230 protein-coding genes, 1 tRNA gene and 1 pseudogene (1 of these 232 running past the window's edge) are annotated in these 224294 nt (G+C 63.6%); 131 read left to right on the top strand and 101 right to left on the bottom strand.

All coding sequences use genetic code 11. The annotated features are described in order from the left end of the window. Together FJ546_RS09630 and FJ546_RS09625 are read left to right on the top strand one after the other, a co-directional pair. Nucleotides 1-205: the final stretch of a protein-L-isoaspartate O-methyltransferase gene (locus tag FJ546_RS09630; protein WP_140889107.1), read on the top strand. Its footprint begins 638 nt before the window's first position; only the last 205 of its 843 coding nucleotides appear in the window; the start codon falls outside the window, past its left edge; it ends in the stop codon at nucleotides 203-205. 117 nt (nucleotides 206-322) lie between these two features. Further along, on the top strand, nucleotides 323-973 hold the full coding sequence (locus FJ546_RS09625) for a dihydrofolate reductase family protein (RefSeq protein WP_140889106.1): 651 nt from the start codon (nucleotides 323-325) through the stop codon (nucleotides 971-973). A 35-nt stretch (nucleotides 974-1008) separates the two neighbouring features. Here FJ546_RS09625 and FJ546_RS09620 read toward each other — a convergent pair whose 3' ends face one another. Beyond that, nucleotides 1009-1878: a LysR substrate-binding domain-containing protein gene (locus tag FJ546_RS09620; protein WP_140889105.1), complete on the bottom strand. Its 870-nt coding sequence runs from the start codon at nucleotides 1876-1878 to the stop codon at nucleotides 1009-1011. A gap of 95 nt (nucleotides 1879-1973) precedes the next feature. On the opposite strand from FJ546_RS09620, the gene FJ546_RS09615 reads away from it, so the two are divergent. After that, nucleotides 1974-2573: a LysE family translocator gene (locus tag FJ546_RS09615; RefSeq protein ID WP_140889104.1), complete on the top strand. Its 600-nt coding sequence runs from the start codon at nucleotides 1974-1976 to the stop codon at nucleotides 2571-2573. A gap of 199 nt (nucleotides 2574-2772) precedes the next feature. On the opposite strand, the gene FJ546_RS09610 is transcribed toward FJ546_RS09615, so the two are convergent. After that, entirely contained in the window at nucleotides 2773-3567 is a 795-nt protein-coding gene (locus tag FJ546_RS09610; RefSeq protein WP_140889103.1) for an SDR family oxidoreductase, read from the bottom strand. 210 nt (nucleotides 3568-3777) lie between these two features. Here FJ546_RS09610 and FJ546_RS09605 point away from each other — a divergent pair, with 210 nt between their 5' ends. Beyond that, nucleotides 3778-4233, top strand: a complete 456-nt coding sequence (locus FJ546_RS09605; RefSeq protein ID WP_140889102.1) for a MarR family winged helix-turn-helix transcriptional regulator — start codon at nucleotides 3778-3780, stop codon at nucleotides 4231-4233. 24 nt (nucleotides 4234-4257) lie between these two features. On the opposite strand, the gene FJ546_RS09600 is transcribed toward FJ546_RS09605, so the two are convergent. Next, nucleotides 4258-5436 (bottom strand): MFS transporter, encoded by a 1179-nt coding sequence (locus tag FJ546_RS09600; protein WP_140889101.1) that lies wholly within the window; start codon nucleotides 5434-5436, stop codon nucleotides 4258-4260. A 229-nt stretch (nucleotides 5437-5665) separates the two neighbouring features. Between FJ546_RS09600 and FJ546_RS09595 the strand changes: the two genes are divergently transcribed. Next, nucleotides 5666-6022: a helix-turn-helix transcriptional regulator gene (locus FJ546_RS09595; RefSeq protein ID WP_010910977.1), complete on the top strand. Its 357-nt coding sequence runs from the start codon at nucleotides 5666-5668 to the stop codon at nucleotides 6020-6022. Between the two features lie 32 nt (nucleotides 6023-6054). Here the strand turns inward: FJ546_RS09595 and FJ546_RS09590 are convergent, their stop codons facing one another. Further along, nucleotides 6055-6525 (bottom strand): nucleoside deaminase, encoded by a 471-nt coding sequence (locus FJ546_RS09590; RefSeq protein ID WP_140889100.1) that lies wholly within the window; start codon nucleotides 6523-6525, stop codon nucleotides 6055-6057. Nucleotides 6526-6739: 214 nt separating this feature from the next. Between FJ546_RS09590 and FJ546_RS09585 the strand changes: the two genes are divergently transcribed. From FJ546_RS09585 to carB, 3 genes are all read left to right on the top strand, one after another. Further along, the gene (locus FJ546_RS09585; RefSeq protein WP_140889099.1) at nucleotides 6740-7498 is read left to right on the top strand and encodes a metallophosphoesterase family protein; all 759 of its coding nucleotides are present in this window, start codon (nucleotides 6740-6742) and stop codon (nucleotides 7496-7498) included. 255 nt (nucleotides 7499-7753) lie between these two features. After that, nucleotides 7754-8713 (top strand): SH3 domain-containing protein, encoded by a 960-nt coding sequence (locus FJ546_RS09580; RefSeq protein ID WP_181167878.1) that lies wholly within the window; start codon nucleotides 7754-7756, stop codon nucleotides 8711-8713. A gap of 250 nt (nucleotides 8714-8963) precedes the next feature. Next, nucleotides 8964-12467, top strand: coding sequence for a carbamoyl-phosphate synthase large subunit (carB, locus tag FJ546_RS09575; protein ID WP_140889097.1), 3504 nt, complete (start codon nucleotides 8964-8966; stop codon nucleotides 12465-12467). 117 nt (nucleotides 12468-12584) lie between these two features. Here the strand turns inward: carB and FJ546_RS09570 are convergent, their stop codons facing one another. From FJ546_RS09570 to FJ546_RS09505, 13 genes are all read right to left on the bottom strand, one after another. After that, nucleotides 12585-13553, bottom strand: a complete 969-nt coding sequence (locus FJ546_RS09570; protein ID WP_140889096.1) for a hypothetical protein — start codon at nucleotides 13551-13553, stop codon at nucleotides 12585-12587. A gap of 578 nt (nucleotides 13554-14131) precedes the next feature. Continuing rightward, complete coding sequence (locus tag FJ546_RS09560; RefSeq protein ID WP_140889095.1) at nucleotides 14132-14524, bottom strand: RidA family protein; 393 nt, start codon at nucleotides 14522-14524, stop codon at nucleotides 14132-14134. Between the two features lie 176 nt (nucleotides 14525-14700). Then, on the bottom strand, nucleotides 14701-15093 hold the full coding sequence (locus FJ546_RS09555) for a RidA family protein (protein WP_140889094.1): 393 nt from the start codon (nucleotides 15091-15093) through the stop codon (nucleotides 14701-14703). Nucleotides 15094-15177: 84 nt separating this feature from the next. After that, nucleotides 15178-15642 carry a cupin domain-containing protein gene (locus tag FJ546_RS09550; protein ID WP_140889093.1) on the bottom strand — a complete coding sequence of 155 codons (465 nt, stop codon included), beginning with the start codon at nucleotides 15640-15642 and terminating at the stop codon, nucleotides 15178-15180. 201 nt (nucleotides 15643-15843) lie between these two features. Next, nucleotides 15844-16389: a DUF4142 domain-containing protein gene (locus tag FJ546_RS09545; RefSeq protein WP_140889092.1), complete on the bottom strand. Its 546-nt coding sequence runs from the start codon at nucleotides 16387-16389 to the stop codon at nucleotides 15844-15846. Nucleotides 16390-16515: 126 nt separating this feature from the next. Further along, nucleotides 16516-17508, bottom strand: a complete 993-nt coding sequence (locus tag FJ546_RS09540; protein ID WP_140889091.1) for a YihY/virulence factor BrkB family protein — start codon at nucleotides 17506-17508, stop codon at nucleotides 16516-16518. 174 nt (nucleotides 17509-17682) lie between these two features. After that, nucleotides 17683-18426, bottom strand: coding sequence for a DUF899 family protein (locus FJ546_RS09535; RefSeq protein ID WP_140889090.1), 744 nt, complete (start codon nucleotides 18424-18426; stop codon nucleotides 17683-17685). A 140-nt stretch (nucleotides 18427-18566) separates the two neighbouring features. Next, complete coding sequence (locus tag FJ546_RS09530; RefSeq protein WP_140889089.1) at nucleotides 18567-18989, bottom strand: lysozyme inhibitor LprI family protein; 423 nt, start codon at nucleotides 18987-18989, stop codon at nucleotides 18567-18569. Between the two features lie 126 nt (nucleotides 18990-19115). After that, a complete protein-coding gene (locus FJ546_RS09525) occupies nucleotides 19116-19940 on the bottom strand; it encodes a carbohydrate ABC transporter permease (RefSeq protein WP_140889088.1) in 825 nt (274 codons plus the stop codon). A gap of 1 nt (nucleotide 19941) precedes the next feature. Beyond that, nucleotides 19942-20856: a sugar ABC transporter permease gene (locus tag FJ546_RS09520; RefSeq protein ID WP_140889275.1), complete on the bottom strand. Its 915-nt coding sequence runs from the start codon at nucleotides 20854-20856 to the stop codon at nucleotides 19942-19944. Nucleotides 20857-20885: 29 nt separating this feature from the next. Continuing rightward, nucleotides 20886-22154 carry an ABC transporter substrate-binding protein gene (locus tag FJ546_RS09515; RefSeq protein WP_140889087.1) on the bottom strand — a complete coding sequence of 423 codons (1269 nt, stop codon included), beginning with the start codon at nucleotides 22152-22154 and terminating at the stop codon, nucleotides 20886-20888. A 189-nt stretch (nucleotides 22155-22343) separates the two neighbouring features. Continuing rightward, a complete protein-coding gene (locus FJ546_RS09510) occupies nucleotides 22344-22832 on the bottom strand; it encodes a GNAT family N-acetyltransferase (RefSeq protein WP_140889086.1) in 489 nt (162 codons plus the stop codon). 5 nt (nucleotides 22833-22837) lie between these two features. Beyond that, nucleotides 22838-23782 carry a lytic transglycosylase domain-containing protein gene (locus FJ546_RS09505; RefSeq protein ID WP_140889085.1) on the bottom strand — a complete coding sequence of 315 codons (945 nt, stop codon included), beginning with the start codon at nucleotides 23780-23782 and terminating at the stop codon, nucleotides 22838-22840. Nucleotides 23783-23963: 181 nt separating this feature from the next. Between FJ546_RS09505 and FJ546_RS09500 the strand changes: the two genes are divergently transcribed. Further along, a complete protein-coding gene (locus tag FJ546_RS09500) occupies nucleotides 23964-24533 on the top strand; it encodes a methylated-DNA--[protein]-cysteine S-methyltransferase (protein WP_140889084.1) in 570 nt (189 codons plus the stop codon). A 37-nt stretch (nucleotides 24534-24570) separates the two neighbouring features. On the opposite strand, the gene FJ546_RS09495 is transcribed toward FJ546_RS09500, so the two are convergent. Beyond that, nucleotides 24571-24900, bottom strand: a complete 330-nt coding sequence (locus FJ546_RS09495; protein ID WP_140889083.1) for a hypothetical protein — start codon at nucleotides 24898-24900, stop codon at nucleotides 24571-24573. A gap of 273 nt (nucleotides 24901-25173) precedes the next feature. Here FJ546_RS09495 and FJ546_RS09490 point away from each other — a divergent pair, with 273 nt between their 5' ends. Next, nucleotides 25174-25386, top strand: coding sequence for a cold-shock protein (locus FJ546_RS09490; RefSeq protein ID WP_010910991.1), 213 nt, complete (start codon nucleotides 25174-25176; stop codon nucleotides 25384-25386). A gap of 345 nt (nucleotides 25387-25731) precedes the next feature. Here the strand turns inward: FJ546_RS09490 and FJ546_RS09485 are convergent, their stop codons facing one another. The 3 genes from FJ546_RS09485 to FJ546_RS09475 all read right to left on the bottom strand — a co-directional run bounded on the left by FJ546_RS09485 (nucleotide 25732) and on the right by FJ546_RS09475 (nucleotide 28250). Further along, complete coding sequence (locus FJ546_RS09485) at nucleotides 25732-26340, bottom strand: glutathione S-transferase family protein (protein WP_140889082.1); 609 nt, start codon at nucleotides 26338-26340, stop codon at nucleotides 25732-25734. 171 nt (nucleotides 26341-26511) lie between these two features. After that, entirely contained in the window at nucleotides 26512-27360 is an 849-nt protein-coding gene (locus tag FJ546_RS09480) for an EAL domain-containing protein (RefSeq protein ID WP_140889081.1), read from the bottom strand. Beyond that, entirely contained in the window at nucleotides 27357-28250 is an 894-nt protein-coding gene (locus tag FJ546_RS09475; RefSeq protein WP_140889080.1) for an EAL domain-containing protein, read from the bottom strand. Before FJ546_RS09475 ends, FJ546_RS09480 begins: the two co-directional genes overlap by 4 nt. Before the next feature lie 220 nt (nucleotides 28251-28470). Between FJ546_RS09475 and FJ546_RS09470 the strand changes: the two genes are divergently transcribed. Beyond that, nucleotides 28471-29673: a pyridoxal phosphate-dependent aminotransferase gene (locus FJ546_RS09470; RefSeq protein ID WP_095773722.1), complete on the top strand. Its 1203-nt coding sequence runs from the start codon at nucleotides 28471-28473 to the stop codon at nucleotides 29671-29673. A 69-nt stretch (nucleotides 29674-29742) separates the two neighbouring features. On the opposite strand, the gene FJ546_RS09465 is transcribed toward FJ546_RS09470, so the two are convergent. Beyond that, complete coding sequence (locus tag FJ546_RS09465; protein WP_140889079.1) at nucleotides 29743-31260, bottom strand: MFS transporter; 1518 nt, start codon at nucleotides 31258-31260, stop codon at nucleotides 29743-29745. Nucleotides 31261-31378: 118 nt separating this feature from the next. Here FJ546_RS09465 and FJ546_RS09460 point away from each other — a divergent pair, with 118 nt between their 5' ends. Next, nucleotides 31379-32038: a TetR/AcrR family transcriptional regulator gene (locus FJ546_RS09460; protein WP_140889078.1), complete on the top strand. Its 660-nt coding sequence runs from the start codon at nucleotides 31379-31381 to the stop codon at nucleotides 32036-32038. A 25-nt stretch (nucleotides 32039-32063) separates the two neighbouring features. Here the strand turns inward: FJ546_RS09460 and FJ546_RS09455 are convergent, their stop codons facing one another. Next, the gene (locus FJ546_RS09455) at nucleotides 32064-32459 is read right to left on the bottom strand and encodes a cupin domain-containing protein (RefSeq protein ID WP_140889077.1); all 396 of its coding nucleotides are present in this window, start codon (nucleotides 32457-32459) and stop codon (nucleotides 32064-32066) included. 247 nt (nucleotides 32460-32706) lie between these two features. On the opposite strand from FJ546_RS09455, the gene FJ546_RS09450 reads away from it, so the two are divergent. The 3 genes from FJ546_RS09450 to FJ546_RS09440 all read left to right on the top strand — a co-directional run bounded on the left by FJ546_RS09450 (nucleotide 32707) and on the right by FJ546_RS09440 (nucleotide 37712). Further along, nucleotides 32707-34236, top strand: a complete 1530-nt coding sequence (locus FJ546_RS09450; RefSeq protein ID WP_140889076.1) for an EAL domain-containing protein — start codon at nucleotides 32707-32709, stop codon at nucleotides 34234-34236. A 200-nt stretch (nucleotides 34237-34436) separates the two neighbouring features. Continuing rightward, nucleotides 34437-36488, top strand: coding sequence for an elongation factor G (locus FJ546_RS09445; RefSeq protein WP_140889075.1), 2052 nt, complete (start codon nucleotides 34437-34439; stop codon nucleotides 36486-36488). Between the two features lie 726 nt (nucleotides 36489-37214). Then, nucleotides 37215-37712 (top strand): isoprenylcysteine carboxylmethyltransferase family protein, encoded by a 498-nt coding sequence (locus FJ546_RS09440; protein WP_140889074.1) that lies wholly within the window; start codon nucleotides 37215-37217, stop codon nucleotides 37710-37712. Nucleotides 37713-37878: 166 nt separating this feature from the next. Here FJ546_RS09440 and FJ546_RS09435 read toward each other — a convergent pair whose 3' ends face one another. Then, the gene (locus FJ546_RS09435) at nucleotides 37879-38775 is read right to left on the bottom strand and encodes a LysR family transcriptional regulator (protein ID WP_027044146.1); all 897 of its coding nucleotides are present in this window, start codon (nucleotides 38773-38775) and stop codon (nucleotides 37879-37881) included. Nucleotides 38776-38865: 90 nt separating this feature from the next. Then, complete coding sequence (gene trxB, locus FJ546_RS09430) at nucleotides 38866-39840, bottom strand: thioredoxin-disulfide reductase (RefSeq protein WP_140889073.1); 975 nt, start codon at nucleotides 39838-39840, stop codon at nucleotides 38866-38868. A gap of 246 nt (nucleotides 39841-40086) precedes the next feature. Here trxB and FJ546_RS09425 point away from each other — a divergent pair, with 246 nt between their 5' ends. Both FJ546_RS09425 and FJ546_RS09420 read left to right on the top strand, forming a co-directional pair. Then, on the top strand, nucleotides 40087-40566 hold the full coding sequence (locus tag FJ546_RS09425; RefSeq protein ID WP_032931360.1) for an Lrp/AsnC family transcriptional regulator: 480 nt from the start codon (nucleotides 40087-40089) through the stop codon (nucleotides 40564-40566). Nucleotides 40567-40806: 240 nt separating this feature from the next. Further along, a complete protein-coding gene (locus FJ546_RS09420) occupies nucleotides 40807-41601 on the top strand; it encodes a glycosyltransferase family 2 protein (protein WP_140889072.1) in 795 nt (264 codons plus the stop codon). 15 nt (nucleotides 41602-41616) lie between these two features. On the opposite strand, the gene gmhB is transcribed toward FJ546_RS09420, so the two are convergent. The 5 genes from gmhB to FJ546_RS09390 all read right to left on the bottom strand — a co-directional run bounded on the left by gmhB (nucleotide 41617) and on the right by FJ546_RS09390 (nucleotide 45587). Then, nucleotides 41617-42270, bottom strand: coding sequence for a D-glycero-beta-D-manno-heptose 1,7-bisphosphate 7-phosphatase (gene gmhB / locus FJ546_RS09415; protein ID WP_140889071.1), 654 nt, complete (start codon nucleotides 42268-42270; stop codon nucleotides 41617-41619). After that, entirely contained in the window at nucleotides 42263-42835 is a 573-nt protein-coding gene (locus tag FJ546_RS09410; RefSeq protein ID WP_140889070.1) for an SIS domain-containing protein, read from the bottom strand. Before FJ546_RS09410 ends, gmhB begins: the two co-directional genes overlap by 8 nt. Before the next feature lie 7 nt (nucleotides 42836-42842). Continuing rightward, nucleotides 42843-44333 carry a D-glycero-beta-D-manno-heptose-7-phosphate kinase gene (gene rfaE1, locus FJ546_RS09405; protein ID WP_140889069.1) on the bottom strand — a complete coding sequence of 497 codons (1491 nt, stop codon included), beginning with the start codon at nucleotides 44331-44333 and terminating at the stop codon, nucleotides 42843-42845. 114 nt (nucleotides 44334-44447) lie between these two features. Next, nucleotides 44448-45080: a LysE family translocator gene (locus FJ546_RS09400; protein WP_140889068.1), complete on the bottom strand. Its 633-nt coding sequence runs from the start codon at nucleotides 45078-45080 to the stop codon at nucleotides 44448-44450. Between the two features lie 273 nt (nucleotides 45081-45353). Next, on the bottom strand, nucleotides 45354-45587 hold the full coding sequence (locus FJ546_RS09390; protein WP_140889067.1) for a type II toxin-antitoxin system Phd/YefM family antitoxin: 234 nt from the start codon (nucleotides 45585-45587) through the stop codon (nucleotides 45354-45356). 165 nt (nucleotides 45588-45752) lie between these two features. Between FJ546_RS09390 and FJ546_RS09385 the strand changes: the two genes are divergently transcribed. The 4 genes from FJ546_RS09385 (at nucleotide 45753) to waaC (ending at nucleotide 49180) form a co-directional block, all read left to right on the top strand. Beyond that, nucleotides 45753-46085, top strand: a complete 333-nt coding sequence (locus tag FJ546_RS09385; protein WP_140646725.1) for a GYD domain-containing protein — start codon at nucleotides 45753-45755, stop codon at nucleotides 46083-46085. Between the two features lie 193 nt (nucleotides 46086-46278). Beyond that, on the top strand, nucleotides 46279-47229 hold the full coding sequence (gene rfaD / locus FJ546_RS09380; protein WP_140889066.1) for an ADP-glyceromanno-heptose 6-epimerase: 951 nt from the start codon (nucleotides 46279-46281) through the stop codon (nucleotides 47227-47229). Beyond that, nucleotides 47202-48209, top strand: coding sequence for a lipopolysaccharide heptosyltransferase II (gene waaF / locus FJ546_RS09375; RefSeq protein ID WP_140889065.1), 1008 nt, complete (start codon nucleotides 47202-47204; stop codon nucleotides 48207-48209). The genes rfaD and waaF overlap by 28 nt, the downstream gene beginning before the upstream one ends. Beyond that, the gene (gene waaC, locus FJ546_RS09370) at nucleotides 48206-49180 is read left to right on the top strand and encodes a lipopolysaccharide heptosyltransferase I (RefSeq protein ID WP_140889064.1); all 975 of its coding nucleotides are present in this window, start codon (nucleotides 48206-48208) and stop codon (nucleotides 49178-49180) included. Before waaF ends, waaC begins: the two co-directional genes overlap by 4 nt. Nucleotides 49181-49211: 31 nt before the next feature. On the opposite strand, the gene greA is transcribed toward waaC, so the two are convergent. After that, complete coding sequence (gene greA / locus FJ546_RS09365; protein ID WP_008877613.1) at nucleotides 49212-49685, bottom strand: transcription elongation factor GreA; 474 nt, start codon at nucleotides 49683-49685, stop codon at nucleotides 49212-49214. 270 nt (nucleotides 49686-49955) lie between these two features. Beyond that, the gene (locus FJ546_RS09360) at nucleotides 49956-50492 is read right to left on the bottom strand and encodes a tetratricopeptide repeat protein (RefSeq protein WP_140889063.1); all 537 of its coding nucleotides are present in this window, start codon (nucleotides 50490-50492) and stop codon (nucleotides 49956-49958) included. A gap of 142 nt (nucleotides 50493-50634) precedes the next feature. On the opposite strand from FJ546_RS09360, the gene FJ546_RS09355 reads away from it, so the two are divergent. From FJ546_RS09355 to FJ546_RS09330, 5 genes are all read left to right on the top strand, one after another. Further along, nucleotides 50635-51060, top strand: a complete 426-nt coding sequence (locus FJ546_RS09355; protein ID WP_140889062.1) for a DUF3775 domain-containing protein — start codon at nucleotides 50635-50637, stop codon at nucleotides 51058-51060. A gap of 200 nt (nucleotides 51061-51260) precedes the next feature. Next, complete coding sequence (locus FJ546_RS09350) at nucleotides 51261-52304, top strand: extensin family protein (protein ID WP_140889274.1); 1044 nt, start codon at nucleotides 51261-51263, stop codon at nucleotides 52302-52304. A 193-nt stretch (nucleotides 52305-52497) separates the two neighbouring features. Further along, a complete protein-coding gene (locus tag FJ546_RS09345; RefSeq protein WP_140889061.1) occupies nucleotides 52498-53304 on the top strand; it encodes an extensin family protein in 807 nt (268 codons plus the stop codon). A gap of 77 nt (nucleotides 53305-53381) precedes the next feature. Next, complete coding sequence (locus FJ546_RS09340) at nucleotides 53382-54089, top strand: LssY C-terminal domain-containing protein (protein ID WP_140889060.1); 708 nt, start codon at nucleotides 53382-53384, stop codon at nucleotides 54087-54089. 200 nt (nucleotides 54090-54289) lie between these two features. After that, the gene (locus tag FJ546_RS09330; protein ID WP_140889059.1) at nucleotides 54290-55600 is read left to right on the top strand and encodes a hemolysin family protein; all 1311 of its coding nucleotides are present in this window, start codon (nucleotides 54290-54292) and stop codon (nucleotides 55598-55600) included. A gap of 68 nt (nucleotides 55601-55668) precedes the next feature. Here FJ546_RS09330 and FJ546_RS09325 read toward each other — a convergent pair whose 3' ends face one another. The 4 genes from FJ546_RS09325 to FJ546_RS09310 form a co-directional block, all read right to left on the bottom strand. Further along, nucleotides 55669-56991 carry an HlyD family type I secretion periplasmic adaptor subunit gene (locus tag FJ546_RS09325; RefSeq protein ID WP_140889058.1) on the bottom strand — a complete coding sequence of 441 codons (1323 nt, stop codon included), beginning with the start codon at nucleotides 56989-56991 and terminating at the stop codon, nucleotides 55669-55671. A 3-nt stretch (nucleotides 56992-56994) separates the two neighbouring features. Then, nucleotides 56995-58734, bottom strand: coding sequence for a type I secretion system permease/ATPase (locus FJ546_RS09320; protein WP_140889057.1), 1740 nt, complete (start codon nucleotides 58732-58734; stop codon nucleotides 56995-56997). A 35-nt stretch (nucleotides 58735-58769) separates the two neighbouring features. Beyond that, nucleotides 58770-60263, bottom strand: coding sequence for a family 16 glycosylhydrolase (locus FJ546_RS09315; protein ID WP_140889056.1), 1494 nt, complete (start codon nucleotides 60261-60263; stop codon nucleotides 58770-58772). Between the two features lie 253 nt (nucleotides 60264-60516). Then, nucleotides 60517-61395, bottom strand: a complete 879-nt coding sequence (locus FJ546_RS09310) for a DMT family transporter (RefSeq protein WP_140889272.1) — start codon at nucleotides 61393-61395, stop codon at nucleotides 60517-60519. A 235-nt stretch (nucleotides 61396-61630) separates the two neighbouring features. On the opposite strand from FJ546_RS09310, the gene FJ546_RS09305 reads away from it, so the two are divergent. The 3 genes from FJ546_RS09305 to FJ546_RS31990 are packed head-to-tail and all read left to right on the top strand — an operon-like array spanning nucleotide 61631 to nucleotide 63752. Next, nucleotides 61631-62035, top strand: a complete 405-nt coding sequence (locus tag FJ546_RS09305) for a YciI family protein (protein ID WP_038649000.1) — start codon at nucleotides 61631-61633, stop codon at nucleotides 62033-62035. Then, nucleotides 62032-63273: an RNA polymerase sigma factor gene (locus FJ546_RS09300; protein WP_140889055.1), complete on the top strand. Its 1242-nt coding sequence runs from the start codon at nucleotides 62032-62034 to the stop codon at nucleotides 63271-63273. The genes FJ546_RS09305 and FJ546_RS09300 overlap by 4 nt, the downstream gene beginning before the upstream one ends. Before the next feature lie 8 nt (nucleotides 63274-63281). Beyond that, on the top strand, nucleotides 63282-63752 hold the full coding sequence (locus FJ546_RS31990; RefSeq protein WP_348641963.1) for an MBL fold metallo-hydrolase: 471 nt from the start codon (nucleotides 63282-63284) through the stop codon (nucleotides 63750-63752). 58 nt (nucleotides 63753-63810) lie between these two features. On the opposite strand, the gene FJ546_RS09290 is transcribed toward FJ546_RS31990, so the two are convergent. Further along, a complete protein-coding gene (locus FJ546_RS09290; protein WP_140889054.1) occupies nucleotides 63811-64416 on the bottom strand; it encodes an NADPH-dependent FMN reductase in 606 nt (201 codons plus the stop codon). A gap of 91 nt (nucleotides 64417-64507) precedes the next feature. Between FJ546_RS09290 and FJ546_RS09285 the strand changes: the two genes are divergently transcribed. Beyond that, nucleotides 64508-64876 carry a helix-turn-helix domain-containing protein gene (locus FJ546_RS09285; protein WP_010911041.1) on the top strand — a complete coding sequence of 123 codons (369 nt, stop codon included), beginning with the start codon at nucleotides 64508-64510 and terminating at the stop codon, nucleotides 64874-64876. A 208-nt stretch (nucleotides 64877-65084) separates the two neighbouring features. Here the strand turns inward: FJ546_RS09285 and FJ546_RS31155 are convergent, their stop codons facing one another. From FJ546_RS31155 to FJ546_RS09275, 3 genes are all read right to left on the bottom strand, one after another. Continuing rightward, nucleotides 65085-65249 carry a hypothetical protein gene (locus FJ546_RS31155; protein ID WP_181167877.1) on the bottom strand — a complete coding sequence of 55 codons (165 nt, stop codon included), beginning with the start codon at nucleotides 65247-65249 and terminating at the stop codon, nucleotides 65085-65087. Between the two features lie 122 nt (nucleotides 65250-65371). Beyond that, complete coding sequence (locus tag FJ546_RS09280) at nucleotides 65372-65767, bottom strand: acyl-CoA thioesterase (protein WP_010911043.1); 396 nt, start codon at nucleotides 65765-65767, stop codon at nucleotides 65372-65374. 103 nt (nucleotides 65768-65870) lie between these two features. After that, nucleotides 65871-66812: a phosphoribosylaminoimidazolesuccinocarboxamide synthase gene (locus FJ546_RS09275; protein ID WP_140889053.1), complete on the bottom strand. Its 942-nt coding sequence runs from the start codon at nucleotides 66810-66812 to the stop codon at nucleotides 65871-65873. A gap of 204 nt (nucleotides 66813-67016) precedes the next feature. Here FJ546_RS09275 and FJ546_RS09270 point away from each other — a divergent pair, with 204 nt between their 5' ends. From FJ546_RS09270 to FJ546_RS09260, 3 genes are read left to right on the top strand one after another with little or no spacing between them, the layout of a single operon-like run. Further along, complete coding sequence (locus tag FJ546_RS09270) at nucleotides 67017-68633, top strand: GMC family oxidoreductase N-terminal domain-containing protein (protein ID WP_140889052.1); 1617 nt, start codon at nucleotides 67017-67019, stop codon at nucleotides 68631-68633. Then, nucleotides 68630-69844, top strand: coding sequence for a mandelate racemase/muconate lactonizing enzyme family protein (locus FJ546_RS09265; RefSeq protein ID WP_140889051.1), 1215 nt, complete (start codon nucleotides 68630-68632; stop codon nucleotides 69842-69844). Before FJ546_RS09270 ends, FJ546_RS09265 begins: the two co-directional genes overlap by 4 nt. Then, nucleotides 69841-70758: an NAD(P)-dependent oxidoreductase gene (locus tag FJ546_RS09260; RefSeq protein ID WP_140889050.1), complete on the top strand. Its 918-nt coding sequence runs from the start codon at nucleotides 69841-69843 to the stop codon at nucleotides 70756-70758. The genes FJ546_RS09265 and FJ546_RS09260 overlap by 4 nt, the downstream gene beginning before the upstream one ends. Nucleotides 70759-70851: 93 nt before the next feature. Here the strand turns inward: FJ546_RS09260 and FJ546_RS09255 are convergent, their stop codons facing one another. Beyond that, nucleotides 70852-71790: a diacylglycerol kinase family protein gene (locus tag FJ546_RS09255; protein ID WP_140889049.1), complete on the bottom strand. Its 939-nt coding sequence runs from the start codon at nucleotides 71788-71790 to the stop codon at nucleotides 70852-70854. A gap of 713 nt (nucleotides 71791-72503) precedes the next feature. On the opposite strand from FJ546_RS09255, the gene FJ546_RS09250 reads away from it, so the two are divergent. The 3 genes from FJ546_RS09250 to FJ546_RS09240 all read left to right on the top strand — a co-directional run bounded on the left by FJ546_RS09250 (nucleotide 72504) and on the right by FJ546_RS09240 (nucleotide 74758). Then, nucleotides 72504-72938 (top strand): hypothetical protein, encoded by a 435-nt coding sequence (locus tag FJ546_RS09250; protein ID WP_095792823.1) that lies wholly within the window; start codon nucleotides 72504-72506, stop codon nucleotides 72936-72938. Nucleotides 72939-72944: 6 nt separating this feature from the next. Then, nucleotides 72945-74075 carry a hypothetical protein gene (locus tag FJ546_RS09245; protein ID WP_140889048.1) on the top strand — a complete coding sequence of 377 codons (1131 nt, stop codon included), beginning with the start codon at nucleotides 72945-72947 and terminating at the stop codon, nucleotides 74073-74075. 161 nt (nucleotides 74076-74236) lie between these two features. Beyond that, complete coding sequence (locus FJ546_RS09240; RefSeq protein WP_140889047.1) at nucleotides 74237-74758, top strand: hypothetical protein; 522 nt, start codon at nucleotides 74237-74239, stop codon at nucleotides 74756-74758. Nucleotides 74759-74821: 63 nt separating this feature from the next. Here the strand turns inward: FJ546_RS09240 and FJ546_RS09235 are convergent, their stop codons facing one another. The 3 genes from FJ546_RS09235 to FJ546_RS09225 all read right to left on the bottom strand — a co-directional run bounded on the left by FJ546_RS09235 (nucleotide 74822) and on the right by FJ546_RS09225 (nucleotide 77521). Then, entirely contained in the window at nucleotides 74822-75445 is a 624-nt protein-coding gene (locus tag FJ546_RS09235; RefSeq protein ID WP_140889046.1) for a hypothetical protein, read from the bottom strand. Nucleotides 75446-75460: 15 nt separating this feature from the next. After that, nucleotides 75461-77083 carry an FAD-binding oxidoreductase gene (locus FJ546_RS09230; protein WP_140889045.1) on the bottom strand — a complete coding sequence of 541 codons (1623 nt, stop codon included), beginning with the start codon at nucleotides 77081-77083 and terminating at the stop codon, nucleotides 75461-75463. A 195-nt stretch (nucleotides 77084-77278) separates the two neighbouring features. Continuing rightward, a complete protein-coding gene (locus FJ546_RS09225) occupies nucleotides 77279-77521 on the bottom strand; it encodes a DUF1344 domain-containing protein (RefSeq protein WP_027047290.1) in 243 nt (80 codons plus the stop codon). A gap of 441 nt (nucleotides 77522-77962) precedes the next feature. On the opposite strand from FJ546_RS09225, the gene FJ546_RS09220 reads away from it, so the two are divergent. Beyond that, nucleotides 77963-78457: a DUF2314 domain-containing protein gene (locus FJ546_RS09220; protein ID WP_140889044.1), complete on the top strand. Its 495-nt coding sequence runs from the start codon at nucleotides 77963-77965 to the stop codon at nucleotides 78455-78457. 13 nt (nucleotides 78458-78470) lie between these two features. Here the strand turns inward: FJ546_RS09220 and FJ546_RS09215 are convergent, their stop codons facing one another. Next, complete coding sequence (locus FJ546_RS09215) at nucleotides 78471-79424, bottom strand: DUF3137 domain-containing protein (RefSeq protein WP_181167876.1); 954 nt, start codon at nucleotides 79422-79424, stop codon at nucleotides 78471-78473. A 143-nt stretch (nucleotides 79425-79567) separates the two neighbouring features. After that, nucleotides 79568-80593 (bottom strand): CapA family protein, encoded by a 1026-nt coding sequence (locus FJ546_RS09210; RefSeq protein WP_140889043.1) that lies wholly within the window; start codon nucleotides 80591-80593, stop codon nucleotides 79568-79570. Nucleotides 80594-80753: 160 nt separating this feature from the next. Between FJ546_RS09210 and FJ546_RS09205 the strand changes: the two genes are divergently transcribed. Next, nucleotides 80754-82010 carry a hypothetical protein gene (locus FJ546_RS09205; protein WP_140889042.1) on the top strand — a complete coding sequence of 419 codons (1257 nt, stop codon included), beginning with the start codon at nucleotides 80754-80756 and terminating at the stop codon, nucleotides 82008-82010. Nucleotides 82011-82129: 119 nt separating this feature from the next. Here the strand turns inward: FJ546_RS09205 and FJ546_RS09200 are convergent, their stop codons facing one another. From FJ546_RS09200 to FJ546_RS09185, 4 genes are read right to left on the bottom strand one after another with little or no spacing between them, the layout of a single operon-like run. After that, the gene (locus FJ546_RS09200) at nucleotides 82130-82447 is read right to left on the bottom strand and encodes a hypothetical protein (protein ID WP_246686787.1); all 318 of its coding nucleotides are present in this window, start codon (nucleotides 82445-82447) and stop codon (nucleotides 82130-82132) included. Nucleotides 82448-82453: 6 nt separating this feature from the next. Continuing rightward, a complete protein-coding gene (locus FJ546_RS09195; RefSeq protein ID WP_140889040.1) occupies nucleotides 82454-83389 on the bottom strand; it encodes a hypothetical protein in 936 nt (311 codons plus the stop codon). Then, entirely contained in the window at nucleotides 83389-86097 is a 2709-nt protein-coding gene (locus tag FJ546_RS09190) for a hypothetical protein (RefSeq protein ID WP_140889039.1), read from the bottom strand. The genes FJ546_RS09195 and FJ546_RS09190 overlap by 1 nt, the downstream gene beginning before the upstream one ends. A gap of 24 nt (nucleotides 86098-86121) precedes the next feature. Beyond that, nucleotides 86122-86991 (bottom strand): protein-L-isoaspartate O-methyltransferase, encoded by an 870-nt coding sequence (locus FJ546_RS09185; RefSeq protein ID WP_140889038.1) that lies wholly within the window; start codon nucleotides 86989-86991, stop codon nucleotides 86122-86124. A gap of 518 nt (nucleotides 86992-87509) precedes the next feature. Here FJ546_RS09185 and FJ546_RS09180 point away from each other — a divergent pair. From FJ546_RS09180 to FJ546_RS09140, 9 genes are all read left to right on the top strand, one after another. Next, the gene (locus FJ546_RS09180; RefSeq protein WP_140889037.1) at nucleotides 87510-89120 is read left to right on the top strand and encodes a DUF2778 domain-containing protein; all 1611 of its coding nucleotides are present in this window, start codon (nucleotides 87510-87512) and stop codon (nucleotides 89118-89120) included. 124 nt (nucleotides 89121-89244) lie between these two features. Next, entirely contained in the window at nucleotides 89245-92409 is a 3165-nt protein-coding gene (gene uvrB / locus FJ546_RS09175) for an excinuclease ABC subunit UvrB (protein WP_140889036.1), read from the top strand. 176 nt (nucleotides 92410-92585) lie between these two features. Then, the gene (locus FJ546_RS09170) at nucleotides 92586-93491 is read left to right on the top strand and encodes a DMT family transporter (protein WP_140889035.1); all 906 of its coding nucleotides are present in this window, start codon (nucleotides 92586-92588) and stop codon (nucleotides 93489-93491) included. 248 nt (nucleotides 93492-93739) lie between these two features. Beyond that, a complete protein-coding gene (locus FJ546_RS09165; protein ID WP_140889034.1) occupies nucleotides 93740-95266 on the top strand; it encodes an ABC-F family ATP-binding cassette domain-containing protein in 1527 nt (508 codons plus the stop codon). 95 nt (nucleotides 95267-95361) lie between these two features. Beyond that, entirely contained in the window at nucleotides 95362-95640 is a 279-nt protein-coding gene (locus FJ546_RS09160; RefSeq protein ID WP_140889033.1) for a type II toxin-antitoxin system RelE/ParE family toxin, read from the top strand. A 27-nt stretch (nucleotides 95641-95667) separates the two neighbouring features. After that, on the top strand, nucleotides 95668-95976 hold the full coding sequence (locus FJ546_RS09155) for a HigA family addiction module antitoxin (protein WP_140889032.1): 309 nt from the start codon (nucleotides 95668-95670) through the stop codon (nucleotides 95974-95976). A gap of 143 nt (nucleotides 95977-96119) precedes the next feature. Next, nucleotides 96120-96302, top strand: coding sequence for a hypothetical protein (locus FJ546_RS09150; RefSeq protein ID WP_032920719.1), 183 nt, complete (start codon nucleotides 96120-96122; stop codon nucleotides 96300-96302). A 160-nt stretch (nucleotides 96303-96462) separates the two neighbouring features. Beyond that, a complete protein-coding gene (locus FJ546_RS09145; RefSeq protein WP_140889031.1) occupies nucleotides 96463-96885 on the top strand; it encodes a glyoxalase/bleomycin resistance/extradiol dioxygenase family protein in 423 nt (140 codons plus the stop codon). Nucleotides 96886-96976: 91 nt separating this feature from the next. Further along, the gene (locus tag FJ546_RS09140) at nucleotides 96977-97330 is read left to right on the top strand and encodes a DUF1428 domain-containing protein (RefSeq protein WP_140889030.1); all 354 of its coding nucleotides are present in this window, start codon (nucleotides 96977-96979) and stop codon (nucleotides 97328-97330) included. 119 nt (nucleotides 97331-97449) lie between these two features. Here the strand turns inward: FJ546_RS09140 and FJ546_RS09135 are convergent, their stop codons facing one another. Further along, on the bottom strand, nucleotides 97450-99084 hold the full coding sequence (locus tag FJ546_RS09135) for a tetratricopeptide repeat-containing sulfotransferase family protein (protein WP_140889029.1): 1635 nt from the start codon (nucleotides 99082-99084) through the stop codon (nucleotides 97450-97452). 186 nt (nucleotides 99085-99270) lie between these two features. Next, entirely contained in the window at nucleotides 99271-99495 is a 225-nt protein-coding gene (locus FJ546_RS09130) for a hypothetical protein (protein ID WP_140889028.1), read from the bottom strand. Between the two features lie 325 nt (nucleotides 99496-99820). On the opposite strand from FJ546_RS09130, the gene FJ546_RS09125 reads away from it, so the two are divergent. The 6 genes from FJ546_RS09125 to FJ546_RS09105 all read left to right on the top strand — a co-directional run bounded on the left by FJ546_RS09125 (nucleotide 99821) and on the right by FJ546_RS09105 (nucleotide 102046). Then, on the top strand, nucleotides 99821-100027 hold the full coding sequence (locus tag FJ546_RS09125; RefSeq protein ID WP_140889027.1) for a cold-shock protein: 207 nt from the start codon (nucleotides 99821-99823) through the stop codon (nucleotides 100025-100027). A gap of 328 nt (nucleotides 100028-100355) precedes the next feature. Then, a complete protein-coding gene (locus FJ546_RS09120; protein WP_140889026.1) occupies nucleotides 100356-100625 on the top strand; it encodes a hypothetical protein in 270 nt (89 codons plus the stop codon). Further along, on the top strand, nucleotides 100622-100873 hold the full coding sequence (locus FJ546_RS09115; RefSeq protein WP_140889025.1) for a hypothetical protein: 252 nt from the start codon (nucleotides 100622-100624) through the stop codon (nucleotides 100871-100873). Before FJ546_RS09120 ends, FJ546_RS09115 begins: the two co-directional genes overlap by 4 nt. Nucleotides 100874-100913: 40 nt before the next feature. Beyond that, nucleotides 100914-101051, top strand: a complete 138-nt coding sequence (locus FJ546_RS31150; protein ID WP_164987223.1) for a hypothetical protein — start codon at nucleotides 100914-100916, stop codon at nucleotides 101049-101051. 81 nt (nucleotides 101052-101132) lie between these two features. Next, nucleotides 101133-101351 (top strand): hypothetical protein, encoded by a 219-nt coding sequence (locus tag FJ546_RS09110; RefSeq protein WP_140889024.1) that lies wholly within the window; start codon nucleotides 101133-101135, stop codon nucleotides 101349-101351. Between the two features lie 77 nt (nucleotides 101352-101428). Next, nucleotides 101429-102046, top strand: a complete 618-nt coding sequence (locus FJ546_RS09105; RefSeq protein ID WP_140889023.1) for an NAD(P)H-dependent oxidoreductase — start codon at nucleotides 101429-101431, stop codon at nucleotides 102044-102046. 7 nt (nucleotides 102047-102053) lie between these two features. Here FJ546_RS09105 and FJ546_RS09100 read toward each other — a convergent pair whose 3' ends face one another. Beyond that, nucleotides 102054-102467: a Kazal-type serine protease inhibitor gene (locus FJ546_RS09100; protein WP_140889022.1), complete on the bottom strand. Its 414-nt coding sequence runs from the start codon at nucleotides 102465-102467 to the stop codon at nucleotides 102054-102056. 506 nt (nucleotides 102468-102973) lie between these two features. On the opposite strand from FJ546_RS09100, the gene FJ546_RS09095 reads away from it, so the two are divergent. From FJ546_RS09095 to FJ546_RS09085, 3 genes are all read left to right on the top strand, one after another. After that, complete coding sequence (locus FJ546_RS09095) at nucleotides 102974-103186, top strand: cold-shock protein (RefSeq protein ID WP_006202520.1); 213 nt, start codon at nucleotides 102974-102976, stop codon at nucleotides 103184-103186. Between the two features lie 318 nt (nucleotides 103187-103504). Further along, nucleotides 103505-103717, top strand: a complete 213-nt coding sequence (locus FJ546_RS09090) for a cold-shock protein (RefSeq protein ID WP_008877668.1) — start codon at nucleotides 103505-103507, stop codon at nucleotides 103715-103717. 175 nt (nucleotides 103718-103892) lie between these two features. Then, nucleotides 103893-104321, top strand: a complete 429-nt coding sequence (locus tag FJ546_RS09085) for a BA14K family protein (RefSeq protein WP_140889021.1) — start codon at nucleotides 103893-103895, stop codon at nucleotides 104319-104321. A gap of 166 nt (nucleotides 104322-104487) precedes the next feature. Here the strand turns inward: FJ546_RS09085 and FJ546_RS09080 are convergent, their stop codons facing one another. The 3 genes from FJ546_RS09080 to FJ546_RS09070 form a co-directional block, all read right to left on the bottom strand. Further along, on the bottom strand, nucleotides 104488-105126 hold the full coding sequence (locus FJ546_RS09080) for an MBL fold metallo-hydrolase (RefSeq protein ID WP_140889020.1): 639 nt from the start codon (nucleotides 105124-105126) through the stop codon (nucleotides 104488-104490). 266 nt (nucleotides 105127-105392) lie between these two features. Then, nucleotides 105393-105710 (bottom strand): hypothetical protein, encoded by a 318-nt coding sequence (locus FJ546_RS09075; RefSeq protein ID WP_140889270.1) that lies wholly within the window; start codon nucleotides 105708-105710, stop codon nucleotides 105393-105395. Between the two features lie 145 nt (nucleotides 105711-105855). After that, a complete protein-coding gene (locus FJ546_RS09070) occupies nucleotides 105856-106749 on the bottom strand; it encodes a branched-chain amino acid aminotransferase (protein WP_140889019.1) in 894 nt (297 codons plus the stop codon). A 260-nt stretch (nucleotides 106750-107009) separates the two neighbouring features. On the opposite strand from FJ546_RS09070, the gene FJ546_RS09065 reads away from it, so the two are divergent. The 4 genes from FJ546_RS09065 (at nucleotide 107010) to FJ546_RS09050 (ending at nucleotide 111041) form a co-directional block, all read left to right on the top strand. Further along, entirely contained in the window at nucleotides 107010-107543 is a 534-nt protein-coding gene (locus FJ546_RS09065) for a MarR family transcriptional regulator (protein ID WP_032933687.1), read from the top strand. Then, the gene (locus tag FJ546_RS09060; RefSeq protein ID WP_140889018.1) at nucleotides 107530-108249 is read left to right on the top strand and encodes a response regulator transcription factor; all 720 of its coding nucleotides are present in this window, start codon (nucleotides 107530-107532) and stop codon (nucleotides 108247-108249) included. Before FJ546_RS09065 ends, FJ546_RS09060 begins: the two co-directional genes overlap by 14 nt. Nucleotides 108250-108394: 145 nt before the next feature. Continuing rightward, complete coding sequence (locus tag FJ546_RS09055) at nucleotides 108395-109810, top strand: ATP-binding protein (protein WP_140889017.1); 1416 nt, start codon at nucleotides 108395-108397, stop codon at nucleotides 109808-109810. 208 nt (nucleotides 109811-110018) lie between these two features. After that, nucleotides 110019-111041, top strand: a complete 1023-nt coding sequence (locus FJ546_RS09050; protein ID WP_140889016.1) for a glycosyltransferase family 1 protein — start codon at nucleotides 110019-110021, stop codon at nucleotides 111039-111041. Nucleotides 111042-111148: 107 nt separating this feature from the next. On the opposite strand, the gene FJ546_RS09045 is transcribed toward FJ546_RS09050, so the two are convergent. From FJ546_RS09045 to FJ546_RS09035, 3 genes are all read right to left on the bottom strand, one after another. Then, the gene (locus FJ546_RS09045; RefSeq protein ID WP_140889015.1) at nucleotides 111149-111508 is read right to left on the bottom strand and encodes a tRNA-binding protein; all 360 of its coding nucleotides are present in this window, start codon (nucleotides 111506-111508) and stop codon (nucleotides 111149-111151) included. Between the two features lie 10 nt (nucleotides 111509-111518). Further along, nucleotides 111519-112019 carry a YbjN domain-containing protein gene (locus FJ546_RS09040; protein ID WP_013893499.1) on the bottom strand — a complete coding sequence of 167 codons (501 nt, stop codon included), beginning with the start codon at nucleotides 112017-112019 and terminating at the stop codon, nucleotides 111519-111521. A 323-nt stretch (nucleotides 112020-112342) separates the two neighbouring features. Then, entirely contained in the window at nucleotides 112343-112642 is a 300-nt protein-coding gene (locus FJ546_RS09035; RefSeq protein WP_140889014.1) for an accessory factor UbiK family protein, read from the bottom strand. A gap of 214 nt (nucleotides 112643-112856) precedes the next feature. Here FJ546_RS09035 and FJ546_RS09030 point away from each other — a divergent pair, with 214 nt between their 5' ends. The 8 genes and pseudogenes from FJ546_RS09030 to FJ546_RS08995 all read left to right on the top strand — a co-directional run. Then, nucleotides 112857-113090, top strand: a complete 234-nt coding sequence (locus tag FJ546_RS09030; RefSeq protein WP_095773542.1) for a BrnA antitoxin family protein — start codon at nucleotides 112857-112859, stop codon at nucleotides 113088-113090. A 134-nt stretch (nucleotides 113091-113224) separates the two neighbouring features. Continuing rightward, nucleotides 113225-114085 carry a prolipoprotein diacylglyceryl transferase gene (lgt, locus tag FJ546_RS09025; protein WP_140889013.1) on the top strand — a complete coding sequence of 287 codons (861 nt, stop codon included), beginning with the start codon at nucleotides 113225-113227 and terminating at the stop codon, nucleotides 114083-114085. Further along, on the top strand, nucleotides 114082-115170 hold the full coding sequence (locus FJ546_RS09020) for a class I SAM-dependent methyltransferase (protein WP_140889012.1): 1089 nt from the start codon (nucleotides 114082-114084) through the stop codon (nucleotides 115168-115170). Before lgt ends, FJ546_RS09020 begins: the two co-directional genes overlap by 4 nt. 116 nt (nucleotides 115171-115286) lie before the next feature. After that, nucleotides 115287-116081, top strand: coding sequence for a peptidoglycan editing factor PgeF (gene pgeF, locus FJ546_RS09015; RefSeq protein ID WP_140889011.1), 795 nt, complete (start codon nucleotides 115287-115289; stop codon nucleotides 116079-116081). Then, nucleotides 116081-117232, top strand: a complete 1152-nt coding sequence (locus FJ546_RS09010; RefSeq protein ID WP_140889010.1) for a Xaa-Pro peptidase family protein — start codon at nucleotides 116081-116083, stop codon at nucleotides 117230-117232. The genes pgeF and FJ546_RS09010 overlap by 1 nt, the downstream gene beginning before the upstream one ends. A gap of 43 nt (nucleotides 117233-117275) precedes the next feature. After that, nucleotides 117276-117905, top strand: a complete 630-nt coding sequence (locus tag FJ546_RS09005; RefSeq protein ID WP_140889009.1) for a hypothetical protein — start codon at nucleotides 117276-117278, stop codon at nucleotides 117903-117905. Between the two features lie 168 nt (nucleotides 117906-118073). Then, a complete protein-coding gene (locus FJ546_RS09000; RefSeq protein ID WP_010911102.1) occupies nucleotides 118074-119009 on the top strand; it encodes a ribose-phosphate pyrophosphokinase in 936 nt (311 codons plus the stop codon). A 74-nt stretch (nucleotides 119010-119083) separates the two neighbouring features. Next, a pseudogene (locus FJ546_RS08995) lies at nucleotides 119084-119625 on the top strand (tripartite tricarboxylate transporter substrate-binding protein); the annotation flags it as partial. Nucleotides 119626-119651: 26 nt separating this feature from the next. Here the strand turns inward: FJ546_RS08995 and FJ546_RS08990 are convergent. After that, complete coding sequence (locus FJ546_RS08990) at nucleotides 119652-120530, bottom strand: helix-turn-helix transcriptional regulator (protein WP_140889008.1); 879 nt, start codon at nucleotides 120528-120530, stop codon at nucleotides 119652-119654. 151 nt (nucleotides 120531-120681) lie between these two features. On the opposite strand from FJ546_RS08990, the gene FJ546_RS08985 reads away from it, so the two are divergent. After that, on the top strand, nucleotides 120682-121923 hold the full coding sequence (locus FJ546_RS08985; protein WP_181167875.1) for an MFS transporter: 1242 nt from the start codon (nucleotides 120682-120684) through the stop codon (nucleotides 121921-121923). Nucleotides 121924-121994: 71 nt separating this feature from the next. Here FJ546_RS08985 and FJ546_RS08980 read toward each other — a convergent pair whose 3' ends face one another. Then, nucleotides 121995-122852: an alpha/beta hydrolase gene (locus tag FJ546_RS08980; protein ID WP_140889006.1), complete on the bottom strand. Its 858-nt coding sequence runs from the start codon at nucleotides 122850-122852 to the stop codon at nucleotides 121995-121997. Nucleotides 122853-123001: 149 nt separating this feature from the next. Here FJ546_RS08980 and FJ546_RS08975 point away from each other — a divergent pair, with 149 nt between their 5' ends. The 7 genes from FJ546_RS08975 (at nucleotide 123002) to FJ546_RS08940 (ending at nucleotide 128782) form a co-directional block, all read left to right on the top strand. Further along, the gene (locus FJ546_RS08975) at nucleotides 123002-123430 is read left to right on the top strand and encodes a MarR family transcriptional regulator (RefSeq protein ID WP_140889005.1); all 429 of its coding nucleotides are present in this window, start codon (nucleotides 123002-123004) and stop codon (nucleotides 123428-123430) included. Between the two features lie 440 nt (nucleotides 123431-123870). Continuing rightward, a complete protein-coding gene (locus FJ546_RS08970; RefSeq protein WP_140889004.1) occupies nucleotides 123871-124512 on the top strand; it encodes a 50S ribosomal protein L25/general stress protein Ctc in 642 nt (213 codons plus the stop codon). 23 nt (nucleotides 124513-124535) lie between these two features. Continuing rightward, nucleotides 124536-125258 (top strand): aminoacyl-tRNA hydrolase, encoded by a 723-nt coding sequence (gene pth / locus FJ546_RS08965; protein ID WP_140889003.1) that lies wholly within the window; start codon nucleotides 124536-124538, stop codon nucleotides 125256-125258. Nucleotides 125259-125355: 97 nt separating this feature from the next. Next, entirely contained in the window at nucleotides 125356-126459 is a 1104-nt protein-coding gene (gene ychF / locus FJ546_RS08960) for a redox-regulated ATPase YchF (RefSeq protein ID WP_019860664.1), read from the top strand. 296 nt (nucleotides 126460-126755) lie between these two features. Continuing rightward, nucleotides 126756-127730, top strand: coding sequence for a magnesium/cobalt transporter CorA (gene corA / locus FJ546_RS08950; protein ID WP_140889002.1), 975 nt, complete (start codon nucleotides 126756-126758; stop codon nucleotides 127728-127730). A 114-nt stretch (nucleotides 127731-127844) separates the two neighbouring features. After that, nucleotides 127845-128315 (top strand): MaoC family dehydratase, encoded by a 471-nt coding sequence (locus FJ546_RS08945; RefSeq protein WP_140889001.1) that lies wholly within the window; start codon nucleotides 127845-127847, stop codon nucleotides 128313-128315. Beyond that, a complete protein-coding gene (locus FJ546_RS08940) occupies nucleotides 128312-128782 on the top strand; it encodes a MaoC family dehydratase (protein WP_140889000.1) in 471 nt (156 codons plus the stop codon). Before FJ546_RS08945 ends, FJ546_RS08940 begins: the two co-directional genes overlap by 4 nt. A gap of 46 nt (nucleotides 128783-128828) precedes the next feature. Here FJ546_RS08940 and FJ546_RS08935 read toward each other — a convergent pair whose 3' ends face one another. The 6 genes from FJ546_RS08935 to petA all read right to left on the bottom strand — a co-directional run bounded on the left by FJ546_RS08935 (nucleotide 128829) and on the right by petA (nucleotide 134446). Next, a complete protein-coding gene (locus tag FJ546_RS08935; RefSeq protein ID WP_027047299.1) occupies nucleotides 128829-129374 on the bottom strand; it encodes an adenine phosphoribosyltransferase in 546 nt (181 codons plus the stop codon). Nucleotides 129375-129541: 167 nt separating this feature from the next. After that, on the bottom strand, nucleotides 129542-130687 hold the full coding sequence (locus FJ546_RS08930) for an alpha-hydroxy acid oxidase (protein ID WP_181167874.1): 1146 nt from the start codon (nucleotides 130685-130687) through the stop codon (nucleotides 129542-129544). Nucleotides 130688-130857: 170 nt separating this feature from the next. Next, the gene (locus FJ546_RS08925) at nucleotides 130858-131553 is read right to left on the bottom strand and encodes a phosphatase PAP2 family protein (protein WP_140888999.1); all 696 of its coding nucleotides are present in this window, start codon (nucleotides 131551-131553) and stop codon (nucleotides 130858-130860) included. A gap of 129 nt (nucleotides 131554-131682) precedes the next feature. Further along, entirely contained in the window at nucleotides 131683-132540 is an 858-nt protein-coding gene (locus FJ546_RS08920; protein ID WP_140888998.1) for a cytochrome c1, read from the bottom strand. 27 nt (nucleotides 132541-132567) lie between these two features. Continuing rightward, a complete protein-coding gene (locus FJ546_RS08915; RefSeq protein WP_140888997.1) occupies nucleotides 132568-133869 on the bottom strand; it encodes a cytochrome b N-terminal domain-containing protein in 1302 nt (433 codons plus the stop codon). 16 nt (nucleotides 133870-133885) lie between these two features. After that, nucleotides 133886-134446: a ubiquinol-cytochrome c reductase iron-sulfur subunit gene (petA, locus tag FJ546_RS08910; protein WP_010911121.1), complete on the bottom strand. Its 561-nt coding sequence runs from the start codon at nucleotides 134444-134446 to the stop codon at nucleotides 133886-133888. Nucleotides 134447-134761: 315 nt separating this feature from the next. On the opposite strand from petA, the gene FJ546_RS08905 reads away from it, so the two are divergent. Further along, nucleotides 134762-135106 carry a cupin domain-containing protein gene (locus FJ546_RS08905; protein WP_140888996.1) on the top strand — a complete coding sequence of 115 codons (345 nt, stop codon included), beginning with the start codon at nucleotides 134762-134764 and terminating at the stop codon, nucleotides 135104-135106. A gap of 69 nt (nucleotides 135107-135175) precedes the next feature. On the opposite strand, the gene FJ546_RS08900 is transcribed toward FJ546_RS08905, so the two are convergent. From FJ546_RS08900 to FJ546_RS08880, 5 genes are read right to left on the bottom strand one after another with little or no spacing between them, the layout of a single operon-like run. Next, on the bottom strand, nucleotides 135176-135487 hold the full coding sequence (locus FJ546_RS08900; protein WP_140888995.1) for a DUF6665 family protein: 312 nt from the start codon (nucleotides 135485-135487) through the stop codon (nucleotides 135176-135178). A gap of 1 nt (nucleotide 135488) precedes the next feature. Next, nucleotides 135489-135956: a GNAT family N-acetyltransferase gene (locus FJ546_RS08895; RefSeq protein ID WP_140888994.1), complete on the bottom strand. Its 468-nt coding sequence runs from the start codon at nucleotides 135954-135956 to the stop codon at nucleotides 135489-135491. A gap of 4 nt (nucleotides 135957-135960) precedes the next feature. Beyond that, nucleotides 135961-137844 carry an ABC transporter ATP-binding protein gene (locus FJ546_RS08890; RefSeq protein ID WP_140888993.1) on the bottom strand — a complete coding sequence of 628 codons (1884 nt, stop codon included), beginning with the start codon at nucleotides 137842-137844 and terminating at the stop codon, nucleotides 135961-135963. Between the two features lie 10 nt (nucleotides 137845-137854). Next, nucleotides 137855-139741: an ABC transporter ATP-binding protein gene (locus FJ546_RS08885; RefSeq protein ID WP_140888992.1), complete on the bottom strand. Its 1887-nt coding sequence runs from the start codon at nucleotides 139739-139741 to the stop codon at nucleotides 137855-137857. A 30-nt stretch (nucleotides 139742-139771) separates the two neighbouring features. Then, the gene (locus FJ546_RS08880) at nucleotides 139772-140167 is read right to left on the bottom strand and encodes a hypothetical protein (protein ID WP_140888991.1); all 396 of its coding nucleotides are present in this window, start codon (nucleotides 140165-140167) and stop codon (nucleotides 139772-139774) included. A gap of 467 nt (nucleotides 140168-140634) precedes the next feature. Between FJ546_RS08880 and FJ546_RS08875 the strand changes: the two genes are divergently transcribed. Both FJ546_RS08875 and soxR read left to right on the top strand, forming a co-directional pair. Beyond that, entirely contained in the window at nucleotides 140635-141093 is a 459-nt protein-coding gene (locus FJ546_RS08875; RefSeq protein WP_140888990.1) for a tRNA (cytidine(34)-2'-O)-methyltransferase, read from the top strand. A 155-nt stretch (nucleotides 141094-141248) separates the two neighbouring features. Next, nucleotides 141249-141695, top strand: a complete 447-nt coding sequence (gene soxR / locus FJ546_RS08870; RefSeq protein WP_140888989.1) for a redox-sensitive transcriptional activator SoxR — start codon at nucleotides 141249-141251, stop codon at nucleotides 141693-141695. Here the strand turns inward: soxR and FJ546_RS08865 are convergent. Then, nucleotides 141692-141949 carry a hypothetical protein gene (locus tag FJ546_RS08865; protein ID WP_140888988.1) on the bottom strand — a complete coding sequence of 86 codons (258 nt, stop codon included), beginning with the start codon at nucleotides 141947-141949 and terminating at the stop codon, nucleotides 141692-141694. The two genes, soxR and FJ546_RS08865, sit on opposite strands and share 4 nt — an antisense overlap. A gap of 173 nt (nucleotides 141950-142122) precedes the next feature. Here FJ546_RS08865 and hemF point away from each other — a divergent pair, with 173 nt between their 5' ends. From hemF to FJ546_RS08845, 4 genes are all read left to right on the top strand, one after another. Then, nucleotides 142123-143037, top strand: a complete 915-nt coding sequence (gene hemF / locus FJ546_RS08860; RefSeq protein WP_095773515.1) for an oxygen-dependent coproporphyrinogen oxidase — start codon at nucleotides 142123-142125, stop codon at nucleotides 143035-143037. Nucleotides 143038-143230: 193 nt separating this feature from the next. Beyond that, nucleotides 143231-143416 (top strand): DUF1059 domain-containing protein, encoded by a 186-nt coding sequence (locus tag FJ546_RS08855; protein WP_140888987.1) that lies wholly within the window; start codon nucleotides 143231-143233, stop codon nucleotides 143414-143416. Between the two features lie 291 nt (nucleotides 143417-143707). After that, nucleotides 143708-144247, top strand: coding sequence for a hypothetical protein (locus FJ546_RS08850; RefSeq protein ID WP_246686786.1), 540 nt, complete (start codon nucleotides 143708-143710; stop codon nucleotides 144245-144247). 99 nt (nucleotides 144248-144346) lie between these two features. Next, complete coding sequence (locus FJ546_RS08845) at nucleotides 144347-145312, top strand: S8 family serine peptidase (protein ID WP_246686785.1); 966 nt, start codon at nucleotides 144347-144349, stop codon at nucleotides 145310-145312. A 68-nt stretch (nucleotides 145313-145380) separates the two neighbouring features. On the opposite strand, the gene FJ546_RS08840 is transcribed toward FJ546_RS08845, so the two are convergent. From FJ546_RS08840 to FJ546_RS08830, 3 genes are read right to left on the bottom strand one after another with little or no spacing between them, the layout of a single operon-like run. Continuing rightward, complete coding sequence (locus FJ546_RS08840; protein WP_140888985.1) at nucleotides 145381-146643, bottom strand: CCA tRNA nucleotidyltransferase; 1263 nt, start codon at nucleotides 146641-146643, stop codon at nucleotides 145381-145383. Then, nucleotides 146640-147272, bottom strand: a complete 633-nt coding sequence (locus FJ546_RS08835) for a CoA pyrophosphatase (RefSeq protein ID WP_140888984.1) — start codon at nucleotides 147270-147272, stop codon at nucleotides 146640-146642. Before FJ546_RS08835 ends, FJ546_RS08840 begins: the two co-directional genes overlap by 4 nt. Then, nucleotides 147272-147901, bottom strand: coding sequence for a DUF1285 domain-containing protein (locus FJ546_RS08830; protein ID WP_140889268.1), 630 nt, complete (start codon nucleotides 147899-147901; stop codon nucleotides 147272-147274). Before FJ546_RS08830 ends, FJ546_RS08835 begins: the two co-directional genes overlap by 1 nt. 141 nt (nucleotides 147902-148042) lie before the next feature. On the opposite strand from FJ546_RS08830, the gene FJ546_RS08825 reads away from it, so the two are divergent. The 4 genes from FJ546_RS08825 to FJ546_RS08810 are packed head-to-tail and all read left to right on the top strand — an operon-like array spanning nucleotide 148043 to nucleotide 154883. Beyond that, nucleotides 148043-149047 carry a MoxR family ATPase gene (locus tag FJ546_RS08825; RefSeq protein WP_140888983.1) on the top strand — a complete coding sequence of 335 codons (1005 nt, stop codon included), beginning with the start codon at nucleotides 148043-148045 and terminating at the stop codon, nucleotides 149045-149047. Beyond that, nucleotides 149047-149985 carry a DUF58 domain-containing protein gene (locus FJ546_RS08820; RefSeq protein WP_140888982.1) on the top strand — a complete coding sequence of 313 codons (939 nt, stop codon included), beginning with the start codon at nucleotides 149047-149049 and terminating at the stop codon, nucleotides 149983-149985. Before FJ546_RS08825 ends, FJ546_RS08820 begins: the two co-directional genes overlap by 1 nt. Next, on the top strand, nucleotides 149982-152801 hold the full coding sequence (locus tag FJ546_RS08815; RefSeq protein WP_140888981.1) for a DUF4159 domain-containing protein: 2820 nt from the start codon (nucleotides 149982-149984) through the stop codon (nucleotides 152799-152801). Before FJ546_RS08820 ends, FJ546_RS08815 begins: the two co-directional genes overlap by 4 nt. Nucleotides 152802-152804: 3 nt before the next feature. Next, the gene (locus FJ546_RS08810; protein ID WP_140888980.1) at nucleotides 152805-154883 is read left to right on the top strand and encodes a hypothetical protein; all 2079 of its coding nucleotides are present in this window, start codon (nucleotides 152805-152807) and stop codon (nucleotides 154881-154883) included. A gap of 44 nt (nucleotides 154884-154927) precedes the next feature. Here FJ546_RS08810 and clpS read toward each other — a convergent pair whose 3' ends face one another. From clpS to FJ546_RS08790, 4 genes are all read right to left on the bottom strand, one after another. Further along, nucleotides 154928-155233 carry an ATP-dependent Clp protease adapter ClpS gene (gene clpS / locus FJ546_RS08805; protein ID WP_140888979.1) on the bottom strand — a complete coding sequence of 102 codons (306 nt, stop codon included), beginning with the start codon at nucleotides 155231-155233 and terminating at the stop codon, nucleotides 154928-154930. A gap of 139 nt (nucleotides 155234-155372) precedes the next feature. Beyond that, the gene (locus FJ546_RS08800; protein WP_140888978.1) at nucleotides 155373-155687 is read right to left on the bottom strand and encodes a hypothetical protein; all 315 of its coding nucleotides are present in this window, start codon (nucleotides 155685-155687) and stop codon (nucleotides 155373-155375) included. Between the two features lie 160 nt (nucleotides 155688-155847). Then, nucleotides 155848-156153, bottom strand: coding sequence for a hypothetical protein (locus FJ546_RS08795; RefSeq protein ID WP_140888977.1), 306 nt, complete (start codon nucleotides 156151-156153; stop codon nucleotides 155848-155850). Between the two features lie 37 nt (nucleotides 156154-156190). Further along, a complete protein-coding gene (locus FJ546_RS08790) occupies nucleotides 156191-156490 on the bottom strand; it encodes a hypothetical protein (RefSeq protein ID WP_095773502.1) in 300 nt (99 codons plus the stop codon). Between the two features lie 343 nt (nucleotides 156491-156833). Between FJ546_RS08790 and FJ546_RS08785 the strand changes: the two genes are divergently transcribed. Both FJ546_RS08785 and FJ546_RS08780 read left to right on the top strand, forming a co-directional pair. Then, nucleotides 156834-157550: a response regulator transcription factor gene (locus FJ546_RS08785; protein WP_095773711.1), complete on the top strand. Its 717-nt coding sequence runs from the start codon at nucleotides 156834-156836 to the stop codon at nucleotides 157548-157550. Further along, the gene (locus FJ546_RS08780; RefSeq protein WP_140888976.1) at nucleotides 157547-158956 is read left to right on the top strand and encodes an ATP-binding protein; all 1410 of its coding nucleotides are present in this window, start codon (nucleotides 157547-157549) and stop codon (nucleotides 158954-158956) included. The genes FJ546_RS08785 and FJ546_RS08780 overlap by 4 nt, the downstream gene beginning before the upstream one ends. Before the next feature lie 6 nt (nucleotides 158957-158962). Here the strand turns inward: FJ546_RS08780 and choV are convergent, their stop codons facing one another. The 3 genes from choV to FJ546_RS08765 all read right to left on the bottom strand — a co-directional run bounded on the left by choV (nucleotide 158963) and on the right by FJ546_RS08765 (nucleotide 162068). Beyond that, nucleotides 158963-160144, bottom strand: coding sequence for a choline ABC transporter ATP-binding protein (gene choV / locus FJ546_RS08775; RefSeq protein ID WP_019860704.1), 1182 nt, complete (start codon nucleotides 160142-160144; stop codon nucleotides 158963-158965). Next, nucleotides 160141-160995 (bottom strand): choline ABC transporter permease subunit, encoded by an 855-nt coding sequence (gene choW / locus FJ546_RS08770; protein WP_069092996.1) that lies wholly within the window; start codon nucleotides 160993-160995, stop codon nucleotides 160141-160143. The genes choV and choW overlap by 4 nt, the downstream gene beginning before the upstream one ends. A gap of 137 nt (nucleotides 160996-161132) precedes the next feature. Beyond that, nucleotides 161133-162068 carry a choline ABC transporter substrate-binding protein gene (locus FJ546_RS08765; RefSeq protein ID WP_140888975.1) on the bottom strand — a complete coding sequence of 312 codons (936 nt, stop codon included), beginning with the start codon at nucleotides 162066-162068 and terminating at the stop codon, nucleotides 161133-161135. Between the two features lie 425 nt (nucleotides 162069-162493). Between FJ546_RS08765 and FJ546_RS08760 the strand changes: the two genes are divergently transcribed. Next, nucleotides 162494-163105 carry a thymidine kinase gene (locus FJ546_RS08760; protein WP_038649140.1) on the top strand — a complete coding sequence of 204 codons (612 nt, stop codon included), beginning with the start codon at nucleotides 162494-162496 and terminating at the stop codon, nucleotides 163103-163105. A 22-nt stretch (nucleotides 163106-163127) separates the two neighbouring features. On the opposite strand, the gene FJ546_RS08755 is transcribed toward FJ546_RS08760, so the two are convergent. Then, on the bottom strand, nucleotides 163128-163436 hold the full coding sequence (locus FJ546_RS08755; RefSeq protein ID WP_348641971.1) for an EamA family transporter: 309 nt from the start codon (nucleotides 163434-163436) through the stop codon (nucleotides 163128-163130). Between the two features lie 90 nt (nucleotides 163437-163526). Between FJ546_RS08755 and FJ546_RS08750 the strand changes: the two genes are divergently transcribed. The 8 genes from FJ546_RS08750 to FJ546_RS08715 all read left to right on the top strand — a co-directional run bounded on the left by FJ546_RS08750 (nucleotide 163527) and on the right by FJ546_RS08715 (nucleotide 173607). Beyond that, nucleotides 163527-163916 (top strand): cytochrome c family protein, encoded by a 390-nt coding sequence (locus FJ546_RS08750; RefSeq protein ID WP_140888974.1) that lies wholly within the window; start codon nucleotides 163527-163529, stop codon nucleotides 163914-163916. Nucleotides 163917-164224: 308 nt separating this feature from the next. Next, on the top strand, nucleotides 164225-165313 hold the full coding sequence (locus tag FJ546_RS08745; protein WP_095773710.1) for a hypothetical protein: 1089 nt from the start codon (nucleotides 164225-164227) through the stop codon (nucleotides 165311-165313). Nucleotides 165314-165354: 41 nt separating this feature from the next. Further along, the gene (locus FJ546_RS08740; RefSeq protein ID WP_140888973.1) at nucleotides 165355-166500 is read left to right on the top strand and encodes a hypothetical protein; all 1146 of its coding nucleotides are present in this window, start codon (nucleotides 165355-165357) and stop codon (nucleotides 166498-166500) included. A 24-nt stretch (nucleotides 166501-166524) separates the two neighbouring features. Beyond that, the gene (locus FJ546_RS08735; RefSeq protein WP_140888972.1) at nucleotides 166525-168435 is read left to right on the top strand and encodes an ATP-binding protein; all 1911 of its coding nucleotides are present in this window, start codon (nucleotides 166525-166527) and stop codon (nucleotides 168433-168435) included. 116 nt (nucleotides 168436-168551) lie between these two features. After that, nucleotides 168552-168968: an endonuclease domain-containing protein gene (locus FJ546_RS08730; protein WP_140888971.1), complete on the top strand. Its 417-nt coding sequence runs from the start codon at nucleotides 168552-168554 to the stop codon at nucleotides 168966-168968. A gap of 109 nt (nucleotides 168969-169077) precedes the next feature. After that, complete coding sequence (locus FJ546_RS08725) at nucleotides 169078-170379, top strand: DUF6638 family protein (RefSeq protein ID WP_140888970.1); 1302 nt, start codon at nucleotides 169078-169080, stop codon at nucleotides 170377-170379. Between the two features lie 106 nt (nucleotides 170380-170485). Beyond that, the gene (locus tag FJ546_RS08720; RefSeq protein ID WP_140888969.1) at nucleotides 170486-171610 is read left to right on the top strand and encodes a DUF2333 family protein; all 1125 of its coding nucleotides are present in this window, start codon (nucleotides 170486-170488) and stop codon (nucleotides 171608-171610) included. 317 nt (nucleotides 171611-171927) lie between these two features. Continuing rightward, entirely contained in the window at nucleotides 171928-173607 is a 1680-nt protein-coding gene (locus FJ546_RS08715; protein WP_140888968.1) for a formate--tetrahydrofolate ligase, read from the top strand. Nucleotides 173608-173675: 68 nt separating this feature from the next. On the opposite strand, the gene FJ546_RS08710 is transcribed toward FJ546_RS08715, so the two are convergent. After that, on the bottom strand, nucleotides 173676-174320 hold the full coding sequence (locus FJ546_RS08710) for a cysteine hydrolase family protein (protein ID WP_140888967.1): 645 nt from the start codon (nucleotides 174318-174320) through the stop codon (nucleotides 173676-173678). Nucleotides 174321-174446: 126 nt separating this feature from the next. On the opposite strand from FJ546_RS08710, the gene FJ546_RS08705 reads away from it, so the two are divergent. Continuing rightward, a complete protein-coding gene (locus FJ546_RS08705) occupies nucleotides 174447-175451 on the top strand; it encodes a helix-turn-helix domain-containing protein (RefSeq protein WP_140888966.1) in 1005 nt (334 codons plus the stop codon). Nucleotides 175452-175496: 45 nt separating this feature from the next. On the opposite strand, the gene FJ546_RS08700 is transcribed toward FJ546_RS08705, so the two are convergent. Together FJ546_RS08700 and FJ546_RS08695 are read right to left on the bottom strand one after the other, a co-directional pair. Next, nucleotides 175497-177635, bottom strand: a complete 2139-nt coding sequence (locus tag FJ546_RS08700) for a pentapeptide repeat-containing protein (RefSeq protein ID WP_140888965.1) — start codon at nucleotides 177633-177635, stop codon at nucleotides 175497-175499. A 183-nt stretch (nucleotides 177636-177818) separates the two neighbouring features. Continuing rightward, nucleotides 177819-178370, bottom strand: a complete 552-nt coding sequence (locus tag FJ546_RS08695; protein ID WP_140888964.1) for a sugar O-acetyltransferase — start codon at nucleotides 178368-178370, stop codon at nucleotides 177819-177821. A 139-nt stretch (nucleotides 178371-178509) separates the two neighbouring features. Here FJ546_RS08695 and FJ546_RS08690 point away from each other — a divergent pair, with 139 nt between their 5' ends. Together FJ546_RS08690 and FJ546_RS08685 are read left to right on the top strand one after the other, a co-directional pair. Then, complete coding sequence (locus tag FJ546_RS08690; RefSeq protein WP_140888963.1) at nucleotides 178510-178971, top strand: DUF4126 domain-containing protein; 462 nt, start codon at nucleotides 178510-178512, stop codon at nucleotides 178969-178971. Next, nucleotides 178968-180344: an FAD-containing oxidoreductase gene (locus FJ546_RS08685; RefSeq protein ID WP_140888962.1), complete on the top strand. Its 1377-nt coding sequence runs from the start codon at nucleotides 178968-178970 to the stop codon at nucleotides 180342-180344. The genes FJ546_RS08690 and FJ546_RS08685 overlap by 4 nt, the downstream gene beginning before the upstream one ends. Before the next feature lie 3 nt (nucleotides 180345-180347). Here FJ546_RS08685 and FJ546_RS08680 read toward each other — a convergent pair whose 3' ends face one another. Further along, nucleotides 180348-180800, bottom strand: a complete 453-nt coding sequence (locus FJ546_RS08680) for a MarR family transcriptional regulator (RefSeq protein ID WP_140888961.1) — start codon at nucleotides 180798-180800, stop codon at nucleotides 180348-180350. A 172-nt stretch (nucleotides 180801-180972) separates the two neighbouring features. On the opposite strand from FJ546_RS08680, the gene FJ546_RS08675 reads away from it, so the two are divergent. The 3 genes from FJ546_RS08675 to FJ546_RS08665 all read left to right on the top strand — a co-directional run bounded on the left by FJ546_RS08675 (nucleotide 180973) and on the right by FJ546_RS08665 (nucleotide 185844). Further along, complete coding sequence (locus FJ546_RS08675) at nucleotides 180973-183339, top strand: membrane-bound PQQ-dependent dehydrogenase, glucose/quinate/shikimate family (RefSeq protein WP_140888960.1); 2367 nt, start codon at nucleotides 180973-180975, stop codon at nucleotides 183337-183339. A gap of 163 nt (nucleotides 183340-183502) precedes the next feature. Continuing rightward, nucleotides 183503-184678 carry an MFS transporter gene (locus FJ546_RS08670; protein ID WP_140888959.1) on the top strand — a complete coding sequence of 392 codons (1176 nt, stop codon included), beginning with the start codon at nucleotides 183503-183505 and terminating at the stop codon, nucleotides 184676-184678. A gap of 110 nt (nucleotides 184679-184788) precedes the next feature. Next, entirely contained in the window at nucleotides 184789-185844 is a 1056-nt protein-coding gene (locus FJ546_RS08665; RefSeq protein ID WP_140888958.1) for a succinylglutamate desuccinylase/aspartoacylase family protein, read from the top strand. Nucleotide 185845: 1 nt separating this feature from the next. Here the strand turns inward: FJ546_RS08665 and FJ546_RS08660 are convergent, their stop codons facing one another. Further along, a complete protein-coding gene (locus FJ546_RS08660) occupies nucleotides 185846-186616 on the bottom strand; it encodes an isocitrate lyase/phosphoenolpyruvate mutase family protein (RefSeq protein WP_140888957.1) in 771 nt (256 codons plus the stop codon). Nucleotides 186617-186936: 320 nt separating this feature from the next. Here FJ546_RS08660 and FJ546_RS08655 point away from each other — a divergent pair, with 320 nt between their 5' ends. Then, a complete protein-coding gene (locus FJ546_RS08655) occupies nucleotides 186937-189126 on the top strand; it encodes an anthranilate synthase (protein WP_140888956.1) in 2190 nt (729 codons plus the stop codon). 5 nt (nucleotides 189127-189131) lie between these two features. After that, on the top strand, nucleotides 189132-190079 hold the full coding sequence (locus FJ546_RS08650; protein ID WP_140888955.1) for a cation diffusion facilitator family transporter: 948 nt from the start codon (nucleotides 189132-189134) through the stop codon (nucleotides 190077-190079). A gap of 373 nt (nucleotides 190080-190452) precedes the next feature. Here FJ546_RS08650 and FJ546_RS08640 read toward each other — a convergent pair whose 3' ends face one another. After that, on the bottom strand, nucleotides 190453-191556 hold the full coding sequence (locus FJ546_RS08640; RefSeq protein WP_140888954.1) for a hypothetical protein: 1104 nt from the start codon (nucleotides 191554-191556) through the stop codon (nucleotides 190453-190455). A gap of 94 nt (nucleotides 191557-191650) precedes the next feature. On the opposite strand from FJ546_RS08640, the gene FJ546_RS08635 reads away from it, so the two are divergent. The 4 genes from FJ546_RS08635 to FJ546_RS08620 all read left to right on the top strand — a co-directional run bounded on the left by FJ546_RS08635 (nucleotide 191651) and on the right by FJ546_RS08620 (nucleotide 194470). After that, entirely contained in the window at nucleotides 191651-192088 is a 438-nt protein-coding gene (locus tag FJ546_RS08635) for a DsrE family protein (protein ID WP_140888953.1), read from the top strand. A 61-nt stretch (nucleotides 192089-192149) separates the two neighbouring features. Beyond that, on the top strand, nucleotides 192150-192932 hold the full coding sequence (locus FJ546_RS08630; protein ID WP_140888952.1) for an SDR family oxidoreductase: 783 nt from the start codon (nucleotides 192150-192152) through the stop codon (nucleotides 192930-192932). A gap of 64 nt (nucleotides 192933-192996) precedes the next feature. After that, a complete protein-coding gene (locus FJ546_RS08625; protein WP_140888951.1) occupies nucleotides 192997-193305 on the top strand; it encodes a putative quinol monooxygenase in 309 nt (102 codons plus the stop codon). A gap of 67 nt (nucleotides 193306-193372) precedes the next feature. Then, entirely contained in the window at nucleotides 193373-194470 is a 1098-nt protein-coding gene (locus FJ546_RS08620; protein ID WP_140888950.1) for an AbrB family transcriptional regulator, read from the top strand. A gap of 25 nt (nucleotides 194471-194495) precedes the next feature. Here the strand turns inward: FJ546_RS08620 and FJ546_RS08615 are convergent, their stop codons facing one another. After that, nucleotides 194496-195383, bottom strand: a complete 888-nt coding sequence (locus FJ546_RS08615) for a LysR family transcriptional regulator (protein ID WP_140888949.1) — start codon at nucleotides 195381-195383, stop codon at nucleotides 194496-194498. A 147-nt stretch (nucleotides 195384-195530) separates the two neighbouring features. Between FJ546_RS08615 and FJ546_RS08610 the strand changes: the two genes are divergently transcribed. Beyond that, a complete protein-coding gene (locus tag FJ546_RS08610; protein ID WP_140888948.1) occupies nucleotides 195531-197063 on the top strand; it encodes an MFS transporter in 1533 nt (510 codons plus the stop codon). Between the two features lie 34 nt (nucleotides 197064-197097). Here FJ546_RS08610 and FJ546_RS08605 read toward each other — a convergent pair whose 3' ends face one another. After that, the gene (locus FJ546_RS08605; RefSeq protein ID WP_140888947.1) at nucleotides 197098-197874 is read right to left on the bottom strand and encodes an alpha/beta hydrolase-fold protein; all 777 of its coding nucleotides are present in this window, start codon (nucleotides 197872-197874) and stop codon (nucleotides 197098-197100) included. Between the two features lie 4 nt (nucleotides 197875-197878). Beyond that, complete coding sequence (locus FJ546_RS08600; RefSeq protein WP_140888946.1) at nucleotides 197879-199045, bottom strand: ATP-grasp domain-containing protein; 1167 nt, start codon at nucleotides 199043-199045, stop codon at nucleotides 197879-197881. A gap of 427 nt (nucleotides 199046-199472) precedes the next feature. Here FJ546_RS08600 and leuA point away from each other — a divergent pair, with 427 nt between their 5' ends. From leuA to FJ546_RS08575, 4 genes are all read left to right on the top strand, one after another. Then, nucleotides 199473-201218, top strand: a complete 1746-nt coding sequence (gene leuA, locus FJ546_RS08590) for a 2-isopropylmalate synthase (protein ID WP_140888945.1) — start codon at nucleotides 199473-199475, stop codon at nucleotides 201216-201218. A gap of 243 nt (nucleotides 201219-201461) precedes the next feature. Then, nucleotides 201462-203234: a hypothetical protein gene (locus tag FJ546_RS08585; protein ID WP_140888944.1), complete on the top strand. Its 1773-nt coding sequence runs from the start codon at nucleotides 201462-201464 to the stop codon at nucleotides 203232-203234. 179 nt (nucleotides 203235-203413) lie between these two features. Beyond that, nucleotides 203414-204217 (top strand): alpha/beta fold hydrolase, encoded by an 804-nt coding sequence (locus tag FJ546_RS08580; RefSeq protein WP_140888943.1) that lies wholly within the window; start codon nucleotides 203414-203416, stop codon nucleotides 204215-204217. Between the two features lie 192 nt (nucleotides 204218-204409). Then, nucleotides 204410-205024 carry a hypothetical protein gene (locus FJ546_RS08575; RefSeq protein ID WP_069093013.1) on the top strand — a complete coding sequence of 205 codons (615 nt, stop codon included), beginning with the start codon at nucleotides 204410-204412 and terminating at the stop codon, nucleotides 205022-205024. On the opposite strand, the gene FJ546_RS08570 is transcribed toward FJ546_RS08575, so the two are convergent. Beyond that, on the bottom strand, nucleotides 205008-205937 hold the full coding sequence (locus FJ546_RS08570) for a metallophosphoesterase (protein ID WP_140889267.1): 930 nt from the start codon (nucleotides 205935-205937) through the stop codon (nucleotides 205008-205010). The genes FJ546_RS08575 and FJ546_RS08570 overlap by 17 nt on opposite strands. A gap of 65 nt (nucleotides 205938-206002) precedes the next feature. On the opposite strand from FJ546_RS08570, the gene FJ546_RS08565 reads away from it, so the two are divergent. Further along, a complete protein-coding gene (locus FJ546_RS08565; protein ID WP_140888942.1) occupies nucleotides 206003-206497 on the top strand; it encodes an NUDIX domain-containing protein in 495 nt (164 codons plus the stop codon). 195 nt (nucleotides 206498-206692) lie between these two features. Here the strand turns inward: FJ546_RS08565 and FJ546_RS08560 are convergent, their stop codons facing one another. Beyond that, complete coding sequence (locus FJ546_RS08560; protein WP_140888941.1) at nucleotides 206693-207676, bottom strand: glutathione S-transferase family protein; 984 nt, start codon at nucleotides 207674-207676, stop codon at nucleotides 206693-206695. A 273-nt stretch (nucleotides 207677-207949) separates the two neighbouring features. Between FJ546_RS08560 and FJ546_RS08555 the strand changes: the two genes are divergently transcribed. From FJ546_RS08555 to FJ546_RS08535, 5 genes are all read left to right on the top strand, one after another. Further along, a complete protein-coding gene (locus tag FJ546_RS08555; protein WP_140888940.1) occupies nucleotides 207950-208474 on the top strand; it encodes an N-acetyltransferase in 525 nt (174 codons plus the stop codon). A gap of 129 nt (nucleotides 208475-208603) precedes the next feature. Next, nucleotides 208604-209365 (top strand): 3-hydroxyacyl-CoA dehydrogenase, encoded by a 762-nt coding sequence (locus FJ546_RS08550; protein WP_140888939.1) that lies wholly within the window; start codon nucleotides 208604-208606, stop codon nucleotides 209363-209365. Between the two features lie 113 nt (nucleotides 209366-209478). Next, the gene (locus tag FJ546_RS08545; RefSeq protein WP_140888938.1) at nucleotides 209479-210258 is read left to right on the top strand and encodes a HugZ family protein; all 780 of its coding nucleotides are present in this window, start codon (nucleotides 209479-209481) and stop codon (nucleotides 210256-210258) included. Nucleotides 210259-210412: 154 nt separating this feature from the next. Further along, on the top strand, nucleotides 210413-210757 hold the full coding sequence (locus tag FJ546_RS08540) for a metalloregulator ArsR/SmtB family transcription factor (protein WP_140889266.1): 345 nt from the start codon (nucleotides 210413-210415) through the stop codon (nucleotides 210755-210757). 102 nt (nucleotides 210758-210859) lie between these two features. Continuing rightward, on the top strand, nucleotides 210860-211657 hold the full coding sequence (locus tag FJ546_RS08535) for an RNA methyltransferase (protein ID WP_140888937.1): 798 nt from the start codon (nucleotides 210860-210862) through the stop codon (nucleotides 211655-211657). A 30-nt stretch (nucleotides 211658-211687) separates the two neighbouring features. Here the strand turns inward: FJ546_RS08535 and FJ546_RS08530 are convergent, their stop codons facing one another. Both FJ546_RS08530 and FJ546_RS08525 read right to left on the bottom strand, forming a co-directional pair. Continuing rightward, the gene (locus FJ546_RS08530) at nucleotides 211688-212839 is read right to left on the bottom strand and encodes a hypothetical protein (RefSeq protein ID WP_140888936.1); all 1152 of its coding nucleotides are present in this window, start codon (nucleotides 212837-212839) and stop codon (nucleotides 211688-211690) included. Nucleotides 212840-212999: 160 nt separating this feature from the next. After that, nucleotides 213000-213536 carry an EipA family protein gene (locus tag FJ546_RS08525; protein WP_246135674.1) on the bottom strand — a complete coding sequence of 179 codons (537 nt, stop codon included), beginning with the start codon at nucleotides 213534-213536 and terminating at the stop codon, nucleotides 213000-213002. A 415-nt stretch (nucleotides 213537-213951) separates the two neighbouring features. On the opposite strand from FJ546_RS08525, the gene FJ546_RS08520 reads away from it, so the two are divergent. After that, the gene (locus FJ546_RS08520) at nucleotides 213952-214581 is read left to right on the top strand and encodes a histidine phosphotransferase family protein (RefSeq protein ID WP_019860754.1); all 630 of its coding nucleotides are present in this window, start codon (nucleotides 213952-213954) and stop codon (nucleotides 214579-214581) included. A gap of 224 nt (nucleotides 214582-214805) precedes the next feature. Then, the gene (locus tag FJ546_RS08515; RefSeq protein WP_140888934.1) at nucleotides 214806-215174 is read left to right on the top strand and encodes a response regulator; all 369 of its coding nucleotides are present in this window, start codon (nucleotides 214806-214808) and stop codon (nucleotides 215172-215174) included. A 96-nt stretch (nucleotides 215175-215270) separates the two neighbouring features. Here the strand turns inward: FJ546_RS08515 and ctrA are convergent, their stop codons facing one another. After that, a complete protein-coding gene (ctrA, locus tag FJ546_RS08510; RefSeq protein ID WP_006203583.1) occupies nucleotides 215271-215966 on the bottom strand; it encodes a cell cycle two-component system response regulator CtrA in 696 nt (231 codons plus the stop codon). A gap of 451 nt (nucleotides 215967-216417) precedes the next feature. Between ctrA and FJ546_RS08505 the strand changes: the two genes are divergently transcribed. Further along, nucleotides 216418-216795: a flagellar export protein FliJ gene (locus FJ546_RS08505; RefSeq protein ID WP_140888933.1), complete on the top strand. Its 378-nt coding sequence runs from the start codon at nucleotides 216418-216420 to the stop codon at nucleotides 216793-216795. Nucleotides 216796-216877: 82 nt separating this feature from the next. On the opposite strand, the gene FJ546_RS08500 is transcribed toward FJ546_RS08505, so the two are convergent. After that, complete coding sequence (locus FJ546_RS08500; RefSeq protein ID WP_140888932.1) at nucleotides 216878-217276, bottom strand: helix-turn-helix domain-containing protein; 399 nt, start codon at nucleotides 217274-217276, stop codon at nucleotides 216878-216880. An 89-nt stretch (nucleotides 217277-217365) separates the two neighbouring features. Here FJ546_RS08500 and FJ546_RS08495 point away from each other — a divergent pair, with 89 nt between their 5' ends. Then, nucleotides 217366-218292: an NADP-dependent oxidoreductase gene (locus FJ546_RS08495; protein ID WP_140888931.1), complete on the top strand. Its 927-nt coding sequence runs from the start codon at nucleotides 217366-217368 to the stop codon at nucleotides 218290-218292. A gap of 69 nt (nucleotides 218293-218361) precedes the next feature. Here the strand turns inward: FJ546_RS08495 and FJ546_RS08490 are convergent, their stop codons facing one another. Continuing rightward, nucleotides 218362-218637 carry a DUF1153 domain-containing protein gene (locus tag FJ546_RS08490; protein WP_006203587.1) on the bottom strand — a complete coding sequence of 92 codons (276 nt, stop codon included), beginning with the start codon at nucleotides 218635-218637 and terminating at the stop codon, nucleotides 218362-218364. Nucleotides 218638-218924: 287 nt separating this feature from the next. Here FJ546_RS08490 and mnmA point away from each other — a divergent pair, with 287 nt between their 5' ends. Then, nucleotides 218925-220115: a tRNA 2-thiouridine(34) synthase MnmA gene (gene mnmA, locus FJ546_RS08485; protein ID WP_140888930.1), complete on the top strand. Its 1191-nt coding sequence runs from the start codon at nucleotides 218925-218927 to the stop codon at nucleotides 220113-220115. Between the two features lie 16 nt (nucleotides 220116-220131). Here the strand turns inward: mnmA and FJ546_RS08480 are convergent, their stop codons facing one another. Beyond that, nucleotides 220132-221097: a Gfo/Idh/MocA family oxidoreductase gene (locus FJ546_RS08480; protein ID WP_140888929.1), complete on the bottom strand. Its 966-nt coding sequence runs from the start codon at nucleotides 221095-221097 to the stop codon at nucleotides 220132-220134. Nucleotides 221098-221338: 241 nt separating this feature from the next. Between FJ546_RS08480 and FJ546_RS08475 the strand changes: the two genes are divergently transcribed. The 5 genes from FJ546_RS08475 to FJ546_RS08455 all read left to right on the top strand — a co-directional run. Further along, nucleotides 221339-221415: transfer RNA gene (locus tag FJ546_RS08475), tRNA-Met, on the top strand. Between the two features lie 200 nt (nucleotides 221416-221615). Then, on the top strand, nucleotides 221616-221957 hold the full coding sequence (locus FJ546_RS08470; protein ID WP_140888928.1) for an Arm DNA-binding domain-containing protein: 342 nt from the start codon (nucleotides 221616-221618) through the stop codon (nucleotides 221955-221957). A 787-nt stretch (nucleotides 221958-222744) separates the two neighbouring features. Then, the gene (locus FJ546_RS08465; RefSeq protein ID WP_140888927.1) at nucleotides 222745-223392 is read left to right on the top strand and encodes a response regulator transcription factor; all 648 of its coding nucleotides are present in this window, start codon (nucleotides 222745-222747) and stop codon (nucleotides 223390-223392) included. 313 nt (nucleotides 223393-223705) lie between these two features. After that, nucleotides 223706-223885, top strand: coding sequence for a hypothetical protein (locus tag FJ546_RS08460; RefSeq protein ID WP_140888926.1), 180 nt, complete (start codon nucleotides 223706-223708; stop codon nucleotides 223883-223885). Nucleotides 223886-223949: 64 nt separating this feature from the next. Beyond that, on the top strand, nucleotides 223950-224294 hold a 345-nt coding region (locus FJ546_RS08455; protein WP_140888925.1), incomplete at its 3' end, for a hypothetical protein.

Raw genomic sequence — 224294 nt, 5'->3', positions numbered from 1 at the left:
CGATCCCTTCATGCGCTCCTGGTTCATCCCGTGCTTCGGTGCCTCGGTTGCCGATCTTGCGGCAAAAATCCCGACACGCGAGCAAGCCACACGCAGCCGCTCGATCTGGCTGACGCAGGACAAGGCGCCGGACCGCACCGCCACGGCCATCTTCGGCGACGTCTGGTTCTCGTCGAAAGACGTTCGCGCCAAAGCCGGCAACTGACGCATCGATGCGCGGATTTGGCCGGAATTTCGCATGCCCTGTCGGGATAGGTGCGGGCCGACCGTCCTTGGGCCACAATCCGGCCGCGACGGCGTGGATGGAACAAGGGAGAGACCCATGAGAAAGATCATCGCCGCCACCTTCGTCAGCCTCGACGGCGTCATGCAGGCACCCGGCGGGCCGGAAGAGGATCCGGTCGGCGGCTTCAAATTCGGCGGCTGGACCTTCCATTATTTTGACGAGGTGGGCGGCGCGGCAATGGACGAATTGTTCTCCAAGCCCTTCGCCCTGCTGCTCGGCCGCAGAACCTACGACATCTTCGCAGCGTACTGGCCGTATCAGAAGGATCCGATCGCCGATGCCTTCAACCCCGCGACCAAATATGTGGCAACACATCGGCCTGACACCCTCACCTGGCAGAACACGCAATGGCTTGGGGAAGACATCGTCGCGGCGTTGCGCCGCCTGAAGCAGGAGGATGGACCCGACCTGCTCATCCAGGGATCGGCCGACCTGATCCAGACCTTGCTCGCCAACGGGCTGATCGACGAGATCCGGCTGATGATCTTCCCGCTGTTGCTGGGCAAGGGCAAGCGGCTGTTCGGCGACGACGCGATGCCGGCCGCCTTCAAGCTTATGAAGTCGCAGACGTCCAGCAACGGCGTCATCATCGCGACCTACGAACGCGCGGGCGAAATCGAGGTCGGCTCCTTTGTCACGGGCGAACCGTCCGACGCTGAACTCGAGCGGCGCAGGAACTGGAAGTAGACCTGGCGAAACTTGGCTTCGGCCGAGCGAGGCCTTCAAGCCGCCGCCGGCCGTCGCGTCAGCCCATCCCTGATATGCCGCGCGAATTCCTGCGCGGCCGGGCCGACGCCGTGCCGCGGCAGATGCAGATTGATGGCAAAATTCGGCAGTGGCGGCAGCCCGGCATCGAACGGCAAGATGTCGAGATCGGCTGGCACGGTGGAGGCCAGCCAGGTGGTGACGGCAAGATCGGAGCGCACCGTCGCCGTCGTGGCGTCGATGTTGCCGTTTTCGAACACGGTGCGCCATTCCAGCCCATGCTCGTTGAGGGCTGACAGCACCGCCGGGCGGAAGGCGCAGGTGTCGGCGACGATCGACACCGGCAGCGGCCGCTTGGCGCGGGCGACGCCGCCTCTGGCGCCGACCCAGACCAGCCGGTCGATGGCCAGACACTCGCCCAATGTCGAGCCGACCCGTTCCTCGATCACCGCGAGATCGATGGTTCCGGCCGCAAGCGCTGACGCCAGTTCCGGCGACGAGGCGCAGACCAGCGAAATCTCGACCTGCGGATAGGTCTCGGCATAGGCCTTCAACACCGGCGCCAGCAATGTGCCGACGAGGTCGTAGGGCACGCCAAGCCGCACCTGGCCAGCGACGGCCGAGCCCGCCATCTCGGCCCAGATCTCGTCGTTGAGGCCGAGCAGGCGCTTGGCCTTGTCGAACAGCCGCTCACCGGACCGCGTCAGGCGCAGGCCGCGCCGGTCGCGCTCGAACAGGCTGCAGCCAAGCGTCTCCTCCAACCTTTTGACCTGCTGGCTGACGGCGCCTTGGGTCAGGTGCAGCGCATTGGCGGCCGCCGTCATGCTGGCCTTGTCGGCGACGGTGACGAAGGTGCGTATCAGCGCCGTATCGAGATTGCGGATCATAGTTGCATCATAGATGCTAATGCAGACTATCGCAAACATTGCATTTACTGATGCAATGCCAAGCCTAGCATGGAGCCTCCGACAAAGGACGCCCCATGCTCCAGCCGATTCTGCCGCTCATCCTGTTTGCCTTCGTGGCCACCGCAACGCCTGGGATTGCCACGACCTTGTCCACCGCCTCGGGCGCGCAATTCGGTTTTCGCCGTTCGGTTCCGCTGATGATCGGCAGCGCCGCCGGCCTCGCTACCGTGACGGGTGCGGCCGCCGCTGGGCTCGCGGGCCTGCTGCTTGCGCTGCCGTCGCTGCAACTGGCGATGAAGGTGATCGGCTCGCTCTATCTCCTGTGGCTGGCGCTCAAGATCGGCCGCGCCGGCCCCCCCAATCTCGACGTGACCATGGCCAAGCCCAACAGCTTCCTTGGCGGCGCCGGCATCCAGTGGATGAACCCAAAAGGTTGGGCGATGGGGCTGGGCGCGGCGGCCTCGTTCACCGCACTGGCCGATGGGCCGGGACAACTCGCCTTGCTGCTCGGCTCTACCTTCGGCCTCACCGCCGCCATCTCGCTCTCCGTCTGGTGCATGGCCGGCATGGTGCTGGCCCGGCTGCTCAAGACCGCATGGCAATGGCGAGCGCTCAACATCATGCTGGCGCTGGTGCTGGCCGCGTCGATCATTCCGATGTGGCGGCCGGCTTAGAACACCCAAGCTAAATCTGCGCCAATACCCCCCACCCGGACCTTTGGTCCGACCTCCCCACAAGGGGTAGGTGCGGAGCGCGCCTTTCCACGTCTCAAAGGAGCCGGCGCCACTCACCCTCCCCTTGTGGGGAGGTCGCGAACGAAGTGAGCGGGGTGGGGTGCTGGTTCGCCTTGCGAACCAGCACCCGGCTCAACTCTCAACCCGCGTAACGCGCCGCCGGCTTGTCGGCGTGCAGGCTGCCGTAGAAGACTTGGCGGGCGCCGAGGAATGTGTCCAGCCTGGCGGCATCGGCAAGTGCCGGCACGGTGACGGCTTCGCCCCTGGCCAGGCCGACAAGTGCGGCATCGACCATATCGTCGGCGGACATGATGATCTCCTTCGGAAGCTGGTCGATGTCGCTGCCGGCGAGTTCCCAGAAATCGGTCCGGGTCGCGCCCGGCAGCACCACCTGCACCTTTACATTGGTGCCCGCGACCTCGCGGTGCAGAGCCTCGCTGAAGTTGACGACATAGGCCTTGGTGCCGCTGTAGATGCCGCCGAACGAGGTTTCATAGGCAAGCACCGAGGCGATGTTGACGATGGCGCCGCGGTTGCGTGCCAGAAGACCCGGCAGCACCGCACGGGTCAGGCGGGTCAAGGCGATGACATTGACCTTGATCATGCGCTCGGCCGCATCGGCGTCGGCCGTTGCCACCACCTGCTGGCCGCCAAGGCCGGCATTGTTGACCAGCAGCGTCACGCTCTCGTCGGCCGATATCGCCTGCTCGACGCGGCGCACATCATCGTCGTCGGAGAGATCGGCGCTGATCACGCTGACCTTGCGATCGTAAGCGTAGCGCAGCTTTTCGGCCAGTTCCTCGAGCCGGTCGGCGCGCCGCGCCACCAGCACGAGATCATAACCTTGCCCGGCCAGCCTGTCCGCATAGACCGCGCCGATGCCGGAGGAGGCGCCGGTGACGACCGCCGTTCCCTTGTTTGCCTGTCCATTCATTGTCCTGTTCCTTCTATCTCTGTTGCTTCGACGTGGCCGCCGGCGCCGCAGGCATTCGCCTCGGCTCGCCGGCAAGCCGCCTGATTGACTTAGTGGCATATACCACTTGCGACGAAGTGGGCATATGCCACTATCTTGTCAATGCGTGCATACGGGATTATTTGTCTGGCAGCGGCCGGACAGAATTTTCACCGGCGCCGAGGTACCACCATGCCGAAAGACACCCTGCCCGGGCTGACAGCCTGCAACTACGCCATGCTGCGGCGCGCGACGCGCAAGCTCGGCCAGTTCTATGACGATGTGCAGGCGCCGTCCGGCCTCAAGGCCACGCAGCAGGGCCTGCTCTACCAGATCCACATCGGCGGCGAACCGGCGATGGGCGCCATTGCCGCTGCCCTGGTCATGGACCTGTCGGCGCTCGGCCACACGCTGAAGCCGCTGATCCGCCACGGCTATGTCGAGACCTTCGCCGATCCGGGCGACCGCCGCATCAAGCGGGTGCGGCTGACCCGGCAAGGGCGCACCAAGCTCGATGAGGCGATGAAGCTGTGGCAGGTCGCCCAGCAGCGTTTCGAGGATGTGGTGGGCAAGGAGAAGGCGGAACGCCTGCGCGCGGTGCTGGATGACATCAGCGCGCTGGATTTCGATCCGCCGCCGGCTACCTGAGGCAGCCGGCGGCTTTCGAAGCGACTATTCGGCCGCCATCGCGACCGGCCGCGCCGCCCAGCCGCCGGCCAGCACGATGCCCAGCCCGATCAGCGGGAAGGCAGCCGCGACCAGGCCGAGATCGGCCGGGGCGCCGAAGCGCAGCACGCCACCGCCGACCACCGCGCCCAGCGCCACGCCGAGATAGAGCGCCGAGCCGTTGAGCGACAGCACGATCGGGGCGGCATCGGGCGCCAGCTTGATGATGCGGCTGGCCTGCGCCGGCGGGAACGCCCAGCCGACAATGCCCCACGGCACCATCATCGCCATCAGCGCCGGACCGGCAATGTGCTGCGGCAGGAAGGCCGGCACCACCGACAGCATCACCAGCATGGCGGCACTCAGCGTCAGCGACCAGCCGACGGTCCGGGTGGCGCCGAACCGGTCGGCCGCCTGGCCGCCGGCAATGTTGCCGATGACGGCGCCGACACCGAAGGCAAGCAGCATGCCGGGCAGCGCGATCTGGCTGAACCCTGCGCCCTGGATGGCGAGCGGCGCGACATAGGCAAAGACGGTGAAGGCGCCGGTCAGCGCCAGCAATGTCGTCACCAGGATCGGCATCACGCCCGGCCGCATGGCCGCCGCCAGCCGGCGCTTCAGCGGCAGCCTGGTGCCGACGATGCCGCGCGGCAGCCTGTACCAGAGGATGGCGCCGGCAAGCGCGCCGAGCCCGGCAATGGCATAGAAGGTGCCGCGCCAGCCGGCGATCGTCGCGACCAGCGCGCCGAGCGGCGCACCGACGGCGACGGCCACCGTGGTGCCGCCGACGACCACGGCGATGGCGCGTGCCCGGTGATGGTCATCGACCAGCGCCACCGCCGTGCCTTGCGCCGTCGCGGCGAACAGGCCCGACGACAGCGCCATGATGATGCGCGCGATCAACAGCACTTCGAATGAGGAACTCAAGGCGGCGGCGATGTTGCCGATGACGAAGAACACCAGCGTCCACAGGATGACGCGACGCCGGTCCCATTCGCCGGTCAGCGTCGCTAGGATAGGCGTGCCGATCGCATAGGCGAGCGCGAAGGCGGTGATCAGCGTGCCCGCGAGTGGAATGGAAATGCCGGCATCCCTGGCGATGTCTGGCAGAAGGCTGGAGATGACGAAGCCCTCGGTCGAGATCGTGAACGATCCGAGCGCAAGCCAGAAGAGCCGCTTGTCCATGGCGCGTGTCCTTAGTTCAAAAGTTATTGAACAATTGGACATAACAGGGCATGATGTCAATGAAGCCAGGGCAAGATAGCTGAACCATCCTGACAGCCCTGTGTCAGCACACTCGTTCGATACGGATAAAACACGGGCGTTCGGTGCGGATAAAATGGAGAAACGGCGTGAACGGGCCCGCGAGGACGGATGCGTTGAAATCGGCCCGAACTGCGCTTAGGTTCCAGCCATGACGTTACCTCATCCCAATACGGACCAGATCAGCCTGCCGATCGTGCTCGGCGTGCTCGGTGATCCGACGCGGCTCGCCATCGTGCGCTACCTTGCCAGCAAGGAAGGCGTGGCGCTGAACTGCAGCCAGTTCCTCGATCTCGGCTCCAAGACCAATCTCAGCTACCACCTTGCCAAGCTGCGCGAGGCTGGCGTCACCCGCGCCGAAGTGGTCGGCACCAACCGCATGATCACGCTGCGCCGCGCCGACCTCGACGCCCGCTTCCCCGGCCTGCTCGACAGCGTCATCGCCGCCGCCGTCGACGACCCCGCTCTGCCGGCGGTCGGCGGTCACGATATTGAGATGCCGGCCTAGATTTGCAGGTTCAAAGGTAAGGTGCTGTCGCCCTAGCGCTGCCAAAAACCGATATGCGGGGCGAGCAGCTCCTCCTCCATCTCGGGGATGGGGCCGTGGACCTCGACCGGCTTCTGCCCGGAGCCGAGGACCGTGCGCGAGGAAAGGTTCATCGTCGGATTCTCGGCATGGTCGCCCGTCAGCGCGAGAAGCTTGGTCTCCTCGAAGCCGTAGACCAGCCGGCCGATATTTGCCCAATAGAGCGTTCCTGTGCACATCGCACAGGGCTCGCCGGTCGAGACCAGCGTGCAGGACCACAGGAATTCCGGCGGATAGGCGTCCGCGGCACGCCGGCTGAGTTCGGTTTCGGCGTGGCGCACGGTGTTGATGTTGCCTTGCCGCATCAGGATGCGGTCATCGGGGCCGACGAGCACACAGCCGAAAGGATGGTGCCCATGCGCGGCGACGTCGCGCGCGACGTCATTGGCGGCGCGCAGGTGGGCGAACATCTGGTCGCGGGTCATCGCTTGGTGCCTTCCGAACCTGTCTCAGCGGATATCCCACATGAACTCTGGGACGACGTGGATGGTAGCAGATGGAATGCGGCCTCGCGATAGCCATGGGCGGGCTGCGCGGTGGTTCCGGCTGCCCCAAAGGTGGGACTTGATTAGGAAGGCAGTGGCTTGATAACGAAGATGGGCCGGCGTCCCGATGGGCCGCACCAAGGGAGCCCGCCGCATGCGCATAGCCGTCCTCGCCGATATCCATGGCAACGTCCTGGCGCTTGACGCGGTGCTTGAGGATTTGCGCCGGCGCGGCGGCGCTGAGCTCATCGTCAATCTCGGCGACAGCGTTTCCGGACCGCTTTGGCCGCGCGAGACGTTTGAGCGCCTGGAAGCGCTGAACCTGCCGACCGTGCGCGGCAACCATGACCGCCGCGTCGCGGTCGATCCGGCCGATGAGACCATGTGGGCGTCGGATGTCTATGCGCAGGAACGGCTGAACGAGGCGCAGCGCCAGGTGCTGTTCGCGCAGCCGCTGACGCTGGAGATCGCGCCGGGCATCGTCGCCTTCCATGCCCGCCCCGACCATGACGAGAAATACCTGCTCGACGCGATCGTCGATGGCCAATTGGTGCGCGCGCCGCTGGCGGCGATCAGGCGACGGCTGAAGGCGCTCGACCCGGCCTGCCGCATTGCGCTGTGCGGCCACAGCCACCGACCGGAGCTGGTCCGCATCCCCGACGGTCCCGTCATCTTCAATCCAGGCAGCATCGGCTGCCCCGCCTATGATGATTCCACCCCGCCGGCGCATGTTTCCGAACAGGGTTCGCCGCATGCGCGCTACGGCATCGTCACCTTGGGTGGCGAAGGCCGGCCCGATCGTTTCGAGACGATCGCCGTCGACTACGACCACGAGGCGGCGGCACGACAGGCCGAACAGGCGGGACGGCCGGAATGGGCCCACGCGCTGAGGACCGGTTTCATGCCGGGCTGAAGCTTGCTTCATGCCAGGCTGAAGCTTGCTTCATGCCAGGCTGAGCGAAGCTCATGCCCCCGGCGAATGCCTTGCGTTCATGCCGTCTGAAAGTAGCCTCATCCGACCTGCTCAAGCGCCTTCGCGGCCACACTCAAGGCGCAAGACATCTCGCTTGTAGACACGGCGGCGCAGCGTCGCTTATAAAACCGGCTTCGCGTGCGGCAGCGTTTTCGGGCGGTGCCTTTGGTAATGCAATTGATCGCCGACAGCCAAATGATGAGGCGCACAGTTACGCTCCGAGCAACCCTGTACGCGCTGATGGCCGCTCCGTCGCTGATGGCGGCGTGGTCCGCCATTGTCCCGGCCCATGCCGAAGAGACGCCCTTCATCTCCGTCGTCACCGGTCTCGCGCCTGACGACCTGCTCAATGTCCGCGCCAAGCCGTCGGCGACCGGCAAGACCGAGGCGCGTCTGGCCGCAGGCGCCAGCGTCAGGAACCTCGGCTGCAACGACATTGACGGACACCCTTGGTGCAAGGTCGAGACAGACAACCCCAAAGCCAGCGGCTGGGCCCCGGCGCGCTACCTCGTTCCCGTCAATCCAGCGACGGTGCCCCTCGACCAGGCGGCCGATGCAGGCGCGGCGCCCGATGCGGCGACGCCGCCGGCACAGCCCGACCTGACGGCGCGACTCGGCGGCGCGGCCCATCCCGTCACGCCGGAAGCCCCGGTCAAGTCAGCCGCCGAGATCGCCATGCAGGATGCTTACGGCCTGGCGCTGGCGGCGAATGAAACCCCGCCGACCGGAGAAATCCCCGCCATCGCCCAGGATGCGGCCGCGGATAGCGGCTCGGCGGCGGGGTCGCTTCCCGTTCCCACGCCGCGTCCTGACGGCGCCGCGCCCGCCGTCGACACGCAGACCGTTGCCGAACTGCCGCCTCAGCCGGCCTCGCTTGCCCAGGGCGGCGGCGTCGAAATCCCCTGCGCCCGCTATGTCGGCCAGCCGATGCAGCGCTGCGCTGCCGCCGTCGTGCACAAGGGCGCCGACAAGGCCGATATCACCGTGACCTGGCCCGATGGCGGCACGCGCCTCATCTCCTTCTATGCCGGCCTGCCGGCCGGCTCGGACACCAAGGGCGATTTCCGCTTCACCCGCGAGGGCAGCCTGAGCATGATCCGCATCGGCGTCTCCGAACGCTTCGAGATCACCGACACGGTGGCGTTTGGACACTAGGGATTAGGCAGTAGGCAGTAGGGAATGGGCAGTAGGGGCGTGCGTCCAAGGCGCTTGAAAAGCCCTACTGCCTACTGCCCAATCCCTACTGCCTATTTCCTACTGCCCAATCCCGCATTTTCGGGGTTACATCCGCCAAAACTCTTCCCTATAAGGCCCACCTAGCCTGATACCAGAATCGCGAGCACAACCGGCCGGGTCTTCCCGTCCCGGTTTTTTGTGCAAGCCGCCCGCCGAACGGACCTATGACATGCCAAGACGCACCGACATCAAGTCGATCCTGATCATCGGGGCCGGCCCCATCGTCATAGGTCAGGCCTGCGAGTTCGACTATTCCGGTACCCAGGCCTGCAAGGCGCTGAAGGAGGAAGGTTTCCGCGTCATCCTGGTCAATTCCAACCCGGCCACGATCATGACCGACCCGGAACTGGCCGATGCCACCTATATCGAGCCGATCACCCCCGAGGTGGTCGCCAAGATTATCGCCAAGGAGCGGCCGGACGCGCTGCTGCCGACCATGGGCGGCCAGACCGCGCTCAACACCGCTTTGTCGCTGCGCCGCATGGGCGTGCTCGACCGCTACAATGTCGAGATGATCGGCGCCGACGCCACGGCCATCGACAAGGCCGAGGACCGCGCGCTGTTTCGCGAGGCGATGAGCAAGATCGGCCTGGAAACGCCGAAGTCGATGCTGGCCAACGCCACGGACGTCAAGAACGCCGACCGCAAGACGCACGAGGCGGAGCGCGCCGCGCTCAAGGCCGAGAAGCCTGACAATCTCGACGCCGAGCTCGACGCGCTTGAAACCCGCTGGAACCTCGGCGAAGGCGACCGCAAGCAGCGCTACATCAGCCATGCCATGGCGATCGCCGCCCAGGCGCTCGACCATGTCGGCCTGCCCGCCATCATCCGCCCGTCCTTCACCATGGGCGGCACCGGCGGCGGCATCGCCTACAACAGGGCCGAATTCTACGACATCGTCCAGTCCGGCCTCGACGCCTCGCCGACCACCGAAGTGCTGATCGAGGAAAGCGTGCTCGGCTGGAAGGAGTACGAGATGGAGGTCGTCCGCGACAAGGCGGACAATTGCATCATCGTCTGCTCGATCGAGAACATCGACCCGATGGGCGTGCATACGGGCGACTCGATCACCGTCGCCCCGGCGCTGACCCTCACGGACAAAGAATACCAGATGATGCGCAACGCCTCGATCGCGGTGTTGCGCGAGATCGGCGTCGAGACCGGCGGCTCCAACGTGCAGTTCGCCGTCAATCCGGCCGATGGCCGCCTCGTCGTCATCGAGATGAACCCGCGCGTCTCGCGCTCGTCGGCCCTGGCGTCGAAGGCGACCGGCTTCCCGATCGCCAAGATCGCGGCCAAGCTCGCCGTCGGCTACACGCTGGACGAGCTGGAGAACGACATCACCGGCGGCGCCACGCCCGCCTCCTTCGAGCCGTCGATCGACTACGTCGTGACGAAGATCCCGCGCTTTGCCTTCGAGAAATTCCCCGGCGCCGAGCCGGTGCTGACGACAGCCATGAAGTCGGTCGGCGAGGTCATGGCCATCGGCCGCACCTTCCAGGAATCGCTTCAGAAGGCGCTGCGTGGCCTGGAAACCGGCCTCACCGGCCTCGACGAGATCGAGATCCCCGGCCTCGGCCATGGGGCGACGGCTGCCAACCATGCCGACGACCGCAATGCCATCCGCGCCGCGCTCGGCACGCCGACGCCCGACCGGCTGCGCATGGTGGCGCAGGCGATCCGCATGGGCACCTCGCTGGAAGACGTGCACGCAATGTGCAAGATCGACCCGTGGTTCCTCGAACAGATCGCCGGCATCCTCGCCATGGAAGCCCGCATCCGCGAGCACGGCTTGCCCGCCGACGCCGTCAACCTGCGCATGCTGAAGGCCATGGGGTTCTCCGACGCCCGCCTGGCCTCGCTGACCAGGACCGACGCCGAAGTGGTGGCAAAAATCCGCGACAAGCTCGACGTTCATCCGGTCTACAAGCGCATCGACACCTGCGCGGCCGAATTCGCCTCGCCCACCGCCTATATGTACTCGACCTATGAAGTGCCGTTCGCCGGCGCGCTCGCCAACGAGGCGCAGGTCTCGTCGCGCAAGAAGGTGGTCATCCTCGGCGGCGGCCCGAACCGCATCGGCCAGGGCATCGAGTTCGACTATTGCTGCTGCCACGCCGCCTTCGCGCTGCGCGACGCCGGCTATGAAGCGATCATGATCAACTGCAACCCGGAGACGGTGTCGACCGACTACGACACGTCGGACAGGCTCTATTTCGATCCGCTGACGGCGGAGGACGTGCTGGAGATCCTGCGCGCCGAGCAGGCCTCGGGCGAACTGGTCGGCGTCATCGTCCAGTTCGGCGGCCAGACGCCGCTGAAGCTGGCGGATGCGCTGGAAAAGGCCGGCATCCCGATCCTCGGCACCTCGCCCGACATGATCGACCTCGCCGAGGACCGCGACCGCTTCCAGAAGCTGCTGCACAAGCTCGGCCTCAGCCAGCCGAAGAACGGCATTGCCTATTCGGTCGAGCAGGCCCGCCTCGTCGCCGGCGAGCTCGGTTTCCCCTTGGTGGTGCGCCCGTCCTATGTGCTCGGCGGCCGCGCCATGCAGATCATCCATGACGAAAGCATGCTGCAGAGCTACCTGCTCGACACCGTGCCCGGCCTGGTGCCGGAGGACATCAAGCAGAAATACCCCAACGACAAGACCGGCCAGATCAACACGCTGCTGGGCAAGAACCCGCTTTTGTTCGACACCTATCTCTCGGGCGCCATCGAGGTCGATGTCGACTGCCTCTGCGATCGCCACGCGACCTTCGTCTCCGGCATTCTCGAACACATCGAGGAGGCCGGCATCCATTCCGGCGACAGTGCCTGCTCGCTCCCCGTCCACTCGCTGCCTTCCGAACTGGTCGACGAGCTGGAGCGCCAGACAGCCGCACTCGCCCGCGCGCTCAATGTCGGCGGGCTGATGAACGTGCAGTACGCGATCAAGGACGGCACGGTCTATGTGCTGGAGGTCAACCCGCGCGCCTCGCGCACCGTACCCTTCGTCGCCAAGACCGTCGGCCGCCCGATCGCGAAAATCGCCGCCCGCATCATGGCCGGCGAGACGCTGGAAGACGCCTTCGCCCATTACGGCGCCATGCCCGACCCGCGCAATCCCGGCCACATCGCGGTCAAGGAAGCCGTCTTCCCCTTCGCCCGCTTCCCCGGCGTCGACATATTGCTCGGGCCGGAAATGCGCTCGACCGGCGAGGTCATGGGCCTCGACCGCGACTTCGCGCTGGCCTTCGCCAAGAGCCAGCTCGGCGCCGGCGTCGACCTGCCACGCTCCGGCACGCTGTTCGTTTCGGTGCGCGACGAGGACAAGAAAGGCATACTGCCGGCGGTCAAGCGCCTCGCCGGCCTCGGCTTCAAGGTGCTGGCAACCTCAGGCACGCAGCGCTTCCTCGCCGAAAACGGCGTGGTGGCCGAAAAGATCAACAAGGTGCTGGAAGGCCGCCCCCACATCGAGGACGCCATCCGCAACCGCCAGGTCCAGATCGTCTTCAACACCACGGACGGCCAGAAAGCGGTGTCGGATTCGAAATCGCTGCGGCGGGCAACGCTGATGCAGAAGGTGCCGTATTACACGACGCTATCGGGTGCGGCCGCGGTGGCGGAAGCGATTGCGGCGCTGAAGGCGGGGAGCCTGGAGGTCAGGCCGCTGCAGGAGTATTTTGCGTGAGGTGATTGGCTCCCTTCTCCCCGTTCAACGGGGAGAAGGTGCCGGCAGGCGGATGAGGGGCGGCGCCGGCTCAACAGAGGGGACTACCTCGTTATGGGACCGATAAATAAGTGTGACCTAGTGGGCGATTTCGCGGAATAGAAGTAGGGGCGTCACGCCGAAGGACCCGGTAGGGCGTCCAAGCAACGTTCTGACTGCGGGGACCAGTCCTCCCGCCATACTTTGAGTGAGAAAACTGAGTTTTGCGCCCGCAAGCATTTGTTCGATTGCAGCCATGCCCGGAATGGTTTCTTGATCCGGCATCGCATCCAATACTCCTACGATATTCCATACACCTGCAATGGTAAGGCCGTGCTTCAAAAACAGGTTGGTGGCCGATATCGTCATATTTTTCTCGGCGAGATTAAACCACACGGACAAATTGCCATCACTTGAACTGACTGCGGCCTGTGTAGTGTGAGGCAAAACAGTCAGCATTTCGATTGCAAGCTCCGCCTCGGACGGCGCGCTCTGTTGTTGCGCTATCTTTGCGGCTTCGGCGGCCCGCTTTCCGTGGCGATTCAGCGATGCGTTGTTCGACAATGCAGCCGGAGGATTGGCACCTTTCAGAATTGCCTTCTTGACCGTAGGCAAATCCCACATGCCGCGTAAAACGCCTAGGTCAAAGACGGCAAGGTTGCCGGACGAAAGGACGATTTGTCCAATCCGAGCAGTTTTGATGTCTCGATGGAGCAAGTTGCGCTCATTAAGATAATCGAGAAAATCACGCGCATTGGCCCAAAGAGGATCATAAACTAGGTCGCTGCTCTCAGAACCAATTTCACTAGGTCCTCGCTCAAAGCTAACCTCGCCTGTGCCGCCGGTTCCAGCATAGGAAGCCCCGCCACCAAGCTTGACGGAAAACCCCCGCTTGGTGCCCTTTGCGACGCTCTCGTGCTGGGTGACTTCCTGTAGATGACCAGAGGGATCGAACTGCGCTAGAAATGAGCCCACGCGCGAGGTGTCGAAATAGAGGAAATCATAGACTGAATCGTCCTTTTGACCGCCTCGCCCCTCGTCGGATGCTTTCTTGTCGTTCTTCGACATAGCGTTTTGTCTCCCCCTCTTCACGCTTTGTCTTCTCAATCTCGGATTCTATTTCTTTCGGGTCAACTCCGAATAATCGTTGGAGCGCTTTCCCGAAGGGCATGCCTTCTAGGCCAGTTGATCGTTTCAGCTTCTTGCTCATGCAATTAGCTCCCTATACGTGAGACGGCCTTCGCTTTGCGCGGGCAGCGCGTTCATGGGCGTTCCGTTCTCGATGTCGAGACGATTGTAGCGCCACGTCGTCTCGGAAAGATAGTTGCCCATATGCTTGTGTGAAATTCTGTGATGGATGCCGTAAATCTGACGCTTGATTTGTGACTAAGCGCCCTCGATTGAGTTGGTGTGGAAGTCGAAGCCGCGAACAAACTTGCCTTCCGAATGGTTCACGGAGTGCGGTAGTAGGACCTGGTTAGGCCCTTGTAGCCACAAACTCATCGGTCATGACAATCGAGCCCTCTCTGACGTGCCCTCTGAGAGCCGTCTTCGCCATTGCGCTCCAATGCGCCGAACACCACTCCTTTCCCGACCGCGCCGCTACCGGCATTCGGACGCTTGCTTTTGTGCGGCGGTGCTAATCCTCACCCCACCGCCACACACTCGATCTCGATGTCAAACTCCATCGGCCAGGACGCCACCGGCACAAAACTCCGCGCCGGTGGATTGGTCGAAAAATACTTGGCATAAACCCGGTTAATCGCGCCGTAGAAGCCGGAGTTGACGGCGTAGATGCGCACCATCACCACATTATCCAGCGAGGTGCCGGCCGCTTCCAAGCAATGTTTCAGCGCCTTCAGCGACGCCTCGGTCTGCACCTCGATGTCGCCCTTGACCAGCTTGCCAGTCAAAAGATCGAGCGGCGGCGTGCCGGAGACGAAGACCAGCCCGGCCGCCTTGGTCACCAGCGACAACGGCACGCCGAGCGCGCGCACCGCCGCCGACAGCACCGGCACTTCGACGATTTCCTTGGTCATGACGATCTCCCTGTGGTTGCGGTAAGCTTATCTCGCTCCAGTCTGAATGCCAGCGCTCGGCATCGTCGTCTGGAAGTCGCCGCTCAATGGAAATCACGCGTCACCATGAAGCGGCGTTTTTGCAGACCCAAAATTTCAGGAAACAACCAGCCTGAATCCGGTTCGCGACGGAAAATTCACGCCACAGCGACACATTCGATCTCGATATCAAACTCCATCGGCCAAGACGCCACCGGCACGAAGCTGCGCGCCGGCGGGTTCACGCTGAAATACCGCGCATACACCCGGTTGATGGCGGTGTAGAAGCCGGAGTTGACGGCGTAGACGCGCACCATCACCACATTGTCGAGCGAGGTGCCGGCCGCTTCCAGGCAGTGTTTCAGCGCCTTCAGCGACGCATCCGTCTGCGTTTCGATGTCGCCGCGCACCATCTCGCCGGTCACCATGTCCACCGGCGGCGTCGCCGAGATGAACACGAAGCCATTGGCCTTCACCGCCGTCGAGCAGGGCAGGCCGAGTGCGCGCACCTTGTCCGACATCACAGGCACTTCGATGACTTGTTTCTTCATGGTGATGCTCCCTGGGTTGGCAAGGAGCTTATCCCGGCACTGGCGGAACGCCAGTGGCAAACCCTCGGTTCAGAGCCGGAGCACTCACCCCTGCCCCGGATACGGCGTGCCATCCTTGTGCAAAAACCGCCCATCCGAGCTCGGGCTCATCATGTCGATGTCGGAGCAGGTGATGACATCGTCGGGATTGCGCGAGCCGACCTCGATGTAGCGCGCCGGGACCGACGAGCGGTTGATCAGGTGATGGCCGTTGCCGCTGTTCTTGGCGAAGGCAGCACCATCGCCGGCCTTGAGCAGCGTCTCGCCGCCATCCTCGACCAGCACGAGCTCGCCCTCCAGCACATAGACGAACTCGTCCTCATGGCTGTGCCAATGGCGCTGGCTCGACCAGCCGCCGGGCGGCAGCGTCATCAGGTTGACGCCGAAATCCGTGAGCCCGCCGGCATCGCCCAGGCGGCGCCGCGTGCGCTCGGCGCAAGGGGCGTCGAAGGGCGCGGGATAGCCCGAGCCTTTGCGGACGGGTACGGCGGGGAGGTCGATCCTGGGCATGGGTGGCTCCATGGGTTGGCGGCGGCAGCGTATGGCAAGGCCGGCGCAGCAAAAGAGCCACATGGCGGCAGTGGGTTTGCCGGACAACCGTCGGAAGTCGTCGAAGCACCGCGTCGCTACGTTCCTTCTCCGCACCTGAATGAAGAAGCGAAAGACGGCTCCAAAGATCCAGGAGGATGGCCTGACTGGTCAAGCCGCGCCCTAATGCACCGCCGCCAAATCCTTCAAATGCATCTCGTGCATCTTCAGCGTTTCCAGCGTCTTCTTGGCGAATTCCTTCAGCGCCGGGTCGTCGCCGGACTGCGCATAGGTGGAAACCATCGCCACGGCCTGCTTGTGCGCCTGCGTCTGCAAGGTGATGTATTTGGCCTGGAAGGCGTCGCCGTCGAGCGCCTTGAGCTGGTCGAGCATCGCCTGGTCGTTCGGCAGCAGCGGCGGCCCTTCGGGGGTGACGGACGCCGTGGTCTGGCTCTTTTCAAGCGCCGCCTTGAAATCTTCGCCGACCTTGGTGTGGTCCTTTACCATCAGCCCGGCGAAATCCTTCACATCCGCCGCGACGCCTTTTTTCTCGGCCAGCTTGCTGCTTTCGATCTCGAAGCGGTTGGCGCTGACCAGGGTCCTGGTGAAGGTTTCGGCGTCGACCTTGTTCTCAGAGACAGGCGGCACGTCGCTGGACGGCTGTTGGGAAAAGGCTGAAGGCGTTCCGGCCAGAAGGGCCAGCATGGCGGTGGCGAGATGCGGTTTCATCGAAACGCTCCGTGAGAGGTGTCCTCGAAGGCCCAACGCGGCAGGGGCGGTGAGGTTGCCGACGCGCCCCTTTTCCCGCCCGGGAAGGGATGAACGCGGCCTCACGATTGCAGCGTGACCGCTCCTCTACGGGCGGCGAGGCCCCAGCAGGAAGGTCGTCATCGTTGCGCTCACGCACGCCACCGCCAACAACGCGACGACGCCCGAAGCGCCGGTCCCGCGGCGAATTGAAACAAGGTTTTCTGGAGCATTGTGAACCAGCCCGTACAGGTCGGACCTGCTGCCATGCCGAACGGAATAGGCGCGGGTCAACTCCGCACCGAGTAGAAAGATTTGTGATGAATAGTAGACCCAGAGCAGTATGATGAGCAGCCCTCCGGCCGCGCCATATGAGGAAGCGATTGCACTTGTGCCGATATACCAACCGATAAGCGACTTCCCCAATGTGAACAGAGCGGCGGTCACGACAGCACCGAACCAGACATCGCGCCATTCCAAGGCACGATCCGGCAGGACTTTGTAGATCGCGGCAAACATCACGGTGATCAGGACAAAGGATATCAGGGTGTTGATCGCGCTCAGAACAAATTCGCCGAACGGCAATTGAGCGCTGATCACGCTGCCCAAAGCCGAGATCGCCGCGCTCGCCACCAAAGAGACCAGCAACATAAAGCCGAGGGCGGCGACCAGGCCAAGACTTGCCGCACGGGCGCGCAAGAGCCGCGACAGCGAACTCCCTTTCGCTTCAACCTTCCATATTGCATTCAGGGCCTGCTGCATCTCGCCAAACACCGCGGAGGCGGTGACGAGCAAAGTGGCCATGCCGATGATGGCCGCCAAGGTCCCCGATGATTTGCTGGATGCCCCTTCGAGCGCGGTTTGAAGGAGCGCCGCACTTTCTGAACCCATCAGTCCCGAGATCTGAGCAGACAAAGCCAGCTGCGCTGCGTCATGCCCAAACGCAATGCCTGCTATCGCGATGACAATTATCAGAACCGGGGCCAGCGACGTAGCGGCATAAAAGGCCATCGCCGCGCCATGGCTAAGGGCATTGTCGTTGACAAAGCCAACCACGCTTTCTCGCACCAGGTCCCACAGGCTGCCAACTGTCGGTCGCATTTCGAATCCGTGAAGGGGGTCGAAACCGTTTCCTATCAATGCAGTGGGCCTGCCGATGTTCCGGCCGAAGCAGGCACGAGCCCCGCCTGACTCATCGAGCAGGCGGGATAGCGACCACTTGCCGAAAAGCATTCCAAGCCGAAGCGCGGCGACTGAAGCCGAAACGTCCTGATGTCAGTGACAACACCCCGCCCCATACTGCAGCTGCTCATGCCAATCCGGCCGGCCTTGCGGGGTAAAATCCATCAGGTTCCACAGGATCTCGCAGGTGCCGATGGCGCGCGGGTCCTGGCCGGGCTCCGGCGGCGCGAAGCCGAGCTCGGACGACCAGAAATGCCTGATGCCGTCGCCATCTCGGTGAAACACCGACAGCAGCGGGATCTGCGCGCCGTCGGCGTCCTCGGCATTGTAGTCGCGCTTGAAGCTGTTGGCGGCCGACGACACCAGCCGCATGTTCTTCCAGCCGCGATCGCGGCCAAGCGTGACCAGGTTTTCCAATGCCGTCTTGGCCACCACGACAAAGTTGAAGCCGGCGGCTTCGAGATGGCCGACGGCGCCGTCCCACTGGTCGAGCAGCGCCGTGCATGACGGGCATGGCTGGTCCGGTCGGGCGAGCTTGGCCGTGCCGCCCGATGTCGCCACGTCGCGCGTTTCCTGGGGATGGCGCGGAAACATCATCTGGTAGAGGATGAGCGTATCCTTGCCCGGCGCGAACAGCTCCGACAGTTTTGTCTTCGCCGGCCTGCCGTCGGCATCGAGCGCATCGAAGACATAGTCCTGGCGGATCAGCCCGCCCGGCGGCAGCGCCCGCCGCGCCTCGGCCACGGCTTCCATGGCGCGGCGCAGCTCGATTTCCTTCTTCAGCAGCTTTTCGCGGGCGGTGCGGTATCTGGCGGATTCGTTGGGAAAGGTGATCATGATCGGCTCCCTTAAGTCGGCGCCGGCGTCCCGGCGCTGTTGCTCTGCGACCCAAGGACGTTTGGCGACAATCGGTCCCGACATTTTTGCACGCCGCCGGCGACGGGAGGGGCATATCTTCCCGATGGGATGGACGAACGCTACTGCGCCGTCGGCACCGGGCAGTTCAACTCGCCTTCAGGGCAGTTGAGATAGGTCTGGAAATCCTTCAGCCGATCGTTGGTGAGCGCCGTCTGGCAATTGGCGACGACCATCGGATAGACGGTACCCGCCTGGTCGATCGGACCACCCTGGAACTTGCATTCGGCGTCGCGGAAGGCGACCCACGCGCGCTGTGCGTCGACCAGCAATTTCTTCGACGCCGCATTGTCCTTCAGCCGGCTCTCGATCTGCTTGTAGGCGTCGTTGAGCTTCTTGTCGGCCGCGTCGAAATCCTTGCCGGCGCATTGGTTCATGGTCGTCTGGTCCTGCGCGTTGGCGCAGTCGGCGGCCCGCGCGGCGCCGGCCGGGAGCGGAATCGCAAGGATGAGGGTGGCAAGGCTGGCGAGCGGAAGCCGCATCATGTCTCCTCCGGTTTCAACAAAGCTCCCCAGGGGGAAACCTAGCAACCGGGTGAATGCGGGCAAGGTGCGGCCTGCCGCTTTGGTGGACAGTTCCTTTCCAGATCTGCCCAGGGAACCCATCCCGTGTCACCCCTTGACTCCGCCGGCGGTGAGGCCGGAGACGATCTTGCGCTGGAAGATCAGCACCAGCACCACCAGCGGCACGGTGACGATCACCGATGCGGCCATGATGTTGCCCCACGGGATCTCGAACTGCGAGTTGCCGGAAAGCAGCGCGATCGCCACCGGCACGGTCCGCTGCGCATTGTTGGAGGTGAAGGTCAGGGCAAACAGGAACTCGTTCCACGCACCGATGAAGGCCAGGAGCCCGGTGGTGGCCAGCGCCGGCCACATCAGCGGCAGGAAGATCCGCGTGATGATGATCCATGGCGTGGCGCCGTCCAGGATCGCCGCCTCCTCGACCTCGACCGGCAGGTCGCGTACGAAGGCGGTGAGAACCCAGACGGTGAACGGCAAGGTGAAGATCATGTAGGAGAAGATCAGCGCCAACAGCGAATTGTAGAGGCCGAACATGCGCACCAGTTCGAACAGCCCGGCCAGCACCGCCACCTGTGGGAACATCGAGACCGACAGGATGGCGAGCAGCAGCGCCGAGCGGCCGCGGAAGCGGATGCGCGCCAGCGCGTAAGCGGCGGTGACGCCGAGCAGCAGCGAGATCAGGACGACCGCGCTCGAGACGACCAGCGAATTCACCAGGTTGCGCACGAAGCTGCCTTCGGTCAGCACGTTGCGGTAGTTGGCGAGGCTTGGCGTCTTCGGCCAGAGGTCGGCCTGGAACAGCTCGGTTCCCGATTTCAGGCTGGTGACGACGGCGTAGTAGAACGGGAACACCGCGACGAAGACGATCACCGCGACCAGCAGGTAGAAGGCCGTGCGCTTCAGGATCCGCATGTCAGCGGCCTCCGTCCAGGCTGATCCGGCCGATCCGGATATAGGCGATGGAAAGCAGGGCCAGGATCAGGAAAAACAAGGTCGAGGCGGCGGAGCCATAGGCGAACTTGTCGAACTCGAACAGGTTCTCGCGGGCGAACACCGACATCGACTTGGTGTGCACATTGTTGGGCGTCAGCACGTAGATCAGGTCGAAGATGCGCAGCGCGTCGAGCGCGCGGAAGATCACGGCCACCATCACCGCCGGGCGGATCAGCGGCAAGGTCACCCGCCAGAAGATCTGCCACGGATTGGCGCCATCGAGCTTGGCGACCTCGATTATCTCGCCCGGCAGCATCTGCAGTGCTGCAAGGATCAGCAGCGCCATGAACGGTGTCGTCTTCCAGATGTCGACGATGAGGACGGCCACCATCGCCGTGTCGGCGCTGGCCGTCCAGGCGATCTTGCCGCCGATCAGGCCAAGGTTGACCAGCACGACATTGATGATGCCGAACTGGTCGTTGAGCATCCATTGCCACATCTTGGCCGAAACGATCGTCGGGATCGCCCACGGGATGAGGACCGCCGCCCTGACGATGCCGCGGCCGGCGAACTGGGCGTTGAGCACCAGGGCGACGATCGTGCCGAGGATCGTCTCGCAGGTCACCGAAATCACCGTGAAGCGCACCGTGTTCCAGACGGCGCGCCACCACACCGGGTCGACGAGCAGCCCGTCATGGATCACCCGGCCGCTCGGCAGGCGCAGCACCGAGAAATAATTGTCGAAGCCGACAAATCGGCGGGCATCGAGATCCGCCAGCGAGGCGTCGGTGAAGCTGAAATAGACGGTGCGGGCAAGCGGCCAGCCGGCGACGGCGGCCAGCACCAGGAGCATCGGCGCCAGGAACAGCCATGCCGAGCGCACGCGCTGCGCCATCAGTCGCGATCGCTTCACAGGCGTGACGCTCACCAGCCCTTGCCTTTCAGCTTCGTCAGTCTCGCTTCGAGGTCGGCCAGATTGTCGGCGGCGCTGCCTTCGCCGGACAAGGTGTTGTGCACCGCCGTCCAGAACTGACTCGATGCTTCGTTGTATTTGATCTTGACGGTGGCGGAGGGACGCGGCACCGCGTTGAGGAATATCTGTTTCCAGCGCGGCACGATCGGCTGTTGCCTGGCAATGTCGGCATCGTCATAGAGCGCCTGGATGGTCGGCAGGTTGGATGTCTTGAGCGTCCGGTATTTCTGCATTTCTGGCGAGGCGATGAACTTGACCAGCTCGATCGCCGCGTCGGTGTGCTTGGAATATTTGGAGACCGCGAGGTTCCAGCCACCCAGCGTCGCGACCGGCCGGGCGCCCTCACCTGTGCCGGCCGGCAAAGGCGCCACGTCGAATTTGCCCTTGATCGGCGAGGCTTCGCTGTTGCCAAGCGCATAGGCATACGGCCAGTTGCGCATGAAGACCGCGTTGCCGGTCTGCCAGACGCCGCGCGATTCCTCTTCCTGATAGGCAAGCACGCCAGGCGGCGATATCGTTCCAACCCACCCCTTGGCCATGTCGAACGCGGCCGCCGCTTGCGGGTTGTTGATGGAGACGGTGCCGTCCGGCTCGATGATCTGGCCGCCGCCGTTCGACATCGCCCATTCGAGCGCGTTGCAGGTCAGTCCCTCATAAGCATTTCCCTGGAAGACGAAGCCCCAGATGTCCTTGTTGCCGGCCGCGCGTTCCTTGTCCATGACCAGCTTGGCGGTGTCGGCCAGCGCCTTCCAGGTGGCCGGCACCTTGGCGCCGTATTTGTCGAGGAGATCCTTGCGATAGTAGAGCGCCGGCGCATCGGTGAAGATCGGCAAGGCGACGAGCTTGCCATTGACGGTCTGCGACTGGATGATCGACGGGAAATGGGCGCCGACGACATCCTTGGCCGCCGCGGTCAGGTCGACGAGCTGGCTGGCGAGCTGCGGCGCCCAGATGACGTCGGTCTGGTAGACGTCGATATCGCTGTTGCCGGCTGCAAGCCACAGTCTGTACAGGCCGAACTGGTCGGTCGTCGACGGCGGCAGGACGACGATGGAAACTTTGTTGCCGCTCTCTTTCTCGTAGCGGTCGAGTATCTCGCGAAGCACCTTGATGCCGTTGCCGGTGTCTCCCGACACGATCGAGAGGTCGACGGCGTGCACCGGAGCGGCCGAAAGCACAACACCAGCCGCAAGCGCCAGAAATGCGTGGAAAAGCTTCACGGCGGCGGGTCTCCCTTTGGAGCCGGCAACGGAAACCTCCGCGCGTCAACAGCTCGTCAGATTCCCACCCAATCCCTGAATGCGGAACGACGCTTTGGGTTCCCAAAACCGGAGCGGAGCGTCCTTGACGAGGTGAGCACCGGAAGTGAAGGGGTTCGACGCTTGCAGGTCGGCATCACCTGAACGCACTTACCCTTTCCAGGCAACAGGCCGCATCCCCAGCCGCTCGTAAAGCCGCACCGCAGCGGCGTTCTCGACCGTGTTGGTCTTGAGGTCGACATGGGCCGCGCCGCGGTCGCGAAAGGTGGCGAAGGCTTGCCACATCAGTGCCTCGCCGATGCCCTTGCCGCGCGCCTCGGGATGAACGGCGAGATCCTTGACGAAAGCAGACGTCCAGCACAGCGCTGCCGCCGCCAGCCGGCCCTTGGCGTCGATGACGAGGAAGCACAGCGCCGGGTCGAATTCGGGATCGTCCGATATGCGCGGCCACCATTCGTCGAACGGGCCGTCGGCGCCGTCATCGAACACCTCGCTCAGCAGCGCATGAAGGGGTCGTGCGTCGCCTGGCTCGAAGCAGCGCATGGCAAAACCATCCGGCCAGTGCGGTGCAACGAGCGTCTCGTCGAGAAGCTTGCGCAGCCGGATGTCGTTGAGGGCCGGCGGGCGCGGTTCAGGCATCGCGCTCAGGCGTCGGGCTGCGGATGCCGCCTGCGGTCGACACCGAGGCCGGTCGCCTCGAGCAGGCCCTTGCGCTTGGCGTCGAAATAATAGCCGGTCTGGTAGAGCCAGTCCGCCTTCTTGGCGTTGCCGCCCGCCACCAGCCAGGCGCCACGCAGATATTTGACCGCGTATTTCAGATTGGTCTCGGCGTCGAACAGGCCCTTGGCCGGGCCGTCATAGCCCATGCCGCGCGCCGTCGCGTGCTTGATCTGCATCAGCCCCCAATGGCCATTGTTGTAGGCCTTGGGATTGAAGGTGCTCTCGCGGTTGACGACATGGCGCACCAGATCGACCGGCACCTGGTAGAGCGCGGCGTATTTGACGATCAGCCGGTCGACGTCGCCGCGTACGCCGGTGTGCTCTTCCTGCGCCGGACCAACGGGCGCGGAGGGAAACTGCACAAGGGAAGCCGGGTTCTGCGGCACGACATAGGCAGCCTGCTGCACCCCTGGCAGTTTCTGGCCGCTGCCGGCGACCGCCGGCACAATGAGCCCGGCGATGGTGTAGGTCTGAGCCCCCTGCGCCGCCTTGACGGGCTGGCCCGCCTTGGCCGGTGGCGGCGCCTGCCAGGCGTTGGCGGTCATGACAGCGGGCACGGCGGGTGCGGCCGGCGTCGAGCCGGCAAAGGCGGCGGTCGCCGCGGCCGGCTGGGCGACGGGATCAAGCGCCGGCGCGGTCGCTGCGCCAGGCGTCAATTCGGCGGTCTGGACGGGGGCGATGCCGGAGGATTGCGGCAGCACGGAAACCGTCTCCGGCAGCGGTATGGTGAAACCGGCATCGCTGCCGGCAACGGTCGCGGTTTCGGTCAGGGACGGCGCGGCTTTCATCTGTGAGGTCGAGGTGCAGCCGCTGATGCCGGCTGCCGCCACGATCACGCCGATCGCGATAAGGGTTTGTTTTGCTGGCAAGCCGCGCTCGGGTCCGGTTCGTCGGGGTGTTAAGAAATCCCTTACACCAGCGATTCCAGGGTAGCAATCGGGGCCATCTGGTGGTTTTCGGGTGGCGAGACGCGGGCGGTGATGCCATATTGTTCCTGATATGTACCGGCAGGAATCCCGGATTTCGCCGCTTTGCGGAAAGGAGCGCATCATGGAAACGACACCGTCGATCACAGCCGGCCACGCAGTGTTAGAAACAGTGATCGGTTTCATGGGCATCGCCTGGAGCGAAAAGGGCCTGATCCGGCTCTGCCTGCCCGAACGCAGTCGTGAATCAGTGGAGCGGCGGCTGATGCGCCATGCCGGTGTTTCCGCCTCGACGGCCCAGCCGCCATGGGTGGTCGAGCTCATCGCCTCGATCGAGGCATACGCCGCCGGCGAGGACGTCGATTTCTCCGACGTTCCGGTCGATCTCGACGGCGTCGACGATTTCCGCCTGGCCATCTACGACGCGGCACGCAAACTCAGCTATGGCGAGACAACCACCTATGGCGAACTCGCCAAGCGCGCGGGCCATTCCGGTCTGCCGCGCGAAACCGGTGCCGCCCTTGGCGCCAACCCCGTGCCGCTGGTCATCCCCTGCCACCGCATCCTGGCGGCCGGCGGCAAGATCGGTGGCTTCTCGGCGCCAGGCGGCTCCGTCACCAAGGAAAAGATGCTGGCCATGGAAGGCGTGCGCGTCGGCCCGCCCCCACCGGCGCAGGTATCCTTCGGGTTCTGAACCGCCGGCGCGGACGCTGCCCTAATTGGCGCTGCCCCTAATTGTTGTGGAAAAATCGCCGGCGGAAATGCCGGTCATTGTCCGGCCGCTTGCAGTTGTAGACCGGGCAGGACTTGGTGTCGGCGCTCGGCACATAGGCGCGCGTCCTCACCTCGCCCATGGTGCAGAATTGCTGGCTCTGCACATAGCGGTCATAGAGCGGCAGCCCCGGCACCCGCTTCGACTGGTAGCGCAGGATGACCGCGCCTTGCCTGGCGATCGTCGACTGCACCTTGCCGCAGCTCATATGCGTCGGGTCATAGCGCGAGATCGCCTGCGCCTCGGCGGCCACCAGCGTCAGACAGACGGCGAGCACAATGGTTTTCATGGTCTCCTCCCCCGATCCGCCGCCCACGGACAGCGCGATCTGCCGCGACGGTTTCACCAGATTGGGGCGGCGGTTGGGCAGTTCTCAATCACGGCTTTCTCACGCAGTCTTGTTTTTGGAACGAAAGCAGCCTATATGAGCCCCATTGATATTTCGGCCGATCGATCCGGGCCTCGCGATCTTCGCGTTTGCTGACGTCTATCTCCAAAATCTCGATGCACACCGGCTGGACTTCGGTTCGGTCAAACCAAAGCAAATGCAAGGACTATTTTTATGGCAACTGGAACGGTCAAGTGGTTCAACGCCACCAAGGGCTTCGGCTTCATCCAGCCTGACGCGGGCGGCGCGGACGTTTTCGTTCACATCTCCGCTGTCGAGCGCGCTGGACTGTCGACCCTGGTCGAAGGCCAGAAGATCAACTTCGAGATCGAGCAGGACCGCCGCACTGGCAAGTCGTCCGCTGGATCTCTGAGCAAGGCAGCCTGATTTTGCGAATGGCGCGCGCCGGGCGAGAGCCCGGGGCGCGCGGCAAGTCACGGATGTACTGACGGTCGCGCGAGAAGCGCGCCCGGAGCGGAAAGACCCGACAAGCTGGAACAGCAGATAGCTGCCAGCCCGGACCGGACGCTCCCGATCAGGCTACCAAGCATGGGAAGGCGGGATTTATCCCGCCTTTTTGTTTGTCTGGGGTTAGGGTGCCGCAACTAACGCAATAGTCCCACCTGTGGCTTCTCGGCCGGAGGCCGCCAGCCCGACCGGGCGTGGCGCCTGTTGGCGCGCCCCGTCCGGAGCGAGCCGAGAAGCAGCGACGAGCGTGAGGACAAAGGTTTCCTATCCAACCCACTCGATCGGCACGTGCCCCGGATCCGCCTCGACACGGCCAAGCCAGGCCATGACAGCCGGATAGGCGTCGAGCTGGAAGCCGCCCTGCTCGGCCGTGTGCGTGTAGGCGTAGAGCGCCATGTCGGCGACGCTGAAGGCGTTTCCGGCGAAGAAGGCGTTGTTCTCAAGATATCTATTCATCACGCCGAGCGCCTTGTGGCCGCGCTCCAGCGTCATCGCCAGCCGCTCGGGCGTCGCATCCCCGGCGCGTTCGGGGAAGGTCAGCAGCGCCTTGCGCACGGCGATATAGGGCTCGTGGCTGTATTGCTCGAAGAACAGCCATTGGTAGGCGAGCCCACGCTCATATTTGTCCGCCGGCAGGAAGCGCGTGCCTTCGGCGAGATAGAGCAGTATGGCGTTGGACTCGGCCAGCCGGCGGCCGTCGTCGAGTTCGAGCAGCGGCACCATGGCGTTCGGGTTCTTGGCGACGAAATCGGCTTTGCGCGTGTCGCCTGTATGCGAACTCACCTCGATCGTGGTGAAGGCAAGGCCAAGCTTGGCCATCAGCAGGCGCGGCTTGTAGCAATTGCCGCTGTCGATCATGCTGTAGAGTATCATGGACGGTCCCCGGAGCTGCCTTGACCAGGCGATTATCGCAGCCGCCGTGCCTTCAACCAATGATTTGTTTTGGCGCGACCATCAGCGGCGCTGATATGTGAAAGCGCTCGCTCAACGGCATGTCGAGATTCAGGTCAGGCCGAGCCGAGAACGCCTGAATATCGGCATGCCCTAGCCGAACAGCGGCACGACATTGTTTTCCCTGCCCAGCAGAGCATCGACTGACAGCGGCTCTTCGTTGAAGATGGTGCCGGCCAGCGCCGGACGGGCGAGGAGATAACCCTGCAGCAGGTCGACGCCGCCGTCGAGCGCGACGCGCAGATGGACGGGCTGCTCGATGCCTTCGACTAGCACCCTGGCGCCACGGTCGTGCAGGCTGGAGACCAGCGGGCGGAAGAAGCGTTCGGCGGCGGCATGGCGGCAGAACTGCGCGAACCAGCCGCCATCGATCTTGACGATGTCGGGCTGAAGCAGGCTCACCCGCTCCTCGGTCGAATGGCCGGTGCCGAAATCGTCGATGGCGATACGGATGCCGTCATGCCGCATCTCACGCACCAGCCGGGCCAGAAGCGCGTCGTCCGCCGCCTGTTCGGTGATCTCGCAGACCAGCATGCCTGGGGCGAGGCCGAGCTCGCCGAGATGCCGGCTCATCAGCCGGATCTCGGCCAGCACCCGCCCGGAATGGTCGTTGACCATCGGATTGTAGTTGAAGAACAGATCGAGCCCGTCGACGCCGATATTGTGGAAATTCCTGAGATGCAGCACCCGGCACATGGTCTCGACAAACAGCTGGTCCGCCGGGGCAACGCTTTCGAAGAACGCCCGCGCCGACCCTGCCCTGCCGGCGCGGTGCGGCTCGATCAGGCCCTCGACCGCCACCGCGTGCAGCGATCGCCCAAGCGGCGCGAAGATCGGCTGGTAGGCGCTGCGCAGGCGGAACTCGCCGTGGACGCCGTATTCGATGCCGATCTCGTCGACGAAGATCGCCTCGCCGACATTGCGCCGCCGCTCGGGCCTCATGGCGCGATCCTTCGCCCGAAGGCTTTTGCCGGCCGCGCTGTACGCGGAGCGACGGTGGAGGCAGTGGACGAATCGCCTGCGGCCGCGACCGGGTCCGGAGTTTTCCCGAAAACACGGAAACTCGTCGGCGCCAGTTCCGGCCGCGCCAGCACGAAACCCTGGACCATGGAAGCGCCGGATTTCTCGGCGAGTTCCAGCTGCCACCTTTCCTCGATGCCCTCGAACACCGTGCGGATGCCTTGTTCCTCAAAGCTTTTGACCATCGTCGTCAACAGCGCGAAGCCGGCGCCGGATTCCATCAGTTGCGTGATCCAGGTGGCGTCGAACTTGACGATGTCGGGCCGCAATTCCTTGACGCGGTTGATGTCGGAATCGTCGGCGCCATAGTCATCGACGGCGATGCGAAAACCGTTGCCTCTGAGCGCGGCGACAAAACCGTGCAGGGTCTCCTGCGATGCCGATCTCTGCTCGGTCACCTCGCACACGACGCGGCCCGGATCGATGCCGGCCTCGTGCAGCACCAGCCGCATTTCGCGCAAGGCATTGTCGGCGATCGACCGTTCGGTGAACACCGACGGGTCGAAATTGACGAAAATAGACGCCTCCTGCGGCAGGCAGGCGCCGGCATTGAGCAGATGCAACGTCCTGGTCAGCGCCTCGATATGCAGGCGCTCGGCGGCTGGACAGGTCGAGAAAAAGACCATCGGCGATTGCGGCTCGCCGTCGCGAAACGGCCGGATCAGCCCTTCGAAGGCGGCCATCGACAGCTTGCCCTCGTTGAAGGCGAAGATCGGCTGGAAGGCGCTCTGCAGCGCGTAGATGCCCCAGACACCTGACGAGGTGCCGTCATCATGACGGATGATATGGGCAAGCCCGACGCTGCGTGACAAGGGTCCCTCGCTCCGCGAAATGGCGGAATGGATTGCGATCCTGCCACTCAAGCCCTTACCGCCCGTTAATGAATTTTTTGTTGCCGCTCGCAGGTGGCAATCACGGCTCCTTGAGGTCTGGATCAGCCGACAAAGCTTGCACTGAGCGAAATCATGCGACATGAGAAGCGCCGCGGCCGTTCCTGGCCGCGCCGATCTTCTCAAGGAGAGATATCTGGTCATGGCCTTTCTTGCCGACACCCTTTCCCGCGTAAAGCCTTCCGCCACCATCGCGGTGACGCAGAAAGCGCGCGAGCTGAAAAATGCCGGCCGTGACATTATCGGCCTCGGCGCCGGCGAACCGGATTTCGACACGCCCGACAACATCAAGAATGCGGCGATCGAAGCCATCCGCCGTGGCGAGACCAAGTACCCGCCGGTTTCGGGCATCGTGCCGCTGCGCGAGGCGATCGCAAAAAAATTCAAGCGCGAGAACAATCTCGACTACAAGCCAGAGCAGACCATTGTCGGCACCGGCGGCAAGCAGATCCTGTTCAACGCCTTCATGGCGACGTTGAACCCCGGCGACGAGGTCATCATCCCCCGCCCCTACTGGGTCAGCTACCCCGAAATGGTGGCGATCTGCGGCGGCACGTCGGTGTTCGCCGACACCTCGATCGAGAATGGTTTCAAGCTGACGCCCGAAGTGCTGGAAAAGGCGATCACGCCGAAGACCAAATGGCTGCTGATGAACTCGCCGTCCAACCCGTCGGGCGCGGCCTACACGCAAGCCGAACTGCGCGCGCTGGCAGACGTGCTGTTGAAGCATCCGCATGTCTGGACGCTGACCGACGACATGTACGAACACCTGACCTATGGCGACTTCGTCTTCAAGACCATCGCCGAGGTCGAGCCAAAGCTCTATGAGCGCACGCTGACCATGAACGGTGTGTCGAAAGCCTATGCCATGACCGGCTGGCGCATCGGCTATGCCGCCGGTCCGGTCCAGCTGATCAAGGCAATGGACATGATCCAGGGCCAGCAGACCTCGGGCGCCTGCACCATCGCGCAATGGGCCTCCGTCGAGGCGCTCAACGGCCCGCAGGACTTCATCGCCAGGAACAAGGCGATCTTCCAAGGGCGGCGCGACCTCGTCGTCTCGATGCTCAACCAGGCGCGCGGCATCACATGCCCGTCGCCGGAAGGCGCCTTCTATGTCTATCCCTCCTGCGCCCAGCTGATCGGCAAGAAGACCAAGGCCGGCAAGGTGATCGACACCGACGAGGCCTTCTGCTCGGAACTGCTCGAGGCGGAAGGCGTGGCGGTGGTGTTCGGCTCGGCCTTCGGCCTCGGCCCCAACTTCCGCATCTCCTACGCCACCTCGGACGCTTTGCTGGAGGAAGCCTGCACGCGCATCCAGCGCTTCACGGCATCGCTGACCTGATCGGATCGATCTGACGACAAAAGAAACCCGGCGCCATCATCGCCGGGTTTTTGTTGGAGGTCGGGCACCTTACGCCTGCTGCTTTGCTTGCCTGGCCGAGCGCGCCTCGGCCGGCGCCAGGATCATGATCAGCAGAGCGGCGGTGAGGAACGCGGCAATCGCCGCCGTCAGCATGGCTGCGTGGAAGCCGCCGGCATAGGCGGTGGCGAACAGCCGATGCACGCCACCCTCGCCGATTGCCGCGTCGGTCGCGAAATCATGCCGTGATATTGCGGCACGCGCCACCGCTTCGGCATTGCCGACACCGGCATCGCGGAGATATCCGGTCAAGAGGCTCGTCGCCCGCATGCTCATCAGCGCGCCAAGCAGCGCGATGCCGATGGCCAGCCCGCCCTGGCGGGTGGCGTTGATGACGGCCGACACCATGCCGGAGCGCTCGCGCGGCGCGTAGGACATGGCGGCGGCACTGCCGGTCGGGATCGCCAGCGAATTGCCGAGACCGTTGATGATGAACAGGGCGCAGAGCACCGCGTATGGCGTCGACGGCCCGGCCCAGCACATGCCGAGCATCGAAAGCCCGATCAGCACATAGCCCGCCGTCATCAAGAGCGAATGCCCATAGCGGGCGCTCAGCCGGCCAATCCAGGGCGACACGACGATCTGGATAAGGAAGGCCGGCGCCATGCGCAGGCCGGTCTGCGTGGGCGACCAGCCCTGCACCCGCTGCAGGAACATCGAGAAGAAGAAAACGCAGCTATAGGAGGTGAAGCCGAGCGCGAACGAGGCGACGTTGGCGACGGCAAAGCGCACGTCGCGGAACAGGGCTAGCGGCAGCATGGGCCGTGGCGTGCGCGCCTCGAAGCCAAGGAAGACCGCCAGGCCAACGACGCCGGCAATGATGGCCGTGATGGTCCAGGCATCGCCCCAGCCGCTCTCGCCGGCCGAGATCAGGCCGAAGGTGAGCGCGCCGAGCCACAGGATCGAGAGCGCCAGGCCGACAAGGTCGAGATGGGCATGTTCGGGATGCGCCGTTTCCTCGATCGACACAGCCCCCAGCGCGATGGTGAAGAGGCCGAGCGGCAAATTGATCAGAAAGATGCTCTGCCAGCCGACCGTCTGCACCAGAATGCCGCCCAGGACCGGTCCGACGACCAGAGAAACGGCGGCGAACGAGGCCCAGCCGTCGATGACGCCGGCCCGCTGGCGCGGATCGGGGAAGGCCTGCGTCAGGATCGACAGCGCGCCTGGAATGAGCAGCGAACCGGCGATGCCTTGCACCACCCGGCCGGCGAGCAGCGCCGGCAAATTGGGCGCGACGGCACAGATCAGCGAACCGGCAACGAAGATGCCGACGCCGGCCAGCCATGAGCGCTTGCGGCCATAGCGGTCGCCGATCAGCCCCGACGACAGCATGAAGGCCGACAGGCACAGCGTGTAGGCATCGACCACCCATTGCATGCCGCCGAAATCGGTGTGCAGCGCCTGCTGGATGGTCGGCAGCGCGACATTGACGATGCTGACGTCGAGCAAAGCGACAAACGTGCCGAGATAGATGGCGGCGACGAGCGGCAGGCGGTTCTTCGGCATGGTTCATCCCAACATGAAAAGTGCAGCCATCTATGCCACTGACCGACGGTCAGTCAATATAGATAAGTCACTTTGGAATCATTATAAAAAGCTTGTCTCAAGTGTTAGAAGCAGGGTAATGGAAATCGATAAGCCAGTGCTGCGGAAAGACCCGAACGGCGAGCCGAACCCGATGCCTGTCAACGCCAGGAAAGCACTGAAGCCACGCACCAAGCCGGCCGAGGTGCGCCGCGACGATATCTTGCGGGCCGCCACGTCGCTGTTCGTTGTCAAGGGCGTCGGCACCACGACGATCGACGAGATCGCCACGCGGGCCGAAGTCGCCAAAGGCACCTTCTATCTCTACTTCATGTCCAAGGAGGACGTCGTTGCCGCCCTGCGCGAGCGGTTCGTGGCGGGATTTCGCGCCCGCATCCTGAGTGCCATCGAGGCCTGCCCGACCGATGACTTGACCGGGCGCCTGAAGAGTTTCGTCAGCGCCGGCATCGAGGCCTATCTCGACGACCATCAGCTGCACGACGTCGTCTTCCACGACCATCGCCCCGACCAGCGCCAGACGAAAGGCGACAATCCGTTGCTAGGCGATCTCTCCGCCCTGCTGGCGGCGGGGACGAAAGCCGGCACCTGGTCGGTCGAGCAGCCGGATCTCGCCGCGATCGTCCTGTTCAACGGGCTGCACGGCGCGGTCGATCATGCCATCGAACGCGGCGTGCGCGACGGCAGCGAGCTCGCGGCAAACCTTTCCGCGCTGTTCCTCAGGATGGTGCGGCCCGAATAGGCTGCTGTCCGCGGATGGTCAGGCCTCAGCTGCCATATTGCTCGCCGGAAACCGCTTCCAGCCAATCGGCATGGACGCCGTCGCGCGCTTCCTGCATGGCGATATGCGTCATCGCCGCCTTCGGCCCGGCGCCATGCCAGTGCTTTTCGTCCGGCGCGAACCAGATCACGTCGCCTGCCCTGATCTCCTGGACCGGCCCACCCCAGGTCTGGGCAAGCCCGGCGCCCGAGGTGACGTAGAGCGTCTGGCCGAGCGGATGTGTGTGCCAGTGGGTGCGCGCTCCCGGTTCGAAGCTGACCAGTGTCGCTCTCAGTCGCGCCGGCGCCTCCGCCTCGATGATCGGCGTCTGCAGGACCCGGCCGGTGAAGTATTTTTCCGGCGCTATGATGGTCGACACGCTGCCGCAAGCAATGATCTTCATCGTCTGATCCCGAAACTGGTGGTGAAGCGACCGGCGGCAAACGCCGCTGCTGGTCGAGGCAAACGCATTGTCGGCCGATATCGCCCGAGGCGCAACCGGCTGTTTCGGCTGGCTGGCGGAAGAAGCGGTTTTCTCTCCTTAACCATGAACCTTTCGCGCATGACGGCACCGGACGAAACAATGGCGAATTCAATGTCTTTTTAACGGCTTGCCACTAGCCGTGAGCCTGCATTGCGGGGGCCGGCGGATGAGCATACTGGCGACGATCAAGGACCATAGCGGCCGGATCTATCGCGGCATCCAGGCCCTGCTTGTGCTCAGCATCGGCGCGGCCGCACTCGGCGCTTTCGACATTTCGCGCAACCTGCCCTCGGTCAGCGCCTTCGCCGTCTCGAGCCTGGCCACCGGCCTTGCCTTGCTGGCGTTGATGTACATGCGCCGCAGCGTCGTCCATAGCTTGCGCTCGGCGGCGGCGGCGGAAGCAGAAAAACATCATTTCCTGACCAGGGACGCCATGACCGGGGCGATGACGAGGCGCTACTTCCTCGAAGCGCTGCGCGACAGCCTGGGCACCATGCGCGACCGGCGCGAGGCGACTTTGCTGTTGATCGATGTCGATCACTTCAAGCAGCTCAACGACACGTTCGGGCACCAGTTCGGCGACCTGGCTCTGGTGCACCTGGTCAAGACGTCGGAACGCGTCTTTGCCGGCGGCATGGTCGGACGGTTGGGCGGCGACGAATTCGGCGTCATCATTCCGCATGGCGACCTCGCCGCCATCAACAAGGACATCAGACAATTGCTCGCTACGATGCGGGCCGGCAAATCGCATGAAGGCAAGACCATCCCGCTCTCCATCTCGGTCGGCGTGGCGCTGGCGCCGGCCCATGCCTCCAACACGGCGGAACTGATGCTGGTTGCCGACCTGGCGCTCTACGAAAGCAAGGCGACCGGCCGTGGCCGCGTCACGGTGTTCGACGAGGAGATGCTGTCCGACAAGCGCTACCGGCGCCTGGTCGAGCGCGAGTTGCGCGCGGCGGTCTATCTGGGCGAACTCGAACTGCACTACCAGCCGATCGTCAATCCGGATGGGTCCGCCTACGCTCTCGAAGGCCTGATCCGCTGGCGCCACCCAGTTCGCGGGCTGATCTCGCCGGCCGAGTTCATCCCCATCGCCGAACGCTCGACCCTGATCGACATGCTCGGCGAATGGGTATTCAAGCGGGCTTGCGCCGATGTCGGCCATTTCCCCGGGCGCCGCATCTCCATCAATGTTTCGGGCGAGCAGCTGAAGCGCGACGAGATCGTCACCATGTGCGACCGCGTGCTGAAGGAAACCGGTCGCTCGGCGACGCAGTTCATCATCGAGATCACCGAGACCGTGGCGACCGCCGCCACGCCCGAAATCCTGCGGCGCCTCGAAGCGTTGCGCGGCCTCGGCTTTCACATTGCGCTCGACGATTTCGGCACCGGCCATTGCGGCTTCAACTATCTGAAAACCCTGCCCATCGACAGCATCAAGATCGACCGCTCCTACATCCGCAGCCTCGCCCATGATCAGGTGGCGCAAATCTTCGTTTCGGCGCTGGCGCAGATCGCGCGCATCCAGGACGTCACCATCGTGGCGGAAGGCGTGGAGACCCAGGAAGAGTTCGCGCTGGCCAAGGCCGCCGGCTGCAGCCGTTTCCAGGGCTACTTCTTCGGCAGGCCGGCGCCGCGCGACAAGGTGGCGCCCTTGCGCGCCATCGATGCCGAACCCCTGGCGCTGAGCGCCTGAGACCACCACACGGCAGCGGATTTCTATTTTCCTTGCCCTGCCGGCAAACAAGTGGGACGATGCTTCAGGGCAGGTGGCAACAGGAAAAGAACCCCGCCCGCGACGGTCGAACAGGCCGGCCGCCGCTCAGGACCGACTGACCACGCCCGAACCATGCATGCCAGTCGGTCCCTAGGGAAACGCCTGAGTGGAGGTCAGCCATGGGTACTCGCGCCGGAGGACGACGCACGGGACCGAAATGCATTGCCATAGTCGGTCCCTTTGCAAGCGGTAAGACGACACTTCTCGAAGCCATATTGGCCCGCACGGGCGCCATCCCCCGACAAAATCCCGTTTCATCAGGCAGCACCGTCTCGGATCATTCGCCGGAGGCGCGCGCCCACGCCATGAGCGTCGAGGCGACGATCGCCACCACCGAATTCATGGGCGAGCAGATCACCTTCGTCGATTGTCCCGGCTCGATCGAATTCTCCTTCGAGGCCGAGCCGGTGCTGGCCGCCTGCGACCTCGCGGTGGTCGTTGCCGAGGCCGACGAAAAGAAGATCCCTGCCCTGCAGCTCATCATCCGCAAGCTCGACGATCTCGGCGTGCCGCGCATCCTGTTCCTCAACAAGGTCGACAAGGCGATTTCAGGCGTGCGCGACACGCTGAAGATGCTGCAGCCGGCAAGCTCGGTGCCGCTGCTGCTGCGCCAGATTCCGCTGCGCAAGGACGGCGTCGTCATCGGCTCGATCGATCTGGCGCTGGAGCGCGCCTACATCTACCGCGAATATGCCGAAAGCGAGGTGGCTCAGATACCGGGCGACGACAAGGCGCGCGAATTGGAGGCGCGCTTCTCCATGCTGGAAACCCTGGCCGACCACGACGACCAGTTGATGGAACAGTTGCTCGAGGAGATCGAGCCGCCGAAGGACGCGATCTTCGACGACCTCGCCGCCGATCTGCGCGAAGGCGTGGTGACGCCGGTGCTGATCGGCACCGCCGAAAAGGGCAACGGCGTGCTGCGCCTCTTGAAGGCGATCCGCCACGATGCACCCGACATCGAGGCTACCCGCAAGCGGCTTGGGGCCTCGGACGGCGGTGCCACCGTGGTCCAGGTGATGAAGACCATCCACACGCCGCATGGCGGCAAGCTGTCGGTGTCGCGCATCCTGTCCGGCCAGGTCGCCGACGGCTCCGAGCTGTGGCTGCCCGGCGGCGACACCGCCAAGGTTTCCGGCATCTACAAGATGCTCGGCAAGGATCAGTTCAAGCTCACCGCCGCCAAGGCCGGCGACACGGTGGCGCTGGGCAAGCTGGACGACGTCAAGACCGGCCAGACGCTGACCTCGGCCAAGGGCGGCACCAAACAGCTGTTCACGTTCGAGCCGCCACAGCCGGTCTTCGCCTTCGCGCTGCGGCCGAAGGAACGCAAGGACGAGGTCAAGATGTCGGCCGCCATCCAGCGGCTGGCCGAGGAAGATCCCTCGCTCAGCCTGCGCCACAACCAGGACTCGGCCGAGACGGTGCTGTCAGGCCATGGCGAAATGCATCTGCGCGTCGTGCGCGAGCGGCTGGAGGGCAAGAACCAGATCCCCGTCGAAGGCCACGCGCCGGCGGTGCCCTACCGCGAGACGATCCGCAAATCGGCGCAGCAGCGCGGCCGCCACAAGAAGCAGTCGGGCGGCCATGGCCAGTTCGGCGATGTGGTGATCGAGATCAAGCCGCTGCCGCGCGGCTCAGGCTTCCAGTTCACCGACACCATCACCGGCGGCGTCGTGCCGAAGACCTACATCCAGTCGGTCGAGACAGGCATACGCGACTACCTGAAGAACGGTCCGCTGGGCTTCCCCGTCGTCGACGTCGCCGTCAACCTGTCGGACGGCTCCTACCATGCGGTGGATTCCTCCGACATGGCCTTCCAGATGGCAGCGAAGCTCGCGATGAAGGAAGGCATGGCCGCCTGCTCGCCGGTGCTGCTGGAGCCGGTGATGAAGGTCGAGATCGTCACCCCGTCCGACGCGACGTCGAAGATCATCGCGCTGATCCCGCAGCGGCGCGGCCAGATCCTCGGCTATGACGCGCGGCCGGGATGGCCGGGATGGGATGTCGTCGAGGCGACCATGCCGCAGGCCGAGATCGGCGACCTGATCATCGAACTGCGCTCGGCGACCGCGGGCGTCGCCAGCTATCGCGCCGTCTTCGACCATATGGCCGAACTCACCGGCCGTCTCGCCGACGACGCGATGAATACCAACGGCAAGGCTGCCTGATCCTGATTTAGACGCCATCCCCTCGAACCCTTGTTCGAGGGGATAAATACCAAAAACGACGCCCGGGGAGCCGGACGTCGTTTTGTTTGCGGACCGTTTTCTCGGGAGGGGAAACGGCAGGTCCGCCGCATGTACAGTCGCCGCTTTCGGCGGAAAAGGGTTCGGACGCGGTAGCCGCCTGAGCCCGGGCCGTACGAGTGATGCCCCCATCTCCCGTCCGAACCACACCGCGTCCTAGCCTCTTCATAGCAGCGGAAGGCATCATTGTCATGTTACCAGAGGTTACATGACACTGTTACGCGGCAATTCCCGTGAAATTCCCAGCCATCCCGGTAGGGTCCGGGCAACAAAAAAGCCGGATCAGTGAAGATCCGGCTGAGTTTGATTGGAAGTGCCTGTTAAGGCTAACCTCCAGAGGGGAACACTCGAGGGCGCTAATGGGAGGAGAACGCGCCCAGGAGATGATCTATATATGTGCTCAACATGCCCAAGAAACAAGCATCTATTTTGCAACACACGCATGCAAAAAGACATAGGCTGTGGTCCAACCCATTCCAGGAGCCAATAGGACCAGCAGAATCGTCAAAAATGGGCGCTCAACCACGCAATCGTCACTACAGAAGGGTGAATCGCGACCGGTTTCGCCCCAAACCACCAAAACTACGCAATGATGTCGAAGCAGGCAGCAGACGTTCATTTCTGAGGCAATCGGAGAGAAAGCAGCCAATGCGTACGTTTTCGGCGATCGCCGGCAGCACGGCCTTCTTCATCGCGGCACCCGGCGTGGTCGCCGGGCTGGTTCCCTGGCTGCTCAGCGATCATTATCGCCTGCCGTGGTCCACCGTGCCGGGCTTTGTTCCTGCCGGCGGCGTCCTCATCGTCGCCGCGGCCGCTGTTCTGCTGCATGCTTTCGCCCGCTTCGCGCTCGAGGGGCTGGGCACGCCGGCTCCGGTCGCGCCGACGGAGAAGCTCGTGATCGGCGGCATCTACCGCCATGTCCGCAACCCCATGTATGTCGCCGTGCTGTCGATCATCCTCGGCCAGGCGCTGCTGTTCTCGAGCTGGACGCTTGTCGCCTATGCCGTCATCGGCGCTGTTGTCATGGGCTCCTTCGTCAAATTCTACGAGGAGCCGACGCTCGCCCGCCGCTACGGCGCCGACTATGAAACCTACCGCCGCAACGTCCCCGGCTGGCTGCCGCGCCTGACGCCCTGGCGCGGGTGAGCCAGCAGTGAGCAGCGCCGCCAGGGCATGTTGAGATTCAGGTCAGGCCGGGTCGAGAATGGTGGCGTCCGAGAACCGGAGCGGGAGCGTACTTTTTGGGTATGAGCGCCGGAAGCACAGGAAGCTGCCATTCGCAGGCCGGCCTCACCTGAATGCCGACATGCCCTCAAAATGACCAGCTTCTGGCCTTGGCGATAATGAAATCGCGGAACACGTGCAGCTTGGCCTGGTTCTTCATCGCGTCGGGATAGGCGAAATAGGTGTCGAAGGACGGCACCTCGGTTTCCGGCAAAAGCTGCACCAGGCCGGAGTCCTTGCTGATCACATAGTCGGGCAGCATGGCGATGCCTGCGCCGCCCTGCACGGCGCGCTTGATCGACAAGATGTCGTTGATCTGCAACGACGGCACACGTTGGCCGCCCTCGAAATCGCCGACCGTCTCCAGCCAGTTCAACTCCGACAGATGCGACGGCACCGGCAGGCCGAAGGTGACGATGCGATGGTTCCTGAGCTCCGCGACCGAGGCCGGCTTGCCATGCTTGGCGACATAGGAGGGTGCCGCATAGAGGTGGAAATGCACGGTGAACAGGCGGCGCTGGATCAGGTCCGGCTGCTGCGGCTGGCGCAGCCGGATGGCGCAATCGGCCTGGCGCATGGTGAGGTCGAGCTCCTCATTGGCGAGGATCAGCTGCAGGCTGATTTCCGGATAAAGCTCGATGAACTCCTGCACCCGCTCGGTCAGCCAGCCGGCGCCGAGGCCAACGGTTGTCGTCACGCGAAGCACGCCGGAGGGCCGGTCCTTGGTCTCGGTCAGGCGCGACTTGATGGTCTCGAGCTTCATCAGCACGTCATGCGCCGTGCGGAACAGCATCTCGCCCTGTTCGGTCAACACCAGGCCGCGCGCATGTCGGTTGAACAGCGGCACGCCGACATCGTGCTCGAGCGCACTGACCTGCCGCGAGATCGCCGATTGCGACAGGTGCAATGTCTCGGCCGCGTGCGTAAACGACCCCGCTTCCGCCGCAGCGTGAAACACGCGTAGCTTGTCCCAGTCCAACGCCATGATTCCCCTCGTTCTGTTTGGCGTCTGAATGAAAAATCAGGCTTTTACACGGCGTTTCTAAGCCGTTTTTTTAACAGTTTAAAGCGGCCGCTATTCGGCCGCTTCGCGATGCACCTCGATGCCGGCGAGATACTTTTCCGCTTCGAGTGCCGCCATGCAGCCGAGCCCAGCCGCCGTCACCGCCTGGCGGTAGACATCGTCGGTCACGTCGCCGGCCGCGAACACGCCGGGCACGTCGGTGCGGGTCGAATTCGGCGCCGTCCACAAGTAACCGTTCGGCTTCTGCTTCAGCTTGCCGGCGAACAGCTCTACCGCCGGCGCATGGCCGATCGCCACGAACACACCGTCGACCTTGAGGTGGCTTTCGACACCGGTCACCGCATGCTTGAGCTTCAGCCCTTCGACTGACGGTGGCAGCGGCGCCTTGCCGGGGCGGCCGGTGATCTCGTCGACCACCGTGTCCCAGATGACGCGGACATTGCCCTTCTGCAGCAGCCGCTCGCGCAGGATGCGCTCGGCGCGGAAGTCGCTGCGCCGATGGATGACCGTGACGCTCTTGGCGAGGTTCGACAGATAGAGCGCCTCCTCCACCGCCGAATTGCCGCCGCCGACCACCGCGACATCCTTGCCGCGATAGAAGAAGCCGTCACAGGTGGCGCAGGCCGAGACACCAAAGCCCATGAAATCCTGCTCGGTCGGAATGCCCAGCCACTTGGCCTGCGCACCAGTTGCGATGATCAGCGCGTCGGCGGTGTAGGTGGTGCCGGAATCGCCCTTGGCGCGAAACGGCCGCACGTTGAGGTCGACCTCGGTGATGATGTCGTTGATGATGTCGGTGCCGACATGCTCTGCCTGCTTCAGCATCTGTTCCATCAGCCACGGTCCCTGGATGGGATCGGCGAAGCCGGGATAGTTTTCGACATCGGTGGTGATCATCAGCTGGCCGCCTTGCTGCAGGCCGGCGACCAGCATCGGCTTCAGCATGGCGCGCGCGGCATAGACCGCCGCCGTATAGCCGGCGGGGCCGGAACCGATGATGAGAACGGGCGCGTGCTTGGTGGTCATCTAAAACCTCTGCGGGCGGACAGTGCCTTGGAAAAAGACGTGGAATTCGTGCTTAATGTAAGGGTTGCCAATCACGCCAGCAAGACGAACGGGCCGTCGTCCCCGGAAAGCTTCGGCCCAAGCGGTTATTCGCGCCGTCGCCGCTTTCGTTACCGTTCAAAAATCGCGTTGATGAGGGCTGGCGCCAACACAAAAGTCGTTTAATTACAAAATCGCGAAAGATTCTTGCGCCGAGCAGAGACCGCCATGCCCCTGAAAGCCGACCTCGACGCCATCGACTGGAAGATCCTGCGCGAGCTGCAGGCGGATGGGCGCATGACCAATGTCGAGCTGTCGAACCGCGTCGGCATTTCGGCCCCGCCCTGCCTGCGCCGGGTCAAGCGGCTGGAGGAGGCCGGCATCATCCGCGGCTACCGCGCGCTGCTCAATGCCCCGGCGCTCGGCCTCGATGTCGTCGCCTTCTGCCTGGTCGGCCTGCATCACCAGGCCGATGCCGAACTGCGCACCTTTGCCGAGCGCACGCGCGGCTGGCCGATCGTGCGCGATGCCTGGATGGTCTCGGGCGAATCCGATTTCCTGCTGCACTGCGTGGCAAGCGACCTCGGCGCCTTCCAGACCTTCGTCATCGAGGAGCTGACCTCGACGCCGAATGTCGACACGGTGCGCACCGCTCTCACCATACGCCGGGTCAAGGATGAGGGCCTGGTTTCCTTCGAACGCTCCTGAGGCGAGCGCCTGTGCGCTGGCGAATTCCTGGCCTTCGCCACACCGGCGCCGCGTTGGTATTCGACAGACGCTGATGTACAAGGCTGGACGGCTCTGCCGGACTTCGTCGCTTGGCTGACCGCTGATTGGTTTCTCAAGCGATTCCAGGAAAAGTGTGTAACGGTTTTCCGCGCGGATTTGCTTGGGTACAGATGGCGAAAGCAGCGTTGCTCTGGGGGCGGCCCGCCATGGGAGGGGACCATGACTCGATTTGCAAGCCCGGTCTCGGCGCTTATCATCTGCGTGAACGAGGCCGATATGATCGGCCCGTGCCTGGAAAGCATCGACTTCTGCTCCGAGATCATCATCGTCGATTCCGGTTCGACGGATGGCACCATCGAATGCGTGAAAAGCTATATCGCCAAGGGCTACCCGATAAAGCTGCTGCACAATGACTGGCCGGGTTTCCCCCGTCAGCGGCAATTCTCGCTCGACCACGCGACCCAGCCCTGGTGCCTTTCGATCGACCCGGACGAGCGCGTCGACGACCAGTTGCGGCAGTCGATCGTGGCCATCACGCAGGCCGCCGACGACAAGATCCGCGGCTGGTATATCCGTCGCCGCGATTGGCTGAAGGGCTATGGCTATGCCCATCGTTGGGTGCTGCACAACAGGCTGATGCGGCTTTTCCGCCGCGAAGGCGCCACCATCGATCTCACCGCGCGGGTGCACGAAGCCTTCCAGGTGCCGGCCGTGACCGGCACGATCGAAGAGGGTGTCCTGCTGCATCGCCGTGAAATATCGGTCGAGGAAGATCTCGCCCGGGCCAACGCCTATTCCAGCCTCAAGGCCATCACGCTGGTCGAAAAGGGCAAGAAGCCCGGCCTGGTGCGACTGGTGCTGTCGCCGTTCGGCAACTTCCTGAAATTCTACCTGGCCAAGCGCTATTTCCTGTGCGGCCGGCACGGCTTCGTCTACTCGATGTCGGTGATGATCTATTCCTTCGCCACCGAGGCGAAACTCTACGAAGCCTCGGGACCCAACACTCCTGCGTGAGCCGTCAGGCCGGGATCAGGAACGGTTGTCCCGGCCGAGCGCTTCAATGGCGGCGAGCAGTTCACCAAGGTCGCTGCTGCCCCGCAGGGGCCGGATGGCGAAGCCGGGCTGGACCGCGGCCTCGCCGTCGACCAGCCAGCCCTGTGCCAGACCGGCGCGCTTTCCCGCCTGCATGTCGGCAAGCTTGTCGCCGACGATCAGCGATCGCTGGAGATCGAGAGCAAGGCGTCTGCCCGCCTCGACCAGCATGCCCGGATTGGGCTTGCGCATCGGATGATCGGGGATGGCGAGTGGTCCGACGCCGGCCTCGTGGTAGGCGCAGGCAAGCACCATGTCGACGAACACGCCCTCCTCGCCCAACAACTCGAGCACGCGGCCATTCACCGCCGCAAAGGCGCTCCAGCCGAAATAGCCGCGAGCGATGCCGGACTGGTTGGTGACCACGACAACCGGGATTCCCGCCCGGTTGGCGGCCGCGATCGCCGGCAGCATCCGCGGCCTGAGCTCGATCTCGGCCGGGTCGCTGGGATAATCGGTATCGACGTTGATGGTGCCGTCGCGGTCGAGGAACAGCGCCGGCAGGTGCGGCGGGAAAATCCGGTTTCCGATCCGCTCGATCCACACGCCCGGCTCGGTCAGCGGATGTGGCGTCGCCGTCCTGTCAGCCATTGCCGAGACGCGCTTCGACCACTTCGCAGAGATGATGGTAGAGGCACAGATGCCCCTGCTGGATGATCGGCGTCGAGGTCGAAGGCACGTTGAGCAGGATGTCGCACAGCCGCTTGAGTTTGCCGCCGGTGTCGCCGGTCAGGCCGATCACCGTCATGTCCATCATCCGCGCCTGTTCGGCGGCGGCCAGGATGCTCGGCGAATTGCCGCTGGTCGAGATCGCCAGAAGCACGCCTCCGGCCGTGCCATGCGCCTCGACCTGGCGCGAGAACACCGTGTCGAAGCCGTAATCATTGCCCCAGGCCGTCAGCACCGCTGCATTGGCCGGCAGCGCGATGACATTGTAGGCCTTGCGCTCCTTGAGGAAGCGGCCGACCAATTCGCCGGCTATGTGGATGGCGTCGCTCGCCGAACCGCCATTGCCGGCGATCAGCAAGGCCTTGCCCGATGAAAGCGCCGTCACCACGGCGCTCGCCGCCCGCTCCATCTCGCCGGTCAGGTCACGCTCGACCATCGCCGTGATCGCGGCCGCCGAGCGGACCAGATAGTTGTTCAGTTCAGACATCAAAACCTCAGCTTGTAGGGCCGGCGCGTAATTTGCCGATGGTGCCGGTGGTGCTCTTGCCGGCGACGAGATCGACCAGCACGACGCGCCCGCCGGCCTTCTGCACCACGTCGGCGCCGACCACGGTGTCGATCGTATAGTCCGCGCCCTTGACCAGGATGTCGGGCAGCAGCGCCTCGATCAACGCCAGCGGCGTATCTTCCTCGAACACAACGACGGCATCGACCGAGGCAAGGGCCGCGAGCACGCAGGCGCGGTCGTGCTGGTCGTTGACCGGACGGCCCGGCCCTTTCAGTCGCCGCACCGAAGCATCGCTGTTGAGGCCGAGCACCAGCCGGTCGCACTGGCTGCGCGCCGCGTGCAGCAGGCTGACATGGCCGGCATGCAGAATATCGAAGCAGCCATTGGTGAAGCCGACGCTCAGGCCCTCTTCCTTCCAGGCCGCCACCATGCGCGCGGCCGATGCGGCATCGAGGATGGCATCCTTGTGGGCGGTCGGTCCGTGCGAGCGAAACAGCGCCCCGGTCAGCTCCTCGACCGTCAGCCGCGCGGTGCCGCGTTTTCCGACCACGACGCCGCCGGCGGCATTGGCGATCGAGGCCGCCGCGACGGGATCGGCTCCCGATGCAAGCGCCAGCGCGAACGTCGCGATCACCGTGTCGCCGGCGCCCGAGACATCGAACACTTCGCGCGCCTGGGTGGCGATATGGCGCGCCTCGACCGGGCCGACGACGCTCATGCCCTTTTCACTGCGCGTGGCGACGACGAAGTCGAAACCATGCGCCGAAATCAGTTCGCGCGCCGCAGCCACGATCTCGTCATCGGCGAACACCGCGTGGCCGACCGCCTCGCCAAGCTCCTTGCGGTTGGGGGTGATGGCGGTCGCGCCGGCATAGCGCGCATAGTCGCGGCCCTTCGGATCGACCAGCACCGGCTTGCCCGCCTCGCGGCAGATGGCGATGAGTTCGGCGGCGACGCCGTCGAGCAGGATGCCCTTGCCGTAATCGGACAGGATGACGATATCGGCCCCCGCCAGTGCCGCGCGGAAATGCCGGATCAGCCCTGCCCGCTCCGCGTCGTCCAGTGGCTTGATCTCTTCCTCGTCGAAGCGCAGCACCTGCTGGTTGAGCGCGCTGAAGCGGCTCTTCGACGACGTCATGCGGCCGCGCTGCTGTGAAAGCCCCGCCGTCTCGGCGCCAAGCTCGCCGAGCATCCGCACCAGGTTGTCGCCGGCGGTGTCCGTGCCGATCACCGAAACCGGGATGGCCCGCGCGCCAAGCGAGACGATGTTGGCCACGACATTGCCGGCGCCGCCCATGGCTGAGGTCTCGCCGCGCCCATGCAGCACAGGGATCGGCGCCTCGGGCGAAATCCGCTCGATGACGCCGTTGACGAAGCGGTCGAGTATAAGGTCGCCGACCACCAGCACGGTGACGCCGCCAAAGCGGGCAATGGCGCGGTGCAAGGGTTCGGGAGAAGGCGGATTGTGCTTGATCATGTCATTGGCAACGCGCGGGGAAAAACAGTCGCTGAAACATATGGGGTGTCGGCTGGCGGTCGTTCATGCCTGCCGATATACCGCAATTCGAACCGGCGCAACGGCGGCGCCGCGTCAGCTCTTCTGCAGGGCAACGTGGACGCCGAGCCCGACCAGCACGGCCCCGCCGGCCCGCTGCATCAGCCGCTGCGCCCGGCTCGAACGCCGCAGCCGGCCGATGACGAGGCCGGCCAGGAACACGCAGACGATGTCGGCCGAGGAGAACATCAGGTTGACGATGGTGCCCAGCACCACGAATTGCAGCCACACCGGGAGGGCCGCGGAGGCATCGATGAACTGCGGCAGGAACGCCATGAAGAAGATCGCGGTTTTCGGATTGAGCACCTCGACGGTGATGCTTTCGAAAAAGGCGCGGCGGGCCGATTTCCGCTCGATGGCGGGCAGCGCCACATCGCCTTCCACGCGCTTGCGAAACAGCGAGATGCCGAGCCAGATCAGGTAGAGCGCGCCGATCAGCTTGACCGCCATATAGAGCGGCGGCACGGCATGGAACAGCACCGACAGGCCGGCGGCGGCCGCAAAGACATGGACATAGCCGCCGAGATGGATGCCCAGTGCCGCCGTCAGTCCCGACCAGCGCCCGCGCGCCATCGTCTGCGCCGCCGCATAAAGCATGGCCGGACCGGGGATATAGGCGAAGATCGCCGTGGTGGCGAAGAACGCAATGAGCAGTTCGGTCGACGGCATTTTCTGTCCCTTATGATCCTGCCCTGCCCATTGCAGGCCGTTCAGTCTGCCCGTGGGGTGGCTTTGGATTGGCCTGCGCGAACAGCCGCAATGAAAGCCGACATGACTTTTTTGTGGAATGACGGACTGAAGGCGCCGATGCGCGCACCCGGTTCGAAATAGGCCGACGATTCCAGAATATCGTGGTTGTACTCGTCGACTATGACCCAAAGGGGGATAGGGTCAAGGCCGGCGCGGCGGCGTTCAATTTCCGGAACGCCACCGGCTACGCGATCACGGCCCGGCTGCGTAGGCGTACTCCTCGAGCATCTCGACATGTTCCGATGGTGCATCCTCCGCCGCGTAAGTGCGGCGGCTGTCGTTGGCGAAGCGAGCCTCGTAAGCCTCGATGCTCATCAGGACATATCTCGGCTTGTTGTGGCGAGTGATAGACACGGGTTCCTGGCTGGCCGCCGCGAGCACATCGCCGAGATTCTGTTTCAGATCGGTGGATGGATAGTGTTTCATCAGACACTCCGTTCCGCCCGTAATAGACAAAATAGACAAGTTTGAAAGCACAAGACGGTGCGACTGCCGGTAGTGTCTCAGCTTGAAATCCGGCGGCCTTGACGCCGCTGTCGCGCCAGCCGGCGAACTCCTATATGCTTACCGGGAAGCAGGGAGGATAAGGCTATGCCACTATACCTAACCCGGTTCAGCTACACGCCGGCCACATGGGCTAAGCTCATCAAGAACCCAGAGGACCGCCGAGAGGCGGCGAAGCAGTACATAGAATCGGTTGGCGGAAAGTTGCATGGCTTCTGGTATGCCTTTGGTGAGCACGACGGCTATAATTTGTGGGAGGCTCCGGACAACGTGTCGATGGCGGCCACGGCGCTCGCGATCGGCTCGGGCGGAGCGCTGAGTTCCATACAGACGACTGTCCTCCTGACCGTGGAGGACACGCTTGCAGCGCTGCAAAAGGCATCATCGATTAAATATCGACCGCCTGGAGAACAAGCCTAATTGTCAACCGGACCTAGAGGCCAGTAGCGCCCGCCGATGTGATCGGCAACGCCGTCGGCGTCATGAAGCGCGGCCTCTACAAAATGTCAGCCGCCGAAATTTCAAACTGAGACGCTGCCCGACCGCCTGCTTTGTCGACAGCCCGGCTGGCCTCCCTTATAAGGACCGGAATCGCAAGCAACCAGAGGCCTTCATGATCATCGTCACGGGCGGCGCCGGCATGATCGGCTCCAACATCGTCGCCGCGCTCAATGCCGAGGGCCATGACGACATTCTCGTCGTCGACGATCTCACCGACGGCCACAAGATCGCCAATCTCGCCGATTTGAAAATAGCCGACTATCTCGACAAGGATGAATTCCTGCCGCGCATCGAGCACGGGTCGCTCGGTCGTGTCGAGGCCGTGTTCCACCAGGGTGCCTGCTCGACCACCACCGAGTGGGACGGCAAGTTCATGATGGAGGTGAATTTTGCTTATTCGAAGCGGCTGCTGCATGCCTGCCAGGCACTGCGCGTGCCCTTCCTCTACGCCTCCTCGGCTTCCGTCTACGGTGGCGGTTCCGAGTTTCGCGAGGAGCCGGCGCTCGAGCGGCCGCTCAACGTCTACGCCTATTCGAAGAAGCTGTTCGACGACTATGTCAGGCGCACCGTCTTCGACACCGACCATTCGCAGGTCGCCGGCCTGCGCTATTTCAACGTCTATGGCCCGCGCGAGGCGCACAAGGGCGCCATGGCCTCGGTCGCCTTCCATCTGTTCAACCAGGTCGAGCGCGGCGAGAATCCGAAACTGTTCGGCGCCTATGACGGCTTCGGCCCCGGCGAACAGAGCCGCGACTTCATCCATGTCGGCGATGTCGCCGACGTCAATCTGTGGCTGTGGAAGCGCGGTTCCAGCGGCATCTTCAACTGCGGCACCGGCCGCGCCCAACCGTTCCGCGCCATCGCCGAAACCGTCATCGATACGCTGGGCAAGGGCGAGATCGAGTTCATCCCCTTCCCCGACCACCTCAAGGGCAGCTACCAGAGCTTCACGCAAGCTGATATGTCCCGTTTGCGCGCAGCCGGTTACAACGGCCAGTTCCGGACAGTGGAAACCGGTGTCAGAGACTATGTCGAATGGCTGAAAGCCCAACGATCCTCGTGATCGGTCCACGCTGGGTGGGCGACATGGTGATGGCGCAGTGCCTGTTCTCGGCGCTGAAGGAGCTCCATCCCAACGCCGCGATCGATGTGCTGGCGCCGGCCTGGGCGGCACCGCTGGTCAAGCGCATGCCCGAGATCCGCCAGCAGATCGATTTCCCGCTGAAGCCCGGCGCGCTCGAATTCACCCATCGCCGCCGCTTCGGCCGCCTGCTGCGCGGCCGTTACGACATGGCCTATGTCCTGCCAGGCAGCTGGAAATCGGCGCTGATCCCGTTCTTTGCCCGCATTCCGCGCCGTGTCGGCCATCTGCGCGAGATGCGCTATGGATTGCTGACCGACATCGTGCCGCTGCCGGACGCCGTGAAACGGCGCACCGCGCAAGCCTATTTCAGTCTCGCCAGGGGCGGCAGTTTTCGCGCGCCCCATCTGACCGTGGATGCCGGCAACCAAGCTGTCTTGCTCGACCGTTTCGGGCTGGCGCGGCAGGAATTCGTCGCCCTGATGCCTGGCGCCGAATTCGGCCCGGCCAAGCGCTGGCCGAGCGAAAGCTATGCCGGCCTTGCCCGCGAGTTCATGGACAAGGGCCTGAAGGTCGCCCTGTTCGGTTCGAAGAACGACCGTGACGTCACCGCCGAGATCGCTGCCCTTGCCCCCGGCGTCGTCGACCTCGCCGGCCAGACACGTCTGGAGGACGCCATCGACCTGATCGCCGCGGCAAGGCTGGCTGTGTCCAACGACAGCGGGCTGATGCATGTCGCTGCGGGCGTCGGCACGCCGATCGTCGCCGTCTACGGCTCGACCTCGCCCGAAAACACGCCGCCGCTGGCGGAACGGCGCGAGCTGGTCTGGCTGCACCTCTCCTGCTCGCCCTGCCACCAGAAAATCTGCCCGCTCGGCCATCTCAACTGCCTGAAGACATTGGAAGTCGGCCAAGTCGCGGCGGCAGCAGAGCGGCTGCTGGAATTCCCGGCCGCGGCATGAAGGTCCTCATCGTCAAGACATCGTCCATGGGTGATGTCATCCACACCTTTCCGGCCGTCGAGGATGCCAGCCTGCAGCGGCCCGACGTTTCCTTCGACTGGTGCGTCGAGGAGGCGTTTGCCGGCATCGTCGCCCTGCACCCAGCGGTCGGCAGGATCCATACCGTGGCCATCCGGCGCTGGCGCAAGGCGCTTTTCAGCGACAGCACCTGGCGCGAGGCGGCCGCGCTGCGCCGAACCTTGCGTGAATGCCGCTACGATCTGGTCATCGACGCACAGGGCCTGCTGAAATCGGCCCTGGTGGCGCGGCAGGCGCGCGCACCGATCGCCGGCTTCGACCGGTCGAGCGCACGCGAACCCTCGGCGACCCTGTTCTACGACGTCACCTACGGCGTGCCGCGCAACCTGCACGCCATCGAGCGGACGCGACGGCTGTTCGGGCTGGCGCTTGGCTATCAGCCCGATCTGTCGACGCTCGCTTCAGGCATCGTGCCGCCACCCGGCGCTCTCGCCGGCATCACCGGAAAAACCGCCTTCCTGTTGCACGGCACCAGCCGCGAGGACAAGAAATGGCCTGTCGAGGACTGGATCGGGACCGCCCGCCTGCTGGTCGAGCGCGGCATGATGCCGGTCACCACCTGGTCGAACGAACGTGAGAAGTCCGTTGCCGAAGCCATCGCCAGGACGGTGCCGTCCACGGTCGTGGTGCCAAAATCGCCGCTGGCCGACATCGCCGCCATCCTCGGCCGCTCGACGCTGGTCATCGGCGCCGACACCGGCCTGACCCACCTCGCCAGCGCCTTCGGCCTGCCGACGGTTGCTGTGTTTTTGGCGACGGAGCCGGGTTTGACGGGTCCGCGTGGGCAATTTGCGTCGACACTGCTGGCCGCGCCTGGTGGACGTCTGACGCCCGTGGAGGTGGTGGCGGAAGCCGGGAGGCTGCTAAATCTTAAATTGCAGGCGCCGGCTTAGGGCCTTTTCAGAGTAGAATTATCAAAAGGCCCTAAATAAACTGCACCTGGACGATCTCATACCCCCGTGCGCCGCCGGGCGCATTGACCTCGATGGCGTCGCCGACTTCCTTGCCGATCAATGCCCGCGCGATCGGCGAGGAGATCGAGATGCGGCCGGACTTCACGTCGGCTTCCTGGTCGCCGACGATCTGGTAGGTCTTCTTTTCCTCGGTGTCCTCGTCGACCAGCACGACGGTGGCGCCGAACTTGACCTTGTCGCCGCTGAGCTTGGTGACGTCGATCACCTCGGCGCGCGCGATCAGGTCCTCGAGCTCGTTGACGCGGCCCTCATTCAGGCTCTGCGCCTCCTTGGCGGCGTGGTATTCGGCATTTTCGGACAGGTCGCCATGCGAGCGCGCCTCGGAGATCGCCTCGATGATGCGCGGCCGCTCTTCCTGCTGGCGCCAACGCAGTTCTTCCTTCAATGACGCGAACCCCTCGCCTGTCATCGGGACCTTGTTCATGATGCCTGACCTTTCCTGCCGCCACCCCCGCGTTTCGGGGGAAGCCTTGTCGTTGGGTACAAAAAGAAAACGGTCCGGCAGCCTCGGGCTAACGGAACCGTTTCACCGCAATTTCCCCCAATATAGCAATCTTCGCGGGTTTTTCACGCCCAAAAATCGGTTTTGCAAAAATCATCCCCGCTTTCACCAGAGGAGGTGGCTGGTGAGGCGGGCGGCAACAAAAACGGCCGTGATCGCTCGCGGCCGCTTTGATAAGCCTGGGAGCCTTGATCAGCTCCGCATGAAATGCTCGATCTGCTCGGACAGCATGCCGTATTCGCGCGAGCCCTTGCCGGTGCGCTTCTCGATTTCCATCAGCTGCTGCTGGGCGCCGGCGAGATCGCCTATCTGCAGATGCGCCTCGCCGAGATATTCGCGCACCAGCGTGTAGTTCGGGTCGATGCGCAGCGCTTCCTCGTAATAGCCGAGACCGACAGTCACACGGCCGGAATGGCGGTGCGAATAGCCGAGATAGTTGAGGATGCGCGGATCCTGCTTGTTGGCGGCAAGGGTGAGCACCGAGATCGCCTCGTCATAGCGCCCGGCCATCGCCAGCGCATGGCCTGCATCATAGATGCTGTCGTCGTCCAGCATGCCTTCCTGAGGGGCGACACACTTTTTCTTCTTCTTGTCCCAGACCTCTCCCTTCTTGCACTGGGTGACAGTCTGGTCGCTGCCACCACTACTGCCCGCCGCGAATACCGGGACAGCGAAGAACTGCAGCGCGACAAGGGCAGTCGCGGTCTGGATCAGCATTCTTTTGTGCATCAAAGCCTCCTTGAGGGGTGAGAATGCAACACTAACGCCAAGCGTCCCGCGTTTCATCCCGGAAAAAATCACGTGGAGAACATCAGGTGACGGAGGCCGGAAATCCGCTATCATCCAGGCAAACGACTGACGGAGACGGCCCGTGCAGCGGCGGCTTGAAAAGGACTGGGATCTTACGATCGGGCCCGATACCGTGCGCCTCTTCATCCTCAAGGCCAAGGCGTTGAGCGCCGCCGTCAACGAGGACTATGCCGACGGTGCCGAACACGAGATCGAGTTCGACGGCGACACGCACGACAATCATCACCATGACGGCCTGGCCGAGGAAAGTTCGGAAAACCTGACCGAAGAGGAACTGCGCGAGCTGATCAACGACCTCAATGTCGATGAAGCCGCCGAACTGGTCGCGCTCGCCTGGGTCGGCCGTGGCGACTATGACGCCTCGGAATGGGTGGACGCCGTGACGGCGGCGCGCGAACGCGCCAACAAGCGCACGGCCAAGTACCTGCTTGGCATGCCGCTGCTCGCCGACTGGCTGGAGGAAGGCCTCGAAGCGATCGGCGCGTAACGCCGCGGTAACCGATTGTGATCGGCGCAAAGCGTTCGTCGAGGCAACTTTCAGCACGCCGGCTCCGTTTCGGAGCGATGGCAACGCTAAGCTTTTCCCGACTTTGCACCTTGGCGCTGCTTCTGGCGGCTGCGGTCCTGCTGGCGACACCGGCCGACGCCAGACATCGTCACAGGCATTTCCAGCCGCTATCCCCTCGGATGGATCAGTCGTCGACGCAGCGTCTGGACCAGCCGCGAAGGCCGAGGGTCAAGCAGCGCGTGAGAGCGCGGGGCAAGCAGCAGCCAAAGCAGACGCCACAAGAAACGCCGGAGCAGCAGACCTCGCCCGCAGAGGTTCCAGTGCCGGAGCCGCGTCCCACGGATGCGCCAAAGGGCGACGCCGCACCGGCGGAAGAGCAAAAGACGGAAGGTCCAGGGGGCCCGGACGCCTCCAACCAGCTCAATGAGGAAAAGTCTCGTCAGGCAAAGCAGGCACATCCCGAGCCCCCCGAACCTTCGTCCCGAGAGCCGTCAACCGAAACGGAAAGCGAGCCGGAGCCGCCAGCCGAGGTGCCGATCCCGACACAAAGGCCCGACACTACGGAACCAGAGGTTCAGCCCCCGGCGGTTGCGCCACAGCCGCCTGAAAAACCGGCGGATGCCGGCGACCAGCAGATGATTCCCGACCCACGCTCGGCCGACCGGCCCGGAGAAAAGATGCCCGCCGAGGAAGTCGCCTGCCGCGATCGGCTGAAGGCGCTCGGCGTCGAATTCGAGGAGCACAGTGCGGAAAGCAATCCCGAAATCGGCTGCTCGATCCCCTACCCCGTGGTGCTGAAGAGCCTTGGCAAGTCGATCGCCATCGCCCCCGGCACCGAGCTCAACTGCCCGATGGCCGAAGCGGCGGCGCGGTTTGCCGCCGAAATCGTCCAGCCGGCGGCGAAAGCCGAATTCGGCGCCGACCTCAAATCCATCGGCCAGGCATCCGCCTTCGTCTGCCGTCCGCGCCACGGCACCGGGAAACTGTCCGAGCACGCCTTCGGCAATGCACTCGACATCGCCAGCTTCACCTTGTCCGACGGCAGGAAGATCGAGGTCGGCCCGACGCCACCCGAGAAGGATGCCAAATTCCTCAACGCGGTGCGCAAGGCCGCCTGCGGTCCATTCAAGACCGTGCTCGGACCGGGCGCCGACGCCGACCACGGGCTGCACTTCCACCTCGATCTCGAGCCGCGCAGGCATGGCGGCACGTTCTGCCAGTAGGCCCTCAAGGATCCCCGCCGCATTTTCGCCGCAGGCGTGAACGCGGGCGCTGAGTTTTCCTTTACCCTTGATCGTTAAAATGCCGGATATCCGGCCATGATCCCGAAAAGTGGCAACCGGTTTTCGGAAGGGATCATGACCAGGCAAAAGGTAGAACCTGATCGGGATCAGGTTCGGGGACAGGATTCCGCCAATGGCCGGCAAAATTCGCGCCGTGTTTTTCGCCACCGCGCGCCGATCGAAACCCGCGACGCTGCTGGCTGCCGGCCTTACCCTCGCGGCGGTTTCGGCCTGCAACACCGGCAGCGTGCTGTCGCTGCAGCCGGCGGTCGATGTCGGCGCGCAAACCGCGGCCGTGCCGCAATATACCGGCATGCAGCGGCTTGTTCCCTCCAATCCCTACATGACGCAGGCCGCCTATCCGCGCATGGATGAGCCGATGTCGCCGGTCGAGCAGATACCGGCCAGCGAAGTCGATTGCCGCCAGCAGCTGAAGCGCCTCGACGTCGCCTATACCGACCTGGCGCCGATCCATGAAGGCCAGTGCGGCATCGACTATCCGGTAAAGGTCACGGCCGTCGGCGGTGTCGAGATGAAGCCCGCAGCGACGCTGACCTGCGACATGGCCGCCACCTTTGCCGCCTGGACGAAGAACGAACTCGTTCCCTCCGCCCGCTGGCGCTACTTCTCCGGCGTCAAGACCATCCACCAGGGCTCGAGCTATTCCTGCCGCAACATCGCCGGCGAAGGTGTTTTGTCCGAGCACGGCAAGGGCAATGCGCTCGACGTGATGAGCATCGAACTCAACAACGGCGACGACATCGACGTGCGCAAGCCCGGCCTGTTCGCCTTCCGCACGCGCGGCTTCCTCAACAATGTGCGCGCCGATGGCTGCCAGTATTTCACCACCGTGCTGGGACCCGGCTACAATTACGACCACCGCAACCATTTCCATTTCGACATCAAGAACCGCAGGAACGGCTATCGCGCCTGCCGGTAGCATCAGCGCACATGGACCTTCTGCCAGCGGCCCGCGACTCCGCGTAGAGTGACGCTGGAGTGGTCGGGCGACGGCGGATGAGCCAGCGAAGTATTGGGCGACGTGTTGCGATTGGGATGGCGGCCTTCTTGGCCGCCTGGGTCGTGCTCGCCTATGTCGCGGCGCCGGAATTCTGGACGTTCCGCGAGCGCGGCTTCCGCGACCAGCGCTTCGAAATGGTGACGCACACGCCGCAAGGCATTCCAGGCGACCCGATCAATGTCGGCCTTGTCGGCACCGAGAGGGAAGTGGTCCATGCCTTCGCCATTGCCGGTTGGGATACAGCCGACTCGGTCACTTTGAGAACCGCAATCGACATCGGCGAAAGTGTGTTGTTTTCCCGCCCCTATCCCGATGCGCCGATGAGCCGCCTGCTGTTCGAGGGCCGCGCCCAGGATCTCGCTTTCGAAAAGCCGGTGGGCGACAGCGCCGACCGGCGCCATCACGTGCGTTTCTGGCAGACCGATACGGTCGGCGACGACGGCCGTCCGCTCTGGCTGGGTGCCGCCAGCTTCGATCGCGGCGTCGGCCTCAGCCACGACACTGGTGCCATCACCCATCACATCGCTCCCGACATCGACGCCGAACGCGACTTCCTGATCGGCGACCTCAACGCGGCCGGCCTGCTGGCATCGACCAGCGACATGGCGGGCATCGGCGCCACCAGGACCCGCCGCAATGGCGGCGGCGACCCCTATTTCACCGACGGCAAGGCAATCATCGGCGTGCTGAAGCAGCAGCAGTGATCGGACGGCGAGGTCAGCTCGTGCGGATCACGATCTTGCCGAACGGCCCGGGTGCGATAGTTGTCGCCCAAAAGTGGCTCCGGTTTTGGGATAACGACATGCATCAGCACAAAGACTGAAAGCGGCCCGCGTGTAATCCATTTGCGCGTGACGCGCTTTCACTATTTTCGAGCGGCCCGCCGCAATGCTATTGAGCCCTCATGCTATACGTCGAAATCGCAATCGTGGTCGTCCTCATCTGCGTGAACGGCCTTCTGGCAATGTCCGAACTCGCCATCGTTTCTTCGCGCCCGGCACGGCTCAAGGCGATGATCGACCGTGGCGTCAACGGCGCCGGCCGGGCGCTGGATCTTGGCTCCAATCCGGGCAAGTTCCTGTCCTCGGTGCAGATCGGCATCACGCTGGTCGGCGTGCTCTCCGGCGCCTTCTCCGGCGCCACGCTGGGCGACCGGCTGTCCGTGTTCCTGGCTTCGGCGGGCATGCGCGAAAGCGTCGCCGATCCGCTCGGCGTCGGCATCGTCGTTGCCATCATCACCTATTTTTCGCTGATCGTCGGCGAACTGGTGCCCAAGCAGATCGCGCTGCGCGACCCCGAGCGCGTCGCCGCCCGGGTGGCGCCGGCCATGACCATCCTCGCCACCATCTCGGCGCCGCTGGTGTTCCTGCTCGACATTTCCGGCCGCGCCATATTGTGGCTGCTTGGCCAGCGCGGCGAAAGCGAGGAGAAGGTCACCGACGAGGAGATCAAGATGCTGGTCGCCGAGGCCGAGCATCACGGCACCATCGAATCCGACGAGCGGCGCATGATCGCCGGCGTCATGCGGCTCGGCGACCGCGCCGTGCGCGCGGTGATGACGCCGCGCACCGAGGTCGACTGGATCAACCTGCAGTCCGACGACACGACGATCCGCAAGCTCCTCATGGAAACGCAGCATTCGCGCCTGCCGGCGGGTGACGGCGGCGTCGATGTCATGGTCGGCGTCGTCCAGACCCGCGACGTGCTGGCGGCGATTCTTGCCGGCCGCACGCTCGACCCGCGCAAGCATGTGCGCGCCGCCCCCATCGTCTACGACCAGGCCGACGCGCTCGACGTGCTGCACAAACTCAAGGAATCCGACGTGCCGATGGCGCTGGTGCATGACGAATACGGCCATTTCGAAGGCATCGTCACGCCGGCCGATATTCTCGAAGCCATCACCGGCGTGTTCCGCGCGGATCTCGATGCCGGCGACGAGGAAAACGCCGTCAAGCGCGAGGACGGCTCATGGCTGCTCGCCGGCTATATGCAGGCCGACGAGATGGCCGAGATTCTGGGCTTCGACCTGCCCGAAAACCGCGACTACGAGACCGTCGCCGGCTATGTGCTTTCGCACATGCACCATCTGCCGGCGACCGGCGAATGCGTCGACGCGCAAGGCTGGCGCTTCGAGGTGGTCGACCTCGACGGTCGCCGCATCGACAAGCTGATCGCCACCCGCCTGTCCGGCACCCACCGCGAGGCGGTGCGGTGATTGTCTGAATGTCGGCTTTGCGCCCTGGTCATTGACGGTTGGCCTGCGGATTGCGCGACCGGCGACAGCTACCGCTCCGTGAACGCGCGAGCGAAGGAATCGAGCATCGGCCGTGCCAGATACTCGAAGAAAGTCCGGTCGCCAGTGTTGATGAACGCCTCGACCGGCGTTCCGGGATAAAGCTGCTCGGGCTTCACGCCGGGCGGCAGGTCAGCGGCAATCCTAAGTTTGACGCGAAAATAGGGCTCATGCGTGGCCTCGTCGACGAGCCGGTCCGCGGAAATCTGTGCCACGATGGCTGAAACCTCGGGGGTGAGCCGCATGTTCAAGGCGGACAGTCGCAGTTTCGCCGATTGGCCGACACGGACCTGATCGACGTCCTTCGGCCGCAGCCTTGCATCGACAATCAGCCCCGGTGCCGTAGGCAGGATCTCCATGATCTTCTCACCGCGGGCAATCACGCTGCCCTTGGCATTATAAGTCGAGGACACCACGATGCCCGCGGCCGGTGCCTTGATCGTCGTCCGCCGCAGCACCGCCTCGGCCGCCCTGATCTGTTCCTCGATGTCGGCCAGGTTGGAGCGAACCTCGTCCAGCTTCGTCAGCGCCTCTTCCACGCGTTGCGTGGTCAGGCGCTCGGTCTGCTCCTGGGCTTCGACGATCTGGGTGTTGGCCGCCGCCAGATTGGCTTCCAGCGCCCCGGCCTGCCCGACGAGATCGGCCTCGCTGCGCAAAAGCTGCGAGTATTCGGTACGATTGGTGAGGCCCTTGTCCAGCAGGCCGGCTTTGATGCCGAGTTCCTTCTTCACGATCTCGGCTTGTTGCTGAACGGCCTCTTTCTGGGACTGCAACCCCACCATGGACTGCCGATGCATGGCTACGCGTTGGGCGAGGATCGATTGTTCCGATCGGAACCGGGCGAGTCTGGCATCGAATTCTTTTTGCTGCTCTCGAATCAGGGCTTCGAAATCGGCCTGGAGCTGTGCCGGCGCCGGTTTGGTGATTGGCGCCAGCCTGTCCAACCCGTCGCGTTCCGCCTCCAGCCGCGCCGCACCCGCCCTGAGCGCGATCGACTGTCTCGTCAGCCGGTTGAGCTCGGTCTGCGCGGCTGTCGGATCCAGCACGATCAGATCCTGGGCCTGTTGCACGCGATCGCCGTCATGGACCAGCAACGCCTCGATGATGCCGCCGTCGGGATGCTGGATCAGGATGTTTCCGCCGGTCGCCGAGATCGTGCCCTGCGTGATCACCGCTCCGGACAAGGGCGCGCTGGCAGCCCAATAGCCACAGCAACCCACCAACAGCGCCGTTGCCGCGTATCCGGCGAATGCCACGCGCCTTATGTTGGTACGCGGGTTGCCCTCCTCCCAGGCGAGGCTCTGCACGGCCATCATCTAGGATCCAAAACGGATGTTATGCGTACGGATCGTCGTGGCGAATGACCCTGTCACCACCGTATTCGGCTGCGCGGGAAGGCCCTTGCCCGAATGCCGCAGCACCTCGCTGCTTGGGCCGAAGGCTTCGATCGCGCCGCCGCGCAGAAGCATCACACGGTCGCAGGACGCAGCAATCGAAGGGCGATGCGTGATCACGATCATCGTGACGCGGGCCGCCTTCGCGGCGGCGAGTACCGCCTCGAGCGCCGCTTCGCCGGTGCCGTCGAGATGTGTGCTGGGCTCGTCCAGGACGAGAATTCTGGGATTGCCGTAGAAGGCGCGTGCCAGCCCGATCCTCTGGCGTTCGCCGCCCGACAGCGTTCTGTCCGACGGACCTATCAATGTCTGGTAGCCGTCCCGCTGCGCCAGGATAAGCTCATGCGCCTCGGCCCGCCTTGCCGCCGCGATGATCGCGGCGTCATCTGCATCGGGGTCGAAGCGGGCGACGTTTTGCGCGATCGATCCTGGAAAGAGCTCGACCTCCTGCGCGAGGTAGCCGACATGCTTTCCGAGCTGGTTTTCGTCCCAGGTCCCGAGGTCGGCGCCGTCGATCCTGACCGCGCCGCCGGTCGGCCGGGCAGCACCGACAAGCAACCGCGCCAGTGTCGATTTGCCGGCGCCGCTCGGGCCGACGATGGCCAACGCTTCGCCGACGCCGATTTGGAAGTTCAGCCGCTTGAGGATGGGTTCGGTGCCGGGCTGCGCATTCGGCGCCATGAAGAAAACGTCCTGCACGGAAATCGCGCCTGCCGGATCGGGCAGGATCAGTTTGCGCGCTTCAGCCGGACGCGCCGCAAGCGCCGTCTCCAGCCGCTTCCACGCCCGCCGGGCGTCGGCGATCTGCCGCCAGGCGCCGATCAACTGGTCGAGCGGCTGCAGCGCGCGCGACGACACCAGCGAGGAGGCGAAGATCATGCCCGCCGTCATCTGTCCCTTGAGCACCAGCCATGCGCCGGCGCCCAGGATCGCCAGTTGCAGCATCATGCGCAGCGCCCGCGAGGCACCGCTGAAGACCGCATTGGCACTCGAGGAACGGTCATGCAGGGTGAGCGCTGCCGCCACGTGCCGTCCCCAGACCCGCGCGGCGTTCTCCACCATGCCCATGGCGCGCAGCGTCTCGGCATTGCGGGCAAAGGCCTGTTCCGCTTGGCCGGCCAAGGCCGAACGCTCCGCGGACAAGGCGTCGTTCCTGCCGATGGCAAGCTGGTTGGCCACGACCAGCAAAAGCAGAAGCGCCGCGCCGGCGACCGTCACCCAGAACAGCACCGGATGGATGAGATAGAGCAAGGCGAGGAAGACAGGGGCGAAAGGCAGGTCGAACAACACCGCCACGCCGCGCGACCTGATGAAGGCGCAGACCGAGGCGAGGTCGCGCAGCGGCGACAGGCCGCCGGCATGTTTTGCGCCAAGCGAAACAGCGAATGTGCTGGCGCCCAGTTTCTGGTCGAGGGTCGCCGCAACGCGCTGCGTGTACACGGCGCGGATCGCGTCAAGAAGCCCGAGGAAAGCGAGCGTGAGAACCGCGATGGCCGAAAGATAGACAAGCGTCTCGACGCTGGAGGACGGCAGCACGCGGTCATAGACCTGCAGCAGGTAGAGCGGAATTACCAGCAGCAGGACGTTGATCAACAGCGAGAAGACGCCGACATCGGCGATGGCGCGCATGAAGACCGGACGCAGGCCAGACGGTCCAGTCATTTCCACATTCCCCGACGCTGCATGTTCCCGAGACCTTACGCGTGGCCCCCGAACTCGGAACCGCCGTGCAGCGTGCTGTTGCCGTGCGTTGCGACACTGTGCGTGCCGATGCTGCTGCTGGTAATGTTCAGGGCGTTTGCCGGCGCACTGTCCAGCGTATAGGCGCGGACGTAGTCGATCTTCATCTCGGCCGGCGTGGCCAGATGATCCGGAGGGGTGCCGGCCAAGCCGCCGACCGCGAGATCGACCAGCATGTACATGGGCTTGTTCATGTCGGACGGCGTCGCCGTTTCCGCGACCTGCACGCCGTCATAGGTCCAGACGAGCTTGTCCGGCGTCCAGAGCAGGCCATAGGTGTGGAAGCCGTCGGGGTTCGAGGCACTCACTATCGACGTGACCTTGGTGTGCGTCCCCGTTTCATTCGAGTGCGCCGTCATGATCAATGAGTTCGGGGCCTGGCCGATCGTCTCCACGACATCGAGTTCCGGCGGCCACGAACCGTCTTCCGGAAGCAGCCAGAAGGCCGGCCAGGCGCCGGCGTGCTCCGGCAGGTCGGCCCGTATTTCGAAATAGCCATAGGTCTGCGAGAAGGAATCGTGGGTCGTCAGGATGCCTGAGGTGTATTCGTAATTGTTGATCAGCGGCTTGATGTCCGCCGGCGCCTGCGCCGCGGTGATGGTGAGCACGCCGTTGTTCACGCTGAACGGATGGACGGAACTCGTCGGTGCGTAATTGGCGTCGATATACCATTGCAGCTCGTTGTTGCTACTCAAGGTGCTGCCGTTCGGCGCTCCCCACCAGAAGTTGGAATCCCACGTGCCCCCCTGGCTGTTGTGAAGGTTCAGCGTGTTGAAATCGTCGCTGAAGGAAAGCTGCATCCCGGATTTGTCGATCGGCAATTCGAACTGGCTGGGCTGCAGCTTGTCGATGGTCGTGTCCTTGAACTCGAGGATCTCGCCGGACCCGAGGTTCAACAGCACGTTTGATCCCGCCTGGATCATGTTTGAGTGGATGGCGTCGAACGACATGAACCCATAGCCATTAAGGCGGACCGTGTCGGTGGCGGCAAAATTCGCTATCAGGTCGCTTCCGTTGCCTTTCGAGACGATGAAAGTGTCGTAACCGCCGCCGCCATCGATCAGCACATCGTTTCCCGGGCCGCCGTCCAGAGTCTGGTGCCCGGCCTTGGCGGTGATGATGTTGTCCAACCCATTTCCGAAAGCATAGTTGTTGGCGTTTGTGACGACGAGATTCTCGACGTTGTCGGGGAGCTTGTAGCTCATCCATGTGCTGATCGTGTCGATGCCTGCCCCAGCGGCCTCCGCCACCCTGTTGCCCGCCGCATAGAGGTAATAGATGTCATCGCCCGTGCCTCCGTGCATGGTGACGTTGACACCGGATGCTCCGTAGAATGAGTCGTTTCCGGAGCTGCCGTACAAGTCCGGCCCGGACCCTGCCGCCGAGTACCAATGGCTGGAAGCGCCGCTGTAGGGAAGAGGAACGCCTAAGGCGTTGACGAAGAAGCTCATCGGACAAATCCTCCTCGTGATGCCTGGCCTGCTCGGATCGTTCGATTCCAGGCGGCCGCATCCGGACCAACGTTGCCATGCACGATAACGTTCCAGGAACTTGCCACATAGTTCACCATTACATCGACCGTTGAGTGACGTTTTCCGGAACTGGAAGCACAACAACCCGACGAATGGTCTATAGACCGTAATTCGGCCGACGAAATATTTAATAAAATTCTACAATAGGCGCAGATCTACTTGCGCGCTTCCCTCAAACCGCGACTTCGATCGGCTCGGCAAGTCTGGGGTTGGAGCGCGCGGCGATCAGGCAGCTGGCCACGATGAGGCCGGCTCCCGCCAGCGTCGTCCAGGTCACCGCCTCGTCGAAGAAGAACCAGCCGAGCGCGATCGCCCAGATGAAGGCCGAATATTCGGTCGGGATCAGATATTGCGCTTCGGCCCGCGCATAGGCCCAGCTCATCAGGAACTGGCCGGCGAGCGACAGGGCCGTCACCCCGGCAAGCGGAAGCCAAAGATTGCCGGGCAAGGCAATAGCGAGCCACGGCGCGGCAAGACCAAGCATGACCGCGACACAAAGGTTCTGGAAAAGCATGATCTCGATTGGCTTGGCCAGCATCGCCTGTCGCCGCGCGAGGATCAGATTGTAGGCATAGAACACCGTCGAGACCAGCACCGCAGCCGTGCCGAACAGCGCATCGCCGGCATAGGTCTTCTGCCCGAACTGGCCCGCCACGATGACTGCGACGCCCGCAATGCCGGCGAGCGAGGCCCAGATCGCCTTGCGCTGTATCCTTTCGCCCAAAAGCAGCGCGGCCAGCAGGAGCGCGAACAGCGGCGCCACGAAACTGAGCCCGATCGCCTCCGCCAGCGGCAGCCTTGCAAGCCCCCAGAAGAATGACAGCAGGACAATGCCGACAACCACCGCGCGCAGCGCATGCAGCCTCAGCACCGAGGCAACTGGAAGCGAGCGCGGCCCCGCCAGCCAGCCCGCGCCCGCGACCAATGTCGCCAGCATGCTGCGCCACAGCACCGTGTTGTAGACCCCGACCGCGATGACTAGCACCTTCATCGCCGCATCCATGCCGGACAGAAGGAAGATACCGAATGCGCAGACGAGCACCGGGATCATGGGGGAAACGGGGCCGGCCAGGCTGGATGATTTCACGCGGGCTCACTCGAGGCGATGGATGCAAGGCTGACATATCAGGGCAAAAGGACAGGGCCAGATGGCAGCCTCGCCCATGTGGCGGTCCAACGCTGTCGGTCCGGGGGTAATCGCGATTCGAACTTTTTTTGCGGCACCTGTCGATTCCGCCACCCGTTGTTCGTCGTATCATCGAACCAACCCAACCAAGGAGAAGACCATGCGGTTCATGATGCTGATGATCCCCGGCGGCTACGCTGAGGCGGCGCCCGACGTCAGGCCCGACGCCAAGGGGGTGGAGGGAATGATGAAATACAATGAGGAGCTCAAGAAGGCCGGCGTGTTGCTGGCGCTCGATGGGCTGCATCCGCCGTCATCGGGCGCGCGGGTCAGCTTCAAGGGCGGCAAGCCCGTCGTCACCGACGGGCCGTTCGCGGAGGTCAAGGAAGTGCTGGGCGGCTATTGGGTCATCGACGTACGCTCGCGTGAAGAAGCCATCGAATGGGCCCGCCGCTGCCCCGCCGGGGAGAATGAGGTGATCGAGGTTCGACGCGTCTTTGAGATGAGCGATTTCCCCGAGGACGTCCAGAAGGTGGTGGAAGGCTTCAGCGAGCTGAAGGGTTGACGGCCACAGCCACCATCGAAGCGGTCTGGCGCATCGAGCAGCCGAAGCTCACCGCCAGGCTCGTCCGCTATCTCAGGGATGTCGGGCTGGCCGAAGAGGTCGCCGGCGATGCCTTCCTGCTGGCGCTGGAGCGCTGGCCGCGGGAGGGCATCCCGCGCAACCCGGCCGCCTGGCTGACCGAGGTCGCCAGGAACCGGGCGCTCGACCGGCTGCGCCGCACCACCATGATCGACGGCAAGCACCGCGAACTCGCCATCGACCTCGCCGAGCTGGAGCGCGAGATGCCCGACATCGAGGCCGCGCTCGACGAGGATATCGACGATGACCTTTTGCGGCTGATCTTCACCGCTTGCCATCCCGTCTTGCCTGCCGAACAGCGCGCGGCACTGGCGCTACGGCTGCTGGGCGGGCTGTCGACGCTTGAGATCGCCCGCGCCTTCCTGGTGTCCGAGGCCACCGCCGCCCAGCGCATCGTGCGCGCCAAGCGGGCGCTTCGCGATGCCGCCATCGCGTTCGAGACGCCGCGCGGGCAAGAGCGGCGCGAACGCCTCGCCGCCGTGCTGGAGGTGGTCTATCTCATCTTCAACGAAGGCTATGTGGCGACCGCTGGATCGGACTGGCTGCGCGCCGATCTCTGTGGCGAGGCGCTGCGCCTTGGCCGTTCCCTGGCGGCGCTGATGCCTGATGAGCCCGAGGTGCAGGGGCTGGTGTCGCTGATGGAACTCAACGCCTCGCGCTTCCCTGCCCGCACCAGCCGGGCGGGCGAGCCGATCCTGCTGCTCGACCAGGACCGCACGCGCTGGAACTGGTCGCTCATACGGCGCGGCCTCGACGGCCTGAACCGGGCGATGACCCTAACATCGACACCAGGCCCCTATCTCTTGCAGGCGATGATCGCCGCCTGCCATAGCCGCGCGGCAACCGCCGCCGACACCGACTGGATCGCGATCTCGGCCTATTATCAGGTCCTTGCCCTGGCGGCCCCCTCGCCCATCGTCGAAATCAACCGGGCAGTGGCCGTCGGCATGGCGTTCGGACCGGCGCAGGGCCTCGCCATCGTCGAGACCTTGAAGGACGAGCCGCGCCTGAAGGGCTCGCATCTCCTGCCCACGGTGCGCGGCGATCTCCTGGAGAAACTGGGACATCAGGCAGAAGCCCGCGCCGCGTTCCGCCAGGCCGCAGAATTGACCGGCAATGACAGAGAGCGCGCGCTGCTGCTTGCCCGCGCGGGTGACTAGGCCACCGCATGCCTGGGCACCCACCGCCAGCCGGACTTGCCGATGGCCGGGACGCTTTTCCGCGCCTGGCGCGCTTGCTCGTTCCCAGGCAGGAACTCGACCTCTTCCGCTCGGAAACGCGGCTTGAGCGATTTCACGACATGGCGGAACCATTCGAGGCCGGAGACCGTCTCGGAACACATGTCGACATTGTCGGTGCTCATGGCCATGAAGTGGGTCACAGCTGCTTTCGCGGCTCGAGCGGCGGCGAAGGCATTTTGATCTGGGGCGATACCGTTCACGTCCCATCGCTGCAGTTCGATCGGCCCGAGGTGACGTGGGAGTACGACACGGATCAGGACCAGGCGCGCGCGAGCCGGTTGCGGCTGCTGGCGCTTGCGGCCGACGATCATTACCTCGTTGCCGGCGCGCATCTGGACTCGCCCGGCATTGGCCGCGTCGTCCGCTCTGGCGGCAGCTTTCGATTGGAGCCGCTCTGATTGAAAGGGCGGCGCAAGCGCCGCCCCATATCCCTTGGGAGGATAATTCGACCGGCGGTCAGGCCGCCTTGATTTCCTCGTCGACCACGTCGGCATCGCGCGCCTTCTTCAGCGCCTTTGCCCACCAGGCGACGTCGTTGACCAGCGCGGTGGCCGCCTGGTTCAGATGCTCGAGGTCTTCGAGTTTCTTCTCGCCCTGGCGCACGGCGAGGAAGTCGCCCCAGGCGATATGAACGGCCGACTTGACTGGCGCCATCTGCAGTTCGACGGCATGGAGACGGAGCTGCTCGACGGCGCGGGCGCCGCCGACGCTGCCGTAGCCGACGAAGCCGGCCGGCTTCTTGTTCCATTCGTTGGCGGCGTAGTCGATGGCGTTCTTGAGCACGGCCGTCGGGCCGTGATTGTATTCGGCGGCGGTGAAGATGAAGCCGTCAAAGTCGGCGACCTTCTTCTGCCAGCGCTGCGCCACTTCGTTGGTCGACGGCACCCAGGCGGAAGAGGCGACTTCGTCGAAGAAAGGCAGCGGGAAGTCTCTGAGGTCGACGACCTCGACATCGATATCGGCATGCGACTTGGCGATCTTGGCGATCCATTGGGTGGGCACATCGGCGAAGCGCGCGGCGCGCGTCGAACCGACGATGATGGCGATTTTCGGCTTTGACATGGGGGCTCTCCATTCCAGTAATAAGCTGGTATCATTTAGATACCGGCGCTATATGAGATACTGTCAACTGCCGACGCAAGGAGGCACCGTTTTGTTACTGAGGCACCCACATAACACCGAAGACTGCCGCGCGATTTCGGAAATCCTGCAGCGCGTCGGCGACAAATGGACCGTGCTCGTGGTCGGCAAGCTTGGCCACGGACCGCTGCGTTTCAACGAGCTGCGTGCCGCTGTTGGCGGCATCTCGCAGAAGATGCTGACCACCACCTTGCGCGGGCTGGAGCGCGACGGCTTCGTCACCCGCACCGTGTTTCCGACCATTCCGCCACGCGTCGACTACGAACTGACCGAACTCGGCCACGAGCTGTTGATCCCGGTCAGCGCGCTTGGCGAATGGGCGCGCAGGAACACGCAGCGTGTGCGGGAGGCACGCGAAAAATTCGACGGCATGCATGGCTGAAACCCTTGCACGGCAAGGGATCCGGAGCCTTCGCGTTAAGTGAAATTGCCTAGACGGCAGGGAAGTCGTGGTTCTCTAGACGCGGGCTCGCAACTTTGTCCTATGGCGCCGGTGGCAGACCGGCACACACGCTACTTCGACGACGACGATCGCGGACCAAAGGCAACCATTCAGCATCTTGACGCCAGGCCATCGCAGGGCGCCGTGCTCAGGGCACGCATGTCGCGGCAGGCTTGCGGTCACCCTTGTCGCCATGCGTGCAGGCGATGGGCCGAAGGTCGTTTTTGACTTCGGCATAGGCGGTTACGCCGAGCAGGCAGACCAAGGCGACAAGCGCTGCCACGAGCCAGCTGTTCAGTATGTGTTGACGCATTGTCTCTCCCCCAACGCCGGCACAGTCGGGCGTCAAGGCAACCATTGGATGTCGGCAAACGCATCGCCGGAACGGGCGATGTTACAACCTGCGCTGGGAAAACGGGCGCGAGAATGGGCTGGTCAACCCTCGGCCGGAACGGCCTTCGGCTTGCCCTCGCCGTCCAGCGCCACCATGACGAAATCGGCGTGGGTGACCTTTTCCATCAAATCGGAGAGATAGCGCTGCGCCCACGCTTCGACCTTGAGCGTCATCGAGGTGCGGCCGACGCGTTCGACATGGGTGTAGATGCACAGCGTGTCGCCGATCTTCATCGGCTTGGCGAAGGACATCTCCTTGACCGCCGCCGTCACCACGCGGCCCCTGGCGCGCTCGGCGGCGCGGATGCCGCAGGCAAGGTCCATCTGCGCCATCACCCAGCCGCCAAAGATGTCGCCGGCCGCATTGGCGTCCGAAGGCATGGCCAGCGTGCGCAAAGTGAGGTCTCCAATCGGCCGGCCGTCCGCGTAATGCACCATGCGAGAAATCCCCGAGGTCGATGGCTTGAGATCGACTGCCCTCGATCCCGTAGCGTCATGGCGCGGACGCGTCAACGCGCCCAGGGCAAGCTTCGCCAGACTGCTAGAAGAAGCGCGCCAGGTTCGAACGGATGCGATCGAGAACGGTATCCCCGGAAAGGTCGGGAACGAATGCCTTGCCCGTGATCGCCTCATAGGCCTGGGCATAGATGCGCGAGGCCTGTTCGACGATCTCGTCGGGAATCCGGGGGATCGGGTCCTTGTAGGGATCGCAGCGCGTCGCCACCCACGAGCGGATGAAATCCTTGTCGAAGCTGTCCGGCCGTGTGCCGCTTGCCAGGGCCTGTTCGTAGCTACTGGCGATCCAGTACCGGCTGCTGTCGGGCGTATGGATTTCGTCGGCCAGGATGATCGTGCCGTTCTTGTCGGTGCCGAATTCGTATTTGGTGTCGGCAAGGATCAGGCCGCGCTCGGCGGCGCGCGCCTGGCCGCGGGCGAACAGCTTCAAGGCGTAATCCGAGACGGTGTCCCATTGTGCCCGCGTGAGCAGGCCCTGTCCGAGGATCTCCGCCCTCGACAGCGGCTCGTCATGGCCGCCATCCGCCGCCTTGCTCGTCGGCGTAATCACAGGCTCGGCCAACTTCTCATTGTCGCGCAGGCCGTCCGGCAGGCGCATCCCGTACATCTCCCGTTCGCCGCGACGATAACGGGTCAGGATCGAGGTGCTGGTGGTGCCGGCGAGATAGCCGCGCACGACGATCTCGACCGGCAGGATGTCGAGCCTTGTGCCGACAACGACATTGGGGTCGGGATATTCGAGAACATGGTTCGGGCAGATATCGGCGGTTTCCTCGAACCAGTAGCGCGCCGTCTGGGTGAGGACTTCGCCCTTGAACGGGATCGAGGTCAGGATGATGTCGAAGGCGCTGAGACGGTCGGTGGCGATGATGATGCGTCGTCCGTCCGCCAGATCGTAGTTTTCGCGAACCTTGCCCTTGTAGTAACCCGGCAGCTCGGGAATGAACGCATCCGACAGGGTCCGCATATGATGTCCTGCCTTCCGCAGATTTGGCTGATGCCCTCGCATAAGCTGTCGACCCCATGCTTATCAAGCGCGATTGTCGGTATTCCCCGCAACTCGACCTGACATCGCGGTCGCATTTTTCACAACGCATGCCGGAAGGCCCGGCGACGCGGCGAACCCCTCGCGTCTAGGCTGCGGCCAGATTTCCGGAGCCGCCCACCAATCATGCAGACTTTTGACTTCATCATCGTCGGCTCCGGCTCGGCCGGATCGGTGCTCGCCGACAGACTGTCCGCCTCGGGCCGCTTCTCGGTTCTGGTTCTGGAGGCCGGCGGCACGGACCGGCGCTTCTACGTGCAGATGCCGCTCGGCTACGGCAAGACCTTCTTCGATCCCGCGGTCAACTGGAACTACAAGACCGAAGCCGACCCCGGCCTCGGCGGCAATGTCGACCACTGGCCGCGCGGCAAGCTGCTCGGCGGCTCGAGCTCGATCAACGCCATGGTGTGGATCCGGGGCGCGCACGAGGATTTCGACGACTGGCGCGCCGCCGGCAATCCCGGCTGGGCTTATGACGAGCTGTTGCCGATCTTCAAGGCGCTCGAGGACAATGAGGCCGGCGCCGACAGATGGCGCGGCACCGGTGGTCCCCTGCACATCAGCGACACGGCCAACGCCGTCCACCCGCTGACAAAACGCTATCTCGCCGCCGGCCAGCAGGCCGGCCTGCCGCTCAATCCCGATTTCAACGGTGCTGCCCAGGAAGGCGTCGGCACCTATCAGATCTCGACCAGGAACGGCCGCCGCATGTCCGCGGCGCGCGCCTTCCTGCGCCCGGCGATGAAGCGCTCCAATGTCCGCGTCGAGACCAACGCTCTGGCCAGCCGCATCCTGTTCGAAGGCAAGCGCGCCATCGGCATCGAATATCTGCAGAACGGTCAGACGAAGACGGCCCGCGCCGGCCGCGAAGTGATCTTGTCCGCCGGTTCGATCAACTCGCCGCAGCTGCTGCAATTGTCCGGCGTCGGCCCCTCGGCACTTCTGAGAGGGCTGGGCATCCCGGTCCTCCACGCCAACGAGAATGTCGGCGCCAATCTGCAGGATCATGTCGGCATCAACTACACGTTCAAGGGCAAGGTGCCGACGCTCAACCAGATCCTGCGTCCCTGGTGGGGCAAGCTGCTGGTCGGCATGCAGTACATACTGACGCGCTCAGGACCGCTGTCGCTGTCGATGAACCATGGCGGCGGCTTCTTCCGCACCGACCCGGCGTTTTCGCGCCCCAACATGCAGCTCTATTTCCAGGCCTTCTCGACCGTCATCCCGAAGAGCGGCGAGCGGCCGATCCTGACGCCGGATCCCTGGCCGGGTTTCTCCATCGGCCTGTCCAACTGCCGCCCGTCGAGCCGGGGCGAGATCATGATCCGCTCCAGCAATCCGCTGGACCATCCAAAGATCACCGCCAATGCCTATTCGACCAACGCCGATGTCGAGGAGATGCTGGCGGCGGTGAAGTTCGTGCGCAAGATCGCCTCGATGCCGGCCATGGCCGAAATCATCCAGGAGGAAGTCCTGCCCGGCCCGTCGATCCAGTCCGACGCCGACCTGATCACCGATTTCAGGAAACGCTCCGGCACCGTCTATCACCCGGTCTCGACCTGCCGCATGGGCCCCGATCCCTCGCGCGCCGTCGTCGATCCGCGCCTCAAGGTGCACGGCCTTGAAGGCTTGCGCGTCATCGACGCCTCGATCTTCCCCGACAACATCACCGGCAACACCAACGCCGCCTCGGTCATGACCGGGTGGAAGGGCGCCGAACTGGTTCTGGAGGACCAAAAATGAAGATCACCGACGTCAAGACCTGGGTTGTCGGCAACCCGCCGCCCGGCATCGGCGGCAAGTATTTCATCTTCGTCAAGCTCACCACCGATGGCGGCGTGGTCGGTTATGGCGAAGCCTACAACGCCACCTTCTCGGCCCATGTCACGGCGAAAATGGTCGAGGACATGGCCGAGCGCTATCTCGTCGGCCGCGATCCGCACGACATCGAGAACTTCTTCCGCCGCGCCTATTCCTCCGGCTTCACCCAGCGCCCCGATGTGTCGGGCATGGGCTGCTTCTCGGCGCTCGAAATGGCCTGCTGGGACATTGTCGGCAAGGAGGCGAACAAGCCGGTCTACAAACTGCTCGGCGGCCAGGTGCACGAGACGCTGCGCTCCTACACCTACCTCTATCCGCACACCGGCAGCGTCCATTCGGAGGACGCGCCGGACGGCAGGAACGTCTACAACGACCCCGAAATGGCGGCGGCCTGCGCGCTCGAATATGTCGAGCAGGGTTTCAATGCCGTCAAGCTCGACCCGGCCGGCCCCTATACCGCCTTCGACGGCCATCAGCCGCGCCTCATCGACATCGACGTCTCCACCCGCATGATCAAGGCAATCCGCGAGGCGGTGGGCAACCGCGCCGACATCCTCTTCGGCACGCACGGCCAGTTCACCGCGTCAGGGGCGCTGCGCATGGCGCGCGCCATCGAGCCCTACGATCCCCTGTGGTTCGAGGAGCCGGTGCCGCCCGACATGCCCGAAGTGATGGCGCAGGTCGCCCGGGGCACCTCGATCCCGATCGCCACCGGCGAGCGGCTGACGACCAAGTTCGAATTCGCCCGCGTCATCGAAAACCGCGCCGCGACCATATTGCAGCCGGATCTCGGCCGCTCCGGCGGCATCCTCGAAACCAAGAAGATCGCTGCAATGGCCGAGGCTTACCACATCCAGATCGCGCCACACTGCTATTGCGGACCGATCGTCGGCGCCGCCAACATCCAGGTGGCGGTCACGTTGCCCAACTTCCTCATCCTGGAATCGCTGAAGCAGTGGGACGGCTTCCACGCCACGCTGCTGAAGAAGAAGATCGAGTGGCAGGACGGCAACGTCATCCCCTCGAAGGAACCGGGGCTGGGCGTCGAGCTCAACGAAGCGGTGTGCGATGCGCATCCCTACACCGGCAAGGATCTGCATCTGCAGATGATGCAGACCCCGTTGATGCCGTGAGCGAGAGTTACGCTTTCATCGGCCTCGGTCATCTCGGCGGCAACCTTGCCGCCAGCCTGATCCGCAACGGCTTTGCCGTCACCGTCTTCGACCGCGACCCGGCTGCCGTCGAGCGTCTGGTGGCGCTCGGCGCCACCACTGCCGACAGCCCTGCAGAGGCGGCGGCGCGGGCCGGCAATGCCATAACCTGCCTGCCCTCGCCGAAGATCAGCGAAGCGGTGCTTGCCGGTCCCCGCGGCTTGCTCGAAGGCATGGCCCCTGGCGGCACCTGGATCGAGATGTCGACCAATGGCCGCGACGAGATCGTGCGCCTTGCCGCCCTCGCCTCGGCCAAGGGTGTCGAGACGCTGGAGTGCCCGGTCACCGGCGGCGTGCATCTGGCGGCGGCCGGCAAAATCACGGCGCTGGTCGGCGGCTATGCCGCGCTCTACGAACGCCATCGCGCGGCCATCGAAGCGATGTGCGCGCGTTCCTTCCTGATGGGACCGATCGGTTCGGCGGCGGTGATCAAGGTGATCACCAACATGCTGGCCTTCATCCACCTCGTCGCCGCCGGCGAGGCGTTGATGCTGGCCAAGCAGGGTGGCCTCGACCTCGCCCAATCCTACCACGCCATCGTTGCCTCCTCCGGCAACAGCTTCGTCCACGAGACCGAAAGTCAGTTGGTGCTCAACGGCTCCTACGACATCGGCTTCACCATGGACCTGGCGCTGAAGGACCTCGGCTTTGCGTTGGGCATGGGCAAGGATTTCGGCGTGCCGCTGGAGCTGGCATCCCGTGTCAATGCGATTTTCGAACAGGGCAAGGCGGCCTATGGCGGCGGCGCCTGGTCGACCCGGATCGTCAAATTGCTCGAGGATGCCGTCGGTACAGACCTGCGCGCGCCTGGTTTTCCAGCCAGACTGGGAATCTGACCGGAGACCGGAAAACCCAGCAATTTCATCTGCTTGAATCGATAGCCGGATTCAGTTTCGAAAAGACCTGAATCAATCTGGCAACGCCTTGATTCAATATCTGAGCGTCAGCGCGCCAGGCAGGATCTCGAAGGTCGCCGGTATGCGTCCGGGCGACTCGCCGTCTATGTCGACCAGCGCGCCGTTCTTTTCCACGTCGTCGAGCGGTTCGACAACCACTTTCTTGCCGCGCAGGATGGTGATCGCCGGATGATTGCGGTGCCGGCCGCCATAGAGCAGGCGGATGTCCCAGATCAGCTTCAGCTTGCCAGACGCGCGCAGGATGACGATGTCGAATTGCCCGTCGGTCAGCTCGGCGTCCGGCGCGATCATCATGCCGCCGCCGAAGAATTTGCCGTTGGCCACCGCCACCAGCGCCATGCGCGCCTCGACCGGCGCGCCGTCGTCGACGATGATCCGCACACGCTGGAAGCGGTAGCGGATGAACTCGACCACGGTGCGCCACAGGAACAGCGCCTTGGCCGACATCTTGCCCTTGCGCTTGTCGGCATTGACGGCGCGGTCGGTGGCGCCTGACAGGCCGAGGCTGGCGATGTTGATGAAATGGCGGCTGGCCAGCGCGCCATGGTCGTCGATGTAGCAGATGCGGCCGGCATCGATCTTGCGGCCCTCTGCCCCGGCGATCCGCTTCAAGGCCGCGTCCACCGCCTTCGGCAGGCCAAGCCCGCGCGCGAAATCGATGCCGGTGCCGCATGGCAGCAGGCCAAGCTCGGTCGTCTTGCCACTCTCCTCGAATGCCTGCAGCAGCCCATCGGCCACTTCGCTGGCGGTGCCGTCGCCGCCGGCGGCGATAACCAGGTCGAAGCCGGTGGCGGCGAGGTCGATGGCCAACCGTTCGGCGTCGCCCTCGGCCTGCGTCTCGCGCAGCTCGAAATCGCCGAAGTGCTTTTTCAGCGAGGCGGAGACTTCAGGCCAATGCCGTTTCAGGCGGCCGCCACCGGCTATCGGATTGAGGACCACCCCGACTTTCAATACGCACCCTCCCCGGCGCCGGACATCCATGCCCGATCGTTTGCCGGCATTGAAGCCCGCGCCCGCCGGCGGAGCAAGGGGCGCTGTCGATTGCGACGTCGAAAAGAGGGGCAGGCTGTCTAAGGCAGTGGGCACCGAAGTTCCCGAGCTGTCGCCAAACGGTCCCCGATAATCCCGCTATCCACAGGCCCAGGGCCATTCCCCGGGACACTTACCCGGCGTACGTTAAACCCATCTCAGGCGGCTACCGATCGCCAAGCCGAAAGGCGGAAGTGAAAGGCGGATTTCCTGAGGCCCGTACGGCCCGGAGCGAGAGCAGGCTTGCCTGTTTCGAGGGACGGTAGCCGAGATCTACGGGGCCGCGGAAAGCGTGCCAACGCCGACGGCGGACCGATGCTGCCATGAAGGACGGCAAAAACCTTCGATGGCACGCAGGGCAAAGCCCGCAAGGGCCAAGACCAGCGTGGTCTGGAACGGACGCTGCCTTCGGGTGGTGGCTGGCAGGACCGTCAAAATCAAGGCCGGCATGGCGCGACGACTTTACGGAAGTTGCTGCCGCGACCGTGTCCTGATCTGACAGGGAGGCGCTGGGAGAAATCCCAGCGCCGACTGTCGTTTTTCCATTCCGCACAATTTTTACGGTGTTTCCGCCCGGGGCTGCAACCGGCTGCAAAATCAGCTAACGTTCGACGTCAATTGAAGGGGGATACTTCATGACGCTGATCCAGAAGCTGGCCGTTGCCTATGCTTTCCTGTTCTTCGCCGTCGTCGCCATCGGCTACATACCGGCGTTCAACGATGCCAACGGCAATCTGTTCGGCCTGTTCTCATTGCAATGGTACGACGACCTGCTGCACGCCTTCTCCGGCGTCTGGGCGCTGGCCGCCGCCTTCATCTCGCACCGCCAGGCGGTGTTTTATTTCAAGCTGTTCGGCTCGGTCTATCTGTTCGACGGCGTGCTCGGGCTGATCACCGGCTCCGGCTGCCTCGATGCCGGCATCTTCATCAACGGTTTCCGCTCCCTCAACGACATCGAGTTCCCCGCCCGCTTCTTCGCCAACCTGCCGCACATCGTCATTGGCGGCTTCGCCGTCTATGTCGGCTTCTGGCTGTCGAAGCGCATACACGACCACTTCGCCACGGCCTGACCGGCCATGTTGCTGTTCCGCTGGCTGAAGCGCATCATCAAGACGATCCTCTGGCTGATCGTCATCATCATCCTCATCCCCGTCGTCGGGCTGAGCTATGGCTTCCTCACCACCCCGACGCTCGACAAGACGCCGTTGCCAGGCATTGCCGATGGCGCGCCACCCAAGGCGCTGGCCGACAAGGTCCGCGCCGAAATTCCCGGCTACCAGCGGCCGGAGGAATCGACTTTCCTCACCTACCCCGAATGGGCGATCGTCTACGCCGCGCGCGAATATGCCGGCTTCGTCGCCAAGGACCAGCCGAGCGGCTTTCCCTACTGGTCCTATGTCGGCCGCTTCTGGCAGGATTACGCGACGATGATCCGCGCCAGTTCCCCATACAAGTTCAACTACGCCAACCACCAGATGCTGGTCATCATCGGTACCAGCCACTCGATCGAGCACATACTGCAATGGGCCTATGAGAACACGGTCGGCCGCGTCACCGAGGCGACATCGGCCAAGCGCACCGCCGCCGACATCTACCAGGCCAAGGTGGCGGCGGACTACGCCGCCTTCCTCGACCAGGTGCCGTGGTACCAGTTCGCCTATGCCGAAAAGCGCGCCGGCCTGTTTGCCGTGCAGCCGGCGCCAGGCGACGGCTCCGTCCGCACCAGCGAACGCAAGCTCGCCTTCGGCCTCGCCGACACCATCAAGCAGGGCTATGCCGACCTGATCAAAAAGGCACTTGCCGCGACCTCCGACCCGGCCTTCCTCGATGTCCATGTCTGGGCCAAGGGCCCGGTCGGCGAAGCCACCCGCAACGAGCCGGACACATTGCTGGAGCGCGATTACGGCGCCGACGGCACCGTCTTCGTCACCAGGCGCTATCAGGTCTTCACCGACATGATCCCGCGGCTGATCGACAAGGGCGTCTCCTTCGTCGAGATCGGCGGCAATGACGAGATCATGGTCACCATGCTGTCGACCGACTCGATCGCTATTCCCGAAGGCATGCGCATCCTGTTCAGCTATCCGCTGCCGGCCGATCCTTCGACGCGCCGCACCGGCATGGTCGTGGCCGTGCGCAAGCTGCATCTGGTGCTGCCGTCGCTGATGAAAGCAGGCGCCAAGCTCGAACACGTCTACGATTATTGAGGCCTTTCGGCCACGCCCGGCAAGGATCAGACCGCCGCCATGCTCATTTCACAATCGTGGCCAAATCCCGCCTTGTTCGCGCGCGATGGAATGGTGCATGTTGCCTGACGGGCGACATGCACTTGAATGGGCTGCCGGGGGCATCTCGAAGGGACAAGACCGTGATCAAGACCGCCCTTGTCGCCATGACCATTGTCGGCTGCGACTGCGACGCCAGATTGTGCGAATATATCGGCGAGACGCCGGCCAAGTGGTCGACCATCGCCGAATGCGAGGCAGCGATGAAGAGCCAGATCCTGCACCAGCGCAATTTCGACTATCCGCTGGTGTCCGGCATCTGCCGCACCAAGGGTTCGTCGTCCTCTTCGCAGCTGGCCGCCATCGCATCCCGCCCCGAACTCAAGCCCGCCAGCAGGGTCGTGCGGACGGAAAGCCCGCTGCCGCCGGAACTGAGCCATCGGCCGAGCGTGCCGGTCGGCTCGCCGACGACGACCGTCGACGCGAACGCTGCCCGGCCCGTCGCCTATGAACAGGTGGTCGATGGCGGAACCGGCGTGCTCTATCGCACGAAGAACGGCTATGCCGTGGTCGAGACCGATCTTGGCCGCGCGGCTTCCGCTACGGCTGATGCCGCAAGACGCTCCGTGAACTGGCTGGCCGGCCTGGTGCCGACGGGGCTGTAGCCAATGCATGTCGCCCAAAAGTGCGCAGCGGTTTTGGGACAACGACATGCATAGGCGAAAGATTTACATCTTGACCTTCAGGCTCTCCCAGAATTTGTCGATCAGCGGCTGTTCGGTGGCCAGGTCCTCGCTGCCGACGCGCGTGACGAACAACAGCCCCTGATCGGCGAGGCCGTAGCCGACGATCTCGAAATACGCGGTGTCGGTGCGCGTCTTCACCTCGGCGCGGATGCCGGTCAGCTCCTTGCCGTCGACGAGCTTGCGCGTCGTCGGCTGCTGCGTCAGCGCCGCGCCGGCCTGCACCGATTCCCTGGTCATCTCCTGCAGCATCAGTTGGTTGAGCGACACCGGGTTCATCTTGCCGTATTCCTGCACGACGACGATCGTGCCAAGCGCCGAAGCCATCAGATATTGCGTGACGCTCTCGCCGAGATCGGTCTTGGTGACCGAAATGCCGCTCGGATGGACGAAGGAGAAACTGTCGCCGGAAAAGGTGGCGAAGTCGTTGCGCTCGAGCGTCACCTTGCTCTGCTTGCCGCCGGGCAACGTGACGGTCGTGCTCTCGCCGGGGTCGATATCGACCGCCACGCCGTCGATGGTCAGCTTGAACGCCTTGAGGTCCTTGGCTCCGGCCGGTCCAGCGCACAGCGCGATGAGAGTGAGGGCTGCCGCTGATACCATGCGCATCGACTGTTCTCCTGCTTATGCAACCCCGCTCAGCGCCTTGATGCCACGGTAGAAGGTCGAGGAAAACAGTTCCGTAGGGTCATAGTGCCGTTTCGCCGCCAGGAAGGCCGGCAATTCGGGATAGGAGGCCTGCAATTCCTTGGCCGTGTAATGCAGCTGGTAGGGCAAGAAGAACCGTCCGCCATGCTTGATCGTCACGTCGATCAGCGCCCGCGTCAGCGCCCGCATCTTCGCATTGCCGTCGGCATCGGTCGGCTGGTTGATGTAGAGCACCAGCGAATAGGCCGGCTCCGGCGCATAGGTCAGCGCCACATCCTCCTTGTGGACGATGCGCACCGAAGCGTTGAGCACCGGCAGGGACTGGTTGCGCAGGATCTCGCGCGCTTCGGTGATGAACGGATTGTAGGCGGCGCGCGGAATAAAATATTCGTGCAGTATGTCGGTCTCGTCGGTCAGATCGTTGAACAGATACGGCACCGAATCATGCATCGGGTTGTTACGGGTGACGAGGCACGCCTCGCCCTGCGCCATCGCCGCGGTGCGGGCCACGGTGCAACTTTCGAATCTCGGCTCCAGCGTCTTTTCGGTGAACCACTTCAGCTCCTGGAACAGGCTGCCCCATTTCGCCAGATTGATGATGACCCGCTTCAGCCCGACCGAGCCCGGCTCGCCGATATCAGGCTGGTCGGCCGGCGGCTCTTCGGCCACCTTGTCGTAGCGATAGACGATCATGTCCTCGAGGAAATTGCCCGGCGCCGTCGACAGATGGCCGTAGAACAAGCCGATATCCTTGTTCGGCTCCAGCACCTCGGCGAAGAATTTCGGGAAATCGTCAGATTTGATGATTTCGCGCGAGGTGCGGTAGACGGCGTTGTCGACGATATCGAGCGTTGCCTCAACCACCACGCCGAACAGGCCGTAGCCGCCGACGACATGGCGGAACAGCTCGCTGTTCTCCGTGGCCGAGCAGGTCGTCACCGACCCATCGGCCAGCATCACCCGCATCGAGCGGATCGAGCCGGCAACCGAACCCGCCTGATGGTCCATGCCATGCGCGTTGACCGACAGCGAGCCGCCGACGGAGAAGATGTCGGTCGACTGCATCGCCTTCACCGCGAAGCGCGGATGCAGCATGTTCTGGATGTCGTGCCAGCGCGCGCCCGGCTGCAGCGTCATGGTCCTGGCTGCCGCGTCGACGCTGACCTTGTTGAATTTCTTGAGGTCGAGCACCAGCGCATTGTCGTCGAAGGCATGGCCGCCCATCGAATGGCGGATGGCGGCCAGCGACACTTTCAACCCGTTGGCGCGGGCGAACGCCAACGCCCTGGCGATATGGTCCTCCTCGCTGACCTCGACCACGCCATAGACCGGGGTCCGCGACAGGCCGCTGGCATCATTGATGTCGCCGCCTTTGGCCGACCAGGGCAGCGAAGGCTCAAAGGCCGGCGGACTGGCAATCGGTTTCAGCGGCAGGGCAATGCCATCGATGTCGGCGATGCGTCCGGCATTTTTCGGCCCTGAAGGCCGGCGCGCCAGCCGCGCCATTGTGGTTCCGCCCCACAGCACCGCGCCGCCGAGGACAGCCGCACCGAGCACCAGCCGGCGCGACAGGCGAAACCCCTTCTGTTCGTCAGCCATGCAGATCCCCCGTTGGCCAAGGGATAGCGCGGCTTTTCGGCGAAAACCATAGGGCGGGAAGCGTTCCGCCACCTCAGTGGCCTGGCATGAGTGAGCAGGAGCATGAAAATGGCCGATCCCCGAAGGAACCGGCCAGGATTGGAGCAGGGTTTGAAAAATCCAGTCGGCAGGTCTGCCGACGCATGATACTCGTGTCTACGAAGCCTTCTTGATCGACGTCACCATGCCGGTCTTGTCATCGACGGTTACCGCCACCTTGGCGCCGACCTTCAGTTTGCCGATCTTCGCTTCCGGCGACAGCTGGTAGATCTTGCCGTCGTCGAGCGTAATCGACTTGGTCGTCGGATCGACCGCCTGGATGGTGCCCTGAACGGACGCGGCATAGGCCGTACCGAGGAAGGCGAGCAGAGCGGCGGTGGTTGCGAGGGTCTTCTTCATCGATAGCACTCCGTGCTGTTTCACTTTTCCGGGCTGCCGCCTTGCGCAACGACAGCACCGAACGAGCCGACACTGGGCCTGAAAGCCTGCTGGCCGCAAATCACGTTGAGTGACTTTTTGCAAAGGAAATCATAGGCTTAATTCTGACACATTGCTTGCGGCTGACGCAGTTTCCAGCCGTATCGTTTGCTTCGACGCGCGCGGTTCGTCCATGAAAAGAATCGTTTAGGCCATTGCGGCGGGCGCCTCGCGGCCATCACGCAGCCGCCATAATCCGCCCCGGATTGCATCACGCAACAGCCTCCTGATCTTCGATTGATACAATTTTTGTTGCATGGATCAGCTCAACCGCGATCTCAAAAAGGCGGATGAAACTCGCGCTATGGTTGCAAATCCGAAATGAATGCGCGATGATTTCAACCGTCGCGACGGGGGACAACGATGAAACTTGCAGTCCGGACCATGATATCCCTGATGCTGGCGTTTGCGCCGGGATTGGCCGGCGCACAAGGCGTGGATCCGGGCGACGACAAAACGGTCATCTTTACTCCCGACGATCCCGATATGGCTCTGGCTACCGCGAAGGCGCGCAGCAGACTGGATGAATTCCTCGCCTTGTCCGAGGCTCCTCCCCCTGGGACAGACACGTTCAAACTGAAGGTTAAGGTGCGGGATGGACACGTCACCGAACATTTCTGGGTCATCCCGTTCAGCCGCACCGGGGCCGGATTTGTCGGCATCCTGGCAAACCAGCCGGAGGGGGTACACAATGTCGTCCTCGGCCAGGCCATAGAATTCACCAGGGACGACATTTCCGACTGGGGTTACAGAAGCGGTGGACGGCAGGTTGGCAGCTTCACCGTTTGCGTGATGTTCAAGAAAATGTCCAAAGAAGAAGCAGACGCCACGCGCGAACAATATGGCTTCGACTGCTGACGGCGGGGTCCGATCAACCCATCTCGTCCTTCGCGCCGATCTTTCGCACCAGCGCCGCCGTCGCCAGCATGGCGCCCATGTCGGAGATCATCGGCGCGACATGCCTGGTGTAGTCGAGCGGCGCCGAAATCTCCGGCAACTCGAAGAAATTCTTGGCCTGCGGCAACAGCAGGAACCCATCGCTGCCGTTGAGCGCGACGCGGGCCGGATCGTCGGGCCAGGTTTCGCCCAGCCATTTCAGCGCCTGTGCCAGCCGGCCGGTCACCAACGGCCGCGCCGCTTCGACATTGTCGGTGCGGAATTCGTAGGCCGCGTCGAGTTCCGGCACGCCGGATGACAGGTCCTGCATCTTGCTGGCGAACAGGCCGCGGAAGAAGCCCATGACCGCATTGGTCCGCCGCGTCGCCACCAATGTTCCGGGGAACGGCTCGATCGCCTCGAAGGCGACGATGACGCCTTTGAAGGCCGTCGCCTTGGTCTTGGTCGAAGCGCCGTCCCAAAGGTCGGCCTCGTAGAGTTCGAACGCAAACCCGTCATAGCGTCCCGATATGATATCGTCGAAGCGGCTCATGCCGGCGCCGCCGACCGTCTCGCGTGGCAACCGGTCGAAGGAATTCGGCTTCACATCATGCTGGTAGCGCATATCCCCGATGAAGCCGAAGATGATCGGCATCAATGTCTCACGAAACGATTGCTGCAGCCGCGTCGCCGGCCGGATCGCCCGGAAATAGAGCAGGATCGCCGTCACGAAGCCGAGGATGTACAGAAACACATGCGGCGTCGAGAACCATTGTTCGTTGGGGTCGGCGACCTTGTTGAACAGCCAGGCGATCACCGCCACGGCCACCAGCACCAGCCCGACGAACAGCGGCACCCGCCAGCGCACCTGCCGCACCGCCGAGGCCCGCGCCGCCTCATAGGCCTCGATGTTCTTTCGGATGCCGGCGATGACAGTCTCATCAGGCATGAAATCCGCTGCTTCCACCGCCGCCCCCGCAAGCCTGACCACGATCATGATAGCTGGTTTTGTCCGATGTATCGACTGAAGCGCCTCGAGACGGTGCCAGCCTGAAGGATGCATACCTTGGCGGTGAGCGAATGGTTGCCACATTACGGAAAGATCGCCCTTAGCCGCCCCTGAACCCTGTCGCGCATTCGGCGCTCCAATCGCTCCACCGGCACCAGCCGTTCATGATCCCCGCCCCGCAGCCTTACAAATGGGTGCATCTGGTAAGCCGCAATCGCACCACGCGACCCCTCATCCGTACTGACATCCGCGACAAAAATCCCGCCAATGCGCCCCGGCCATGGCTGTCGCGCCAGGGCGGTGCCGAGGAAATCGCCGAGCCCATAGGCGACGACAGTCTCGCCGATCAGCTCCACCGGCTGCACCACATGCGCGTGATGGCCGGCGATCAGCCCGACGCCCTGCCCGGCCAGGCGCCTGGCCAATGTCCGCGTCCCGGCGCGCGGAAAGTGCCGGAACTCCCAGTCCCAATGCGGCACGGCGCAAAGAAGATCGAACCCGCGCGGCCAGCTGGCCAGATCACTGCCCATCGACACACGCCCTGCAAACAGGCTCTCATCCGCATTGCGCCACAGCGTGAAGGCCGCGAAGCCGACATTCAGCGGCCCGACTTTGACCGGCCGCACCGGGCCATCGGCGGCAAGGCCTATGCTGCCGATACCGAGCCGCTTCAGCGCCGCCACCGTGTCGTCGAAACCGGCGACGCCCTGGTCGAGCACGTGATTGTTGGCCAGCGACAGCACCAGCTTTTCGCGCGCAAGGCCGGCCGCGGCGAGCGCCTCGGCCAGAAACCGCTCGCTCATCGCATGATGCGTGCCGAGCCTTGTGCCCAGCACCGCGCTCGGCCTGTCCACGACAGGGCTCTCGCAATTGCCGATCACCAGATCGGCAGTGCCAAGCAGCGCCTTGATCGCCGGATCGCAGTGCGGCGCCCTGCGGTTGGCCACCGCAGAGATGTCGCCGACGAAGGCAAGCCGCACCGTCCGCCCTGGCGGCGGCTCCATCAACATCCCCGCCATCGGCGCAAACCCATTGCCGTCGCCGCCAAGCGACGGCTTAAGGAAACGCGGCAGCCAGGACAGTTTGTAGGAAAGCGGATAGTTCGACACGCAATGCCCAATCGTTTGCCTTGTTTAGACCGTCCCGTGGGCGGGTTGAAGCCGTCGGCAATCAACGATGTGGACAGCGCATCGGCACTGACCGGCGCGACACCGCAAATAGCCGCAAATCTGTGTATGGTCGCCGGCGGCAAATGCTTGGGAGGAAAAGATGACACGAATAGCAAGCCTGATGGCATCCGCATTCATTCTGCTTGTGCCGCTGTCTTCGGCGCACGCCGCCATGCCCGAAGTGGCAACCGCGCTTTTCGAGGCCAAGACCGTGGCCGCGCGCGACAGCGCCCTGTCGACGCTGGAGGCGGCCGCACCGAAAGATCCGGCATCGGCCTATGCCGCCGGCGCCGGTGAGTTCTTCACGGCACTTGAACTGCTCGCCAGCGGCCTGCACCGCCACGGCTTCGAAAGCCCGCAATCCTTCATGCTGCCGCTGATGCAGCTGCCGGTGCCCTCCAATCCCAATCCCGAGCCGCTGACCTACGAAGAGTTCCGCGCCATATTGGTGGCCTTCCGCGACAGGTTGGCAAAATCCGCCGCGACCCTGAGCTCGGTGCCGGCCGATGCCGATATCGGCATGGTCATCGACCTTACCCATGTCGGCATCGACCTCAACGAGGACGGCACGATCGCGCCGGACGAAAGCATGGCGGCCATCATGGCCGCGCTGTCGCACGGTGGCCTTTCGCAGGGCGATACCGCACCGGCGCTGACCTTCCGCTTCGACCGCGCCGACGGCTATTGGCTGCAGGGCTATGCCGAGTTCCTGATGGCGCAGGCCGATTTCTGGCTGGCGCATGATTTCAGAGGTACTTTCGACGGCTCCTTCCACATGCTGTTCCCACGCGCCAAGCTGCCATTGCAGGATATTCTCGTGCCGCCGCCCAGCGAGATGGGCTCGAGCATCTTCTCCTCGGAATGGCGCATCGCCGATTTCATCTCGATGGTGCACTTGATCAACTGGCCGGTGGTCGAGCCGGAGCGCCGCAAGGCGGCACGCCAGGAATTGCTCGAAATGATCCGGCTGTCGCGCGAGGACTGGAAGGCGATCCGCGCCGAGACCGACAATGACCGCGAATGGCTGCCCGGGCCACAGCAGAAGGGCGAGAACCCGCTGACCGGCCTCGAAGTCGGCGAGGAGCAGGTCCAGGCCTGGCTCGCCACCTTGACCATGGCCGAGGACCTGCTCGAGGGCCGCGCGCTGCTGCCGCATTTCCGCATCGCCGGCAAGGGCATCAACATGAAGCGCTTCTTCGACGAGCCGAAGGCCTTCGACCTGGTGCTGTCGATTACCGGCCCTGGGATCGCGCCTTATCTCGAAAGCGGCAGGATCCTGACCAGCGAGGATTTCGACCAGATCCAGCGCGAATTCGGCGGCGGCGGGTTTTTGACGTTCGCGCTATGGTTCAACTGAGCGGCCTATCAGGCCCGGGTCCCTGCCCTCGCTGGGTGCAGGAGAAGTATCCAGTATTCACCGGAACCGCGCCAGCAATTCCGGGAAAATCGTGAAACGGTTTTCCCGCGGGAATTGTGTCAAACAAAGAGTTGGAAAAGCCATCGCTGGAGCCGCAGCAGCCCGGCCATGGCGGCGGCTATCAGCGCGTTCGATATCACGCCGATCGCGGCGGTCGTCCAGGCGATGTCGCCGGATTGGCCAAGGACAACGAACGGAAATCCGGCGGCGATGACGACAATCGCCGCGCACAATCCAAGCCATCCCATGCCCGGCCGCTTGATCAGCCGGCCGAGGAAATAGGCGATCCCGACCAGCAGGATCCTGAGCGGGTCCAACAGCTGGGTGATGACGATGGCGGCCAGAAGCATGTGCAAGAACTGGAACTGGAGTGCCAAAAGGTCCTAGCGCGGAAACCCGTGCAGTCGGCCAAGCAGCCACTGCAGCGGATTGCCGACGAAGGCGCGGGTGACGAATGTGTCATGGGCGGCATCGGAGGCGAGCAAGGCGATGGTGCCGGCTTCGAGCCAACGCGGCGGATCTGTGCTGGCGTCAATGCCCTGGGTCGCCAGTAACTGTCTGATTTCGGCATTGCCGGAGGCAGAGGACTTGCCATAGGCGCTGACGAAGAAACTCTTCCGGTGCCGCGCGATCCAGCTGGCGAAGATGTCGGCATCGGCGAAGACCGCGTCGAGCAGGATGACGCCGAGCAGGCGGCCGCCGACATCGCCGTTCCTGAGAATGAAGGCGGCCGGGTTGTAGCCGCCGCTATAGGCCGCCAGCACCACCGGCATGGCGTCGAATTTTGCCGCCTTGGCACCGGTCAGTTTGGCCAGGCCTTGCGCCGCCTCGGCCATGAACCCGGCAAAATAGCCCGGCGTCCAGAAATTGCCGGCGCTGGAATCCTGCGCGTTGCTGGCGAATTGCGGCGCCACCAGCACGGCGTTGAGGCCGGACGCCTCGACCTGCGCGACGACGCGCTGGCGGCCGACCACATCGCGCTGCAAGGTGGCGCCATTGCCGTGGAAGAACACCACGATGACAGCCGGCTTGGCCGGATCGAACCCTTTCGGCACCGCCAGCAGCGTCGAGCGGTCGGAATAGGTCTCGTCTTCCCAATAGATGCCGCCGCGTGGCGAGGTGTGGCCGCGCCTTCCATCCGCCGCCGTGACGTCGAGAAAAGGCGCGGAGCCGTCGGGCAGCTTGCCACGGTAGGGAAAGGGCGATGCCTTGAACGGCACGATGGTGGATATGGCCTTGCGCAAGCGCGCCCCCTGGCTCGCCACCGGAAACACCGCCGTGGCCAGCAATCCGGCAACGATGGCGCGCCGGTCCGGCATCAGGCCGCCACCAGCCGCATGGACGGCGCCTTCGACGGCAACAGCACGGCAAAGAAGGCCGGGATGGCGATGAGATAGGCGATCGCCGCCCATTGCAGCACGGCGCTCAGTCCAAAGCCGGTGGCGACGATCGGCACGGCGGCCGAGCCGATGACCGAAAAACAGCCATTGATGCCCCAGGCCCAGACGAACAGATGCTCCTTGCCGAGCCGCGCCAGCCAGGTCATGGCGGTGGCCATCGGCATGCCCATCAGGAAGGCCGGCGGCGACACCAAAAGGAAGCAGAGCAGCAGGCGCACCGCATAGGGATAGGCGCCGATCCGGTCGAGCACCGGCGACAGGTAGAAGCCATAGGCGAGCAGCAGCCCGCAGACCGCCAGCAGCACGATCGGCAGCAGCGTCCTGGCGCGGTTGAAGATGCGCTCGGCAAACAGGCTGCCGAGCCCGGAAAACACCAGCATCGAGGAGATCAGCACCGAGGCCGACACGGTCGGGTTGGCGAGCGCCACGGTGAAGCGGCTGATAAGCCCGACCTCGACCATGATGTAGCCGAGGCCGAGACAGGCGAAATAGAGGATGGTGCCGAGCTTGCCGCGCGAGCGCGAGAACACGATGCGCCAGCCGAAGATGACCGGCAGCAGCACCAGTGACGCGGCCGTGATACAGGCGATGCCGAGCGTCGCCCAGATCAACAGATAGCCCCAGTCGTCCTGGAACAGGTCGAGCCGGTCGAGCGTGCGCGGCAGGTCGGCGACCTTCACATAGGCGGCGAAATAGGGCTGGTCGTTGCTCAGCGCCCGCGCGTCGAAGACGTAGTCGCCGGCAAGTTTTTCCCACCCACCGGTCAAAAGCGCGTGCCAGGTCATGCGCTGCAGTTCCGTCGCCGGCAGCACTTGCGGGCCGGGGGCGACGCCGGCCCCTGCGCAGGCATCGAGCGTCGGATCGGCCGGCGCCGTCGGGTCGCAATCGGGATTTGCCGGCGCGGTTGGGCCGGCAGGCGCGGTCGCGTCGGCGGCCGGCTGCTGCGTCAATGTCGCGTCCTGTCCGCTGGCGAAGATCGAGGCGCGATAATCGTCGAGCACCTTTTGTGCGCCCGAACCGTCATAAGTCATTCCTGGATAGTAGACCTCCTCCCAGGACATCGACTTGGTGTAGTCGCGCAGCGTTCTGATTTCGGCCTCGGTGAAGCCGCCGCGCTTGAACAGCACGGTCGTGGTCGAGAGGTAACTCGAGACCGCGAAGATGTCGTTGGCGGCGCCCTGGCTGTCGAAAATCCTCGCTGCCTCGGCGACGGTCGAATAGAGCTTCAGCACCGATTTCGGCGGCTCTTCCTTGTTCCACAAGGTGATCGACAGCACGCCGCCATCGGCCAGCGCGTGCATGTAGCTCAGCATCGCTTCGCGCGTGTAGGCGTATTTCTCCGAGATGGCGAAGCCGCCGGGGTTGGACAGGCCGACACTGTCGGCGAGGCTGAGGTCGATGACGTCGTAGCGCTCCGCCGTTTTGGCGAGGAACAGGCGCCCGTCATAGTCGATGACCTTGAGCCGCGGCTCGGCCAGGATGTCGCCGGTGACATCCTTCAGCGCAGGGTCGCGGAATGCCCGCAATGTCATCGGATTGCTCTCGGCGACGGTCACCGAGGTCGAACCCGCATTGAGCGCGGCCTGCGTGGAGATGCCGCCGCCGAACTGCACGACGAAGGTTTTGGGCTTGTCCTTGATGACATAGGGATAGTGCATCGGCAGATAGCGGAAATAGACCTGCTCCGCCGGCGCCAGGTTGCGCATGATGCCTTCCGGCCCGTCGCCGTCGCGATACATGCCGACATAGGTGTTGGCCGCCACTTCGGGCATGCCGAAGGCGGCATTGTCGCTCAGGCCCGGTGCGAAATGCATGTAGGAGCTGGCATAGACCTGCAGATCGCCGAACGGCGAGACGCTTCGGTAGATGCGTTTGCCGTCCGGAAAATTGCGGGCATAGGCGACGCCCTTGTATTGCGATACGGCAATGTCGGGTATGCCGAGCAGGCCGGGCAGCATCAGATAGCCTGATATCGACAGCGCCGCGACCACGACCCCGGCGACGACGCTCTTCCAGGCGCCAAAAGCAACAAACCACAGCAGCGAACCGGCGGCCCACAAAAGCAGCGGCACGACGATGATGGTTTCCGGCGCGAAGAGATAGAGCGACACCAGCACGGCGAGGCCGGCGAGCCCCGAACCGGTGAGGTCGGCGAAATAGACGCGGCCGAAGGCCGTGCGGCTTTTCAGGAAGACGATGCCGAGGAAGAACGCGCCGGCCAGGAACGGCACGAGATAGAGCAGGAAATTGGCGAGCAGCCGCCATTTCTGCGCCGGGTCGGACACCAGGAAGATGGCGTTGAACGGTACCGTCTGGGCAACCAGGTTGGAGCCGACGGCGAGCGGGCCGATCAGCAGCAGGGCCGCGGTGGCGGCACCTTGCCAATGGCGGTCGAACCAACCCTTGCCGGCGAAGATGATGACGCTGGACAGCGAGAAGCCGAGCATGGCGAGGCTGACCACCAGCGAGCCGAAATGCGACCAGCTGCCCACCGCGAACACCCGCATGACAGCGATCTGCAGGGCGATGATGGCGCCGGCGATCAGCCCAACCGCCAGGTAGTGCGTCAGCCGCGGCGCCTCCAGGGACGGGATGGTCAGGCGGGAATTCGATGCAACGGCTGCCATTCAGGTCCCTTGATGCCGCAATGCTCAGCCGTTGTGTGTGCCGACGATCTGGTCGGCCTCGAGCTTGGTGAACGGCACGAACGGCACCACCTTGCCATTGTAGATGTCCGAGCGGACGATGTTGAACGTACCGTCGGCGAGCTGCTGCTTGATCACCTTGAGCACGTGCTGCGCGCCCGGCGGGCCGACCGGAATGACCATCACGCCGTTGGGCTTCAGCTGCTGCAGCAGCGACGGCGGGATGTGGTCGATGCCGCAAGTGACGATGATCTTGTCGAACGGGCCCACGCTTTCCCAGCCATAATAGCCGTCGGCATTGCGGCTGGTGACCGAACCGAACTCACTGTAGCCGCGCTCGACCAGCCCGTCATAGGTGCGCCGCGTGCGCTGCGCCAGCGGATTGATGATCTCGATCGTGTGCACCTTGTCGGTGAGGTTGGCGAGATAGGCCGACTGGTAGCCCGAGCCGGTGCCGATCTCGAGCACGGCCTCGCCGAACTGCACGTCGATGGACGTCGTCATCCGCCCGACGAGGTGCGGACCCGAAATCGTCACGCCATAGCCGATGTCGAGGAAGGCATGGTCATAGGCGCGCCCCAGATTCTGCGGCAGCACGAATTCCTCACGCGGTGTCAAAAGGAAGGCGCGCTTGTTGCGGTCGTCCAGCACGTCCTTGTTGTAGACCATGATCTGGAAGCGATCGAATCGCTGCGCCAAAAACTTCGGATCCTCGCCGCGATTGGCCACCATCCAGTCGATGAACGATTTTTTGTCGTTGAACGGCACTTCGGCGTTGCGGTCGTAGGGCACCGGCACGTTGGCCCTGACGGTGGCCGGAAGAATGGAGAACGCCGCCGCACCCGCCGACAGCGCCAAGAAATCTCGACGCTTCATGGAAAAAGCCTCCAAAAGTGGCCTTTGCCACCCCAAAATCAAGCACTTCAACCCGATTGCACCGCCTCCCAAAACGAGTCAATGGGCGTCGAGGGGCGACCGTGCGGGCCGAAAAAATGTGGCAAGCGGGCCACAGTTTTGCCGATGCCATCGGCTTTTTCAGGACCGTGGAGCAGCGCGCCGCATTGCCGCGAGGCTTGCCGGAGCCACCTTGTCTTATATTAGCAATGGCTGTTTTGCTTGACTCGGCCGGCAAAAACAGGCAGCAAACCTGCTTCGGAAGGGCTGAAATACCGCGTGCATGATCGTGGACGAGCCTTTTTTGGCACAAAGTCCACGTCTCTCGGTTGGTTTTGAGAGGGATTGGTTAACCAACTTTGTCCATATTTTGAAGCAATCGGCAATCAACGACAGGCGCGGCAAACGCGTCGGGGACCACCCTGGGATCACTCGCAGAATGGTCGTCGCGGCTGACAAGGCCACGTACGGGGAAAACCGATTGGAGCGAGATTGGTTGCATGGCGTTGTCGAGTAAACACAAAATAATCCGGGACCAGCGCGAGGGCGGCGAGTTCGTCGATGCGCAGCGCACCCCTTCCTTCAATCCGAAACGGATCGTCCGCTGGGTCGCGGTGCCCGGTGCCAGCGCCGCGGTCGGTCTCTGGCTGATCGGCACCATGGCCGGCCTCAGCTCCGTCGGCGTCTCGCTGTCGGCGACATCGACCGGCCTGCCGCAGACCTTGGCCATGCCGGGCTCGCTGGCGATGGCCGATCCGCTGAAACAGCATTTCCTGAGGTCTTCGGCGCCGTTCATGCTGGCCAATGCCCATGGCGGCGCCCAGGCCCTGCATGACAATGCCGTACAATGCGGCGCCACCTGCTTCAAGCTGGCCCGTGTGAGCCCGCTGGGTGAGAAATCCGCACGCCTGGCGGCTCGAGCAAGGCCGGAACAGCCAATCTTGAAGTCGAAGGCACAGGAGCGCTTCGACCGCATGGAGGCGTCGCTGTCGCCGACCAAGCTCGTCGCCGCCTTTGCCGCCGCCGACAAGCCCGTCGCCACGGCCGACACCCGCCCGGTGATTTCCCAGGCCGCGCCGCGGATCACCGAGGCCTCGCTGGTTCCGTCAGTCCAGTTGATGGCCAGCCTGTCGAGCGACATGCCGGCTCCCGTGGCGGAACGCTTTGCCCGTGCCGATACCGGCGCCGTCGTCCAGACCGCGCCGGCGCCGATGGGCCTCGCCCAGTCGCAGACGCCTGACAACACCCAGCTGGCGCTGGCCCTCGTCCAGTCGCTGCCCGTCGAGGACGAAGCATTTGCCTCTCCGCTGCCGATGACCGAATCCTCTGCCGATGTCGCGATAGCACCTGCCGAGACCCAGCCGCAACAGCCCGGCGACGCTGCCTCGCTGCCGGATGCGCTGACCGACGACGTGCCGCTGCCGACCCGCCGCCCGCAATATGACGCGCCGCGGCAGCCGAAGGCCGTGGTGGAACAGGATGAGCCGGCGCCGCAGCCCAGGATCGCGCAGCAGAAGCCGGCGCCGCAGGCAAAGCCGGTCCAGCAGGCCCAGCCCGCAAGGCCGGCCCGGGCCGGCCGCGACGGCGGCGATGTGCTGGCCTATGCCAAGCCGGACACGCCTTCGGGCGGCCTCGGCCAGGCGTTCAGGAACCTCTTCAACGGACCGAGCGGCGGAAGCGGAGCCGGCCACGGCGTCGCCGTCTATGACATCAGCGCCAAGACCGTCTACATGCCGGACGGCCAGCGGCTCGAGGCCCATTCCGGCCTCGGCGCCATGGTCGACCAGCCGCGCTATGTCCACGTGAAGGATCGTGGCCCGACGCCGCCCAACACCTACAATCTGTCGCTGCGTGAATCCCGCTTCCATGGCGTCGAGGCATTGCGCCTGACCCCGGTCGGCGGTGGCAACAAATACAACCGCAACGGCCTGCTCGCCCACACCTACATGCTGCGCGGCGGCCGCGCCGAGTCCAACGGCTGCGTCGTCTTCAGGGACTATTCCCGCTTCCTCGCTGCCTTCAAGAAAGGCAAGGTCACACGTCTCGTGGTGGTGCCGCGCCTCAGCGGATCGCCGACCCAGGTGGCGACGGACAACGCCCGCGGCGCCTGACCGCGGGCGGATGCCCCCGGCAACTGCCTCCTCCTGACAGCCTTCTGTCAGGAGCCGCATCGGGGCATGCGCCTCGCCGCATCGCGCTCTTTCCATCTTCGCCAAGACCTCCCATATTCGGGGCATGGCCAAATCCCCCGATAAAAGAACGCCGCCGACGGCGAATGACGACCGCGCCGCGCCGAAGCGGCGCAGCCCGCTGACCGATTTCCTCGACGCCTCCGAGCCGCTGCACAAAGGCGGCTTCGCCGAGATGCCACAGCCCGAATTGTCGGGCACGCCGCTGACCGGTTCGATCGCCGACTGGGCCGAACAGATCGAGCAGGAGGCGGAGCGCGAAGGGCGCCAGACCGGCAAGGGCGACGACGGCAAAGCGCCAAAACCATCCAAGAAGATCCCCGAGCGTTCGTCCGCGCCCGGGCGCACGGCGCGCGGCACCTCGATGGGCGGCGCGGCCACCGCCCGCGAACGCGCCGCGGTCGGCCTCAATCCGGTCGCCGGCCTCGACATCTCGCTGGAAGAAGCCGAGACGATGACGTCGAGCGGCGTCACCGCGACGGTCGCCGCGCTCTCGGCGCTGATCGAATCCGGCAATCCGCTGCACAAGGATGGCGTGCTGTGGACGCCGCACCGCCCTGCCCGGCCGGAAAAGTCGGAAGGCGGCATCGCCATCAAGATGGTGTCGGACTTCGAGCCGGCCGGTGACCAGCCGACCGCCATCAAGGACCTAGTCGAAGGCGTCGACAACAACGACCGCACCCAGGTTCTGCTCGGCGTCACCGGCTCGGGAAAAACCTTCACCATGGCCAAGGTGATCGAGGAGACGCAGCGCCCCGCCCTGATCCTGGCGCCCAACAAGACGCTGGCCGCGCAGCTCTATTCCGAGTTCAAGAAATTCTTCCCCGACAATGCGGTGGAGTATTTCGTCTCCTATTACGACTACTACCAGCCGGAAGCCTACGTTCCGCGCACCGACACCTTCATCGAGAAGGAATCCTCGATCAACGAACAGATCGACCGCATGCGCCACTCGGCGACGCGCTCGCTGCTGGAGCGCGACGACGTCATCATCGTCGCCTCGGTGTCCTGCATCTACGGTATCGGTTCGGTCGAGACCTATACGGCGATGACCTTCCAGATGCAGATCGGCGACCGGCTCGACCAGCGCGCTTTGCTCGCCGACCTCGTCGCCCAGCAATACAAACGCCAGGACATCAATTTCGTGCGCGGCTCGTTCCGCGTGCGCGGCGACACGATCGAGATCTTTCCGGCCCACCTGGAGGACCGCGCCTGGCGCATCTCGATGTTCGGCGACGAGATCGAGCAGATCACCGAGTTCGATCCGCTGACCGGCCAGAAGACCGGTGAGCTGAAAAGCGTCAAGATTTACGCCAATTCCCACTATGTGACGCCGCGCCCGACGCTCAACCAGGCGATCAAGTCGATCAAGGAAGAGCTCAAGCAGCGGCTGGTGGAACTGGAGCGCGCCGGCCGCCTGCTGGAAGCGCAGCGGCTGGAACAACGCACCCGCTTCGACCTCGAAATGCTGGAAGCCACCGGCTCCTGCGCCGGCATCGAGAACTATTCGCGCTATCTCACCGGCCGCCAGCCGGGCGACCCGCCGCCGACCTTGTTCGAGTATATCCCGGACAATGCGCTGGTGTTCATCGACGAAAGCCACGTCACCGTGCCGCAGATCGGCGGCATGTATCGCGGCGACTTCCGGCGCAAGGCGACGCTGGCCGAGTATGGTTTCCGCTTGCCCTCCTGCATGGACAACCGGCCGCTGCGCTTCGAGGAATGGGATGCCATGCGCCCGCTCTCCGTCGCCGTTTCGGCGACGCCGGGTGGCTGGGAAATGGAACAGTCTGGCGGCGTCTTCGCCGAGCAGGTCATCCGCCCGACCGGCCTGATCGACCCGCCGGTCGAGGTGCGCCCGGCGAAAAGCCAGGTCGACGATGTCGTCGGCGAGATCCGCGAGACCACGGCCGCCGGCTACCGCACGCTGGTCACCGTGCTGACCAAGCGCATGGCCGAGGATTTGACCGAATATCTGCACGAACAGGGCGTGCGTGTGCGCTACATGCACTCCGACATCGACACGCTGGAGCGCATTGAGATTCTGCGCGATTTGCGTCTCGGCGCTTTCGACGTGCTGGTCGGCATCAACCTTTTGCGCGAAGGCCTCGACATTCCCGAATGCGGCTTCGTCGCCATTCTCGACGCCGACAAGGAAGGTTTCCTACGCTCGGAAACCTCGCTCATCCAGACCATCGGCCGCGCCGCCCGTAACGTCGACGGCAAGGTCATCCTCTATGCCGACCAGGTTACCGGCTCGATGGAGCGGGCGATGGCCGAAACCAACCGCCGCCGCGAAAAGCAGATGGAGTGGAACGCCGCCAACGGCATCACGCCGGAATCGGTCAAGTCGCGCATCTCCGACATTCTAGACTCGGTCTACGAGAAGGACCATGTCCGCGCCGACATCTCGCAGTTCACCGACAGCGCCGGCGCCATGATGGGCAACAACCTCAAGGCGCATCTCGACGCGATGGAAAAACAGATGCGCGACGCTGCCGCCAATCTCGACTTCGAGAAGGCCGCCCGCATCCGCGACGAGATCAAGCGGCTGCGCGAGATGGAACTGTCGATCTCCGACGACCCGCTGGCCAAATACGCCGACATGGAAAGCCCGGTGTCGGGCCGCGAAAAGGGCAAGCACAACAAGGGCGTGGCCAAGCACCGTACGGCAGAGGAACAGGAGCGTTTCCGCAAGCTCGACGAAGCACGCGCCGCCGAAGAGGCCGCCAGGGCTGCCCGGCCCAACCTCTTCCGCAAGCCTCATCTCGACGAGATGGGCGCCGACGGCGCCGTGCCGGTGAAGAAGCCGCTGTTCGCCAAACCGTCGATCGACGACATGGGGCCCGGCACCGATATGCCGACGCCTGCGGGAGCGATGTCACGCTCGCTGTTCAAGAAACAGTCGGCGTCCGAAGCGCACGGTTCCGACTTCGGTATCCCGGGCGAGCCGGTCAAGCCGCTGTTCAAGAAGAACTCGCTGGACGAGATGACCGTTCGCCGCACGGAAAAGCCGGTCGAAGGAAAAATGCCGGCGAAGCCCCAGCCGACCTCCCCCCTCGTGGGGACCGGCAGGACAGGCGCGAAGGATCGCGACGATTCCGCCAAGCCAATCGTCCGCCAGCGCGCCGGCATCGGCTCGTACGAGGACCCAGGCGACGCCCGCCGCGAAAAGCGCCGGCCTGGGAAAACGGGCAGGCCGGGGAAGTAGCCGCCTCTTCCTTCTCCCTTGGAGAAGGGAAGGCCCCATCGTCGCGCCTTAACATCCTGCTTATCAAAGGTGGAACAGCCTCTGGACTATACGCTCGCGCTTGCCGCTAGGCGGTGGAAGCGATAGCACGGCTGCAATCCTGCCTCTGCGAGCAAAGCTCCCATCCGCCCCACCTCATGAAACCCAGGGACATCGCAGCTTATGCCTTCCTTGCCGTCACCTGGGGCCTGTCGTTCCTCGTGCTGCTCAAGGTGGTACACGCATTCGGCTGGGTCGGCGCGGTGACGTTGCGTGCGCTGATCGCCGGCATCACGCTCTTCCTGCTGGCGGCGGCGACGCGGCGGCGGCTCGATTTCAGCGCCGGCTGGCCGCACTTCGCCATGGTCGGCGCGACCACCGTCGCGGCGCAGCTGATCGGCCTGTCCTACGCCACGCCGCGCATCGGCACGGCGATGGCGGCCATCCTCGTTGCCGCGATCCCGCTGTTCTCGATGATCCTTGGCCAGTTATGGGGGCTCGAGCGCATCACCGTCCGCGGGCTGGCCGGCTTGCTGCTCGGTGCCGCGGGTATCGTGATCCTGGTCGGCTTCCCTTCGGTGCCGATCACCCCGTCCTTCGCATTCGGCTGCGCCGCCTCGCTGTTCAGTTCCTTCTCCGCCGCCTTCGGCAGCAATTACGCCAATCGCCATCTGCGCTCGGCCGGCTCGTTCGAACTCACCGGCGCCGCCTTCCTGTTCGGCGGGCTGATGACACTGCCGCTGCTGGTGGCCGTTCCGGTGCCGGCCATGCCGCGTCCTGTCGATTTCCTCTATCTCGCCCTTCTCGCTTGCGTGATGAGCGCGCTGACCTATGTCGTCTACTTCCGGCTGGTGGCCAGCATCGGCGCGACCAGGACGATCAGCGTCGAATTTGCCGTGACCACGATCGCCGTGCTGGTTGGCACTGTCATGCTCGGCGAGTCGCTGACCATCATCCAGGCCTTCGGCGCGGTTGCGATCATCGGTGGCTGCATATTGGTGCTGGATCCGTTCCCGCGCCGGGCGAAAGCGGCGGCCTTGCCATCCGCACCGCCCTTGGTGTAATCGCTTCGCACACTCGAACGTATTGAAAGGAGGGCTCACGTGTTCACGTTTCATCGTCACCATCGTCAGCGTGGCCCGATTTCTGCCCTGCAAGCCAGCTTGCAGGGCTGACCAGGGACGGTCCGGGTTTTTCCCGCTTCGATTTTTTGGTCTGCCCTTCGTGGTGCCGCAACGCCGAGCCTGATGGCCAGCACGCGCACCGTCAAAGTGCATCCGGAGTTGTTTCCGGCAAGACCAGAGAAATCCAAATGGCCCTGATCAGCCTCAAATCCCTCGGCGTCACCATGAGTGCGCCGCTCTTCTCCAAGCTCGACCTCACCATCGGCGCCGGCGACCGGCTCGGCATCGTTGCCGCCAATGGCCGCGGCAAGTCGACCTTGCTCAAATGCCTGACCGGCGAGATGGAGCCGACCTCCGGCGACATCACCCGCACGCGCGGCTTGCGCGTCGGCCATGTCGAGCAGTCCGTTCCTCCTGCCCTTCTCGGCCGCAGCTTTCATGAGGTGGTGGCCGACGCCTTGCCGCCGGAGCAGGCCGAAAGCGAGATGTGGCGCGTCGACGTGGTGCTGGATTCTCTCGACGTGCCGGAGGCGATGCGCGAGCGGGAAATGCAGGCGCTGAGCGGCGGCTGGCAGAGGCTGGCGCTGATCGCCCGCGTCTGGGTCACCGATCCCGATGTGCTGCTGCTCGACGAGCCGACCAACCATCTCGACCTTGCCCGCATCAGCCAACTGGAAAACTGGCTGAACGCGCTGCCGCGCGAAGTGCCCGTCGTCATCGCCAGCCATGACCGCGCCTTCCTCGACGCCACCACCAACCGGACGCTGTTCCTGCGCCCGGAACAGTCGCCGGTGTTTGCGCTGCCCTACTCCCGCGCCAGGCAGGCGCTCGACGAGGTCGACGCCTCGACAGCGCGGAAATTCGAGCGCGACATGAAGGTCGCCCAGCAGCTGCGAAAGCAGGCCGCCAAGCTCAACAACATCGGCATCAATTCCGGCAGCGACCTTTTGACGGTGAAAACCAAGCAGCTCAGGGAACGGGCGGAGAAACTCGAAGAGGCGGCGCTATCGGCGCACCGCGAAAAGTCAGCCGGAGCGATCCGGCTAGCCAATCGCGGCACCCACGCCAAGGTGCTGATCACGCTCGACGACGCCGCGGTCGGAATGCCCGACGGCACGCTGCTGTTCAGGACCGGCAAGCGCCACATCTGTCAGGGCGACCGCATCGTGCTGCTCGGCCGCAATGGCGTCGGCAAGTCGCGCTTCGTCAGCATGATCCGCAACGCGATCGTCGAGCCCGACACGGTGCAGAACGTGAAGGTGACGCCGTCGACGGTGCTCGGCTACAGCGACCAGGCGCTGTCCGGCATCAGCGGCGACGACACGCCGCTGGCGATGGTCTCGCGCCGCTACGATGTCGGCGAACAACGCGCCCGCGCGCTGCTTGCCGGCGCCGGCGTGGTCATCGAGATGCAGGAGAAGAGGATCGGCGTGCTGTCCGGCGGCCAGAAGGCACGGCTGATGATGCTGGCGCTGAGGCTCGCCAATCCCAATTTCTATCTGCTCGACGAGCCGACCAACCATCTCGACATCGATGGCCAGGAAGCGCTGGAGGAGGAATTGCTCAAGCACCAGGCAAGCTGCGTGCTCGCCTCGCACGACCGCTCCTTCATCCGCGCCATCGGCAATCGCTTCTGGCTGATCGACAAGCGGCGGCTGACCGAAGTCGAGGACCCCGAGGATTTTCTCAATTCGGTGGCGGAAACCGCTGGCTGAGCGGCGCCGGGTTGATGGCTCGATTTTTCCATTTGCCTGTAAATTATTCGCTTACAGACTCTTGATTTTTGTAAGCAATTTGTTTACATGCGTCGATGATCGAGTCCTTCAAGAACAAGGCGCTGTCGGACCTCTTTCAAACCGGAAAAACCGGTAAGATCGACGCCAAAATGCACAAGCGCATTCTGGTCCGGCTTGACCGCCTGGAAGCTTCGGAGAAGCCGGAGGAGATGAACCTCCCCGGCTTCGACTTCCACCCACTGAAAGGCTTCGATCCGATCCGCCACACGGTCCATGTCAATGGCCCGTGGTGCATCACATTTGAATTCGACGGTAATGATGCCGCCCGCGTCGATTTCGAGCAATACCACTGAGGTGGCCAGATTGGAGAAGTTCGACTTATGACCGTGCACGAGCCGATGCGTCCGACCGAGCGTTGTCCCTCCCACCCGGGAGCGCTGCTGGAGGACATTATCCCGGCAACCGGAAAGACCAAGGTGGAAATTGCAAATCTGCTCGGGATCTCCCGGCAACAGCTTTATGACATCATCCGCGAAAAGAAGCCGGTTTCGCCGGCTGTGGCCGCTCGCCTTGGGAAGATGTTTGGCGACGGTGCCGCGATCTGGCTTCGGATGCAGGCGGCTTTCGATGCCTGGCACGCCGAGCGCGAGGTTGATGTTTCAGCGATCCCAACGCTGAAGGTCGCATAGCCGCCGCTCTGAGCGGCGAAGGCTTCTTCGATCGAATCCGGAGTCGTAACAAAAAATTCGGTGCGCTGTCGGATCGCCTGAACCTGCCACGTCCTTGGGATGCCGACACGATGATGCCGGCATCAACCCAGGGAGAGAACATCATGTCGGTCCTTTCATCCATCGGTCGCATCGCAACCCAATATGCGGCGGCACGTGCCCGCCATCGCAGCGAACGCATCCTGCTCTCGCTGCCAGCCGAATTGCGTAAGGACATCGGCTTTCCGGAACTCTTCGACGCGCAGAACAGCCGCCGTGCAACGACGTTCTCGGCCAAGGTCATATGACCGCGACCAGCCTGTTCATGCGATTGCCGCTTAAATCCGCCGGTTGCCCGGCCTGTCCGGGTCCGGCTCGCAAAAAAATTCGCGCCGCCATGTAGGATTGCCGTCACCTCGCGCGTCCTGTGGTTCGCAAGGCCAAGCCGAACGCAAAGAGGAGCAAGACATGACTGACCAGACCCCCGTTCAGCCCAGGGCAGAAGTGCTCGGCGGGTTGACCCCTTATCTACAAGTGGACGGCGCCTTCAAGGCCGCCGATTTCTACAAGAAGGCCTTTGACGCCAAGCAGGTCTTTGCCTATCCGGCGGATGAAAAAGGCCGCACCATGCACATCCATCTCCACATCAACGGCTCGACGCTGATGCTGGGCGACGCCTATCCGGAGCACGGCCATCCACATAAGGCCGCGCAGGGCTACACGCTGCAGCTCCATCTCGAAGATGGCGACATCGAGACCTGGTGGCAGCGCGCCGTCGATGCCGGCTGCGAAGTGGTCACGCCGCTGCAGGTGATGTTCTGGGGCGACCGCTGGGGCCAGCTGAACGATCCGTTCGGCGTCGCCTGGGCGATGAACGCACCGGTGAAGTAGCGAGCAGGCGTCGCCGTCAAGGCTGACGCGCTCACCGCGCCGGGTCGTATCCCCGCCGACCCGGCGCCCGGTTTTCAGCAAGGAGTTCACCATGTCCTATGTCGATGGTTTCGTGCTTGCCGTGCCAAAGGCCAAGCTCGATGACTACAAGAAGCTGGCCAACCTCGCAGGCCCCATATGGATGGAACACGGCGCGCTGGCCTATGTCGAATGCATCGGCGACGACGTGCCCTATGGCGAACTTACCTCGTTTCCACGTGCCGTCCAGGCAAAGGACGACGAGATCGTCGTCTTCGCCTGGGCGGTCTATGAATCCAGGCTAAGCCGCGACACGGTGATGGCCAAGGTGATGGCCGACCCGCGCTTGACACCCGATTTGGGTCCCCTGCCCTTCGATATGAAGCGCATGATCTTCGGCGGCTTCCAGCCCTTCATCGAGCTTTGAGCAGCTGGCGCAAAGCGAGAGTTGGCAGATCGCAGACGTTGGAGATTGGCCGAAGCCTATCCAACTTCGTCATCCACGGGCGAAGCAGGGACGGCGCCGGCTAATCTGTAACCCGATCGCTAATCCAGCCTATCCAATAGCGGCTTCAGCCGATCCCCATAGCGCTTCCACAGGTCGACCGAGCCTTGATACATCGGCTGGCGCACCTGCGCGGCGGAGGCCGTGCGCACCGGCCGGTCGGTCTCGTGGAACGACAGCACGGCATCGTCCCATGGCAGGCCGAGATACTCGATCAGCGCCCGGCTCTGGCCTTCTTGGTCGGCGACGAAATCCTCGTAGCGCACATCATGCACGACGCCGGGCAGCACCTTGTGCCAATGCACCATGATGTCGGTGTAGAGATTGTGGAAGTCGGCGAGCTCGCCGAGATCGTAGCCGTAGCGGTGGCTGTCGCCGCGGAAATGCACCTTGTAGATCGACAGGCAGGTTGCCGCCGCATCGCGGGCGCAATGGATGATCCTGGCTTTCGGCATCATCATGTGGATGAAGCCGACAAGCAGGAAGTTGCCCGGCATCTTGTCGGTGACGTGGCTGACATGCGGATAGCGGGCATGCAGCATGTCGAGATAGGCCTGGCCCGCCTCGGCGAAATCCGCATCGTCCGTATCCGATACGCCCCACGGAAAGCCCCCCGGCATGGTCGCCGGGAACTGCTTGCCGACCGCGTTCTTCAGGATGCTGAGCTCGCCCGCGCCATAGACCTGCGGATGGCTGGCGATGATCTGCTCGACCAGCGTCGTGCCCGAACGCGGCATGCCGACGACGAAGATCGGCGCGTCATCGGTGATCGGGCTCGGTTTGTGCCTTTCGAAGAAGCCGGCATCGAACACCGTCTTCATCGCCGCGAATTCCTCGCGCGTCCTGACGGGATCATAGTTGATCCCCTTGCGGCGAATGGCATTGCCTTCGGCAAAATAGTCGAAGGCCTTCTCATAGTCCTTCAGATCGTCATTGGCCTTGCCGAGGCCGAACGACAGCTGCATGCGCGCCAGGCTGTCCTGCGGTGCCTTGGCATGCTGCGCTTCCATGCCGGACAATTCGGCATCGCGCTCCTTCTGGCGCTTGACCTGCGACAACATCAGCCAGGCCTTTGCCATGCCCGGGTTGACCGCCAGCGCCTGACGGAACAGATCGGCCGCCTCGTCGAGCTTGCCCTTTTCCATCAGCCCGACTCCGAGCCCGTGCAGAAGGTCGGCATCCTTGGGACGGATGGTCAGCGACTCGCGAAACACAGCCAGCGCCTCGTCCAAGCGTGCGGCTTCCTGCAGGGTTTCGGCAAGCCCGATGCGGGCGCGCACATGGAAGGGATTGCGCGCGACTGTGCCGCGATAGATTTCTTCGGCCTCCTCGAACCGGCCGAGCTGCTTCAGCGACGAGCCGAGATTGTCACGCGCGGCGAGCTGCTCCGGCCGCAGATCCACCGCGCCACGGAAGAAGTCGATTGCCGCGGCGACGCGGCCGAGATCGCGCATCACCGTGCCGAAATTGTTGAGGAAATCGGCATTCGTCGGCTGCAGGCTCACCGACCGCTCGATGAGGTCCAACCCTTCTTCGCTGCGTCCGGTCTGGTGCAGCAGCAGCCCCAGGAAGTGCGCCGCCGCCGCGTGCTTGGGCTGGCGCGCCAAGACTTGCCGGTAGATGGTCTCTGCCTCTTGCCGGCGGCCGGCCTGGTGCAATTGCAGGGCCTGCTGCACATACTGGTCGAGACCCAGCGGCGGCTGTCCGCCTGCGCCAGACCTGGTTCCCGCACTCGCCGCTCGTCTTTGATCTCTGTTAATGGGAAACCTGCCGTGTTTGTCCGCCTGCTGCGATCTAGGCCATTGGCGCGGCAGGTTCAAGTCTTCGCGGGGCTGCGAGCTCTTTCGGGATGCGTTGAGCGATCAGATCAGGCGGTTGGTCTCGGCAACCTGCCTCGCCGGCCTCACCGTGCCATCGGTATCGGAGATCGTTCGCCTTGCCGCCTCATCGCTTCTGATCGTCAGCCGTGCCGACTTGACGATCATCGGCTGGCCGGTCGGGCCAACGGCAATGGCGTGGATGGCGACTGGCTTGATGATCGGATTGATCGCGACGGTCTTCCCCCTTGAGCCTCTTGTGGAAGCCATGGCTTTTCCTCCTTCTATAGTAAATAAAAATAGGGGCGCAGAGGAAATACCTCAGTGCGCGCTCAATATTTTTTTAGAAATATGCTCAACCCATAGCAGAAATATCTGAACGTATATGGCGATCTATTTTTCAGTCGGAGCGGGATTGATTTCTGAATCACCTTGAACAGGGAGCCAAATCGATCTATATAGAGAGGATCGTTGGCCAAAATTGGCATCTCGCGGCGTCAGAGGTTCTTGACCGCCAATCTCGTTCCAAATCGTCGACGCTGGACGCACGGTAGGACTCGCCTTGCGACGATTTTTCAATCCGCGAAAGACAGATATGACCACCGGAATCGTGAAGTTCTACAATGGCCAGAAGGGTTTTGGCTTCATTCAGCCAGCTGACGGCGGCAAGGACGTTTTCGTCCATGTCAGCGCTTTGGAGCGTGCCGGTTTTCCCGGCCTCGCCGAAGGCCCGAAGCTGCAGTTCGACCTGGAGCGTGACGGCAAAGGCCGCGAGTCCGCCGCCAATCTGCAACTGATCTGATCCGGCCGAATCCGATGAACGCTGACCACGGATGTACTGGCAGCTCTCGAAAGAGGCTTATTTCCAGCGATTGCCGGAAATAGAAAAGCGGGGCTCGTCCCCGCTTCAGACTGCTGACAAACCTCCGCACGTCTCGAAATCACCCAAGATTCACGGAACGTCTCAGATTCAGATCGCGAACAAACCGGAATCAAAACCCCTCGATTTTGACTGCTGTCAAAAACCGAGGGGTTTGTAATCAATCTGAAGCGGGGCTCGTCCCCGCTTTTTTGCGCTCAGGTCACTGTTTACGTGACGCCCAAGGCGTGAACCAACCAAGGCCAGGACTATGCCGGACCGCACCACCCATTCCATCGCCCATTTCGCGGCATCCTTCATGCTCGCAGGCCTGGAAGGACCGCTGCCGGCCGGCGACTACGACATCGATCATGATGAAGAGCTGATCGAGGGCATGTCACGCATCGCCTGGCGCCGCGTCGCCACCTTCATCCACCTGCCGGCAAGGGCGGTGAAGAACCCCACGACCAGCCAGCTTGTCGCCATCGACCACCTCGAACTCGAAACCGCGCTGAAGCGCGACCGGGAGAATGCAGCATGATCCGTTTCCAGCAGAATACGCGCCCGCGCACCGACACGCCCTCGCACCTTTTCGCCATCGGCCAGACGGTGCGCATGAAGAGCCGCACCGGCCTCGTCCAGAAAACGGCGGAGCTGTTCGAGATCAAGAGCAGGCTGCCGGTCAAGGACGGCTCGCCGCAATACCGTATCCGCAGCGAGTTGGAGACCCACGAGCGGGTCACCACGGAAGACAATCTCGAGCCGGCCGCCAGCAATCCGGTCGTCTGAGAACCTCGAAAAGCCAGCCAACACGCACAAGGAGCAATCCATGTCCAAAGGTCAACAGCGAAGCAATCGCGAAGCGCGCAAGCCGAAGAAGGATAAGGTCGTGGCCAAGCCCGCCTCCCCATTCGGTTCGGCGGTCAAGCAGGCGGAGAGCGGCCTGAAGCCGAAGTCCAAGGGCTGACAGCCTTGGGGTGCTTCGCATGCGCCTCATCCCCGATGAACTGACAACAGGCCCATGCCAGGTCCTGTCACGGAGGCTTGCGTGAAATTCGTCATCGAGTTCTACCGGTCACGCGACGCCGAGAAGGCGACGCTCGACAAGGTATCGCTGGAAGCGCCGACCTTGCGCGCCGCCTTGCAGGGCGCGGCCGCACTCTTCCACACGCTCGCAATGCCGCAAATCCCCGACCGGCTGCGCATTTCCGATGAGCACGGCAGCGAGCTCTACGTCGGACCGGCCGATGGAGCCTATCCTTCCTAGGCAACCTGGCTATCATTCCGGAGCAACCGCAAGGGCCTCGCGACGTTGAGCCTGCAGCCATATGCAGGAGTTGCCGAATGTCCCTAGCCGCCTTTGCCATCAACTGTTCGCTGAAAGCATCCAGCGACAAGGAAAAATCCTCCACCGACAAGATCATCGCCGACCTGCTCTCAGCGCTCAAGCCGCATGGCGTGAAGGGGGAGGTCGTGCGCGCCCTCGATCATGATATCAAGCCCGGAGTGCTCTCCGACATGGGCAAAGGCGACGACTGGCCTGGTCTGCGTAAGAAGATTATCGCGGCCGATATCTTCATACTCGGTCTGCCGATCTGGATGGGACAACCCTCCAGCGTCGCCAAGCGCGTCATGGAACGCATGGATGCCTTTCTCGAGGAAACCGACGGCAAGGGCCGCATGCCGGCCGCCGGCAAGGTGGCGCTGGTGGCGATCGTCGGCAACGAAGATGGTGCCCACCATTGCCATGCCGAGTGCTTCCAGGCGCTCAACGATGTCGGCTTCACCATTCCAGCCAATGGTGGCGTCTATTGCGTGGGCGAGGCGATGGGCGACGTCAATTATGTCGATCTGCCGAAGACCCCCGGAAAGGTCGCCGGCATGATCGAGATGGCCGCGTCAAATGCCGCCCACCTGGCAGCCCTGCTGAAAGGCAAAGCCTATACTGGCGTGGACAGGTAGGACGTTCTCAGCACGGGCCATCGCCGACAATGCGGTAGTCCGCGGCGCGGGCTTCGCAGGCATTGGGGAAGCTGCGCATCTTGCCATGGCGGCGGGCGCAGACGGGCGCGTATTCGCGGGTGCAGAACGTCTGCTCTTCGCCACCACCACCATCGCCGCCGTCGCCGCGGCAGGGGCCGTCGCGCACGATGCGGTAGCCGGCGCGGTCGGCAAGGCAGGCATTGGCGAAGGTCTGGCGGTCGCCGCCGCGCCGGGCACAGACGGGCTCGTATTGCCTGGTGCAGAATTCCGGTTCGGGACGCGGCGGCCGCGGGCGTGGTCCTGGTCCATCATCGACGACCACGGTGCAGGCGGCCAGAAGCGCCGACAGGAACAGGACGGCAAACCCTTGCCGCGAAAAAACCGACGCCAGGAATTTCATGCTGATCTCTTCCTCGATCCCATCCCGATCACGATCCTCGCCATTCCCCTGTCAAATGCAACCCCGCTAGCGGATGCGACCGCGTTCGCGGGGGCGGAAACGGCGGTTACAGCCGTGGCCGGCGTCCGCGCGCAACACTGGCCTATGTGCGACCTTCTCTGTGGGTCAATGACCGGCCCGGCAACGAGGCCTATTTGCGGCCCGTCGACACTCAGATCGGTCGATTCTTGCGTCGGGATGCGCTCAGAGCGGCGGCCCGCGGCGCTATCTTGCAACCTTCACGTTTCCGTGCGATAAATTCCGTGTTCGGGCATTTGCGACCCGGAGAGCGGAACGTTTTGGACGACCTTTCCCCGATACTGTGAATCTCTGACGGCCCCGTTTTTCGGCGGGGGGTTTGACCATGCGGCAATGCATGACTGCCGAAAGTAACCACCGGGAACTGCCCTCGACGCCAGGTGGCGGGCAGGACCACCAAAGACTGAACGGGTGAAGGAGTTTCCCCAATGGCCCAGACCGGCACCGTTAAATTCTTCAACGCGACCAAAGGCTTCGGTTTCATCACGCCCGACGGCGGCGCCAAGGACGTGTTCGTCCATATTTCCGCGATCGAGGCATCGGGCCTGCGCACGCTCGTCGACGGCCAGAAGGTCACCTTCGACGTCGAGCCGGACCGCATGGGCAAGGGCCCAAAGGCGGTCAACCTCCGCGCTGCCTGAACCATCGGCGCCGCGCGTCCCTGACGGCGGGCGAACGAGGGTTCGAAGCCTGCCCAGCCTGTGGGCACGCGGACAGATTTTTAAAAAAGGCGCGGCGATTTTCGTCGCGCCTTTTTCATGTCCGTGGCGCGGCATGAATGCATGTCGCCCAAAAGTGGAATCGGCTCCGGATCAACGACATGCATCACAACAAGGGCTTAAGGCGCTTTAAGTGCTTGCAAAACTTTCTCTTGCCGATGACGCTAAAATAAAGGACAAATTTCCTCTCGGGCATTTGCCGGCCCGAGACTGGAGTTTATGGGATCAAAGGAGCTTCCCATGCCGCAGACCGGCACCGTCAAATTCTTCAACCATGCCAAAGGCTTCGGCTTCATTACGCCGGACGATGGCGCGAAGGATGTCTTCGTCCATATTTCGGCCGTGCAGGCGTCGGGTCTTCCCGGTCTCGAAGATGGGCAGAAAGTAACATTCGACACCGAGCCGGACAAGCGCGGTAAGGGACCCAAGGCCGTCAACCTGTCGGTCGGCTGAGCCGGCTTCAGACTGTCGGCTCCAGCAGGGCTGCCCAGCTCGTTTTGACGCCCCTCTTGGATCGGCACGTCGAAATCCGTTCAGCCTCCGTTCAGCCACGGTCGCATATTAGTCTTGGGTAAAGCCGGACCGTATCCCCTGCAAAACTGCACGGTCCGGTACGAAGGAGACCAAGATGAACAGAATCTTCAAGACAGCCGTGCTGTCCGCCGCCATGGCGGCCACCATGCTTGTGGCCTTGCCCGCGGCCAACGCCGATGAATGGCGCCATCACCGCCACCACGGCAATGGCGACGCCATTGCCGCTGGTGTGCTTGGCCTCGCCGCTGGTGCGCTGATCGGTGGCGCGCTGGCCAATGACCAGCCACCGCCTGACGCTGACCGCTACTACGATGACGGTTACTACGATCGTGACGTGCAGATCCGCCCGGCACCGGTCCGCCGCTACTATGTCGAACCGCGGGTGGTCTATGCCGATCGCTATGCCGAGCCGTGGACGCGTGACTGGTACGAATACTGCTCGGACCGCTACCGCAGCTTCAACTCCCGCACCGGCACCTTCACCGGCAATGACGGCGAGCAGCATTTCTGCACTGCCAACTGAGTGCATGTCACCAAAAGTGCGCGGCGGTTTTGGGATAACGACTTGCACCAAACAAAACCCTAAAGCGCAAAAGCGCTTAGGGCTTCCCTGCCCCAAACAAAAACGCTGACCGCGAGGCCAGCGCTTTTTGTTTGACCCCTGCGACTTCGTGTCGAGGGTGCTGATCCTAGACAAGGAACGGATTGGTTCGCCGCTCCTCGCCAAAACGGCCGCCGGGGCCGTGGCCGCAGATGAAACCGATATCGTCGCCGAGCGGCAAGAGCTTGTCCTTGATCGAGGCGATCAGCGTCGCGTGGTCACCGCCCGGCAGGTCGGTGCGGCCGACCGAGCCGCGGAACAGCACATCGCCGACATGGGCGAACTTGGCCGCGCGGTTGTAGTAGACGACATGGCCTGGCGCGTGGCCGGGGCAATGCAGCACCTCGAACACATGACCGCCGAACGACACGGTATCGCCTTCGGTGAGGAAACGGTCGGGCACGCAGTTGCGCGCGCCGGCGATGCCGTAGAGCCTGCCCTGTTTCTCCAGATTGTCGAGCAAAGGCCTGTCGGCTGCATGTGGGCCGATGATTTCGAGGCCGAGCGCGTCCTTCAGCTCCATGGCGCCGCCGGCATGGTCGATATGGCCATGCGTGATCCAGATCGCCTCGGCCGTGATCGCATTGTCCTTCAACACCGCCAGAACCTTGTCGATGTCGCCGCCCGGATCGACGACGACGCCGTGCTTGTCGTCCATGTCGAACAGGATGGTGCAGTTCTGCTGAAACGGTGTGACCGGCACGATGCCGGCATTGAGCTGACCCATGATCTTCCTTTCGTGTTCACGCGGTGATGTAGAGCAATTCCAGGAAAAGTGTGAGACGGTTTTCCCGGGAAAAGCGCGCAGCGCTTTCCCTTGAGAACTGCGTCAAAACAATGAGACGGAGTGGTTCTGCGTTTCCGTGAAGCGATGAACCACTCCGGCGGCGCGAATGAAGGGCGTCCACCCTCGAAAGACGAACAGTCAGTCGTTGCAGAAACAGAAATGGGCGGCCAAAGCCGCCCATTTGAACAAACCTGAGACCGTCAGGCTTACTTCTTCATGGCGCCCATGACAGCGCCGATGATGCCGGTCAGGATCGCGCCGCCGCCGGCGCCGCCGACGATGTTGTTGAGGTTGAGCGCACTGCCGAGGCCGCTCGTCGCTGCAGCGGCCGCTGCCGGATCGACCGCGCCGTGGCCAAGCAGGCTGCCGAGGATTGCCGCGCCGCCGACGCCGCCAATGGCGCCACCCAGGATTTTGGGAAGCTGGCCCATCGCCGCGTTCTTGAGTGCAACACCGACCGCCTGACCACCGATGATACCCGTAATCACCTGTACAATGATCGGAAGAAGCGTGTTCATGTCCATATGATTAGTCCCTCCATAGCTGCCAGCCTCCCGGGCCGACACCATCATGAGACGCCGAATTGACTGAAAGTCAAATGCAGAAACGCTGAAATAAAAGGGGCGGCCCGAAAACCGCCCCTGCTTGCGCGAAAAGCTGTGACTATCGTTATTCTGCGGCGATCGCGTGCTTCGGCTGAACGGCCGCAGAATAGTCATTCATAAGGTTCTTGGCGATTTCGCCAACCTCGAATCGGTAGGGGCCGATCTCCGAAACCGGCGTTACTTCCGCCGCCGTTCCGGTCAGGAAGCATTGTTCGAAGCTTTCGAGTTCTTCCGGCAGGATGGCGCGTTCGATGACTTCCAGGCCACGGTCCCTGGCGAGCCCAATGACCGTGCGGCGGGTGATGCCGTCGAGGAAGCAGTCGGGCTTGGGCGTATGGATCTTGCCGTCCTTGACGAAGAAGATGTTGGCACCGGTTGCCTCGGCGACCTGGCCGCGCCAGTCGAGCATCATGGCGTCGGCATAGCCTTTTGCTTCGGCTGCGTGCTTGGACATGGTGCAGATCATGTAGAGGCCGGCGGCCTTCGACTTCGACGGCGCCGTGCGCGGGTCGGGCCGGCGCCATTCCGCGACATCGAGGCGGATGCCCTTCAGCTTCTGCGCCGGATCGAAATAGCTCGGCCACTGCCAGATGGCGATGGCGACGTTGATGCGGTTGTTCTGCGCCGAAACGCCCATCTGCTCGCTGCCGCGCCAGGCGATCGGCCGGACATAGGCGTCCTGGAACCCTTGCTTCTTCAACAGCGTGGTCGAGGCGTCGTTGAGCTCGGCGACCGAATAGGGAATCTTGAAGCCGAGCAGGCGGGCCGATTCATGCAGGCGCTCGGTGTGCTCGTTCAGCTTGAAGATCTCGCCGCCATAGGCGCGCTCGCCCTCGAAGACCGCGCTGGCATAGTGCAGACCGTGCGTCAGAACATGGATCTTGGCGTCGCCCCACGCAACGAATTCGCCATTCATCCAGATGAAGCCGTCCAGTTGATCGAAGGGAACAGATGCCATGGTAACCTCCCGCGGGTCGCGGCCCGCATCCTTAGTGTCGTAGCGTGTTCTTTTTTGGCCGCGCCGTATGATTGGAGAGCCGGCCCGGTGTTGCGAAGCGTAGGCGGATAATCGCGCTCTGGCAAACTCAGGAAGTTCCGGAAAAACCGGCCTGCCTTGCCTTTTCGTTCGCAATCCGCCCAAAAGCTTGTCAAAAATTACCATTGCGGGGAAATTACGTCAATAGTACTGACATAATCTCCCGTTCCCATGGAGAAATGATGACGGATCGAAGCCCAGCCGCCGGAAAGCCGATCAGGACCGCGATGTCAGTCGAGGACGGCATAGACTTCGCCATCATCGAACTGTTCTTCTTTGCCTATCGCGACTTCACCTCCGATCCAGATCAGATCCTGGCCGACTATGGCTTCGGTCGCGCTCACCACCGGGTGCTGCATTTCGTCAACCGCCGGCCGGGGCTGACGGTCGCCGAACTGCTCGACGTATTGAAGATCACCAAACAGAGCCTGGCGCGTGTGCTGAAGCAACTGATCGACACCGATCATGTCGTGCAATTGCAAGGGCCGCGCGACCGCCGCCAGCGCGAACTCTATCCCACCGCCAAGGGCCGCGCGCTGGCGCTCGCCCTGGCGCGGCCACAGTCACGCCGCATCCGTGCTGCATTGGAAGATTCCGGCGCCACCGAACGGGCCTTGGTGGAACGCTTCCTCGAAGCGATGGTCAATCCGGAACTGAGAGCTCAGATCGACGTTGGGTCCGCAAAAATGTCAGGAAAAAGCCATGGAGAGCACTGAGAGGGTCGATCAGGCGGCCGCACCGGACGACGACGCGCCGCATCTGCTTGTGGTCGACGACGACACCCGCATCCGCAATCTTCTCAAACAGTATCTGACCGAAAACGGCTTTCGCGTCACTGTCGCTGGCAATGCCGGCGAGGCCAGGCGCAAGCTCGCCGGCCTCGACTTCGACCTGCTTGTGCTCGATGTCATGATGCCCGGCGAAAGCGGCGTCGATCTCACCAAATCGCTGCGCGCCGAAAAGAACGTGCCGATCCTGATGCTGACCGCGCTTTCGGAAACCGACAGCCGCATCCTAGGGCTCGAGGCCGGCGCCGACGACTATCTGCCAAAACCCTTCGATCCGCGCGAGCTGATCCTGCGCATCAACAACATCCTGCGCCGCGGCGGCCCGGCGGCCACGCCCAAGGTCGAACAGCTGGTCTTCGGCCCCTACACGTTCCAGATCGCCAGGCGTGAACTGAAGCGCGGCGGCGAGGCGCTGAAGCTGACCGATCGCGAACAGGAGATCCTGGCGATCTTTGCCGCGCGGGCCGGCGAGACCATCCCGCGCCACGAACTGGTCGGCGACGATTCGGAGGTCGGCGAGCGCACCATCGACGTGCAGATCAACCGGCTGCGCCGCAAGATCGAGCGCGATCCGTCCAATCCTGTCTGGCTGCAGACCGTGCGCGGTATTGGGTATCGGCTCAGCGTGGAATAGAATGCCGGACGCGGCTCTGGAGCATGATCCCGAAAAGCGGGAACCGGTTTTCGGAAAAGATCATGCTTTAACAAAGAGTTAGATCAGGATGGCGATTGAACCAAACGTCGTTCTGATCTAGTGCCGCGGGCGAAATGAAAGAGCCATGGCAACGACGGAACTGGAAGGGCCGGGACCTGACGGCTTGAGCGCACGCGCCACGCGAACGCTCAAGGCGGTGCCGCGCGTCTGGAACCGATTCTGGCGCCTGGTTTCGTTTTACATGCCCAAGCGCCTTTACGCGCGCTCGCTGATCATCGTCATCGCGCCGATGATCCTTCTGCAATCGGTGGTCGCCTTCGTCTTCATGGAGCGCCATTGGGCAACGGTGACGCAGCGCCTGTCGCAGGCCACCGTGCGCGACATCGCCGCCATCATCGACCTGATCGAGACCTACCCGCACGACGCCGACTATGCCAACGTCATCCGCATCGCCCAGGACCGCATGCAGCTGAAGGTCGACCTGCTGCCGCCGGATCCCTTGCCGCCGCCCGGTCCCAAACCGTTCTTCTCGATCCTCGACGACGTTCTCTCGGCCGAGATCACCCGCCAGATAAACCGGCCGTTCTGGATCGACACCGTCGGCAATTCCAACATCGTCGAGGTGCGCGTCCAGCTCGAGAACAAGGTGCTGCGCGTCTTCGTGCGCCGCAGCCAGGCCTATGCCTCCAACACCCACATCTTCCTGATCTGGATGGTCGGCACCTCGCTGGTGCTGCTGATGATCGCCATCCCCTTCCTGCGCAACCAGATCCGGCCGATCCTGACGCTTGCCGAGGCCGCCGAAAGCTTCGGCAAGGGCCGGCCGATGCCGCGCGATTTTCGCCCGCGCGGTGCCGAGGAGGTGCGCCGCGCCGGCTTTGCCTTCATCCAGATGCGCGAGCGCATCGAGCGCCAGATCGACCAGCGCACCGCCATGCTTACCGGCGTCAGCCATGATCTCAGGACCATCCTCACCCGCTTCAAGCTGCAGCTGGCGCTGGCCGGCGGCAAGGCCGAGACCAAGGCGGCGCTCAACCAGGACATCGACGATATGCAATCGATGCTGGAAGGCTACCTTGCCTTTGCCCGCGGCGAGGCCTCGGAGGATCCCGGACGTTTCGATCTCGAAGCCTATTTCCAGAAGCTCGGCGACGAGGCCGCCTTGCGCAAATGCAAGCTGTCGACGACGCTTTCCGGTGATCCGACAGTGCATGTGCGGCCAAACGCCTTCGCGCGGCTGTTGTCCAACGTCATCGGCAATGCCTTCCGCTATGCCAAGTCGGTGGAGGTCAGCGCCGATCACGGCCGTGGCTCGCTCGTGGTCACCATAGACGACAACGGTCCCGGCATTCCGGCCGACCGGCGCGAGGAGGTGTTCAAACCGTTCGTGCGGCTCGACGAGGCCCGCAACCTCGATGCCAGCGGCACTGGCCTCGGCCTCTCGATCGCCCGCGACATCGCCCGCAGCCATGGCGGCGACATCACTCTCGACGACAGTCCGCTAGGCGGCCTGCGCGCGGTGATCAAGGTTCCAGCCTAGGCTGGCCAAACATCGGGCTTCATCCGCCCGTCATGAAATCATGGTGAAGAGCGCGCATGAAACGCGCGACATCACTTGATTCGGCCTTGCCGCCCCATTTCGATCCCGTGCCCGCCCGGGTGCGCTGGAGCGAAGCGAGGGCCGCCGGCTGGTCGCCGTTCCGGCATCGTCTCAAGGCAACCGTCGACCTTTCCAGCAAAGGGCCGCCATGCGCATATTGATGGTCACCGACGCCTGGCGCCCGCAAGTCAACGGCGTCGTCCACACGCTGGAGCGGCTCACCGAAACGCTGAAATCCTTCAACGTCGCGGTGGATTTTCTGACACCCAACATCTTTCGCACGCTCCCCCTGCCGACCTACCCCGACATCAGGTTGGCGCTGACCACACCAGGCCATGTCGCGCGCCTGATCGACGCCTACAAGGCCGACCATATCCACATCGTCACCGAAGGACCGCTGGGCATCATGGCGCGGCGCTATTGCCGCAATGCCGGCCGGCCGTTCACCACCAGCTATCATACGCGCTTTCCCGAATATCTCAGCGCGCGCCTGCCGGTGCCGGAAAGCTGGGCCTATCGCTGGCTGCGCGACTTCCACAATTCCGGCCAGGGCACGCTGGTCGCCACCCAGTCGCTCGCCGACGACCTTTCGGCGCGCGGCTTCAACAAGCTGAGGCCCTGGACGCGCGGGGTCGACACCGAGCATTTCCATCCGGACAAGCGCAAGGAGCTCGGCTTCCCCGGCCCGGTCTTCCTCTGCGTCGGCCGCGTCGCCATCGAGAAGAACCTCTCCGCCTTCCTCGACCTTGATCTGCCCGGCAGCAAGGTGATCGTCGGCGAGGGACCGGAGCTTGCCAAGCTGAAGGCCCGCTACTCCAACGCGCATTTCCTCGGCCATCGTCCCAATGACGAACTGGCGGAGATCTATGCCTCGGCCGATGTCTTCGTCTTCCCCAGCCGCACCGACACCTTCGGCAACGTCATCATCGAAGCGCTGGCCAGCGGCACACCAGTCGCTGCCTATCCGGTGACCGGACCGATCGACATTGTCGGCGACGGCTTTGGCGGCGCGGTGTCGAACGATCTGCGCGAGGCCGCGCTCGCCGCCCTCGAGGTCGATCGCGGCCAGGCGCGGGAACGCGCCATGCGCTACAGCTGGAAGGCTTGCGCCGAGATGTTCCTCGACACGGTCGAGGAAGCGCTCGGCAGGACGCGCAAGCTGGCGGCGTGATCCTTCTTTCATCATCCACGGGCCGAGCGTCGGCGAAGCCGGCGCGCAGACCCGAGGATCCGTTCCGTGACCTGCAAGCGTGCACTGCGGTGAAGAATCTGCGAGCCCTAAAACAGCCGCCCGCCGTCCGGCACCTTGCGCTCGATGGCGCCGAGCACCACGGAACCCTCATCGTCGGGAAAACCGAGCGTCAGCACTTCCGACATGAACGGGCCGATCTGGCGCGGCGGGAAATTAATGACCGCGAACACCTGCCGGCCAACCAGCGTTTCGGGCGCATAGTATTTGGTGATCTGCGCCGATGATTTCTTGATGCCGATGTCGGGCCCGAAATCGATCTTCAGCTTGAATGCCGGCTTGCGCGCCTCGGGGAACGGCTCGGCTTCGATGATCGTGCCGGCACGGATGTCGACACGATCGAAATCGGCGAAGCTGATTTCGGGCTTTCGCGTGGTGCTTGAACTCATCTAGTGCGACTCAGGCGTTGCCGTAGGTCTCGAACAGCACGCCGGCCAGCGCGTCCTTGGCCGAGGTTCCCGACCAGACGACGAACTGGAACGCCTGGAAATAGCATTCGCAGGCTTCCAGCGCAGAGGACAAAAGCACCTCGACCTGCTGGCTCGACGGCTCGACCCCGCCGGCCAAAAGCAGTGACTGGCGGAACATGATCGCGCCTTCCTGCTCCCAGAGGTCGAAATGGCCGAACAGCATCTGTTCGTTGATCAGCGACAACAGCCGCATCACTTCCAGCGCGCGGGTCTCCGGCACCTTGATGTCGAAGGCGCAGGCCAGATGCAGCGCCTCGAAATCCTCCATCCAAGAGAAGGAGACGTGATAGTCGGTCCAACTGCCTGCGACCGAGATCGAAATTTCATCGTCGCCGGCCCGTTCGAAGGACCAGTCATTGTTGTGGGCCACCTGCTCGATAACATCCACCGGATGGATTTCGCGGGAGAATTCGAGTTCGAGAAGTTCCATGGAATGCTTCCTGTCGTTCTGAGGAGCGCCGCCACACGCTCCGCGGGAGGGCACACACAACGAACAATCTGATCTAGAACTCGGACGGCCAGGACTTCTCGACGCAAAGACCCTAGACCGGACCCCACCGCCCGGCCGCATGACCCTGCTCCGAATCATGCAACAAATTCAGTCTATTGATCGGGAGTCGCGTGAACAGCCCAATTTTTCGCACTGCGTCATTCGCATGTGGAAAGGCGCTGTCACAAAGATTCATGCAATGCCGTTAAGCGATTCACGGCAAAGCGATTTTCAGGATCGGACTATGTGGAAAAGTTTAACGATTATTTTTTTGCGCGGGGCTTCGCCGCCGCCGGTGCGGCATCGCCGGCGAGTTCGGCGAGCTTCGCCTCGAGCGCCTCGATGCGGGCGGCAAGCCTGGCATTCTCGTCCCGGGCCTTGGCGGCCATCTCGCGCGCGGCCTCGAATTCCTCGCGCTGCACCACGTCCATCGAATTGAGGATGCGCTCCGCCTGGCCCTTGAAGGCGGTCTCGACCTCGCGGCGCACGCCCTGCGCGGCACCCGCTGCATCAGTCATCAGCTTGGCGAATTCATCGAGAATGCGGTTCGGTCCGGTCGACATGGCAAATCCTCGCTTTGCTCGAAATGACGTAGTGGCGCGGAGCGCCGAATGCAAGAACGTTGAGGGCTGGTGCGGCCTCTGCGTTGCTATGGCGCATGGCGATGCCATGCCTATGCCAAGCTTTCAAATGGCCCCAAGCTGTACTTGAGGATGCCAAATCGCCTACTGTGTGGTCATCACGCAGTGCCGCAGCACGCTCCAATCAGGTCACCCAATGGCAACGCCCCCGCGCCGACCGACAAATCCGTTCGCAGCCGCCGAAGCGGCCTTCAAGCCGGTCAAGAAGCCGGCAGCGCCCATTCGCGAACCCTCGACCGCCCCGAATGTTCGCGAGCTTGTCTCGATCCGCATCGACCGGGCCGTGCTCGACCATTTCCAGGAAGATGGCCCCGGCTGGCAGGACAGGATCAACGACGCATTACGGCAGTGGGTGGCCGCCAAGGGTTGAACTCACCACCTATGGCGCGATGGCTCGCAATGGCGATCCGTCGCGACCCCTGACGGCGGCCGGCTTGCCTTGACCCTGCCAAAACCCTGCCGCATGGTCCGCGTCCGAACGCGACCGCAACCGAGAGCTCCCCGTTGAACGAATATTTCCTGCTGCCGCTGGCCTCGTTGCCCTTCCCCAACATCAACCCGATCCTCATCCAGATCGGGCCGCTGGCGGTGCACTGGTACGGCGTCGGCTACATCGTCGGCATCCTGTTTGCCTGGTGGTATGCCAAGCGGCTCGCCGCCAACCCGAAGCTTTGGCCCGACGGCATCCTGCCGATGAAGCCGGAGGACCTCGACGATTTCATCGTCTGGGCGGCCATCGGCGTCGTGCTCGGCGGCCGCATCGGCTATGTGCTGTTCTATGATCTGGCGCGCTACATCGCGCATCCGCTCGACATCTTCGCCGTCTGGCAAGGCGGCATGTCGTTCCATGGCGGCCTGCTCGGCGTCATCCTCGCCATGACGCTGTTTTCCATCAAGCGCGGTATCCGCACCTGGTCGCTGTTCGATGTCGTGGCCGCCGGCGTGCCGGTTGGGCTCGGCCTGGTGCGCGTCGCCAACTTCATCAATTCCGAGCTCTGGGGCCGGCCGACGGACGTACCCTGGGCAATGGAATTCCCCAATGGCGGGCCGTTCACCCGCCATCCGAGCCAGCTCTACGAGGCCCTGCTCGAGGGCCTGGTTCTGTTCCTGGTCCTGCGCATCCTCACCCATTCGCGCCTCAAGCTGAAGACGCCGCGCTTCGTCGGCGGCGCCTTCATCTGCGGCTATGGCCTGTCGCGCATATCAGTCGAGTTCTTCCGCGAGCCCGACCAGCAGCTCGGCTACCTCCTCGGCACCAACTGGCTGACCATGGGCATGATCCTGTCGACGCCGATGGTGCTGGCCGGCATCTGGGCGATGGCGACCGCCAAGCCGGTGACGCAATCGCAGCCGCAGGCGACATGACGCGGCTGAAGACCCGCATCGCCGACCTGATCGAGGCGCTCGGCCCCCTTCCGGTCAACGAGTACATGGCGATGTGCCTGTTCGACCTCGCGGACGGCTACTACACGACACGCGAGCCGTTCGGCGCCGCCGGCGACTTCGTCACCGCGCCGGAAATCAGCCAGATGTTCGGCGAACTCGTCGCCGTCTGGCTTTATCAGGCTTGGGCAGCGATTGGCCGGCCGATGCCGGTCATCATCGCCGAGATCGGCCCGGGCCGCGGCACGCTGATGAAGGACATGCTGCGCACCCTGTCGCGGCTCGACCCGGCCCTGGCCAACGGCGCCGCCTTCGCCATGATCGAGACCAGCCCGCGCCTGACTGAAATCCAGAAGCAGACGCTGGGCGCGACGCCTTTCGCGATTGGCTGGCACGAGACCATCGAGACCCTGTCCGATCAGCCGCTACTCATCGTCGGCAATGAATTGTTCGACGCCGTGCCGATCCGCCAGTTCGTCCGCGCCGGCGCCGGCTGGCGCGAGCGCATGGTCGGCCTCGACGGCGAGGACGAGCTGCGCTTCTTCGCTGGCGCCGGCTCGATTGACTCGACCCTATTGCCCCTCGACGCCGCTGAAGCGCCGCAAGGCGCGATCGTCGAAGTGGCACCGGCTCGCACCGCCCTGATGGCCGCCATTGCCGGGCGCATTGCCCGAAACGGCGGCGCTGGGCTGTTTCTAGACTATGGCCATCTCCAGCCGGGTGTCGGCGACACGCTCCAGGCCCTGCGCCGGCACGATCACGAAGATGTGCTGGCCAATCCCGGCGAGGCCGATCTCACCTCGCATGTCGATTTCGCCGCCCTTGCCGCCACCGTACGCGCGCATGGTCTCGATGCGCATCTGTCGACGCAGGGCGATTTCCTGCTCGGCATGGGCATTCTCGAGCGCGCCGGCCGGCTTGGCGCCGATGGCGACCAGGCGGCCCGCGACAAGATCACCGGCGATGTCGAGCGTCTCGCCGGACCGCAGGCCATGGGCGAACTGTTCAAGGTGCTTGCCGTCCTGCCGCGCGGTGTGTCGATCCGGCCCTTTGCGACGGCGGATTGACTTTTCACCGCTGCCCCTCCCAATCTCCCGTCCGGTAAAAGAGCGGCCGAACCGCCGGCCGCCTCGCTTCCGGACTTTTTCTTGACGAAACCGCCCACACGGACAACAACGCCCGCATGCTGAATCAGACCAAACCGGATCCCGTTCGGTCGCCGCTGCTGGACAAGGCGCAGGCACAAGGCATTCGCCATGGCTATTTCACCCGCACGGGCGGCGTCTCGACCGGCATCTATCAGGGCCTCAACATCGGCACCGGGTCGGATGACGACAAGGCGCTGGTGGCCGAGAATCGCGCCCGTGTCGCCGCCTGGATGGGCGTGCCGGCAAGCCATCTGCTGACCGCATGGCAGGTCCATTCGCCCGACGTCATCGTCGCCAGGGAACCCTTTGCCGGCGAACGGCCCAAGGCCGATGCCATCGTCACCGACCGCCCGGGCATCGCCATCGGCGCCTCGACCGCCGACTGTGGCCCGGTGCTGTTTGCCGATTCCGGCGCGCGCATCATCGGTGCGGCGCATGCCGGCTGGAAAGGCGCTTTTACGGGCGTGCTGGAGAACACAGTTGCAGCCATGGAAAGCCTGGGCGCCCGGCGCGAAAACATCGTCGCCGTGCTCGGCCCCTCGATCGGCCCCGCCAATTATGAAGTCGGGCCGGAATTCGTTGCCCGCTTCGTCGAGGCCGACGCGGAGAACATCGGCTATTTCGCGCCCTCCGCCACATCAGGCCATGCCATGTTCGACCTCAACCGCTACACGGTCGATCGGCTCATCAGGGCCGGCGTGACCGCCGAGGGCCTCGGCCGCTGCACCTATGCCGAGGAAGATTTGTTTTACTCCTATCGGCGCACCACGCACCGCAAGGAACCCGATTACGGCCGGCAGGTTTCGGCCATCGTTTTGGAGAGTGAATAATGGCGCTGCATTTTGAACGATCGGAATTTGACGCGCGGCGCGACCGGCTGATGATCGAGATGGCCGAGAAGAAGCTCGACGCCATCCTGCTGTTCGCGCAGGAAAGCATGTACTGGCTGACCGGCTACGACACCTTCGGCTTCTGCTTCTTCCAGTGCCTGGTGGTGAAGGCCGACGGCTCGATGGTGCTTTTGACACGCTCGGCCGACCTGCGCCAGGCGCGCCACACCTCGATCATCGACAACATCGTGCTGTGGACCGACCGCAACGGTGCCAACCCGGCGGTCGACCTGCGCAATCTGCTCAACGACCTCGACCTGCTTGGCGCGCGCATTGGGGTCGAATACGACACCCATGGCCTCACCGCCTATAATGGCCGCCGGCTTGACGAGCAGTTGCAGACCTTCGGCCAGATCGCCGACGCGTCCGGCATTGTCGGCCGGCTGCGCCTGTTCAAGAGCCCGGCCGAGATCGCCAAGGCCGAGAAAGCCGCCAACCTCTCCGACGACGCGCTGGACGCGGCACTGCCGCTGATCAAGCAGGGCGGCGACGAGGCGCTGATCCTGGCCGCCATGCAGGGCGCGGTCTTTGCCGGCGGCGGCGACTATCCGGCCAACGAGTTCATCATCGGTTCGGGCGTCGATGCGCTGCTGTGCCGCTACAAGGCCGGCCGCCGCAAGCTCACCAAGAACGACCAGCTGACACTCGAATGGGCCGGTGTCTTCCATCACTATCACGCGCCGATGATGCGCACCGTGCTGACCGGCAAGGTGTCGAAGCGCCATCAGGAGCTGTTCGATGCCGCGCGTGCCGCCCTTCTCGCCGTGGAAAAGGCAATGACGCCGGGCAATACGTTCGGCGACGTCTTCGACGCCCACGCCCGCACCATGGAGGCGCACGGCCTGACCAAACACCGGCTGAACGCCTGCGGCTATTCCGTCGGCGCCCGCTTCACCCCGTCCTGGATGGACATGCCTATGTTCTACCAGGGCAATCCCGAGCCGATCGCGCCGCACATGACGCTGTTTGCCCACATGATCATCATGGATTCCGAGACCGACACGGCAATGACGCTTGGCCGCACCTACCTGACCACCGAATCCCAGCCGAAGCCGCTTTCCCGCCATGATCTCGACTTGATCGTACAGTGAATCCATAATGGGAGGCGTTCTTCGCCAAGGAGTTAGAAGGCAAATGAGACGATCGCATGTGACGACCGTGTCATTGCTTGTGGCATTGGCTCTGGCTGCCTGCACCAACGCAAAGGACGTTCTCGAACCATCCGCCATCACGCCGCCGGCGGCCTCGGCGCAGCCTGCGCCGGGAGCCCAGGGCGGCACGACGGCCACCGTTGCCGCAACGTCACCCACCGCGCCTGCCGCCACCACGAGCACTGCTGCAACCACCACCACGCCGCTCACCTCGGCGCAAAGTGCTGCCATCCTGTCGAAGACCCGGCTGCAGATCGCGCCGATCGTCGGCGCTTCGGTCGAGGCCGCGACCCCGCTGACGGCGGAACTGCAGACGCGCGCCAGGCAGCGTGGAATTACGCTCGCCGGCAGCGCCGACCAGACCGCGACCCATGTGCTGAAGGGTTATTTCTCGGCGATTTCGGAGGGCAAGGACACCACCGTCATCTATGTCTGGGACGTCTACGACCCCTCAGGCAACCGCCTGCACCGCATCAACGGCCAGATGAAGGCGCCTTCTGGCGCCGGCGCGGGCGGCGACAGCTGGAAGGGCGTCTCGCCGGCCACCATGCAGTCGATCGCCGACCAGACCATCGACCAGTTCGCGGCGTTCCTGGGTGGCAAGGCTGGCTAGCAAGGCCTGCTTGAGTGTTGCCTCTCCGCGATGGCACGAACCTTTCTTCAGCTTAGCCGGCGGATTCCCGATCTCGGCGCTTGCAATACCAGCGCGGGCCGCTAAAAGCCCGATTAAAAGGTCCGGGAGAGTCTGTCAGGCCTTCCCATCCTCCACCAGGAACGGTGCATGAAACTCTTCGCGGGCAATTCCAACAGGGTGCTGGCCGAAGCGGTCGCCCGCTATCTCAACATCCCGCTGGGCAAGGCCACTGTCAGGCGCTTCGCCGACCAGGAAATCTTCGTCGAAATCCAGGAAAACGTGCGCGGCGAGGATGTCTTCATCCTGCAGTCGACCTCGTTCCCGACCAACGATCATTTGATGGAGCTGCTCATCATGATCGACGCCTTCATGCGCTCCTCGGCCAAGCGCATCACGGCGGTGATTCCCTATTTCGGCTATGCCAGGCAGGACCGCCGGGCGTCGGGCCGCACGCCGATCTCGGCCAAGCTGGTCGCCAACATGATCACCCGCGCCGGCGTCGACCGCGTTCTGACGCTCGACCTGCATGCCGGCCAGATCCAGGGCTTCTTCGACATCCCGACCGACAACCTGTTTTCCGTGCCGGTGATGGCCCGCGACGTGAAGGCGAAATACAAGCAGCTCGGCAATGTCGTGGTTGTGTCGCCCGACATTGGCGGCGTGGTGCGGGCACGTGCGCTGGCCAAGCGCTTCGACGCGCAGCTCGCCATCGTCGACAAGCGCCGTGAGCGCCCGGGCGAATCGGAAGTCATGAACATCATCGGCGCGGTCGCCGGCAAGGATTGCCTGCTGATCGACGACATCGTCGATTCCGGCGGCACGCTGTGCAATGCCGCCGATGCACTCTTGGCCAACGGCGCCACCAGCGTCACCGCCTATATCACCCATGGCGTGCTGTCGGGGGGCGCTGTCGCCCGCATCAGCGGCTCGAAGCTGCAGGAGCTGGTGATCACCGATTCCATCCAGCCGACGCAAGGCGTGCTCGACGCCCCCAACATCCGCGTCATCTCGATCGCCGACCTGATGGGCGAGGCGATCTCGCGCACGGCGACCGAGGAATCGGTGTCGAGCCTGTTCGACTAACCCCGCGATCGACGAAACGTCGGCCGGGCGGAGCGGCCCCCCTTACTGTCAGCTCTTGTCTGCGGCGCCCCGCGATCGACCTGTTGAAGAAGGACCCTTGCAAATACGCCTACGCTTCATCGAGCAACGGCACCCCGCTGCATCTCTCGGGAGAGCTTTTCAAGAAGATGGCCGGCGTGAGCACGTAGCACATACCCTATAAGGGCGCCGGGCCGGCCCTGAACGATGTCATCGCCAATCAGGTGCCGATGATGTTCGACAACCTTCCGTCTTCATCGGGGCATATCAAGGGCGGGACGCTGCGAGCTCTGGGCGTCACCACCAAGGAGCGCGTTCCCTCCTTCCCTGACGTCCCGGCAATTGCCGAAACCATTCCTGGCTATGAAACCTACAGCTGGAACGCCCTGTTCGCGCCCGCGGGCACCCCGCGGACGTGATCGAGGTTTTGCACAAGGCAGCGGCCAAGGCGCTTCAGGATCCCGATGTGATTGCGCGCATGGGCCAACTCAGCGCCTCGATCGTGGCCTCCACTCCGGAAGAGCAGGCAACGCATGTGAAGGCTGAACTCGCCAAATGGGAGCCGATCGTCAAGGCGAGCGGCGTTCAGATGGACTAGGCGTTAATGCGCTCCGGCATTGCTTACTATGGCGCCGGGGCCTCAAGGCGAGGCGGGGCTCGCCGCATGCCTTCGCTGTTGTCTCGCGCGCCGCGCATATAGCCGCGCGGCGACGAGCCCAGCATGCGCTTGAACATGGTGATGAAGGCCGGCACGCTGTCATAGCCGAGATCGAGCGCCACCCGGGTGATCGGCTCGCCATCGGCGAGCCGCGGCAGCGCCGCGAACAGGCAGGCCTGCTGGCGCCATGTCGACAGCGACAGGCCGGTCTGGCGCTGGAAGGCGCGCGTGAAGGAGCGCCGGCTCATGCCGGCGGCGTCAGCCCATTCGTCGATCGTCGCATGCGGCGAAGGTGCAGCGACGAAGCGGCGGCACAGCGCCGCCAGCCTCGCATCGGACGGGAATGGCAGGCCGAGCGGCCGTTCCGGCAAGGTCGGAATCTCATGCAGCAACAGCTTCATGATCAACCCGCCGCGTCCTTCCAACTCGCCGCCTTGCGGCAGCTTCTCCGATTCCACGATCAGGCTGTGCATCAACGCGGTGACGCCGACGACGCGCAAGCCCTCCGGCAGCCCCGGGATCGCGCCCGGCATGACATAGACCGAGCGCATCGAGACATCGCCCAGCATCTCGACGGAATGTTCGATGCCGGCCGGAATCCACATCGCGTGGTCTGGCGGCACCATCCAGCGCCCATGCCGCGTCGTCACCAGCACGACGCCGACCAGCGCGTGCAGCAACTGGCTGCGCCTGTGGCGGTGTTGCGGCACGTGGTAGCCGTCGGGATATTCGGTCGGCAACGCCACCGCCGGCCCGGCGACTTCCTCCAGCCATTGCCAGCGGCTCCGGTGCAACTGGCCGAGATCGGCATTGCCGGCGCGGAAGATTTCCCTGCCATGCGGCATCTTGTATGGCCCACTTGCGAAACTATTGGACCAAACCACGAAAGAAGTAGCGCGGCAAGCGGCTTATAAGGCAACCATCCCTGAGGCGGCCGCGGGAGCGTCCGCCAGATTGCCCGCGGGCGTGCCCGCCAAAAAGACCACGGAGCCTGCCTTGACCGATACGACAGCCGCCAGCGTCGCGTCACCATCGACCGCCAGTCACGCCTCAGCCCAGGCGACGGCCTTCACCGTCATCCTGGCGGTGAGCTTCTGCCATTGCATCAACGACATCATGCAGTCGCTGCTATCGGCCATTTATCCGCTTCTGAAACAGAATTACGGCCTCGATTTCTGGCAGATCGGCCTGCTGACCTTCACCTTCCAGGTGACGGCGTCCTTGCTGCAGCCGGTGATCGGCATGATCACCGACAAGCGGCCGATGCCCTATTCCCTGCCCTACGGCATGGCCTCGTCGCTGATTGGCCTGGTCGTGCTGGCCTACGCCGGGCACTATTATCTGCTGCTGATCGGTGCCTCATTAATCGGCATCGGCTCGGCGATCTTCCATCCCGAATCCTCGCGCATCGCGCGTTTCGCCTCGGGCGGCCGGTTTGGCCTGGCGCAGTCGCTGTTCCAGGTCGGCGGCAATTTCGGCCAGTCGATGGGGCCGCTGCTGGCAGCTTTCATCGTCGTGCCGTTCGGCCAGACCAGCATCGCCTGGTTCGCGGTCGGCTCGCTGATCGGCATCGTCGTTTTGTGGCAGGTCGGCGGCTGGTACAGCCGCTTGCGCGCCGCACAAGGCACCCGCAAGGCGGCAAGCTTCGCCTCGCCCTTCCCGCGCCGCAAGGTCATGAGCGCGCTGGTCGTGCTGACGCTGCTGGTGCTGAGCAAGAACGCCTACATCGCCAGCCTTGCCAGCTACTACACCTTCTACTCCATCCATAAATTCGGGGTGTCGGTGCAGATGAGCCAAGTGATGCTGTTCCTGTTCCTTGGCGCCTCGGCGCTGGGCATCCTGCTCGGCGGCCCGTTCGGCGACCGCTACGGACAGAAGGCGATGATCTGGTTCTCGATCGTCGGCGTGCTGCCCTTCACGCTGGCGCTGCCCTACGCCAATCTGGAATGGACGATGGTGCTCACCGTGCTGATCGGCCTCATCCTGTCGTCGGCCTTCTCCAACATCGTCGTCTTCGCCCAGGAACTGGTGCCGGGCCGCGTCGGCATGATTGCCGGCATCTTCTTCGGCTTCGCCTTCGGCATGGGCGGCATCGCGGCGGCCGTGCTCGGCGTCGTCGCCGACATGAAGGGCATCGATTTCGTCTTCCAGATCTGCTCGTATTTGCCGTTCCTGGGCCTGCTGACGGTGTTCCTGCCCAACATGAAGGAAGCCCGGAAGGCGCCGGCAGCAGCCTAGCTTCGGCTGCCCCTGAACGGATACGGAAAAGCACCCGCCAAATGGCGGGTGCCTCTTTTTTCTTGGAGAACTCAAGCCTTGAAGAAGGCCAGCAGGTCGGCGTTGATGACATCGGCGTGGGTTGTCGCCATGCCGTGCGGGAAACCCTTGTAGACCTTGAGCTCGCCCTTCTTGAGCAGTTTGATCGACAGCAGCGCCGAGTCGGCGATCGGGACGATCTGGTCGTCATCGCCATGCATGACCAGCACCGGAACGTCGATCGCCTTCAGATCCTCGGTGAAGTCGGTTTCCGAGAAAGCCTTGATGCAATCGTAATGCGCCTTGGTGCCGCCCATCATGCCCTGGCGCCACCAATTGTCGATGACGCCTTCCGATACTGCCGCGTCCGGACGGTTGAAGCCATAGAACGGGCCGGCCGGGACATCCCGGTAAAGCTGGGCGCGGTTGGCTGCGACGCCGGAGCGGAAACCGTCAAAGACCTCGATCGGCAAGCCGCCGGGATTGGCAGCCGTCTTGAGCATGATCGGCGGCACCGCGCCGATCAGCACCGCCTTGGCGACGCGGCCACCTGAGCCGTACTTCGCGACATAGCGCGCCACCTCGCCGCCGCCGGTCGAATGGCCGACATGGATGGCGTTCTTGAGGTCGAGATGCGCGGCCAGTTCAGCGACATCGGCGGCGTAGGTGTCCATCTCGTTGCCGGTATCCGTCTGCGTCGAGCGGCCATGGCCACGCCGGTCATGGGCAATGACGCGGTAGCCCTGTGCCAGGAAGAACAGCATCTGTGCGTCCCAGTCGTCGCTGCTCAACGGCCAGCCATGATGGAAGACGACGGGCTGACCGGTTCCCCAGTCCTTGTAGAAAATCTGCGTGCCGTCCTTGGTGGTGATCGTGCCGCTGCCGGAACCGGATTTTGTCTGCAAAGCCATCTCAATCTCCTTTGATTGTTTTTCGCGATAAACAATATCGCGATATTTATATCGCTAGCGCAGCCCTAAACCCTTGTCTACAGAAATATGTATCGCGATATCATTTTTCATGGTATTAAATTCCTACGTCGGCAAACAAGGAACGCGTCGTGCCTCTCCCCTTGGACAACCAGCTCTGCTTCACGCTCTACGCCACCTCGATGGCGATCAACCGCACCTACAAGCCGATGCTGGACGAGATGGGGATCACCTATCCGCAATATCTCGTGCTCAACGCGCTGGGCGAGACCGACGGCATGTCGGTCGGCAGGGTCGCCCATCGGCTTGCTTTGGAATCGAGCACCGTCACCCCCCTGGTGAAGCGCATGGAACACGCCGGGTTGGTCACCCGCCAGCGCAGCCAGGCCGACGAGCGCCAGGTCCAGGTCGACCTGACATCGGCCGGGCGCGCGCTGCTCGTCCAGTGCAACTGCCTCAACGAGACCTTGATCGAGCGCTCGGGCATGACGCTGGCGGAGCTCGATGCGCTGAACCGGCAAATCCAGGCGCTGCGCGATGCGTTGAGCGGCGATCGGTAGCCACCGGCTGAAGCTTGAGTGCCTCGGCGCGGCTTGACTGCGCTCGCACGGCATTGAAATACTCCTTAGTTCGCCTCTCGTGCCCAGGCTGGCACGAAACGAAATTTCGAGCATGAGGAGTTGCGGGGAATTACCCACAGGCTCTCGATTCTGCTATAGGGCTCTCGATTCTGCTATAGGGAATGCTGCGGCGAACTGCCCTTCATACCTTCCAGCCCGACCGCTTGCGCCTCTCGCCACCTTCCGCTATAGAGCCGCCACCCGCGTAGACACCCTTGGAGGCAACGCGGTGGAAGGCTGCCTTCCCTTGTGATCCCGAACAAAGCTCCGTCTCAAAGCGGGCGCCCTCATTCGGACATCGAGGTCTGGCGGCTTTCGACGTTTTCGGCTTGGGCAATTTGCCCTCCGCAAACGCTCCATAACACGCGAAAGGAAAAGCCATGAGCCACGATACTTACGAGCTCAAGGCCGAAGCGCGCGAACAGGTCGGTAAGGGGTCCGCCCGTGCAGTTCGCCGCAACGGTAAAGTGCCTGCAGTAATCTATGGTGACAAGCAGCCTCCCCTGGCGATCGCTCTCACCTACAAGGACATCTACTACAAGATCCACGGCGGCGGGTTCCTGACCACGGTCGCCACGATCGATGTCGACGGCAACAAGATCCAGGTCCTGCCCAAGGACTTCCAGCTCGACCCGGTCAAGGATTTCCCTGTCCATGTCGACTTCCTGCGCATCGGCAAGGACACCGAAGTCAATGTCGACGTGCCTGTCCACTTCATCAATGAGGACAAGTCGCCCGGCATCAAGCGCGGCGGCGTGCTCAACATCGTGCGCCACGAAGTCGAGTTCCACTGCCCGGCCAATGCGATCCCGGAATTCATCACCATCGATCTCACCGGCACCAACATCGGCGACTCGATCCACATCTCGGCGGTCAAGCTGCCGGCCGGCGTCAAGCCGGTCATCTCCGACCGCGACTTCACCATCGCGACCATTGCCGGTTCTTCGGCGATGAAGCCGGAGGCGGAAGAGACGGTCGAAGTGGCTGAACCTGAAGCGGCACCTGTCGCCGAAGAGAAGTAACTCTTTCCCGCCCGGAGCAGACGATGCTTGTCTTTGCAGGCCTCGGCAATCCGGGCGCGAAATACGCAGATAACCGGCACAATGTCGGCTTCATGGCGGCGGACGCGATTGCCCGCCGCCATTCCTTTTCGCCCTGGTCGAAGAAATTCCAGGGCCTGATCGCCGAGGGCACGATTGCCGGCGAAAAGATCATCCTGATCAAGCCGCAGACCTTCATGAACCTGTCCGGCCAGTCGGTCGGCGAGGCGCTGCGCTTCTACAAGCTCGAGCTTTCCGCGCTCACTGTCTTCTATGACGAGATCGACCTTGCCGAAGGCAAGCTGCGCATCAAGACCGGCGGCGGCGCCGGCGGCCACAACGGCATCCGCTCGATCGACGGCCACGTCGGCAACGCCTATCGTCGCGTGCGCATCGGCGTCGGCCATCCCGGCGTCAAGGAAATGGTCCAGCACCATGTGCTCGGCGATTTCGCCAAGGCCGACCGCGAATGGCTCGATCCCTTGCTCGAGGCGATCGCCGACAACGCCGCCATGATCGTCAAGGGCGATGAATCCGGCTTCATGAACAAGGCCGCCCTTGCCGTCCAGGGCAAGACGGTTCTGGAACTCGATAAGCCCGCGTCGAAGCAAGCCCCCAAGCAACAGAGCCACATCCGCCAGGCACGCCCGCAGCAGGCCCCCGCCAAACTGCCGGAATCCGGCCCGATGGCCGCCATGCTGAAGAAACTCTTCGGCAACAAGGACTGAGCGCGCACGCATGCGGCCTTACGGGGCTTGACGTTGATCACCCCTATCGCCCATAGCCCTCATCAAATTTCGCTTTTCCCGATAGGACTGGACAAAAATGGGTTTCAAATGCGGCATCGTTGGCTTGCCCAACGTCGGCAAGTCGACGCTCTTCAACGCGCTGACCAGGACGGCGGCGGCGCAGGCCGCCAACTATCCGTTCTGCACCATCGAACCGAACACCGGCGAGGTGGCGGTGCCCGACCCGCGCCTGCAGAAGATCGCGGCCATCGGCAAGTCCAAGGAGATCATCCCGACCCGCATCTCCTTCGTCGACATTGCCGGCCTGGTGCGCGGCGCCTCGAAGGGCGAAGGGCTGGGCAACCAGTTCCTCGCCAACATCCGCGAGGTCGACGCCATCGTGCATGTGCTGCGCTGCTTCGAGGATGACGACATCACCCATGTCGAGGGCCGCATCGACCCTGTCGCCGACGCCGAGACCGTCGAGACCGAGCTGATGCTCGCCGACCTCGACAGCCTCGAGCGCCGCATCGTCCAGATCCGTAAGCGCGCCGGCAGCAAGGACAAGGAAGCAACGACAGTGCTGCCGATGATGGAGGCGGCGCTCGAGCTGCTGCAGGCCGGCAAGCCGACCCGTATATTGCTCAAGGGCATCTCGGCGGAAGATTTGCGCATCCTGCAGGGCCTGAACCTGCTGACCTCGCACCCCGTGCTCTATGTCTGCAATGTCGCGGAGGCCGATGCCGCGACCGGCAACGAGCACACCAGGGCGGTGGAAAAGATGGCAGCCGCGCAGGGCGCGGGCACGGTGGTGATCTCGGCCGCGATCGAGGCCGAAGTCGCCCAGCTCTCCGACGAGGAAGAGATGGAATTCCTGTCCTCGCTCGGCCTCGACGAGCCGGGCCTCAACAAGGTCATCCGCGCCGGTTATGAGCTTTTGCATCTCATCACCTATTTCACCGTCGGGCCGAAGGAGACGCGCGCCTGGACCATCCACAAGGGCGACAAGGCACCGCAGGCCGCCGGCGTCATCCACACCGACTTCGAACGCGGCTTCATCCGCGCCCAGACCATCGCCTATAACGACTTCGTCACGCTGGGCGGCGAAGTGGCGGCCAAGGAAGCCGGCAAGGCGCGAGACGAAGGCAAGGAATATGTCGTCCAGGACGGCGACATCATGCTGTTCAAGTTCAATACCTGACGCCTGGGATCTGGTGCTCGCCTGCCGGAGCATCCGCTACAATCTCGGCTCGGGCTGGATAGAGCCTTCTCTCGAACGGTACGGGCCGCCGGAAACCGAGCCGGCGAAGCTTTCCTGGCGTCGGCTGCTCGACGAGTTCTTCTGAGCGGCCGATCCCGGCCCGGCTCCCGCCGCTTGTCTTGATTTTGTCATGGCACGGGTCTAAGCGGCTGGCACACGGTCGCGCACGCGACGAAGAGCCGTGCAATCCGACACGACGCGCAATCCGAACGAACCTTCGCAGGGGGGATCTGGCGATGATCAAGGCATTTGTCGTGGACAATGATCGCCTGCGCGTCGTCGACGACCTGCTGGCCGACGGCGACAGGGTCGTCTGGGCCGACCTGATCAGTCCGACCAAGGAAGAAGAGGCCACCATCGAGAACTGGCTCGGCGTCGCCGTCCCGACCCGCGAGGAGATGGAGGAGATCGAGATTTCCAGCCGCCTCTACATCGAGGACGGCGCCTACTTCATGACCGCCACTTTGCCTGCCCAGACCGAGGTCGACGATCCCCTGATGTCGCCGGTCACTTTCGCGCTTGCCGGCAACAGGCTGATCACCATTCGCTATCATGAACCCAAGGCCTTCAAGACCTTCCCGCTGCGCGCCGAGAAGGTGGCGACCGGCTGCACCAGCGGCGACACCATCCTGATCGGCCTCCTGGAAGCAATCGTCGACCGTCTCGCCGACATCCTCGAACGCGCCGGCCGCGATATCGAGACGATTTCGCGCGACATTTTCCAAGCGCGCTCGACCAAGGTGTCGAAGCGCAACCGCGACTTCCAGGAACTGCTGAAAGCCATCGGCCGCAAGGAAGATATCGCCTCGTCCGTGCGCGACAGCCTGATCTCGCTGCAGCGCCTGGCCGGCTTCCTCGCCCATGTCGCGACCCAGACCAAGATGAGCAAGGATGTCCGCGCCCGCATCAAGACCTTGTCGCGCGATGTGCTGTCGCTCGCCGACCACGCCACCTTCCTGTCGCAGAAGATCTCCTTCCTGCTCGACGCCACGCTCGGCATGATCTCGATCGAGCAGAACGCCATCATCAAGATCTTCTCGGTCGCCGCCGTCATCTTCCTGCCGCCGACACTGGTCGCCTCGATCTACGGCATGAATTTCGACGTCATTCCCGAGCTGAAATGGGAGTTTGGCTATCCCTTCGCCATCGGCCTGATGATCCTGTCGGCGATCCTGCCCTTCTGGTATTTCCGCCGCCGCGGCTGGCTCTGACCGCTGCAGCCGGCGCCGGCTGCCTCAGGCTGGCTCACCAGAAAGGACTTGACCAAATCGCTGCCGGCCTGCATCCGGATTGCCCGATCCTTGGGATTTGACCGGATTGCCGACATGAGCGCAAAGACATGGGCCTATGAGGATTTCGTCGAGGGCGCCTCGTTCGACCTCGGCACGAAACAGGTAAGCGCAGCCGAGATCATCGAGTTCGCCAGTGAATTCGATGCCCAGCCGATGCATCTCGACGAGGAAGCCGGCAAGGCCAGCATCCTCGGCGGCCTCTCTGCCTCAGGCTGGCACACCTGCGCCATGTTCATGCGCATGCTGTGTGATGCCTTCCTTTTGGACTCCACCTGCCAGGGCGCGCCCGGCGTCGACCAGGTCAAATGGAAGAAACCGGTCCTGGCCGGTGATACGCTCAGAGGCAATTTGGTTGTCCTGGCCAAACGCCTGTCGCGATCGAAGCCGCAACTCGGCTTCATCACCATGCGCAGCGAACTGATCAACCAGCGCGGCGAAAGCGTCTTCGAGCTTGAGAATTCCGTCATGTTCCTGACGCGCGATGCCGTGGGGTATCAGGCATGACCCTGGATGAATTCTTCCGCATCGGCACCACGATGACGCTGGGCTCGCACACATTCGAGCCCGAGGCGATCAAGGCGTTCGCCCGCAAATACGACCCGCAGATCTTCCATATCGACGAGGAGGCCGCCAGGAAGAGCGTGCTCGGCGGGCTTTGCGCCTCCGGCTGGCACACCGCCGCCACCTGGATGAAGCTCAACCTCGAAGCGAGCATGGATGCCGAGGGGGCCAGCTGGAACGGCCCCGGCCCGGTCCCGGAATTCGGCCCCTCGCCCGGCTTCAAGAACCTGAAGTGGCTGAAGCCTGTCCATGCCGGCGAGACCGTCACCTTCAGCCGCACCGCGCTGTCCCATCGCGCCATCGCCTCGCGCCCCGGCTGGCGAATGCTGTCGCTGCGCGCGGAAGCTTTCGATTCGACCGGCGACAAGGTGCTGGAGTTTGAAAGCGCCGTGCTGGTGAAGGTGGAGTAAAAGCGTTGCCCTTCTTCCTTCTTCCCCTGGGACAAGGATGAGATCCTCAATGTCCCTCGAACCCGATCAGCGTCCGCACCGGCACGCCGAGCGCTTCGAGCTTGGCGCGGCCGCCGAGATCGGGCAGGTCGATGACGAAGCAGGCGGCAAGGATATCGGCGCCGATCTGCCGCAGCAGCTTGACCGCCGCTTCCGCCGTGCCGCCGGTGGCGATCAGGTCGTCGACCAGGATCACCTTTTCGCCCGGGGAAATGCCGTCCTTGTGCATCTCCATTTCGTCCAGCCCGTATTCCAGGCTGTAGGCGACGCGCACCGTCTCGAAAGGCAGCTTGCCCTTCTTGCGGATCGGCACGAAGCCGGCTGAAAGCTGGTGAGCGACGGCGCCGCCCAGGATGAAGCCGCGCGCCTCGATGCCGGCGATCTTGTCGACCTTCTGGCCGGCATAGGGATGCACCAGTTCGTCGATGGCGCGCCGGAAGGCGCGCGCATTGCCAAGCAGCGTGGTGATGTCGCGAAACAGGATGCCGGGCTTGGGATAATCCGGGATGGTGCGGATCGCGGCCAGCAGCGTGTCTTCGAGCGAAGGTTTCATGAGGCGGCTCCGGATGATCCAGCTGACAGGTTTGAAACGCGCGGGAGGCTGATCGTAGCCCGACGCGACCGACAACGGCTAGCGCGATGTGGCGGCCGAGACAAGCGCATCCGGCAAAGGATTGGCCTGGCCCGGCGCAGTGATCGTCCGCGCCGATGCTCTGCTGGTCACCGGAAGCGCAGGTTCTCGCGCGACAATTGTCCGATCGAACTGCAGCCCATCAGCTTCATGCCGCGTTCGATCTCGACCCGCATCTGTTCAAGCGCCCGTTCGACACCCGGCTGGCCGGCCGCCGCCAGCGGAAACAGATAGTAACGGCCGATGCCGACGGCCTTGGCGCCGAGCGACAGCGCCTTCAGCACATGCGTGCCGCGCTGCACGCCGCCATCCATGATGACGTCGATCCGGTCGCCGACGGCATCGACGATCTCGGCCAACTGGTCGAATGCCGCCCGCGAGCCGTCCAGCTGCCGGCCGCCATGATTGGAAAGCACAATGCCACTGCAGCCGATCTCGACGGCGCGTTTGGCGTCCTCGACCGACATGATGCCCTTGAGGCAGAACGGGCCCGACCACTGCCTGACCATCTCGGCGACATCGTCCCAGGTCATCGACGGGTCGAGCATTTCGGTGAAATAGCGGCTGATCGACATCGTGCCGCCGCCCATGTCGACATGTTCGTCGAGCTGCGGCAGCTTGAACCCCTCATGGGTGAAATAATTGATCGCCCAGGCCGGCTTGAGCGCGAACTGCGCCATCCCCGCGAGGTTGAGCTTGAAGGGAATGGCAAAGCCGGTGCGCTTGTCGCGCTCGCGGTTTCCCCCCGTGATGCTGTCGACGGTCAGCATCATCACCTCGACGCCAACTTGCTTCGCCCGCTGCATCATCGCCCGGTTGAGGCCGCGATCCCGGTGGAAGTAGAACTGGTAGACCTGCGGACTGACACTGATCCCGCGCGCCTCCTCGAGGCTGACCGTGCCAAGCGAAGAGACACCGAACATGGTGCCGTATTTGGCGGCGGCCTTGGCCACCGCGCGCTCGCCCTGATGGTGGAACAACCGCTGCAGGGCGGTCGGCGAGCAATAGAACGGCATCGCCAGCTTCTGCCCCATCACCGTCACCGACATGTCGATCTCGCTCACCCCGCGCAGCACGTTGGGAACGAGGTCGCAGGTCTCGAAGCTTTCAGTGTTGCGGCGATAGGTGACCTCGTCGTCGGCCGCGCCATCGATGTAGTCGAAGATCGGTCCCGGCAGCCTTCGCTGCGCCATGCGGCGGAAATCGGAAAAGTTATGACAGTCACGAAGCCGCATCATCGTTTCCCAGGCCATCACAGGCCAGCATTCGCCGCCCTTCGATGCCTCGAATATCAATCCGATGCAGCCCTGCCAACGGGCTAATTGCGGAACTCCCGCAAAGCATGGCCGTGAATAGAAAAGGGGCGCCGGAGCGCCCCTCGCATCGAAGCCGATTGCTGGCGAAGTTACATGCCGAGATCGGAACGAAGCTCTGCCCTGGCCGTTTCGTATTCGGCCTTGAAGTCGTCCCGGTTGAGCAGGAGAGCGGCAATGACGCTGCCGGAAATCTTGCCCATCTCGACGTCGGACGCATAGTGGATACCGCCAATCTCACGGTTGTGGGCATATTCGGCGGCGCGCGCCATGATCTCGGCGCGCTTCTCCGGAACCATGTCGGCCAGGATGATGCCCATCATAGTTCCGACGGTGGCGTGGCCGGATGGCCAGGAGCCGGAGCTAGACAACTTGACCACAGGCTTGACGAGGTCGCTGAGCTGATGCGGACGCGGGCGCTTCCAGACATCCTTGGCCGGATCGACGACAGCGCCTTCGGTCTCGACCACGCGATCGAAGAAGGCGCTGAACTTCGGCAGCTTGTCCTTGTTGAAATTCGGCCCCATCACATTGGCAAAGCGCCAGACATTCTCCTCGGAGTCGGCAACGGCGCTGGCCACCATCTCGGGCGTGCGTGTCACCTGCAGCGTCAGCACCTCGCCGAGTTCGGCCTTGGTCTGCGCCGAATCGTTTGCCGGTGGCGGCGGCAGGATCATCGTCAGGTCGATGTCTTTGTTTGTGACGAAGGGTTTTGCGTCTTCGGCCCGGGCGGCAGAGCCGATGACCAGCAACAGCAGACCAGCAGTCAGCGATGCGTATTTCTTCATGGGTGCGATCCTTTTGTGGGAATGGCGCAGGATCGCTGTTGGCGGTGACGGTCATATGACACTGCCTGTCGCCGGAAGTGCAAAAAGGCGCCTTTCGGGCGCCTTTTTTTGTCGTTGGCTAGGCAGGCTTTAGTGGGCCACGCCTTCCCACACCTTGCGCTTGGTCAGGTAGACCAGCGCGCCGAAGAGCAACAGGAACACCAGCACGCGGAAGCCCATCTTCTTGCGGTCTTCCATGTGCGGCTCGGCGGCCCAGGTCAGGAAGGCAGCCACGTCGCGGGAATACTGGTCGACCGTCTGCGGCGAACCGTCATCATAGGTCACCTGGCCGTCGGAGAGCGGCTTGGGCATCTTCAGCGACACGCCAGACATGAAGTACGGGTTGTAGTGCGTGCCCTCGGGAATGACCATTCCGGCCGGCGGCGTCTGGTCGTAGCCGGTCAGCAGCGAATGGATGTAGTCGGGGCCGCCCGCGTCATACTGGGTGAAGATATCGAAGACGAACTGCGGAAAGCCGCGCTCGACGCCGCGCGCCTTGGCCAGCAGCGACATGTCGGGCGGGGCAGCGCCACCATTGGAGGCAGCCGCGGCTTCCTCATTGGCGAACGGCGCCGGGAAATGGTCGGACGGCTTGCCGGGACGGTCGAACATGTCGCCGGCGTCGTTGGGGCCGTCATGGATGGTGTATTGGGCGGCCAGCGTCTTGACCTGGGCTTCGTTGTAGCCGAGGTCCGACAGCGTGCGTAACGCCACCAGGTTCATCGAATGGCAGGCCGAGCAGACTTCCTTGTAGACCTTCAGGCCGCGCTGCAGCTGCGCCTTGTCATAGGTGCCGAACGGGCCGGTGAAGCTCCAGCTCATTTCCTTCGGCTCGTTGATCGGGAAATGCGTGGGTGCCGCCGCATTGTGCGCCTCTTCGGCCGCGAAGGCTGCGGTGCCGGCAGCCACAAGGCCGACCAGCGCCAGCGAGGTGAGAATCTTTTTCATGCCAAATCCCCTTAGATTCTCTACCGCTCAGCCCTTGGTCTCTGGCGCGGCCGTGGCGCCCGCCGGATGCCCGCTGCCACCCTTGTTCTTTTCGAGCACCGCCTCGGTGATCGAGTTCGGCAGCCTGCGCGGCGTCTCGATCAGGCCAAGCACCGGCAGCGCGACCAGGAAGAAGGCGAAGTAGAACAGCGTCGCCATCTGCGCCATGAACACATAGCTGCCTTCCGCCGGCTGCGAGCCCAGCCAGCCGAGCAGGATGGCATCGGCCACGAACAGCCAGAAGAACAGCTTGTACCAGGGCCGGTAGACCGCCGAGCGCACTTTGGAGGTGTCGAGCCAGGGCACCAGGAACAGCATGACGATGGCGCCGAACATGCACAGCACGCCGCCGAGCTTGGAATTGATCGGCCCGATGTTGAAGGTGATGGCGCGCAGGATCGCGTAGAACGGCAGGAAGTACCATTCCGGAACGATATGGGCCGGGGTCTTCAGCGGGTTGGCCACCGTGTAATTGTCAGGATGGCCGAGATAGTTCGGCAGGTAGAAGACGAAATAGGCGAAGACGAATAGGAACACGATCATGCCGAACGCGTCCTTGATGGTCGCGTAGGGCGTGAAGGCGACGGTGTCGGTCTTCGACTTGACCTCGATGCCGGTCGGGTTCGACTGGCCCACCACATGCAGTGCCCAGACGTGCAGCACGACGACGCCCGCAATCATGAACGGCAAGAGGTAGTGCAGCGCGAAGAAGCGGTTCAGCGTCGGGTTGTCGACGGCAAAGCCGCCGAGCAGCAGCTGCTGGATCCAGTCGCCGACCAGCGGAATGGCGCTGAAGAAGCCGGTGATGACCGTGGCGCCCCAGAAGCTCATCTGCCCCCATGGCAGCACATAGCCCATGAAGCCGGTCGCCATCATCAGCAGATAGATGATGCAGCCGAGGATCCACAGCAGCTCGCGCGGCGCCTTGTAGGAGCCGTAATAAAGGCCGCGGAAGATATGGATGTAGACGGCGACGAAGAAGAACGAGGCGCCGTTGGCATGCAGGTAGCGCAACAGCCAGCCGGAATTGACGTCGCGCATGATCTTTTCGACGGAGCCGAAGGCGAGATTGGTGTCGGCCGTGTAGTGCATGGCCAGCACGATGCCGGTCAGGATCTGCGCCACCAGCATGATCGCCAGGATGCCGCCGAAGGTCCAGGCATAGTTGAGGTTGCGCGGCACCGGATAGGCGATGAAGCTGTCGTAGACCAGCCGCGGCAGCGGCATGCGGGCATCGAACCAGCGTTCGATACCGGTCTTGGGCGTATAGGTCGAGTGTCCCTCGCTCATCGAAATATCCCCTGCCTCAACCGATAAGGATCTTGGTATCGGAAATGAATTTGAATACCGGCACAGCCATGTTTTCCGGTGCCGGACCTTTGCGGATGCGGCCGGCGGTGTCGTATTGCGAACCATGGCACGGGCAGAACCAGCCGCCGAAATCGCCTTCCTGGCCGAGCGGGATGCAGCCCAGATGCGTACAGACCTGAACCATCACCATCCAGGCTTCCTTGCCGGGCGTGGTGCGGTTGGCGTCGGTCGCCGGCGCATCGGCCGGCAGGTTGGCGTTGCGGGCGATCGGATCCTTCAGATCGGAGAGGTTGACGGCCTCGCCGTCCTTCATTTCCTTTTCGGTGCGGTTGCGCACCACGACCGGCTTGCCGCGCCACTTGACGATCAGCGACATGCCAGGCGTCAGCGAGGCGACATCGACTTCCACCGAGGCGAGCGCCAGCGTCGAGGCATCGGGGCGCATCTGGTCGATGAAAGGCCAGGCGACGGCGCCGGCTCCGACCACGGCAGCCATGCCCGTGGCGACATAAAGAAAATCTCGACGATTGGGATCGTGGATGTCGGTTGCGCTCACGGGTGCCTGATCCTTTCGCCTCTTCCGCGCCGGTGGCCGAGCCTTGTTCCCCGCTCAATCACGCCAACCCGACAGCGCATGGCGAACAGGCTAGCGAATTCCTCCGGCATTTGGACTTCGGTTTATGCGTGAAGCCCGTTTTTGTCCAGACGGGTCAAGGCACAAGGGCAGATTGTCGCGGGGACAAAATCCCCTATTGTCCGGCGGGACGGCGAATGGCCGCAAAAGGCGGCTAAACAACCGGGAAATATCAGCAAAATCCAAGGCTCAAGCTTGCCTCGACACAGGGCGCCGGTGTGATCTATCCTCCTTCGCATGGCGCACGTCATAGACCGCGACGAATGGGCAGTTCGGTCCGACCATTGGAAGGGCGAGTTGCAAGGCGGCGCCTACGGCTCCAACTCCTGCCTGATCTTCAACTACCTGCCCGATGTCGGCGGCGGCCCGCGGCTGCACTCCCATCCCTACGCGGAGATATTCATCATCCGCCAGGGCACCGGCCTGTTTACCGTGGGCGACAAGGAAATCGAGGCTTCCGCCGGCCAGATCGTCATCGTGCCGCCCCACACGCCGCACAAATTCACCAATCTCGGTCCGGGCCCGCTGGAAACGACCGACATTCACGAGAACGGCACGTTCATCACAAAGTGGCTCGAGTGACGGTTCAAGGCCCTGTCGAATTCCCGATTGCTGCCTAGTGGCCGGGCTCTCAAATGTCGTGGGCCGAGCCTACCGGGCGCCGAGCCTGACCAGCACAGCCCTGGGGATGTCGTATTCGCGGATGACGCCATCGTGCTTGCGCAAGCCGCACAGCTCGCGCTGGATGAAATAGCCGTGCACCGCCTCGGCGGCCTCCTTGAGAAGCTTGGGGCGCAACTCCTCATCGGCATTGTCGCGCAACCTGGCCAGCGTTTCCTCGACCTTTTGGCCGGCACGGCCGAGTGCCGCCGCCTTTTCGGCCAGGACTTCGTGGCCAAGCGCGTCGAAGGCCGCTTCAGCGGCCGAAGAGCCGGCAAGATGGGATGGCGGACGCAAGGACATTTCAGTTCCCCTTCCCGAATACCATGCGGTGGGTGACGAATTCTTCGCCTTCCACGCGCCGAAAGCCAAGCCTTTCATAAAAGCCGAAGGCGTCCCGCGGCGCGCGGGTGTTCAACGCGGTGAAATGGCGGCGTGCCCGATCGATGACGGTCTCGACCAGCATGCGGCCGAGGCCGGCGCGGCGGTGAGGCGCGCTGACGAACAGGTGCCGCACCCGGCCCTGGTCCCTGCCCTCGACATAGGGATCGATGTTCAGCCCGCATACACCGGCAAGTTCGGCGCCATGCCACACCCCGAACAACGCCTCGCCCCGCTTCAGGAACTTGTTGCGGCCGCTTGCCCAGCCATCCGCCAGGCGCACCAGCATCCAGTAGCCTTCCAGCCGGCTCTCGTCCTTCAGCCTGTCGAAGGCCGGCGTGGTCGGCCGGAGCCGCTTGAGCACATAACCGACTTCCGGCGTCCCGCCCATACGCCTACTCCGCCGGCCGCGTCTCTTCGAGCACGCTTTCCTCGTGATAGAGGAAGCCGCCGGACTGCCGCTTCCACAGCCGCGCATAAAGCCCGTCGAGCGCCACCAGTTCGTCATGCGTGCCTTGCTCGACGATGCGGCCGCCGTCCAGCACAACAAGACGGTCGAGCGCGGCGATGGTCGACAGCCGGTGGGCGATGGCGATGACCGTCTTGTTCTCCATCAGCCGGGCGAGATTCTCCTGGATCGCCGCCTCGATGTCGGAATCGAGCGCCGAAGTCGCCTCATCGAGGATCAGGATCGGCGCGTCCTTCAGAAAGACACGGGCTATCGCCACGCGCTGGCGCTGGCCGCCCGACAGTTTCACGCCGCGTTCGCCGACAAAGGCCTCGTAGCCGGCGCGGTCCCGGTTGTCTCGCAGGCCGAGGATGAAGTCATGCGCCTCGGCCTTCCTGGCTGCCGCGATCACCTCGGCGTCGGTTGCATCCGGCATGCCGAGCTTGATGTTGTCGCGCAGCGAACGGTGGAAGAGCGCCGTATCCTGGCTGACGACGCCGATATTGGCGCGCAGCGAATTCTGCGTGACTTTGCCTACGTTCTGGCCATCGACAGTGATCGACCCGCCTTCCAGATCGTAGAGCCGCAGGATCAGGTTGGCGAGCGTGGTCTTGCCGGCACCCGATGGCCCGACCAGCCCCACCTTTTCGCCGGGCTTGACGACAAGGTCGATGCCGTTCAGCACGCCGAACCCCTTGCCGTAGTGGAACTCGACGCCCTTCACATCGATGCGTCCGCCGGCAACGACAAGCTCCCTGGCATTGGGGGCATCGACTAGCCCGAGCGGCTGCGAGATCAGCGCCTTGGAATTCTCCAGCACGCCGAGATTGCGCAGAATGCTGTTGAGCTGCATCATCAGCCGGCCAAGCAGCATGTTGAGCCGCAGCACCAGCGACAGCGTGAAGGCGACCGCGCCGACGGTGATCGAGCCCTCGACCCAGAGATAGACGGCAAAACAGCCGATCGCCGTGATCATGATGCCCGACAGCGTCGTCAGCGCCATGCGCACGCCGGTCAGCCGTCGGGTGAAAGGGCGCAACGCGTCGAGATAGATGTCGAAACCGCTCTTTATGTAGCGGTCGTCGCCGTCGGCCGCGAACAGTTTCAGCGTCTGCACGTTGGAATAGGAATCGACGATGCGGCCATTGATCATCGAGCCGGCCTCGGCTGTCGCCTCGGCATGCTTGCGGATCGCCGGCAGATAAAGTTTCGCCAGCCAGCCGAAGGCGGAAATCCAGATCACCACCAGCACCGCCAGTCTGAGATCCAGTCCGGCGACCAGCGCCAGCGTCGTCACCGTGTAGACGACCATGAACCAGACGACCTCGATGAAGCTCTCCATCAGGTCGCCGGTCGCTTGCCCCGCCTGCCAGACTTTCGTCGCGATGCGGCCGGCGAAATCGTTCTGGAAGAAGGCGTAGGACTGGCGCGACACATGCCGGTGCGCCTGCCAGCGCACCAGATTGTAGAAGCCGGGCGTGATCGTCTGCTCGTCGACCAGCGCCGACAGGCCGACGACGATGGTGCGGACGACCAGCACGACCGCGATCATGAACACCAGCTCGGGGCCGGCGGCGGCCCACAGCGCGTGCCAGCTGCGCCCGCCGGGAAGCTGGTCGAGTATGTCGACCAGCCGCCCGACGAAGTAGAACAGGCCGGCCTCGACCAGCGGCGCGATGCCGCCGATGACCAGCATGGCGAAGAAGGCGAACTTCGCCTGGCCGACATAATGCCACAGAAAGCCGCCGACACTCGACGGCGGCCGAAGATTCGCCGGCTCCCTGAACGGATAGACCCAGTTCTCGAACCAGCGATAGATGGCTGTCATCATGCGGCGGCCATCATTCTGCGGCTTGCCCCTTCGCGATCACGTCATTGGCGACATCGGCCGGTATGTCCTCGAGCAGGAACCCGCCCGACTGGCGCTGCCAGAGTTGCGCGTAGAGCCCGCCCTTGGCGACCAGTTCCTCGTGCGAACCTTCCTCGATGACACAGCCCTGATCCATCACCACAAGCCTGTCCATCGCCGCGATTGTCGACAGCCGATGGGCGATGGCGATGACGGTCTTGCCCTGCATGAGCTTGTAGAGGTTCTCCTGGATGGCCGCTTCCGCCTCGGAATCCAGAGCCGACGTCGCCTCGTCAAGGATAAGTATAGGCGCATCCTTCAACATAACGCGAGCAATGGCGATGCGTTGCCGCTGGCCGCCGGACAATTTGACGCCGCGGTCACCGACATAGGCGTCGAACCCCTTGCGGCCCTTGTGATCCGCGAGCCCGCCAATGAAGTCCAGTGCCTCGGCCCGCCGCGCCGCCTCGACAAGCATCTCGTCCGAAGCATCGGGCCGGCCGTAGAGGATGTTCTCGCGCACCGAACGATGCAGCAGCGAGGTGTCCTGCGTGACCATGCCGATCTGGGCGCGCAGTGAATCCTGCTTCACGCCGGCGATCTCCTGGCCGTCGATCAGGATCTCGCCGCTTTCCAGATCGTAGAAGCGCAACAGCAGATTGACCAGTGTCGACTTGCCGGCGCCCGAGCGGCCGACAATGCCGACCTTCTCGCCCGGCTTCACCGTCAACGACAGGTTTTCGATCACGCCTTTCTGCTTGCCATAATGGAAGCGGATATCCTCGAAGCGGATCTCGCCCCTGGAAACGGCGATCTCCTTCGCATCCGGCCTGTCCTCGACGAGGCGCGGCAGCGAGATCGAGGCGATGCCGTCCTGCACGGTGCCGATGTTCTCGAACAGGCCCGACATCTCCCACATGATCCATTGCGACATGCCCCACATCCGCAGCACCAGGCCTATGACCACGGCGACCGCGCCGATCGTCACCACTTGCCCCATCCACAGCCACAGCGAGATGGCGGTGACCGAGAACAGCAGCAGGGCGTTCAGAATGTAGAGTGTGCCGAAAAGCACCGTCACCAGCCGCATCGACCGGTAGACCGTGTCGAGGAAGCCCATCATGCCTTCCCTGGCGAAGGTCGCCTCGCGCTTGGCATGACTGAACAGCTTGACTGTCTGGATGTTGGAGTAGCTGTCAACGACGCGGCCGGTCATGACCGAGCGCGCATTGGCCTGCTCCTCGCCGACCTTGCCCAGCCGGGGAATGAAGTAGCGCAGCAACAGCACGTAGCCGACCAGCCAGACCGCCAGAGGCGCGGCCAGCCGCCAGTCGGCGGAGCCGACGATCAACAGCATGCCCAGGAAATAGACGATGACGTAGTTGAGCACGTCGATCACCTTGATGACACATTCGCGCACGGCGAGCGCGGTCTGCATCAGCTTGGTGGCGATGCGGCCGGCGAACTCGTCCTGGTAGAAGCTCATCGACTGGTTGAGCAGGTAGCGGTGCACCTGCCAACGGATGCGCATCGGATAGTTGCCCATCAGCGTCTGCTGGTTGAGCAGCGAATGCACCCATACCGTGCCCGGCAGTGCGAACAGCACGATGAAGGCCATTCCGGCAAGCTTCCAGCCTTCCGTTTGCAGGAAGGTTTCGCGATTCTGCCCCGACAGCCAGTCGACGATGCGGCCGAGGAAGCCGAACATCCAGACTTCCGCGATGGCGATGGCCGCCACCAGCACCGCGTCGACAAGGATATAGGGCCAGGCGCCGCGCGTATAATGCAGGCAGAAGGCTACCAGCGTCTTGGGCGGCTCGACCGGTTCCGCCGCGGGGAACGGATCGAGCCTTCTTTCAAACCAGCTAAACAACAACATTGGTCATGCCTGTGAAAATCTGTTTTCCGCTTATGCGGCGCGTGAACGTACGAAATCCTCGGACCGTGTGGCGCCGAGGGCCGACGGTCCGGAATCGTCCGGACCGTCGGCCCCGCTTCGCGCAATATAGGGGCTCGCGGGCTTTTCGCCGACAGGCTCGCTCGCCGATCCCGTCGACGCGGTGTCGACAAGCCGGATTTTCGCGCCCGGCCGGATCAGCCGGATGATCCGGCGCACCAGCGAAGGTCGGCTGGGATCCGGAACAGCGTGCGAGAAATCGACATCCGGCAGCATGCCGCGATGCGGCCGGCGCCGGACTTCGGCATGGACCGCTGACGAATAGGTCTCGCCGATCAGCAGTGCCCAGGTCGGCAGTCGGTGGATATGCAGGCTCCTCGAGCCCGGTATTCTGTAGGGATCGAACATCGGTCCGTCCTCCGTGTGAAAATAGAGATGAAAAGGCCAAGCAACATCGTCCGCCGGCATTCGGCCGGACACGCGGATTGCCTCGGTCCGCAACCGACGCTCGGCATCGGTCCGGACACGACAAGCGTCGGTCTGGACATGTTCAGCTGGGGCGTTCAGCCCTTTTGACTTTTTGAAAAACATCGCAGGATTCCTTCGAGAGCCGAAAAATCGTTTCGGCGGGAATCGGTGCGATCAAGTCTTAGAGAGTCAGGTGAATCGTCGTACCGAAGCCGCCGGCAGGCGTACAAGCCCACGAGAGGGGCGCTGGATGTGCATGGTCATCATGAGTGTCCCCTCCATCGGTTCGGGTTGACAATGCGACTGACATACCCGACTTCGCAGAAAATGGCCACCCGCAGGTCCAGTAATTTCCAAAACCGGGAAGCTCCTGTGGCCGATCTGCCACTTATTAGAAGGATGCGGAAATGAACCGTTGTCTCCGCATCGCGCTCTACCAGCCGGACATTGCCGGCAATACCGGGACAATCCTGCGCTTCGCCGCTTGTCTCGGCCTTGGCGTCGACATCATCGAGCCGGCCGGCTTTCCGCTTTCCGACAAGGCGCTCAAGCGCGCCGGCATGGACTACCTCGAAATGGCTGCCCTGACCCGGCATGTCGACTGGAACGCCTTCGAGGACTGGCGCATGAATCACGGGAGCAGGCTGGTGCTTCTGTCGACCAAAGCTGCGACCCCCTATACCAGCTTCAGCTTTGCCGACGGCGACATCCTTCTGTTCGGCCGCGAATCCGCGGGCGTGCCGGATCCTGTCCATCAGGCGGCGGATGCGCGGCTGACCATCCCCATGCAGGGCAGCGCGCGCAGCATCAACGTCGCGCTGTCCGTCGCCATGGTGGCGGGCGAAGCCGTCCGGCAGCTCGGATAGGACCGGCGGCCCATCGACAGCCCTGCCGTCGCCGACGACAGCGGTTTCTCCGGCCATTCTCACCCAGGCGCACATCGCCTTCTCCTGTCATTTGCCCAATCAACGTTTCCTCGCTACAAGCTCAACTTAACTTGAGGTCAAGCGGAAAATCGGAAATGGCTCCAGCATCGGAATTGACGGTCGGCCAGGTGGCCATGCGCAGCGGCGTGGCGGTGTCGGCACTGCATTTTTATGAAGCGCGCGGGCTGATCCGCAGCCACCGCACGTCAGGCAACCAACGGCGTTACGGCCGCGACGTGCTGCGGCGGGTGGCAATCATCAAGGTCGCGCAGGAGGTCGGCATCTCGCTCGCCGAAATCGGCGAAGCCCTGGCGTCGCTGCCCGAAGGCCGCACGCCGACGCGCGACGACTGGGGATTGCTGTCGACCGCCTGGCGCGACGCGCTTGACCACAAGATCGACCAGTTGAAGAAACTGCGCGACGGGCTGACCGACTGCATCGGCTGCGGCTGCATGTCGATCGACAAATGCCCGCTCAGGAACAAGGGCGACCGGCTGGCAAATGAGGGAGCGGGCCCGCGGAGGCTGTTGGTCGGACCCTAATCCGCCGCCGGCAACCGCCTGATGGTGAATTCGATCACATCGCCCGGGCGTTCGAACCAACTTTCGATCTCGGTCCAGTAGGCTTGCTTGGGAAAGCGCTCGAACCATTCCTTGGCCTTGAGCCGCGCATCGGAGCGCGGCAGGACGAAGGTCTCGCGCAGAAAACCGTCGCGCGGCATGCGTGCGCGCTCAGTCCGGCTCTGATCGAGCCTTTTCTTCAGGCCATCCAGCGGCGGTCTTGCCGGGGTGCGCACCAAACAACTCCCTGCACCTGGCGCATGCCCCAAAAAATCGGAATCCGAATTTCGGAAAGGATCATGCGCAAAAGCAAAGTGACTTGACCCTGTCCCCTAAGAGATTAGGGATCGCGCCGGCAAAAGACGAGTCATTTGTAGGGGCGGGCCACCCCGCAACCGGAGACGGCACTTTGGAACGACCTGAAATACCCGCTGGCCTGCCCGCCGACATTGAAGAGAAGAAGATGAAGGCGCGCCTGTGGTTCGAGGCGCTGCGCGAACGCATCTGCGGCGCTTTCGAGCAGATCGAGCAGGATCTCCAGGGCCCCCTCGCCTCATGGTCGCCGGGCCGTTTCGAAAAGACGCCGTGGGAGCGTGACCAGGGCAAGGGTGGCGGCGGCACCATGTCGATGATGCATGGCCGCGTCTTCGAGAAGGTCGGCGTCCACACCTCGACCGTCTACGGCGAGTTCTCGCCCGAATTCAGGAAGCAGATGCCCGGCGCCGAGGAGGACCCGCGCTTCTGGGCCTCCGGCATTTCGCTGATCGCGCACCCCTGGAATCCCAACGTTCCGGCCGTGCACATGAACACGCGCATGGTCGTCACCTCGAGGCAATGGTTTGGCGGCGGCGCCGATCTGACGCCGGTGCTCGACCGCCGCCGTACCCAGGACGACCCCGACACTGTCGCCTTCCACCGCGCCATGCAGTTCGCTTGCGAAAAGAACGCCGCCGTCGCCGACCACCCGAAATTCAAGGCCTGGTGCGACGAGTATTTCTTCCTGCCCCACCGCAACGAGCCGCGCGGCGTTGGCGGCATTTTCTTCGACTGGCTGCATTCTGGCGAGGACAGAGGCGGTTGGAACGCCGACTTCAACTTCGTCCAGGACGTCGGACGCTCCTTCCTCGTCGTCTACGGCCACCTCGTGCGCGCCAATTTCAACGAGAACTGGACGGACGGCGACCGCGACGAACAGCTCATCCGCCGCGGCCGCTATGTCGAGTTCAACCTGCTTCACGATCGCGGCACCATTTTCGGCCTGAAGACCGGCGGCAATGTCGCCTCGATCCTGTCGAGCCTGCCGCCGGAGGTGCGCTGGCCGTAGGACAGCCGGAGCAATTCCATTTTGGAATCGCCTCAAGTCGAGGAGACAGGGCGGGCGGTGCACGATGCTTTGATGCAACCGGATAGCCCCTCCCGTGTTATAGCTCTCGCCCCGCCACGTCCGTGAATGGACCGTGGACCAAAAAAATGTCGCGGAGCCTCGACCGGCTCCCTGGAGGAAAAGGAGAAATCCGATGAAGCAATTCCACTGCGGCTCGCTTGTTCCTGGCTGTGACTGGCACACCCGTGCCGACGAGGAAGCCGAAGTGATGCGCCGTGCCGTCGAGCATATGCGCGAGACACATGGCGAGACGACAATCCGCGAAACCATGATCGAGGCGATCCGCTCGCGCATAGAAAAGGTGCGCGACGCCGCCTAGGCTTCGCCCGGCCTGCTTTCGCCGGTGTCAGCAATGAGCCGCGTTGGCGCTTCGAGATCGGGGCGCCGCCGCGGGCGCCTCGGAGCCGGACCTAGCAGGGTCAAAAAATCATATTTGCATCAGCTAAAATAAACCACGCGGTAACCTAACCCATGCCACTGTCCCGAGGATAATCCGGCCACAGTGGGCTGCCAGAGGAGCCCGTCGCCATTAGGCACTGATCCGGAATCAGTGGGGCGAGGTGTTTCGCGCATGCGCGAAAAGTCCGGCAGTCGAGTGAGGTTCTGAGCGATGGCGCTCCTGCTGTGCGCGCTCATCGGGGCGTCCCCGGCTGCCGCCCAGGACATGACGACATCGTTGGTCGACATACATCAGGGCTCGCCGCTCAGCGATCGCGCGAGGAGCCTTGGCAATGGCGGCTACGAACTGCAGAACGGGACCTTTGTCTCGTTCAACCAATGGTACCGGGCAAACTGGGTCGACATGCATGTGGACCTGCTCACCCAGATCACGGAGGATGCCGGCATCCTTTGGGGCTTTGGGACCGGCGAAGAGGGCGCGAAGTATCGGATCGAGCCCAGCCTCAAGCTTGGGTTCCTCACCCAGATGCATCCGAACCCGAACAGCACTCTTTCCCTTTCGCTCACCACGACCGTCGGCGGCAAGCTTACCGAAAAGTCCTGTGAAGCCGACTACGGCGATTTTGGCACCTACAGCGTCAATTGCCGGCTCGCGGCCAGCCGGATGGCGCCTGAGGAAACCTTGAAATATCTGGTTAACGCTAAACCGGAGAGCCAGCACATCTGGCTGAATTACCGTGTAACTTTCTGATCGCCGGGAGGATGCAAATGAAAATCATCTCGCCCCGAAACTCGCGATCACCCGTCTTGGTTCTTGTTTGAACGGAGTAACAGCATGTCAGGGAGTTGCTTGAAATTCGGTATCGCCACAGCTCTCGCCATCCTGTCGGCGCCGATGGCGTCGGCACAGGAGGCGGTCAATGCGGACGAGATGGCCGCGCTGTGCCACGGCGGCGGCCTGTCCACATGCGTGAGCGCAACGATCCCGGTCGCGGGCACGCAAGCAGTGCAGCGGTGGATGAGCCCCGAAATTGGCGCGGCTTGGGCCGCGGGATACAAGGGCAAGGGCGTCACGATGACGATCGTCGACGATTTCTCCAGCACATCGCGCTTCTCCGGCAATTTCGGTGTTGGGGTTCAAACCCAGCGCCACGGTGAATGGACGCGAGAGGAAGCCGGCATGATCGCGCCTTTGGCGACCATCAGGTCGAAGGACTTCTCAACCGGTTCGGCCGTCGGCCTGGCGCCCGGCCTGAACGTGCTCAATCTGAGCTACGGCATGTACGCCAAGGCGGGCTACAGCTCGAACCAGATCGGCTGGGCCCCGGAGGAAGCCTCCATCATCTCCTACGCCACCAGGGGGACGGCTGTTGTTTCGAAGGCCGCGGGCAACGATTCGGTCGCCGTGGGCGGGATCACGAACGGCCAGCAGGACTATCTCGACCTTGCCCTGATCGGAAAACCATCCGCAATCTTCGTCGGCGCGCTGTCCACCAACGGCACGACGTCCAGCAAGGCCCAGCTTGCCTGGTATTCCAATACCGCCGGCTCCAATGCGCTGGTGCAAAGCCACTTCCTCGTGGTTGGTGTCGATGGAAGCAAGACAGGGCTTTATGGCACCTCCTTCGCCGCGCCGATCATTTCAGGATATGCGGCGATCATCGGCAGCAAGTTCACCACGGCCACGGCGACCCAGATTACCAACGATCTGCTCAACACGGCTCGTACCGACACGCTGGTCAACTACAGGGCCTCGGTCTACGGCAAGGGCGAGGCGAGCCTTTCGCGCGCCCTGGCTCCCATGGCGATCAGGTAGGAGAGCGACGTTTCGCCCAGTCAAATCGTCGCCTCGCCTTTTGATCGGCACGGTGGTCCGGGCTAGCTCTAAGTTTCAAGCGCCTTCGCGGCGCGGTCCAGCAGCGTGCCGCGATCGGCGGCAAATCCCGCCTCGATCCATTCCGTTTCGAGGTTCTTGAGGATTTCGCCCAGTTTCGGCCCTGGCGTGGCGCCGAGCGCCGTCAGATCGGCGCCTTTCAGGGGAAACACCGGTTTTTCCCATTTGAGTGCGAAGCCCAGCAGGCGCGAAAAGCCGCCGGCTTCAACCAGCGCGTTATTGTCCTCGACAGCACGCACCCGGGCTCCGGCAAGCGATAGCCGCAGGCGGTCGACAACCCCTTGCCGGTCGCCGCGATAGAGCCTTTTCGCCAGTTCGCCCTCGGTCGTCTTCGGGTCGACGGCCGTCGAGAGCGCCCAGTGGCGCAAACGGTCCGCTTCCGCGGTCGAAAACCTCAGCCGCTCGGCCAGCGTCTTCATGCGCGCGGCATCCGGCGGCACGATCGCCTCCAGCCGCAGCATCGGATCGGCCGCCCAGCCCAGATCCTTCTCGGCCTTGGTCAGCCCGTGGATGGCGTCGATGCCCCATTTCTCGCTTTCCGGCAGCGCGGCGGTCAAGACGCCGGCCTGCCGCATCCACAGCAGCGCCCGCGACGGATCAGGCGCCGAAAGCAGTTTCTTCAACTCGGACCAGACGCGCTCCGCCGAAAGCTGGGCCAGGCCTTCCTTCAGCCGGGCGCAGGCCTTCAGCCCCTCGGCATCCGGCCGGCCCTCGCCATACCAGGCGAAGAAGCGGAAGAAGCGCAGGATGCGCAGATAATCCTCACGAATCCGCGCCTCCGCATCACCGATGAAGCGCAGCCGCCGCGCCTCGATATCGGCGATGCCGCCGACCAGGTCGACGATGGAGCCATCCGCGTCGGCGTAGAGGGCGTTGATGGTGAAGTCGCGCCGCTCGGCATCGAGTTTCCAGTCGCGCCCGAACGACACCTTGGCGCGGCGGCCGTCGGTCTCGACATCGGCGCGCAAAGTGGTGATTTCATAGGGCTTGCCGCCGGCGACCACCGTGATGGTGCCGTGCTCGATGCCGGTCGGCACCGGCTTGAAACCCTCCGTCTCGGCGCGACGGATGATTTCCTGCGGCAGACAGGTGGTGGCGATGTCGACATCGGCGACCGGCTGGCCCATCAGCGTGTTGCGCACGGCGCCGCCGGCGACACGCGCCTCTTCGCCGCCTTCAGCCAGGGTGGCAAGCAGGCGCTGCAAATGCTTGTCGGCGAGCCAGTCGGCCCTGCCCGCGATCGAAACACTCACGCATAGAGCCTTTCATAGAGCGTGCGGATGATGCCGGCGGTGACGCCCCAGATACGCTGGTCGCCATACGGCATGTCGTAGAAGAACCATTCGAGATCGTTCCACATGCGGCTGTCACGCTTGTGATTCACCGGGTCCATCAGGAAGCGCAGCGGCACTTCGAAGGCGGCATCGACTTCGTCGGCATTCAAGGCCAGTTGGAAGCCGGGCCGCACGATGCCCAGCACGGGAGCGATGCGGTAGCCGCTGCCGGCGACATAGTCGGGCATGCGGCCGATGATCTCGATGCGGTCCTGGTCAAGGCCGATCTCCTCGAAGGTCTCGCGCAGCGCCGCCGCCTCCGGGCTGGCATCGGTCGCATCGATGGCGCCGCCGGGAAAGGCCACCTGCCCCGAATGGTTGCGCAGCTTTTCGGCCCGTTTGGTCAGCAAAACAGTCGCCTCGTCTTCATGATCGACCACCGGGATCAGCACTGCCGCATTGCGCAGCGCCTTGCCCTGGTTAAGGCGCGGATGACCCGGATTGAAGCGATGGTCGCCATAGTCGTCGCCGGCATGCGCCTCCGGCTGCGCGGCGAAGCGCGCGCGAAAATCCGCCGACGAAAACGGCATCAGTGACACGCGGTCCATCATGCGCTCAGCCGCTTCAACTGGTCCGCCGGCATGATCGGAAACACCGCGCCCTTCGAGCGCACGGCAAACATCGCCTTGCCGCCGATCTCGATCTCCTCGCCATGTCCGACCAGCTCGTACATGACAGGCCGCCCCACCAGCGCTTCCAGCCTGCCGCGCACCAGCACATAGGGCTTCAGGCCCCCGGTCTCGTTCTCGTCGACGAAACGCAGCGGCCGTTCCGGTCCGGCCTCGACCACGTCGCCGACATTGGTACGGAAGGTGATGATCTGTTCGTCGCCACTGCCCGAAACATCCATTTCGACGGCGATGAACGGCGCATCGGCGACGCGGATGCCGACCTTTTCCACAGGCGTCACCAGATAGGTCCTGCCATCCGCGTCCTTGCGCAGCACGGAGGAAAAGAGCTGCACCAGCGGCATGCGACCGATCGGCGTGCCGAGATAAAACCAGGTGCCGTCGGCCTTGATCTCCATGTCGAGATCGCCGCAAAAGTCGGGATTCCAGCGCTCGACGGGCGCCGCGCCCTTGCCGGCACGCGCCGCGCGCGAGATCAGCGCTTCCAGGCCGCGCGCCTCGGTTGCCTGCGTAAGGCTTTGTTGGCGATGTTCGTCGTGTTCCGTCATCGTCACGAAATAGTCACTGTTGTTCCGCTTGTCAGCCTAAGTCTGTGATTTAAGTTCGACCATAGGCGCTACGCGAGGCCGAATCGCGGCAACCTATGATATGGTGCGGGCCGGTATTTCCAACCGAAGGGATCGAGCCGAATGAGCGTGATGGTCAAGGAAAGCCCGATCAGCGAAACGGACATGATCGCCGAGGCCGAAAAGGCACTGGCAGACATTTCCAGGATCCGCGACGGGGTCGGCCGGGTGATCTTCGGCCAGGAGAATGTCGTGGAGCGCACGCTTGTCGCGCTGCTGGCCGGTGGCCATGCGCTGCTGGTCGGCGTTCCCGGCCTTGCCAAGACCAAGCTGGTCGAAACGCTGGGAATCGTGCTCGGCCTCGATTCGCGCCGCATCCAGTTCACGCCCGACCTGATGCCGTCCGACATACTCGGCTCCGAGGTGATGGAGCAGGACGAGACCGGCAAGCGCTCCTTCCGCTTCATCCCCGGGCCGATCTTCGCCCAGTTGCTGATGGCCGACGAGATCAACCGCGCCTCGCCGCGCACCCAGTCGGCGCTGTTGCAGGCCATGCAGGAATACCACGTCACCATCGCCGGCGCCCGCTATGACCTGCCCGCACCGTTCCATGTGCTGGCGACCCAGAACCCGCTGGAGCAGGAAGGCACCTATCCGCTGCCGGAAGCCCAGCTCGACCGCTTCCTGATGCAGGTCGACATCCTCTATCCCGAAATCGAGGCCGAGCGCCGCATCCTCCTGGAAACCACCGGCATCGAGGATGCCAAAGCGCAGAACGTGCTGCAGCCGGCTCGATTGAAGGAAATCCAGACGCTGATCCGCCGCATGCCGGTGCCTGAAAGCGTCGTCGAGGCGATCCTCACTCTGGTGCGCTCGGCCCGTCCAGGCCAGGGCAATGCCGATACCGACAAGCATGTCGCCTGGGGCCCCGGCCCGCGCGCCAGCCAGGCGCTGATGCTGTGCACGAGGGCGCGTGCGCTCTATGACGGGCGCCTGGCGCCCTCGGTCGACGATGTGCGGGCGATGGCCGAGCCGGTGCTGCAGCACCGCATGGCGCTGACCTTCGCCGCCCGTGCCGAAGGCACCAGCGTGCGCGACGTGGTGGCGAAGCTTGTGAAAGGGATTTGATGGCGCGCATCGGCGAGGTCCAGGCTCCGGCAGCGACGCGCGACGCACTCGCCCGTGGCCGGTTGCGGGCTTCGCTGGTACCCGACCTGCTGGTCGAGGCACGCCGCATCGTCAACACCGTGATCGCCGGCTGGCATGGCCGCCGCAAGCGCGGCATCGGCGAGAATTTCTGGCAGTTCCGGCCCTATGTCGAGGGCGATTCCTCGCGTATCGACTGGCGTCGCTCGGCGCGCGACGACCACACCTATGTGCGCGACCGCGAATGGGAAGCCGCCCATACGGTATGGCTGTGGGCCGACCCCTCGCCGTCCATGCTCTACAAATCGATCGGCGCCAGCGTCTCCAAGCAGTCGCGCGCGCTGGTGCTGGCGCTGGCCATGGCCGAATTGTTGTCGCGCAGCGGCGAACGCATCGCCTGGCCGGGCCTGACCGATCCGTTCACCGCCCGCAATGGCGCCGAGCGCATCGCCGCCCAGCTGATGCATGCCGGCGACTTGCCGGCAAAGCCTGACCTCGCCGACATCAGGCGCTTCTGCGACATCGTCATCGCCAGCGATTTCCTCGATCCGGTCGAGGAGACGATGGAATGGCTCGACGTGCTCGCCCGCCACGGCGTGCGCGCCCATCTGATCGAAGTTGCCGACCCGGCCGAGGAAACCTTCCCCTATGCCGGCCGCACCGAATTCACCGACCCCGAGACAGGCGAAAAGCTGACCGCCGGACGCGCTGAAATGCTCGGCGACGAATACCGCCTGCTCTATACCGCCCGCCGCCAGGAGCTGGCCGGATGGTGCAAGCGGCTCGGCTGGAGCTTTACCGTCAACCACACCGATCGGCTGGCGTCCGACGCGCTGGTGCGCCTGCACATGGCAATGACGGCCGATGGCGGCTATGCCGGTAGCGGTCGTACCGGTCAGCCTGGAAAGGCGGTCGCATGAGCTGGCTGCCGCTCTCCTTTGGCGCGCCCATGGTGCTGTGGGGCCTGCTGGCGCTGCCGGTGATCTGGTGGCTGCTCAGGCTGACGCCGCCCAAGCCGCAGGCCGAGATCTTCCCGCCGCTGAAAATCCTGGCGCGCGTCTTGAAGCGGGAGGAGACGCCGCATCAAAGCCCTTGGTGGCTGACGCTGCTCAGGCTGCTGATGGCGGGCCTCATCGTCGCGGCCCTGGCCGAACCGGTCTTCAACCCACGCGAAAAACTGCCGGCCGAGGGTGCGGCCCTTGCGCTGGTCATCGACAATGACTGGGCGAGTGCCGCCGACTGGAACAAGCGCGTCGCCACCGCCGAGCGGCTGATCAAGGATGCCGGCTCGAACGGCGTGCCGGTCATCATCGCGTTTACCGCCGAAAAGGCCAATGCGGAGATCGGCCCCTTCGATGCCGCCGCCGCGCTCGACCGGCTGCGCGCCGCCAAGCCGCGGCCGATCCCGACCGACCGGCCCGCCGTCTATGCCCGCGTCGCCGGCGTGCTGGAGACCTTGCCCGGTACCAGCGTCGCCGTGCTGGCCGACGGCCTCGCCGCCAAGGGCGACGAGGCCGCCTTCAACACGCTGTTGTCGAAGAATGCGGCACGCGTGGTTTGGGCAACGGCCGATCGGCTTTCGCTGACCGGCCTCACCGCCGCCGACAACCAGGTCGACGGTTTTGCGCTCACCGCCATCCGCGCGCCGGGTGACCCGGCACCGGCGCAGGTCACCGCCGGCGCCTTCGACGACAAGGGCCGCCGCATCGCCGATGCGACGCTGACCTTCGCGCCCGGCGAAGCCACCGCCACCGGCACCATGACGGTGCCGTTCGAGCTGCGCAACGACTTCGCCTCGATCGCCCTCGACGGCGAACGCCAGGCGGGTGCGGTGCGCGTGCTCGACGAAAGCTCCAAGCGCCGCCGCGTCGGGCTGTTATCGCAGGCCGAGGCCGACCAGGCGCAGCCGCTTCTGTCACCGCTCTACTACATCAGGCGCGCACTGCAGCCCTTCGCCGATCTGGTCGAACCCTCCAGCGCCGATCTCGCCGACGCCATCCCGCAGATCCTCGACCAGAAGCCGGCGATGATCATCATGGCCGACATCGGCACCATTCCGGCGCAGGTCCGGCAGCGATTGGTCGACTGGGTCGACAATGGCGGCACGCTGGTGCGTTTCGCCGGCTCGCGGCTGGCCGCCGCAGGCAATGACGACGATCTGCTGCCGGTCCGCCTGCGCACCGGCGAGCGTTCGCTGGGCGGCGCGCTGTCCTGGACCTCGCCGCAGCCGGTCACCGAATTTCCCAAGGCCGGTCCCTTCGCCGACCTGGCACCGCCCACCGAAGTCACCGTGAGCAGGCAGGTGCTGGCCGAACCGACACCCGATATCGTCGAGCGAACCTGGGCGGCCCTTGCCGACGGCACGCCGCTGGTCACCGGGCTGAAGAAAGGCAAGGGCACGCTGGTGCTGTTCCACGTTACGCCCGAGGCGACATGGTCGAACCTGCCGATCTCGGGCAGCTTCGTCGAGATGCTGCGTCGCATCGTGCAGTTGTCGCGCAACCAGGGCGCGGCGATCGCCAATGCCGAAGCCGCCGCCACATCGCTGGCACCCTACCGCATGATCGCGGCCGACGGCTCGCTGGTGCCGCCGACGCCGGATGCACGGCCGCTGGTGCCGAGCGCCGGCGCGCGGGTGACCTTGGAGAACCCGCCCGGCCTCTACGGCTCGGAAACCGGCGTCTTCGCCCACAATCTGCTCGATGCCGCAAGCGCCTTCGTGCCGCTGGCGCGCCCGCAACTCACGGTTCCGGTCACATCAATCCAGTACGCCTTCGATGAATCCCGCAACCTGAAAGGTTCTCTGGTCACCGCCGCCCTGGTGCTGATGCTGCTCGACACGCTGGCGGTGTTCTGGATGGGCGGGCTGTTCTCGCGCCGGCGGCGCCGTGCCGGCGCTGTGGCCACCACCGCCGCGATCCTGATCGCACTTGGCGCATTGTTCGGCCATGCCGATTTCGCCCGCGCCGACGATGCCAAGCCGCGCGACGAGGCGGCCATCACGGCGATTTCGAAAACCCGCATCGCCTATGTGCTGACCGGCGTGCCGGGCGACGATTCGATCAGCCGTGCCGGCCTCGAGGGCCTGACCCGCTTCCTGATAGAGAAGACCGCGCTGGAGCCCGGCGCGCCGGCCGGCGTCGACATTGCCAAGGACGAACTGTCCTTCTATCCGCTGATCTACTGGCCGATCGATCCGGCCGCCCCCATGCCGAGCCAGGCCGCGATCGCCCGTGTCGACGCCTATATGCAACAGGGCGGCACGGTGCTGTTCGACACGCGCGACCAGTTCGCCAACGGCATCGGCGCCGATTCGACCAGCCCGGCGACAGAGCGGCTGCGCGACATCCTCGGCAACCTCAACGTGCCGCCGCTGGAGCCGGTGCCGTCGGACCACGTGCTGACCAAGTCCTTCTTCATCCTGCCGGAGTTCCCTGGCCGCTTCGCCGGCAGCCCGCTCTGGGTGGAGGCATCGCTCGACGCCAGCAACGCCGACAACCGGCCGGTGCGCACCGGCGATGGTGTCTCGCCGATCATGATCACCGCCAATGATTTCGCCGGCGCCTGGGCGGTCGACGAGAATGGCGACCCGTTGCTGCCGACGGTGCCGGCCGACCCGATGCAGCGCATCTATGCGCTGCGCGCCGGCGTCAACATCATGATGTATATGCTGACCGGCAACTACAAATCCGACCAGGTGCATGTCCCCATTCTGCTCGAACGGCTGGGGCAGTAACCAATGAACTGGTCGATCTCCTTCGAACCGCTGATCTCCTGGCCTTTGCTGGCCCTCGTGCTGGTGCCGCTGGCGCTGCTGGCGCTTGTCGGCCTGTGGTTTCGCCAACGCGGCGGTGTCCTGCGCTTCATCGCCCTGCTGGCGCTGGCCGCCGCCCTGTTCAACCCGGTGTTCCTCAATGAGGAGCGCGAGCCGCTGAAAAGCGTCGTCGCGCTGATCGTCGACCGCAGCCAGAGCCAGGACATCGGCGACCGCACCAGGCAGACCGATGAAGCGCTCGCCGGACTGCAGCAGCGTCTAGGCCGCTTCAAGCAGTTCGACGTCCGCGTCGTCGAGGCCGGGAAGTCCGATGCCGCCGAGGAGCGTACCGAAACACGGCTGTTCGGCGCGCTGGAAGGCGCCTTCCGCGACGTGCCGCCGTCGCGCATCGGCGGCGCCATCATGATCACCGATGGCGAGGTGCACGACGCGCCCCCGGGCGCGCCCGACTTCAACGCCCCGCTGCACGCCTTGATCACCGGCAACGACCACGAAAAGGACCGCCGCATCCGCTTCGAGAACGCACCGCGTTTCGGCATCGTCGGCAAGCCGCTCGACATGACCTACCGCGTCATCTCGACCGAAAACGAAGCCGGCCCGGTCGATGTGCGCGTCTCGGTCAATGGCGAGCAGGTCTCGGTCGAGCATGCCACCGTGGGCCAGGCCATGCCGCTGCAGGTGACAATCCCCGGCGCCGGTCGCAACATCATCGAACTCGCCATCGACCGCGAACCCGGCGAACTCACCGACACCAACAACCGCGCCATCGCGCTGGTCGACGGCATCCGCGAGAATTTGCGCGTGCTGCTCGTTTCGGGCGAACCGCATGCGGGCGAGCGCACCTGGCGCAATCTGTTGAAATCGGACGCCTCGGTCGATCTCGTCCATTTCACCATTCTGCGGCCGCCCGAGAAGCAGGACGGCACGCCGATCAACGAATTGTCGCTGATCGCCTTCCCGACGCGCGAACTGTTCGTCGAGAAGATCAAGGATTTCGACCTCATCATCTTCGACCGCTACCAGCACCGCGACGTGCTGCCGATCCTCTATTACGACTACATCTCCGAATATGTCGAAAAGGGCGGCGCCCTGCTGATCGCCGCCGGCCCCGAATATGCCGGCGAGGCTTCAATCGCACGCACGCCGCTGATGTCGGCTTTGCCCGCCATGCCGACCGGCGAAGTGGTCGAAAAGGCCTTCTATCCGCGTCTCACCGACCTCGGCCAGCGTCACCCGGTGACGCGCGGTCTCGATGGTTCGGCCACCGAGCCGCCGCACTGGAGCCGCTGGTTCCGCACCATCGGCGTGCAGAACCCGCAAGGCGAGGTGGTGATGAAGGGCGCCGACAACCGGCCCCTGCTGCTGCTCGATCGCAAGGGCGAAGGCCGCGTCGGCATGCTTCTGTCCGACCAGGGCTGGCTGTGGGCGCGCGGCTTCGAGGGCGGCGGTCCGCACGTCCAGCTCTATAGGCGCATCGCCCACTGGCTGATGAAGGAACCCGAGCTCGAGGAAGAGCGGCTGACCGCCGAGGGACGCGGCATGGTGCTGGAGATCCGCCGCCAGACCATGGCCGACGATCCAGGCTCCGCGCAGATCATCACGCCCTCGGGCAAGACGGTGACCGTCAAGCTCGATAAATCCGAGCCCGGCGTCTTCCTCGGCAGCGTCCAGACCAACGAGATCGGCCTCTTCCAGGTCGCCAATGGCGATCTCACCGCGCTCGCCCATGTCGGACCGGTCAATGCGCCGGAATTCGCCGATGTCATCTCCACCGAAAACCGGCTGAAGGCACCGGCGGAAGCCACGGGCGGCAGCGTGCGCCGGCTGGCGTCATCGACGGCCCTCGGCAGCGACGTGACCCTGCCGTCCATCGTGCCGGTTCGCTCGGCCGGCGATGCCTCCGGCAGCGACTGGATCGGCCTGCGCACCACCGACGACAGCGTCTTGAAGGCCGTCTCGCGCGTGCCGCTGTTCGGCGGCTTCCTCGGCCTCGGCCTGCTGCTCCTGGCGATGGGATCGATGTGGTACCGCGAAGGACGGTAGCATAGCGCCTCTTCCTTCTTGTGGGAGAAGGAAAGAACCCCTCCTCACTCCTCCGGCTCGGTCGTGAACAGCAGCGGATAGCCCTTGGCCTTGCCGGCGTCGGTGGCTCGCGTCGCCTTGGTCTCGGCGACATCCTTGGTGAAGACCGCGACCACGCAGACGCCGCGCCGGTGCGCGGTGATCATGATGCGGTGCGCCTGATCCTCGCTGAGCTTGAACTCGCCCTTCAGCACCGTCACCACGAATTCGCGCGGCGTGAAATCGTCATTGATGAGGATGACCTTGTAGAGCTTCGGCCGCTCGGTCTGCGGCTTGACCCTGGTTCGCGGTTTTGTGGTGATTTCTGGCATCGGAACCGACAGTTTCGCGATCGGGCTTTACCCGGTATTTTGCCACGGGCGGCAGCGATCGTCCATTTTGATTGGCATGCGGGCGGCCGGCGGGCCGGCCCGGTCGTTCACAATCATGTGGGAAATTGTCGGGCGCGGTTCAACGGCCCTGGCGGCCGAACATACGGCGGTTCGCGCCGGCATCCGCCCGGCGTTCCATCCAGGCCGCGATCGGCCATCCGACAACGCAGACCAGCGTCACGGCAAGCAGCACGATCAGCAGCCACGCCTGGACAGGCGTGATGTAGTCCCAGTTGCTGGAAATTATCGGCGCGAACAGCGAGGGCTCAGTGCGGCCACTGGCAGGATCGGGCACGGGGCTGGCGGTGAGCAGAATCAGCACCCTGGCGACACCGGTGGCAACCAGGCCGCCGATCACCATCGAACGTAAAATGGACGAAAGCCGCTTCTTCATGCGGATTGTCCTACAAGACCGGCGTTGCAAACGGGTTAAGCACGATCGAGATGCGCGGCTGGAAGCCGCCGGTGTTCAGGTCATCGACCATGCATTCGGCGCAAGGCCGCCCCAGCCGGTTGCGGCGGGGCGGCCTTGCTAGAACTGACCTCGAAACTGATCAGGGCTTCTTCGGAGCAGCCTTCGGGGCCGCCATGGCGGGGGCTGCCTTCGCGGGGGCCGCCTTGGCAGGGGCCTTCTTGACCGGGCACTTGTGCTTCTTGGTCACCTTGCAGACGGCCTTCTTGGCAACCTTCTTCGGAGCAGCCTTGGCCGGTGCGGTGGTTGTCGCGGCAGCGGCCGGAGCTGTGGTCGTGGTAGCGGCAGCCGGGGCAGCGGTCGTGGTGGCGGCAGCGTTGCCAAGAGCCGGCATCGAGAAGGCAAAAGCAACGGAGAGACCGAGGGCCGACAGGAGGGACTTTTTCATGGCTTCATTTCCTTTTTATGCGGGTCGATTTTGAGCGTCACTGGACCGGGTCGTTCGGTGTCACTCCAAGTAGCTTCAAAGCGTTGGCGAGCATCCGGATGCCCTGTGCCTGTTTCTTGGCAGCACAATACCGGTTGCCCTTTCTCTGAAGTGCCTTTGCCGCGGTGACCTGCGTTGCCGTGGCATGGGTTTCGAGGGCTTCATCAAATTGGTGGCTGAGATTGGCGCACCGTTCGCTCCGGGTGAGCGGCGCCTTTGCGTCCGATTGTCCAGCAGCGGCGGTGACCAGGCCAAGGCCCAGCAACGCACCCAACAAACTGATCGACAAGCTTGGCATTGGTTTTTCCGTGAACCCGGAGATTTTGCGTCGCAGCCGGTAATCTGACCGCCACGGCACCGTTATGCCGCCCTACCTTTTCAGGAGTTTTTCCCAATTGTAGAATTTTGTTTCTGGATTGTGTCTGTCCCGCCCACCTCATGCGTATCGTCCAAATCGGTCCCGGTTTTGGAACCGCACGCATGAAAACAGAAAGCTTCAGCACGGCCATCGCTTTCCATGTGGAGAAGGCCGAATTCGTTCTCCCTTGAAAAGCAAGGCACTGGCCAACATATGGCCCGAATTCTATCGTGTGGCTCACCTGCCAGGAATGACTTGGCCGGCAATCGAGACAGGGCAGCTCGTGAAATCCGACGCACACATACTGATCGTCGACGACGACAAGGGCATCCGCGACCTGCTTCAGGAATTCTTCCAGAAGCGAGGCCTGCACACTTCGGTTGCCGCCGACGGTACCGAGATGGAGGCCGTCCTGCGCCGCGCGCAGGTGGACCTCATCGTGCTCGACGTGATGCTGCCCGGCAAGAGCGGGCTGGAACTGTGCCGCGACCTGCGCGCCCAGTATACGACGCCGATCATCATGCTGACCGCCGTCACCGAGACCACCGACCGCGTCGTCGGCCTGGAGATGGGCGCCGACGACTATGTGCCCAAGCCCTTCGATCCGCGCGAACTCCTGGCGCGCATCCGTGCCGTGCTGCGGCGCAATGGTACTTCCGAACCGAAACGCGCCACCACCAAGCAGATCTACCGTTTCGCCGGCTGGACGATGGACTGTTCGCGGCGCCGGCTGACGGCGCCCGACGATGTCAGGGTCGAGCTGACCATGGCCGAGTTCAACCTGCTGCAGACCTTCGTCAAGAGCGCCCAGCGCGTGCTGACCCGCGACCAGCTTATCGAGCTCTCCGGCGGCGACAGCGACTATTCCTTCGACCGCAGCATCGACATCCTGGTCAGCCGGCTGCGGCGCAAGATGGAAGATGACCCGAAAACGCCGAAACTGATCCTGACGGTGCGCAGCGGCGGCTACCAGTTCCTGCCCGAGACGACCTCCGAATGAGACGTTTCCTGCCGCAGACCTTGCCTGTCTGGGTGCTGCTGATCGTCATTGCCGGCCTTCTGATCAGCCAGGTCGCGACCCTCTATATCGTGTCGCGCGACCGCGCCGCCGCCAATGACGTGGTCGACCTCTACCGGCTCAACGACCGCGCCTTCTCCTTGGTTCAGCTGATGAGCGGCGCCACGCCCGTGGAGCGCAAGGCAACCGCGGCGGGCCTGTTCAACTCGACTTACGCCCTTACCGTCTCGGACACGCCCGCCGTCACCTCCTCTATCGCCGGCGACGACGAACTGGCTGAACTCGAGGATATTCTCGTCGGCCGGCTGTCGAAGTTCGGCATCACCGATGCGCGCGTGCGGCGCGATCCGGCAACGCGTGAGGCCGACGACGCCAGCGGCACGGCATCCGGCCCCGATATCGGCCAGGTCGAGCGCGACCTTCTGGTGCTCGCCGCCGATTTCGCCCAGAGCGACAAGCTGACGGCTTCCTTGCGCTTCGCCGACGGCCAGTGGCTGAACTTCACCGAGCCGATCACGCCCGTCGGCCCGATCCTGAGCTTCGACAGCCTGCCGCTCTATTCGCTGATCGCCGGCCTGGTGGTGATCATGTCGATCTGGTCGCTGCGCCGGCTGACCGCGCCGTACCGGATGATGGAAACCGCCGTGAACCGGATCGGCAAGGACCTGAAAAACCCGCCGATAGCCGAGTCGGGCAGCCGCGAGGTGCGGGCCGCCGCCAGGGCGATCAACGCCATGCAGAAGAGGCTGCGCGAATATGTCGAGGACCGCGAACATCTCGCCGCGGCACTCGCCCATGATTTGCGCACGCCGATGACACGCATGCGGCTGCGGCTCGAACTGTTGCGCAAATCGGCGGTTCGCGAGGCGCTGGCGCATGATCTCGCCGATGTCGAAAGCATCGCCAGTTCCGTGATCGACTTCGCCACTTTCGAGGTGAACGAGGAAAAGGCCGAGCGCATCGACTTCTGGTCGCTCGTGGAATCGATCGCCGACCCCTATCCGGAAGTCTCGTTCGACAATGACGACACCCGTTCGCGCGGCCTGATCTGCATCGCGCGGCCGGTGGCGCTCAGGCGCTGCGTCACCAATCTGGTGCAGAATGCCGTCACCTACGGCAAGAAGGCGCATCTCAGCCTGCACCGCTCGGACGGCACGATCACGCTGAGCATCCGTGACGAAGGACCTGGCATCCCGCAGGCGCAGATCGATGCCGTGTTCGGCTCCTTCGTGCGCCTCGAACAGTCCCGCAACCGCCAGACCGGCGGCCTTGGGCTGGGCCTCACCATCGCCCGCAACATCGCGCGTGCCGCCGGCGGCGAGATCCGCCTGTCCAACCATCCGGACGGTGGATTGCTGACGGAGCTGCGCCTGCCGCTCGCGACCTGAACCGCTCTATCTTCTCAACACCGCGCTCAGCACATCCCTGATGCCGATGGCGCCGACGAAGCGGGACTGGTCGTCGAACAGCGCCACGGGGGCGGTCTGCGAACGGTGCATGGCCAGCATGACGGTTTTCAGCGACGTGCCGGGATTTGCCCAGAACACTTGCGCGGCTTCCTCCGACTGGGCCTCGACATCGGCGCATGACACCCACACCGCCGGCTTCCCGTCGCGTTCGGCCGCCGCCACCAGGCCGTGATCGTCGATCTTGAAGCGCGTCGTCTTGCGCCGGTCTAGCCACACCCAGCCATTGTCGCCGTGCTCGAGGTCGCGGCGGTCGCGCATGACGTTCCAGGCGGTCAGCACCGAGAGCGGGTTCACATTGGCAATGAAGTCGCGGACATAGTCGTTGGCGGGTCGCAGCACGATGTCTTCCGGCGCGCCGGTCTGGACGATGCGCCCGCCCTCCATGATGGTGATGTGGCTGCCGATCTTCAGCGCCTCTTCCAGGTCATGGCTGACGAAGATGATCGTCTTCTTCAGCTCGGCCTGCAACTGCAGCAATTCGTCCTGCAGCTTGGTGCGGATCAGCGGGTCGAGCGCGGAGAACGGCTCGTCCATCAACAGGATCGGCGCCTCGGTGGCGAAGGCACGGGCCAGGCCGACGCGCTGCTGCATGCCGCCCGACAGCTCGTGTGCATATTTCTTCGACCACTGGTCGAGATTGACCAGCTTGAGCTGCTTGTGCACGCGCTCCTTGCGCTCGGCGTCCGGCACGCCGGCAAGTTCGAGGCCGAGGCCGACATTTTCCTCGACCGTGCGCCACGGCAGCAGGCCGAACTGCTGGAACACCATCGCAACCTGCTTCTGGCGCAAGCGCCGCAAGGTCGGCTCGTCGCAGGTGACGACGTCGACGATCTTGTCGCCGTCCTTGACCAGCACCTGGCCGCGCGACACCACGTTGAGCCTGTTGACGGCCCGAAGCAGGGTCGACTTGCCGGAGCCCGACAGGCCCATCAGCACCGAGATCTCGCCCTCGTGCACGGTGAGGCTGGCGTCGGCGCAGCCCAGCACATTGCCGGTTTTCTCCAGGATTTCGGCGCGTGTGGCGCCCTTGTCGATCATCGCAAGCGAACCGGCCTGGTCGGCGCCGAAGACGATATCGACGTTCTTGAAATCGACGGCGACGGTCATTTCTTGCCTCCAACGCCAATGCGGGTCATTCGGTCGAGCACGATGGCCAGCACGACGATGGCAAGGCCCGCCTCAAGCCCGAGATCGATGCGGCGCGAGCCGAGCGCGCGGTTGATCTCCGTGCCCAGCCCACCGGCGCCGATGAGAGCCGCGAACACCACCATCGACAGCGACAGCATGATCGATTGCGTCAGACCCGCCATGATGGTGGGCAGCGCCGATGGCAGTTCCACCTTCCACAACAGCTGGCTCTTGGTCGCGCCGAACGCCTCGCCGGCCTCGATGATCGACTTCGGCACGGAGACGACGCCGAGATGAGTGAGCCTGACCGCGGTCGGGATGACGAAGATGATGGTGACGATGAGGCCGGGCGCGTTGCCGAGGCCGAACAAGGTCAAGACCGGGATCAGGTAGACGAAGGTCGGCAGCGTCTGCATCAGATCGAGCACCGGCAGCATGACACGGTAGACCTTCGGTTTGTGCGCCGCCCAGATGCCGAGCGGCACGCCGATGGCCATGGCCATGGCGGCGGCGGCGACGACCAGCACCAGCGTCTGCACGGTCTGCTTCCACAGGTTCTGGTTGATGATGAAGATCAGGCCGAGAAAGACGCCGATGGCAAGCGGCCGCGAGCGCTGCAGCAACCAGGCGATGACAGCGATGACCAGCGCCAGCAGCACCGGAGGCACCATCAGCAGGAGGTCGACCAGCCCGTCGAGAATGAAATTCAAACCGTTGGAGAAGGCTCTGAAGATGGTGTCGAAATTATCGGTCAGGAACCCGAAAAAGGACTTTCCCCAGGCGCCGATCGGGATCTTGTGATCGACCATGAATTTGGAAATCGGATCCATCTCACCCCTCTTCCACCGGGGCTCTGCCTTCGGCCCCGCGCTGTCGCAACGTCATCTTGTCACAGGATGTGAAAAAGGGCAGCCCTTTGTCAAACGGCTGCCCATCTTCATCCGGTCATGCCGGATGCGAAGTCGGCTCAGCTTCCGAGCGCTGTCTTGACCGCCGCTGCGGCGTCGCCGCCGTCGAAGGTGGTCACGCCGGCGATCCACGGCTTGACCGCGTCCGGGTTCTTCTTCAGCCAGTCGGTGGCGACCGTCTGGGCGTCACCGCCCTTGAGGATCGCGTCCATCATCTGGCCTTCCATGTCCAGATTGAACTTCAGATTGGCGATGAACTTGCCGGCATTCGGGCATTCGGTGGTGTAGCCCTTGCGGACATTGGTGAACACGGTGGCCGCGCCGAAGCCGCTATCGCCCATGCCATCGAGATAGGTGATCTTCATGGCGCCCATCACCGGATGCGGCGTCCAGCCGAGGAAGGCGATCCACTCATTGTTCTTCATCGACTGCTCGGCCTGCGTCAGCATGCCGGCCTCCGAGGATTCGACCAGCTCGAAGCCGCCGAGATTGTCCTTCGGGTTCTTGATCATGTCGAGGATGATGCGATTGCCGTCATTGCCGGCTTCGATGCCGTAGATCTTGCCGTTGAACTTGTCCTTGAACTTGCCAAGGTCGGTCAGCGACTTGACGCCGGCGTCCGCGACATAGGTCGGCACGACGATGCCGTAGCCCGCGCCGGTCAGGTTCGTGCTGATGGTCTCGACCGAGCCATCGGCGGTATAGTCCTTGATGTCGTTGGTCATCGACGGCATCCAGTTGCCGAGGAAGACGTCAAGGTCCTTGTTCTTCAGCGAGGCCATGGTCACCGGCACCGACAGCTGGATCACCTTCGGCTCGTAGCCGAGCGCGGTGAGCAGCACCGAGGCGAGCCCGGTGGTGGCCTGGATGTCGGTCCAGCCGACATCGGAAAGCCGCACGGTCTTGCAGCTTGCGGCGTCACCGGCGAAGGCGGCGCTGGTGGACAACAATGCCGCCAGGCCGAGGCCGGCGACGAAGGAATTCATACGCGACATAGTTAGTCTCCCATTGTGATTCTTTGGCGAAGCGTCGTAACGGTTTCTCTGCCCGCCTTGTTTCGTCAGCCAAACACCATTCTGGTGTAGTTTCAAGCGCTAAGGCAATCACGATCAACGGCGCGGGCTGGCCAATCAGCGACACGGCTGACGCTTTTGTCACGCCGCTTATCTTTTTCAGCGGCGAGCCGGCTTTTTCAGGGGAATGCGCCAGCGGCCCCTCCCCGCGCAGAGGCAACTCGGCTTAAGGTCTGTTTGGATTCAGGTCAGGCCGAGACGAAAATGGTGGAGCCCGAGAACCGGAGCGGAGCGTACTTTTGGGTATGTGAGCACAGTTCTACTGCGACGCAATAGAACGGGGAAGCGCAGGGGACCGCCATTTGCAGGCCGGCATCACCTGAATATCAACGGACCGTAAAGGCGGCATGGCTAAGCTCTACTTCAACTACGCAACGATGAATGCCGGTAAGACGACGATGCTCTTGCAGGCCTCGTATAATTATCGCGAACGCGGCATGACGACGATGCTGTTCGTCGCCGGCCATTACCGCAAAGGCGACAGCGGCCTGATCTCGTCGCGCATCGGGCTTGAGACCGAAGCCGAGATGTTCCGCGACGGCGACGACCTGTTCGCCCGCGTCGCCGAGCATCACGACCATACGACGGTGCACTGCGTCTTCGTCGACGAGGCGCAGTTCCTCGAGGAAGAACAGGTCTGGCAATTGGCCCGCATCGCCGACCGGCTGAACATCCCCGTCATGTGCTACGGCCTGCGCACCGATTTCCAGGGCAAGCTGTTTTCCGGCTCGCGCGCGCTGCTGGCGATCGCCGACGACCTGCGCGAGGTGCGCACCATTTGCCGCTGCGGCCGCAAGGCCACGATGGTCGTGCGCCTCGGCCCGGACGGCAAGGTGGCCCACCGGGGCGAACAGGTGGCGATCGGCAAGGATGTCTATGTCTCGCTCTGCCGCCGTCACTGGGAAGAAGAAATGGGCCGCGCCGCGCCCGACGATTTCATCGGCTTCATGAAATCCTGATCCTGCTTCCCTGCGACCCGCGTCAGGCCGCAGAGACACGCCTCAGCGGAAACCGCCAGCCCAGCCGGACACCGAGCGTCGCCACGGCGATCAGCGCCATGCCGGCGGCCTGCGCCGGCCCGAGCGGATGCCCGTAGACCGCCCAGTCGATGATGATGGCAACGACCGGAAAGATGAAGGTGATGATGCCGATCACCGGCGTCGTCAGGCACGGAAAGGCCGAGTTCATCAGCACATAGGCAATGCCGGTGTGCAGCACACCGATGCTGACCAGCCAGCCCCATGCATGCGCGGGAACATGCTGGCCGATGCCGGCGAAGGGCGCGAGCAGGTGCGACCGGTCCCCCCACTCGCCACGGTGCAGCGTTTGTTAAGGCCTCGGTCCTATAAGGCCGTCAGCCAGAGCTCTCCGGGGTCAGCCATGCTTCGCGCCGTTTCCTCAGCCAGCCTTCTTCTCATCGTCACCTCCATTGCCGCCCATGCCGGCGGCGACCCGGTGCAGGGCAAGCACGTCTTCAACCGCTGCATGGCCTGCCATGAGGCGGCCACCGACCGCGACAAGGTTGGCCCGCATCTCAAGGGTGTCGTCGGCCGCACCGCAGGCACCGCGGAAAGCTTCCTTGGCCATTATTCCGAAGCCATGAAGAGTGCGGGCGCTGCCGGTCTCGTCTGGGACGAGGCAAATCTCACCGAGTATCTCAGGGCCCCTAAGCTCAAAGTTCCCGGCAACAAAATGGCTTTTGGTGGCCTGACGAATGATGACGACATTGCCAATGTCATCGCCTATCTGAAGGCCGATCCGAAGCCCTGAGTGGCGTCGGTGCGGTGCGGCCGCACTGATATATTTGCCTGCAACCGGTTCAATCCCCTGCCGAATTCAGCATTTCCGCGTCGGCGGGGGCTGACTGTTTTGCAGGCATGAAGGTTCAATGACAGCTGAACCAGTCCCGATTGACCGGCTAATCACGCCATGACCCCACCTGCATTGTCTTTCAAGGCCTTGGCGGATTCTTTTGTTTTCACACGACCCTTGTCTTCACGTCTTTCAATCCCCGGATGCCCCACATATATTCGCCGCTGTTCGCAACCAGCGACCGGAAGCCGAAGCGGGAGGCCCCTATGGCGACATTGCAGAATTTCGATGCAGAAATTGCCAAGACCAAGCAGGTCGTCCAGGACATGCGCACCAAGATCGAGCAGTCCGGCACCGTGCTCGACACGCTTGCCACCGCTGACAAGAAGATCGGCGACGCCAATTTCGACATCGAGAACGCCCGCATCGAGGATGTGCTGAAGCAGCAGAAGGTGATGGAAGGCAACATTGCCGACCTGATCATCGGCCTCGAGGACGCCACCAACGTCTTCGGCGCCGAGTTCGAGAGCATGAAGAACTACACCGGCTGGGAAAACTTCGTCGGTGTCTTCTCCAGCCAGCGCAAGCAGCGCATGCGCACCGACCGCGTCCGCAACATGTCGCTGGCCGGCAATCTGCAGGAACTTCTGGCCAAGTCCGACACCATCGTCGGCATCCTGAAGGCGCAGAAGGAGGTTCTCGACCAGCGCTACAAGACCTCCGAGGCCAGCCTGTCGCAGGTAATCGAGCGCCGCAAGACCACCATGTCGAACCTCGAAGCCGTACAGAAGCGCATCGAGGAACTCAACCCGATGCTGCTCGACATCGAAAACAAGATCGCCGCCTCGACAAGCCAGAAGGACCGCACCCAGCTCGAGGGCGAACGCTCCAAGCTCGCCACCGAATACAACGAGAAGCAGGCCAAGGAGCAGGAACTGCTGGCCGAAAGCCAGACGCTCGAGCGCTACACCTCGATGTTCCAGACCTTCGTCGATTCGCTCAACAACCAGATCGCCGCGCAGTCGACGCTGATCAACAAGCTGACCATCGATACCGAACAGCGCATCGTGCTCTACAAGGCGCTGGAAGATTCCTTGAAGACCGCCGCGCAGCAGGACGTCGCTCACAAGATCAACACGCTGGGCAGCCAGGTCGACAACACGGCGGAAGAAACCATGGCCGGCATCGGCGCCGCTTCGCAGAAGCACATTGGCGATCTTCTCGAGATGCACGAGAAGAACATGGTCGCCAGTGCCGATATCCAGCGCCGCAAGAAGCTCGCCGACGATGCCTTTGCCCGCCGCTTCGACGAGGTGCTGAAGAAGCACAATTCGGCCAACTACGTGCAGTCATAAATTGCCGCGCGCACCGGTGCGACAATCCCAGGGCTGACAGAATGACCCCCGAAAACGACGCGGCGGCGCGGTATTTCTCGGCAATCACGGCCGCGCTCAGCGGCCTTGAAGTGTTCATGCGCGACGACCGCTCGCCGCTTTACCGGCACGGCATCGTCGCCAAGATCGTTGCCGAATACATCGCCCGGCTCGACAAGTCCTTCGGCTGCTGGCGCAACCGGCTGGGCTTCATGGACACGTTCCGCATTTCGCGCGCCGAAAGCGGTTTTCCGGTGTTCCAGAACCTGCTCGAACTGGAAAACGACCGCCGGCAGGCCGATGCGCGCCTTGCCAACATCCCGCTGGCCGACGAGCTGCGCGAGGAGATGGCCGACTTCATCCTGCGCCACAAGGAGTTCCCCGAGGCGCTGCAGAAGTCGATGGCCGAGCGGCTCTATCTCGAGGACGTCAGGAGCGAGCAGGCTTTTGGGCCGTTCACGCTGGCGCAGACGGTCAAGGTGTCGGTCAATCCGAAGACGGCATTGCCCTACTATCTCGTCCATTGGGCGACCTTCGACGGCAGCGCCAACCTGCCGTTGGTCTACATGGTGACGGTGGAGGATTCCTCCGAGAACATGGTCCGCCAGCTCGTCGACCGGAACGGCAAGCTCAACGACAAGGTCGACATCCCGCTGCCGGTCGACGGCCTGCTCAATCCCGAGCTTGCCCACCGTTTCGACGATTTCACCGAGAAGAACTCCGCCTACACGCTTTCGCCGGCGACCATTGCGGTCAATCTCGACAAGGATTTCGAGCCGCTGCACCCCAAGCAACTGCGCCGCGTCGTGCTCGGCCCCTTCTATTCCGCGGGCATTACCGACAACAATTCGACGGTGACCGAAGTCCTCGCCAAGGTGCGCAAGCCGGAAAACGCCTGGCTGCTGACCTGGACCATCCAGGAGGTCTATTCCAAGGGCGAGAAGCCCGGCCGCAAGGGGCTGTTTTCCAGCGAGAAGACGACGCAGGAATTCTTCATCAACACCGACGATTTGGAAGCCGCGCGCCAGGGCGTGTCGAGCTACGAGAACCACGCGCTGATCCCGCACGAGGCCTACCAGGCGCTCTACGCCGCCGGCGAAGCACAGAAGATCTTTGGCGGCTACAAGGTCCACATCCTGTCCAACGGACAGGTCATTTCAGACGTCTGACCGTAACACCACGGAGCACACTTCATGGACACCGGCCTGACCACCATCCCGGAAGCGGCGATCGAGAAGCACCGCGCCACAGCGCAGAGCTTCATCACCCGCATCGTCGTGCTGGAGGATCCCTCACGCGAATCCGGCACGGCACTGGCCGGCACCAATCGCCGCTTCGTCTCCACCGTCTCGGTCGGCTCGGTGCGCCGTACGCGCGAGGTCGAGCTGTCGAAGACAGTCGGCGCCGTCCATCCCGACGACCAATTGCTCACCATTCCGCAGCACACGCTTCTGTTTCGCGCCCGGCGCGGCACGGCGATCGCGCTCGCCATATCGGATGTCTTCGCCGAAGGCTCCGACCTCGAAAACCTACAGGCTAAGAACACCCGCGCCCCGCTCGAGGGCGACGAGGCGTCGGCCTTCAAAAGGCTTCTCTCGGCGTCGGCCTATATCTCGGCTTTCAGCCTGGCATCCTATCTGTTCCAGCTGATCGACAGCGACGGCGAGGCGCCCAACGACATCCCCGAACCCGACTTCCTTTTCGACACGCCGCAGGATGCGGTGAAGTCGATCCTCGCCGGTCTCGACAAGGCGATAGCGGGCTCGAAGGACGATGCCGACCTGGCGACACGGGCACGCGCCTTCGCCCGCGTCGCCATCGACGGGCTGCTGGCCAGAAAAGGCCGCTTCGACGGCATCGGTCCGTTCGAGAACGCCCATATCCGCATCGACGTCGATGACTTCACCCTGGACGGCTTCGACGTCGCCCCCGGCAAGCGCTCCAAACCGCTGGTGATGACTTTCAAGAAGCCGGAAGAGGTCGTCGGCAACCATATCGCCAAATACCAGTCGGTCAAATTAGCCAAGATGCTGATGGCCTATGATTTCGAGCGCGAACTAAACCCGTTCGTCGAACTCGGCGGCTTCCTGTTCACCTTCATCGGCGACGGCGCGCCCGGCACCGGCAAGACGACGCTGATCCAGATGATCGCCGGCCTCGTCAACGGCTACTGCCAGGTCGCCGGCTACCCCTTCGCCTACGAGAATTTCGGCGTCGACCAAATCTCGTCCTACCAGGGGAAGTCGGGCCAGAACTGCCGCCAGTTCATCAACAATGTCTTGAACCCGCGCGTCATCGGCTTCGGCACGATCGACGATATCGACCAGGTGGCGGCGCGCCGCTCCGACGACCGCGCCTCGGCCGGCCAGCAGGAAATCACCGGCGTCCTGATGGATGCCTTTGCCGGCGCCTCAACCGTGGTGCGCGGCAACTGCTCTTTCGGCATGTTTTCCAACTATCCCGAAAATGTCGACGACGCGCTGCGCCAGCGCGCCGGCGCCCGCTGGCTGGTCGACGGCCCGCAGACCCGCGACGACTATATCGACATCTTCGTGCTGCTCGCCGGCAAGAACCACGAGATCCCTCTGGGCAAGCACGAGCTTTACGCCGCGCAGGAAATCCAGCGCGCTGTCGAGGAGGCCTATGAGGAGCACGAAAAGCCGCAGGAGGACGGCCTGATGAAGGTCTACGAGCGCTACATGAAGGAGAATGGCGCGCCCAAGACCATGGCCGATATCGGCACCTACCTGCACCTGATCAAGGACGCCGAGCCGCGCTTCACCGGCCGCGCCATCAAGAACGTCACCGACGCCATCAAGATGCGCGCCATGGACATCGAGCTTCCCGACGACTGGTTCGAGAAGCCGGAAGTCTTCATGCACAAGGGCTATGACGAGAAGAAAGCCATGATCGAGGAACTGCGCGGTCCGTTCTCTCTGGACATGGTCATGCAGGAGATCAACCGCTACGCCGATTCCGAGTTCCGCTATTCAGACAAGTCCGACGACGCCGCCGTGGAAAAGCTGCTGCGCGATGCGCGGCTGCGCGAACGGGCAGCGCGCGAGATGGAGGAGATGAAGAAGAAGGGGCTTTGGAATGCATAGCGTTCTGTCGCCACATCGATGGACAATCCGTGGTGCCGTCGAAGGACAAGGAGCCAGCGCTGACGCCCCCCTCTCCCCGTCCTTCACGGGGAGAGGGTAAGGGTGAGGGGCGGCGCATGCGTGGACCAGCAATCAAAACGACAGGACGAGCAAGACGTCTACGTCAATCAGACAATGACGCGGAGAACGCACTTTGGATGGAGTTGCGCGATCGTCGACTGAATGGCCACAAATTTGTGAGACAGTTTCCGATAGGCAACTACTTTGCTGATTTTGCTTGCAGGGACTGCCAGTTGGTTGTCGAGGTCGACGGCAGTCAGCATGTCGGCAGCAAGTACGACCAGACGAGAGATCGCTTCATGGTTTCAAATGATTGGTCTGTACTCCGCTTTTGGAACGTCGACGTATTAAAGGAGCGGGACGTGGTGCTCGAGACGATATTGGCGGCTATCGAACAGCGCCTCGATCGTCATATCGAGACGAGTGAGCTTCGATTCATCGCTGCAAAAAGCTATGGGGAGACATATCCTTGATTGTCGGCGCCGCCCCTCACCCTTACCCTCTCCCCGTGAAGAACGGGGAGAGGGGGACGTCAGCCTTGGCGCTTCATCTTGTCAGGCAAAACCTCTCGGACTCTTCGAGATGAGCGCCAAAAAACCCGACCTCTTGCGCGACAACGAACTCATCTATGGCCGTCTGCTCACCGTCGACGAGCCGCATCTCATCCAGCGCTACAACAAGGCGCTGGCCGCGTTCGGCCTGCCTCCGACCAAGCTGAAGAGCTTCCAGATCGACCGCACCGGCTTCTCGCCCGAGATCGCCGACGAGTGCGGCGACCCTGACTATCTCGACCCCAACGAGGTCAATCGCCGCTTCATCATCCTGACGCCGTCGCAGATCGACCTGCCGGTGGTGCACACGGCCTTCTCCAACACCTCGCAGCTGATGTTCGAGTTCATGTCCAAGAACCAGCGCGCCATTGACGCGCTGACCATCAAGGACGTCATCTACGGCGAGATCGAGGATTCGGTTCCCAAGGTCAACGACATCGAGGATCTGCTGTCGATCAACCAGGTCGAGTTCAAGGTGTTGTCGGCCGAGGACGTGCTGGGCAAGGCCGCTGAACTCGGCAAGCTTGTCGACCGGCTGAAGCAGGAGCCCGACGCCTGGCGCGACAACGCCATGCTGACCCGTATGGTGGAGCTGGCGAAAATCTGCGGCGACATCCGCGAGAACGCGCTTGTCCCGGACCAGGTGATCTTCCGTCACAATGCCTACTGGACCAGCCATTTCGGCGGGCTCTACGTGTTCGTCGATCCCGACATGACGACGGTGATCAGCGATCCGGCGGCTCCGGGCTTTCGCCGCTCGCGGCCGTGGCAGGTAAGTTATCTCTCGATCAACGACGCCGACAAGGTTTTCAAGTTCCTGGCCAGCACCGGCCGCATCGAGCTGCCGCGCGCCTCCTGGATAGAGGCGTCCGGCTATCTCGAGCACCGCGCCGAGATGGTGGTGCGCGCGCTGATCCGCGACGCCGAGCCGAACCGCAACCTGACCGATGTCGACAAGGTCTGGCTGCAGACTTGGATCCAGAGCCATGCCGACCTGATCACCAAGGACGGCAATTTTCCTTTCCTCAACGCCGCCAAGCGCGAAATCGCCCAGCTTGGCCATCTCAAGATCGAGGATGTGTTCCCGCAGCAGCGCTTCCTGGTGGTGCGCGCCAAGCCGGACCATCCCGACGCCTGGCTGACCAATCGGCTGATCTCGGATTTCGTGCCGACCGACTTCGTCTCGCGCTACATCTTCAACAAGCAGGGCTTCTACAAGGACTATGACGGCTTCAGCGACGCCTGGAGATCGCATGTTGTGGACGTTCTGAAAACCACATATTTGAAGGACAAGGTGGCGTTTCGCACACGCCTCTACGGCCTGACCGACTAGAACGAAACGAGCTGTCATTTTGTTCTAACTTATTGTTTTAGCACATGATGTTATCCAAAAAGCCTGCAACTTTTTGGCATCATGCTTTGAGGGGGGTGACACAGCCATGCTCGATCCGATCGTGAACTTCTTCGTCAGGATTTTCCAGTGGATCGGCCGCGGCATCGGCCTTCTGATCGGTGCCATCATGTGGCCGTTCCTATGGGCTGGCCGCTGGTACACGCAGCGCGGCTGGATCCTCAAGGCCGTGCTCGGCCTGGCCCTGTTGGTGCTGATCGGCCTCTACGCCAACTTCTTCTATGCCACCCAGTGGTGGAACAATTTCAACCCGAACTATCCAGACACCTACACGTTCGAGAAGCGCAATGTTTCCGCCGGCGAGCAGCTGGCCGCCGGCACCGGCACCGACACGGCAAAGACCTGCGGCAACTCCGGCATTGCCCAGATCGCGGCGGACCTGACCGACTTCAACGTCAACCAGAATGCCTGGATCTCGTCGATGATCCTCTACAAGCTCGGCCTGTTCGGCATCGACTGGGACAACACGCCGTGGATGGACAACAAGGCGTCCTTCCAGCGCGGCATCAACCAGGCGGTGCGGCGCACGGCGACCGAACTCGCCGACAATCTCGGCCGCGTGCGCACGACTTCGCAGATCGATGCAGATCTGCAGGATGCGCGCGGCAATCTGCAGTTCGACGAATACACCTGGTATTTCGGCGTCAGCCCGTTCGGCCCGAAGACACCGACCCCGAGCTATTATCGCGACGCGGTGCGCAAGCTGCGCTCGTTCAATGCCCGCCTCGCCACCTGCCAGGCCACTTTCGATGCCCGCGCCGACAATCTGAAGCAGTATATCGACCGCATCGCATCGGACATCGGCTCGACTTCCGCCATCCTCAAGGAACGCGCCGAGAACCACAACAATGGCTGGTTCGACACCCGCGCCGACGACCGCTACTGGTTCGCCTATGGCCAGCTCTATGCCTATTACGGCCTGATGAAGGGCGCGCAGGCCGACTTCGAGAACGTCATCAAGGAAAAGCACCTGCAGAGCCTGTGGGACACGATGGACGCGCAATTCGTCTCGGCCCTGCGTATCCAGCCCTTCATCATCGCCAATGGCCGCGAGGATGGCTGGCTGCTGCCGACGCATCTGACGACCATGGGCTTCTACATCCTGCGCGTGCGCTCCAACATGGTCGAAATCAGCAACGTGCTGACGCAGTAAAGCCTGTTCAGTCACGACCACCCGCGATGGCGGATTTGCGCCGTCGCCTCTGTCGCATTCCGTGCATTGTGCGGCTGTTTTGAGACGGCGAAAACGCCGCTGCTCTGGCTTCTATACGGCGCGGCAAGCGGAGCCAGAAAGAACCGAGGGCAGGTCGGCCGGCCGCAGAGGAATTTTCTCTATAGGAAACATTGTTGCATGGAAGTTGACGCCACGGCAGCGACAGGGTTAGAACATGCCCGCGCGCCCGGTTCCAACCTGCTTGCGATAGAGATCAACCCCGTCCCCTCCACCGTTCAATCCAGAGGAAAGCCGTCATGGCCGAAGTGAAGTCCGACATCGAGATCGCGCGCGCCGCCAAGAAAAAGCAGATTCAGGAGATCGGCCAGAAGATCGGCATCCCGACCGAACATCTGCTGCCCTATGGCCACGACAAGGCCAAGATCTCGGCCGAATTCATCAAATCGGTGAAGGGCAACAAGGACGGCAAGCTGATCCTGGTCACCGCCATCAACCCGACCCCGGCCGGCGAAGGCAAGACCACCACCACGGTCGGCCTCGGCGATGGCCTCAACCGCATCGGCAAGAAGGCGATCGTCTGCATCCGCGAAGCCTCGCTCGGCCCGAATTTCGGCGTCAAGGGCGGTGCCGCCGGCGGCGGCTACGCGCAGGTCGTGCCGATGGAGGACATGAACCTCCATTTCACCGGCGACTTCCATGCCATCACCACCGCCCACAATCTGCTTTCGGCGCTGATCGACAACCACATCTACTGGGGCAATGAGCTCGGCATCGACACCCGCCGCGTGGTGTGGCGCCGCGTGATGGACATGAACGACCGCGCGCTGCGCGAGATGATCTGTTCGCTCGGCGGCGTCGCCAACGGCTTTCCGCGCGAGGGCGGCTTCGACATCACCGTCGCCTCGGAAGTCATGGCCATCCTGTGCCTGTCGACCGACCTCAAGGACCTCGAGAAGCGCCTCGGCGACATCATCGTCGCCTATCGCCGTGACAAGTCGCCGGTCTATGCCCGCGACCTCAAGGCCGACGGCGCCATGGCCGTGCTGCTCAAGGACGCCATGCAGCCCAATCTGGTGCAGACACTGGAGAACAACCCGGCCTTCGTCCATGGCGGCCCGTTCGCCAACATCGCCCATGGCTGCAACTCGGTCGTCGCCACCACCACGGCTCTGAAGCTCGCCGACTATGTCGTCACCGAAGCCGGTTTCGGCGCCGACCTCGGTGCCGAGAAATTCTTCGACATCAAGTGCCGCAAGGCGGGTCTCAAGCCGGCGGCGGCCGTCATCGTCGCCACCGTGCGCGCCATGAAGATGAATGGCGGCGTCAAGAAGGAAGACCTCGGCAAGGAAAACATCGAGGCGGTGAAGAAGGGCTGCGCCAATCTCGGCCGCCACATCGAGAACATCAGGCAGTTCGGCGTGCCGGCGGTGGTTGCCATCAACCACTTCTATTCCGACACCGACGCCGAAATCCAGGCGATGAAGGACTATGTCGCCTCGATGGGTGAAGAAGCGATCCTGTGCAAGCACTGGGCCAAGGGCTCGGCCGGCATCGAGGACCTCGCCAACAAGGTGGTGGCGCTGGCCGAATCCGGCGCCTCGCAGTTCGCGCCGCTCTATCCCGACGCCATGCCGCTGTTCGAGAAGATCAACACCATCGTCCAGCGTATCTATCGCGGCTCGGAAGCGATCGCCGACAAGTCGGTGCGCGACCAGTTGCACGCCTGGGAGCAGGCCGGCTACGGCAACCTCCCGGTCTGCATGGCCAAGACCCAGTACTCCTTCTCGACGGACCCGAACCTGCGCGGCGCGCCGACCGGCCACACCGTGCCGGTGCGCGAGGTCAGGCTTTCGGCGGGCGCAGGCTTCGTCGTCATCATCTGCGGCGAGGTCATGACCATGCCCGGCCTGCCCAAGGCGCCGTCCTCGGAAAAGATCTTCCTCAACGAGGCCGGCCAGATCGAAGGCCTGTTCTAGAATCTTCAAATCCCAAAATACCAAAGGGCGCCGCAGCGATGCGGCGCCCTTTTCGTTTGCGGATATTCCTACGCCGCGTTGCGCGCCAGCGCCCGCTGGTTGGAGGCGTAGATCGTGTCGCGTTCCGGCAAGGCGCCGGTCTTCAGGCAGTCGACCCATTCGGCGGTCTTCAGTACGGCCGCGAAACGTGACTGCAGGATGATCGTGACGACGCGGTGGATTTCCTCGGCCGAGGCATAGCCGGCGCTGTTGGCATAGGGCACCGAGCCGGTGGCGTCCGACAGGAACTCGACGGCGAAGCCCATGTGCACCGCATGGATGATGGTCGACAGGTCGCAATTATGCGTCATGTAGCCGACCACCGTGAGCGTATCGATGGCATTGGCGCGCAGCCACGCCTCGAGGTCGGTGCCGGTGAAGGCCGAGGGCAGCATCTTCTCGACATAATGGTCGCGGCCGCGCCTTGCGATTTCGGGATGCAGTTCGCCGCCATGGCTACCCTTGGCGAAGATCGGCGAGCTCTCCGCCGCCATCTGCTTGACGACCACGACCTTGATGCCGGCGGCGGCAGCCGCATCCATGGCACGTGCCACATTGACGACGCTGTCGCGGAATGGCGGATGCTGGATGGCCAGATTGCCGCCATCATAGTCGTTCTGGACGTCGACGACGATGAGCGCGCGGCGCGGCGTTGTGTTGGCTGGGGCAGACATGGTGTTTTCCTTCCCGCTTGAATGCGATGGGCCGAAAATAGGCGGCTTCAGGAGCGATCGAAAGTGGCCCGATTGACATCATTCGAAAGAATTGGGACAAATCCAACCTCCGAACCGGAAACGCCCATGACCGCCCCGATCATTGCCGCCCTCGCCTTCGACGGCATCAGCCCGTTCCACCTTTCGGTGCCTTGCCTGGTGTTCGGCGCCGACCGCACGAGGCTCGGCCTGCCGCGCTTCGACTTCCGTGTCTGCGGGGTCGAGCAAGGCATGATCCGGACCGATGCCGGGCTGAGCATCCTTGTCCCGCACGGTCTGTCCGCGCTCGACGATGCCGACATCATCATCATCCCGAGCTGGAAGGATCTCGAAGCCCCGTTGGCCAGTCCGCTTAACGAAGCGCTCGATCGCGCGCACCGGCGCGGCGCGCTGATCGTCGGCCTGTGCCTCGGCACCTTTGCCATTGCCGCCGCCGGCCTGCTTTCAGGCCGGAAGGCGACCACGCACTGGGCCTATACAGACCAACTGCGCGCCCTGCACCCCGACATCTCGGTCGATGCCGACGTGCTCTATGTCGATGATGGCGACATCGTCACCTCCGCCGGTGTCGCTGCCGGGCTGGATTGCTGTCTGCATATCGTGCGCGCCCGCTATGGCGCGGAAGCGGCACTGCGGCTCGCCCGGCACGTCGTGCTCTCACCGCACAGGCAGGGCGGGCAGGCGCAGTTCATCGAACGCCCCGTGGCAAAGAGCGCGAAGGCCGATCGCTTCGCCCAGGCGCTTGACGCGGTGCGCGCGACACTCGGCGAGACACATAGCCTCGACAGCGTCGCCGAGGCCGCTGGCTTGACGCGGCGTACCTTCACCCGCCGCTTCCAGAAATCGATCGGCACCAGTTTTGGCGACTGGCTGACCAGCCAGCGCATCGAACTGGCGCAGCGCCTGCTGGAAGCGACGGAAAAATCGATGGACATCGTGGCCTTCGAGGCCGGCTTCGGCAGCGCCACCTCGCTGCGCCAGCATTTCGCCGCAAGGCTGAGGACATCACCGGCGCAGTATCGGCGCGAATTCTCCAGGCGGGACGAGCATTACGTGAACGCGTTGGTTGAGGGGATCAATCTTCCAAACTGAGAGGCTTCATACTGACTTGGTCGCGGCGATGCCAATGATAGAAGCTTACTGGAAAATTTCTTCCGCCACGAACAGAGCAGGATCGAGAACCGCTCTAAAGGAAGCCGCCAACCGCCGAAAGGAAGCAGAGCCGTCGCCGTTTGGCTTCCAGTCCGGTGCCCAATCGTGCAATCGCGCTAGGGCGTCGTCGCCGACACCTATGGCGCCAGGGCATGTTCCCATCTCAAGTCCATCGAGGATGTGGACAGCAATGCCATGGCGCTGACTGTACATACTCGTAATCGAACCCTTAGAGGAAGGTTCAAAGTGATCCCGAAGCAAGCCTCTTGTTAAGGGTGCGTCGTTTTGGCAGGCGAGGTCTGCAAGATAGTTGGCACGATTTGTGAGATAGCTGGCATCATTTGGGGGGTTATGAGCGGCTTGAAAATTATCCCAGAACCTTTTGGCATCTTTGCCCAGCGAATCTTTCGGATCAGGTTGATCGGGATCGAGCACCGCGAGACTAGCTACGATTGCTCCCCGGGTTTCTTCGATTGTGACACTGTCCATCGCTTGCGCCACCACCCGAGCATATGCTTCGGAGTCAGACTTTGCTATCTCTCCGTTTGGTAATCTAAATTTTGTCTGCCATGAAATCTGAGAACTGGTAACGAACTCGAAGTTCTCTGGCATAGGGGCTCTTATCCGCCAGACCAATGCATTATCTAGTTTCGCCCCAGTAAAATCGGTATGCAGAAATGATGCCCCTTGAAGTTCAGCACCGAAGAGCATCGCACCTCTAAGCTGAGCCCAATCAAGATTGGCAGCTTCAAGGTGCGCCATGCCTAAAATCGCCCCTTCAAGCTTGGACTCATACAGTGACGCCCCTTGGAGCCAAGCGTGGTCGAGCAATGCTCCCCGAAGGTTGGCGCCTTCAAGCGATGCTCCCTGGAGCGCTGCGCCACTCAGTGATGCCCCCTGAAGATCGGCAGATTGAAATTTAGCGCCCTGTAACCGCGCGCGTTGGAAAATCACCCCCTGAAGCTCGGCCAGTTCAAATGAAGCACCTCGTAATTTGGTGCAATCTGAGATGTCCTGATCGTCGCTTTTTCCGGTCCGGCCGCACCCAAACCTGGCACCTCCAAGTTTTGCTCGGTCGAGGATTGCTTCATCCATGAATGCGTCCGTAAAATCGGCCTTGCGCAGATCCGCGCGAATGAGCACGGCTTGTTCCAGATGCCGACCACGAAACGACTGTGTTGTCTCGGTGTTCTTCAGCGCATCGTCGCCGAGGTCCACAAAATGCTGACCAGTCAATACAAGCCGGTTAGAAAACCAGCTGTTGGATCGTCCATCTACTTCGTTGGTGCTTCCCTCAAACAGATAGCTCCTGAGCATTTGGATGCCGAGACCGCTCGACTGATACATGCGTTCACCGGGGAAGGTTGCGATGATGATAGAAATCCAGAGCATCGCGATGGCGCAAACGTATGTCGCCAATTGGAATGGGGTGCGCCAAGACCTGATCGGACGGCCAAGCACAAGTGGCCACAATAATCCGATCAAACCGAGATCAGCGACGATCAACAGCCGATGGACCCATGTTACCGCCCAATTGTGATAGGGGAGGAACTGCAGCTGAATCAGCGAAAGCAGCAGGACCGGGCCGACAATGACTGTGATCAAAACGGTTGCAGTCAGTGCCAAATATATGATGCCGGCACGATTTGCTTTGGGTGGAACAAGCATCTGCACCAAGAGAAAATTGGGCAACTGCATCCGTAGGCTGTCTTCGATCGCTTGTCCTTCGTCGACGTCGGGAAGCCCTCGCAGCCCAAGCTTCGTCAATCTTTCCCACTCGCGTATGTTGTCACCAGCGAATTTCAGATGCAGCAACAAATAGGCATGTAAAACAAGAAAGAGGATCGGAGCTATCCAGAAAAAAGCAACCAGCGGGAGCTTGATGTTGATGATCGGCAGTTGCAACGGCTCTTCAAGAAAAAGCATCCGATGGGTAACCGAACCGATAGCGATCGCCAGATAAGCACTGAGCGAAATGAAGCTGATCCACAGCCCGCGCGCCATGCTGGCCGCACTATCCAAGGCGCTGCGTGCTGCGCCTATGTCATTAGCTTGCCTCCTAAGAGTTTCTGCTCGATCGATCTCTTCCTCGCCGGAGTGTTCGTTTAAGGGTAACGAATTCAACGAGCTTCCCCCTGATGCTAGTTGCTTTCGAGCGCGCTCACTGTAATATTATTTATCGACTTTTCAATCCTATAACTTCATCAATTCAATATCTTACTTCTACAGATCGCAGCTTGGCATTCCAAGCCATTATTTTCCCGTAGAGTGCACAGAAAATAAAGACTACGAGAAACCCAGCGTGACCTATCCGGGGGCCCGCGCCGGATTGCCGACCACGATGGTGTTGGCGGGAACGCCGCGCGTCACCACCGCGCCGGCGCCGACGATGGCGCCCTCGCCGATGCTGACACCGCCAAGGATGACCGCGCCGCCGCCGATCCAGGCATGGGCGCCGATCTCGACCGGCCTGGCGATCTCCAGCCCCGCCTGTCGCCCAACACCTTCCTTGTGGTGCTCGGCGCAATAAATCTGCACATTGGGCCCGAGCAGCGTTCCCTTGCCGATGCGCACGGCTGCCGTGTCGAGAATGGTGCAGCCGGCGTTGAGGAAGACGCCATCGCCGAGAACGATGTTGAAGCCATAGGCGCAGTGGAACGGCGCCTCGATGCGGGCGCCCTCGCCCACGCCGCCGAGCAATGCCTTCAGGCCCGGCCCGAGATTGCCGCGCTGCCTTGGCGGCAGGCAATTGTGCTCGAACACCGCGTCGCGCGCGAGGGCACGCAGCGCCTCCAGTTCGTCATCGAGGCAAGTGTACCATTCGCCGGCCGCCATCTTCGTGCGCTCGCTTCCAGCCATGGCGGGTCCCCGATTGACGTCCTTCCAAAGCACAGTCGCGGCCAGCAGAAAAGCGCCAATCCAAGTACTGGCCAAATATCCGACCTATGGTAGCCTGCCGTCTCGAGGCCGCCCTGGCCTGGTGATCGAGGGGATCAACATGCTCTATCTTCTTGCACTTCTGATCGGCGTCATCGCCGGCCTGCGCGCCATGACCGCGCCCGCCGCGGTCGCCTGGGGCGCCTATCTCGGCTGGCTGCCGATTGCCGGCACCTGGGCAAGCTTCATGAGCCATTGGGCCGCTGTCGGCATCTTCACCATCCTCGCAATCGTCGAGCTGGTCACCGACCAGTTGCCGTCGACGCCAAGCCGTAAAGTGCCGCAACAGTTCGGCGCCCGCATCATCATGGGCGCCTTCACCGGCGCGGTGATCGGCGCGACAGGCGGCGCCACCATAGGCGGCCTGATCGCCGGCGCCATCGGCGCGGTCATCGGCACGCTGGGCGGCGCCGAAGCGCGCGGCCGACTGGCAGCCGCCTTCGGCAAGGATCAGCCCGCCGCCTTCATCGAGGACGCGGTGGCGATCATCGGCGGCCTGCTGATCGTGGCGGCGGTGGCATGACGGCAAGAACTTTCGACGCCATCATCATCGGCGCCGGCCAGGCCGGCACACCGCTCGCCGGCAGGCTGAACGCAGCCGGCATGAGCGTGGCGCTGATCGAGCGCAAGCTGGTCGGCGGCACCTGCGTCAACACCGGTTGCATCCCGACCAAGACGATGGTGGCGAGCGCCTACGCCGCGCATCTGGCGCGGCGCGCCGCCGACTACGGCGTGACGCTCAGTGGCCCTGTCGGCGTCGACTATGCCAAGATCAAGGCGCGCAAGGACAAGGTTTCGGGCGCCTCCCGCACCGGGCTGGAAACGTGGATCGCCGGCATGGACAAATGCACGCTCTATCGCGGCCATGCGCGCTTCGAATCCGCCAATAGGGTGCGCGTCGGCGACGACCTTCTGACCGCCGGAAAGATCTTCCTCAACACCGGCGGGCGCGCTTCCGTGCCTGATTTGCCCGGCATCCACGACATCGACTATCTGACCAATTCCTCGATGATGGATCTCGATGTCCTGCCGCGCCATCTGATCGTCGTCGGCGGCAGCTACGTCTCGCTCGAATTCGCGCAGATGTTCCGCCGTTTCGGCAGCGACGTCACCGTCATCGAGAAGAGCGCGCGCCTGACCGGCCGCGAGGACGAGGACGTTTCGGCCACCATCCTGTCCATCCTCGAAAACGAAGGCATCACGGTCCATGTCGGCGCCGACGACATCGGCTTCGCCAAACAGGGCGACGATATCGCCGTGACCTTCTCGACCGGCAAGCCGCCGGCCGTCGGTTCGCATGTGCTGCTGGCGCTTGGCCGATCGCTCAACACCGACGATCTCGGCCTCGACCGAGCCGGGGTCGCCGTCGACAAGCGTGGAGTCGTTATCGTGGACGACCAGTTGCGCACCAGCGTCCCAGGCATCTGGGCGATGGGCGACTGCAACGGCAAGGGCGCTTTCACCCACACTTCCTACAATGACTACGAAATCGTCGCCGCCAATCTGCTCGACAACGACCCGCGCAAAGTCAGCGACCGCATCGAGGCCTATGCGCTTTACATCGACCCGCCGCTCGGCCGCTGCGGCATGACCGAGGCGGCGGTGAAGAAATCCGGACGCCGCGCGCTGGTCGGCCAGCGGCCGATGACCCGCGTCGGCCGCGCCGTTGAAAAAGGCGAGACGCAAGGCTTCATGAAGATCCTCGTCGATGCCGACACGCGGCAGATCCTCGGCTGTTGCGTGCTCGGTCCCGGCGGCGACGAGGCAGTGCATTGCGTCCTCGACCTAATGTATGCCAAGGCGCCGGTCGACACGCTGGCGCGCGCGACGCACATCCACCCCACTGTCTCGGAACTGCTTCCCACGATTGCCCAGGAGCTGAAGCCGCTGGTCTGAGATCTATTCGACGACCTCCGGCCCGCTCAGCTTCGCCTCCAGCCGGCCGAGCAGAAGCATGGCGCCGCTCAGTTCAGCGTCGCCGACATCGCTGAGCAGGTCGGCGCGCAGCACTGCCAGCAGCCGCTCGATCTCGGTCACGCGGCTGCGCCCTGCATCGGTGAGCGACAGGATCTTGGCGCGTCGGTCGGCCGCATCCTCGGTGCGCGTCACCAGCCCCTCTTCGACCAGCAGATCGACGATGCGCACCAGCGACGGCCCCTCGAAGCCGAGATGATCGGCGAGCACGCCCTGGCGCTGATTGTCGCCCAGCCGCGACAGCATCACCAATGGCATGGCGGTGGCATGCGACAGGCCGCAATCGTCGAGCGCCTTGTCGGCCGCGCGCCGCCACAGCCTGGCGACTGATATAACGAGTTGGCCAAATCTGGCTCGATCCAGGTCTTGCTTGGGCATGGTGAAAAAGATAACATGCTATCTATTAGGTTGCGATAAAATTCTTTTCCCTGGCGAAGCCCCCGTCGCCAAAAACCGGAAGCCGACGACCGAGCTCCAAAGGTCGCCCTGACGGCCCTTTTCGGCCGCCGCGACCGCGAGGCATCGCGACCGGAAAAGCGTGAGGACCGACATGTCAAACCAAGATTCCAACAGCTCCGGCGGCATCTGGCTGCTTGTCCTTTTCGGCCTGGTGCTGATGATCATCGGCCTGCCGCTGCTCTATGGCGGCGTCCAGCTCATCGGCCTTGGCGGCTCCTGGTATTACGCGCTGGCCGGTGCCGGCATCATCATCTCAGGGTTCCTCTTTGCCTTGCGCCGCCGCGCCGGCTTCTGGCTCTACATCCTCATTTTCCTCGCCACCATTGCCTGGGCGTTGTGGGAGGCCGGATTGAACTTCTGGCCGCTGGTGCCGCGACTGGTCGCGCCGGCGGTGCTTGCGGTGATCGCTCTCCTCCTGGCGCCGCTGTTCCCGTCGTCCAGCGGTGGCAAGCGTGGTCCCTTCACCCTTGCCGGCATCCTCATGTTCGGCCTGGTCGCCACCGCCGCCTATGCCTTCCAGCCGCATGGCGTCATCCGCGACACGGTCGCCGCCAGTCAAGCGCCGGCGCCTGCCGTCGCGACCGCCTCCAGCACCGACTGGCGTCATTACGGCCGCACGGCCGCCGGCACCCGCTACGCGCCGATCGGCCAGATCAACAAGAACAATGTGAAAGACCTCAAGGTCGCCTGGACCTTCCGCACCGGCGATGTCCCGGCCAAGGGCGCCGAGGACCAGAACACGCCGCTGCAAATCGGCGACACCGTCTACACCTGCTCTTCGACAAATATCGTCAATGCACTCAACGCCGAGACCGGCGAGCCGCGCTGGAAATTTGACCCGAAGGCCTCGGCGCCGCTGTGGCAGCGCTGCCGCGGCGTGAGCTACTACCAGCCCGCGGCTGATGCGGCCGCCAGCGGCTCCCCAGCCGCCTGTGCCGGGCGCATTGTCATGACCACCATCGACGCGCGGCTGATCGAGATCGATGCCAGGACCGGCCAGCCCTGCGCGGATTTCGGCCAGGGCGGCACCGTCGACCTCAAGCAAGGCATGGGCGAGGTCAAGGCCGGTTTCTATTTCCAGACCTCGGCTCCGACCGTCATGCGCGACCTGATCATGGTCGGCGGCTGGGTCTGGGACAATGTCGAGACCGGTGAGCCATCCGGCGCCATCCGTGCCTTCAACGCCAGGACAGGCGAGTTGGTCTGGGCCTGGGACCTCGGCAACCCCGCCATCACCAAACTGCCGCCGGAAGGCCAGAGCTACACGCGCGGCACGCCCAATGTCTGGTCGACGCCGAGCTATGACGATGCGCTTGGCCTCGTCTATTTGCCGACCGGCAACGCCACGCCCGACTTTTTCGGCGCCGAACGCAGCAAGGCGGCGGAGGACTACACCGCTTCGGTCGTCGCGCTCGACATCGCCACCGGCCGCGAACGCTGGAAATTCCAGACCGTGCATCACGATCTGTGGGACTACGACCTTCCCTCGCAGCCGGCGCTCTATGACGTGCCCGACGGCAAGGGCGGCAAGGTGCCGGCGCTGATCCAGGTGACCAAGCGCGGCCAGATCTTCATGCTCGACCGCCGCGACGGCAAGCCGATCGCCGAGGTCCAGGAAAAGCCGGTGCCGCAGCATGGCGGCGCCAAGGAGGACTTCCTTTCGCCGACCCAGCCCTATTCGGTCGGCATGCCTTCGATCGGCGATCAGCCATTCACCGAGGCCAGCATGTGGGGCGCCACGCCGTTCGACCAGCTCTACTGCCGCATCGGTTTCAAGAGGCTGCGCTACGAGGGCGAGTTCACGCCGCCGGGCCTGACGCGCTCGCTGCAGTTTCCCGGCTATTATGGCGGCATGAACTGGGGCGGCGCGTCGATCGACGAGGCCAATGGCATTCTGATCGTCAACGATATCCGCATGCCGCAATTCGTCGAATTGCTGCCGCGCGCCGTGGCTGACAATTACGGTCCCTCGGCCGCGCATGATGGTCTGGGCACGCAGCTAGGCACGCCCTATGGCGCGCTGAAGAACGGTTTCATGTCGCCGCTCGGCGTGCCTTGCCACCAGCCGCCCTACGGCACGATCAGCGCCATCGACCTGAATACGCGAAAACTCGTCTGGCAGATACCGGCCGGCACGCTGCAGGACACCGGCCCGCTCGGCACGAAGACCGGCCTGCAAATCCCGATCGGCATGCCGTCGCTCGGCGGCCCGGTGACCACGGCGGGCGGCCTTGTCTTCTATGCCGGCACGCAGGACTATTATCTGCGCGCCATCGACGTCGCCACCGGCGAGGAGCTTTGGAAAGGCCGCCTGCCGGTCGGCGCGCAGGCAACGCCGATGACCTACGCCTCGCCCGAAAGCGGCCGCCAGTTCGTCATCGTCTCAGCGGGCGGGGCGCGCCAATCGCCCGACCGTGGCGACTATATCATCGCCTATGCCTTGCCGAAGGCGCCATGATCCGGACGTTCCTCCGCGGATGATCGACAAACGGGACGCCTCGGCGCCCCGTTTGCCGATCTGCCCCTCGCTTTCTGCATTGCTGCATTGCAGCGATAGACATTGCGCCCGGTAGGGATGCTCGCGCAGTCTGAGAATTGAACCGATTCAGTCTGGACACCCCATGCCTCTGCCGATCCTTGCGCTTGCCATTGCGTCCTTCTGCATCGGCACCACCGAATTCGTCATCATGGGCCTGCTGCCGGAGGTCGCCGCCGACCTTCGCGTGTCGATCCCTTCGGCCGGCCTGCTGGTCACAGGCTATGCGCTCGGCGTCGTCTTCGGCGCGCCGATCGTCGCCATGGCCACCGCGCACCTGCCGCGCAAGCCGGTGCTGGTGGGGCTGGCGGCGTCGTTCGTCGTCGGCAATCTGTTCTGCGCCATCGCGCCTGACTATTGGACGCTGATGGCGGCGCGTGTCTTCACCGCTTTTGGCCACGGCGCTTTCTTCGGCATCGGCTCGGTCGTTGCCGCAAGCCTGGTGCCGCGCAACAAACGCGCCAGCGCCATGGCGCTGATGTTTGCCGGCCTGACGCTTTCCAACATTCTGGGCGTTCCCGCCGGCACGGCGCTTGGCGAAGCTTTCGGCTGGCGCTCCACATTCATCGCCGTGGTCGGCATCGGCCTGATCTCGGTCGCTGCCATCGCCTGGCTGGTGCCGTCGGATGTCACGGAGCCGAGCGGCGGCGGCCTGCGCGGCGAGTTGCGGGTGCTGGGCAGGCTGCAGGTCTGGCTGGCGATGCTGATCGCCTCTCTGGCCTCGGCCAGCCTGTTTGCCGTTTTCACCTACATAAAACCCTACCTCACCGACGTGTCCGGCCTGTCGACCTCTGCGGTCACCTGGGTGCTCCTGCTGTTCGGCGTCGGCATGACGATCGGCAACATCATTGGTGGGCGGCTGGCGGACTGGAAGCTGATGCCGACCGTCATCGGCACGCTGCTGTTGATGGCGGTGCTGTTCGTCGGTTTCACACAGTTCGGCGCGATTGCCAGCGTCGCCATCGGCATCGTCTTCCTTTGGGGACTGCTCATCTTCGTCGTCGTGCCGCCGCTGCAGATCCGCGTCGTCGAGGCCGCTTCCGAAGGACCGAACCTTGCCGCCACGCTGAACCAGGGCGCCTTCAATGTCGGCAATGCCAGCGGCGCCTGGATTGGCGGCGTGGCGCTTTCGGCGGGTGTCTCCTACGCCCACCTGCCGCTGGTCGGCGCGGTGCTTGCCTTGCTGGCGGTAACCGTCGCGGTGCTGTCGCAGGCGCTGGACAGGCGCGCGCCTGTCCCGCTCCAGGCTGCAGCCGAATAGACGTCCATTCACCAAGAGGACGGAAATCTTGCGCCCATAGCGCGGCCGACTGGACCAATCGACAGCGATATCTCAAATGGGCATGTCTTCTCGCTCCAATGGAGGAAGTCATGCAGAAATCGATCGAACGCATCGCCGGCGACAGCGAGGGCGTTTCCTACGAATTCCCGGTGTTCCGCTTCGCAGGTAGCGACAAGACCGCGCCCTCGGCCTATCTGCAGGCCGCCCTCCATGCCGGCGAACTGCCGGGCGTCGTCGCCATCGACGCGCTGATGCCGGCGCTGAACAAGGCCGCTGCCGAAGGCCGCATCAAGGGCGACATCACCATCGTGCCCTGGGCCAACCCGATCGGCCGCGCGCAATATCATTTCGGCGAGCATCAGGGCCGCTTTCACCTGGGCACCCGCACCAATTTCAACCGCGCCTTTCCGCTGCTTGCCGCGCCCGACGCCAAGCTCTTGCCCGACACCAGCTTTGGCGGCGCCGACCAGCGGCTGAAGTCCCGCCTGGTGCAGCTGTCGCTCGGCCACGACATCGTGCTCGACCTGCACTGCGACGACGAGGGCCTTGCCTATCTCTACATCCACACCAGCCTGTGGCCGGCCATGGCCGATTGCGCCGCCGCCATGGGCGTCGATGCGGTGGTACTGTGGAGCGAGGACACTGACGGCACCTTCGAGGGCGCCTCGATCATGCCCTACCAGAACGTTCCCGCCGAGGTGGCGCAGTTCGACCGGCGCGTCGCTGCCACGGTCGAATATCGCGGCATCCTCGACGTCGATGGCGCCCTGGCCCAAGCCGACGCCCAAGGGCTCTACCGGCTGCTGGTGGCGCGCAGTGTGATCGTCGACAGCGCGCTGCCCGCGCCCGGCCCATTCAAGGGCGTCGTCGCGCCATTGGAAAATATCGACATGATGCCGGCGCCACGGGCCGGCGCTGTGCTCTATGACGTGAAGCCCGGCGACCGCGTCATCAGGGGCGATCGTCTCGCCACCATCGTCCACGCGCCGGGCGAAACCGATGGCCGCGCGGAAGTGTTCGCGCCGCAGGACGGCATCATCCTGACGCGTCGCTCGCGTCGCATCATCCGCGCCGGCGAGGATCTGCTGAAGCTGGTCGGCGACAGGAAGAGCGCCGATGCCAGGTCGGGTACGCTGGAGGACTGACCTAGCCCGAGATCGCCAGCCGCGCCTTGGCTTCCAGCCATTCCGCCATTTGCCGGTATGGCACCGGACCATGGCTGACGCGGGCGACGCCGAGTTCGGCCAGCCGCTGGCGCGGCGGCACATGCGCCAATGCGATGATGTTGACCGGCAGCACTGATGCCTTGCACAGCGCCTTGATGAGACCCTCGTCGCCAAGGCCCGGCGCAAAGAAACCGCTCGCTCCGGCCTTTTCATAGGCATGCGCCCGCTCGATCGCCAGGTCGAGCAGCGTCTTGTCATGCGCATCGGGCTTGGCCTTGAGGAAGATATCGGTACGGGCATTGAGGAAGGCCGGGATACCCGAGGCCTTGACGGCGGCCGCGGCCGCTTCGACCCGCTTCACCTGGACGGCGATGTCGTGCAGGCCGGTGCCGCCGACGACCTGGTCCTCGAAATTGAAGCCGACAGCGCCGGCCTGCAAGGCGCGTGTCACGGTCCGGGCGACGACTTCCGGTTCGACGCCGTAGCCGCCTTCGAGATCCATGGTCACCGGCAGATCGACCGCCTGCACGATGCGCCTGATGTTGTCGAGCGCCAGTTCCAGCGGGATCTTCTCGCCATCGGCATAGCCGAAGGCGGCCGCAACCGGCCAGCTTCCGGTGGCGATGGCCTTGGCTCCTGCTTTCTCGACGATCTTGGCCGAGCCCGGATCCCAGGCATTGTAGAGAACGATCGGGTTGCCCTTGACGTGAAGGGAATGAAACGTCCGCGCGCGCTGGGCCTGGTCGGTCATGGGTGTTTCCCGTCTTGGTATCGTTGGAAGTCCAGCCTAGCCGGGACCGCCGGCCCTGGCGATGTGCCATGAGCCCGGGAAGCGGCGGCCACCGGACGGACCTTTCAAACCTGTTGCGCATCGGGTTTTTCACCGCTATGGATTTCGCCATGAACATGCGTTCGACCAAGACCATTTGGTGGTGGGCCTGCTGACGGCGGCCTGTTCGAACGCGCGTGCGTGAAAAGAGAGGGTGGCCGCAACGGAAAGTCCGGGCGGCCATTTGTTTTTTAAAAGCCAGTCCCGGGTCCGTTGCCCCAACAAAGCTGATGGAGACGGCAATGACGATGAAGGTTCTGGAAAACGGCGCTGAAAGTTTCGTGACCGCGGGTGGCATCACCATTGCGCGTGAGCGCCACGACCGGCCCTATGCGGGGGCGATCGACGCCTATGTCGATGGCTTGAATTCGCGCCGGGGCGCGGTGTTTTCCTCCAACTACGAATATCCCGGCCGCTACACGCGATGGGACACCGCCATCATCGATCCGCCTTTGGTCATCTCCGCGCGCGGCCGCGCCATGCGCATCGAAGCGCTGAACCACCGTGGCGAGGCGCTGTTGCCGGTCATCTGCAAGACGCTGGGCGGCCTTGCCGACATCACCATCGCAGAGACGACGAAGACGCTGATCCGCCTCGACGTCGCCAAACCCGGCCGCGTCTTCACCGAGGAGGAGCGCAGCCGCGTGCCTTCGGTCTTTACCGTGTTGCGCGCCATCACCGCTTTGTTCAAGACCGACGAAGACGCCAATCTCGGCCTCTATGGCGCCTTCGGTTACGACCTCGCCTTCCAGTTCGACCCGGTCGACTACAAGCTCGAGCGCAAGCCGAGCCAGCGCGACCTGGTGCTGTTCCTGCCCGATGAGATCCTGGTCGTCGACCACTATTCGGCCAAGGCCTGGACCGATCGCTACGACTATTCAGGCGAGGGATTTTCGACCGAAGGCCTGCCGCGCGACGCAATCGCCGAGCCGTTCAAAACCGCCGACCGCATCCCGCCGCGCGGCGACCATGAGCCGGGCGAATATGCCAACCTTGTGCGGCGCGCCATGGACTCGTTCAAGCGCGGCGACCTGTTCGAGGTCGTGCCCGGCCAGATGTTCTACGAGCGCTGCGAGACCCAGCCCTCCGAGATTTCGCGCAAGCTGAAATCGATCAACCCCTCGCCCTATTCCTTCTTCATCAATCTGGGCGAAAACGAATATCTGATCGGCGCCTCGCCCGAAATGTTCGTGCGCGTCAACGGCCGCCGCGTCGAAACCTGCCCGATCTCCGGCACCATCAAGCGCGGCGACGATGCGATCTCGGATAGCGAGCAGATCCTGAAACTGCTCAATTCGAAGAAGGACGAGTCCGAGCTCACAATGTGCTCGGACGTCGACCGCAACGACAAGTCGCGGGTCTGCGAGCCGGGTTCGGTGCGCGTCATCGGCCGCCGCCAGATCGAGATGTATTCGCGCCTGATCCACACCGTCGACCACATAGAGGGCCGCCTGCGCGAAGGCATGGACGCCTTCGACGCCTTCCTGTCGCATGCCTGGGCGGTCACCGTCACCGGCGCGCCGAAACTGTGGGCCATGCGCTTCATCGAGCAGAACGAGAAGAGCCCGCGCGCCTGGTATGGCGGGGCGATCGGCATGGTCAATTTCAACGGCGACATGAACACCGGCCTCACCTTGCGCACCATCCGCATCAAGGACGGCATCGCCGAGGTGCGCGCCGGCGCGACATTGCTCTTCGACAGCATTCCCGAGGAAGAAGAAGCCGAAACCGAACTGAAGGCATCCGCCATGCTCTCCGCCATCCGCGACGCCAAGATGGGCAATTCCGCCAGCACCGAGCGCACCACCGCGCGCGTCGGCGACGGCGTCAACATCCTGCTCGTCGACCACGAGGACTCTTTCGTCCACACGCTGGCCAACTACTTCCGCCAGACCGGCGCCAATGTCTCGACCGTGCGCACGCCGGTGCCGGAAGAAGTCTTCGAGCGGCTGAAGCCGGACCTCGTCGTGCTTTCGCCCGGACCGGGCACGCCGAAGGATTTCGATTGCGCCGCGACTATCAGACGAGCGCGCGCCCGCGACCTGCCGATCTTCGGCGTCTGCCTGGGCCTGCAGGCGCTGGCCGAAGCCTATGGCGGGGAACTGCGCCAGCTGCACATTCCCATGCACGGCAAGCCCTCGCGCATCCGCGTCTCCAAGCCCGGCATCATCTTCTCCGGCCTGCCCAAGGAAGTCACCGTCGGCCGCTACCACTCCATCTTCGCCGATCCGGTGCGCCTGCCCGATGATTTCATTGTCACGGCAGAGACGGAGGACGGCATCATCATGGCCTTCGAGCACCGTAAGGAGCCGATTGCCGCCGTGCAGTTCCATCCGGAATCGATCATGACGCTCGGCCACAATGCCGGCATGCGCATCATCGAGAACATCGTCGCTCATTTGCCGCGCAAGGCGAAGGAAAAGGCAGCCTGACCTCGATGGCCGAAGCCGAGAACACGATGGCGATCGCAGCCAGGGAGGCCGCGAAGCGCAAGGTCGCCAACCTTGCCTTCTGGTCGATCGTGGTCGCCTTTGTCGTGCTCGCGCTGAAGCTGGCCGCCTGGTACATTACCGGCTCGGTCGCGCTTTATTCGGACGCTCTGGAATCGATCGTCAACGTCATTGCCTCGGCCGCCGCCTTCTGGGCGATCCAGGTCAGTTACAAGCCGGCCGACCAGGATCACCCGTTCGGCCATCACAAGGCGGAATATTTCTCGGCGGTGCTCGAAGGCGTGCTGATCGTCGTCGCCGCGCTTTTGATCCTCAACGAGGTCTGGCGCTCCTGGCAAGCGCCGGCGCCCCTGGAACGGCCCTGGAACGGCCTTGCCGTCAACGGTATCGCCACGCTGATCAACGCCTTCTGGGCCTGGACGCTGATCCGCGCCGGCCGGGCCGAAAAGTCGCCGGCGCTGGTCGCCGACGGCAATCACATCATGACCGACGTCGTCACCTCGGTGGGCGTCTTCGGCGGCCTGGTCGGGGCAATCCTGACCGGCTGGCAGATCCTCGATCCGGCGCTCGCCGTCATCGTCGCGCTCAACATCCTGTGGCAGGGCTGGCATGTGATCGGCTCGTCGATGAATGGCCTGATGGACCGTGCCGTCGACACGCAGGAAAACATGCGCATCCGCGACGTCATCTCGGCCAATTGCAAGGGCGCGCTGGAGGTGCATGACCTGAAAACCCGCATCGCCGGCCGCGCCACTTTCATCGAGTTCCATCTGGTCGTCGACGCCGACATGTCGGTCGGCGCCAGCCACGTCATCTGCGACCGGATCGAAGACGCGCTGAAAGCCGAAATCCCCTCGGTGCGCGTCACCATCCATGTCGAGCCCGACGACGAGGCCAAGCTGCCGAAGGGCACGACGGCGGTGCCGTTTGCGTGAGGCAATCCTCGGTCACGACCTTGGAATTGGCCAAAGCGTCTCGACTTCGTCATCCACGGGCGGAGAAGGAACGAAGCTCCGTCGCGGAGACTCGAGGATAACGAAGCGACAGGCCTACCTCGAAAACTTCTGCGTCGACAATTCGGCGTTATCGGCCCTCTAAGACCGCCTCGACAAAATCATCGTCAAGCGGTCCAGTCGGACGGACGAGCCAGTCCCAATCCTGTGCAAGCGGTTCGAGAACGACCGCTCGGCCTTCGCGACGGATTGCAACCTCGCCAGTTTCGAAACGGTATTTCTTCGGCATGCGTACTGCTTGCGAGCGCCCGCATCAAAAGACCTTTGCCTTATCCATTCGCCTCTCCAGTGACGATCAAGGCGCGCAGGCCGATTGCGGCATTGGCTCCAGCCGATAGACCTTGTCGTCCGACTTCGTCTTGCCGTCCGCTGCCTTCGAGCAGAGATCGACGATCGCCAGGCTGCTGTTGGGGTTGGCCAGCATCATCGTGCCGTTGGCGCCGCGCTTGAGGAAGATTTCCTTCTGCGCGATGTCGCAGGAGAAATCGCTCATCTTCGAGCTTGCCGCGCAGCGCCACTGATCGGCCTCGCCCTGGCAGGAATAGGTCTGCGTGACCTTGCCGGACTTCAGCCGCGTCGTGACCGAGACGGCGATGTCGGCGCTGTCAGGCCAGTTGGCGATGTCGCCGCCCGAAGCGAAGGACGCCAGTTCCACCGGCCCGCGGAAAACGCGGATCGACTGCGTCAGTTGCTCGGGATGCGAAGCCAGATGCGCCGCGTCATAGTCGCGGCCGTAGCAGAAGACCTGGTCAGGCTTCAGCCGCTCGCGCAGCGGCGGGCCGAGCGCCGGATCGATCGGGTCGATGCGCGCGAACTCGGCCTTGCAGGTCGCGGCCGGCATCGGGTCGAGGTGGAAATTGTCGTCCTCCGAGCCCAGCGCCTGCCTGTCATATTCGGCCTTGCCGAGTTCCTCTTCCGATCCGGCATCGAGATAGAGGTCGGCCGAGACATCGGTGACAATCAGGCGGCCTTGGTCATCGACCTTCAGCGAGGCCATGGTGCGGTCGCAGTCCATGCCGCAACGGATCGGCCCTGATGTGCCGTCCTCGGATTCATGGTTGCACCAGCCGCCGGCCCATTGCGGCGCCTTGGCGCCACGCACCGTCGTGGTGAGAAAGCCATTGTAGGACGTGTCGGCATTTGCCGCTGGCTCTTCGTTCGGCTGGCTGACCGGGTCATGGCCATAGTAGAAGAAGATCCGTGCCACCTTCTGCTTCGGATGCGCCTTGAGATGGGCCCCGTCATAGGCCCGGCCGAAACAAACGTCCGCCCCGTTCGGGCTGAGCTCCCTGAGCTTGAGCGCGTCGGCGGCGACGGCCGTGCCCGTCAGCAAGCCAAGCAGCACGACCCCAAATCCGGCGCCCGCGACTGTCTTCCATTCCCCTGCCCTGAACGTCATGTGACCTCTCCTCGCATCGACAGACGCAGCGTCAATTTATGCTAGTATTGCGGCCGCAGCCACGCAAATCGCGGTAAGATCTGAGGAGGATGCCATGCGCCGACGCGACATGTTCAGCGCGGTTCTTGCCGGGACCGCAACGCTTCTCGGCCTGCGGGCCGCGCAGGCGGCGGCCACGGAAACGCCACGGCTGAAGGTCGCCTATCATCTGAGCGATATGGACAAGGTCAACTTCGTGCTCGGCAACATCAAGAACCACTATGAGGGCACCGGCGGCAATGTCGACATCGTGCTGGTCGTGCATGGCCCGGCCCTGGCGAGCTTCAAGTCGAAGGGCATATCGGCCGCTATCTCCGGCCGCTTCGCCGGCCTGGTGCAGCAGGGCCTCGAGCCGCAAGCCTGCGGCAACACCATGCGGGGCATGGATATTTCGCTCGCCGACCTGCTCGACGGCTTTCATGCCGCCGACAAGGGCGGCGTCGTCAAGCTCGCGGAACTGCAAAGCCAGGGCTATGCCTATCTGCGCCCCTGAGGCTTGAACACCGGGGTGCCAAAGGCCTACGAAGGGCGGCAGACATCCCGGAGGAACAACCGTGCCAGCCACCAACACGCTCAGCATTCCCGATCTCGCCGGCAAGGCGGTGCTGGTCACCGGCGCCTCGACCGGCATCGGCGCGGCACTCGCGCTGGCCTACGCCGCGCAGAAATCCAGGGTGGCGCTGCATTACAATTCGAGCCGCGAGGCCGCCGAGAAACTCGCCAAGACCATTGCCGACAGCGGCGGCGAGGTGTTCCTTGTCCAGGGCGATTTTTCCGTCCCCGCCGACGTCGAACGCGTCGTCGAGGACAGCGCCCAGCATTTCGGCCGCCTCGACGGGCTGGTCAACAATGCCGGCGGCATGCTCGGCCGCGTGCCCTATGCCGAACAGACCGAAGCGCATTACGATGCTGTTATGGACCTCAATGCGCGTTCTGTGCTGACCGCTTCGCGCAGGGCGATACCGTGGCTGAAGAGGCAGGGCGGCTTCATCGTCAACACCTCGTCCATTGCCGCGCGCAATGGTGCCGGAGGCGGCGCCGGCCTCTACGGCTCGGCCAAGGCCTTCGTTTCCAATGTGACGCGCGGCATGGCCAAGGAGCTGATCGGCTTCGGCATCCGCGTCAACGCCGTGGCGCCCGGCACGATCCTGACACCCTTCCACGAGCGCTATTCGACCGAGGAGCAGATCAAGGGCATGGTCGCCACCATTCCGCAGGGCCGCGCCGGCACCGCGGAAGACTGCGTCGGCGCCTATCTGTTCCTCTCGTCGGACCTGCTGAGCGGCTACATCACCGGCCAGGTGATCGAGGTGAATGGCGGCCAGTTGATGCCGTGACCGGCTATCTGCATACTGACGGTCCGCGTACTCTTGTCGAAGATTTTGAAGGGGAGACAGCTGAATGTACGGACTGATCGGCAAGATGCGGGCGGCGCGCGGCCAGCGCGACGCGGTCATGGACGTGCTGCGCGCCAGCACCGGCGCCCTGCCGGGCTGCCTGAGCTATATCGTCGCCACCGACCCGGCCGACGCCGACGCGATCTGGGTGACCGAAGTGTGGACCGACCAGGCAAGTCACAAGGCCTCGCTGCAGCTTCCGGAAGTCCAGGCGGCAATAGCCAAGGCGCGACCCTTCATCGCCGGCTTCGAGTTCCAGGTGGAGACCAACCCCGTCGGCGGCTTCGGGTTGCCTGACGGCAAGAAAGGCTGAAGCCTTCGGGCAGCTTTTTCAGCACGGCGGGGTTCGCATCGCCGTGCTTCGCGTCTAAGACCGAAACATGGATTCCTCGGCGCAGCCTCCCGACCAGCCGGCCATCGAGCGCATGGCGCGGATGGGCAAGCCCTGGCAATGGATGGTCCTGCTCACCATCTCGGCCCTTTTTGCCGGCGCGCTCGAACTCGCCGCCCTGCCGGCGGCGTTGCTGATCGGGCCGATGTTGGCAGCCATCACCGCCGGCACCAATGGCGCCACGGTGCGGGTGCCGCGCCTGCTGTTCGGCTCCGCCCAGGCCATTGTCGGCTGTCTCGTCGCCGCGTCGATCTCGGCCGACATCTTTCCCGTCTTTTATACCGAGTGGCCGCTGTTCCTGGGCGTCGTGATTGCGACAGTCGCGGCCTCCAGCCTGCTTGGCTGGCTGATCAGCCGCTGGCGCATCCTGCCCGGCACCACCGCCGTCTGGGGCTCCTCGCCGGGTGCAGCTACCGCCATGGTGCTGATGGCCGGCGCTTTTGGCGCCGACCAGCGCCTTGTCGCCTTCATGCAGTATCTGCGCGTCATCTTCGTTTCGATGACGGCGGCAATCGTCGCCAAAATGTGGGTCGACACATCGGGAATCGAAATCCCGCCGATCATCTGGTTTCCGCCGATCGATGTCCAAGCCCTCGCCGCCACGTCAGGCATCGCGCTGGTCGGCGGTTTGGCGGGAAAGCTGTGCCGGCTGCCTTCGCCCTTCTTCCTCGGCACCTTCATCTTCGGCGCCGTCGTCCATCTCGGCCTTGATGTCGAGATGCAGCTGCCGCCCTGGCTGCTGGCAATCAGCTACGCCATGGTCGGCTGGTCGATCGGGCTGAACTTCACCAGGCCGATCCTGCGCCATGCGACACGTGCTCTGCCGCAGATCATCGCCTCGATCGTGGCGCTGATCGCCTTTTGCGGCGGGCTCGCCTTCCTGATCAGCCATCTCCTGGGCATCGATCCGCTCACCGCCTATCTGGCGACCAGCCCCGGCGGCATGGACAGCGTGGCCATCATCGCCGCCGCGGCGCAGCACGTCGACATCTCCTTCGTCATGGCGCTGCAATCGGCGCGCTTCCTGATCGTGCTGCTCGTCGGCCCGAGCGTCGCTCGGCTGGTTGCCAGAAGCATCAGGGACTGACAGGCCACTCTTCACCGCCGGCCACCTATCGCGCCGCCGCAAGCCGCTCGGGAAGGAAATCGACGAAGACGCGCACCTTGGGCGACAGATGGCGATTGGAGGGCCACAGCATCCGGAACTGACCACGACCGTCGATATGATCGTCCAGCACGGTGCGCAGCCTTCCGTCCAGCAGCGCCTCGCGGACCAGGAAATCGGGCATGCAGGCGATGCCGAGCCCGGCGATCGTGGCACCCTTCAAAGCCTCCATGTTGTTGCAGGTCAGCTTCGAGCGTATCTGCGGTTCGGCGCTTCCGGTGATGAATGGCCACTCCAACAGCCTGCCGCTGTTGAGAAAGCGGAAGTTGATGCCGAAATGCCGGACGAGATCCTCCGGCTCCCCGGGCGTGCCGTGGCGGTCGAGATAGGCGGGCGCCGCGCACAAAAGCATGCGAAAGGGTGCGACGGGTCTCGACACCAATCGTGAATCGGGCAGTTCGCCGCTGCGGATCGCGACGTCGATGCCTTCCTCGATGACGTCGACGATGCGGTCGTTGAAATCGATGTCGAGTTCGATCTCGGGATAGCGGGCCATGAACTCCGACAGCACCGGCAAAAGCAGATGGTAGGTGACGATCGGCGTCGAGACGCGCAGCCGCCCATGCGGCGTCTCCCGTGTCCGCGACAGCATCGCCTCGGCATCGTCGATGTCGTCGAGAATGCGCCGCACCCGCTCGTTGAACAGCCTGCCCTCTTCCGTCAGGCCGACGCGCCGCGTGCTGCGCTGCAGGAGCCGCACGCCGAGTTCCTGTTCGAGCCTTGCGACGCTTTTGCCGACGGCGGAGGCCGAGATGCCAAGCGCCCGGCCGGCGGCGATGAAACTGCCGAACTCGGCGGTGCGGGCGAAGGCCAGGAGGCCGCTGAGACGATCCATCATAGTCTTCCATTCGAGCGTTTCAGTCCAGTATATCAGGAGATATAACACCATTTTTCCGGAAAGGCCGTCGACCTATCTTGTCGTTGCGACCGGCGGCGCGCCCCACGCGCATGCCGGCGGATGCTGCTTCAGATAGGAAAATCCATGACCTCGAAGACCACAACCGGCCCGGCCGAGCGATGGCTCGTGCTCTTGTCGGTATGCCTTGCCGCGATGACCATGCCCTTGACCTTCACCGGCCCGGCCGTCGCGCTCTCCCGCATCGCGGCCGATCTCGGCGGCAGCCCGATCGCGCTCAACTGGGTGACGAACGCCTTCATGCTGACCTTCGGCGCCAGCCTGATGGCGGCTGGAGCGCTGGCCGACAACCACGGCCGCAAGCGCATCTTCCTCGCTGGCCTCTGCCTCTATGTCCTGGCGTCGCTCGGCGCGATGCTGGCGCCCGGCATCGTCTGGTTCGACATCTTCAGGGCAGCGCAAGGCATCGGCAGCGCCCTGGCCTTCGCCGGCGGCGCCTCCGCACTTGCGCAGGAATTCGAAGGGCCGCTGCGGCTCCGCGCCTTCTCCTTCCTCGGCACCAGTTTCGGCATCGGGCTGGCCTTCGGTCCGATCGCCTCCGGCCTGATCATCTCCGCATTCGGCTGGCGGTCGATCTTTGTTCTGGTGGCAGTGCTGGCGATCGCCTCGGCACTGCTGGGCCTGCGCACCATCCGGGAATCGCGCGACCCGGATGCGACCGGCCTCGACTGGGCGGGAGCCGGCACTTTCACGATCGCCCTGGTTTTGCTGACCTATGGCGTCCTGCAGGCGCCGCAGAGCGGTTGGGCCGACCCCATCGTCATTGCCCTGATTGCGGCGGCCGCCCTGTTCTTCGCCGCATTCGTTATCGTCGAGCGGCGCGTGCGCAGGCCGATGCTCGACCTCACGCTGTTTCGCTTTCCCCGCTTCGTCGGCGTCCAGTTCCTGGCGGCGGCGCCCGCCTATGGCTTCGTCGTCCTGCTCGTGCTCTTGCCGATCCGCTTCATCGGCATCGAGGGGATGGGCGAGATCCAGGCCGGGCAGTTGATGATCTGCCTGTCGGGGCCGCTGCTGATCCTGCCCTTGCTTGCCGGCCAGCTGGCGCGCTGGGTCGCCCCGGCCACGATCTGCGGCGCGGGCCTGCTCATCGCCGCCGCCGGCCTCGTCTGGCTGAGCCTGACGCCGACGGTCGCCCTCGCACTGGCGGCGCCGCTGGCGCTGATCGGCATCGGCATCGCCTTGCCCTGGGGGCTGATGGATGGACTTGCCGTCAGCGTCGTGCCTAGGGAGCGCGCCGGCATGGCGGTCGGCATCTTCAACACCACGCGTGTTGCTTGCGAGGGCGTGGCGGTGGCGATCGTCATGGCGACCCTGTCGGGCCTCACCGCGGCACAGCTCGCCGCTCAGGGTGCGTCTTCCAGGGACGCGGCCATCGCCGCGCAGCTGCTGGTCACCGGCAATGTCGGTGAAACGGCGCAGCATCTGCCGACAGCCAACGCCGCCTTCCTGGTCCAGGCCTATGAGACGGCGTTCGACAGGCTGCTGATCGTGCTGGCGGCGATCACCATCGTCACCGCCCTTGTCGTCTTCCTCGGCCTGCGCCGCGGATCGGCGGCGGAGCACAAAGCCGTCCCGCTACAGGCATGCCAGGAAGGGTAGACGTCAGCCATCCGCAGCTGAATATCAATGCACCTTAGTCCAGCCTGTGCATCAGATCATCATCCAGCCAGCGGCCGAAGAAATAAGCCAGTTGCCTGTGCCACCACGGCCAGTCATGGCTGACGTCGCCGCCCCAATAGTCGACCCAGGCGGGAATGGATTTGTCGCGCAGGATCTGTTCCAGCTGGCGCGTCTCGACCAGCATGCGTTCTTCCCAGGCGCCCTGCCCGCAGCAGAAAATCAGCCGCAGCGCCTTCAGCCGGGCCAAAAGCTTCGGATCAACGATGCCGGGCAGGTAATCGAGCGGCGAGTTGTAGAAGATATCGCCCTCCAGCGCCTTGCCGAAGAAATCGCGGGCCGAATAGACCCCCGACAGCGAAATGACGCCGCTGGCCAGTTCCGGAAAGCGGAAGACGAAGTTCGACGAATGGTAGCCGCCCATCGAGCAGCCTGAAAACAAGGGCTTCAGCTTGCGCCCGCCATTGGCGGCCGATGCGGTGGACAGGATTTCCGGCAGCGCCTCCTCGCGCACATAGCGGAAATAGGCTTCGTGGCGGCCGATGCGATGCGCGGCGTCGGCATGCTTGTCGAAGAAGGATTCCGAATCGATGCCGTCGACCGTGAACAGCTGGATACGGCCGGTGTCGATGAACTCGCCAAGCGCGCCGACGCCACCGGAATCCTCGAACTGGTAGAACCGCCCCTGCGAGGTCGGGAACACCACCACGGGCCGGCCGGCATGCCCGTAGCGCTTGTATTCCATGTCGCGGCCGAGCTTGCCGGAGAAATGCTTGTGATAGGAGATGTCCATCGCCTCAGGCCTTTTCCGCGTGGATATAGGCGACCGCCTCGCGCAGTTCCGCCTGATCCTTCGAGCGCATCTGATAGGCGTAATTTCCCATGGCGCGGCTGAAAACCTCTTCGATGGCCTGATGGTGGACGATCTTGTCGCGGTGCGCCGCTAGCACGTCCTCATGGCTGTGCAAATAGTGGAGGTGCCGCTTGCGACTGGCATAGGCGGTGAAATACTTGCCCTTATAGGGCCCGCCGGCGGCATCCTTGACCACCATGTCGGCCCATGCCGCGTAGACGTCGATGTCGAACGTGTAGTTGATGGCGTCGGTCATCCAGGCGCCGGGCGGCCGCATGTTGACCTCCAGCGCGATGATCCGGTCGTCCCTGGTCTCGAACAGCTCGATGTGGAAGAAGCGCTCGCGCACGTCGAACGCCTTCAGGATCTTGCGGCCGGCCTGCTCGACCGCTGGCCTGATATGGGGAAAGCAGGTGTAGCTCATATGGCGGTCCTTGTTGACCACCTCCATGACGCTCTGGTCGTAGCGGTGGCTGGCCGCCAGCACCACCTCGCCGTCGCGGTTGACCAGCCCGTCATAGGTCACCACCAGCCCCTCGATGAACTGCTCCATGACGAAGGTCACGTCCTCGGGCTTGTCCCGGAAGAACTGGTCGAGCTCCCCTGTGTTGGAGATCTTGAAGGTATTCGAGGCGCCCGAGCCGCTGTCGGGCTTCACCACCACGGGATAGCCGACGCGGCGGATGAAGGTCATGGCGCCGGCGCGGTCGGAGCATTTGCGCTGCGCGATGATCTCGACGCCGCTCTTGCGGAAGAAGGCGCGCATGCGGCTCTTGCGCTTCAGGTTCTTCACGAAATCGAGCTTGGTGCCGTAGATGTTGAAGTCGGTGCGGATGTTGGCTTCCAGCTCCAGCCAGTGCTCGTTGAGCGATTCAAACCGGTCGATGCGGCCCCATTTGTGGACGAAATGCCCCATCGCCCGGAACACCGGATCGTAATCCTCCATGTCTGCGACGCGGTAATATTCCGAAAGCGCTGCCTTCAGCCTGCCGTCCAGCACGTCATAGGGCGCATCGCCAATGCCGAGCACGGTGGCGCCGGCCTTCTTCAGCCGGTCGCAGAAATCGGCGCCGTTGCTCGGAAAATGCGGCGAGAAGAACACGAAATGCATCGACAACCCCCTCATGGCGGCGACGCACCGCAGCCCGCCGGCGCTCAAGTCTGGCGCATTTGCGGCGCCTGGGGAAGAGCACCCGCATTTGGGATAATGTTCAACGGATTCAGCCCCCGCTTGCCTCTGCGGGGGCGCTCCTGTATGAGAATCGGCATGAACACACGCGCCACCATCGCTTCCCGTCAGACCGGCTTTGCCGGCGAGACCGTGCGCGCGCTTGCCTCGACCCTGCTTCTTCTCGGCCTTATCGGCGATCGCCGGGTTCGCTGAAGGAGCGCCCGGCGGTCGAACCGCCGCGCAAGCGCATGCTCCTTAGCCAGTCTCAAAATTGGCAGTCACATCAAGCGAACGAAAATCTGGTAGAGGCGCCACTCGCCAGCCATCCGTCCGAGACGGATCCGAGGGCCGCCGGGAGAACAAGACGATGAACGCACGAGAACAAATCCGCCCTGATGCCGCGGTCGCCGGCGAGCATGTGGGACCAGCCCGCGGCATGTCCGACGCGGCCCGCAAATATCAACCCTATCCGACCGTTGGCCTCACCGACCGGACCTGGCCTTCGAAGGTCATCGACAAGGCGCCGATCTGGTGCTCGGTCGACCTGCGCGACGGCAACCAGGCGCTGATCGATCCGATGGGCCATGAGCGCAAGGCGCGCATGTTCGGCCTGCTGCTCGACATGGGCTTCAAGGAGATCGAGATCGGCTTCCCCTCGGCCTCGCAGACCGATTTCGACTTTGCCCGCTGGTGCATCGAGGAAGGCAACGTCCCCGCCGATGTGTCGCTGCAGGTGCTGGTGCAGTGCCGGCCCGAGCTGATCACGCGCACCTTCGAGGCGCTGAAGGGCGCCACCAACCCGATCGTGCATTTCTACAATTCGACCAGCGAATTGCAGCGCCGCGTCGTCTTCGAAAAGGATGTCGGCGGCATCAAGCGCATCGCCACCGATGCGGCCAAGATGATCACCGACATGGCGGCCAAGGCCGGCGGCGGCTATCGCTTCGAGTACTCGCCGGAAAGCTTTACCGGCACCGAGCTCGAAGTCGCGCTGGAGATCTGCAACGCCGTCACCGAGATCGTCAGGCCGACGCCCGCCAACAAGCTGATCATCAACCTGCCGTCGACGGTCGAGATGTCGACGCCCAACATCTATGCCGACCGCATCGAGTGGATGTGCCGCAATCTGGACAACCGCGAGAACCTGATCATCTCGCTGCATCCGCACAATGACCGCGGCACCGGCATCGCCACCACCGAGCTCGGCTTGATGGCGGGCGCCGACCGTGTCGAAGGCACGCTGTTCGGCAATGGCGAGCGCACCGGCAATGTCGACATCGTCACGCTGGCGCTCAACATGTACACGCAAGGCGTCGATCCGGGCATCGACTGCTCCGACATCAACCGTATGAAGGACGTCTACGAATACTCGAACCAGTTGAAGATCCCCGAGCGTCACCCCTATGTCGGCGAGCTGGTCTACACCGCCTTTTCCGGCTCGCACCAGGACGCCATCAACAAGGGCATGAAGGCGCTGAAAAAGGCCAACACCGGCCTGTGGGAAGTGCCCTATCTGCCGATCGACCCGGCCGATGTCGGCCGCAGCTACGAGGCGATCATCCGCATCAACTCGCAGTCCGGCAAGGGCGGCATCGCCTATGTGCTGCAGGCCGATTACGGCCTCAATCTGCCGCGCAACCTGCAGATCGAATTCAGCCAGGCGATCCAGGCGATCACCGATGCCGAGGGCAAGGAAGTGCCGGCCAAGCGCATCCATGAGCGCTTCCTCGAAACCTATGTCGACCAGCCGGGCGCGCGCCTGAAATTCCTCGACCACCACACCTATCCCGATACGGTGGTCAAGGGCCGGCGCGTGGTCGAGGCAGTGATCCTCGACAAGGGCAAGGAAGTGACCATTACCGGCACCGGCACAGGCCCGATCGACGGCTTCGTCGATGCACTGTCACGCCATGTCGGCGTCGAAATGTCGGTGCTCGATTATTCCGAACACTCGATGCAGCGTGGCTCCAATGCATCCGCTATTTCCTATGTCGAAATGGAATATCCCGGCGGCAAGCTGTTCGGCGCCGGCATCAACACCAACATCGTCGCCGCCTCGCTGGAAGCGGTGACGTCGGCCGCCAACCGCATCGTCGGCCGCAAGCCGCGGTAGCGTCTACCGACGATTGGCGCGAGAGATCACAACCACTCTCGCGTCAGCCGTTTTTTCGGCCTTGGCCCTCAAACGGCTGACACCGGCGGCACACCAATCCTGTAGCCGGCATAGGCCGCGTTATTAACCACCGGAAAATTATCCGGTGAGGTACGCGATCGCATAAGGGGTGTATACTTGTGTGGCGGTGCGAGCCCTATATGATCGCGCCTCAACCTGTGCCGACTTCGAGAGGATCGACACTTGCAGCATGCCACGCCTGCCGCCCCCGCAGTGCGCGAGACACTGGAGCGACTGCTTGCCAGCGAAACGTTCGGACGGTCCGAGCGCGCGCGCAAACTGATCCGCTATCTCGTCGAACGCGAGCAGGCCGGCGAAGCCGATAGGCTCAAGGGCTTTTCCATCGCCATGGATGTCTTCGGCAAGGACGGCGATTTCGATCCGTCGACCGATGCCGTGGTGCGGGTGCAGGCAGGCCGGCTGCGCGAATTGCTGCAACAGTATTTCGCCAATGAAGGCATTGCCGAGCCCGTCCGCATCGCCATCCCACGCGGCGGCTACGTCCCGGCCTATGAGCTCAACGCCATCCGTCTGCCGGAGGCGGCCAAACCCGCCGAGCAGACGCCGGCGGCGGCTCCAGCCGAGCACCCCAGTGCAGCCGAGGAGGCCGTTGCACCCGCCGCATTGCTGGCGCCGGCGGCAGCACCCGTGCCTTCGGTGGCGCGCCACCTCCGCTTCTTCTGGATCGCGATCGCCGTGGTCATCGCCATGCTCGGCGTCCTGATCCTGCGCCAGGGCGGCGGCGCAATGCTCGCCGGCGGCGATCTGCCGGCGACGTCCGATAGCGCCGGCCTGACCAGCAGCATCGCGCCGTCCCCGGTCGGCGAGGCCCTGCCGCTCGTCTACATCGCCGTCAAGGCCAGCGGCGCGGACGCCACCCGCGTCGCCGCGTCGCTGCGCGCCGGCCTGAGCGGCTTCGACACGATCGACTTCATCGGTCGCGACACTGTCGACAAGACCGATCCGATCGCCGGCGCAACGAGCTTTATGTTCGATGTCCTGCCTGGACCGGGCGCTGGCGAGATCACCATCGAATTGCAAAGCGTGGCGACCGGACGTGTGCTTTTGTCGCGCAACCTGACCGCCGCCGACAGCGCGCCATCGGCCGTCGAGGACCGTATCGCCGGCATCCTGAGTTCGGCGCTGCCCGCGTCCGGCACGATCTACAACTACATCGAGCAGAGCGGCATTCAGAACGGCCTGACGCAGTGCCTGCTGCTCAATGACAAATACTATCTCGACCAGAACGCCAGAACCCACGAGGCTGCCTATCGCTGCCTCGAAACCCTTGCCGAGAACGGCGCAAGATCGTCGCTTGTCTATTCCGAGCTCGCCTCGTTGCACCTCGAGGCCGTGAACGACCACTACACCTATCCACCGGACGCGACGATCGAGAAGGCGATGACATTCGCCCATCGCGCCGTGCAGATAGACCCGACCAGTCCCTATGCGCATCGTTCCTACGGCTACATCAATTCGCGTCTCGGCAATGCCGACGAAGCACTGCGCTGGATGCGCAAGGCCTATGACCTCAACCCCTATGACGTCGCCATGGCGGCCGCCTATGGTTATGGGTTGGTTTTCGCCGGCCGTTACGCCGAAGGAACACCCCTTCTGGCTCATGCGGTGGATGCCTCCAGCGGCCATCCGACATGGTGGGATTTCGGGCTTTTCGCCGGCGAATTGATGCTCGGCGACACGAACAAGGCCGCGATCGCCAGCTCCGCCCTGAGAACCACCGCGACAAAATCGCACTATCTTGCCGCGCGGCTGATCGGCGCCAGGATTTCCGGTCAGGACGGCCTGGCACGCAAGCTGCTCGATGAACTCACCGCCAAATTCCCGAAATTCGCCGCCAATCCGCGCGCGACCTTCATCGACCGAAAATATCCGGCCGACCTGACCGAGCGGCTGATCGGCGCCTTGCGCGCCGCCGGGCTCGGCAACGCCAGCTGACCCCGTTTGGACACGGAGAACAAAGCGCCGATCGGGCTGATTGCCGGCGTTTGCCCGACCAACCTTGGATGACATGCCAGCGCTCGTGAAATCGCGAAAGTTTTACTGGCCATCGCTCTGGACAAAGAGCAATCCAGTCGCATTTCAAGCGTTCCCGCAATTTGATACCCACGGCCATCATGATCTCATCGCTCCACGCTGCCGAAAAGGGTGCCGGGTCCAAGACCATCGTGTTGCTGCACGGGTTCGGCGGTTGCGCGGACGTCTGGCGCGACGTGATCGTCTCGCTCGCGCCTTCCGCGCGCACGCTTGCTTATGACCTGCCGGGACATGGCCTGTCGCTCGACTTTCCCGATGCCGGGCCTGCAAAGGTGGCGGCAAGGGCCGTTCTTGCCGACCTTGCGGCCCGCAGGGCCAAACGCATCCATCTCGTTGGCCATTCGATGGGCGGGGCGGTGGCGACCTTGATGGCTCTGGCCGAGCCGCAGAGGGTGGCCTCGCTGACGCTTCTGGCGCCTGGCGGCTTCGGCCCGGAGATCAACGGGCCGCTGTTGCGCCGCTATGCCGCTGCACAGAGCCCATCCGAGATCCGCGCCTGCCTTGCCGCCATGTCGGGTCCACGGGCGCCGCCTTTTGATCACACCGCCGATACGCTCCGCGAAATGCGCCAGCGGCCCGGACAATCGGAAAAACTCGTCGAGATCGCCGCCGCCATGACCAGGGCCGACCGGCAAGGCGTCATCCCGCGTGAGCAACTGGACAGGCTGACCATGCCGGTGATGGTGGTATGGGGCAGTGATGACGCGGTGCTGCCCTTCACCCAGGCCGACGACCTGCCGGCGCGCTTTCATGTGCATCACGTGCTGGAGGCCGGCCATATGCTGATCGAGGAGGCGCCCGATCTGATCGCCAGCGTCATCCGGCGCAATATGAACCGTCGGGCCAGACCCATCCGCCCCAAACTCGCCGCCGCGGCCAGTTGAATTGCTTAACGCATGTCGCCCAAAAATGACCTCGGTTTGGGAACACGACAGGCATGAAACAAAGATCTGAAGCGCGCAACGACGCTCTTCAGCGCAACATCCCACAGTGCGTCGGTCCGTCTCATCTCGCCAGTGCATTTTGCCGGCGTCTGTGTTAACCCCGTGTTAACCAAACCCGCGAGGCAGACGCCGATGAAGGACGCAGGCGAAAAGATCGATCCGTCAAGAAAACTGTCCGATGCCATCCGTGATGTGAAGAACGCCTTCGCCGACCGCGACGATGTCGTCGTCGACATGCGCGAGGCGCATCGCATGCGCCTCGATCTCCTGGCCGCCGAACTCGCACCCGTCTTTGCCGATGTGCCCGCCGACATGGACAATTTCGACTTCGTCGTTTCGTCAGGGCTGCAGCCGCGTCTGTGGATCGATGCCGTCAGCCATGTCGCGATGGGGCGCGACCGCCGCACCTACCGCTTCCTCAAGGACACCCGCATCGGCCGTGTGGTGCTTGCTGAATCGACCGAGATGAAGCCGGTTGCCGATTCGGTGACCCGCTATGTCGCCGAGCGCATCGTCGAGCGCCAGAGGATGATGGAGGGCGGGGTCGAGCCGGCCGTCGCCGGCATGAGGCGCGCCGAGGTGGCGGAGGCCGAGCCGCCGCTGCGGTCGCCGCAACGCGGCAAGGGCTGGTCGGCCTTCCTGTCAGGCCTTGGCCTGGTCGCCGCCGGCGCGCTGGTCGGCCTGGCGGTGTCGGTCGCCCTGTTCTGGGACCGCCTCGTGGCGATGGTGTTCAGCCTGCGGCCATAGAAGCGCTGGCCTCCACACCCAGTTCCAAGGTCTGCAGGTCGGCAGGCGGTATCGCCGGCCCGGTCAGGCCGCGCCGCGTCAGCCGGATGCGCCAATTGCCCTTTTCGCCATCGATATCGAACAGATTGTACTGTGCGGCCGGATGCTTGCTACCCGGCGCCTGGCCGGCGGCGGCGACCCCGACCACTGGAACCTTGGTGCCGCGCAGCCCGATCTGGAACAACGACGGCAGATGCGAATGACCGTGCAGGACAAGTTCCGCACCGTTCTTGCGAATGACCTTGTGGAAGCGGGCGATGCCGAACAGCCGCTTGTGCTGCGAGACGGCGCCGCGCACCGGCGGATGGTGGATCATGATCGCGCGAAACAGGCCTTGCCCGGCCGCATCGCGCAGGATCTTGCCGAGCCGCTCCGCCTGCGCTTCCATGAAGAAGCCGTTGGCCATGAAGGGCGCCGTGGCGCGCGCCGTCGAGACGCCGATCAGCGCGACACTGCCGCGCACGCGCAGATACGGGAACGCATTGCGGTCGACCGGCGTGTTGACGCCGTCGCCGCTCATCCAGGCTGCCCATGCGCGGCAGATCTTGTCGAAGGCGCCGGGCACATAGGCGTCGTGGTTTCCGGGAACCACGGAAACGTCGTTCGGCGATCCCAGCGTCTCCAGCCAGTGCTTGGCCATCTCGATCTCGCCGTCGAGCGCCAGATTGACGAGGTCGCCGGTGACGGCGAGGTGGTCGGGGTTCTGCGCCTTGATGTCGGCGGTGATGGCGTCGATGACGGCGTCATGCATGTGGCGCCGGCGATTGCGTTGCCAGTTGACGTAGCCGAGCACGCGCTTGGAGGCGAGATCGCGATAGGATACATCGGGGAGCGGCCCCAGATGGACATCGGAAATATGCGCGAGCCTGAACATCCATCCCTCATAGGCGACCAGCGCCGCGCTTTCCACTCAAGGTTTTCTGACCGGTTTCGCACCTGATGGCAAATCCGGACGACATCTTCCGCCAGACCGGCTGGCCGGGTTTGCGGGCCAGGCTGTTCCATCTCTATTTCGTGCTGCGGCGGCCCATGACGCTCGGCGTGCGCGGCCTCGTCCATGATACCGCGACGAATTCCGTTTTCCTGATTCGCCATACCTATGTGCCCGGCTGGCAGCTTCCCGGCGGCGGCGTGGAGGTCGGAGAAACGCTGGCCGAGGCGCTGGTGCGCGAACTCGCCGAGGAAGGCAACATCGCGCTGAACGCGCCGGCGGTGCTGAAGTCGATGCATTTCAACTGCCGCTCCAGCCGCCGCGACCATGTCGGCTTTTACGTCATCGAGCATTTCAGTCAGACGCTGCCGAAGCTGCCGGACCACGAGATCGCCGAGGCCGGCTTCTTCCCGCTCGATGGTTTGCCGGAGGGAACGACGCCGGCGACGCTGCGACGGATCGCCGAAGTTTTTGGGGAGGAACCCGCATCGCCCTATTGGTAAGCTTGCCTTGCCATGCCTGCCCTCGTCTGGGTTCTCATCCTGCTGTTTGCCGGACTTGTGGTTTTCGGTATCAACGCCTTGGGCCACTCCACCCGCATAGGCAAAAGTTTCCTGAAAGCGGAGCTTGCCAGACAGGCTCGCATCAACACGGAAACGTTCCGATAGCGACCATGCCCGCCGCGGGGATTGCAGATCTCAGAGCGCGAACCTTGCCCGGTCATGCGGCGCGCCATAGTCAAGCTCCGGCCCCACCGGCACGATTCGTGTCGGATTGATCGTTTCGTGGCTGCCGTAGTAGTGCGCCTTGATGTGACGCAGGTTCACGGTCGCGGCGACACCAGGCACCTGATAGAGATCGCGCAAATAGTTCGACAGGTTCGGATAGTCGGCGATGCGCCGCAGATTGCATTTGAAATGGCCGACATAGACCGGATCGAAGCGCACCAGCGTGGTGAACAGCCGCCAGTCGGCCTCGGTGATGCGGTCGCCGACGAGATAGCGCTGCTTTGACAGCCGCTCCTCCAACCTATCCAGCGCCTCGAACAATTCGCCGAACGCCTCCTCATAAGCACGCTGCGTGGTGGCGAAGCCGGCGCGGTAGACGCCGTTGTTGACCGCAGGATAGACCAGCGCGTTGACGCGGTCGATCTCATTGCGCAGGTCCTCGGGATAGAAGTCGAGGCTTGCATCGCCCCATGCGTCGAACGCCGAATTGAGCATGCGGATGATCTCTGAAGACTCGTTGGAGACGATGGTCTGCTCCTTCTTGTCCCAAAGCACCGGCACGGTCACCCGGCCGGAATAGGCGGGATCGGCCTTGGCATAGATCTGGTGCAGGAAATCGAGACCGTAGAGCGTGTCACCCGTGGCGCCGTCCTCGGCCAGGAATGTCCAGCCGTTGGCGCCCATGAAATGATGCACGACCGAGACGGAGATGATGCCTTCGAGCCTCTTCAGCGCGCGAAAAATCAGCGTCCGATGCGCCCACGGGCAAGCGAGCGAGACATAGAGATGATAGCGCCCCGGCTCGGCCTTGAAGCCGCGCCTCCGGCCTTCGGCCGGCGCCCCGTCGACGGTGATCCAGTCACGCCATTGCGACTGCGTTCGCACGAACCTGCCGCCATTGTCAGCCGTGTCGTACCAGCGATCCTGCCACCTGCCCTCGACCAGCAATCCCATGCGAATCTCCGTGCGTCCTTTCGCGTTATCTAGGCACAAGTTTGCCCCGCCGAAGACGTCAGGCGCTGAACAGACCGTCACTTGACGGAGATGGCGAACACATCAGCCCAATTGCGGCGGCCGAAAATTGATGCTAGCGGACACTCCGCATGTTCGACTTTGCTTTGATCCGGTTTGACCGACGACGAAAGGGCGCCCGCGCTTGATGAAGCGCTGACTGGCGAACGCTGCCGTTTGCAGCAACCTTTCCTCCTCTACCGGAACGCAAAGACCATGAGCCTTGCCGACGTGAAATACCTGCCGGAAACTCCGGCGCACGACCCCGAAATCGAAGCCATCAATGACGAGGCCTTCGGGCCCGGCCGCTTCGTGCTGGCCGCCTACAAGATCCGCGAAGCCGGCGGCCACGAGCGCGCTTTGTCCTTTGTGGCGATCGATGGCGATCTCGTCGTCGCCTCGGTGCGCATGACCCGCATCGCCGTCGGTGCCGGCCGCGCGCTGATGCTCGGGCCGCTCGCGGTGCGACCGGCCTTCAAGAATCTCGGCATCGGCCGCCGGCTGGTGGCGATCGCGCTCGAAGCGGCTGCAAAGGCCGGCGCACCCGCCGTCATACTGGTCGGCGACGAGCCCTATTACGGGCCGCTCGGCTTCAAGCGTATCCCGCGCGGCCAGATTTCGATGCCGCGCCCTGTCGATCTCGACCGCCTTTTGTCGCACGAGATCACGCCGGGCGCGGTCGCCAGGCTCACCGGCGAGGTCGGTCATGCCAGCCAGGCCAGGGTCGCCGAGCACGTCTAGGCGATGGCTTGACCTTGGCCGTCGATCCAGGCCTGATCCATCCCTGTTTTCTTGGAGCAATTCCAGAAAGATGTGAAACGGTTCGGCGCTTTCGTGAAATAATGAATTGCTCCGGGAGAGGATGACGCCATGAACCCGAACGGCCAGATCGCGATCGTCACCGGCGGCGGCTCCGGGCTTGGCGAGGCGACGGCGCGCGCGCTTGCCGCCAAGGGTGCCCGTGTCGCCATCTTCGATGTCGGCATCGACCGCGCCGCCAAGGTCACGGCCGAAATCGGCGGCATTGCCGTCCAATGCGACGTCAGCAGCGCCGACAGCGCCGCCGCCGCCGTCGCCGAGACGGCGAGCAAGCTTGGCGAGCCGCGCCTCCTGGTCAATTGCGCCGGCATCGCCATTGGCGTGAAGACGATCGGCAAGGACGGGCCGCATCCGCTCGATCAATACCGCAGGGTGATCGAGGTCAATCTGATCGGCACCTTCAACATGATCCGCCTGGTCGCCGACCGCGCCGCCAGGCTCGAGCCGCTGCAGGGCGGCGAACGTGGCGTCATCGTCAACACCGCTTCGGTCGCCGCCTATGACGGCCAGATCGGCCAGGCCGCCTATTCCGCTTCGAAGGGCGGGGTGGTCGGCATGACCCTGCCGGTGGCGCGCGACCTTGCCCGTTCCGGCATCCGCGTCTGCACCATCGCACCCGGCATCTTCAAGACACCGATGATGGCCGGCATGCCGCAGGAGGTGCAGGATTCGCTCGGCGCCGCCGTGCCCTTCCCGTCCCGCCTCGGCGAACCGTCCGAATATGCCGCACTTGCCCTGCACATCATCGAAAACCAGATGCTGAACGGCGAAACCATCCGCCTCGATGGCGCCATCCGCATGGCGCCGAAGTAGTATAAGTCCAGAAGTGCGATGCGGTTTTGGCCGACTTGCATAGAACGCTTGCAAGGACCGGCATCATCGTCTGATAAGTGGAATAGGAAAATCAACTTAGCAGGACGAGACCCTTGGCCGATCGAAAGAAGGACGTGATCCGCCAGACCGACGCCGAGGCGATCCGCTTGGCGAAGACGCTTCTGCGCAGCGCCCGCTTCGGCGCCTTGGCGGTGCTGGAACCGCAGACCGGGTCGCCGCTGGCGAGCCGGGTCGGCGTCGCCACCGATATCGACGGCGCGCCGCTGATCCTGGTCTCGATGCTCTCGGCGCACACGCCCGCCATGCTTGCCGATCCACGCTGTTCCCTGCTGCTCGGCGAGCCCGGCAAGGGCGACCCGCTGGCGCATCCGCGCCTGACGCTGATCTGCCAGGCGTCGCGGCTCGAGCGTGGCTCTGACGCGCACGCCCGCGCCGAGCGCCGCTATCTCAACCGCAATCCCAAGGCCCGCCTCTATGCCGGGCTCGGTGACTTCTCGATCTTTCGCCTCGAGCCGCAGCGCGCCAGCCTCAATGGCGGTTTCGGCAAGGCCTATCTGCTCGATCGCTCCGATCTCGTCACCGTCGGGCCCATCGTCGAAGAACTTGCGGCAAGCGAACAACCCGCCATCGAGCACATGAACGCGGACCATCTGGATGCGATCGCCATTTACGCGCATCATTACGCAGGGGCATCTGCCGAGGGCTGGGGCATCGCCGGTTTGGACGCCGATGGCATGGATCTGGTGTCGGGAGACAATGTTTGCCGGGTATTCTTCCCACAACCCCTGGTAGCATCGCAGGAATTGCGGCCCGTTCTGGTCGAAATGGCCAGGGGCGGCCGGGCGGCCGGACAGGCAAATAATGAAACTTAATTGCATTTGATCAAAAGCAACACTTGAGATTTGAAAGAAATGTTCTACCCTCATAGGTGGCACTGACTCGTCGGTGGCCTTTCGCAAGTGAATTTATGGATTCAGGCACCATTGCCCCCATGGCGCCTCGATGAGCAAACAGCATGGGGCATTCATGGTCTCGACAAAGCTAATCGCCAACGCCGAATCTGCTGCCGAATTTTTGATGCTCATGGGCAACGAAAAGCGGCTCTTGATTATGAGCTATCTGATCGACGGTGAAATGTCGGTCGGTGCCATCGCCGACAAGGTGATGCTCAGCCAATCCGCGCTCTCGCAGCATCTGGCCAAGCTGCGGGCGCTTGACCTCGTGGAAACCCGCCGCGACCGTCAGATGATTTACTACTCCTGCAAATCCGACGCGGTGCGCGAGTTGCTTGTCGTGCTGGATGGTATTTTCGGTACCGGCAAGGAGGACCTGTCCCAGATGGCACACAGATTGCGACGCGCCGGGACTTGACCGGACGCTCCTGCGGCCGCTTACCTCGCTGACGATTTCCGGAGCGTGGCTTGTGCGTCTCTCCAACGCACGAACCACGCTCTCGATGTTTGAGCGCAGGACATGGACCCAATTCGCATCGACGACCCACGGGATTCACGCGTCGCCGCCTATCTCAATATCCGCGAACGCGATCTTGCAGGCCGACAAGGCCGTTTCGTCGCCGAAGGCAAAGTGGTCCTCGATCTGCTTCTGTCGTCCGGCCGCTTCGGCGCCGAATCCATTCTTGTCCTGGAAAACCGGCTCGGCGGCCTGGAGGACATCCTGCACAAGGCGCCGGCGGACCTGCCGGTCTACGTCGTCACCAGCGCGGTGATGGATGCGATCGCCGGGTTCCACATGCATCGCGGCATCCTGGCCATCGGCCGCAAGGAGGCGCCGCAAGCAGCTGGGCCGTTGCTGGACGCCTTGCCCGACCAGGCCCTGGTGGTGGTGCTCGTCGGCATCGCCAACCACGACAATATGGGCTCGATCTTCCGCAACGCCGCCGCCTTCGGCGCCGATGCGGTGCTGATGCATGCGACATGCTGCGACCCGCTGTACCGTAAGGCGATCCGCGTTTCCGTCGGTGCCGCGCTCAAGATCCCGTTTGCATCCTTCACCGACACATCAGACTTTACGGCGATGCTCGCCGAACGGCATTTTGCACAATTCGCCCTATCGCCGCGTGGACGAACCGACATACGCGATGCGAGGCCGGCCGAACGCCTGGCGCTCTATCTCGGAACCGAGGGCGAAGGCCTGCCAGAAAGCCTGCTGGCGCGCCTGCAAACCGTGCGGATCACCATGTCGAAAGGCTTCGACAGCCTGAATGTCGCCGCCGCGTCAGCCATTGCCCTGCATCACTTCTCGCATCGTTGAGAGCAAGGGCGACGGCGGCGCACCGCCGTTTCAGTTCGCGTCCGCCTTCTGCAAGGCCCGCACGCGGTCGGCGAGGCTGCGATCGCCGCCGTTGGATCGGCTGTCCTGTGGTGCCGCCAGCGCCTTGGCGATCGGGGAATCAGGCCCCTCGAGCTTGGCCGTCAAGTGGACGACTTCAGCCGCCAGCTCGTTCATCTGCTCGCGCAGAGCCGCACTGGCATTCGCCGTGCCCGACGATGCCGCGGCGCCGAGTTCCGCCTTGAGCCGCTTGTTCTCGCGCGCCAGTGCCGTCAGCCTGACCTCCAGCCGCTCGCGGTCGCTGTCGAGCTTGGCGATCGCCTGGTCCAGATCATCGCGCCGTTTGGCCTCGTCAGGCCTGCCCGCTTCATCCGGCTTGCCGACCAGCCGCAAGGCCGGTCCGCCGTCCTCGGCCTTCGCCTTTTCGCGCAGCCGTGCCAGCTCCTTTTCGCGGTGCTCGAGCTTGTCCTCGCGATCGGCGAGCGTCGCCAGCAGCCGTTCGACCTTCCGGTCGAGTTCGGTCGCCCTTTTCTTCTCCGCCTTCAGCGCATCGCGCGCGGCCTTGCTTTCGGCCGCGATCTCCTGCTGGCGCCGGTCCGCTTCCTTGCGCTGGCCGCGCAGCAGCGCGATATCGCTGGCTAGCTTCTGCAATTCGGACTCCCGCGCCACGAGCTCGATCTGCCGGCTGGAGGAGGAAAAACTGGCATCGTCATACATCTGCTCCAGCTTCTCTAGCTCGAGCGCCCGCTTCTCCAGCTTGCGTTCGGTTTCCTTGAGCCGCTCCGAAAGCCGATGCAGTTCCTCTTCGCGCTGCCGCAGCGCCTCGTTCTTGGCTCCGAGTTCGGCGAGCGCGTTGTTCTTATCCGTGCGTTCGATCGCCAACCCCTTCAACGCCTCGTGGCCACGATTGATCTCGACCAACTGTTCGGCCGCTTTCTCGCGCAGCGCCTTGACGTTCATTTCGAGGCGGCGCGTTGCCATGGCGTATTCCGCCCGGATGCGGTCCTTGTCTGCCTGGATTTCGGTCTGCGTCAGCGGGATGGAGGCCTCGATGCGCCTGCGGGTCAACGCGACGGCACGGCGCCAGACGGCCGGAGCCACCATCAGCGCCAGAAAGCCGGCGCAGAGAAAGCCGAGGGCAAAGAACAGAACCGACTGAACCAAAGGACTACCCGCTATCGGCGGCAACCGCCGGAACTGGACCGCATCACACTGGCATGGCGGAAATCCGGCGCTGCGGCAAGAGCCCGCCACAGCGCGTGCAGGGTCAAAGGCCTACAATTCCCATCGAAAACTTGGCATTGCGGTCATGACCGGTCGGACTTTAGAACGGATTCCAGGTGGCCCGCTCGGTCAGTTTCAGATAGCCGAGATTGACGCCGAGCCGGGCGCCGACGCCGGTGCGGATCGGCACCAGGAGCACATTGTTGTTCTTCAGCACATTGAAGCCGACGCCCGCCACCACATAGGCCGACCCGGCGACGCCGCCATAGCGGTTGTAGAGGTTGCTGACATCGTCGAGATTGTAGACCAGCATCATCACCCGGGATCCCTCGCCGCCGAAATCCCAGCCCAGCGACGGGCCTTGCCAGAACACTTTGTGGTCGCCGGCATTCTTGGTGTAGAGCGTGCCTTCGCCGTAGGTCAGGCCGCCGATCAGCGCGCCCGACCCCTCCTCACCGAGCAGATAGCCATTGGGCAGGCCATAGGAGGCGAAGATCTTCTCGACGACGGTGGCGAGCCCACCCGATGTCGCGCCGAAGAACTTGTGACCGGAATCGATAATCTCCTGAGCGGTGTACTCCTGGGCCCGCAGGGCTGAAGTCGAGAAGACGAGGACGCCCATGAGCGCGATCGCCATTGAGCAGACACGGAGAAACTTCCGGCCTGAGATGACACGGAGGAAACTCCGGTCGTAGAATCGGGAAAACATGCTTCCAATCTCCGTCATGGAGCACTTTCGCCGACGCCTCGCATCCGGTCCGGCTCTTTAGGCGGCCGTTAAGGATGACTGTTAGGGGCAAACTATGCCGTAATCCTTTTTCAACCATTAACTCCCACAGGAAGATGGCGGTTCGAAGGCTGGCTGTTGGGGTCGCGCGGTGCTGAAAGCCTGCGCAAACGCGCCATTTGCCGGACGACAATTTTGGATTTGTTGCTGTACGTACAGGTGCTGTGTATTCAGAAAGCCTCGGGTTGAGGCGTGATTCGTATGGGCAGGCGCGACGATCGATCGCTCGGCCAGGAATTGTGGAATTTTGCAGGGATTTTCACTGATGGCCGATCTGTTCACCCTTTCCGCGCCCGACCTCGCGGCGCTTCTGTGCAGCCGCGTCTGCCACGACATCATCTCGCCGGTCGGCGCGATCAACAACGGGCTTGAACTGCTTGACGAGGGCGGCGCCGACGAGGACGCCATGCGGCTCATCCGCCAGAGCGCCAAGAACGCCTCGGCCCGGTTGCAGTTCGCCCGCATCGCCTTCGGCGCGGCAGGCTCCGCCGGCATGCTGATCGACACCGGCGACGCCGAAGCGGTGGCGATCGCCTTCCTCAAGAACGAAAAGCCGGAACTGACCTGGAACGGGGCGCGTGCGCTGCTGCCCAAGAACAAGGTCAAGCTGCTGCTCAACCTGATCCTGGTCGCCAACGCCGCCATTCCGCGTGGCGGCAAGCTGGTCGTCACCCTCGAGAATCTCGAGACCGAGCCGCGCATTTCCCTTTCGGCAAGCGGCCCGATGCTGCGCGTGCCGCCGAAATTCCTGGAACTGCATTCCGGTCACAAGCCGGAAGAGCCGATCGATGCGCATTCGGTGCAACCCTACTACACGCTGCTGCTGGCCCGCGAGGCCGGCATGACGATATCGATCCATGCGACGGCGGAAGAAATCGTGCTTTCGGCAGCCTGAGCGTCCGGCTGGTTTTGCCGGAGGAAAAGTATTTCAACGGCGTAATATTGCCGTGACTGCTCAATCCGCAGCGGCAGCGAAGCATTCGCGAAGAAAAGCGCTGCGGCGTCATCTTTCCAAAAATTTTACCTAAAGACTTTTCGGGTTCTTTACCAGATCGGCCTAGGGTGCTTGTCAGATGCCCCGCACGACCGGATTGCCCCAAGGCAAAGAGGACCCGGAAAATGAAACGCTGCATGTTCGTCGACGATTCAAGCGTCATCAGGAAGGTTGCAAAACGCATCCTGGGCGGTTCCGACATGGTGGTCATCGAAGCAGCCAGCGGGCTTGATGCACTGGAGATGTGCGCCGCCGACATGCCCGACATCATCGTCGTCGACGGTGCCCTGCCGGACGTGCAGGCGATTGACCTCATCCGCCGCGTGCGCGCCATGGAAAGCCCGATAAGGCCGCAGATCCTGATCTCTCTGGTCGAGCTCGACATCGCCTCGATCATGCGGGCCAAGCGCGCCGGCGCCCAGGGCTATCTCCTGAAGCCGTTCAATCGCCCGCAGTTGATCGAGCGCTTTCGCAACCTGAAAATCGCAGCTTGAGGCGGCGGCCTCTCATCGCTGATCCATGACACAAAAAACCCGGCCGAAGCCGGGTTTTTTGCCGATGATGGCAATGATTCGGGCGGCGGGCGCCGCTCAGGCGCTGACGCGGATGTCTTCGGGTTCGCGCAGCACGTAGCCGCGGCCCCAGACCGTCTCGATGTAGTTCTGGCCACCGGATGCGGCGTCGAGCTTCTTGCGCAGCTTGCAGATGAAGACGTCGATGATCTTCAATTCCGGCTCGTCCATGCCGCCATAGAGGTGGTTGAGGAACATTTCCTTGGTCAGCGTGGTGCCCTTGCGCAGCGAGAGCAACTCCAGCATCTGGTATTCCTTGCCGGTGAGGTGCACGCGCTGGCCGCCGACCTCGACGGTCTTGGCGTCGAGGTTGACCACCAGGTCACCGGTGGTGATGACCGACTGGGCGTGGCCCTTGGAGCGTCGCACGATGGCATGGATGCGCGCAACCAGCTCGTCCTTGTGGAACGGCTTGGTCATGTAGTCGTCAGCGCCGAAACCGAGGCCGCGTACCTTGTCCTCGATGCCGGCCATGCCGGAAAGGATCAGGATCGGCGTCTTTACCTTGGAGAGGCGAAGCGTTCTCAAGACCTCGTAGCCGGACATGTCGGGCAGGTTGAGATCGAGAAGGATGATATCGTAGTCGTAGAGCTTGCCCAGATCGACACCCTCTTCGCCGAGGTCCGTCGTATAGACATTGAAACTTTCCGATTTCAGCATCAGTTCGATGCTTTGTGCGGTTGCACTGTCATCTTCTATCAGCAGAACACGCATTTCATTCCCCTTTTCTGCTGCCGGACCATTTCACGACCCGTCCTGCCCCGGAGCAGTGGTTGCCTTGTGCAGAGGCTGCCATTGAATGGTTAACAAAACCTAATTTCCCGTCCATGACGGTATCAGATTTTTTAACCCCTTTCTACACCCTCTTGAATCTAATAACGAATCTCATACCCAAATTCCTAATGCAACACATTAACAACCTGGACTAAGCGACTCCAGGGACTCATCGACGCGCCTTCGCTTCGGCGGCCGGAATTTTTACCCGGCCTTAAGTCCTGACCCGTATGATTAACAATGCCCGTAAACGAATGGTTACCGCCGGCAAAAAACTTTAGGGTTTTGTTTCCCATAGTTCGGGAGATGCCGGTGGACACGGGCAAAGCCTGGGCCTTTCCAGGTGGTTTGGACGATATGTGCGGGTGTGCGTTTCCGGGAGTACCGAATCATGAAGTCACGTGAAAACCTCGTTCGACTGAAACAGTTTCAAGTGAATGAGAAGCGGCGCCAGCTGCTGCAGCTCGACATGATGATCGCCGAGTTCGAACGCATGGCCGTCGAACTGGAGCTTCAGATCACCGCCGAGGAAAAGAAAGCCGGCATCACCGACATCAATCATTTCGCCTATCCGACCTTCGCCAAGGCGGCGCGCTTGCGCCGCGACAACCTTAGAAATTCGCAAAGCGACCTCGCCCAACAGCGAAGCACTGCCGAATCATTACTCGGCGAAGCTGAAGCGGAGCTTTCCAAGGCTGAAATGCTGGAATCGCGCGACACCAAGGTCCGCGAAGCCGATACCGGCGGCCGCAGCGCCATGATCGGCTGAACCGGCAAGATCGGCACCGGCGCGGGCGGGGAGCCTATCGGGCCATCGGCCCGAACCACCCCCTCGCAGCGAGATCCCCGCTCTAGGCGGCCCAATCCCCTTCACTAACGGCAATGGCCCTGGCACGGGCATCCTTGATGTCAGGCGCGTGCTGCTCCGCCCATGCCCTGATCTGGGTAAGCAGTCCCCCCAGATTCTGGCCAAGCTCGGTCAATTCATATTCGACGCGCGGCGGAATGACCGGAAAGATCTCACGCCGCACTAGGCCATCGCGCTCGAGCACGCGCAATGTCTGCGCCAGCATCTTGGGCGTGATCCCTTCGAGCTTGCGGGCGAGCTCGCCATTGCGCAGCCGGCCTTTGCGCAGTGCGCAAACCACCAGATAGACCCATTTGCTGGCCAACATCTCGAGCACGGTGTGGGAAGGACACGTCTGCCGGAACGCATCATAGCCGAAGGGGGAGTCGTTATCACTATCCATAAGGTGCGTATATATCAAAAAGGTACATACTGGACAAGGGAATATTACTATCCAAATGATAGCGGCACCAACCAAGCAGGAGAGATACCATGCGTGCCGTTATCCAGAATTCCTTCGGCGGCCCCGAAGTTCTTGTCATCGCCAACCAAATCGATCCCTCGCCCAAGCCCGGCGACGTGCTGGTCCGCGTCAAGGCAGCCGGCATCAATCCGGTCGACGGCGCCGTCCGCTCTGGTCACTATAAGCTTCTCGGAGAGCCGCCCTTCATCCTCGGCTGGGATATTTCGGGAACCGTCGAGGCGCTCGGCGCCGGCGTCACCGGCCTCAAGGTCGGCGACGAGGTGTTCGGCATGCCACGCTTCCCCAAGCAGGCGGCGGCTTACGCCGAGCTAGCGGCAGTGCCGGCCGACGAGGTCGCGCTGAAGCCGAAGGCGGCGGACCATACCCAGGCAGGCGCGTTGCCGCTGGCCGGCCTGACTGCCTGGCAGGGCCTTGTCCGCCATGGCGCCTTGAAATCGGGCCAGCGCGTGCTGGTGCATGCGGCGGCCGGCGGTGTCGGCCATCTGGCGGTGCAGATCGCCAAGGCGCGCGGCGCTTACGTCATCGCCACCGCCAGCCCCAACAAGCTCGACTTCGTCCGCAAGCTCGGCGCCGACGAGGTCATCGACTACACCCAAGGCGATTTTACCGGCCGGATCGGCAACATCGATCTGGTGCTGGACCCAATCGGCGGCGACCATGCGGAACGCTCGCTGAAGGTCATCAGGAACGGCGGCGTGCTGGTGTCCTTGCTGAACCTGAACGACACCACCAGGGCGCTGGCCAGCGCGCGTGACATCCGCGTCGAGCGCATGTCCGTCGTGCCTGACCGCGAAGGCCTGGTGGAGCTTGGCCGGTTGATCGACGCGAACAAGCTCACCGTTCATGTGGCGAAGAGCTTCCCGCTCGAAGAGGCCGGGGCTGCCCACGCCTTCCTCGCCACCAAGCCGATCGGCAAGGTGGCGCTGGCGATCTGACCGGCAAAGACACGACCTAAAAGCAAAAGGGCGCGGAATGCCGCGCCCTTTTGGTTCTTCAGCCCGGCCCTAGTGCCGGTATTGCTGGATGCGCGTGGTGCGCAGCCCGGCAAGGCCATATTCGTCGATCGACGCCTGCCAGGACAGGAATTCCTCGGTGGTCAGCTTGTAGCGCTGGCATGCCTCTTCGAGGCTCAAAAGCCCACCGCGCACCGCCGCGACCACTTCCGCCTTGCGCCGGATAACCCAGCGACGCGTGTTGGTCGGCGGCAGATCGGCAATCGTGAGAGGGCTGCCGTCAGGCCCGATAACATACTTAACTCTAGGTCTAACCAGATCGGTCATCGTACTCTCTACAAAAAACTCAAAGACCCAATCCCCGCCACGTTACCGCCACAGCTTTAAAAATTGCCTAAGCAGACCCTAATGACTAGGTAAGGATCGTGAACGCCGCGTTAGTGTTTTCGCAGGCATTTGAAATATCCGGCTGGAAGCCTTGAATTGGTTGGAAAAAATCCGGCCGATCGCGGATCACGCGCAATCGGTCGATCGCCTTGCAAGCTGGCGCCGGCGGAAAGCTTGACCTATATTCTCGACATTGGCATTCAGACGCCGCGCAGAATGAAAGCATCATGAACAGTCTCGACCTTCCCGGACGTCCCGAAAACACCCGCATTGTCGTCGCCATGTCGGGCGGCGTGGATTCGTCCGTGGTCGCCGGCCTGTTGAAACGCGAAGGTTATGATGTCGTCGGCGTCACCCTGCAGCTTTACGATCACGGCGCGGCCACGCACCGGGCCGGTTCATGCTGCGCGGGACAGGACATTGACGATGCCCGCCGAGTTTCCGAGACGCTGGGCATTCCCCACTATGTGCTCGATTATGAGGAGCGCTTCCGCAAGGCGGTCATCGACCCCTTCGCCGAGAGCTATGTCGCCGGCGAGACCCCGATCCCTTGCGTCTCCTGCAACCAGACTGTGAAGTTCGCCGATCTGCTGGCCACCGCCAAGGAACTGGGCGCCGATGCGCTCGCCACCGGCCACTACATTCGCTCCGGCGCCAATGGCGCCCACCGCGCGCTCTACCGGCCGGTCGATGCCGATCGCGACCAGAGCTATTTCCTGTTCGCCACCACGCAGGCGCAGATCGACTATCTGCGCTTTCCCCTGGGCGGCCTGTCGAAGCCGCAGGTTCGCGCCATTGCCGAGGAGATGGGGCTGACGGTGGCCGCCAAGCAGGACAGCCAGGACATCTGCTTCGTGCCGCAAGGCAAATATTCAGACATCATCGCCAAGCTGAAGCCAGCCGCCGCCAATCCGGGCGACATCGTCCATATCGACGGCCGCGTGCTCGGCCGCCACGAGGGCATATTGCGCTACACGATCGGCCAGCGCCGCGGCATCGGCATCGCGTCGGGCGAGCCGCTCTACGTCGTCCATCTCGATGCCGAACGGGCCCGCGTCGTCGTCGGCCCGCGCGAGGCGTTGGAGACGCACAAGATCTATCTGCGCAACATCAACTGGCTTGGCGACGGGCCGCTCGGTGATATTCCCGAAGGCGGCCTCGAACTGTTCGCCAAGGTGCGCTCGACAAGGCCGCCGCGTCCGGCGGTGCTGCGCCACATCGCGGGCGTGACGTCGGTCGAACTGGCCGACGGCGAGTCCGGTATCGCGCCCGGGCAGGCCTGCGTGCTCTATTCCGACGACGGCAACGAAGCGCGCGTCTTCGGCGGCGGCTTCATCGAGCGCTCCGATCGCGGCGCCGAGGCCGAGGCCATGCTGACGAAGCTTGCAGCAAGGCCGGCGCAAATTCCCGCCGAATAGACGGGTCGCGCTTTTTTCAGTCTTTCGACTTGGTGTGGGTGACCGTGCCCGCCGTCAGGATGCGCAGCACCCTGATTGCTTCCTCGCCGCTGGTGCGCGGCTCGGCCCGCGTCTCGATGCAGTGGATGAAATGCTCGAGCTCGCGCGTCAGCGGCATGCCCTGCGCGACCGCGACATAGGACGGCTCGTTGGTGGTGAAGGCCCATTGGCCGCTGTCCTGCCAGACCGCGTGGCGGTAGACGGCAAGCTTGCGCTCCCACGGCTCGACATCGTCGAACACCGCCATCGCCTTGGTGCCGACCACGGTCAGCCGCCTTTCGCGATAAGGATTGAGCCGCGACGTGAAAAGATGGCTGCGCAGGCCGTTGGGAAAGCGCATGTGCAGATGCGCGAAGTCGCTGAGATTGTCGAGGAGTGCCGCACCCTCGCCGCGCACTTCGATCGGCTCGGTACCGGTGATGGCCAGGATCATCGACAGATCGTGCGGCGCCAGGTCCCACAGCGCATCGTTCTCGGTATGGAACTTGCCAAGGCCAAGCCGGTGCGAGTGGATGTAGCGGACCTCGCCAAGTTCGCCATTGTCGATCAGCCCCTTCAGCGTCTCGAAGGCGGGATGAAAACGCAGGACATGGCCGACCATGAAGACACGGGCCTTGTCCTTGGCCGCCTGCACCGAGCGCTCGGCATCCGGCACCGTCAGTGCGATCGGCTTTTCCACCAGCACGTCCTTGCCGCTCTCGACGGCGCGCACGGAGAGGTCGGCATGGTATTGCGGCGGCAAGGCCATGACGATCGCGTCGATGTCGTCCCGGCCGAACAACTGGTCCGGCTCGATCGCCAGGCAATCCTGTTCGCTGGCAAAGCCTTCGGCACGCGCCCGGTTGGCGTCGGAAACCGCGTGCAGCGCGCCAAGCGCCTTGAGGGTGCGGATATGGTTGCTGCCCCAGTATCCGCAACCGAGGACTGCAATGCGCGGCTTCATCTGTTTCAAACTCTAAAAACTCGTGGCCGAGACATAGCGACGTGCCCCTTCGAACTCAACCCCGGCGGTTGCAACCAAATCTCCACGCGGCAAAGCTTTTTTCGGCAATGAGAATATGCGGCGATATCGAATGCTTCGAAGCTTGACAGGCTCGCCCTCCCAACCTTATATCCGCGCCACCTTGGCGAACGCCTCGAAATGCCTTTCGATTTGAGGCGGGTTTCGGGCCTTTCGCCGCCCTGGCGGGGTAGCTCAGTTGGTTAGAGCACGGGAATCATAATCCTGGGGTCGGGGGTTCAAGTCCCTCTCCCGCTACCAGTCCTCTTTTTCAGGTCAAAAAATACAATGAAATCAATGGGGCGTGTTGGGCATGTGTCCCGATACGTCCCAATGCATCCCTTGATGTGGATTCATTTGTGGGTATTTTGGCCAGTCGACGAGTCCACAGTCGAGTAGGTTCCATTCATGCCCCTGACCGATGTCCAGTGCCGTAACGCCAAGCCGAAGCTGACGGTACGTTGCTCAAGCTCACAGATGGTGGCGGCCTCTTTCTTGTGGTGACGCCGGCTGGCGGGAAATATTGGCGCATGAATTATCGCTTCGAAGGGAAGCAGAAGTTGCTCTCCATGGGCGAGTATCCCGACGTGACTCTCGCGATGGTGCGAGGGCTACAGGACGCCAACAAGAAACTGCTCAAGGCGGGGAAAGACCCTGCGTTGCACCAGGCTGAAGCAACTAGCGGCGGGCCGGACGCGTTCGAGACCGTCGCTCGCGAATGGCTTGAAGCGCGTTCGAGATTGGCGGCGGCGGGTGGAACGGCAAGCCCTCTCTCAACGAGAGCACCGTCATCGAATACGTGAAGGAGTTCAACCGCTACATCAACATGGACGACCTGCGCGAGCACAAGAAGCTCGTTCTGCGCCAAGCCGCATGACCAGCAACATGGCCGCCCCTTTTTGCAGAACTTGACGCACACAACCGATTTCGATCGGCTGTAGGTCTACCGTCGGAGAATGGCCGGTGCGGCTGGGCTTTGGGGCGCGACGAACGCCGCACCGGCCATTGCGGTGAGTTTTCGGGTTCCTCCCCGCTCCAATGAGTCTGTCCGAATATTAGCAAGTTTGCAATTAAGCCTGTTGGGCTACCCGGCCGTATGAGGCTATACCGGCCGCGTGGAATTCCATCGGATAAACTCGACTTCCTCGCCGGTGACATGTCACACAGCCTTCAGCCGGCTTTGACTTCCTTCATTCGCATGTTTCGCTGATGTCATTTGGAGTGCATGTTCTCGCCAGCCGGCGCCGCCCGTCCTCAAGGCCCCTGTCGGTCAGGCCCAGCGGCCTTCCGCTGCCAGTCCCCCTAGCAACCCCAGGCGCTGGGCCGTTGCCTAAGATCGCGGCCCGCAGTCCGAGCATCGGAAGGTCCCCGAAAAGATCCTGATGCATCGAACGATGCTCATGCCGGACGCCGCGACGACGATTCCGATCTGCCGCCCTGCCACGCGTCCGTGTTGGCAACCTCAACAGCATGGGCTTGCTATCATAGCAAGATGTATATTAGCTGTTTCTTGACAAACTACCTAAGCTCTGGTTTCCTGATTTTACGGATTTTTAGACAAGTTCGTTGCGTTTTTTACGGACGGTTCGCATGTCAACTCTTGTTGTTGCGGACCCGCGGGGGGTGTATCTCGCCGGTCTGGATTGGGTGCTGCGCAAGGCTGGACACGATGTTGTCGCCCAGTGCCGCCGCCCTGTAGACGTTCTCCCTTATGTGGCGCGCCATCGGCCCGATATCGTCATCGTCGGGCTGGACATTGCCGATCCGCAGGCAATCGGCCTTTCCTCCCGGCTGAGAGCCTGCAACGACAGTCTCGGCGTCATCTTCATTGTGCAGCCGAACGGCAGGCTCGACGTCAAGGAAATACAGGCGCTCGACGGCGACGGTCTGCTGCTCGACGGCATCAGCCACCGCTATCTCGCCGAATGCGTGAATGCGGTGGCGGCGGGCAAGAAGTGGATCGACAACAAGATCGTCCAGCAACTGCTGATGCCTCGATCGCAGCCCCAGCCGAAATCCAGGCTGACCGGACGGGAGACCGAGATCGCCGATCTCGTCTCGCGCGGATTGCGCAACAAGACCATCGCGCAGCGGCTGCATCTATCCGAAGGCACGGTGAAGATGCACCTGCATCACGTCTACGAGAAGCTGCACCTCGGCGGCCGGGCGGAATTGGCCTGGGTAGCGCATGGCGAAGACGACGAGCATCCAGGAATAGGCCGAAGCGGCCTGCTCTGATCATCACTCTCTTAAGCTTGGCATCGATATGATGCCCGCAACGGGCCGGAAAGCCGCCTGATGCCAATGGCCGCGACAACAGCGCCTCCGCCCGCGCCGGCGTGATCTATCGAAGGATATATATCGTTCGATCAACTACGGGCATCCACCCTAATACTATCGAAGCGCAAATGGACGCGTCCTCCGCGTCGGCGGCACATTGAGGGATTAAAGGCTGCAGTTTAACGCGCCAGCGGATGCACTCGGGTAGGGGCGTCCGGCACTTGGGGGTTAACCCCTTTTCTCGATGCGTTTGAACCGGGGAGAAACCTCCATGGCACTCGACATCACAACTCAAGACATCATCGTCGACGAAACCATCGGCCTTACGGACACCGGTCTTGCGGACGATGACATCAGCTCTTCCAGCAACACCGCGCTGCAATATCTCCTAACTCTCGGCACCGCGCTGGAATTCGCAGCCGCGCCCCATCCGCTCGGATGGGTTCAGTGATCATCGGAAATCAAAGACTACAGGAACGCTCCGGCGCATCAGCCGCTGAGCAGGGAGGCACACCATGTCACTTACCATCAACGGCAACGTCATTGAGGACGAAAACCTAGGACTGACAACTCTTGCCGCGGACACCGACGACGCCGCCAATCCCGACGACAACGTCCTGCTATCCGCCTTTCAGAGCAGCATTCCCACCTCATCCTCGCTCGGCGCCGAGCTCAAGACACTGGGCATCTACCCGGATACGTCGACGAGCGGCGCCAATGGCACGACCACGGCGATCGGCATCTCCGAGGACACGAATATCGTCAGCACGGCCGACACGACTTTGATCTTCAGCAACAGCACCGGCGGGGCGCTGACCGGCGTCGACACCGGCTTTAAGGCCATCGACGGCAACGAGATC

Source organism: Mesorhizobium sp. B2-4-19, from assembly GCF_006441315.1.
Lineage (GTDB): Bacteria > Pseudomonadota > Alphaproteobacteria > Rhizobiales > Rhizobiaceae > Mesorhizobium.
Note: the sequence above shows the minus strand (reverse complement) of the source record. Positions and strands in the feature narration are given on the sequence as shown.

Coding starts and splice junctions, on each gene's coding strand:
- FJ546_RS09625 (WP_140889106.1), top strand. CDS start 323: ATGAGAAAGATCATCGCCGCCACCTTCGTCAGCCTCGACGGCGTCATG.
- FJ546_RS09620 (WP_140889105.1), bottom strand. CDS start 1,878: ATGATCCGCAATCTCGATACGGCGCTGATACGCACCTTCGTCACCGTC.
- FJ546_RS09615 (WP_140889104.1), top strand. CDS start 1,974: ATGCTCCAGCCGATTCTGCCGCTCATCCTGTTTGCCTTCGTGGCCACC.
- FJ546_RS09610 (WP_140889103.1), bottom strand. CDS start 3,567: ATGAATGGACAGGCAAACAAGGGAACGGCGGTCGTCACCGGCGCCTCC.
- FJ546_RS09605 (WP_140889102.1), top strand. CDS start 3,778: ATGCCGAAAGACACCCTGCCCGGGCTGACAGCCTGCAACTACGCCATG.
- FJ546_RS09600 (WP_140889101.1), bottom strand. CDS start 5,436: ATGGACAAGCGGCTCTTCTGGCTTGCGCTCGGATCGTTCACGATCTCG.
- FJ546_RS09595 (WP_010910977.1), top strand. CDS start 5,666: ATGACGTTACCTCATCCCAATACGGACCAGATCAGCCTGCCGATCGTG.
- FJ546_RS09590 (WP_140889100.1), bottom strand. CDS start 6,525: ATGACCCGCGACCAGATGTTCGCCCACCTGCGCGCCGCCAATGACGTC.
- FJ546_RS09585 (WP_140889099.1), top strand. CDS start 6,740: ATGCGCATAGCCGTCCTCGCCGATATCCATGGCAACGTCCTGGCGCTT.
- FJ546_RS09580 (WP_181167878.1), top strand. CDS start 7,754: ATGATGAGGCGCACAGTTACGCTCCGAGCAACCCTGTACGCGCTGATG.
- carB (WP_140889097.1), top strand. CDS start 8,964: ATGCCAAGACGCACCGACATCAAGTCGATCCTGATCATCGGGGCCGGC.
- FJ546_RS09570 (WP_140889096.1), bottom strand. CDS start 13,553: ATGTCGAAGAACGACAAGAAAGCATCCGACGAGGGGCGAGGCGGTCAA.
- FJ546_RS09560 (WP_140889095.1), bottom strand. CDS start 14,524: ATGACCAAGGAAATCGTCGAAGTGCCGGTGCTGTCGGCGGCGGTGCGC.
- FJ546_RS09555 (WP_140889094.1), bottom strand. CDS start 15,093: ATGAAGAAACAAGTCATCGAAGTGCCTGTGATGTCGGACAAGGTGCGC.
- FJ546_RS09550 (WP_140889093.1), bottom strand. CDS start 15,642: ATGCCCAGGATCGACCTCCCCGCCGTACCCGTCCGCAAAGGCTCGGGC.
- FJ546_RS09545 (WP_140889092.1), bottom strand. CDS start 16,389: ATGAAACCGCATCTCGCCACCGCCATGCTGGCCCTTCTGGCCGGAACG.
- FJ546_RS09540 (WP_140889091.1), bottom strand. CDS start 17,508: ATGCGACCGACAGTTGGCAGCCTGTGGGACCTGGTGCGAGAAAGCGTG.
- FJ546_RS09535 (WP_140889090.1), bottom strand. CDS start 18,426: ATGATCACCTTTCCCAACGAATCCGCCAGATACCGCACCGCCCGCGAA.
- FJ546_RS09530 (WP_140889089.1), bottom strand. CDS start 18,989: ATGATGCGGCTTCCGCTCGCCAGCCTTGCCACCCTCATCCTTGCGATT.
- FJ546_RS09525 (WP_140889088.1), bottom strand. CDS start 19,940: ATGCGGATCCTGAAGCGCACGGCCTTCTACCTGCTGGTCGCGGTGATC.
- FJ546_RS09520 (WP_140889275.1), bottom strand. CDS start 20,856: ATGGCGCAGCGCGTGCGCTCGGCATGGCTGTTCCTGGCGCCGATGCTC.
- FJ546_RS09510 (WP_140889086.1), bottom strand. CDS start 22,832: ATGCCTGAACCGCGCCCGCCGGCCCTCAACGACATCCGGCTGCGCAAG.
- FJ546_RS09500 (WP_140889084.1), top strand. CDS start 23,964: ATGGAAACGACACCGTCGATCACAGCCGGCCACGCAGTGTTAGAAACA.
- FJ546_RS09495 (WP_140889083.1), bottom strand. CDS start 24,900: ATGAAAACCATTGTGCTCGCCGTCTGTCTGACGCTGGTGGCCGCCGAG.
- FJ546_RS09490 (WP_010910991.1), top strand. CDS start 25,174: ATGGCAACTGGAACGGTCAAGTGGTTCAACGCCACCAAGGGCTTCGGC.
- FJ546_RS09485 (WP_140889082.1), bottom strand. CDS start 26,340: ATGATACTCTACAGCATGATCGACAGCGGCAATTGCTACAAGCCGCGC.
- FJ546_RS09480 (WP_140889081.1), bottom strand. CDS start 27,360: ATGAGGCCCGAGCGGCGGCGCAATGTCGGCGAGGCGATCTTCGTCGAC.
- FJ546_RS09470 (WP_095773722.1), top strand. CDS start 28,471: ATGGCCTTTCTTGCCGACACCCTTTCCCGCGTAAAGCCTTCCGCCACC.
- FJ546_RS09465 (WP_140889079.1), bottom strand. CDS start 31,260: ATGCCGAAGAACCGCCTGCCGCTCGTCGCCGCCATCTATCTCGGCACG.
- FJ546_RS09460 (WP_140889078.1), top strand. CDS start 31,379: ATGGAAATCGATAAGCCAGTGCTGCGGAAAGACCCGAACGGCGAGCCG.
- FJ546_RS09455 (WP_140889077.1), bottom strand. CDS start 32,459: ATGAAGATCATTGCTTGCGGCAGCGTGTCGACCATCATAGCGCCGGAA.
- FJ546_RS09450 (WP_140889076.1), top strand. CDS start 32,707: ATGAGCATACTGGCGACGATCAAGGACCATAGCGGCCGGATCTATCGC.
- FJ546_RS09445 (WP_140889075.1), top strand. CDS start 34,437: ATGGGTACTCGCGCCGGAGGACGACGCACGGGACCGAAATGCATTGCC.
- FJ546_RS09440 (WP_140889074.1), top strand. CDS start 37,215: ATGCGTACGTTTTCGGCGATCGCCGGCAGCACGGCCTTCTTCATCGCG.
- FJ546_RS09435 (WP_027044146.1), bottom strand. CDS start 38,775: ATGGCGTTGGACTGGGACAAGCTACGCGTGTTTCACGCTGCGGCGGAA.
- trxB (WP_140889073.1), bottom strand. CDS start 39,840: ATGACCACCAAGCACGCGCCCGTTCTCATCATCGGTTCCGGCCCCGCC.
- FJ546_RS09425 (WP_032931360.1), top strand. CDS start 40,087: ATGCCCCTGAAAGCCGACCTCGACGCCATCGACTGGAAGATCCTGCGC.
- FJ546_RS09420 (WP_140889072.1), top strand. CDS start 40,807: ATGACTCGATTTGCAAGCCCGGTCTCGGCGCTTATCATCTGCGTGAAC.
- gmhB (WP_140889071.1), bottom strand. CDS start 42,270: ATGGCTGACAGGACGGCGACGCCACATCCGCTGACCGAGCCGGGCGTG.
- FJ546_RS09410 (WP_140889070.1), bottom strand. CDS start 42,835: ATGTCTGAACTGAACAACTATCTGGTCCGCTCGGCGGCCGCGATCACG.
- rfaE1 (WP_140889069.1), bottom strand. CDS start 44,333: ATGATCAAGCACAATCCGCCTTCTCCCGAACCCTTGCACCGCGCCATT.
- FJ546_RS09400 (WP_140889068.1), bottom strand. CDS start 45,080: ATGCCGTCGACCGAACTGCTCATTGCGTTCTTCGCCACCACGGCGATC.
- FJ546_RS09390 (WP_140889067.1), bottom strand. CDS start 45,587: ATGAAACACTATCCATCCACCGATCTGAAACAGAATCTCGGCGATGTG.
- FJ546_RS09385 (WP_140646725.1), top strand. CDS start 45,753: ATGCCACTATACCTAACCCGGTTCAGCTACACGCCGGCCACATGGGCT.
- rfaD (WP_140889066.1), top strand. CDS start 46,279: ATGATCATCGTCACGGGCGGCGCCGGCATGATCGGCTCCAACATCGTC.
- waaF (WP_140889065.1), top strand. CDS start 47,202: ATGGCTGAAAGCCCAACGATCCTCGTGATCGGTCCACGCTGGGTGGGC.
- waaC (WP_140889064.1), top strand. CDS start 48,206: ATGAAGGTCCTCATCGTCAAGACATCGTCCATGGGTGATGTCATCCAC.
- greA (WP_008877613.1), bottom strand. CDS start 49,685: ATGAACAAGGTCCCGATGACAGGCGAGGGGTTCGCGTCATTGAAGGAA.
- FJ546_RS09360 (WP_140889063.1), bottom strand. CDS start 50,492: ATGCACAAAAGAATGCTGATCCAGACCGCGACTGCCCTTGTCGCGCTG.
- FJ546_RS09350 (WP_140889274.1), top strand. CDS start 51,261: ATGGATCAGTCGTCGACGCAGCGTCTGGACCAGCCGCGAAGGCCGAGG.
- FJ546_RS09345 (WP_140889061.1), top strand. CDS start 52,498: ATGGCCGGCAAAATTCGCGCCGTGTTTTTCGCCACCGCGCGCCGATCG.
- FJ546_RS09340 (WP_140889060.1), top strand. CDS start 53,382: ATGAGCCAGCGAAGTATTGGGCGACGTGTTGCGATTGGGATGGCGGCC.
- FJ546_RS09330 (WP_140889059.1), top strand. CDS start 54,290: ATGCTATACGTCGAAATCGCAATCGTGGTCGTCCTCATCTGCGTGAAC.
- FJ546_RS09325 (WP_140889058.1), bottom strand. CDS start 56,991: ATGGCCGTGCAGAGCCTCGCCTGGGAGGAGGGCAACCCGCGTACCAAC.
- FJ546_RS09320 (WP_140889057.1), bottom strand. CDS start 58,734: ATGACTGGACCGTCTGGCCTGCGTCCGGTCTTCATGCGCGCCATCGCC.
- FJ546_RS09315 (WP_140889056.1), bottom strand. CDS start 60,263: ATGAGCTTCTTCGTCAACGCCTTAGGCGTTCCTCTTCCCTACAGCGGC.
- FJ546_RS09310 (WP_140889272.1), bottom strand. CDS start 61,395: ATGATCCCGGTGCTCGTCTGCGCATTCGGTATCTTCCTTCTGTCCGGC.
- FJ546_RS09305 (WP_038649000.1), top strand. CDS start 61,631: ATGCGGTTCATGATGCTGATGATCCCCGGCGGCTACGCTGAGGCGGCG.
- FJ546_RS31990 (WP_348641963.1), top strand. CDS start 63,282: ATGCCTGGGCACCCACCGCCAGCCGGACTTGCCGATGGCCGGGACGCT.
- FJ546_RS09290 (WP_140889054.1), bottom strand. CDS start 64,416: ATGTCAAAGCCGAAAATCGCCATCATCGTCGGTTCGACGCGCGCCGCG.
- FJ546_RS31155 (WP_181167877.1), bottom strand. CDS start 65,249: ATGCGTCAACACATACTGAACAGCTGGCTCGTGGCAGCGCTTGTCGCC.
- FJ546_RS09280 (WP_010911043.1), bottom strand. CDS start 65,767: ATGGTGCATTACGCGGACGGCCGGCCGATTGGAGACCTCACTTTGCGC.
- FJ546_RS09275 (WP_140889053.1), bottom strand. CDS start 66,812: ATGCGGACCCTGTCGGATGCGTTCATTCCCGAGCTGCCGGGTTACTAC.
- FJ546_RS09270 (WP_140889052.1), top strand. CDS start 67,017: ATGCAGACTTTTGACTTCATCATCGTCGGCTCCGGCTCGGCCGGATCG.
- FJ546_RS09265 (WP_140889051.1), top strand. CDS start 68,630: ATGAAGATCACCGACGTCAAGACCTGGGTTGTCGGCAACCCGCCGCCC.
- FJ546_RS09250 (WP_095792823.1), top strand. CDS start 72,504: ATGACGCTGATCCAGAAGCTGGCCGTTGCCTATGCTTTCCTGTTCTTC.
- FJ546_RS09245 (WP_140889048.1), top strand. CDS start 72,945: ATGTTGCTGTTCCGCTGGCTGAAGCGCATCATCAAGACGATCCTCTGG.
- FJ546_RS09235 (WP_140889046.1), bottom strand. CDS start 75,445: ATGCGCATGGTATCAGCGGCAGCCCTCACTCTCATCGCGCTGTGCGCT.
- FJ546_RS09230 (WP_140889045.1), bottom strand. CDS start 77,083: ATGGCTGACGAACAGAAGGGGTTTCGCCTGTCGCGCCGGCTGGTGCTC.
- FJ546_RS09225 (WP_027047290.1), bottom strand. CDS start 77,521: ATGAAGAAGACCCTCGCAACCACCGCCGCTCTGCTCGCCTTCCTCGGT.
- FJ546_RS09220 (WP_140889044.1), top strand. CDS start 77,963: ATGAAACTTGCAGTCCGGACCATGATATCCCTGATGCTGGCGTTTGCG.
- FJ546_RS09215 (WP_181167876.1), bottom strand. CDS start 79,424: ATGCCTGATGAGACTGTCATCGCCGGCATCCGAAAGAACATCGAGGCC.
- FJ546_RS09205 (WP_140889042.1), top strand. CDS start 80,754: ATGACACGAATAGCAAGCCTGATGGCATCCGCATTCATTCTGCTTGTG.
- FJ546_RS09195 (WP_140889040.1), bottom strand. CDS start 83,389: ATGCCGGACCGGCGCGCCATCGTTGCCGGATTGCTGGCCACGGCGGTG.
- FJ546_RS09190 (WP_140889039.1), bottom strand. CDS start 86,097: ATGGCAGCCGTTGCATCGAATTCCCGCCTGACCATCCCGTCCCTGGAG.
- FJ546_RS09185 (WP_140889038.1), bottom strand. CDS start 86,991: ATGAAGCGTCGAGATTTCTTGGCGCTGTCGGCGGGTGCGGCGGCGTTC.
- FJ546_RS09180 (WP_140889037.1), top strand. CDS start 87,510: ATGGCGTTGTCGAGTAAACACAAAATAATCCGGGACCAGCGCGAGGGC.
- uvrB (WP_140889036.1), top strand. CDS start 89,245: ATGGCCAAATCCCCCGATAAAAGAACGCCGCCGACGGCGAATGACGAC.
- FJ546_RS09170 (WP_140889035.1), top strand. CDS start 92,586: ATGAAACCCAGGGACATCGCAGCTTATGCCTTCCTTGCCGTCACCTGG.
- FJ546_RS09165 (WP_140889034.1), top strand. CDS start 93,740: ATGGCCCTGATCAGCCTCAAATCCCTCGGCGTCACCATGAGTGCGCCG.
- FJ546_RS09160 (WP_140889033.1), top strand. CDS start 95,362: ATGATCGAGTCCTTCAAGAACAAGGCGCTGTCGGACCTCTTTCAAACC.
- FJ546_RS09155 (WP_140889032.1), top strand. CDS start 95,668: ATGACCGTGCACGAGCCGATGCGTCCGACCGAGCGTTGTCCCTCCCAC.
- FJ546_RS09150 (WP_032920719.1), top strand. CDS start 96,120: ATGTCGGTCCTTTCATCCATCGGTCGCATCGCAACCCAATATGCGGCG.
- FJ546_RS09145 (WP_140889031.1), top strand. CDS start 96,463: ATGACTGACCAGACCCCCGTTCAGCCCAGGGCAGAAGTGCTCGGCGGG.
- FJ546_RS09140 (WP_140889030.1), top strand. CDS start 96,977: ATGTCCTATGTCGATGGTTTCGTGCTTGCCGTGCCAAAGGCCAAGCTC.
- FJ546_RS09130 (WP_140889028.1), bottom strand. CDS start 99,495: ATGGCTTCCACAAGAGGCTCAAGGGGGAAGACCGTCGCGATCAATCCG.
- FJ546_RS09125 (WP_140889027.1), top strand. CDS start 99,821: ATGACCACCGGAATCGTGAAGTTCTACAATGGCCAGAAGGGTTTTGGC.
- FJ546_RS09120 (WP_140889026.1), top strand. CDS start 100,356: ATGCCGGACCGCACCACCCATTCCATCGCCCATTTCGCGGCATCCTTC.
- FJ546_RS09115 (WP_140889025.1), top strand. CDS start 100,622: ATGATCCGTTTCCAGCAGAATACGCGCCCGCGCACCGACACGCCCTCG.
- FJ546_RS31150 (WP_164987223.1), top strand. CDS start 100,914: ATGTCCAAAGGTCAACAGCGAAGCAATCGCGAAGCGCGCAAGCCGAAG.
- FJ546_RS09105 (WP_140889023.1), top strand. CDS start 101,429: ATGTCCCTAGCCGCCTTTGCCATCAACTGTTCGCTGAAAGCATCCAGC.
- FJ546_RS09100 (WP_140889022.1), bottom strand. CDS start 102,467: ATGAAATTCCTGGCGTCGGTTTTTTCGCGGCAAGGGTTTGCCGTCCTG.
- FJ546_RS09095 (WP_006202520.1), top strand. CDS start 102,974: ATGGCCCAGACCGGCACCGTTAAATTCTTCAACGCGACCAAAGGCTTC.
- FJ546_RS09090 (WP_008877668.1), top strand. CDS start 103,505: ATGCCGCAGACCGGCACCGTCAAATTCTTCAACCATGCCAAAGGCTTC.
- FJ546_RS09085 (WP_140889021.1), top strand. CDS start 103,893: ATGAACAGAATCTTCAAGACAGCCGTGCTGTCCGCCGCCATGGCGGCC.
- FJ546_RS09080 (WP_140889020.1), bottom strand. CDS start 105,126: ATGGGTCAGCTCAATGCCGGCATCGTGCCGGTCACACCGTTTCAGCAG.
- FJ546_RS09075 (WP_140889270.1), bottom strand. CDS start 105,710: ATGGACATGAACACGCTTCTTCCGATCATTGTACAGGTGATTACGGGT.
- FJ546_RS09070 (WP_140889019.1), bottom strand. CDS start 106,749: ATGGCATCTGTTCCCTTCGATCAACTGGACGGCTTCATCTGGATGAAT.
- FJ546_RS09065 (WP_032933687.1), top strand. CDS start 107,010: ATGACGGATCGAAGCCCAGCCGCCGGAAAGCCGATCAGGACCGCGATG.
- FJ546_RS09060 (WP_140889018.1), top strand. CDS start 107,530: ATGGAGAGCACTGAGAGGGTCGATCAGGCGGCCGCACCGGACGACGAC.
- FJ546_RS09055 (WP_140889017.1), top strand. CDS start 108,395: ATGGCAACGACGGAACTGGAAGGGCCGGGACCTGACGGCTTGAGCGCA.
- FJ546_RS09050 (WP_140889016.1), top strand. CDS start 110,019: ATGCGCATATTGATGGTCACCGACGCCTGGCGCCCGCAAGTCAACGGC.
- FJ546_RS09045 (WP_140889015.1), bottom strand. CDS start 111,508: ATGAGTTCAAGCACCACGCGAAAGCCCGAAATCAGCTTCGCCGATTTC.
- FJ546_RS09040 (WP_013893499.1), bottom strand. CDS start 112,019: ATGGAACTTCTCGAACTCGAATTCTCCCGCGAAATCCATCCGGTGGAT.
- FJ546_RS09035 (WP_140889014.1), bottom strand. CDS start 112,642: ATGTCGACCGGACCGAACCGCATTCTCGATGAATTCGCCAAGCTGATG.
- FJ546_RS09030 (WP_095773542.1), top strand. CDS start 112,857: ATGGCAACGCCCCCGCGCCGACCGACAAATCCGTTCGCAGCCGCCGAA.
- FJ546_RS09020 (WP_140889012.1), top strand. CDS start 114,082: ATGACGCGGCTGAAGACCCGCATCGCCGACCTGATCGAGGCGCTCGGC.
- pgeF (WP_140889011.1), top strand. CDS start 115,287: ATGCTGAATCAGACCAAACCGGATCCCGTTCGGTCGCCGCTGCTGGAC.
- FJ546_RS09010 (WP_140889010.1), top strand. CDS start 116,081: ATGGCGCTGCATTTTGAACGATCGGAATTTGACGCGCGGCGCGACCGG.
- FJ546_RS09005 (WP_140889009.1), top strand. CDS start 117,276: ATGAGACGATCGCATGTGACGACCGTGTCATTGCTTGTGGCATTGGCT.
- FJ546_RS09000 (WP_010911102.1), top strand. CDS start 118,074: ATGAAACTCTTCGCGGGCAATTCCAACAGGGTGCTGGCCGAAGCGGTC.
- FJ546_RS08990 (WP_140889008.1), bottom strand. CDS start 120,530: ATGCCGCATGGCAGGGAAATCTTCCGCGCCGGCAATGCCGATCTCGGC.
- FJ546_RS08980 (WP_140889006.1), bottom strand. CDS start 122,852: ATGGCTTTGCAGACAAAATCCGGTTCCGGCAGCGGCACGATCACCACC.
- FJ546_RS08970 (WP_140889004.1), top strand. CDS start 123,871: ATGAGCCACGATACTTACGAGCTCAAGGCCGAAGCGCGCGAACAGGTC.
- pth (WP_140889003.1), top strand. CDS start 124,536: ATGCTTGTCTTTGCAGGCCTCGGCAATCCGGGCGCGAAATACGCAGAT.
- ychF (WP_019860664.1), top strand. CDS start 125,356: ATGGGTTTCAAATGCGGCATCGTTGGCTTGCCCAACGTCGGCAAGTCG.
- corA (WP_140889002.1), top strand. CDS start 126,756: ATGATCAAGGCATTTGTCGTGGACAATGATCGCCTGCGCGTCGTCGAC.
- FJ546_RS08945 (WP_140889001.1), top strand. CDS start 127,845: ATGAGCGCAAAGACATGGGCCTATGAGGATTTCGTCGAGGGCGCCTCG.
- FJ546_RS08940 (WP_140889000.1), top strand. CDS start 128,312: ATGACCCTGGATGAATTCTTCCGCATCGGCACCACGATGACGCTGGGC.
- FJ546_RS08935 (WP_027047299.1), bottom strand. CDS start 129,374: ATGAAACCTTCGCTCGAAGACACGCTGCTGGCCGCGATCCGCACCATC.
- FJ546_RS08930 (WP_181167874.1), bottom strand. CDS start 130,687: ATGCGGCTTCGTGACTGTCATAACTTTTCCGATTTCCGCCGCATGGCG.
- FJ546_RS08925 (WP_140888999.1), bottom strand. CDS start 131,553: ATGAAGAAATACGCATCGCTGACTGCTGGTCTGCTGTTGCTGGTCATC.
- FJ546_RS08920 (WP_140888998.1), bottom strand. CDS start 132,540: ATGAAAAAGATTCTCACCTCGCTGGCGCTGGTCGGCCTTGTGGCTGCC.
- FJ546_RS08915 (WP_140888997.1), bottom strand. CDS start 133,869: ATGAGCGAGGGACACTCGACCTATACGCCCAAGACCGGTATCGAACGC.
- FJ546_RS08905 (WP_140888996.1), top strand. CDS start 134,762: ATGGCGCACGTCATAGACCGCGACGAATGGGCAGTTCGGTCCGACCAT.
- FJ546_RS08900 (WP_140888995.1), bottom strand. CDS start 135,487: ATGTCCTTGCGTCCGCCATCCCATCTTGCCGGCTCTTCGGCCGCTGAA.
- FJ546_RS08895 (WP_140888994.1), bottom strand. CDS start 135,956: ATGGGCGGGACGCCGGAAGTCGGTTATGTGCTCAAGCGGCTCCGGCCG.
- FJ546_RS08890 (WP_140888993.1), bottom strand. CDS start 137,844: ATGATGACAGCCATCTATCGCTGGTTCGAGAACTGGGTCTATCCGTTC.
- FJ546_RS08885 (WP_140888992.1), bottom strand. CDS start 139,741: ATGTTGTTGTTTAGCTGGTTTGAAAGAAGGCTCGATCCGTTCCCCGCG.
- FJ546_RS08880 (WP_140888991.1), bottom strand. CDS start 140,167: ATGTTCGATCCCTACAGAATACCGGGCTCGAGGAGCCTGCATATCCAC.
- FJ546_RS08875 (WP_140888990.1), top strand. CDS start 140,635: ATGAACCGTTGTCTCCGCATCGCGCTCTACCAGCCGGACATTGCCGGC.
- soxR (WP_140888989.1), top strand. CDS start 141,249: ATGGCTCCAGCATCGGAATTGACGGTCGGCCAGGTGGCCATGCGCAGC.
- FJ546_RS08855 (WP_140888987.1), top strand. CDS start 143,231: ATGAAGCAATTCCACTGCGGCTCGCTTGTTCCTGGCTGTGACTGGCAC.
- FJ546_RS08850 (WP_246686786.1), top strand. CDS start 143,708: ATGGCGCTCCTGCTGTGCGCGCTCATCGGGGCGTCCCCGGCTGCCGCC.
- FJ546_RS08835 (WP_140888984.1), bottom strand. CDS start 147,272: ATGGACCGCGTGTCACTGATGCCGTTTTCGTCGGCGGATTTTCGCGCG.
- FJ546_RS08830 (WP_140889268.1), bottom strand. CDS start 147,901: ATGACGGAACACGACGAACATCGCCAACAAAGCCTTACGCAGGCAACC.
- FJ546_RS08825 (WP_140888983.1), top strand. CDS start 148,043: ATGAGCGTGATGGTCAAGGAAAGCCCGATCAGCGAAACGGACATGATC.
- FJ546_RS08820 (WP_140888982.1), top strand. CDS start 149,047: ATGGCGCGCATCGGCGAGGTCCAGGCTCCGGCAGCGACGCGCGACGCA.
- FJ546_RS08815 (WP_140888981.1), top strand. CDS start 149,982: ATGAGCTGGCTGCCGCTCTCCTTTGGCGCGCCCATGGTGCTGTGGGGC.
- FJ546_RS08810 (WP_140888980.1), top strand. CDS start 152,805: ATGAACTGGTCGATCTCCTTCGAACCGCTGATCTCCTGGCCTTTGCTG.
- clpS (WP_140888979.1), bottom strand. CDS start 155,233: ATGCCAGAAATCACCACAAAACCGCGAACCAGGGTCAAGCCGCAGACC.
- FJ546_RS08800 (WP_140888978.1), bottom strand. CDS start 155,687: ATGAAGAAGCGGCTTTCGTCCATTTTACGTTCGATGGTGATCGGCGGC.
- FJ546_RS08795 (WP_140888977.1), bottom strand. CDS start 156,153: ATGAAAAAGTCCCTCCTGTCGGCCCTCGGTCTCTCCGTTGCTTTTGCC.
- FJ546_RS08790 (WP_095773502.1), bottom strand. CDS start 156,490: ATGCCAAGCTTGTCGATCAGTTTGTTGGGTGCGTTGCTGGGCCTTGGC.
- FJ546_RS08780 (WP_140888976.1), top strand. CDS start 157,547: ATGAGACGTTTCCTGCCGCAGACCTTGCCTGTCTGGGTGCTGCTGATC.
- choV (WP_019860704.1), bottom strand. CDS start 160,144: ATGACCGTCGCCGTCGATTTCAAGAACGTCGATATCGTCTTCGGCGCC.
- choW (WP_069092996.1), bottom strand. CDS start 160,995: ATGGATCCGATTTCCAAATTCATGGTCGATCACAAGATCCCGATCGGC.
- FJ546_RS08765 (WP_140888975.1), bottom strand. CDS start 162,068: ATGTCGCGTATGAATTCCTTCGTCGCCGGCCTCGGCCTGGCGGCATTG.
- FJ546_RS08760 (WP_038649140.1), top strand. CDS start 162,494: ATGGCTAAGCTCTACTTCAACTACGCAACGATGAATGCCGGTAAGACG.
- FJ546_RS08750 (WP_140888974.1), top strand. CDS start 163,527: ATGCTTCGCGCCGTTTCCTCAGCCAGCCTTCTTCTCATCGTCACCTCC.
- FJ546_RS08745 (WP_095773710.1), top strand. CDS start 164,225: ATGGCGACATTGCAGAATTTCGATGCAGAAATTGCCAAGACCAAGCAG.
- FJ546_RS08740 (WP_140888973.1), top strand. CDS start 165,355: ATGACCCCCGAAAACGACGCGGCGGCGCGGTATTTCTCGGCAATCACG.
- FJ546_RS08735 (WP_140888972.1), top strand. CDS start 166,525: ATGGACACCGGCCTGACCACCATCCCGGAAGCGGCGATCGAGAAGCAC.
- FJ546_RS08730 (WP_140888971.1), top strand. CDS start 168,552: ATGCGTGGACCAGCAATCAAAACGACAGGACGAGCAAGACGTCTACGT.
- FJ546_RS08725 (WP_140888970.1), top strand. CDS start 169,078: ATGAGCGCCAAAAAACCCGACCTCTTGCGCGACAACGAACTCATCTAT.
- FJ546_RS08720 (WP_140888969.1), top strand. CDS start 170,486: ATGCTCGATCCGATCGTGAACTTCTTCGTCAGGATTTTCCAGTGGATC.
- FJ546_RS08715 (WP_140888968.1), top strand. CDS start 171,928: ATGGCCGAAGTGAAGTCCGACATCGAGATCGCGCGCGCCGCCAAGAAA.
- FJ546_RS08710 (WP_140888967.1), bottom strand. CDS start 174,320: ATGTCTGCCCCAGCCAACACAACGCCGCGCCGCGCGCTCATCGTCGTC.
- FJ546_RS08705 (WP_140888966.1), top strand. CDS start 174,447: ATGACCGCCCCGATCATTGCCGCCCTCGCCTTCGACGGCATCAGCCCG.
- FJ546_RS08695 (WP_140888964.1), bottom strand. CDS start 178,370: ATGGCTGGAAGCGAGCGCACGAAGATGGCGGCCGGCGAATGGTACACT.
- FJ546_RS08690 (WP_140888963.1), top strand. CDS start 178,510: ATGCTCTATCTTCTTGCACTTCTGATCGGCGTCATCGCCGGCCTGCGC.
- FJ546_RS08685 (WP_140888962.1), top strand. CDS start 178,968: ATGACGGCAAGAACTTTCGACGCCATCATCATCGGCGCCGGCCAGGCC.
- FJ546_RS08680 (WP_140888961.1), bottom strand. CDS start 180,800: ATGCCCAAGCAAGACCTGGATCGAGCCAGATTTGGCCAACTCGTTATA.
- FJ546_RS08675 (WP_140888960.1), top strand. CDS start 180,973: ATGTCAAACCAAGATTCCAACAGCTCCGGCGGCATCTGGCTGCTTGTC.
- FJ546_RS08670 (WP_140888959.1), top strand. CDS start 183,503: ATGCCTCTGCCGATCCTTGCGCTTGCCATTGCGTCCTTCTGCATCGGC.
- FJ546_RS08665 (WP_140888958.1), top strand. CDS start 184,789: ATGCAGAAATCGATCGAACGCATCGCCGGCGACAGCGAGGGCGTTTCC.
- FJ546_RS08660 (WP_140888957.1), bottom strand. CDS start 186,616: ATGACCGACCAGGCCCAGCGCGCGCGGACGTTTCATTCCCTTCACGTC.
- FJ546_RS08655 (WP_140888956.1), top strand. CDS start 186,937: ATGACGATGAAGGTTCTGGAAAACGGCGCTGAAAGTTTCGTGACCGCG.
- FJ546_RS08650 (WP_140888955.1), top strand. CDS start 189,132: ATGGCCGAAGCCGAGAACACGATGGCGATCGCAGCCAGGGAGGCCGCG.
- FJ546_RS08640 (WP_140888954.1), bottom strand. CDS start 191,556: ATGACGTTCAGGGCAGGGGAATGGAAGACAGTCGCGGGCGCCGGATTT.
- FJ546_RS08635 (WP_140888953.1), top strand. CDS start 191,651: ATGCGCCGACGCGACATGTTCAGCGCGGTTCTTGCCGGGACCGCAACG.
- FJ546_RS08625 (WP_140888951.1), top strand. CDS start 192,997: ATGTACGGACTGATCGGCAAGATGCGGGCGGCGCGCGGCCAGCGCGAC.
- FJ546_RS08620 (WP_140888950.1), top strand. CDS start 193,373: ATGGATTCCTCGGCGCAGCCTCCCGACCAGCCGGCCATCGAGCGCATG.
- FJ546_RS08615 (WP_140888949.1), bottom strand. CDS start 195,383: ATGGATCGTCTCAGCGGCCTCCTGGCCTTCGCCCGCACCGCCGAGTTC.
- FJ546_RS08610 (WP_140888948.1), top strand. CDS start 195,531: ATGACCTCGAAGACCACAACCGGCCCGGCCGAGCGATGGCTCGTGCTC.
- FJ546_RS08605 (WP_140888947.1), bottom strand. CDS start 197,874: ATGGACATCTCCTATCACAAGCATTTCTCCGGCAAGCTCGGCCGCGAC.
- FJ546_RS08600 (WP_140888946.1), bottom strand. CDS start 199,045: ATGCATTTCGTGTTCTTCTCGCCGCATTTTCCGAGCAACGGCGCCGAT.
- leuA (WP_140888945.1), top strand. CDS start 199,473: ATGAACGCACGAGAACAAATCCGCCCTGATGCCGCGGTCGCCGGCGAG.
- FJ546_RS08580 (WP_140888943.1), top strand. CDS start 203,414: ATGATCTCATCGCTCCACGCTGCCGAAAAGGGTGCCGGGTCCAAGACC.
- FJ546_RS08575 (WP_069093013.1), top strand. CDS start 204,410: ATGAAGGACGCAGGCGAAAAGATCGATCCGTCAAGAAAACTGTCCGAT.
- FJ546_RS08570 (WP_140889267.1), bottom strand. CDS start 205,937: ATGTTCAGGCTCGCGCATATTTCCGATGTCCATCTGGGGCCGCTCCCC.
- FJ546_RS08565 (WP_140888942.1), top strand. CDS start 206,003: ATGGCAAATCCGGACGACATCTTCCGCCAGACCGGCTGGCCGGGTTTG.
- FJ546_RS08560 (WP_140888941.1), bottom strand. CDS start 207,676: ATGGGATTGCTGGTCGAGGGCAGGTGGCAGGATCGCTGGTACGACACG.
- FJ546_RS08555 (WP_140888940.1), top strand. CDS start 207,950: ATGAGCCTTGCCGACGTGAAATACCTGCCGGAAACTCCGGCGCACGAC.
- FJ546_RS08550 (WP_140888939.1), top strand. CDS start 208,604: ATGAACCCGAACGGCCAGATCGCGATCGTCACCGGCGGCGGCTCCGGG.
- FJ546_RS08540 (WP_140889266.1), top strand. CDS start 210,413: ATGGTCTCGACAAAGCTAATCGCCAACGCCGAATCTGCTGCCGAATTT.
- FJ546_RS08535 (WP_140888937.1), top strand. CDS start 210,860: ATGGACCCAATTCGCATCGACGACCCACGGGATTCACGCGTCGCCGCC.
- FJ546_RS08525 (WP_246135674.1), bottom strand. CDS start 213,536: ATGGCGATCGCGCTCATGGGCGTCCTCGTCTTCTCGACTTCAGCCCTG.
- FJ546_RS08520 (WP_019860754.1), top strand. CDS start 213,952: ATGGCCGATCTGTTCACCCTTTCCGCGCCCGACCTCGCGGCGCTTCTG.
- FJ546_RS08515 (WP_140888934.1), top strand. CDS start 214,806: ATGAAACGCTGCATGTTCGTCGACGATTCAAGCGTCATCAGGAAGGTT.
- ctrA (WP_006203583.1), bottom strand. CDS start 215,966: ATGCGTGTTCTGCTGATAGAAGATGACAGTGCAACCGCACAAAGCATC.
- FJ546_RS08505 (WP_140888933.1), top strand. CDS start 216,418: ATGAAGTCACGTGAAAACCTCGTTCGACTGAAACAGTTTCAAGTGAAT.
- FJ546_RS08500 (WP_140888932.1), bottom strand. CDS start 217,276: ATGGATAGTGATAACGACTCCCCCTTCGGCTATGATGCGTTCCGGCAG.
- FJ546_RS08495 (WP_140888931.1), top strand. CDS start 217,366: ATGCGTGCCGTTATCCAGAATTCCTTCGGCGGCCCCGAAGTTCTTGTC.
- FJ546_RS08490 (WP_006203587.1), bottom strand. CDS start 218,637: ATGACCGATCTGGTTAGACCTAGAGTTAAGTATGTTATCGGGCCTGAC.
- mnmA (WP_140888930.1), top strand. CDS start 218,925: ATGAACAGTCTCGACCTTCCCGGACGTCCCGAAAACACCCGCATTGTC.
- FJ546_RS08480 (WP_140888929.1), bottom strand. CDS start 221,097: ATGAAGCCGCGCATTGCAGTCCTCGGTTGCGGATACTGGGGCAGCAAC.
- FJ546_RS08465 (WP_140888927.1), top strand. CDS start 222,745: ATGTCAACTCTTGTTGTTGCGGACCCGCGGGGGGTGTATCTCGCCGGT.
- FJ546_RS08460 (WP_140888926.1), top strand. CDS start 223,706: ATGGCACTCGACATCACAACTCAAGACATCATCGTCGACGAAACCATC.